At 51.8% G+C, this 230,686-nt stretch carries 197 protein-coding genes, 1 tRNA gene, 1 other RNA gene, 1 pseudogene and 1 riboswitch (1 of these 201 running past the window's edge); of the genes and pseudogenes, 99 read left to right on the forward strand and 101 right to left on the reverse strand.

Features of this window, described 5'->3' with window-relative positions; all coding sequences use genetic code 11:
• Positions 1-233: 233 nt before the first annotated feature.
• The 7 genes from DFR47_RS06400 (at position 234) to olsB (ending at position 6,172) form a co-directional block, all read left to right on the forward strand.
• Complete coding sequence (locus DFR47_RS06400) at positions 234-521, forward strand: integration host factor subunit beta (RefSeq protein WP_113943958.1); 288 nt, start codon at positions 234-236, stop codon at positions 519-521.
• Positions 522-726: 205 nt separating this feature from the next.
• Positions 727-1,053 (forward strand): lipopolysaccharide assembly protein LapA domain-containing protein, encoded by a 327-nt coding sequence (locus DFR47_RS06405; protein WP_113943555.1) that lies wholly within the window; start codon positions 727-729, stop codon positions 1,051-1,053.
• A gap of 236 nt (positions 1,054-1,289) precedes the next feature.
• A complete protein-coding gene (gene lhpI, locus DFR47_RS06410; protein ID WP_113943556.1) occupies positions 1,290-2,264 on the forward strand; it encodes a bifunctional Delta(1)-pyrroline-2-carboxylate/Delta(1)-piperideine-2-carboxylate reductase in 975 nt (324 codons plus the stop codon).
• A gap of 185 nt (positions 2,265-2,449) precedes the next feature.
• Entirely contained in the window at positions 2,450-3,622 is a 1,173-nt protein-coding gene (locus DFR47_RS06415; protein ID WP_245416471.1) for a class I SAM-dependent methyltransferase, read from the forward strand.
• A complete protein-coding gene (locus tag DFR47_RS06420) occupies positions 3,619-4,482 on the forward strand; it encodes a TrmH family RNA methyltransferase (protein ID WP_113943557.1) in 864 nt (287 codons plus the stop codon). The genes DFR47_RS06415 and DFR47_RS06420 overlap by 4 nt, the downstream gene beginning before the upstream one ends.
• Before the next feature lie 28 nt (positions 4,483-4,510).
• Entirely contained in the window at positions 4,511-4,993 is a 483-nt protein-coding gene (gene lspA, locus DFR47_RS06425) for a signal peptidase II (RefSeq protein WP_113943558.1), read from the forward strand.
• A 309-nt stretch (positions 4,994-5,302) separates the two neighbouring features.
• Positions 5,303-6,172, forward strand: a complete 870-nt coding sequence (gene olsB / locus DFR47_RS06430; RefSeq protein WP_113943960.1) for a l-ornithine N(alpha)-acyltransferase — start codon at positions 5,303-5,305, stop codon at positions 6,170-6,172.
• 40 nt (positions 6,173-6,212) lie between these two features.
• On the opposite strand, the gene DFR47_RS06435 is transcribed toward olsB, so the two are convergent.
• Together DFR47_RS06435 and mutS are read right to left on the reverse strand one after the other, a co-directional pair.
• The gene (locus DFR47_RS06435; protein WP_113943559.1) at positions 6,213-6,578 is read right to left on the reverse strand and encodes a VOC family protein; all 366 of its coding nucleotides are present in this window, start codon (positions 6,576-6,578) and stop codon (positions 6,213-6,215) included.
• A 19-nt stretch (positions 6,579-6,597) separates the two neighbouring features.
• Positions 6,598-9,246: a DNA mismatch repair protein MutS gene (gene mutS, locus DFR47_RS06440; RefSeq protein ID WP_425373332.1), complete on the reverse strand. Its 2,649-nt coding sequence runs from the start codon at positions 9,244-9,246 to the stop codon at positions 6,598-6,600.
• Between the two features lie 487 nt (positions 9,247-9,733).
• Between mutS and DFR47_RS06445 the strand changes: the two genes are divergently transcribed.
• From DFR47_RS06445 to trpS, 4 genes are all read left to right on the forward strand, one after another.
• Complete coding sequence (locus DFR47_RS06445; protein WP_113943561.1) at positions 9,734-12,031, forward strand: NADP-dependent malic enzyme; 2,298 nt, start codon at positions 9,734-9,736, stop codon at positions 12,029-12,031.
• A 149-nt stretch (positions 12,032-12,180) separates the two neighbouring features.
• Complete coding sequence (locus DFR47_RS06450) at positions 12,181-14,997, forward strand: [protein-PII] uridylyltransferase (RefSeq protein WP_113943562.1); 2,817 nt, start codon at positions 12,181-12,183, stop codon at positions 14,995-14,997.
• A gap of 105 nt (positions 14,998-15,102) precedes the next feature.
• Positions 15,103-16,659 (forward strand): murein biosynthesis integral membrane protein MurJ, encoded by a 1,557-nt coding sequence (murJ, locus tag DFR47_RS06455; RefSeq protein ID WP_425373333.1) that lies wholly within the window; start codon positions 15,103-15,105, stop codon positions 16,657-16,659.
• A gap of 210 nt (positions 16,660-16,869) precedes the next feature.
• On the forward strand, positions 16,870-17,937 hold the full coding sequence (gene trpS / locus DFR47_RS06460) for a tryptophan--tRNA ligase (protein WP_113943564.1): 1,068 nt from the start codon (positions 16,870-16,872) through the stop codon (positions 17,935-17,937).
• A 62-nt stretch (positions 17,938-17,999) separates the two neighbouring features.
• Here trpS and DFR47_RS06465 read toward each other — a convergent pair whose 3' ends face one another.
• Positions 18,000-18,746, reverse strand: coding sequence for a class I SAM-dependent methyltransferase (locus DFR47_RS06465; RefSeq protein ID WP_113943565.1), 747 nt, complete (start codon positions 18,744-18,746; stop codon positions 18,000-18,002).
• Positions 18,747-19,046: 300 nt separating this feature from the next.
• On the opposite strand from DFR47_RS06465, the gene DFR47_RS06470 reads away from it, so the two are divergent.
• From DFR47_RS06470 to DFR47_RS06480, 3 genes are all read left to right on the forward strand, one after another.
• The gene (locus tag DFR47_RS06470) at positions 19,047-19,538 is read left to right on the forward strand and encodes a universal stress protein (protein ID WP_113943566.1); all 492 of its coding nucleotides are present in this window, start codon (positions 19,047-19,049) and stop codon (positions 19,536-19,538) included.
• Between the two features lie 98 nt (positions 19,539-19,636).
• Positions 19,637-20,644, forward strand: coding sequence for a zinc-dependent alcohol dehydrogenase family protein (locus DFR47_RS06475; protein ID WP_113943567.1), 1,008 nt, complete (start codon positions 19,637-19,639; stop codon positions 20,642-20,644).
• Between the two features lie 308 nt (positions 20,645-20,952).
• On the forward strand, positions 20,953-21,519 hold the full coding sequence (locus tag DFR47_RS06480; protein WP_113943568.1) for a NifU family protein: 567 nt from the start codon (positions 20,953-20,955) through the stop codon (positions 21,517-21,519).
• A 170-nt stretch (positions 21,520-21,689) separates the two neighbouring features.
• On the opposite strand, the gene DFR47_RS06490 is transcribed toward DFR47_RS06480, so the two are convergent.
• Entirely contained in the window at positions 21,690-22,310 is a 621-nt protein-coding gene (locus tag DFR47_RS06490) for a L,D-transpeptidase (RefSeq protein WP_113943570.1), read from the reverse strand.
• A 186-nt stretch (positions 22,311-22,496) separates the two neighbouring features.
• Here DFR47_RS06490 and DFR47_RS06495 point away from each other — a divergent pair, with 186 nt between their 5' ends.
• A complete protein-coding gene (locus DFR47_RS06495) occupies positions 22,497-23,003 on the forward strand; it encodes an MmcB family DNA repair protein (protein ID WP_113943571.1) in 507 nt (168 codons plus the stop codon).
• Positions 23,004-23,007: 4 nt separating this feature from the next.
• Here the strand turns inward: DFR47_RS06495 and DFR47_RS06500 are convergent, their stop codons facing one another.
• The 3 genes from DFR47_RS06500 to hrpB form a co-directional block, all read right to left on the reverse strand.
• On the reverse strand, positions 23,008-23,571 hold the full coding sequence (locus tag DFR47_RS06500; RefSeq protein ID WP_147245504.1) for an ActR/PrrA/RegA family redox response regulator transcription factor: 564 nt from the start codon (positions 23,569-23,571) through the stop codon (positions 23,008-23,010).
• Between the two features lie 169 nt (positions 23,572-23,740).
• Positions 23,741-25,045, reverse strand: a complete 1,305-nt coding sequence (locus DFR47_RS06505) for an ActS/PrrB/RegB family redox-sensitive histidine kinase (protein WP_113943572.1) — start codon at positions 25,043-25,045, stop codon at positions 23,741-23,743.
• Between the two features lie 224 nt (positions 25,046-25,269).
• On the reverse strand, positions 25,270-27,747 hold the full coding sequence (hrpB, locus tag DFR47_RS06510; RefSeq protein ID WP_113943573.1) for an ATP-dependent helicase HrpB: 2,478 nt from the start codon (positions 27,745-27,747) through the stop codon (positions 25,270-25,272).
• Between the two features lie 150 nt (positions 27,748-27,897).
• Here hrpB and DFR47_RS06515 point away from each other — a divergent pair, with 150 nt between their 5' ends.
• Genes DFR47_RS06515 through fghA form a run of 5 tightly spaced genes read left to right on the forward strand, consistent with a single transcriptional unit; the run spans position 27,898 to position 31,275 of the window.
• Positions 27,898-28,179, forward strand: coding sequence for a metal/formaldehyde-sensitive transcriptional repressor (locus DFR47_RS06515; RefSeq protein WP_113943574.1), 282 nt, complete (start codon positions 27,898-27,900; stop codon positions 28,177-28,179).
• A 29-nt stretch (positions 28,180-28,208) separates the two neighbouring features.
• Entirely contained in the window at positions 28,209-29,321 is a 1,113-nt protein-coding gene (locus DFR47_RS06520) for an S-(hydroxymethyl)glutathione dehydrogenase/class III alcohol dehydrogenase (RefSeq protein ID WP_113943575.1), read from the forward strand.
• Positions 29,321-29,782, forward strand: coding sequence for a GNAT family N-acetyltransferase (locus tag DFR47_RS06525; protein WP_113943576.1), 462 nt, complete (start codon positions 29,321-29,323; stop codon positions 29,780-29,782). The genes DFR47_RS06520 and DFR47_RS06525 overlap by 1 nt, the downstream gene beginning before the upstream one ends.
• 1 nt (position 29,783) lies before the next feature.
• Positions 29,784-30,425, forward strand: coding sequence for a DUF1345 domain-containing protein (locus tag DFR47_RS06530; RefSeq protein WP_113943577.1), 642 nt, complete (start codon positions 29,784-29,786; stop codon positions 30,423-30,425).
• A gap of 19 nt (positions 30,426-30,444) precedes the next feature.
• A complete protein-coding gene (gene fghA / locus DFR47_RS06535; RefSeq protein ID WP_113943578.1) occupies positions 30,445-31,275 on the forward strand; it encodes an S-formylglutathione hydrolase in 831 nt (276 codons plus the stop codon).
• A 50-nt stretch (positions 31,276-31,325) separates the two neighbouring features.
• On the opposite strand, the gene DFR47_RS06540 is transcribed toward fghA, so the two are convergent.
• Positions 31,326-32,753 (reverse strand): cytochrome P450, encoded by a 1,428-nt coding sequence (locus DFR47_RS06540; RefSeq protein WP_113943579.1) that lies wholly within the window; start codon positions 32,751-32,753, stop codon positions 31,326-31,328.
• Here DFR47_RS06540 and DFR47_RS21540 point away from each other — a divergent pair.
• The 3 genes from DFR47_RS21540 to gyrB all read left to right on the forward strand — a co-directional run bounded on the left by DFR47_RS21540 (position 32,722) and on the right by gyrB (position 37,908).
• Entirely contained in the window at positions 32,722-33,378 is a 657-nt protein-coding gene (locus DFR47_RS21540) for a hypothetical protein (protein WP_147245506.1), read from the forward strand. The two genes, DFR47_RS06540 and DFR47_RS21540, sit on opposite strands and share 32 nt — an antisense overlap.
• A gap of 72 nt (positions 33,379-33,450) precedes the next feature.
• Positions 33,451-35,157, forward strand: coding sequence for a multicopper oxidase CueO (gene cueO / locus DFR47_RS06550; RefSeq protein WP_113943581.1), 1,707 nt, complete (start codon positions 33,451-33,453; stop codon positions 35,155-35,157).
• Positions 35,158-35,436: 279 nt separating this feature from the next.
• Positions 35,437-37,908, forward strand: a complete 2,472-nt coding sequence (gene gyrB / locus DFR47_RS06555; protein WP_113943582.1) for a DNA topoisomerase (ATP-hydrolyzing) subunit B — start codon at positions 35,437-35,439, stop codon at positions 37,906-37,908.
• 134 nt (positions 37,909-38,042) lie between these two features.
• Here gyrB and DFR47_RS06560 read toward each other — a convergent pair whose 3' ends face one another.
• From DFR47_RS06560 to polA, 7 genes are all read right to left on the reverse strand, one after another.
• Positions 38,043-38,834 carry an ABC transporter ATP-binding protein gene (locus tag DFR47_RS06560; protein WP_113943583.1) on the reverse strand — a complete coding sequence of 264 codons (792 nt, stop codon included), beginning with the start codon at positions 38,832-38,834 and terminating at the stop codon, positions 38,043-38,045.
• Positions 38,831-39,835, reverse strand: coding sequence for a FecCD family ABC transporter permease (locus tag DFR47_RS06565; protein WP_113943962.1), 1,005 nt, complete (start codon positions 39,833-39,835; stop codon positions 38,831-38,833). Before DFR47_RS06565 ends, DFR47_RS06560 begins: the two co-directional genes overlap by 4 nt.
• A 2-nt stretch (positions 39,836-39,837) precedes the next feature.
• On the reverse strand, positions 39,838-40,608 hold the full coding sequence (locus DFR47_RS06570; protein ID WP_170137454.1) for an ABC transporter substrate-binding protein: 771 nt from the start codon (positions 40,606-40,608) through the stop codon (positions 39,838-39,840).
• Positions 40,609-40,709: 101 nt separating this feature from the next.
• The gene (locus DFR47_RS06575) at positions 40,710-42,608 is read right to left on the reverse strand and encodes a TonB-dependent receptor plug domain-containing protein (RefSeq protein ID WP_170137455.1); all 1,899 of its coding nucleotides are present in this window, start codon (positions 42,606-42,608) and stop codon (positions 40,710-40,712) included.
• A gap of 169 nt (positions 42,609-42,777) precedes the next feature.
• A riboswitch (cobalamin riboswitch) is annotated at positions 42,778-42,966 on the reverse strand.
• 93 nt (positions 42,967-43,059) lie between these two features.
• A complete protein-coding gene (locus DFR47_RS06580) occupies positions 43,060-44,070 on the reverse strand; it encodes an Ldh family oxidoreductase (RefSeq protein WP_113943586.1) in 1,011 nt (336 codons plus the stop codon).
• A gap of 145 nt (positions 44,071-44,215) precedes the next feature.
• Positions 44,216-46,036: a DEAD/DEAH box helicase gene (locus tag DFR47_RS06585; protein ID WP_113943587.1), complete on the reverse strand. Its 1,821-nt coding sequence runs from the start codon at positions 46,034-46,036 to the stop codon at positions 44,216-44,218.
• 349 nt (positions 46,037-46,385) lie between these two features.
• On the reverse strand, positions 46,386-49,328 hold the full coding sequence (gene polA / locus DFR47_RS06590; RefSeq protein ID WP_113943588.1) for a DNA polymerase I: 2,943 nt from the start codon (positions 49,326-49,328) through the stop codon (positions 46,386-46,388).
• 503 nt (positions 49,329-49,831) lie between these two features.
• Between polA and DFR47_RS06595 the strand changes: the two genes are divergently transcribed.
• On the forward strand, positions 49,832-51,223 hold the full coding sequence (locus DFR47_RS06595; protein ID WP_113943589.1) for a dipeptidase: 1,392 nt from the start codon (positions 49,832-49,834) through the stop codon (positions 51,221-51,223).
• Positions 51,224-51,239: 16 nt separating this feature from the next.
• Complete coding sequence (locus DFR47_RS06600; RefSeq protein WP_113943590.1) at positions 51,240-51,860, forward strand: ribonuclease D; 621 nt, start codon at positions 51,240-51,242, stop codon at positions 51,858-51,860.
• Between the two features lie 147 nt (positions 51,861-52,007).
• On the opposite strand, the gene DFR47_RS06605 is transcribed toward DFR47_RS06600, so the two are convergent.
• The gene (locus DFR47_RS06605) at positions 52,008-53,108 is read right to left on the reverse strand and encodes an acyltransferase family protein (RefSeq protein WP_113943591.1); all 1,101 of its coding nucleotides are present in this window, start codon (positions 53,106-53,108) and stop codon (positions 52,008-52,010) included.
• A 269-nt stretch (positions 53,109-53,377) separates the two neighbouring features.
• Here DFR47_RS06605 and DFR47_RS06610 point away from each other — a divergent pair, with 269 nt between their 5' ends.
• Entirely contained in the window at positions 53,378-55,780 is a 2,403-nt protein-coding gene (locus DFR47_RS06610; RefSeq protein WP_113943592.1) for a PBP1A family penicillin-binding protein, read from the forward strand.
• On the opposite strand, the gene DFR47_RS06615 is transcribed toward DFR47_RS06610, so the two are convergent.
• Positions 55,781-56,245, reverse strand: a complete 465-nt coding sequence (locus DFR47_RS06615) for a GNAT family N-acetyltransferase (protein ID WP_113943593.1) — start codon at positions 56,243-56,245, stop codon at positions 55,781-55,783.
• A complete protein-coding gene (gene glpK, locus DFR47_RS06620) occupies positions 56,246-57,739 on the reverse strand; it encodes a glycerol kinase GlpK (protein WP_113943594.1) in 1,494 nt (497 codons plus the stop codon).
• A 138-nt stretch (positions 57,740-57,877) separates the two neighbouring features.
• Here glpK and DFR47_RS06625 point away from each other — a divergent pair, with 138 nt between their 5' ends.
• Complete coding sequence (locus DFR47_RS06625; RefSeq protein ID WP_113943595.1) at positions 57,878-58,624, forward strand: SDR family NAD(P)-dependent oxidoreductase; 747 nt, start codon at positions 57,878-57,880, stop codon at positions 58,622-58,624.
• A gap of 10 nt (positions 58,625-58,634) precedes the next feature.
• On the forward strand, positions 58,635-59,561 hold the full coding sequence (locus tag DFR47_RS06630; protein WP_113943963.1) for a carbohydrate kinase family protein: 927 nt from the start codon (positions 58,635-58,637) through the stop codon (positions 59,559-59,561).
• 29 nt (positions 59,562-59,590) lie between these two features.
• On the opposite strand, the gene pncB is transcribed toward DFR47_RS06630, so the two are convergent.
• The 7 genes from pncB to DFR47_RS06665 form a co-directional block, all read right to left on the reverse strand.
• Positions 59,591-60,895 carry a nicotinate phosphoribosyltransferase gene (pncB, locus tag DFR47_RS06635; RefSeq protein WP_113943596.1) on the reverse strand — a complete coding sequence of 435 codons (1,305 nt, stop codon included), beginning with the start codon at positions 60,893-60,895 and terminating at the stop codon, positions 59,591-59,593.
• A gap of 141 nt (positions 60,896-61,036) precedes the next feature.
• Complete coding sequence (locus DFR47_RS06640; protein ID WP_113943597.1) at positions 61,037-69,658, reverse strand: glycoside hydrolase family 94 protein; 8,622 nt, start codon at positions 69,656-69,658, stop codon at positions 61,037-61,039.
• Positions 69,659-70,114: 456 nt separating this feature from the next.
• Entirely contained in the window at positions 70,115-71,155 is a 1,041-nt protein-coding gene (locus tag DFR47_RS06645; RefSeq protein WP_113943598.1) for a sulfate/molybdate ABC transporter ATP-binding protein, read from the reverse strand.
• A gap of 74 nt (positions 71,156-71,229) precedes the next feature.
• Positions 71,230-72,111 carry a sulfate ABC transporter permease subunit CysW gene (gene cysW / locus DFR47_RS06650; protein ID WP_113943599.1) on the reverse strand — a complete coding sequence of 294 codons (882 nt, stop codon included), beginning with the start codon at positions 72,109-72,111 and terminating at the stop codon, positions 71,230-71,232.
• Positions 72,101-73,018, reverse strand: coding sequence for a sulfate ABC transporter permease subunit CysT (gene cysT / locus DFR47_RS06655; protein ID WP_113943600.1), 918 nt, complete (start codon positions 73,016-73,018; stop codon positions 72,101-72,103). Before cysT ends, cysW begins: the two co-directional genes overlap by 11 nt.
• Before the next feature lie 23 nt (positions 73,019-73,041).
• Positions 73,042-74,073: a sulfate ABC transporter substrate-binding protein gene (locus tag DFR47_RS06660; RefSeq protein ID WP_113943964.1), complete on the reverse strand. Its 1,032-nt coding sequence runs from the start codon at positions 74,071-74,073 to the stop codon at positions 73,042-73,044.
• Between the two features lie 183 nt (positions 74,074-74,256).
• Positions 74,257-74,682 (reverse strand): hypothetical protein, encoded by a 426-nt coding sequence (locus DFR47_RS06665; RefSeq protein WP_147245508.1) that lies wholly within the window; start codon positions 74,680-74,682, stop codon positions 74,257-74,259.
• A gap of 198 nt (positions 74,683-74,880) precedes the next feature.
• On the opposite strand from DFR47_RS06665, the gene DFR47_RS06670 reads away from it, so the two are divergent.
• The 3 genes from DFR47_RS06670 (at position 74,881) to ilvD (ending at position 77,847) form a co-directional block, all read left to right on the forward strand.
• Positions 74,881-75,267, forward strand: coding sequence for an MliC family protein (locus DFR47_RS06670; protein WP_113943602.1), 387 nt, complete (start codon positions 74,881-74,883; stop codon positions 75,265-75,267).
• A gap of 207 nt (positions 75,268-75,474) precedes the next feature.
• Positions 75,475-75,711, forward strand: coding sequence for an Lrp/AsnC ligand binding domain-containing protein (locus tag DFR47_RS06675; RefSeq protein WP_113943603.1), 237 nt, complete (start codon positions 75,475-75,477; stop codon positions 75,709-75,711).
• A gap of 291 nt (positions 75,712-76,002) precedes the next feature.
• Positions 76,003-77,847 carry a dihydroxy-acid dehydratase gene (gene ilvD / locus DFR47_RS06680; protein ID WP_113943604.1) on the forward strand — a complete coding sequence of 615 codons (1,845 nt, stop codon included), beginning with the start codon at positions 76,003-76,005 and terminating at the stop codon, positions 77,845-77,847.
• A gap of 40 nt (positions 77,848-77,887) precedes the next feature.
• Here the strand turns inward: ilvD and DFR47_RS06685 are convergent, their stop codons facing one another.
• Entirely contained in the window at positions 77,888-78,703 is an 816-nt protein-coding gene (locus DFR47_RS06685) for an aminotransferase class IV family protein (protein WP_245416472.1), read from the reverse strand.
• Between the two features lie 80 nt (positions 78,704-78,783).
• On the opposite strand from DFR47_RS06685, the gene DFR47_RS06690 reads away from it, so the two are divergent.
• Both DFR47_RS06690 and DFR47_RS06695 read left to right on the forward strand, forming a co-directional pair.
• Positions 78,784-79,137: a MerR family transcriptional regulator gene (locus DFR47_RS06690; RefSeq protein WP_113943606.1), complete on the forward strand. Its 354-nt coding sequence runs from the start codon at positions 78,784-78,786 to the stop codon at positions 79,135-79,137.
• Between the two features lie 327 nt (positions 79,138-79,464).
• Positions 79,465-80,274: a class I SAM-dependent methyltransferase gene (locus tag DFR47_RS06695; protein WP_113943607.1), complete on the forward strand. Its 810-nt coding sequence runs from the start codon at positions 79,465-79,467 to the stop codon at positions 80,272-80,274.
• Between the two features lie 54 nt (positions 80,275-80,328).
• Here the strand turns inward: DFR47_RS06695 and DFR47_RS06700 are convergent, their stop codons facing one another.
• From DFR47_RS06700 to ccmA, 5 genes are all read right to left on the reverse strand, one after another.
• Positions 80,329-80,940 (reverse strand): DsbE family thiol:disulfide interchange protein, encoded by a 612-nt coding sequence (locus DFR47_RS06700; protein WP_113943608.1) that lies wholly within the window; start codon positions 80,938-80,940, stop codon positions 80,329-80,331.
• A gap of 2 nt (positions 80,941-80,942) precedes the next feature.
• On the reverse strand, positions 80,943-81,101 hold the full coding sequence (gene ccmD, locus DFR47_RS06705; RefSeq protein ID WP_113943609.1) for a heme exporter protein CcmD: 159 nt from the start codon (positions 81,099-81,101) through the stop codon (positions 80,943-80,945).
• Positions 81,098-81,913 (reverse strand): heme ABC transporter permease, encoded by an 816-nt coding sequence (locus DFR47_RS06710; RefSeq protein ID WP_113943610.1) that lies wholly within the window; start codon positions 81,911-81,913, stop codon positions 81,098-81,100. The genes ccmD and DFR47_RS06710 overlap by 4 nt, the downstream gene beginning before the upstream one ends.
• A gap of 80 nt (positions 81,914-81,993) precedes the next feature.
• Complete coding sequence (ccmB, locus tag DFR47_RS06715) at positions 81,994-82,659, reverse strand: heme exporter protein CcmB (protein ID WP_113943611.1); 666 nt, start codon at positions 82,657-82,659, stop codon at positions 81,994-81,996.
• Positions 82,656-83,327: a heme ABC exporter ATP-binding protein CcmA gene (gene ccmA, locus DFR47_RS06720; protein WP_113943612.1), complete on the reverse strand. Its 672-nt coding sequence runs from the start codon at positions 83,325-83,327 to the stop codon at positions 82,656-82,658. Before ccmA ends, ccmB begins: the two co-directional genes overlap by 4 nt.
• Positions 83,328-83,673: 346 nt before the next feature.
• On the opposite strand from ccmA, the gene acnA reads away from it, so the two are divergent.
• Positions 83,674-86,364, forward strand: a complete 2,691-nt coding sequence (gene acnA / locus DFR47_RS06725; protein ID WP_374788334.1) for an aconitate hydratase AcnA — start codon at positions 83,674-83,676, stop codon at positions 86,362-86,364.
• A gap of 445 nt (positions 86,365-86,809) precedes the next feature.
• Here the strand turns inward: acnA and DFR47_RS06730 are convergent, their stop codons facing one another.
• The 3 genes from DFR47_RS06730 to DFR47_RS06740 all read right to left on the reverse strand — a co-directional run bounded on the left by DFR47_RS06730 (position 86,810) and on the right by DFR47_RS06740 (position 91,082).
• Positions 86,810-87,586 carry a Bax inhibitor-1/YccA family protein gene (locus tag DFR47_RS06730; protein WP_113943614.1) on the reverse strand — a complete coding sequence of 259 codons (777 nt, stop codon included), beginning with the start codon at positions 87,584-87,586 and terminating at the stop codon, positions 86,810-86,812.
• A gap of 209 nt (positions 87,587-87,795) precedes the next feature.
• A complete protein-coding gene (locus tag DFR47_RS06735) occupies positions 87,796-90,360 on the reverse strand; it encodes an ABC transporter permease (RefSeq protein WP_113943615.1) in 2,565 nt (854 codons plus the stop codon).
• A complete protein-coding gene (locus tag DFR47_RS06740) occupies positions 90,357-91,082 on the reverse strand; it encodes an ABC transporter ATP-binding protein (protein ID WP_113943616.1) in 726 nt (241 codons plus the stop codon). Before DFR47_RS06740 ends, DFR47_RS06735 begins: the two co-directional genes overlap by 4 nt.
• A gap of 187 nt (positions 91,083-91,269) precedes the next feature.
• Between DFR47_RS06740 and DFR47_RS06745 the strand changes: the two genes are divergently transcribed.
• On the forward strand, positions 91,270-91,935 hold the full coding sequence (locus tag DFR47_RS06745) for an arylesterase (protein WP_374788335.1): 666 nt from the start codon (positions 91,270-91,272) through the stop codon (positions 91,933-91,935).
• 293 nt (positions 91,936-92,228) lie between these two features.
• Entirely contained in the window at positions 92,229-92,855 is a 627-nt protein-coding gene (thpR, locus tag DFR47_RS06750; protein WP_113943617.1) for an RNA 2',3'-cyclic phosphodiesterase, read from the forward strand.
• Between the two features lie 135 nt (positions 92,856-92,990).
• Here thpR and DFR47_RS06755 read toward each other — a convergent pair whose 3' ends face one another.
• Positions 92,991-93,482, reverse strand: coding sequence for a low molecular weight protein-tyrosine-phosphatase (locus DFR47_RS06755; protein ID WP_342633956.1), 492 nt, complete (start codon positions 93,480-93,482; stop codon positions 92,991-92,993).
• A 208-nt stretch (positions 93,483-93,690) separates the two neighbouring features.
• On the opposite strand from DFR47_RS06755, the gene DFR47_RS06760 reads away from it, so the two are divergent.
• The 3 genes from DFR47_RS06760 (at position 93,691) to DFR47_RS06770 (ending at position 95,249) form a co-directional block, all read left to right on the forward strand.
• Complete coding sequence (locus tag DFR47_RS06760) at positions 93,691-93,984, forward strand: 4a-hydroxytetrahydrobiopterin dehydratase (RefSeq protein ID WP_113943619.1); 294 nt, start codon at positions 93,691-93,693, stop codon at positions 93,982-93,984.
• A gap of 71 nt (positions 93,985-94,055) precedes the next feature.
• Complete coding sequence (locus DFR47_RS06765; RefSeq protein WP_113943620.1) at positions 94,056-94,448, forward strand: YkvA family protein; 393 nt, start codon at positions 94,056-94,058, stop codon at positions 94,446-94,448.
• Between the two features lie 297 nt (positions 94,449-94,745).
• Positions 94,746-95,249 (forward strand): invasion associated locus B family protein, encoded by a 504-nt coding sequence (locus DFR47_RS06770; RefSeq protein ID WP_113943621.1) that lies wholly within the window; start codon positions 94,746-94,748, stop codon positions 95,247-95,249.
• On the opposite strand, the gene DFR47_RS06775 is transcribed toward DFR47_RS06770, so the two are convergent.
• On the reverse strand, positions 95,246-95,491 hold the full coding sequence (locus tag DFR47_RS06775; RefSeq protein ID WP_113943622.1) for a hypothetical protein: 246 nt from the start codon (positions 95,489-95,491) through the stop codon (positions 95,246-95,248). The genes DFR47_RS06770 and DFR47_RS06775 overlap by 4 nt on opposite strands.
• Before the next feature lie 57 nt (positions 95,492-95,548).
• On the opposite strand from DFR47_RS06775, the gene rlmN reads away from it, so the two are divergent.
• Both rlmN and DFR47_RS06785 read left to right on the forward strand, forming a co-directional pair.
• On the forward strand, positions 95,549-96,787 hold the full coding sequence (rlmN, locus tag DFR47_RS06780) for a dual-specificity RNA methyltransferase RlmN (RefSeq protein ID WP_113943623.1): 1,239 nt from the start codon (positions 95,549-95,551) through the stop codon (positions 96,785-96,787).
• A gap of 13 nt (positions 96,788-96,800) precedes the next feature.
• A complete protein-coding gene (locus DFR47_RS06785; protein WP_113943624.1) occupies positions 96,801-97,271 on the forward strand; it encodes a hypothetical protein in 471 nt (156 codons plus the stop codon).
• Positions 97,272-97,490: 219 nt separating this feature from the next.
• Here the strand turns inward: DFR47_RS06785 and DFR47_RS06790 are convergent, their stop codons facing one another.
• Complete coding sequence (locus DFR47_RS06790) at positions 97,491-98,150, reverse strand: LysE family translocator (protein ID WP_113943625.1); 660 nt, start codon at positions 98,148-98,150, stop codon at positions 97,491-97,493.
• Positions 98,151-98,474: 324 nt separating this feature from the next.
• On the opposite strand from DFR47_RS06790, the gene DFR47_RS06795 reads away from it, so the two are divergent.
• Entirely contained in the window at positions 98,475-99,695 is a 1,221-nt protein-coding gene (locus DFR47_RS06795; protein WP_113943966.1) for an argininosuccinate synthase, read from the forward strand.
• A 205-nt stretch (positions 99,696-99,900) separates the two neighbouring features.
• On the opposite strand, the gene trhA is transcribed toward DFR47_RS06795, so the two are convergent.
• From trhA to DFR47_RS06820, 5 genes are all read right to left on the reverse strand, one after another.
• Positions 99,901-100,560, reverse strand: coding sequence for a PAQR family membrane homeostasis protein TrhA (gene trhA / locus DFR47_RS06800; RefSeq protein WP_113943626.1), 660 nt, complete (start codon positions 100,558-100,560; stop codon positions 99,901-99,903).
• 193 nt (positions 100,561-100,753) lie between these two features.
• A complete protein-coding gene (locus DFR47_RS06805) occupies positions 100,754-101,743 on the reverse strand; it encodes a lytic transglycosylase domain-containing protein (protein ID WP_113943627.1) in 990 nt (329 codons plus the stop codon).
• The gene (locus DFR47_RS06810) at positions 101,743-101,931 is read right to left on the reverse strand and encodes a hypothetical protein (protein WP_113943967.1); all 189 of its coding nucleotides are present in this window, start codon (positions 101,929-101,931) and stop codon (positions 101,743-101,745) included. Before DFR47_RS06810 ends, DFR47_RS06805 begins: the two co-directional genes overlap by 1 nt.
• A 234-nt stretch (positions 101,932-102,165) precedes the next feature.
• Positions 102,166-102,858 (reverse strand): fumarylacetoacetate hydrolase family protein, encoded by a 693-nt coding sequence (locus DFR47_RS06815; protein ID WP_113943628.1) that lies wholly within the window; start codon positions 102,856-102,858, stop codon positions 102,166-102,168.
• A gap of 52 nt (positions 102,859-102,910) precedes the next feature.
• Positions 102,911-103,564 carry a nucleoside triphosphate hydrolase gene (locus DFR47_RS06820; RefSeq protein WP_245416473.1) on the reverse strand — a complete coding sequence of 218 codons (654 nt, stop codon included), beginning with the start codon at positions 103,562-103,564 and terminating at the stop codon, positions 102,911-102,913.
• Positions 103,565-103,778: 214 nt separating this feature from the next.
• Here DFR47_RS06820 and DFR47_RS06825 point away from each other — a divergent pair, with 214 nt between their 5' ends.
• A complete protein-coding gene (locus DFR47_RS06825; protein ID WP_113943629.1) occupies positions 103,779-105,410 on the forward strand; it encodes an alpha-D-glucose phosphate-specific phosphoglucomutase in 1,632 nt (543 codons plus the stop codon).
• Between the two features lie 60 nt (positions 105,411-105,470).
• Here the strand turns inward: DFR47_RS06825 and DFR47_RS06830 are convergent, their stop codons facing one another.
• On the reverse strand, positions 105,471-106,625 hold the full coding sequence (locus tag DFR47_RS06830) for an Mrp/NBP35 family ATP-binding protein (protein WP_113943630.1): 1,155 nt from the start codon (positions 106,623-106,625) through the stop codon (positions 105,471-105,473).
• A 251-nt stretch (positions 106,626-106,876) separates the two neighbouring features.
• On the opposite strand from DFR47_RS06830, the gene DFR47_RS06835 reads away from it, so the two are divergent.
• The 4 genes from DFR47_RS06835 (at position 106,877) to DFR47_RS06850 (ending at position 109,728) form a co-directional block, all read left to right on the forward strand.
• Positions 106,877-107,302 carry a hypothetical protein gene (locus DFR47_RS06835; RefSeq protein ID WP_147245510.1) on the forward strand — a complete coding sequence of 142 codons (426 nt, stop codon included), beginning with the start codon at positions 106,877-106,879 and terminating at the stop codon, positions 107,300-107,302.
• 118 nt (positions 107,303-107,420) lie between these two features.
• Positions 107,421-108,440 carry a DUF1775 domain-containing protein gene (locus tag DFR47_RS06840; protein ID WP_374788346.1) on the forward strand — a complete coding sequence of 340 codons (1,020 nt, stop codon included), beginning with the start codon at positions 107,421-107,423 and terminating at the stop codon, positions 108,438-108,440.
• Positions 108,441-108,926: 486 nt separating this feature from the next.
• Positions 108,927-109,433, forward strand: coding sequence for a hypothetical protein (locus tag DFR47_RS06845; protein ID WP_210207269.1), 507 nt, complete (start codon positions 108,927-108,929; stop codon positions 109,431-109,433).
• 100 nt (positions 109,434-109,533) lie between these two features.
• Complete coding sequence (locus DFR47_RS06850; protein WP_113943633.1) at positions 109,534-109,728, forward strand: hypothetical protein; 195 nt, start codon at positions 109,534-109,536, stop codon at positions 109,726-109,728.
• Positions 109,729-109,844: 116 nt separating this feature from the next.
• On the opposite strand, the gene DFR47_RS06855 is transcribed toward DFR47_RS06850, so the two are convergent.
• The 10 genes from DFR47_RS06855 to DFR47_RS06900 form a co-directional block, all read right to left on the reverse strand.
• Entirely contained in the window at positions 109,845-110,558 is a 714-nt protein-coding gene (locus DFR47_RS06855) for a L,D-transpeptidase (RefSeq protein WP_113943634.1), read from the reverse strand.
• Positions 110,559-110,733: 175 nt separating this feature from the next.
• Positions 110,734-115,512 (reverse strand): translocation/assembly module TamB domain-containing protein, encoded by a 4,779-nt coding sequence (locus DFR47_RS06860; protein ID WP_374788336.1) that lies wholly within the window; start codon positions 115,510-115,512, stop codon positions 110,734-110,736.
• Positions 115,509-117,482 carry an autotransporter assembly complex protein TamA gene (locus DFR47_RS06865; RefSeq protein ID WP_374788347.1) on the reverse strand — a complete coding sequence of 658 codons (1,974 nt, stop codon included), beginning with the start codon at positions 117,480-117,482 and terminating at the stop codon, positions 115,509-115,511. Before DFR47_RS06865 ends, DFR47_RS06860 begins: the two co-directional genes overlap by 4 nt.
• 478 nt (positions 117,483-117,960) lie before the next feature.
• A complete protein-coding gene (locus DFR47_RS06870; RefSeq protein WP_147245512.1) occupies positions 117,961-118,500 on the reverse strand; it encodes an SH3 domain-containing protein in 540 nt (179 codons plus the stop codon).
• A gap of 147 nt (positions 118,501-118,647) precedes the next feature.
• Positions 118,648-119,001 carry a cytochrome o ubiquinol oxidase subunit IV gene (gene cyoD / locus DFR47_RS06875; protein WP_113943637.1) on the reverse strand — a complete coding sequence of 118 codons (354 nt, stop codon included), beginning with the start codon at positions 118,999-119,001 and terminating at the stop codon, positions 118,648-118,650.
• Positions 118,998-119,624 (reverse strand): cytochrome o ubiquinol oxidase subunit III, encoded by a 627-nt coding sequence (gene cyoC / locus DFR47_RS06880; RefSeq protein ID WP_113943638.1) that lies wholly within the window; start codon positions 119,622-119,624, stop codon positions 118,998-119,000. The genes cyoD and cyoC overlap by 4 nt, the downstream gene beginning before the upstream one ends.
• Positions 119,621-121,606: a cytochrome o ubiquinol oxidase subunit I gene (gene cyoB, locus DFR47_RS06885; RefSeq protein ID WP_113943639.1), complete on the reverse strand. Its 1,986-nt coding sequence runs from the start codon at positions 121,604-121,606 to the stop codon at positions 119,621-119,623. Before cyoB ends, cyoC begins: the two co-directional genes overlap by 4 nt.
• Positions 121,607-121,681: 75 nt before the next feature.
• Positions 121,682-122,626: a ubiquinol oxidase subunit II gene (gene cyoA / locus DFR47_RS06890; protein ID WP_113943640.1), complete on the reverse strand. Its 945-nt coding sequence runs from the start codon at positions 122,624-122,626 to the stop codon at positions 121,682-121,684.
• 747 nt (positions 122,627-123,373) lie between these two features.
• Positions 123,374-123,592 carry a hypothetical protein gene (locus DFR47_RS06895; protein ID WP_113943641.1) on the reverse strand — a complete coding sequence of 73 codons (219 nt, stop codon included), beginning with the start codon at positions 123,590-123,592 and terminating at the stop codon, positions 123,374-123,376.
• Positions 123,593-123,871: 279 nt separating this feature from the next.
• Positions 123,872-126,325 carry a DNA translocase FtsK gene (locus tag DFR47_RS06900; RefSeq protein WP_425373334.1) on the reverse strand — a complete coding sequence of 818 codons (2,454 nt, stop codon included), beginning with the start codon at positions 126,323-126,325 and terminating at the stop codon, positions 123,872-123,874.
• 1,336 nt (positions 126,326-127,661) lie between these two features.
• Here DFR47_RS06900 and DFR47_RS06905 point away from each other — a divergent pair.
• Complete coding sequence (locus DFR47_RS06905) at positions 127,662-129,323, forward strand: FMN-binding glutamate synthase family protein (RefSeq protein WP_113943642.1); 1,662 nt, start codon at positions 127,662-127,664, stop codon at positions 129,321-129,323.
• Between the two features lie 40 nt (positions 129,324-129,363).
• On the opposite strand, the gene DFR47_RS06910 is transcribed toward DFR47_RS06905, so the two are convergent.
• Positions 129,364-130,629, reverse strand: coding sequence for an NAD(P)/FAD-dependent oxidoreductase (locus tag DFR47_RS06910; protein WP_113943643.1), 1,266 nt, complete (start codon positions 130,627-130,629; stop codon positions 129,364-129,366).
• A 218-nt stretch (positions 130,630-130,847) separates the two neighbouring features.
• Between DFR47_RS06910 and DFR47_RS06915 the strand changes: the two genes are divergently transcribed.
• On the forward strand, positions 130,848-131,060 hold the full coding sequence (locus DFR47_RS06915; RefSeq protein WP_113943972.1) for a hypothetical protein: 213 nt from the start codon (positions 130,848-130,850) through the stop codon (positions 131,058-131,060).
• Between the two features lie 165 nt (positions 131,061-131,225).
• Here DFR47_RS06915 and DFR47_RS06920 read toward each other — a convergent pair.
• Positions 131,226-131,301, reverse strand: a tRNA-Ala gene (locus DFR47_RS06920).
• A 257-nt stretch (positions 131,302-131,558) separates the two neighbouring features.
• Positions 131,559-131,948: a TIGR02300 family protein gene (locus DFR47_RS06925; RefSeq protein ID WP_113943973.1), complete on the reverse strand. Its 390-nt coding sequence runs from the start codon at positions 131,946-131,948 to the stop codon at positions 131,559-131,561.
• Between the two features lie 112 nt (positions 131,949-132,060).
• Between DFR47_RS06925 and DFR47_RS21545 the strand changes: the two genes are divergently transcribed.
• The 4 genes from DFR47_RS21545 to rpsA all read left to right on the forward strand — a co-directional run bounded on the left by DFR47_RS21545 (position 132,061) and on the right by rpsA (position 136,202).
• On the forward strand, positions 132,061-132,315 hold the full coding sequence (locus tag DFR47_RS21545; protein WP_147245514.1) for a hypothetical protein: 255 nt from the start codon (positions 132,061-132,063) through the stop codon (positions 132,313-132,315).
• Between the two features lie 10 nt (positions 132,316-132,325).
• The gene (gene aroA / locus DFR47_RS06930; RefSeq protein ID WP_113943644.1) at positions 132,326-133,678 is read left to right on the forward strand and encodes a 3-phosphoshikimate 1-carboxyvinyltransferase; all 1,353 of its coding nucleotides are present in this window, start codon (positions 132,326-132,328) and stop codon (positions 133,676-133,678) included.
• 5 nt (positions 133,679-133,683) lie between these two features.
• On the forward strand, positions 133,684-134,325 hold the full coding sequence (gene cmk / locus DFR47_RS06935; RefSeq protein WP_113943645.1) for a (d)CMP kinase: 642 nt from the start codon (positions 133,684-133,686) through the stop codon (positions 134,323-134,325).
• Positions 134,326-134,501: 176 nt separating this feature from the next.
• Positions 134,502-136,202 (forward strand): 30S ribosomal protein S1, encoded by a 1,701-nt coding sequence (rpsA, locus tag DFR47_RS06940; RefSeq protein WP_113943646.1) that lies wholly within the window; start codon positions 134,502-134,504, stop codon positions 136,200-136,202.
• Positions 136,203-136,334: 132 nt separating this feature from the next.
• On the opposite strand, the gene DFR47_RS06945 is transcribed toward rpsA, so the two are convergent.
• Entirely contained in the window at positions 136,335-137,351 is a 1,017-nt protein-coding gene (locus DFR47_RS06945) for a YeiH family protein (protein ID WP_113943647.1), read from the reverse strand.
• Positions 137,352-137,456: 105 nt separating this feature from the next.
• Here DFR47_RS06945 and DFR47_RS06950 point away from each other — a divergent pair, with 105 nt between their 5' ends.
• Entirely contained in the window at positions 137,457-138,341 is an 885-nt protein-coding gene (locus DFR47_RS06950) for a LysR family transcriptional regulator (protein ID WP_113943648.1), read from the forward strand.
• Between the two features lie 3 nt (positions 138,342-138,344).
• Here the strand turns inward: DFR47_RS06950 and DFR47_RS06955 are convergent, their stop codons facing one another.
• The 5 genes from DFR47_RS06955 to ffs form a co-directional block, all read right to left on the reverse strand.
• The gene (locus DFR47_RS06955) at positions 138,345-139,622 is read right to left on the reverse strand and encodes a lytic murein transglycosylase (protein WP_113943649.1); all 1,278 of its coding nucleotides are present in this window, start codon (positions 139,620-139,622) and stop codon (positions 138,345-138,347) included.
• Positions 139,623-139,681: 59 nt separating this feature from the next.
• Positions 139,682-140,287, reverse strand: a complete 606-nt coding sequence (gene recR / locus DFR47_RS06960; protein WP_075654014.1) for a recombination mediator RecR — start codon at positions 140,285-140,287, stop codon at positions 139,682-139,684.
• Between the two features lie 81 nt (positions 140,288-140,368).
• Entirely contained in the window at positions 140,369-140,692 is a 324-nt protein-coding gene (locus DFR47_RS06965) for a YbaB/EbfC family nucleoid-associated protein (protein ID WP_022711615.1), read from the reverse strand.
• Between the two features lie 73 nt (positions 140,693-140,765).
• Entirely contained in the window at positions 140,766-142,613 is a 1,848-nt protein-coding gene (locus DFR47_RS06970; protein ID WP_281011582.1) for a DNA polymerase III subunit gamma/tau, read from the reverse strand.
• 121 nt (positions 142,614-142,734) lie between these two features.
• An RNA gene (gene ffs, locus DFR47_RS06975) (signal recognition particle sRNA small type) lies at positions 142,735-142,831 on the reverse strand.
• Between the two features lie 168 nt (positions 142,832-142,999).
• Between ffs and DFR47_RS06980 the strand changes: the two genes are divergently transcribed.
• A complete protein-coding gene (locus tag DFR47_RS06980; RefSeq protein WP_113943651.1) occupies positions 143,000-143,410 on the forward strand; it encodes an HIT domain-containing protein in 411 nt (136 codons plus the stop codon).
• 11 nt (positions 143,411-143,421) lie between these two features.
• Entirely contained in the window at positions 143,422-144,390 is a 969-nt protein-coding gene (gene nudC / locus DFR47_RS06985) for an NAD(+) diphosphatase (protein WP_113943652.1), read from the forward strand.
• A gap of 56 nt (positions 144,391-144,446) precedes the next feature.
• Here the strand turns inward: nudC and DFR47_RS06990 are convergent, their stop codons facing one another.
• The gene (locus tag DFR47_RS06990) at positions 144,447-145,313 is read right to left on the reverse strand and encodes a prephenate dehydratase (RefSeq protein WP_113943653.1); all 867 of its coding nucleotides are present in this window, start codon (positions 145,311-145,313) and stop codon (positions 144,447-144,449) included.
• Between the two features lie 51 nt (positions 145,314-145,364).
• Complete coding sequence (locus DFR47_RS06995) at positions 145,365-146,108, reverse strand: 3-deoxy-manno-octulosonate cytidylyltransferase (RefSeq protein ID WP_113943654.1); 744 nt, start codon at positions 146,106-146,108, stop codon at positions 145,365-145,367.
• A gap of 184 nt (positions 146,109-146,292) precedes the next feature.
• Here DFR47_RS06995 and DFR47_RS07000 point away from each other — a divergent pair, with 184 nt between their 5' ends.
• The 8 genes from DFR47_RS07000 (at position 146,293) to DFR47_RS07035 (ending at position 156,184) form a co-directional block, all read left to right on the forward strand.
• The gene (locus DFR47_RS07000) at positions 146,293-147,021 is read left to right on the forward strand and encodes a c-type cytochrome (RefSeq protein WP_113943655.1); all 729 of its coding nucleotides are present in this window, start codon (positions 146,293-146,295) and stop codon (positions 147,019-147,021) included.
• A gap of 72 nt (positions 147,022-147,093) precedes the next feature.
• Complete coding sequence (locus DFR47_RS07005; RefSeq protein WP_113943656.1) at positions 147,094-147,318, forward strand: alkylphosphonate utilization protein; 225 nt, start codon at positions 147,094-147,096, stop codon at positions 147,316-147,318.
• Positions 147,319-147,443: 125 nt separating this feature from the next.
• The gene (locus DFR47_RS07010) at positions 147,444-149,294 is read left to right on the forward strand and encodes an extracellular solute-binding protein (protein ID WP_113943657.1); all 1,851 of its coding nucleotides are present in this window, start codon (positions 147,444-147,446) and stop codon (positions 149,292-149,294) included.
• Positions 149,295-149,386: 92 nt separating this feature from the next.
• Positions 149,387-151,288 carry an extracellular solute-binding protein gene (locus tag DFR47_RS07015; RefSeq protein WP_113943658.1) on the forward strand — a complete coding sequence of 634 codons (1,902 nt, stop codon included), beginning with the start codon at positions 149,387-149,389 and terminating at the stop codon, positions 151,286-151,288.
• 60 nt (positions 151,289-151,348) lie between these two features.
• Positions 151,349-152,443, forward strand: coding sequence for a microcin C ABC transporter permease YejB (locus DFR47_RS07020; protein WP_113943659.1), 1,095 nt, complete (start codon positions 151,349-151,351; stop codon positions 152,441-152,443).
• Positions 152,443-153,579: an ABC transporter permease gene (locus tag DFR47_RS07025; protein WP_113943660.1), complete on the forward strand. Its 1,137-nt coding sequence runs from the start codon at positions 152,443-152,445 to the stop codon at positions 153,577-153,579. The genes DFR47_RS07020 and DFR47_RS07025 overlap by 1 nt, the downstream gene beginning before the upstream one ends.
• On the forward strand, positions 153,576-155,219 hold the full coding sequence (locus tag DFR47_RS07030) for an ABC transporter ATP-binding protein (protein WP_113943661.1): 1,644 nt from the start codon (positions 153,576-153,578) through the stop codon (positions 155,217-155,219). The genes DFR47_RS07025 and DFR47_RS07030 overlap by 4 nt, the downstream gene beginning before the upstream one ends.
• Positions 155,216-156,184, forward strand: coding sequence for a 2-hydroxyacid dehydrogenase (locus DFR47_RS07035; protein ID WP_113943662.1), 969 nt, complete (start codon positions 155,216-155,218; stop codon positions 156,182-156,184). Before DFR47_RS07030 ends, DFR47_RS07035 begins: the two co-directional genes overlap by 4 nt.
• A 34-nt stretch (positions 156,185-156,218) precedes the next feature.
• On the opposite strand, the gene DFR47_RS07040 is transcribed toward DFR47_RS07035, so the two are convergent.
• From DFR47_RS07040 to DFR47_RS07105, 14 genes are all read right to left on the reverse strand, one after another.
• Entirely contained in the window at positions 156,219-156,647 is a 429-nt protein-coding gene (locus DFR47_RS07040) for an aconitase X swivel domain-containing protein (protein ID WP_113943663.1), read from the reverse strand.
• Positions 156,647-157,906 (reverse strand): aconitase X, encoded by a 1,260-nt coding sequence (locus DFR47_RS07045; RefSeq protein ID WP_113943664.1) that lies wholly within the window; start codon positions 157,904-157,906, stop codon positions 156,647-156,649. The genes DFR47_RS07040 and DFR47_RS07045 overlap by 1 nt, the downstream gene beginning before the upstream one ends.
• Positions 157,907-158,024: 118 nt before the next feature.
• The gene (locus DFR47_RS07050) at positions 158,025-158,516 is read right to left on the reverse strand and encodes a GNAT family N-acetyltransferase (protein WP_113943665.1); all 492 of its coding nucleotides are present in this window, start codon (positions 158,514-158,516) and stop codon (positions 158,025-158,027) included.
• A complete protein-coding gene (locus tag DFR47_RS07055; RefSeq protein ID WP_113943666.1) occupies positions 158,509-159,294 on the reverse strand; it encodes a molybdopterin-synthase adenylyltransferase MoeB in 786 nt (261 codons plus the stop codon). Before DFR47_RS07055 ends, DFR47_RS07050 begins: the two co-directional genes overlap by 8 nt.
• Positions 159,295-159,325: 31 nt before the next feature.
• Positions 159,326-160,471: a DNA replication/repair protein RecF gene (recF, locus tag DFR47_RS07060; RefSeq protein WP_245416474.1), complete on the reverse strand. Its 1,146-nt coding sequence runs from the start codon at positions 160,469-160,471 to the stop codon at positions 159,326-159,328.
• Between the two features lie 38 nt (positions 160,472-160,509).
• Positions 160,510-161,628: a DNA polymerase III subunit beta gene (gene dnaN, locus DFR47_RS07065; protein WP_113943668.1), complete on the reverse strand. Its 1,119-nt coding sequence runs from the start codon at positions 161,626-161,628 to the stop codon at positions 160,510-160,512.
• A 244-nt stretch (positions 161,629-161,872) separates the two neighbouring features.
• Positions 161,873-163,354, reverse strand: coding sequence for a chromosomal replication initiator protein DnaA (dnaA, locus tag DFR47_RS07070; protein WP_113943974.1), 1,482 nt, complete (start codon positions 163,352-163,354; stop codon positions 161,873-161,875).
• 1,080 nt (positions 163,355-164,434) lie between these two features.
• Positions 164,435-164,701: a 30S ribosomal protein S20 gene (rpsT, locus tag DFR47_RS07075; protein WP_113943669.1), complete on the reverse strand. Its 267-nt coding sequence runs from the start codon at positions 164,699-164,701 to the stop codon at positions 164,435-164,437.
• Positions 164,702-164,962: 261 nt separating this feature from the next.
• On the reverse strand, positions 164,963-165,736 hold the full coding sequence (locus DFR47_RS07080; RefSeq protein ID WP_113943670.1) for an enoyl-CoA hydratase: 774 nt from the start codon (positions 165,734-165,736) through the stop codon (positions 164,963-164,965).
• A gap of 42 nt (positions 165,737-165,778) precedes the next feature.
• Positions 165,779-166,666, reverse strand: coding sequence for a bifunctional DNA-formamidopyrimidine glycosylase/DNA-(apurinic or apyrimidinic site) lyase (gene mutM / locus DFR47_RS07085; RefSeq protein WP_113943671.1), 888 nt, complete (start codon positions 166,664-166,666; stop codon positions 165,779-165,781).
• Positions 166,659-167,897: a phosphopentomutase gene (locus DFR47_RS07090; protein WP_113943672.1), complete on the reverse strand. Its 1,239-nt coding sequence runs from the start codon at positions 167,895-167,897 to the stop codon at positions 166,659-166,661. Before DFR47_RS07090 ends, mutM begins: the two co-directional genes overlap by 8 nt.
• Positions 167,898-167,996: 99 nt before the next feature.
• The gene (locus DFR47_RS07095; RefSeq protein ID WP_113943673.1) at positions 167,997-168,590 is read right to left on the reverse strand and encodes a TadE/TadG family type IV pilus assembly protein; all 594 of its coding nucleotides are present in this window, start codon (positions 168,588-168,590) and stop codon (positions 167,997-167,999) included.
• Entirely contained in the window at positions 168,587-169,159 is a 573-nt protein-coding gene (locus DFR47_RS07100) for a TadE/TadG family type IV pilus assembly protein (RefSeq protein WP_113943674.1), read from the reverse strand. Before DFR47_RS07100 ends, DFR47_RS07095 begins: the two co-directional genes overlap by 4 nt.
• 39 nt (positions 169,160-169,198) lie before the next feature.
• Entirely contained in the window at positions 169,199-169,582 is a 384-nt protein-coding gene (locus DFR47_RS07105; RefSeq protein WP_245416475.1) for a pilus assembly protein N-terminal domain-containing protein, read from the reverse strand.
• 239 nt (positions 169,583-169,821) lie between these two features.
• Here DFR47_RS07105 and DFR47_RS07110 point away from each other — a divergent pair, with 239 nt between their 5' ends.
• The 9 genes and pseudogenes from DFR47_RS07110 to DFR47_RS07145 all read left to right on the forward strand — a co-directional run bounded on the left by DFR47_RS07110 (position 169,822) and on the right by DFR47_RS07145 (position 178,471).
• Entirely contained in the window at positions 169,822-170,316 is a 495-nt protein-coding gene (locus DFR47_RS07110) for an A24 family peptidase (RefSeq protein ID WP_113943676.1), read from the forward strand.
• Positions 170,317-170,454: 138 nt separating this feature from the next.
• Positions 170,455-170,652, forward strand: a complete 198-nt coding sequence (locus DFR47_RS22275; RefSeq protein WP_342633957.1) for a hypothetical protein — start codon at positions 170,455-170,457, stop codon at positions 170,650-170,652.
• Between the two features lie 12 nt (positions 170,653-170,664).
• Positions 170,665-171,264 (forward strand): annotated as a pseudogene (gene cpaB, locus DFR47_RS07115) (Flp pilus assembly protein CpaB); the annotation flags it as partial.
• Between the two features lie 68 nt (positions 171,265-171,332).
• Positions 171,333-172,787, forward strand: coding sequence for a type II and III secretion system protein family protein (locus DFR47_RS07120; RefSeq protein WP_245416498.1), 1,455 nt, complete (start codon positions 171,333-171,335; stop codon positions 172,785-172,787).
• Between the two features lie 17 nt (positions 172,788-172,804).
• Positions 172,805-173,551, forward strand: coding sequence for a CpaD family pilus assembly protein (locus tag DFR47_RS07125; protein ID WP_245416476.1), 747 nt, complete (start codon positions 172,805-172,807; stop codon positions 173,549-173,551).
• 83 nt (positions 173,552-173,634) lie between these two features.
• Positions 173,635-174,912 carry a CpaE/TadZ family protein gene (locus tag DFR47_RS07130; protein ID WP_245416477.1) on the forward strand — a complete coding sequence of 426 codons (1,278 nt, stop codon included), beginning with the start codon at positions 173,635-173,637 and terminating at the stop codon, positions 174,910-174,912.
• A gap of 22 nt (positions 174,913-174,934) precedes the next feature.
• Positions 174,935-176,401: a TadA family conjugal transfer-associated ATPase gene (locus DFR47_RS07135; RefSeq protein WP_113943678.1), complete on the forward strand. Its 1,467-nt coding sequence runs from the start codon at positions 174,935-174,937 to the stop codon at positions 176,399-176,401.
• A 54-nt stretch (positions 176,402-176,455) separates the two neighbouring features.
• Positions 176,456-177,460 (forward strand): type II secretion system F family protein, encoded by a 1,005-nt coding sequence (locus tag DFR47_RS07140; RefSeq protein ID WP_113943679.1) that lies wholly within the window; start codon positions 176,456-176,458, stop codon positions 177,458-177,460.
• A 12-nt stretch (positions 177,461-177,472) separates the two neighbouring features.
• Positions 177,473-178,471 (forward strand): type II secretion system F family protein, encoded by a 999-nt coding sequence (locus DFR47_RS07145; protein WP_113943680.1) that lies wholly within the window; start codon positions 177,473-177,475, stop codon positions 178,469-178,471.
• A gap of 194 nt (positions 178,472-178,665) precedes the next feature.
• Here DFR47_RS07145 and DFR47_RS07150 read toward each other — a convergent pair whose 3' ends face one another.
• The gene (locus DFR47_RS07150; RefSeq protein WP_113943977.1) at positions 178,666-179,517 is read right to left on the reverse strand and encodes a tetratricopeptide repeat protein; all 852 of its coding nucleotides are present in this window, start codon (positions 179,515-179,517) and stop codon (positions 178,666-178,668) included.
• 177 nt (positions 179,518-179,694) lie between these two features.
• Between DFR47_RS07150 and DFR47_RS07155 the strand changes: the two genes are divergently transcribed.
• From DFR47_RS07155 to DFR47_RS07165, 3 genes are all read left to right on the forward strand, one after another.
• Positions 179,695-181,113, forward strand: coding sequence for a leucyl aminopeptidase family protein (locus tag DFR47_RS07155; RefSeq protein WP_113943681.1), 1,419 nt, complete (start codon positions 179,695-179,697; stop codon positions 181,111-181,113).
• 196 nt (positions 181,114-181,309) lie between these two features.
• Positions 181,310-181,660, forward strand: coding sequence for a MarR family transcriptional regulator (locus DFR47_RS07160; protein WP_075653991.1), 351 nt, complete (start codon positions 181,310-181,312; stop codon positions 181,658-181,660).
• The gene (locus DFR47_RS07165; RefSeq protein WP_113943682.1) at positions 181,657-182,517 is read left to right on the forward strand and encodes a C40 family peptidase; all 861 of its coding nucleotides are present in this window, start codon (positions 181,657-181,659) and stop codon (positions 182,515-182,517) included. The genes DFR47_RS07160 and DFR47_RS07165 overlap by 4 nt, the downstream gene beginning before the upstream one ends.
• 42 nt (positions 182,518-182,559) lie before the next feature.
• On the opposite strand, the gene tet(62) is transcribed toward DFR47_RS07165, so the two are convergent.
• Entirely contained in the window at positions 182,560-183,735 is a 1,176-nt protein-coding gene (tet(62), locus tag DFR47_RS07170; RefSeq protein WP_113943978.1) for a tetracycline efflux MFS transporter Tet(62), read from the reverse strand.
• 102 nt (positions 183,736-183,837) lie between these two features.
• On the opposite strand from tet(62), the gene tetR(62) reads away from it, so the two are divergent.
• Complete coding sequence (gene tetR(62), locus DFR47_RS07175; protein WP_113943683.1) at positions 183,838-184,458, forward strand: tetracycline resistance transcriptional repressor TetR(62); 621 nt, start codon at positions 183,838-183,840, stop codon at positions 184,456-184,458.
• Between the two features lie 52 nt (positions 184,459-184,510).
• On the opposite strand, the gene DFR47_RS07180 is transcribed toward tetR(62), so the two are convergent.
• On the reverse strand, positions 184,511-185,512 hold the full coding sequence (locus DFR47_RS07180; RefSeq protein WP_113943684.1) for a 2-hydroxyacid dehydrogenase: 1,002 nt from the start codon (positions 185,510-185,512) through the stop codon (positions 184,511-184,513).
• 214 nt (positions 185,513-185,726) lie between these two features.
• Between DFR47_RS07180 and DFR47_RS07185 the strand changes: the two genes are divergently transcribed.
• The 16 genes from DFR47_RS07185 to rpsO all read left to right on the forward strand — a co-directional run bounded on the left by DFR47_RS07185 (position 185,727) and on the right by rpsO (position 204,530).
• On the forward strand, positions 185,727-186,386 hold the full coding sequence (locus DFR47_RS07185) for an SH3 domain-containing protein (protein WP_342633958.1): 660 nt from the start codon (positions 185,727-185,729) through the stop codon (positions 186,384-186,386).
• Between the two features lie 225 nt (positions 186,387-186,611).
• Positions 186,612-187,916, forward strand: a complete 1,305-nt coding sequence (gene miaB, locus DFR47_RS07190) for a tRNA (N6-isopentenyl adenosine(37)-C2)-methylthiotransferase MiaB (RefSeq protein ID WP_245416501.1) — start codon at positions 186,612-186,614, stop codon at positions 187,914-187,916.
• A gap of 327 nt (positions 187,917-188,243) precedes the next feature.
• Positions 188,244-189,284, forward strand: coding sequence for a PhoH family protein (locus DFR47_RS07195; protein WP_113943980.1), 1,041 nt, complete (start codon positions 188,244-188,246; stop codon positions 189,282-189,284).
• A 197-nt stretch (positions 189,285-189,481) separates the two neighbouring features.
• Positions 189,482-189,991, forward strand: coding sequence for an rRNA maturation RNase YbeY (ybeY, locus tag DFR47_RS07200; RefSeq protein ID WP_113943686.1), 510 nt, complete (start codon positions 189,482-189,484; stop codon positions 189,989-189,991).
• Between the two features lie 2 nt (positions 189,992-189,993).
• Positions 189,994-191,031: a hemolysin family protein gene (locus tag DFR47_RS07205; protein ID WP_113943687.1), complete on the forward strand. Its 1,038-nt coding sequence runs from the start codon at positions 189,994-189,996 to the stop codon at positions 191,029-191,031.
• A 144-nt stretch (positions 191,032-191,175) separates the two neighbouring features.
• On the forward strand, positions 191,176-192,774 hold the full coding sequence (gene lnt / locus DFR47_RS07210) for an apolipoprotein N-acyltransferase (RefSeq protein WP_113943688.1): 1,599 nt from the start codon (positions 191,176-191,178) through the stop codon (positions 192,772-192,774).
• Between the two features lie 137 nt (positions 192,775-192,911).
• Positions 192,912-193,325, forward strand: coding sequence for a helix-turn-helix domain-containing protein (locus DFR47_RS07215; RefSeq protein ID WP_113943689.1), 414 nt, complete (start codon positions 192,912-192,914; stop codon positions 193,323-193,325).
• A gap of 308 nt (positions 193,326-193,633) precedes the next feature.
• Positions 193,634-194,899, forward strand: coding sequence for a methionine adenosyltransferase (gene metK, locus DFR47_RS07220; RefSeq protein WP_113943690.1), 1,266 nt, complete (start codon positions 193,634-193,636; stop codon positions 194,897-194,899).
• Between the two features lie 236 nt (positions 194,900-195,135).
• Positions 195,136-195,852: a tRNA (guanine(46)-N(7))-methyltransferase TrmB gene (gene trmB, locus DFR47_RS07225; protein ID WP_113943981.1), complete on the forward strand. Its 717-nt coding sequence runs from the start codon at positions 195,136-195,138 to the stop codon at positions 195,850-195,852.
• A gap of 206 nt (positions 195,853-196,058) precedes the next feature.
• Positions 196,059-196,709 carry a ribosome maturation factor RimP gene (gene rimP / locus DFR47_RS07230; RefSeq protein ID WP_374788349.1) on the forward strand — a complete coding sequence of 217 codons (651 nt, stop codon included), beginning with the start codon at positions 196,059-196,061 and terminating at the stop codon, positions 196,707-196,709.
• Between the two features lie 108 nt (positions 196,710-196,817).
• Positions 196,818-198,428 carry a transcription termination factor NusA gene (gene nusA, locus DFR47_RS07235; protein WP_113943692.1) on the forward strand — a complete coding sequence of 537 codons (1,611 nt, stop codon included), beginning with the start codon at positions 196,818-196,820 and terminating at the stop codon, positions 198,426-198,428.
• 251 nt (positions 198,429-198,679) lie between these two features.
• A complete protein-coding gene (locus DFR47_RS07240; RefSeq protein WP_113943982.1) occupies positions 198,680-199,333 on the forward strand; it encodes an RNA-binding protein in 654 nt (217 codons plus the stop codon).
• Positions 199,330-202,401 carry a translation initiation factor IF-2 gene (gene infB / locus DFR47_RS07245; protein ID WP_113943693.1) on the forward strand — a complete coding sequence of 1,024 codons (3,072 nt, stop codon included), beginning with the start codon at positions 199,330-199,332 and terminating at the stop codon, positions 202,399-202,401. The genes DFR47_RS07240 and infB overlap by 4 nt, the downstream gene beginning before the upstream one ends.
• Positions 202,402-202,629: 228 nt before the next feature.
• On the forward strand, positions 202,630-203,064 hold the full coding sequence (gene rbfA / locus DFR47_RS07250; RefSeq protein WP_113943694.1) for a 30S ribosome-binding factor RbfA: 435 nt from the start codon (positions 202,630-202,632) through the stop codon (positions 203,062-203,064).
• Entirely contained in the window at positions 203,064-204,041 is a 978-nt protein-coding gene (gene truB, locus DFR47_RS07255; protein WP_113943695.1) for a tRNA pseudouridine(55) synthase TruB, read from the forward strand. The genes rbfA and truB overlap by 1 nt, the downstream gene beginning before the upstream one ends.
• Before the next feature lie 219 nt (positions 204,042-204,260).
• On the forward strand, positions 204,261-204,530 hold the full coding sequence (gene rpsO / locus DFR47_RS07260; protein ID WP_113943696.1) for a 30S ribosomal protein S15: 270 nt from the start codon (positions 204,261-204,263) through the stop codon (positions 204,528-204,530).
• A gap of 59 nt (positions 204,531-204,589) precedes the next feature.
• Here the strand turns inward: rpsO and DFR47_RS07265 are convergent, their stop codons facing one another.
• Positions 204,590-204,838: a hypothetical protein gene (locus DFR47_RS07265; RefSeq protein ID WP_113943697.1), complete on the reverse strand. Its 249-nt coding sequence runs from the start codon at positions 204,836-204,838 to the stop codon at positions 204,590-204,592.
• A gap of 48 nt (positions 204,839-204,886) precedes the next feature.
• On the opposite strand from DFR47_RS07265, the gene pnp reads away from it, so the two are divergent.
• Positions 204,887-207,028, forward strand: a complete 2,142-nt coding sequence (gene pnp, locus DFR47_RS07270) for a polyribonucleotide nucleotidyltransferase (RefSeq protein ID WP_113943983.1) — start codon at positions 204,887-204,889, stop codon at positions 207,026-207,028.
• A gap of 99 nt (positions 207,029-207,127) precedes the next feature.
• Here the strand turns inward: pnp and DFR47_RS07275 are convergent, their stop codons facing one another.
• Positions 207,128-207,361 carry a hypothetical protein gene (locus DFR47_RS07275; protein WP_113943698.1) on the reverse strand — a complete coding sequence of 78 codons (234 nt, stop codon included), beginning with the start codon at positions 207,359-207,361 and terminating at the stop codon, positions 207,128-207,130.
• A gap of 133 nt (positions 207,362-207,494) precedes the next feature.
• On the opposite strand from DFR47_RS07275, the gene DFR47_RS07280 reads away from it, so the two are divergent.
• The gene (locus DFR47_RS07280) at positions 207,495-208,517 is read left to right on the forward strand and encodes a class I SAM-dependent methyltransferase (protein ID WP_113943699.1); all 1,023 of its coding nucleotides are present in this window, start codon (positions 207,495-207,497) and stop codon (positions 208,515-208,517) included.
• A 55-nt stretch (positions 208,518-208,572) separates the two neighbouring features.
• On the opposite strand, the gene fabI is transcribed toward DFR47_RS07280, so the two are convergent.
• The 3 genes from fabI to fabA all read right to left on the reverse strand — a co-directional run bounded on the left by fabI (position 208,573) and on the right by fabA (position 211,420).
• Positions 208,573-209,391: an enoyl-ACP reductase FabI gene (gene fabI / locus DFR47_RS07285; protein WP_113943700.1), complete on the reverse strand. Its 819-nt coding sequence runs from the start codon at positions 209,389-209,391 to the stop codon at positions 208,573-208,575.
• Between the two features lie 12 nt (positions 209,392-209,403).
• A complete protein-coding gene (gene fabB, locus DFR47_RS07290) occupies positions 209,404-210,627 on the reverse strand; it encodes a beta-ketoacyl-ACP synthase I (RefSeq protein ID WP_113943701.1) in 1,224 nt (407 codons plus the stop codon).
• Positions 210,628-210,904: 277 nt separating this feature from the next.
• Complete coding sequence (gene fabA, locus DFR47_RS07295) at positions 210,905-211,420, reverse strand: 3-hydroxyacyl-[acyl-carrier-protein] dehydratase FabA (protein WP_113943702.1); 516 nt, start codon at positions 211,418-211,420, stop codon at positions 210,905-210,907.
• A 357-nt stretch (positions 211,421-211,777) separates the two neighbouring features.
• Here fabA and irrA point away from each other — a divergent pair, with 357 nt between their 5' ends.
• The gene (gene irrA / locus DFR47_RS07300) at positions 211,778-212,215 is read left to right on the forward strand and encodes an iron response transcriptional regulator IrrA (RefSeq protein WP_113943703.1); all 438 of its coding nucleotides are present in this window, start codon (positions 211,778-211,780) and stop codon (positions 212,213-212,215) included.
• Positions 212,216-212,284: 69 nt separating this feature from the next.
• On the opposite strand, the gene olsA is transcribed toward irrA, so the two are convergent.
• The 3 genes from olsA to tsaB are packed head-to-tail and all read right to left on the reverse strand — an operon-like array spanning position 212,285 to position 214,361.
• Positions 212,285-213,097, reverse strand: a complete 813-nt coding sequence (gene olsA / locus DFR47_RS07305) for a lyso-ornithine lipid O-acyltransferase (RefSeq protein ID WP_113943704.1) — start codon at positions 213,095-213,097, stop codon at positions 212,285-212,287.
• On the reverse strand, positions 213,094-213,594 hold the full coding sequence (gene rimI, locus DFR47_RS07310) for a ribosomal protein S18-alanine N-acetyltransferase (RefSeq protein WP_113943705.1): 501 nt from the start codon (positions 213,592-213,594) through the stop codon (positions 213,094-213,096). Before rimI ends, olsA begins: the two co-directional genes overlap by 4 nt.
• Complete coding sequence (gene tsaB / locus DFR47_RS07315; protein ID WP_113943706.1) at positions 213,591-214,361, reverse strand: tRNA (adenosine(37)-N6)-threonylcarbamoyltransferase complex dimerization subunit type 1 TsaB; 771 nt, start codon at positions 214,359-214,361, stop codon at positions 213,591-213,593. Before tsaB ends, rimI begins: the two co-directional genes overlap by 4 nt.
• A gap of 271 nt (positions 214,362-214,632) precedes the next feature.
• On the opposite strand from tsaB, the gene dps reads away from it, so the two are divergent.
• The gene (gene dps / locus DFR47_RS07320; RefSeq protein ID WP_113943707.1) at positions 214,633-215,130 is read left to right on the forward strand and encodes a DNA starvation/stationary phase protection protein Dps; all 498 of its coding nucleotides are present in this window, start codon (positions 214,633-214,635) and stop codon (positions 215,128-215,130) included.
• A 59-nt stretch (positions 215,131-215,189) separates the two neighbouring features.
• Here dps and DFR47_RS07325 read toward each other — a convergent pair whose 3' ends face one another.
• Both DFR47_RS07325 and DFR47_RS07335 read right to left on the reverse strand, forming a co-directional pair.
• On the reverse strand, positions 215,190-216,407 hold the full coding sequence (locus DFR47_RS07325) for a serine hydrolase domain-containing protein (protein WP_113943708.1): 1,218 nt from the start codon (positions 216,405-216,407) through the stop codon (positions 215,190-215,192).
• A gap of 169 nt (positions 216,408-216,576) precedes the next feature.
• Positions 216,577-217,842, reverse strand: a complete 1,266-nt coding sequence (locus DFR47_RS07335) for an aminopeptidase (RefSeq protein ID WP_113943984.1) — start codon at positions 217,840-217,842, stop codon at positions 216,577-216,579.
• A gap of 157 nt (positions 217,843-217,999) precedes the next feature.
• Here DFR47_RS07335 and DFR47_RS07340 point away from each other — a divergent pair, with 157 nt between their 5' ends.
• Positions 218,000-218,278 carry a hypothetical protein gene (locus DFR47_RS07340; RefSeq protein WP_113943710.1) on the forward strand — a complete coding sequence of 93 codons (279 nt, stop codon included), beginning with the start codon at positions 218,000-218,002 and terminating at the stop codon, positions 218,276-218,278.
• Between the two features lie 64 nt (positions 218,279-218,342).
• Here DFR47_RS07340 and DFR47_RS07345 read toward each other — a convergent pair whose 3' ends face one another.
• The 9 genes from DFR47_RS07345 to DFR47_RS07385 all read right to left on the reverse strand — a co-directional run bounded on the left by DFR47_RS07345 (position 218,343) and on the right by DFR47_RS07385 (position 228,572).
• Positions 218,343-219,269: a cell wall hydrolase gene (locus DFR47_RS07345; protein ID WP_245416502.1), complete on the reverse strand. Its 927-nt coding sequence runs from the start codon at positions 219,267-219,269 to the stop codon at positions 218,343-218,345.
• 556 nt (positions 219,270-219,825) lie between these two features.
• Positions 219,826-220,512: a phosphate regulon transcriptional regulator PhoB gene (gene phoB, locus DFR47_RS07350; RefSeq protein ID WP_113943711.1), complete on the reverse strand. Its 687-nt coding sequence runs from the start codon at positions 220,510-220,512 to the stop codon at positions 219,826-219,828.
• Positions 220,513-220,639: 127 nt separating this feature from the next.
• Positions 220,640-221,362 (reverse strand): phosphate signaling complex protein PhoU, encoded by a 723-nt coding sequence (phoU, locus tag DFR47_RS07355; RefSeq protein ID WP_113943712.1) that lies wholly within the window; start codon positions 221,360-221,362, stop codon positions 220,640-220,642.
• A 50-nt stretch (positions 221,363-221,412) separates the two neighbouring features.
• Entirely contained in the window at positions 221,413-222,186 is a 774-nt protein-coding gene (pstB, locus tag DFR47_RS07360; protein WP_374788350.1) for a phosphate ABC transporter ATP-binding protein PstB, read from the reverse strand.
• A 67-nt stretch (positions 222,187-222,253) separates the two neighbouring features.
• Positions 222,254-223,570 carry a phosphate ABC transporter permease PstA gene (gene pstA / locus DFR47_RS07365; protein ID WP_113943714.1) on the reverse strand — a complete coding sequence of 439 codons (1,317 nt, stop codon included), beginning with the start codon at positions 223,568-223,570 and terminating at the stop codon, positions 222,254-222,256.
• Positions 223,567-225,054, reverse strand: coding sequence for a phosphate ABC transporter permease subunit PstC (pstC, locus tag DFR47_RS07370; protein WP_113943715.1), 1,488 nt, complete (start codon positions 225,052-225,054; stop codon positions 223,567-223,569). Before pstC ends, pstA begins: the two co-directional genes overlap by 4 nt.
• Positions 225,055-225,130: 76 nt before the next feature.
• Positions 225,131-226,177 carry a PstS family phosphate ABC transporter substrate-binding protein gene (locus DFR47_RS07375; RefSeq protein ID WP_113943716.1) on the reverse strand — a complete coding sequence of 349 codons (1,047 nt, stop codon included), beginning with the start codon at positions 226,175-226,177 and terminating at the stop codon, positions 225,131-225,133.
• Positions 226,178-226,382: 205 nt separating this feature from the next.
• The gene (locus tag DFR47_RS07380; protein WP_245416503.1) at positions 226,383-227,456 is read right to left on the reverse strand and encodes an AI-2E family transporter; all 1,074 of its coding nucleotides are present in this window, start codon (positions 227,454-227,456) and stop codon (positions 226,383-226,385) included.
• Positions 227,457-227,723: 267 nt separating this feature from the next.
• Positions 227,724-228,572 (reverse strand): DMT family transporter, encoded by an 849-nt coding sequence (locus DFR47_RS07385; RefSeq protein WP_113943717.1) that lies wholly within the window; start codon positions 228,570-228,572, stop codon positions 227,724-227,726.
• A gap of 661 nt (positions 228,573-229,233) precedes the next feature.
• Between DFR47_RS07385 and DFR47_RS07390 the strand changes: the two genes are divergently transcribed.
• Positions 229,234-230,556, forward strand: a complete 1,323-nt coding sequence (locus tag DFR47_RS07390; protein ID WP_113943718.1) for an MFS transporter — start codon at positions 229,234-229,236, stop codon at positions 230,554-230,556.
• A gap of 71 nt (positions 230,557-230,627) precedes the next feature.
• Here the strand turns inward: DFR47_RS07390 and guaD are convergent, their stop codons facing one another.
• On the reverse strand, positions 230,628-230,686 hold the 3' portion of the coding sequence (gene guaD, locus DFR47_RS07395) for a guanine deaminase (protein ID WP_245416478.1). It continues 1,267 nt past the right edge of the window; 59 of the gene's 1,326 nt are visible here — the last part of the coding sequence; the start codon falls outside the window, past its right edge — the gene reads right to left on this strand; the stop codon is at positions 230,628-230,630.

The following is a 230,686-nucleotide window of genomic DNA, read 5'->3' on the forward strand; positions in this document are numbered from 1 at the left end:
TTCAGCTAGTTACGCTATAAAACATTGATAGTATAACTATATTATTCATAATAAGCTGTCTCTGACTGGTCAGAGACAGTTCGCATAAAGGTTCTGAGAATACTTCTTTCTAGAGCACATCCCTGAAAACCAAGACGGTTACAGATCAGATGTGCAGCATATCAAAACCGGAAGCGCACCGGTCTGTTTCAGCAGCCGGACACCGCGCTAATATTGCAGAGAGGTCGAACGCAGTGATTAAATCTGAACTCGTGCAGATCATCGCCAGCCGCAATCCGCATCTTTTCCAGCGCGACGTGGAAAATATCGTCGGTGCAGTTTTCGATGAAATTACTGAGGCTCTGGCGGAAGGAAACCGCGTTGAGCTCCGCGGCTTCGGCGCATTTTCCGTAAAAAACCGCCCTGCCCGTAACGGACGCAACCCGCGCACCGGTGAATCGGTGGATGTTGAAGAAAAATGGGTACCATTTTTCAAAACCGGTAAAGAACTGCGCGACCGTCTCAATAACGGCAACGGCTAGAGCATAATTTAAAAATATCAGAGCGTGTTTTGTGTACCAAATCTGGCACACCGCGCTCCAAGCTTTAAAATTGCATCAAAGCCTTTTTTGTTGATGCAGACATTACAATCAGCACTTTAGCTATCAGGCATAATTATGCCTGATAGTATGGCTATATTTTACGCAAAGTGCTGTTCCGGAACACGGCCAAAATACGGATTGAAACATGACCAACCGCCTTCTGACACTTCTCATTGCACTGCCGGTTGCAGTCATCCTGATTGTGTTGTCAGTCGCCAATCGCGGTGCGGTCAGCGTTACACTTGACCCGTTCAATCCCGGCAATCCGGCTTTGACCTATACAGCACCGCTGTTCCTCTGGGTACTTGGCGCATTGCTGGCAGGTATTATTATCGGCGGATTGCTGATCTGGTCTACGCAGGGACGGCACCGCAAACTGGCACGTAAACGCAAGGCGGAAGCCGATGCGCTGTTAACACGCGCCAAGCAGGCCGAAGCAAAAGCCCTGCCACCAGCATCCTCACTGTCCTGAGGTATTCTCCGCAAAGTTCATGCGGACAAAACTTATATGATCAGTTTTTTTCATTAACTTCATACAGATCAGCGCTTGTTTCCCAAGCGCGCGGCAGTTTACGCTTCGCGTAATTTGCAGTGCGCTCCGGATTCTCATCAATTTTCATCCGAAAACATCAGCCACTATGCTGCAAGAAAACAAATGCCCGCGCATTGCAGGAGACGATGTGCGGCATCATAAAGGTCTGATAAAATATGCTGAATATTTCTGCTGCTGCCGTTGATAAACTAATGACCTGGCCTGAACTGGTCGATGCGCTGGACAGCGCTTTCCGCAATGGCATGATCCAGCCGGTGCGCCACCATCATCCCGTTGAGCGCCCTGAAGGCACACCGTCCATGCTGCTTCTGATGCCTGCATGGTCTGATTTTCACAAACTCAGTGATCCGTCACAGGGTTATATGGGTGTGAAAATTGTCACGGTCTCCCCTGATAACGGCCTGATCAATAAGCCTGCCGTCATGGGAGTGTATTTATTGCTGGACGGCATTACCGGCGAACCGAAAGCCCTGATCGACGGTCAGAGCCTGACCCGCTGGCGCACAGCTGCAGCTTCTGCGCTCGCAGCCCGCTATCTTGCCCGTGAAGATGCTTCCCGCCTTGTGATCATGGGAGCCGGTGCGGTCTCCACCAATCTCGCCCGCGCCCATAGTGCCGTGCGTCCGATTACCGATATTGCGCTTTGCGTGCGCAATCCGCAGCGTGCGGAAGCCACTATCAAAGAACTGCGCGATGAAGGCTATAATGCCTATATTGCAGAAGATCATATTGCAGCCATTGAACAGGCTGACATCGTCGCTGCTGGAACGCTGGCTACTAAGCCATTGATTCACGGGAAACATTTACGCCCGGGCACGCATATTGATCTGGTTGGCGCTTTCACTCCGGATATGCGTGAAAGTGATGATGAGGCAGTGCTGCGCTCGCGCGTTTTTGTCGATACCAAAGCCGGTGCACTGCAAGAGGGCGGCGATATTACCCAGCCTCTGCGTGACGGTATTATCCAGCCGGAGCATGTTCTCGGTGATCTGTTTGATCTGGCGCGCGGAACTGTCAAAGGCCGCATCAGCGATCAGGATATTACATTGTTTAAATCCGTTGGCGCCGCCATGGAAGACCTTGCCGCTGGCATTATGGTCTATGAAAAGAGCCTGAAACAACAAGGCTGATGCCGTTCGTTCTTTTGCCCTGAAAAGCCGTATAGCATGCAGTTTTTCAGGGCAAAGATACATTTATAAAGCATTCCCGTTTAAATTCAGCTTTCCCAAAAGGCTGCCATGCTCTACGAAACAGAAAATATTGCACCATCTGATGCTATAATATCTTCAATTTAACAGTTTCCGGAGCAGACAGGGTGAAATCGCCAAAAGGAAAAGCAGCCAAACCACGCAATGGTTCCTCAGCGAGACCGGCAGGAAAACTGGCAGCACAGCGCGACAATCGTAAATCCGCAGCTGCTGCGCCGATGCAGAGCTTTAAAAAACCGCGCCCTAAATTTGCTAAAACCGAACAGAATTCCGCAGGCTTTGAGACTACGGCTCCGACTGCACCGAAAAAAGTGAGCGCCGAGCCTGCGGTTGCCCAGCGCCCGCTCCTGAAGCTGACCGGTGAACGGCCACAACAAAATCTGCCGGTTATTCTGGAAACCAGTCCGAGTGAAGATTACGCCCTGCTCGATAGCGGCAACAGCCTCAAGCTTGAACAATACGGCCCTTACCGCATCATCCGCCCTGAGGCACAGGCGATCTGGCAACCGGCATGGCCGCAGAGCGAATGGGACAAGGCAGATGCTGTTTTCACCGGTAATACCGATGAAGAAGGCATGGGGCGCTGGCATTTCCCGAAAGAAAACTTAAGTGAAACCTGGCCGATGGCTCTGCAGGATGTGCGCTTTTTCGGTCGCTTTACTTCATTCCGCCATGTCGGCGTGTTTCCGGAGCAGGCAGCCCATTGGGCTTTCATGGCGCAACAGGTGCGTGATGCCCGCAAAAAACAAGTTAACCGTTCTGTACGGGTTTTGAACCTGTTCGGTTATACCGGCGTTGCCTCGCTGATTGCCGCCCATGCAGGTGCAGAAGTCACCCATGTCGATGCCTCCAAAAAAGCGATCAACTGGGCGCGTGAAAATCAGGCACTGGCCGGTCTTGATGACAAGCCGATCCGCTGGATTTGTGAAGATGCAACCAAATTTGTGGCGCGCGAAGAACGCCGCGGCAATACTTATGATATCATCCTGCTCGACCCGCCTGCCTATGGCCGTGGTCCGAACGGTGAAGTCTGGCAGTTGTTTGATAACCTGCCGCAGATGGTTGATATGTGCCGCGCCATTCTCTCGCCGGATGCTCTCAGCGTGGTGCTGACTGCCTATTCAATCCGCGCTTCCTTCTTTGCCATTCATGAGCTGATGCGTGACCGTTTCACCGGTCGCGGCGGTGTGATTGAATCCGGCGAACTCATCCTGCGTGAACGCTCTGCCGAGCGTGCGCTTTCCACTTCCATGTTCTCCCGCTGGATTGCCAATTCATGACCCACAATAATGATTTTTCCCGCAAAGATACCCCACGCACCGGCAGCGTTAAGGAAGTCACCAGCCTGACCAATCCGATCGTTAAAGACCTGCGCGCTTTGTCGATGAAGAAATATCGCGACCAGCAGGGCGTATTTTTGGCTGAAGGTCTGAAACTGGTTATTGATGCGATTGATCAGGGCTGGCGCATTCGCACTCTGGTGTTTTCCAAAGCCGGTAAAGGCAACCCTCTTGTTGAGAAAGTTGCTGCCCGCACCAAAGCCGGTGGCGGTCTGGTGCTCGAAGCTTCAGAAAAAGTCATTGCGGCCATTACCCGTAAAGATAATCCGCAAATGGTCGCCGGTGTCTTTGACCAGCGTTTTGAAACGCTTGAGCATTTGCGTCCGCAAGGCAACGATATCTATATCGCTCTTGACCGTGTGCGCGATCCCGGCAATCTCGGCACGATCATTCGCACCGCTGATGCGGTTGGCGCCAAGGGCATTATCCTGATCGGCGATTGCACCGACCCTTACTCACTGGAAACCGTGCGCGCGACCATGGGTTCGGTTTTTGCCGTACCGCTCTACCGTGCCCGCCATGACGAATTCATCAATTGGCGCAAATCCTATAAGGGCGTTCTGGTCGGCACACATCTGAAAGGTGCCGTGGATTATCGCACCATTCCTTACAACAAACAGCCGGTCATGCTGATGATGGGCAATGAACAGCAGGGATTACCGGACGATCTCGCTGCAATTTGTTCGCATTTGGCACGTATTCCTCAGATTGGCCGTGCAGATTCGCTTAATCTTGCTATTGCCACAGGCGTCATGCTTTATGAAATCCGCCGTGACGCTCTGGTTCTGGATGATCGCTAAAATCACGGCTACAGGAGTTTAAGCCCCTATGTCCCAACGTGCCATTCTCTGGTCTGTTCTGATTATCGTTTTCGCAGTCACCTCAGACCAGTATATCAAGTTTCTGGTAGAGAGTGGCATGGACTATAATCAGCAGATTGATCTGCTACCGTTTCTGGCGCTGTACCGCACTCATAATGAGGGTATCGCCTTCTCGATGCTGTCATGGCTGCATGACGGCGGACTGGTAGCGATGACTGTCGCCGTTATCGGCTTTGTCTCCTATCTGTGGTGGACAACCGCACCGGAGCGGATCATCAGCCGGATTGGCTTTGCGTTGATTATCGGCGGTGCGTTGGGTAATCTGATTGACCGCAGCCTGCTCGGCTACGTCGTGGATTATATTCTGTTCCATCTGCCAAACTGGTCATTTGCTGTGTTTAACATGGCCGATGTCTATATCAGCACCGGTGCGGGACTGATCATTCTTGATGAACTCGTGCAGTGGAAGAAGTCCCGCTCTGCGGGATGAGGGGAAGAAGTCCCGCTCCGCCGGTTGAGGGGAAAATCCCGCTCCAACCAAATCTTGTCAGCATATCGCGGGCAAACAATCCAGATTCTGCAAGAGCTGCAATATATTCGCAGTGCCATCTAATTTAATGTTTCATTATATTCACGTCTGTGTCACATCTCTGACGCAGACAGAATATAGGCTACCCGCATTCAGAGTGGGTTTCCGTACACAACAGTTGCGGGCAGTCCAGAGACAGTTGAATCCGGCGGAGAATATATCTTGCAACAGGCTCTTGGAATTTTTTCAGAAACCGCGCATGATACACAAATGAAGCAGACACCTCCTGATACGCTTGAAATAAGCGCAATTCTGGCTGATTCCGGCTTGTCTTCACTCACCGGACAGATACTCGGCCGCATGGGCAGTCTGATTGTCCGGATTGCTGATAACCCGGAAACAATCCGTATCGCCCAAAAACTGCGCTATGATGTTTTCTACACTGAGCTTGGCGCGCAGAAATCCCAAAACACAGTGCTCGAAGAACGTGACAGCGATCATTATGACGCGATCTGCGATCATCTTGTCGTTTATGACACCTCAATTGCCGGTGATGAAGCCGCTCAGCTCGTCGGGACTTACCGCCTGATGCGCAGTGATATGATCACAGAAGGCCGCTCATTTTATTCAGCCGGTGAATATGAAATCAACAAACTGACCGCGCGTAAGCCGCATTTGCAGTTTCTGGAACTCGGCCGCTCCTGCGTAAAGCCGGAATACCGCTCTAAACGCACCGTTGAATTGCTGTGGCAGGGCATCTGGTCCTATTGCCGCCAGCACAAGATTGAAGTGATGTTCGGCTGCGCCTCTTTCCACGGCACAGTGCCGGAAGCGCATGCTGTGCCACTGTCCTTCCTGCAGCACAATTGCCGTGCCGATGCGGAATGGGATGTGCGTGCGCTTGAGCAGCATTACCGCTCAATGGATATTGTTCCGCAGGAAGCGATCAACCCGAAAGTGGCGCTGTTTTCCATGCCACCACTGATCAAAGGCTATTTGCGCCTTGGCGCAATGATTGGTGACGGTGCCGTGGTTGACCATCAATTCGGCACAACCGATGTGCTGATTATTCTGCCGGTCGAGCGCATTTCCAGCCGCTACATCAATTATTACGGCGCTGAAGCTGACCGTTTCGTGTGATCAGATAAAAACAAAAAAGACCGGTAATACCGGTCTTTTTTTATGCCTGATGCGATAAGATATTTATGACATATCCGAGCGGATCGCGAACATAAAAACGCTGTACGCCCCACGGCTCTTCTGTGAGGGGATAGGTGATCTCAAATCCTGCCGCTTGTGCGCGATGGTAAACTTCATCCAGATTATCGACCTCAATGGAAAGACGGGGCACGTCCGTTCCGCCGCCGCCCTCTGTCGCTAAACTGAGCTGCTGAACAGGCCTGTTTTCTGCGGTTGCTCCGGCAGCCAGCGTGACTATCCAACCGTGATCCATAACCACATCCAGCCCCAGCAGTTCCTCGTAAAAGACCCGTGCAGCCTGAAGATCAGAGCCTGCCAGATTAGCGACGATCCTCAGAACTGCCATATGCGCCTCCTGCCAGAGCTTAGAGCGATAATTGTTTCAGGCGATACAAGGCTTCCAGTGCCTCACGCGGCGTCAAGTCATCAGGATTGATGTCCTGTACTGCATTCAGCAATGCACTATCCTGTATCGGTTTTGCTACCTCACGCGGTTTGGCGACAACAGCGAAAAGCGGCAGATCATCAATGATCTTCTCGGCTTTGCCGGAGGTTTCCCCCTCTTCTAAGCGATGCAGCACATCACGCGCCCGCTCAACCACCGCATCCGGCAGACCGGCAAGACGGGCAACTTGCACACCATAGGAGCGATCAGCAGCACCTTTGGCCACCTCATGCAGAAACACGACATCGCCTTCCCACTCTTTCACCCGCATGGTGACATTACCCAACCGTGCCAGTTTCTCTGACAAAGCGGTCATTTCATGGAAATGCGTAGCGAACAGAGCGCGGCAGCGGTTTTTCTCATGCAGATATTCCACACTCGCCCAGGCAATCGACAGGCCGTCAAAGGTCGCGGTGCCACGGCCGATCTCATCGAGAATAACCAGCGAGCGCTCACCGGCGAGATTGAGAATAGCGGCGGTTTCAACCATTTCCACCATAAATGTGGAACGACCGCGCGCCAGATCATCCGATGCGCCGACACGGCTGAACAGCCGATCAACAATCCCGATATGCGCTGATGTGGCCGGAACATAGGATCCCATCTGAGCGAGAATGGCGATCAGCGCATTCTGGCGCAGGAAGGTCGATTTACCGCCCATATTCGGACCGGTCAAAAGCCAGATCGCACCGAATTTCTGATCCCCCTCCGGTGAGAGATCGCAATCATTGGCCACAAACGGATTAGCCGCCTGTTTTTTGAGCGCCTGCTCAACCACCGGATGGCGGCCGCCATCAATGGCAAAATTCAGACTATCATCGACTTTCGGGCGGCAATAGCCCTGCTCATCCGCCAACACACTCAGCGCTGCCGACACGTCCATGACGCCAAGAGCTGCCGCACCGGCGCGGATAGCATCGGCATTTTCCACTGTGTGACGGATCAGTTCTTCGAAAATCGCCAGTTCAATCGACAGTGCACGATCAGCGGCATTGGCGATTTTGGTTTCAAGCTCCGCCAGTTCCGTGGTGGTAAAGCGCATGGCACTGGCCATGGTCTGACGATGGATAAACCGTGCTTTGGCTTCATCCGTGTCTGTCAGTGCACCGGCATTATTGGCAGTCACTTCGATGAAATAACCAAGCACATTATTATGCTTGATCTTGAGCGATTTAACGCCTGTCTCTTCCATATAATCGGCCTGAAGGCCGGCGATAACGCGGCGCGACTGATCACGGAGACTACGCATTTCATCCAGCTCAGGATGATAGCCGGTGCGGATAAAACCACCGTCACGTTTCAGCAATGGCAGTTCTTCCGCCAAAGTCTGATCCAGCAATTGTGCATAATCTTCCGGCAAAGCGAGAATAGCGCGGCAGGCCTGCGCCAGTTCTGCTGGCAAATCTTTACCCTGAAAAAGCTGGCGCACCAGATGTGCCGCCTGAAAACCGGCATGCAATGCACCAAGATCACGCGGACCGCCGCGCCCGACGGCAAGACGCGACAAGGCACGCGGCATATCCGGCACACCGCGCAAAGCGGCACGCAGCCCCTGTGCCAGCGATGTCTCACCTAAGAAAAATGCAACGGAATCCTGCCTTGCAGCAATCTGTTCCGGATCGGTCAGCGGGGCTGTCAGTCGCTCGGCCAGCAAACGCGCACCGGCACCGGTGACCGTGCGGTCAACCGCTTTAAGCAGCGAGCCTTCACGATTACCGGAAAGTGTGCGCATCAGCTCCAGATTGGCGCGGGTCGCCGGATCAATAAACAGCGACGAACCATCCGTCTCACGCTCAGGACGCATCAGCGGCGGGCGCTCCGCGATCTGGGTTTTCTCAAGATAAGCAATGGCACCGGAAATCGCGGAAAGCTCGGTGCGGTTGAACTCGCCAAAACCATCCAGTGTCGCTACACCATAGTAACGCTTGATACGCTCTTCAGCGGTAGAGCTTTCGAACAGACTCGGATGCTGCGGCATAACAATGCGCCCGAGCAAATCCAGTGTCGGGCGGATTTGCGGATCATGAAACGCGGTTTCCGGCACGATCAGCTCGCTCGGATCAACGCGCATAATATCGGCATAGAGTTTTTCCGGTGCGGTTTCCGTCATACGGAACTGGCCGGTGGAAATATCAATCCATGCCAGTGCCAGCCTGCCCTCTTCCGCACCACGCACACGGCCGAGGATCATCAGGAAGTTAGCGCGTGCCGGATCAAGCAGTTTTTCTTCTGTAATCGTGCCGGGTGTAACGAGACGGATCACATCGCGTTTAACCACCGATTTGGAGCCACGCTTTTTCGCTTCCGCCGGATCTTCCACCTGTTCACAGACGGCCACGCGAAAGCCTTTGCCGATCAGGCGCTGCAGATAATCATCAGCGGTATGCACCGGCACACCGCACATCGGAATATCTTCTCCCAGATGTTTACCGCGCTTAGTCAGCGTGATCCCGAGAGCCTCTGATGCCTCAATCGCATCATTGAAAAACAGCTCGTAAAAATCGCCCATACGATAAAACAACAGGCTGTCCGGATAGGCAGCTTTGATCTCGATATATTGTTCCATCATCGGTGTCGGACGCGCATTCAGCCCTGCATCATAGGTGCTCTGCGGCTCATCAGCGAGTTCAGATGTCGTCGGGGCTGTTTCATGCTGCGTCATAGGGAATACACACGTTCCTGAAATAATTTTTCAAAATTCTGCACGAGCATTTCCGGTTTTGATTAAACCAATAGGAAATGCTCTGCCATTTTGTTTTCCGCGTATCTTGTTCCGAAAACCGCTTCACACTTTTACGCGTACGCCTCAGTTTAGAACCTTGTGCAAAGCCCTGTGAAGCAGCCAGATGCTTATATCCCCGTGATTTTCACCGGAATGCTGAGATTATACGAATATTGTCTTTAAACATCGGAATCTTTTCAAATATTGCGCTACCCAAACAGAGCGACTTGAAATAAACACACTGCCCAACCATCCGAAAGGATGCTTCAACATATTATGACGGTTAACGCTTGCAAAAGCCGGTAACCGCCCCGCAGTAAGATCGGAGGGGTCAATGACCATCGACAAGACCGCCCAGAAGCCGCATACAGGAAAGGGCCCGTCCCTGACTGAACAGGAAGCGCTGGATTTTCACTCTCGCGGACGTCCGGGCAAACTGGAAATTACCCCGACCAAACCAATGGCAACACAGCGCGATCTGTCGCTGGCCTATTCTCCGGGTGTGGCTGTACCGGTGAAAGCCATCGCGGAAGATCCTGCCAAAGCCTATGACTATACGTCAAAGGGCAATATGGTTGCGGTGATCTCCAACGGCACTGCAATTCTGGGTCTCGGCAATCTTGGCGCACTCGCTTCCAAGCCGGTGATGGAAGGCAAATCCGTGCTGTTCAAGCGCTTTGCCGATGTGGATTCCATCGATCTGGAAGTCGACACCACTGATGTTGAAGAATTCATCAATTCCGTCCGTTATCTCGGCCCTAGCTTCGGCGGCATTAATCTGGAAGACATCAAAGCACCGGAATGCTTCGTCATCGAAAGCCGCCTGCGCGAGCTGATGAATATTCCTGTCTTCCACGACGATCAGCACGGGACTGCAATCATTGCCGCTGCCGGTATGCTCAATGCTCTGCATCTTACGGGCCGCGACCTGAAAACCACAAAAATGGTTTGTAACGGTGCCGGTGCAGCAGGTATTGCCTGTATCGAACTCGTCAAAGCCATGGGTTTTGCGTCTGAGAATGTCATTCTCTGCGACACCAAAGGTGTAGTCTGGCAGGGTCGTACCGAAGGCATGAACCAGTGGAAGTCTGCCCATGCGGTTAAAACCGACAAGCGCTCACTGGCAGAAGCCATGGAAGGCGCAGATATTTTCTTCGGTGTTTCCGCTAAAGGCGCACTGACAGACGACATGGTTCGCTCCATGGCAGATAATCCGATTATCTTTGCTATGGCTAATCCTGATCCGGAAATCACACCGGAAGAAGTCGCCGCCATTCGCTCAGATGCAATTGTTGCCACCGGTCGCTCGGACTATCCGAATCAGGTCAACAATGTTCTCGGCTTCCCGTATATTTTCCGCGGTGCACTGGATGTTCGTGCCACCACCATCAATGATGCGATGAAGGTTGCTGCGGCTAATGCACTGGCAGAACTGGCGCGCGCTGATGTGCCGGATGATGTGGCTGCCGCCTATCAGGGCAACCGCCCGCGTTTTGGCCCGAACTACATTATTCCGGTGCCGTTTGATCCGCGTCTGCTCTCCACTATTCCGGTGGCTGTAGCCAAAGCCGCTATGGAAAGCGGTGTGGCCGGTAAGCCGATCGAAGATCTGGATGCCTATGCACGTTCGCTGGCTGCACGCCGCGATCCGATTGCTTCGACCATGTCCGGCATTAATGACCGTATCCGCCGCCACACCAAACGTGTGCTGTTTGCGGAAGGTGAAGAGCCGCAGGTTATTCGTGCTGCTGTTTCTTTTGCAGGTCAAGGTCTCGGCAAGGCGATCCTGCTGGGTCGTGAAGACCGTATCCGTGAAACGGCTGAACAGGCCGGCGTTGACCTTGGAAAACTCGGCATTGAAATCACCAATGCCCGTCTGTCCAAGCGTACTTCGGAATATGCTGATCATCTTTACGAAAAGCTGCAGCGTAAAGGCTATCTGTTCCGCGATTGCCAGCGCATGATCAATAATGACCGCAACCATTTTGCTGCCTGCATGGTAGCTATGGGCGATGCGGACGGCATGGTCACAGGTATCACCCGTAATTATGCGACCAGCATCGAAGATGTGCGTCGCGTGATTGATGTAAAGCCGGGTCATCGTATGATCGGTGTATCACTGGCATTGTGCCGTGGCCGTACGGTTTTCATTGCGGATACCGCAGTGCATGAGCAGCCGACAGCAGAAGAACTGGCCGATATCGCTGTGGAAGCCGCCAATGTAGCACGCCGCATGGGCTATGTGCCGCGCGTTGCCATGCTGGCTTATTCCACCTTCGGCCATATGTCCGGTGCCCGCTCCGAAAACATTCAGGAAGCTGTTCGCATTCTCGAAAAACGCCATGTCGATTTTGAGTTTGACGGCGAAATGAGTGCTGAAGTTGCCCTTAACGGCAAACTGATGGAAGCTTATCCTTTCACCCGCCTGACAGGCCCTGCCAATGTGCTGGTAATGCCGGATTATCATGCAGCTTCCATTGCTGCCGATATGTTGCAGGAACTGGGCGGCGCCACACTGATCGGCCCGCTGCTGACCGGTCTGGACAAAGCCGTACAGATTGTACCGCTGAGCGCCAAGGATTCCGACATTGTGAATATGGCGGCTTTCACCGCCTATGCAGCAAGCAACTGATCCTCAGACAACTGAGCAATCGAAAGGCCGGAGCACGCTCCGGCCTTTTCTTGTTTCCGGCATAATCGGTGGTTACGGTTGCGCTCATCTGTAAACCATGCTCAATTTTGGCGACTGACTACATTACTGCTTTGACGGAATTTCGAACCATGCGTCACTCTGATCTTCATCTCGACCGCATCATCGACAAACAGCTCCTGCTGGAAGATCTGACACGCGCCACACCGGCAAGTTCCAAGGAGCAAACGCGCAATCAGGTTTTGAAAACCCTGAAGTCCGCGTGGAGAGACGGCAAAGCCCGTGCGGAAAACATGCTGCTGGAAGACGGCGGCGGCATACTCTGCGCCCGCCGTCTCAGCGGGCTTATGGATCAGCTGATTATTGCGCTCCATGATTTCACTGTTGAGCATATCTATCCGGCGATTAACCCGTCCAAGGCCGAAAATCTTGCTATCATCGCGGTTGGCGGCTATGGCCGTGGCGGACTGGCACCGGGGTCTGATATCGATCTGTTGTTTCTGCTGCCCTATAAGCAAACTCCGTGGGGCGAGCAGGTTGTGGAATATATGCTCTATATGCTCTGGGATATGGGGCTGAAAGTCGGGCACTCCACGCGCAATATTGATGATGCTATCCGCCTGTCGCGCGAAGATATGACCATCCGCACCTCACTACTGGAAGCACGTTTTCTCACCGGCAGTCAGGAGCTGTATAATGAGCTGACCACCCGCTTTGATCAGGAAATTGTCGCTGACAGCGGTGCGGAGTTTGTGCAGGCCAAGCTGATTGAGCGCGATATCCGTCACAAAAAGGCGGGCTCTACCCGTTATCTGGTCGAGCCGAATGTGAAAGAAAGCAAGGGCGGACAGCGCGACCTGCAAACCCTGTTCTGGATTGCCAAATATATTTACCGTGTCCATTCCACAGAGGAGTTGATCAAACGCGGCGTTTTCTCCCGCAGCGAAGCAAAACTGTTCAGCAAAGCGGATGATTTTCTCTGGGCAGTGCGCTGCCACATGCATTTTCTCTATGGCAAGGCGGAAGAGCGCCTGTCCTTCGACATTCAACGCGAGATTGCCACCCGCCTCGGCTATACGGATCATCCGGGGCAGACCGGCGTTGAACGCTTCATGAAGCATTATTTTCTGGTGGCCAAGGATGTCGGCGATCTGACCCGTATCATCAGTGCCGCACTGGAAGAAGAGCAGTTTAAAGAAACACCGGGCACCGGCCAGATTTATTCCACGCTGACGCGGAAAAAGCGCAAAATTGCCGGCAGTACAGATTTTATTCTCGACCATAACCGCATCAATATTGCCGATGACGAAGTGTTTCAGCGTGATCCGGTTAATCTGATCCGGCTGTTTTATCTCGCCGACAAGCACGGGCTGCAATATCACCCGCATGTCATTCAGCGTGTCAGCCGCTCGCTGAAACTGATCAAAAGCGATGTGCGCAATGACAAAGAAGCCAACCGGCTGTTTCTGGAAATTGTCGCTTCGCCGCGCTCACCGGAACGCACCCTGCGCCGCATGAATGAATCCGGCGTTCTGGGGCATTTCATTCCGGATTTCGGCAAGATCGTCGCGATGATGCAATTCAATATGTATCATCATTATACGGTTGATGAGCATTTACTGCGCTGCATTGCCATCATGTCCGAGATTGAACATGAGACGCTGAAGAATGAGCATCCGCTTGCCCACAGCCTGTTACCCACACTGAAAAATGACCGGCATTTGCTCTATGTGACATTGCTGCTGCACGATATTGCCAAAGGCAGACCGGAGGATCACTCCACCGCCGGTGCTAAAATCGCCCGCAAATTATGTCCGCGCTTCGGGTTAAGCGCGTCAGAAACCGAACTGGTGGCGTGGCTGGTGCAAGAGCACCTGACCATGAGCAAAGTTGCGCAGTCGCGCGATCTCAATGACCGCAAAACCATTGCCGATTTTGCCGCTATTGTGCAAACCACCGAGCGGCTGAAACTACTGCTGCTGGTAACAATCTGCGATATTAAAGCGGTTGGCCCCGGTGTCTGGAATGGCTGGAAAGGCCAGTTACTGCGCACACTTTATCATGAAACAGAGCTGCTTCTGACCGGCGGCTTCTCTGAAGTAAGCCAGACCGAGCGCAGCAATCAGGCGCGCCGCCAGCTGGCGGAGCAGCTCAGCGACTGGCCGGAAGACAAGCAGAAAGCCGTCCTGTCCCTGCATTATGATAATTACATGCTGACCGTGCCGCAGGAAGATCAAAAACGTCATGCCGATTTCATCCGCGCCAGTGATGAAGCCGGAAAAATCCTCAATATTCTGGCTCGCCCGCATGAATTTGAAGCTGTGACCGAACTGACAATCCTGTCACCCGATCACCCGCGTCTGCTCTCGATTATTGCCGGTGCCTGTTCGGCGGCCGGTGCCAATATTGTTGATGCACAAATCTTCACCACCACCGATGGACGGGCGCTGGATACTATCCTGATCAGCCGTGAATTTGATACCAATGATGATGAAATGCGCCGTGCCGCCCGCGTCGGCCAGCTGATTGAAGATGTGCTGACCGGCAAAACCCATTTGCCGGAAGTGCTGGCCAGACGGGCAAAATCACGCCGCTCTGCCCGTGCATTTCAGGTGACACCACGTGTGAATATCAACAATACATTGTCGGAAAAATTTACGGTGATTGAGGTCAAAGGGCTCGACCGTACCGGTCTGTTGTCGGAAATCACCAGTGCAATTTCCGACCTTTCCTTGAATATTGCCTCGGCGCACATCACCACTTTTGGTGAAAAAGTCATTGATACTTTCTATGTCACCGGTCTCGACGGACAAAAAGTCACTGCAACAACCAAACAGACAAATATTCAGAAACGGCTCCTCAGCTTGTTTGAAAAGAACGGGAGTGATAGCAGAGCGTCAGACAACAAAAACACGGATCAGAAGAAAACGCGTGAAACAGCTCTCTGAGGCAGTTCAGCACCAAGCCGTTCTTTCTGACCCGATGTTCCATTTCGAAGAGACCCGTTCATGAGCCTGCTGAAAAAATTCGCAACTGTTGCTTCCGGCACGCTGATGAGCAGAATTTTCGGTTTTACCCGCGAAATGCTGATGGCAGCTTTTCTCGGTACCGGCCCTGTTGCAGATGCGTTCAACACGGCTTTCCGTTTTCCGAATACTTTCCGCCGTCTGTTTGCCGAAGGTGCGTTTAATACCGCTTTCGTGCCGCTCTTTGCCAAAGAGATCGAAAAAAACGGCATGGATGGCGCAAAACGCTTTTCCGAAGAAGTCTTCGGCGTGCTGTTCACCATTCTGCTCGGCCTGACCATCGCTATGGAACTCTCCATGCCGTTTCTGGTCAGCACGGTGATTGCGCCGGGCTTCACCGATGATCCGGTGAAATTTGAGAACACGGTCAGTCTCGCAATGATCATGTTTCCCTATCTCGCCTGTATGTCGCTGGCGGCGATGATGGGCGGCATGCTCAACAGCCTGCATAAATATTTTGCAGCGGCCATTGCACCGGTATTCCTGAACTTCATCCTGATCGGCGCGCTGATCCTTGCGTGGATACAGAATTATGATCCGCTGCAAATCGGCTATGCCTTGTCGTGGGGCGTTATGGCCGCCGGTGTGGTACAACTGGGGATCGTCTGGTTTGCAGTGCGTCGCGCCGGCATCAAAATCGGTTTCCGTCGTCCCAAGCTAACACCCAATGTGCGCCGCCTGCTGGTGCTGGCACTGCCTGCCGCAATTACCGGCGGTATCACCCAGATCAATCTGCTGATTAATACCAATATTGCTTCAAGCTCGGACGGTGCGGTGTCTTCCCTCGTCTATGCTGACCGGTTCTATCAGTTGCCGCTTGGTGTGGTCGGTATTGCTGTTGCCACTGTTTTGCTGCCGGAACTGTCACGCGCTTTACGTGGCGGCAATATGCAGGAAGCCGGTAATCTGCAAAACCGCTCAGTCGAATTCACGCTGTTTCTGACCCTGCCTGCGGCGGCGGCTTTACTGGTATTCTCGGAACCGCTGGTGCGCCTGTTGTTTGAACGCGGAAAATTCGGCCCTGAATCCACTCTCATCGTATCGCAAATCCTTGCCGTGTATGGCCTTGGCCTGCCTGCCTTTGTGCTGATCAAAGCTTTTCTTCCTGGTTTCTTTGCCCGTGAGGACACACGTACACCGATGGTTTTCGCCGGTATTTCGGTGGTGGTGAACGTGTCACTGGCGCTGCTTTTATTCCCGCGCCTTGGCCCTTCCGGTATTGCCACGGCGGAAATTACAGCGGGTTGGGTCAATGCCGTGCTGCTGTTCGTTGTGCTGATCTGGCGCAAACACTGGGATTATGATGCAGGCCTCATCCGTCGTATTCCGCGCCTGATTATCGCCGCCGCTATTATGGCAACTGCTTTGTATTTCGCCTCTGATTATCTGGAATTTTACTTAAGCAGACAAGCTGGATTTGTCATTCAGGCAACCACGCTCAGCCTTCTCGTGATCGGTAGTATGATTGTTTATTTCGCTACTGTTTTTGCCATTGGCGGTGCCAGCCTCTCAGCCTTGAAAGGCAATATGCGCGGTCGCAAAAAAGCGGCAGCAGCAGCACAGGACAAAGATATTTCCGCTTGATTGCTCTTCAGCACTCTGGCAGTAATACCGCATCCGGAAGACAGGATTACATGCCTGCCTTCCGGATATTTTTTCGCCAAAGATCGGCAGCATGCGTCCAAACCACATATGCCGACCTTAAAAGCAACCCCAGAGCATTCCGGTTATCAACTATGAAAGCACGATAATCGCGCTCGAACGGCTCTCCACCAGCTTTAGGATTGATGTAAAATGAACACCTTTAAAGAACGGATTTTCTCCGGCGCACAACCAACAGGCAATCTTCACCTCGGCAATTATCTTGGCGCCCTGAAGCGCTGGGTCGCCTTGCAGGATGAAAAAGATTGCATTTACTGCGTCGTGGATATGCATGCCCTGACAATCTTGCCGGATCCCGCAGAACTTTTAAATTCTACGCGTGAAATCACCGCTGCCTATCTGGCTGCCGGTCTTGATCCGAAGAAAAGCATTGTCTTCAACCAGAGCCGCGTAAGACAACATGCGGAACTTGCCTGGGTGTTCAATTGTATTGCGCGTATCGGCTGGATGAACCGCATGACGCAGTTCAAAGATAAAGCCGGTAAAGACCGCGAAAATGCTTCGCTTGGTCTGCTGGCCTATCCGAGCCTGATGGCTGCTGACATTCTGCTCTACCGCGCTACCCATGTGCCGGTTGGGGACGATCAGAAACAGCATCTTGAGCTGACACGTGACATTGCGCAGAAATTCAACAATGACTATTCCGACCGCATTGCCTCGCTCGGCATCGGTGTGGAAATGGCTGTTGGTGATGAAACAGTTTCGGGTTTCTTCCCGATGACTGAACCGATGATTTCCGGCCCTGCCATGCGCATCATGTCGCTGCGTGACGGCACCAAGAAAATGTCGAAATCCGATCCGTCTGACCTGTCGCGTATCAATCTGATTGATGATGAAGAAACCATCACCAAGAAGATCCGTAAGGCGAAGACCGATGCTGATGCTATTCCTTCAGAAGTGGAAGGACTGGAAGGCCGTCCGGAAGCGGACAACCTGATCGGCATTTTTGCGGCACTGACAAACACGGACAAGGCAGCCGTCTTGCGTGATTTCGGTGGCAAGCAATTCTCTGAATTCAAAGCATCGCTTGCTGAACTCGCCGTCGCGCAACTTTCACCGATTACGCAGGAAATGCGTCGTCTGGTGAATGATCCGGCCTATATTGACGGTGTTCTGCGTGATGGCGGCGAACGCGCCTCCGTGATTGCCGAAGAAACCATGCACAATGTGCGTGATATTGTCGGCTTTCTGCAGAACTAACGGTACCTGAGCCAAAAAATTAAAAAGGCAGGGAATTCCCTGCCTTTTTTGTTGTCTGATATTTATTGCGCTTCAAAAATCAGCGTATCGGCAGAAGCTGTATTAACTGCACCCGACTGATAATCGCCAAAGATTTTGATTTGTGTAAAACCTGCTTCACGCAGCGCCAGCTCCAGCTCGAACATTCCCCACCAGCGCAAGGAAAACAGTTCCATCTCTGTTGTCACCAGTTGCGTGTCGCGCCACAGCTCATAGCGCAGCTGCGATGTTACAACCTGTTTGACGTAGTCCGTTGCAGTGCGCATTTCCTGCAAGGTCAGCAAATCCTCGCCATCCTGCCAGTGACGCGCACGCGGTGCATGATCCATAAAACCACCGGTAACGGAAATATCCAGCAGCAACTTGCCGTTTGGTACCAGCGCCTCTTTGCTGCGCCGCAGAAAACTCATCGCATCAACAACATCGGTCAGCAGCTGAAAAGAACCGGCTGGCAGTACAATAGCCGCGAATTTTTGTGCATAGCGGAATGTCGTGAACCCCTGCTCACTCAGTTCAGCTTCCACACCATGTTGCGCGCAATTCGCTTTGCATAAAGCAAGCATTTCAGGAGACAGATCAAAACCACTGACACTATGCCCTGCCTGTGCCAGTGGCACCAGCATACGGCCATTGCCTGTGGCCGGTTCCAGCACGGGACCTGCCACAGATTTCAGGCGTTCGAGATAAAACTCCACATCACCGAAAGAGCGCCCAACCGGCTTATCCAGTTCATAAATGCGTGAAGCCAGCTTGCCATAAGTCTTGGACATTTTGAATTTTGCCTTGCCTGCTGCAATCAGAGATCGGTTTGCAACCGTAAAAACCTCTGTTGTACATAAAAAATCATTTTACTGCACAACAAGGTAGAACAGCCAATATGCAGAAAGATCGCTGTCTCTTTCGAACATGAAACATATGAAAAAACAAGGTAAAACCCGCTTTTCTCTGAACGCGCGACAAAACCGGACGAGTAAAGACTGGTTTTTCTCTCCGGCCAAATTGTTAAATTTTCACGCCGCCACAAAATTGTCATCTTGCAGTATCGCCCGTTGAGTGGCAAATTCCCGCGCATGGTTTCAAAACGTCTTAGCCGGGAAGCCGGCCACCGCCGTAAATTTTTGGTCTCTGTCGATGAAACGCCCGAATGTGGGCGTGCCGTTGCCTACGCCTCGCGCCGTGTCCGCAATACCGGAGGCGCATTGGTATTGCTCTTTGTCATTGACCCGTCGGACTTTCAGCAATTTCTCGGCGTCGGCAATATTATGCGCGCCGAAGCACTTGAACGCGCTCAGGCTGCACTCAATAAATATGCTACGCAATTGCGTGAGCAATACGGTATTGAGCCTGAGTTGATTGTGCGGGAAGGCCAGACCACGGAAGAAATTCATAGTCTGATCGAAGAAGATCAGGACATTGCCATTCTGGTTCTGGCTGCCGGATCCGGCAAAGAAGGTCCGGGACCTCTGGTACAATCCATTGCCGGACGTGGCGCATCTTTCTCTATTCCTGTGACTGTCATTCCGTCAGATCTTTCTGACGAAGACATTGATGCGGTCGCCTAAGCTCCCTATCTGGCTTACAAAACAGCTACAGTGCTTTATGCCGCTTAAACGTGGCATAAAGATTGGTTATGCTTCACTTCTCAGTCAGGGTGCCCATCATGAAAGCGCTTAAACTTCGTCATCCGTTCGGCCTTGAGCATATTGAGCTGGTTGATCTGCCGGATCCGGGATTGCCGCAAAGCGATGAAATCCGGGTACGCATTCATGCCAGTTCCATGAACTATCATGATCTTGCGGTTATCTCAGGCATGGTACCACCGGCAGACGGACGCATTCCGCTTTCAGACGGAGCCGGTGTGGTTGAAGCTGTCGGAGCGAATGTGACCGAGTTTAAAGTCGGTGACCATGTGGTTTCGACTTTCTTCCCGACATGGCTCGACGGTGAAGCAATCATCGGCGATTTCAGCACAACACCCGGCGATGGTGTTGACGGCTATGCAGCCGAATATGTCATACGACCTGCAACCGCTTTTACGCACGCGCCGGAAAATTACAGTCATGCAGAAGCTGCCACTCTGACCACTGCCGGTTTAACTGCATGGCGTGCATTGGTTGAGAACGGTCAGCTCAAAGCCGGTGATACAGTCCTGATTTTAGGCACAGGCGGCGTATCAATCTTTGCGCTGCAATTTGCCAAGGCAATGGGTGCCGTTGCCATCGTGACATCCTCCTCCGATGACAAGCTGAAAAAAGCGCAGGCTCTTGGAGCTAATCATGTTATCAATTATAAAACCCATCCGGATTGGGCTGCAGAAGTCTTAAAAGTTACAAACGGACGTGGTGCCGATCACACAATTGAAGTGGGCGGCCCTGCAACATTAGGACAATCTATTCAGGCAACACGTGTTGGCGGGCATATTGCACTGATTGGCATTCTGACCGGTATTCAGGGTGAAATTCCGACACTTGCGCTTCTGGCCAAGCAGCAGAGATTGCAAGGGCTGGTCGTCGGCAGCCGCAAACATCAGAGCAACATGATCAAAGCTTTGAACAACCTGCCGTTCAAACCGGTGATTGAACACCGGTTTGCAATGACCGAACTGAAACAGGCCTGCGAATTACAATTACAGGCCGGTCATTTTGGTAAAATTGCGATTGAATTTTAATCTATGTGAGGCGTTTTCACCAATCCCGGATAGAGCATAGTTCTCTAAACTTGAATCAGTTTAAGATGAAATCATGCTCTAATTTTAAAGTGTTAGAGCGACCTTGTGTAGTGCCAAGTCTGGCACACGGCGCGCTAGTCTGACAACAAAACGTGAGCCACGCAGTCTTATGAAGACAGTAGTTTCATTTTCTGCATCTCTCCGCTAATGTCAGCCCTGACTCAAATAATTAATTTGTCGCATTGTGTTCCGCCCCAATGAACACCATGTGAGCATCAACTGCTTTTATATCTTACAGGAGGACTTTTATGTTCATCCAGACTGAAGCCACACCAAATCCGGCGACCCTGAAGTTCCTGCCGGGCAAAGTGGTTATGCCGGAAGGCACCGCCGATTTCCGTGATGCAGAAAGTGCATCCAACACCTCGCCGCTTGCAGCCAAACTCTTCGCAGTACCAGGCGTCAACGGCGTTTTCTTCGGCTATGATTTCATCACTGTCAGCAAAGACGGTGCAGAATGGCAGCATCTGAAACCAGCCATCCTCGGCACCATCATGGAACATATGATGTCCGGTGCGCCGGTAATGGCGACTGAGCAGGCCAAAGGCCACGATCACACAGAAGGCGAATTCTTCGCTGACTCTGATGCCGAAATCGTTGAAACCATCAAAGAGCTGATCGAAACCCGCGTTCGCCCTGCGGTTGCGCAGGATGGCGGCGATATCACTTTCCGTGGTTTTGAGCACGGCGTTGTTTATCTGCACATGAAAGGCGCTTGTGCCGGTTGCCCGTCTTCAACAGCCACGCTGAAACACGGCATCCAGAACCTGCTCAAGCATTTCGTACCGGAAGTGCTGCAGGTCGAAGCTATCTGATTTTTCCATCAGGCATTAAAAAACGCGGCTGTTTCAGCCGCGTTTTTTGTTATCTAAAGCGCATCCCGAAAAGTGGGAACCGGTTTTCGGAAAAGATGCGCGTAAAAACAAAAAGATAGAGCATTTCCTATGATTCAGGATAAACTGGAAATGCTCTATGATATAAGAAATTAAAGCACGACAACCTTAGCGCCGACACTGGCGCGGTCATGCAAATCTATAATATCCTGATTGATCAGACGGATACATCCGGAAGAAACATTCTTGCCGATTGACCACCATTCCGGCGTGCCATGCAAACGATAGCCGCTATCACGTCCGCCTTTATACAAATACAGCGCACGGGCACCCAGCGGATTATTCAGGCCAGGCTGCATACCACCGGCATATTTTGCCAGTTCAGGCTGACGCTTGATCATCGGCGCAGGCGGTGTCCATGTCGGCCATTCCCGCTTCATGGCAACTTTGGCACTGCCCTTCCATTGAAAGCCCTCACGACCGACACCGATGCCGTAGCGCATCGCTTTGCCTTCCGGCTCCACAAGATACAAAAACTTGTTTTGCGTATCGACAATGATTGTGCCCGGCGCTTCTTTGGTGTCGTATTTCACCAGCTGGCGGCGATATTCCGGAGCGATTTTCTGAACAGGAACTGTCGGCAGCGCATAGCCTGCATCTGTGACGCCGGAATAAGATGCGGCACTCGTCTGAAAAGGTGCAGTTGTTGAGCAACCGGCTAAGCCCAGCGTCAGAATAAGACCGGCAGCAGAGAGAGCATTTCTGAACACCATTTTTCCCCTCAGAAAATCATTATTGCTGTGATGATTGTTGTGAGGAGAGTAATTACTGATGATTAACCAAAGATTAACCATGATTATCTTTTTTATAAGCACCTATTAAAAGTGACAGGAATATACTGCCAGCAAAAGCAATAATCGCCTGACACTCGGGACAGTATCCGGAAACAACAGATAAATATGCCGATTATCTCACCTTTTCAGCAACACCCGCTCAGCGATGGTCGTCAGTCTGACCTCGCTTTAATGGTACGTCGCGGCGTCCAGCGCCTGTGTCTTGATCTGAATATTCATGTTCTGCCTGAAGTTTCTTTGCGCTCCGGCAGACGTGCCGACCTGATTGGCCTGACGCGTAAAGGGGAAATCTGGATTATTGAAATCAAATCGTCGGTAGAGGATTGGAAAGCAGATCAGAAGTGGCCGGATTACCGCAATTATTGCGACCGGTTGTTCTTTGCTTCCCATGCGCAGGTGCCGCGCGATATCTTTCCTGAAGATTGCGGCTTCATTCTCTCTGACGGATATGGCGGGGAAATTCTGCGTGATGCACCGGAGCACAAGCTAGCTCCAGCCACGCGAAAGGCTTTGACCTTACAGTTGGCACGGATTGGCGCTAACCGGCTGACGCTCGCGGAAATGGCAGGCGTCGTGATGCCGACTGATGAACCAGCCGGCACGGTATCATAACAAATTAGCGCGGTGCACGTTTGGCAAGAATACGCTGCAATGTGCGGCGATGCATATTCAAACGGCGTGCGGTTTCAGAAACATTGCGCTCGCACATTTCATAAACACGCTGAATATGTTCCCAGCGCACCCGATCTGCCGACATAGGATTTTCCGGCGGTGCAATCTTCTCACCGTCACGACGGGTAAGCGCTGCAAAGACTTCATCCGCATCCGCAGGTTTGGAAAGATAATCAATCGCACCGATTTTGACCGCATTGACCGCAGTGGCAATATTGCCGTAGCCGGTCAGCACAATAGCGCGGGTATCTTCACGCTTAGTACGGATCGCCTCAATAATATCCAGACCATTGCCGTCGCCAAGACGCATGTCCACAACCGCATAGGCCGGTGCAGCCAGTTTCACCGCAGCAATGCCCTCCTCAACGGAGTCAGCTGTCGTCACTGTAAAGCCGCGACTCTCCATAGCCCGTGCGAGCCGCTGCAGAAACGGTTTATCATCATCAACCAGAAGAAGCGAAGGATCACTGCCGATGGCAAGGTGATCATCCTGACTCATATCATCCATCAGGTATTCCTTACTCGTCTTTTGTCTTTTTACTTCTTGCTGCGCCTGCGTCAAAAAGTCAAATATGCAATGTAACTATTAATGTAAAATGCCGTAATTGATAGCATTTCACAAATATTTTATTCAAAAAACCAAATTTCTCCACATTCGCAGGGATGAAGAATCGCATTTACGCGGTTAGCGCCTGACGCGCCCAGACAATTGTGATCTCTGCGCCGCTTTGACCAGGCTCAGGGCGGTTGGCAAATGAGATATGCGCACCGGAACGTTCCAGCAATGTCTTGGCAATAAACAAACCCAGCCCCAGACCGCCGCCATTGCGCTCATCATTGCGACGCGACATATACGGTTCGCCGATCCTATCCAGCATATCCACAGAAAAGCCTTTGCCGTCATCACGGATCGTGATGCGCACTGAATTCTCATCCCAACCCCAGATCACCTGTGTCTCAGCTTTGGCAAAATCCACGGCATTTTCGATCAGATTGCCCAGACCATAAATCACCCCCGGATTACGACGGACAACCGGCTCGGCAATCATTGACTTCGGGTCAGGCTTTTTCTCAACATCAATTTGAATACCAAAATTGCGATGCGGTGCGATGACTTCTTCGATCAGCGAGGACAATGCCAGTTTTGACATATGCTCTTCGCCTTCTGAAGACAGGCTGGTGAGCCGTTGCAGGATTTCACGGCAACGCTGTGCCTGTGAGGACAACAGCTGGATATCTTCAGCATAACGGTCATCATTTTTCAGAGCGCGCTGCATTTCCTTCACCACCAGCGTGATGGTTGCCAACGGTGTTCCCAACTCATGAGCCGCTGCGGCAGCAAGACCATCCAGCGCTGATAGATGCTGCTCGCGCTGCAATACCAGTTCGGTTGCGCTCAGAGCATCGCCCAGAAGTCGCGCTTCTTCGGCAATACGATAGACATAGACACCACTGAAAATCAGTGTGGATGCGATGGCACACCAGACGCCGATGACAAACATCAGCGGCAACTCCAGAGTCACACCGCTATACCAAGGCAGCGGCAGGTGCCACACCACCAGAACACTGGCGCAAACAATGGTCATCAGGCCAAGCAGCAAAATACTGCGCACTGACAGTGCGGTTGCCGCAATAATCACCGGTACGACAAGCAGCACGGCAAACGGATTTTGCAGACCGCCGGTCAGATATAACAAGCCGGTGAGCTGCAGAATATCAAAGGCCAGTACCAGCAGAACCGTGCGCAAATCCAGACGATGATTGAGCTGATAACGGAAAGACAGAAACAGGTTCAGCCACGCTGACACAGCAATCAGTGCAAAGCTGATCCCGAGCGGGAAAACAAAATGCAGAGAAAGAGAAACGAACATCACGGCAGCGGTCTGGCCGGTAATGGCAAACCAGCGCACGCGCACTAATGTTGTCAGACGCAAGCGACGGGAAAGCGACGAGGCCCGGTTAATCAGATCGCCATTTGCCATTCAGTCTTCCCCGTAAAATGTCACACGCACAATGCCTTATGCGGCAAAATCACGGCACGCGCAAGTTAATCTGCGCCATCCTGCCGCAGGGCAATCGCGACGCGATATTTCAACTATGGCGCGACGAAAACGGTGTTCATCGAGAACCGGAACGGAATGTACTAAAGTACATGAGTACCGGAAGCGAAGAGGAGTGCCGTTTGCAGGCCGCAAGAGTTGGAATATTATGTCCCCCGTGGTTTGGCACGCCGCGTTGGATCCGCCTCTGCTGGATTTTCCGGCCAGACATGGCGCGGATAACGGCCGCGCATATCAGTACGCACATCCGCCCAGGAGCCTTTCCAGAAATTTGGCAGGTCGCGGGTGATCTGGATTGGCCGGTGTGCCGGAGACAATAATTCCAGCAGCAGCGGCACCGTATCGCGGGCAATAGAAGGATGTGCTGTCAAGCCGAACAATTCCTGTACCCGCACAGCAATAACCGGCTCATCACCTTCATAATTAATCGCGATATTGGAGCCGGTCGGCACCGTAAAATGTGTTGGTGCCAGCGTATCAATCTGCCGTTGCAGATCAAACGGCACAAGAGAGCGCAAGCCGTTCATCAGCGCGGATTGGCTGATTTTATCGAGCCGCGCCTCGCCGGTCAGAAACGGCAGCAACCAGTCTTCCAGTGTCGCCAGCAGATGTTCATCATCCATAGACGGCCATGGTTCACCAAGCCCGCGATAAAGCCAGCCAAGACGGCGGCGCAGCGTTAAAGCAGATTTGTCCCAAGGCAGAATATACAAACCATATTGGCGCACCGCCTGAACAACGCCCAGATCGGCGGCCTCTCCTGATGGTGCCGCCAGATTTTTCTCCGACAGGGTTATTGCCCCCAGCCGCACCGCCTCACGGGCACGCAAAGTTTTGCGTTCAGGGTCGTAAATAACCTGCTGTCCGCCTTCGATCTGACTTGCCAGACTTTTGCGGATATCCTCTTCACTGACCTCAGCGGCAGAGAGAATGCGTTGCGCCCCTGCCCGTCCGGTCAGATCAGCCACCACCAGCCACGACGCTCGGGACAAATGCTGACTGGCATCCAGCTCACCACCACGCCCGTTGGCCAGAATAAACTGTCCGCCATTGCCACGCGCTTTGGCAACGCGATCCGGATAGGCATCCAGAAGCAGGCGACCGGCATGGGCACCTTCTTTGCTTTGCGCATTTGCAGCCGGCAAGTCTTTTATCAGTGAGCGCGCCAGTCCCCGTGCCTTTTGTGCACGGTCACCGCGATCACGCCGGAAGCGGGAAAGCCGTGCATCGAGATCAACCTCGTTGCCGCCAAGCCCCCGCTCGGTCATCAGCACAGCAAGCTCTGCCGCCTGCAAAGCCTCGCCGCGATTGGCCGCCTCTGCCACCATATGTGCAAGCCGCACCGGCAAAGCGAGCTTCCTGATCTGCTCGCCAGAAACCGTCAACCGTCCGTCATTATCCAGTGCGCCAAGCCGTTTCAGCAAGGTAGCCGCTTCTTTCAGACTGGCCGCTGAGGGCTGATCCAGCAAACGCAAATCGCTGACATTTTGCACGCCCCATGCCGCACAATCGAGCAGCAGCGATGAAAGATCAGCTTCCAGAATTTCCGGCGTGGTAAAACGCGGCAGAGAAGATGTCTGCCCCTCATGCCAGAGCCGGATCGCTATGCCGGATTGGGTTCGTCCCGCACGACCTGCCCGCTGAGTAATCGCTGCCTGTGATGCACGCACAGTTTCCAGCCGTGTCAGACCGGTCGCCGGTTCAAAGCGCGGCTGACGCGACAACCCGCTGTCGATCACCACCCGCACACCGTCGATAGTGATTGAAGTTTCCGCAATCGAGGTTGCCAGCACCACTTTGCGTTTACCTTCCGGCGCAGGTTTGATCGCCGCATCCTGATCGCGCCCGTCCATTACCCCATATAACGGGCAGAGCATCACATGGTCGCCAATGCGCCCTTCCAATGCTCGGACTGTGCGTTCAATCTCGCCCTGACCGGGCAAAAAACACAGCAAACTGCCCTGCTCATCCGCCAGAACCGCGCGGATTGTCCGCGCCATTGTATCTTCAATCCGCTCATCGGTTTTGCGTTCCTGATAGCGGATTTCCACCGGAAAACTGCGACCTTCACTTTCCACCACCGGCGCATTATCGAGCAATTCCGCTACCCGCGCACCATCAAGCGTTGCTGACATCACCAGAATTTTAAGATCGGGACGCAAGGCTCCCTGCACATCCAGCGCCAGCGCCAATCCGAAATCAGCATCCAGACTGCGCTCATGAAATTCGTCAAACAACACCGCACTGATGCCGGACAGTTCCGGATCATCAAGGATCATGCGGGCGAACACGCCTTCCGTCACCACCAGAATTTGCGTCTGCGCATTATAGCGGCTGTCGAGACGCATCCGGTAACCGACCGTCTTGCCAACCTCCTCGCCAAGCAAGCGTGCCATTTGTGTGGCCGCAGCACGTGCTGCCAGTCTGCGCGGCTCCAGCACAATAATCCGTCCGTCCTTGCGCCAGTCTGCTTGCAACAGATGCAACGGCACCAAAGTCGTCTTACCCGCACCGGGCGGCGCAACCAGAACGGCAGAGCCGCCAGCCTGCAAGGCATGATCCAGTTGCGGCAGCGCCTCGCGAACGGGCAAAAGCGGAAGAGATGAAACGGACTGCTGAGGCAAAGACAACGCACCTGATAAATGATTCTGATTGCAGCGAATTATAAACAGCCGCAATGTGCTTTGCTATTCTTGAGGAGCAGATATGGCACATCAATTGACATACTCCCCCATAGTATATATTTTCATCAGCATATTCATCGGTAGAAAACCATGCCCCACTCACCGGAAGCCAAAAAACGCGTCATGACACGCCTGCGCCGTATTAAAGGTCAGGCGGAGGCGCTTGAGCGCGCGGTTGAGGAAGGCACAGAATGCGGCGCGCTTTTACAGCAGCTTGCCGCCATGCGCGGTGCCGCTACCGGCCTGATGGCTGAAGTGCTGGAAAGCCATTTAAAAGAGACCTTCCAGCAACCGCAAGCAGCTCTGTCTCCGGCTGAAATGGATACAGAAATCGACCAGCTTATGCGGATCATCCGCTCTTATCTGAAATAAAAGACACTGATTTAAAGAGGAACAAAGCCATGAAATCGCGTGCAGCTGTTGCCTGGGAGGCCAATAAGCCCCTCACTATTGAAACAATCGAAATCGGTGGTCCGAAGCCAGGTGAAGTGCTGGTGGAAATCATGGCAACCGGTGTGTGCCATACCGACGCCTATACGCTGTCCGGCCTTGATTCAGAGGGCAAATTTCCGGCCATTCTCGGCCATGAAGGTGCAGGTATTGTGCGCGAAGTCGGTGCTGGCGTCACCACGCTGCGTCCGGGCGACCATGTGATCCCGCTTTACACACCAGAATGCCGTTCGTGCAAAACCTGTTTGTCGCAGCGCTCCAATCTCTGCACCTCGATCCGCGCCACACAGGGTCAGGGCCTGATGCCGGACCGCACCTCGCGCTTCTCCTGCGATGGCGGCGAAATCTTCCATTATATGGGCTGCTCGACCTTCTCGAACTTCACCGTTCTGCCAGAAATCGCGCTGGCCAAAGTGCGTGAAGATGCTCCTTTCGACAAGATCTGCTATATCGGCTGCGGTGTCACCACCGGCATCGGCGCTGTGATTTACACTGCAAAAGTACGTCCGGGCTCCAATGTCGTGGTTTTCGGCCTCGGCGGTATCGGCCTCAATGTTATTCAGGGTGCCCGTATGGTTGGTGCCGATAAGATCATCGGTGTTGATATCAATCCGGCCAAAGTGGAAATGGCGAAAAAATTTGGCATGACCGACTTCATCAATCCGCGTGAAATCGGCAATGATAAAGTGGTGCAGGCCATTCAGGATCTGACTGACGGTGGTGCCGACTATTCCTTTGACGCCACCGGCAATACCGATGTGATGCGTCAGGCACTGGAATGCACCCATCGCGGCTGGGGCGAAAGCATCATCATCGGCGTGGCCGAAGCTGGCAAAGAAATCGCCACCCGTCCGTTCCAGTTGGTCACCGGCCGTGTCTGGAAAGGCACAGCATTCGGTGGTGCACGCGGCCGCACCGATGTGCCGAAAATCGTTGACTGGTACATGGACGGCAAGATCAATATTGATGATCTGATCACCCATAAAATGCCGCTCGACGAGATCAACACCGCGTTTGATCTGATGCATGAAGGCAAATCGATCCGCTCGGTTATCACATTCTGATGACACAGTTTATTTCCCTGTGGCATGAGATCGACGATCTGGCTCCCCGCGCGCTCTACGCAATGCTAAAACTGCGTATGGATGTCTTCATCGTTGAGCAAAATTGTGCCTTTGCGGAGATAGACGGCAAGGATATCGGCGCCTTTCACTTGCGCATTCTTGATGGTGAGGAACTCGTAGCATATTTGCGGGTTCTGCTACCGGAAAAGGATACGCAAGTGAAAATCGGTCGCGTTGTAGTAGCGCCAAACTATCGGGGCTACAAACTCGGCCAGCGCCTGATGCAGGAAGCAGTTAATTTTGCACAAGCACGTTTTCCCGGCCACCCCATTGAGCTGGGCGGGCAAAGCCATTTGCAAAAATTCTATGGCTCCTTCGGCTTTGTTGCCATTTCAGAAGAATATCTGGAAGACAATATTCCGCATATTGATATGCGCCTCGATCCCAAAACGGTAGCCTGACATGAAAATACTTCAACTGCGTCATATGCCTTTTTATCTGGCAGCCATTCTTGGTGTCGCAGGTTTTTCACTGTCCTATCCTTTTGACAAACCGCTCGCGCCGGTTATCGGCGCGAATTGTTTTTTCATCACCTTTCTGATTGCCGCTTTAACACGCTTGTCCTATCTCACGCCGGAGCGGCTGCGCAGAAAGAACGATCATACAGATGCCCCCGCACCGGTCATCTTCGGCCTGACACTGGCCATTGTTATTGTTGCGGTTGTCTCCATGTTCATTCTGGTGAACCGCAAGCCGGAGCCGGATATTCTCTCGCTGCTCACCACTTTGCTGTCAGTGCCGCTGGGCTGGGCAACAATGCATATGATGGCCGCTCTGCATTACGCCCATGTCTATTGGCAACGCAAAGACGGCAATGACGCAGATCCATATAAACGGGGCATGGAAATTCCCAATACCCCCGATCCGGCAGGCTGGGACTTTGTCTATTGTGCTTATATGATCGGCATGTCTGCCGGTACCGGTGACACAGCAGTGACCACCAGACAAATGCGGGCGCTGACACTGCCGCATTGCATTATTTCTTTCTTTTTCAACACAGTTCTGGTTGCGGCAGCGGTTAATGTCGCGATGGAACTGGGCTGAAATCTTTTAGGAGCCCCATATGGAAACCATTTCAAAAGCCAAAGCATTTGGTGGCACGCAAGGCGTCTATCGCCATAAAAGCGATGCCTGCCAATGTGATATGACCTTTGCACTGTTTCTGCCGCCACAGGCCGAACAGGAGCCCGTGCCGGTGTTGTGGTATCTCTCCGGCCTGACCTGCACACATCAGAATGTGATGGATAAGGGCGAATATCGCCGCCTTGCTGCCGAGCTGGGCATTGCTATCCTCTGCCCGGATACGAGCCCGCGCGGTGATGATGTGCCGGACGAACCGGATAACTGGCAGTTTGGTAAAGGTGCAGGCTTCTATCTCGATGCCACAGAAGCGCCTTTTGCCCAAAATTATAAAATGTACAGCTATATCACCGAAGAACTGACCAAACTGGTGGCTCAGGAATTTCCGCTGGATATGTCCCGTCAGGCGATCACCGGTCACTCCATGGGCGGTCATGGCGCGATCACCATCGCCCTGAAAAACCCTGAACGCTTCAAATCTGTTTCGGCCTTTGCACCCATTGCCCAGCCTTCCACAGCCGGATGGTCAAAGCCTGCATTTGAGAAATATCTCGGGAACGATCAGAGCTCATGGCGCGCTTATGATACAACCGCGCTGATTGAAGACGGCCACCGGATTGAGAACCTGCTAGTTGATCAGGGGACTTCGGACAGTTTTCTGGATGATGGCCTGCGCCCATGGCTATTGCAGGAAGCCTGCAATAAAGCCGGTATTCCGCTGACGCTGAATATGCAGGAAGGCTATGACCATTCGTATTATTTCATCTCAACCTTTATGGATGAGCATTTGCGCTGGCACGCAGCCCGCTTATGATATTTCGGCTTTGACGGGCTGCATGCCCCTAATAAGTGCCGCGCTGAAACTCAGCGCGGCGTCACCTTCATCAGCAGGCCGTTTTTAGGCTGAGTGGTCAGTTTTTGTACCGGCCACGGCTTCGCATCGCCCACCATATCAAAACGATGTTTTGACAGCAGAACCGCCAGAGCAATCACTGCCTCCTGCATGGCAAAACTGCCGCCGATACACACACGCGGCCCCGCACCGAATGGCAGATACTGAAAACGGTCGATTTTATCGCGGTTTTGCGGATGGAACCGCGCCGGAATAAAAGCCTCCGGATTGTCCCAATATTTCCGGTGCCGGTGGATTGTCCAAGGCATCACAATAACCGCTGTACCTGCCCGAATGTTAAGATCACCGAATTGGTCATCCGCAAGCGCCTCACGATTGATTGAAGGTGCAGGCGGGTAAAGCCGCATCGCTTCCTCGAAAGCAGCGCGGGTTAACGGTAGTTTTTCCAGCCATTGGTGTGGCGGTAAATCCCTGCCCTCGCCTGCCATAAATGCATCGATTTCAGCTTCAACAATCGCGCGTTCCGATGGTGCTTGCGCCAGCAGATAGAGTGTCCAGCCAAGGGCACGGGCAGTCGTTTCATGCCCTGCACCGATAAAAGTAATCAGATTATCCTCAATCTCGTCGCGCGACAGACCATCCGGCTTGTCCGGTGAGGTTTCTGCTTGCAATAGCAGCGTCAGAAAATCATTCGGCACCCTCTCGCCGCGATCCATCCGGTCTTTGCGCAGCTGAATGGTCTGCGCAACTATCGAGCGGAAAAAGCCGAGTGAGCGACGACCACGCAATTGTGTCAGGCGTGGCAGCCAATCCGGCGCGCCAAGCAGATCAAACGGATCGACCCGTCCCATGGTTTCAAACAGGCGGTCTGTCTGGCGGGCGAACTCCTTCGGATCACCAGCAATCTCGCCGGAGAACAAGGTCTCCGCCAGAATATCATAGGTCAGCAGGGTCATATCCCGCGACACATCCGTCACAGTTCCGGCAATCTGATAGCGCGTGGTAAAATCCTGTGCGCTTCTCAGCATAGCATCGGCAAAACCGTGAATATGACGTGGCGTGAAAACCGGCGCTATCGCTTTGCGCGAACGCCGCCATGTGATGCCTTCAGCCGTCAGCAAACCATCACGCAGGATCGGGCGTAACACACGCTGCCGGACAGTTCCCATCGGATAATTTTGCGGATTCTCAACCAGAACATGGCGGATCAGTGCCGGATCATTGGCAATAATCGTGCGCATCCCGATCCAATTTACCTCAACCCACGGCTCATTGTAGGACGGCTCGCCCCAAAGCTCTAAAGGATTGCGATAGACAACCCGCATCAGCTCCAGCCGTCCGACCGGATTTTTACGCGGAACCGGTGCAGGCGGTACAAATGGTTGGCCTGCCGGATTTGCACCGCCATTGGAAAATGAATTTACTGTCAATTCAGTCATGATGCCATCCTTAAAAAATGCTTCATCATGCTGTTCTGGTATCAGTCCTGTACCCCCAAATAGTACCGGAAACAGCGATTACCCAAAAAGATATAAGAAACATAATAAGGCAAAACAGCGACTTGTTAAATTTCGCCGTAATTCTCTGATAGAAAACTTCTCTGACTGGGCTGGCTATAACTCATCTGCCTGCTTATATATGTTGAAATTCAAAAGAAAACGAAAGCTGTCACCTGTGTCATCCGCAATTAACATCATCAGGCTGCCTTATCGGCTTATGCTGTTTTTGCTTGCATTTATGATGTTACAGTTCTGCGCTTTCCAGATGTCTGCACAAGCCTATACGTTTCCGGTTACTCCGATAAACGAGGCGACGACCACTCATTCAACAGCACATAAAACCACGGAACACGGGCAATCCCATAAGGATATGCCCTCCGACCAGCATCACAGCAAAAAAGGCATGGCCTGTTCGGTCAGCGGTTGTGTTGTGCCGGTGCCGGTGCCGCCTGTAATGACACAGCTCGATCTTATACCGCGCGTTCTGACCGTGCCCTATATGCAGGCCCTGCATGGTCTGCCGCCTGCTCTTTCCGATCGCCCTCCGATCTCTGTTTTTGCCTGAAAATCACATTTCCTGACGCACAAATCATTCGTGCGGAGGACAGCTATTTTCTGACATAAACGGAGTATTCCGATGAAAATCATCAATCGTCGTCAAGCTTTAATGTTCGGCCTCGGCGGCCTGTCTGCTGTTGCGTTGCCAGCTTTGCATCTCAATCGCGCCAGTGCACAAGGTGCACATGACATGCACAATATGACACCTGCCGCAGCCAATAAGGCTACAGGTGTGAAACTGCCTCATCCTGCCCTTTTACAGCCGGATAATAACGGTCTAGTTAAGCTGAAGATCGCTAAAGGCCGTCATAGTTTTCAGGCAGGCAGCAGCGCCGCATCCTCCGGTATTAACGGCAATTATTTCGGGCCGGTTGTACGCCTGCAGAATACATCGCATGTGCGTTTTGCCATTGAAAATGCCATGGATGAAGTCACCACTTTGCATTGGCACGGGCTGATGATCCCGTCTGATATGGATGGTGGCCCGCATAATGTGATTAATGCGGGCGCTGTATGGCAGCCGGAATTTGACATCAACCAGCCAGCATCATTTAACTGGTTCCATCCGCATACCCATATGGAAACTGCCCGTCAGGCGCATATGGGGGCAGCCGGTCTGTTGCATGTCAGTGATGGCGGCGACCGCGAGCGCGGTCTGCCGGACACATTCGGTTCCGACGATCTGTTCCTCGCTTTTCAGGATCGTCGCGTCATTGACGGTGACAATGTCTATGCACCGGACTTTATGGATCTGATGCATGGTTTCCGCGGCCAATATCTGACTGTGAACGGTGCCATTGCACCAATTGCAACAGTGCCGCAGAGCATTGTGCGCCTGCGCCTGCTTAATGCTTCCAATTCGCGTAATTATCATTTCCATTTCAGCGATGGCCGGATGATGCACGCAATTGCCTCGGATGGCGGCTTCCTCGCCAAACCTGTAGCCGTGGATATTCTAACCATTGCACCGGGGGAACGGTACGAAGTGCTGGTCGATTTTTCCAATGGTATGGCAGCAGACTTTACCAGCTTGCCTGATGACGGCTCCGGCAGAACACCGAAACTGAGTGATGCACAAAACCTTGAGCATCTGATGCGTTTTGAGGTGAGCGATGGTCTGAAAGCCGATGTGATGAAACTTATTTCCGCATTGGAAGAACCGGCTGCTGCCGATCCGGCCAAGTCCGTCAAAACCCGTTCTTTCATCTTTGATGAAAACATGGCCGGCAATATGGCCATGATGCGCAAGAAAATGATGGGCGGCGAAAGTTCCCCTATGGGACAGATGGACCATAGCAAAATGGATCACAGCCAGATGGGGAAGATGCAAATGCCCCAACCATCTAAAATGCAGGAAATGATGCCAAGTACTATGAATGGAGAGATGGATCATGGCGAACATTCGGCACGCACAGCTGACCAGATGGGGCCATCGCTGACAGCTGCCACCTCCGGCATTACCATGTCGATTGCCGACAAGCCTTTCGACATGAGCCGCGTGGATGTGGAAGCCAAACTCGGTTCTATGGAAGTCTGGAAACTGAAGGCCGTTGAAATGGGGCATCCGTTCCATATTCACGGTGCGAATTTCCGTGTGCTCTCCAAGAACGGTCAGGAAGCACCGGATTATCAGCAGGGATGGAAAGATACTGTGCTGGTCGACGGAGAGGCCGAACTGCTGGTTCACTTCAAAGCAGAAGGCAAACGCTCACATCCGTTCATGTTCCACTGCCATGTGCTGGAGCATGAAGATGTCGGCATGATGGGACAGTTTGTGACTGTCTGATGAGCCTTATCAACAGTGAATGAAGCGATCCGCGCCCGTGGCAGACAGGCACTTCTCCAGTCTTCTGTCACAGGTGCGGATTATTGCACAAAAGCTGGTAATTATGCCGATTTTTCGCGGTAAAATTTGGTAAATCGGCGCTCAGCGACTATATTAAACTTACTATTTCAGCCTGATTCGTTTCAGTACTTTCCGGCTTTGCCGCGTGCAGAATCTGTAATCAGCCCAAATCTTTACCGGACGGCATATGCCTGACGGCAACGCTAACGAAAGTCTTTCATGAGCGAGACCACTGAAAATCCTCAAGGCGAGAATCTTTCCGCAGATATCAATGCGAATAATCCTGAATATGGCGCAGATTCCATCCGCGTTCTGAAAGGGCTTGATGCGGTGCGCAAGCGTCCGGGCATGTATATCGGCGATACCGATGACGGCTCCGGTCTGCATCACATGGTTTACGAGGTGGTGGACAACGCGATTGACGAGGCGCTTGCCGGTCATGCAACACTGGTCACCGTGACTTTGAATGCCGATGGCTCCTGCACCGTGACTGATAATGGTCGTGGTATTCCGACGGACATCCATAAGGAAGAAGGCGTTTCAGCGGCTGAGGTTATCATGACCCAGCTGCATGCAGGCGGTAAGTTCGACCAGAACTCCTATAAGGTTTCCGGTGGTCTGCATGGTGTGGGCGTTTCCGTGGTGAACGCACTGTCCATCTGGCTGAAGCTTAAAATCCGTCGCGCCGGTAAAATTCATGAAATGAGCTTTACCCATGGTGTTGCTGATGCTCCGCTGGAAGTCATCGGTGATGCAGGCAGCGAGACAGGAACCGAAGTCAGTTTCCTGCCGTCACCTGAAACATTTTCCATGGTGGAATTTGATTATGAAACGCTGGAGCGCCGCCTGCGCGAACTGGCTTTTCTCAATTCCGGTGTGCGCATCAAACTTTCCGACAAGCGTCATGCCGATGTGATCGAGCAGATTCTGCATTACGACGGCGGCTTGCAGGAATTCGTCAAATATCTCGACCAGTCCAAGAAATCGCTGCTGGAAGAGCCGATCTACATCATCAGCGAAAAAGACGGCATGACCGTTGAAGTCGCAATGTGGTGGAACGACACCTATCATGAGCGCGTGTTGTGCTTCACCAACAATATTCCGCAGCGCGACGGCGGCACGCATCTTGCCGGTTTCCGCGGGGCACTGACCCGTCAGATGACCGGTTATGCGGAAAGCTCGGGCACGACCAAAAAAGAGAAAGTCAATCTGACCGGCGATGATTGCCGTGAAGGTCTGACAGCGGTGCTTTCTGTGAAAGTACCGGATCCGAAATTCTCGTCCCAGACGAAGGACAAGCTGGTTTCCTCGGAAGTCCGCCCTATTGTGGAAAGCCTCGTCAACGAAGCGCTGGCCACATGGCTGGAAGAACATCCGGGCGAAGCCAAAGTGCTGATGGCCAAGGTTGTGGAAGCAGCAGCAGCGCGTGAAGCTGCACGTAAAGCCCGTGACCTCACCCGCCGTAAAGGCGCTTTGGATATTACATCTCTGCCGGGTAAATTGGCTGACTGTCAGGAACGCGATCCGGCAAAATCTGAGATCTTCATCGTTGAGGGTGACTCGGCCGGTGGCTCTGCAAAAGGCGGACGTTCGCGTCAAAATCAGGCTATTCTGCCGCTGCGCGGTAAAATCCTGAACGTTGAGCGTGCACGTTTCGACCGTATGTTGTCATCCGACCAGATCGGTACGCTGATCATGGCTCTCGGCACATCCATCGGTAAAGATGAAACCAGCGGTTTCAATCCGGAAAAATTGCGCTACCACAAGATCATCATCATGACGGATGCTGACGTCGACGGTGCGCATATCCGAACCCTGCTGCTGACTTTCTTCTTCCGTCAGATGCCGGAACTGATCGAGCGTGGCCATATCTATATTGCGCAGCCACCGCTCTACAAAGTGACCCGTGGTAAATCCTCGCAATATATCAAGGATGAAGCTGCTTTTGAGGACTTCCTGATCGAAACAGGTCTCGAAGAAGCTTCCTTGCAGCTCGGCAATGGCGAAGTCCGCGCCGGTGCTGACCTGATGGCTGTCGTCAATGATGCACGCAATCTGCGTACTGTTCTTGCCGGTCTGCACACACGTTATGACCGCGCAGTGGTTGAACAGGCTGTGATTGCCGGTGCCATGAATGTGGAAGCCTCGAATGATCCGGCAAAGGCGCAGGCTCTGGCCGATGCGGTTGCCAAACGTCTTGATATGATTGCGGAAGATATGGAACGCGGCTGGAGCGGTTCTTACTCTCCGGAAGAGGGTTTCCGTTTTGAGCGTATGCTGCGCGGCGTGAAAGACACTGCAATGATCGATATGGCTCTGCTCGGCTCTGCCGATGCCCGTCAGCTGGATCGTTTCAGCGAACGCCTCAACGACATCTACGCAACACCGCCGGTTCTGCGTCGCAAAGACAAAAGCGAAGCCATTTCAGGTGCCATTGCCTTGCTGGAAGCAATCTTTGCAACCGGCCGCAAAGGCCTGTCTCTCCAGCGCTATAAAGGTCTTGGTGAGATGAATGCCGAGCAGCTTTGGGAAACAACACTTGACCCGAATGCCCGTTCGCTCCTGCAGGTGAAAATTGCCGACGTAACGACAGCCGATGCGCTGTTCTCACGTCTGATGGGTGACGAGGTTGAACCACGTCGCGAATTCATTCAGGACAATGCCCTGAGCGTCGCCAATCTGGACGTATAATCACTAATAAAATCCGTTTAAAAGCCGCTTCAAAATTGAAGCGGCTTTTTTATTTCACGATATTAGAGCGCCGTGTGCCAGACTTGGCACACAAAGGTCGCTCTAACATTTTAAAATGAGAGCATAATTTTTCCTTAAACTGATTTAAGTTTAGGGAATTGTGCTCTAACCGGCTGGATAATCAGCCCGTCAGCAGTTTCTGCACGATAGACATCGACGCCATAGAGATCACGGATAACCTCATCGTGCAAAATCTCTGCAGGCTTGCCATCCGCAACCAGGCCGCCGTCTTTCACCAAAAGCAATCGTGTGCACCAGCGTGCCGCTAACCCCAGATCATGCAACGTGCAGATAATACTGCGACCACTCTCTGCCAGATCGCGGAATATCTGCATCAGACTAAGTTGGTGTGACGGATCAAGTCCGGCCACCGGCTCGTCAGCCAGCATCAAGGGTGTGCCTTGCGCAAGTGCGCGGGCAATCAGAACCCGCGCCTGCTCACCGCCGGACAACTCCCGTGCCGGTTTATCGCGCAGATGCCCGATTTCCAGCGCATTGATAGCCTCTTCCACTAATTGCTGATCCTGCAAGCTTAGGCCGGAAAAATGTGACAATCGGGCAAGCCTTCCCAACTGCACAACGGCTTCAACCCGCATATTCCAGCTGATCTCACGATCCTGCGCAATATAGGACAGGATCTGCGCACGCCGGATATTTTTAAGCTGCGCACTCTCTTGCCCGTTTAAAGTGACAGACCCCTGATACGGCAACTGCGCAAGGATAGCGCGTAATAATGTGGACTTGCCCGCCCCGTTAGGGCCGATCAATCCAACAAACTCACCTTCTCCGACAGCAAAAGAAATGTCATCCACAACCATGCGTTTTTGATGGGACACTGAGAGATTTTCTACGCGCAACAGGCTCAAATTTTTGCTCCTTTACGCAATTTCCAGACCAGATGCAGAAAGAAAGGCGCACCGATCAATGCTGTGAGCACGCCGAGTTTCAGATCTTTCTCCGGCAATATAAGTCGTACAAAAATATCTGCTGCCAGTAACATCACTGCACCGCCCAGAGCCGAGGCCGGCAACAAATGTGACGGCCGAGAACCGGTTAATGGGCGCAATACATGCGGCACCACCAGCCCGATAAAACCGATGCTACCGGCCACAGCCGTTGCAGCACCAACACTCACCGCCGTGCCTGCAACGACAAGAAACTGCACTTTACGCAGATCGACACCCATGCTCGCTGCGGTCTCCTGCCCCAATGTCAATGCGTCGAGAGAACGACCTGAAAGCAGCAACATCGCCCAGCCCAGACACATAAACGGCAACACCAGCCAGACATGCATCATGGAACGGTCATTTAGCGAACCAAGCATCCAGAAAACAATTTCCATCAGCGCAAAAGGGTTAGGAGCAAGGCTCAACGCCAAGGATGTCAGCGCACCGGAAAAAGCCGAGACCGCAACACCGGCGAGAATGACCGTGATCGTAGAGCCGCTGCGGCCTGCCAGAAACTGCACCAAAATGACGGCGACAAAAGCAAAACCCAAAGCCATCAGCGGGAGGCTCAAAGGAAACAGCAAAGACAGGCCGCTATATAGCGCCAGAACTGCACCAAGCGATGCGGAGGAACTGACACCGAGTAATCCGGGTTCAGCCAATGGATTGCGCAAATAGCCCTGCAAAGCCGCACCGGACAAGCCCAGTGTCAGCCCGATCATTAAACCCAGCAAGGCACGGGGAAGTCGCAATTGCTGCATAATCAGCACTGTATCGCTATCCCCCGCTCCGAACAGGCCGGACAACCCTTGCATAAGACTGATGGAAGACGGGCCGGTCAGCAATGAGATCGCAAACAGGGCGATTAGTATCACGCCGAGCGCAAGCAACAGACCATAGTAGCGCCGGTTCTGGTCCATCATCACTCTCCGCTTTCCTGTCGGGCACGCTGCAAAATTCTCACTGCTTCCAGCGTATAGATTGAGCCGCAAGACCAGTAGCGTCCCGGCACGGCAACATGCTGTGTTTTACGCCCCTGTTCACTGACCAGCGCCTGCATAACCGGATGCCGGTAATTCTGATAGGCCAATGCCGGCTTCTCATAAAATTCAGGCTCAATAATCATATCCGGCTTTAAACGGATGAGATCTTCCAGTGTCACCCGCCCTGCCGCCAGCCTGCTATCTCTCGCTGCCAGATTGATGATACCAAGCTGTTTCATAATTTCATCCGCCAATGTCCCCGCACCCGATGTATAGCCATTCGGTTCATAGAGAAGTGCGGTTACCGGCTGCGCTGTTTTCTTAGCTGCACCAATTGTCCGGTTGATCTCGCCAATCTGCATTTCAGCTTTCTGCTGCTGCCCCAGTGCCTGCCCCATTTGCGTAATCTGCTGAGCAATATCCGCAAAATTCTGCGCATAGCCGAAACGCTCAACCGCTATCCCCGCTTGTTCCAAAGCGGCAAGAATATGCGGAGCTGTATAGACTGATGCCAGTACCAAATCAGGTTTCAGCGATAAAATTTCCTCAAGTCCGGAGCGGTTCAGATGATAGTTTTTGGCAGCTTCCGCAACCGGTGAAGAAACCGGATCGGCAGCGATATGACTGACAGAGATCAGCTGAGACGGCTCAGTCAGCGACAGCGCCAGAATATCCGTACAAAGGTTCAGCGAGACCACCCGTTTGGGCATTGCCTGCGCCTGTAGCATACCTAAACAGAAGCACAAAAGGCAGACCGCAAAAACGGCCTGCCTTTTAATGAAACTGCTAAAGGCGCTGAAACCCGCCATGCTCAGAAAGAAGCTTTCAAACCGGCAAACGCACCGCGACCCGGTGTGTTATAGCCGTAAACTTCCTGATATTTTTTATCGAACAGGTTTTCGATACGGGCATAACCTTCAAGTTTATCTGTGAACTTATAGCTGCCGCCGATATTAACGATGGTATGCTTATTCAGCGTCACTACGGATGCCGGAAATGTGCCAAAATTATTATCTTTCATGTTGCCGTTGAATACTGCTTCACCGAACATACGAGCGCGATCTTCATAGAATGTATAGGCCACATTCAGCGAACCAGAGTGTCGTGGGCGTCGAGTGGCCTGCTCACCGGTTGGCGCACGAGACGAAGTGTATGTATAAGTACCGCCTGCTGTGAAGCCATGGAACAAGTTCAATGTTGCAGCCAACTCAACACCATGGCGCTTACTCTTACCATCCAAATTTGTAACGGTCTGAGAACTACCCTGAATTTCATTAGTCAAATTTTGGATAAAATAAGTAACATCTGTGATCAGCAAACCATTAAAGAAGCTATATTCCAGACCAGCATCCCAGCCGAAACTTTTCTCAGGTTTTAAATTTGGATTACCAACGAAATTAGTCGTTGTCCCGAATTGCTCAAAAAAAGTCGGATTTGTATTACCAGTGCCTATAGAACTATGAAGACGCGCATTAGTATCAGGAACAGACCATGCTGTACTTAATGAATAAGTCGTCGCATCTTTGAACTCATCATTCACATCATGACGAAGCGCTAAATTTAAATAAAATTGATCCCAATATTCACCATTATACTGACCAACAAAACCATAGCTGTCACGCTCATAATTTTTTGTTGTCTCAAACGTCTCGCGTGTCCATTCAACGCCACCTGTCACGGTATGATGTGCATCGGCAAATGCTGGTGTATCAAAAACATAACTAGCCTGATACGCGCCCTTATAACGACGTCCTTTTGTTTCATAAACAGGCATGATCGGTGTATTGCTCTGATACTCAGTAGCATTTCCGGAAAAACGTAATTTCTGCGTCAATGCATCATCAAGCCCTGTCCAAGTTAACCCCAAAGAGCCCATAAAGTTGCTGGTTTCATCATAAGCGCCCACCGAATTTTGTGGAACTGGACTCCAGTCGACATCTGTATCTGTGCGATTTTTTGTATAGCGTAGAGTGGCGTCTAATTTTACGGTATCAGACAAATCAATGTTAATCTTACCGTTCAGAGCAAGACTGCGCGCACCATCCTTTTCATCACCAATATCAGTAATATTAAAACCTTTTGTCGTACGGTAGGTGGCGCCAAGTGCCATATCATAACTCTCAGCACCGCCTTGCAACTGCACCCCACCAAGCCACGAGCTGCGTGATCCAGCCTCAGTCGTCCCACTGACTTTGAAACCGTCGCGGTTCCCGCCCTTAGTAATAATATTCACAACACCAGCGGCTGCACCTGCTCCCCAAAATGCGCTCTGAGGTCCACGCAATACTTCGATCCGATCAATATCCGAAGCTAAAAGCCCCCCGAAATCAAATTCTCCGTTACCTGGATTTCCGGCCTCAACACCATCAACCATAACCATCAACTGATTAGCTTCTGCACCGCGGACTCGAACCTGTGTCAAACCGCCGTAAGAACCAGTACGCGAGACGGCAAAACCCGGCACCATACGCAGCGCATCAGCCACATAGCGCACCTGATTTTGTTCAAGCTGCTTACCAGTAATGACAGTTACCGCACGGCCGGTTTTACCCTCTTCAATCGGCGTGCGTCCGGCTGTCACGATAATCTCTTTGAGCTGAACAGTTTCCTGCTTCTTCTCTTGCGCCAATGCATTGCCAAAGCTGAGCACTGTCAAAGCAGTACCAAGGATCAATGCTGATTTTTTATGCTGCACCAAATTGCGTGTCATGCTGTCCCGCCTGTTTTCAGACAATACAGTGCGCTCCGGCACAGGCATTGTCCTGAAGAATACAAACCGCATTTGAGACAAGCTGAAAACAACAGGCATATCCGCATACGGCAACATTTTTACAATATCACCGTTACGGACGTCCGCGCCTGCACACCCCTCGTGTACCGGCTGGTGACAGGAAAAGGCAGGTCTCCTGACTTGCGGGTCATCGCAGACACTCCGCCTTCCCGCCTTTACAGGCAGTGGCATACCGGAGGCCGCTCACCGGATACAGTTGCGGGGGCAGTCACGGATTGGCACCGTGTTCCCTTTTCATTTGCTGCTATGAGCAAAACCTTTTCCGTATCAAGCGATAACAATGCACCGCTTACCGGTCAATTCTTATACAAATACGCCATGCATTTTTCATGCATGGCGTGATAGTTGTGCCGCAGTCTTAAACCTATGCTTACAAAGCGCGGATATCATCATAAAGCTTCTGCGGAATAGTCACTGTGCCATTGGCCAGACTGCGCTCGCGGGCTTCATAACGGCGCTGCGACGGCAGACGTGCCCCCTGACCGGTAATCGCCGAGAACATCTTCTCTGCCCGTTCCATATGTTCAGCCATGGCCGCACCTAGGAAGCTTTCCGGATTAAAGGCAATCACGATTTCCCCGTGTTTCGGCGTTGCACCACGACCATTATCCCATTCCTGAGATTCAAGGCTCAGCATATCACCGATCAACGGCCCTGCCAGCAGTTCTACCATCGCAGAAAGCGCTGATCCTTTATAACCGCCGAAGGTCAGCATCGCGCCTTCCAATGCCGTTTGCGCATCGGTTGTCGGTGCACCATCTTTATCCACTGCCCAGCCTTCCGGTATCGGTTTACCTGCACGGCGATGCAGTTCAATCTCACCGCGCGCTGCAGCACTGGTGGCAAAGTCAAAAACAAACGGATATTTACCGGCGCGCGGCCAGCCAAAAGCAATCGGATTGGTGCCGAACACACCGGTCTTACCACCGGCAGGCGCGACCCATGAATGGCTCGGCACCATCGTCAGTGAAACCAGACCATGCTCTGCCAGCATCTCCACTTCCGGCCACAAAGCAGAGAAATGAACGCAATTGTTGATCGCCATTGCAGCAATGCCCAGCTTACGGGTTTTCTCCACCAACATCGGCAGACCTTTTTCCAGTGCCAGCAAAGAATAACCGCCCTTGGCATCCACTGCGACAATACCACCGGCACGGTCTTCCACTTCCGGCTCCGCATCCAGCACAACAGCACCGGTTTTAATGGTCTGTGCACAGCTCAGCACACGATAAAGCCCGTGTGAATCACACTCATCACGCTGGCAACTTTGCAGCAAACGCGCATTGGCCTGCGCATGTTCCTGAGAAAGACCAAGTTTGATAAAGGTCTGTTCTGCGAGGTTATAAGCTTCATCCAGCGTGATGGTAATGGTAGCGGTCATGGCTGCGGTATCCTCCCTGCGTATAAAATTTGCCTGAAAGGCAATCTAATATATCAGAGACCTACCCCATACATTGTCAAACAGCAAGTTCTATACGCATAAAACAAAAAACCCGCTCAGAGAGCGGGTTTTTCAGATTCACTAATTAGCGTGAGAACTTGCGATCGCCGCCTTCACGCGGTTTACGCGGGCCTTTTGGTTTATCGCCAAAAGGCTTGCCTTCGCCGCCTTTAAAGCGGGATTTGCCTTTCGGTGCACCCCAGCCCGGCTTATCGTCACCGCCACGTTTATCAAAGCGGCGCTCACCGCCTCTGTCCGAACGCGGGCCACGGCTTTCCTGCTCAGGAGCGGTTGAAGTGCGGATAACCAGACCTTTTTCGCCTGTACCCTGCTCTTCAACAGTCGCAAAATATTCTTTGGCTTTTTCGCTGTTAATCTCGAAACGGGTTTCGTTTTCGAGAATACGGATTGCACCAACATCGCCCTTGGAAACCTGACCGGCTTTACAGATCAGCGGCAAAATCCATTTCGGATCTGCACGATGCTTGCGACCAGCCGACAGTGTAAACCATGCACCGCCGTTGAAAGAGGAACGGTCTTCACGCGGAGCTCGCTCCGAGCGCTCGCGTGCCGGTGCACCCAAAGCGCGTACAGGACCTTCAGAAACATCTTCCGGTGCCGGACGGCTTTCGATTTCACGACGCAGATAAGCGCTTGCGATCTGTTCAGGCGTATAACGTGCCTGCAATTCGCGCATCAGCTCCTGCATATCTTCAGGAATTTCATCGCTGAGGCGTTCGTTGCTGAGGATAACCTCACGAACCTTTTCCTGAACCGCATTGATGGTCGGCGCTGCAATGCTCTTAGCATCCAGACGTGCCATTTGCAGCAGACGTTCAGCCGAACGACGGCGGGAGAACGGAACCACCAGAATACAGGTACCCTTGCGACCGGCACGGCCGGTACGGCCGGAGCGGTGCAGCAATGTTTCACCGTTATTCGGCAGATCGGCATGAATAACCAGATCAAGGTTTGGCAAGTCGATACCGCGTGCAGCAACGTCAGTTGCCACGCAAACGCGGGCACGGCCATCGCGCATGGATTGCAGCGCATTGGTACGTTCAGCCTGTGACAATTCACCGGACAACGCCACAACCGAGAAACCGCGATTGCTCAGACGGCTTGCCAGATGTTTCACACCTTCACGGGTGGAAGCAAAGATAATGGTGTTAACATTATCATAATAGAGCAGCGTGTTGATGATCGCGTTTTCGCGCTCATGCGGCGGCACAATCATTGCCTGATAGGTGATATCAGCATGTTTTTCATGAGATGCGGTTGCAGTAATGCGCAATGCATCTTTCTGGAAACGTTTGGCAAGCAAAGCAATAGATTTGGAAACCGTTGCCGAGAACATCAGTGTGCGGCGGTCTTCCGGTGCTTCACCGAGAATGAATTCCAGATCTTCGCGGAAGCCGAGATCAAGCATCTCATCGGCTTCATCAAGCACAACAGCACGCAGATCAGACATGTTCAGCGCACGGCGGGTGATATGATCGCGCAGACGACCCGGTGTACCCACAATAATATGTGCACCGCGTTCCAGATTGCGGCGTTCTGTGCGGATATCCATACCGCCAACACAAGTGGTGATACGGGCACCGGTTGGTGCGTAGAGCCATTCCAGCTCACGGGCAACCTGCAAAGCCAGTTCGCGTGTCGGCGCAATAATCAGAGCCAAAGGTGCGCGCGGGGCTTCCAGACGATCACCCTGTTCGAGCAGATCAGGCGCCATGGCAATACCAAAGGCAACAGTTTTACCGGAGCCGGTCTGAGCGGAAACCAGCAGATCGCGACCGTCATTGTCAGGCGTCAGCATAGCTTCCTGAACGGAGGTCAGTTCCTCATAGCCACGAGCTTTGAGCGCACCGGCAAGGGCAGGTGCAATAGTAGAAGGCAAGGTCATGAATGACTTTCAGCAATGGCTCACCCACGCATCAACTGGCCCCGACATTCTTTGCTCTGAAGTTTCAGAAGCAAATGTCCCATCCCTGGCTTCATTCATGATTAAACGGAACTAATCCGCATAGCCATGCTTTCACACATCCGTGACCGGTAACGTAAATAAGCAAACAACAATAAGTGATGATGCTGCGCTACGTAAAGGCGAATGACAAGAAGGTCAATCTGCAACAGCTGATTGTTTCAATCAATTTATGCAGTTGACCTGTTATCCGCGTTTTAAGGCGCTTATGTTGCAAAACCGGAGCTCTGCAACATGTTCTGGTGCCTCTTAATGCATTAACCGCATAAGATCAATGCGCTTCGTCCCAGTTTTGCGCTGCGCGTGCATCTACTTGCAATGGCACGGCCATCGATACCGCCGGCATTGCCGCATTGACCATGATTTCCCGCACAATCTCGATTGTGCGATCAACTTGCTGGTCTTCGACTTCAAAGATCAGTTCGTCATGCACCTGCAACAGCATTTTCGCATCAAGCTTTGCAGCAACCAGCGCCGGCTCCATACGGATCATCGCACGGCGGATAATATCTGCCGCCGAACCCTGAATAGGCGCATTGATCGCAGCACGCTCGTTAAAGGCTCGTACCTGCGCATTGCTGGCTTTGATATCCGGATAGTGAATACGGCGGCCGAAAATCGTTTCAACATAACCGTTTTCACGCGCGGTTGCTTTGGTCGCTTCCATATAATCTTTAATGCCGGGGAAGCGTTCAAAATAAGTACGGATATACGAGCTTGCCTCTTCGCGCGGAATAGACAGCTGATTAGCCAGACCAAAGGCTGAAATACCGTAGATAATGCCGAAATTAATCGCCTTGGCACGGCGGCGCACTTCGGACGGCATGCCTTCCACCGGTACGCCGAACATTTCAGATGCTGTCATCGCATGGATATCGATACCGTCATCAAAAGCTGTTTTAAGCTGGGCAATATCCGCCACATGCGCCAGAACACGCAGTTCAATCTGGCTATAGTCAGCAGAAACCAGTTTTTTACCCTGCGGCGCAATAAAGGCCGTACGGATTTTGCGGCCTTCCGCATTCCGCACCGGAATATTCTGCAGATTCGGTTCCGACGAAGACAAGCGTCCTGTAGTCGTTACCGCCATCGAATAGGATGTATGCACCCGTTTTGTTTCAGGGTGAATATAGCCGGGCAGCGCATCCGTATAGGTGGATTTGAGTTTGGTAAGCTGGCGCCAGTCAACGATCTTGCGCGGCAGCTCATGGCCTTCCGCAGCCAGATCTTCCAGAACCTGAGCCGAAGTTGACCATTGTCCGGTCTTGGTTTTTGAACCACCGGGCAGACCGAGTTTGCCAAACAAAATATCGCCGAGCTGTTTCGGTGAGGCGATATTCATCCTCTCACCGGCCAGCGTATAAATCTCATCTTCAATCGCCACAGCAGATTGCGCCAGTTCGCCGGACAGGCGGGAGAGGATTTGACGGTCAACGCTGACCCCGCGTTCTTCCATCCGTGCCAGCACTGTGACCAGCGGACGCTCCATCCGCTCATAAACCGAGGCCATACCATCGGCAGCAAGGCGCGGTTTCAGCACCTGCCACAGGCGCAATGTGACATCGGCATCTTCCGCACCATAGGCAATGGCGCGCTCAATCGGCACCATATCAAAGGTTACCGCAGATTTTCCGCTCCCCGCCACATCCTTGTAAGGAATGGTTGTATGACCGAGCCAGCGTTCTGCCAATGCATCCATACCATGGGTTCCGGTACCGGCATCCAGCGCATAGGACAGCAACATCGTGTCGTCAAAACGGGCAATATCAATGCCGAGACGATGCATAATCAGCCAGTCATATTTCATATTCTGGGCGATGATCAGCACAGCCGGATTTTCCAGCAGGCGCTTCAGCTCTGAAAGGGCAGAATTTAGCGGAATTTGCCCTTCAATCAGCCCGCCGCCCAGCAAGTCACCCTGACCGGATTTATGTGTCAGCGGTACATAACAGGCTTTACCTGCCGCCAAAGCCAGCGAGAAACCGACCAGCTCCGCCTGCATCGGATCGAGCGACGTTGTCTCGGTGTCAAAAGCGACAAAACCCTGATCAATTGCCTGATCAACCCAGTTTTTGAGCACGGCAATATCGGTAATGCCGATATAAGCAGAGTGATCAATCTTTGCAGCAATGCCTTGCGCTTTGCGCGCTTCAACAAGCGCCAGAGGGCGCATCAAAGTATCACTGTTGTCAGCCTTGTCTGACACGACAGTTTTTTCTGCTGTCGTATCAGCAGCCATTTCCGTACCGCGATCAAGATCAGGCCCGCGTGCTTCCGCGCCCCATTCTGTCTCCACCGTAACCGGCTCAATTTCAGCTGCAAGCGTATCCGTTGCCTCTGCCACACGGCGGGTCAGTGAAGTGAGTTCCATCGCTTTCAGGAAGCCGATCAGCTTTGGCCCGTCCTGCGGCTCCAGATGCAAACCATCGAGGTCCACTTCCAGCGGCACATCATTTTTCAGTGTCACGAGCTGGCGCGCAATGCGGGTCTGATCCGCAAAAGCCATGATGTTCTCACGGCGTTTATTCTGTTTAATCTCGGAGGCACGTGCCAGCAATGTGTCCAGATCACCGAATTCTTCCAGCAATTGTGCAGCCGTCTTTGGTCCGATGCCCGGAATACCCGGCACATTATCAGTTGAATCGCCGGTCAGCGATTGCAGGTCGATCATTTTTTCCGGCGGCACGCCCCATTTTTCAATCACCTCAGGGATTGAAATCTGCTTGTCCTTCATGCCGTCATACATAGAGACCTGATTTGTCACCAGCTGCATCAGGTCTTTATCAGATGAGACGATGGTAACGGTCGCACCGGCCTCTTCCGCAAGGCGGGCATAGGTAGCGATAATATCATCCGCCTCATAACCTTCCTTCTCAATACAAGGCAGGTTGAAAGCGTGGGTTGCCTGACGGATCAGACCGAATTGCGGGATCAGGTCTTCCGGTGGCGCCGTACGATTGGCCTTATATTCCGGATAAATTTCCTTACGGAAAGTCTGCGATGAATAGTCGAAAATCACCGCAAAATGGGTCGGCACGACACCGACATCCGTATTGCGCGCATCTTTCAGGAGCTTCCACAGCATGTTGCAGAAACCCGACACTGCACCGACCGGCAAACCGTCCGATTTACGGGTAAGCGGTGGCAAAGCGTGATAAGCGCGGAAAATATAGCCGGAGCCGTCGACGAGGAAGAGATGATCACCTTTTTTCATGGCAGAAGATGTAAAGCATAAGCATCAAAAAAGAAATCACGCCATGCTGACTGCCCCAAATAAACTTACCATTTTTTCTCCCGCACTTATTGTCTCTCTATAAGCAATAACTTTTTTGTGACTGATACGCCCTGTTTCAGCCCTTGTATTGCCACTTTTCTTAGCCACATTAGCACCATCGACAACATTGTCGGTTTCCGTTTTTCGGCACGTCCCCCGCCGGAAAACCGGGGTGGTAGCCTCCCCCCCCCTCTGGCTGCCACCAATTATTATAAGCCGTTACGGTTCCCCTCACCGTAACGGCTTTCGTTTTTCCGGATGAACCCGAGTTATAGCTTTCGCTTGCGTATATTGTGCCAGTGCGAAGACCGCTCCTGTTTTTGTCACGCAAATACGCAACATCTTCCCTGTACAGTCTCCTTCTATATACGCTAGAATCAAACAGAATTCTTAGAACTCATTCATGCTTTGCGAGTCGAAGCTTGTTTTATCATGAGGGCAACATGTCAGCACTTGAATCTGTTTTGCAACATCTCGATCAGAACCTCGACACCAGTGTCGACCATCTGTTTGATCTCCTGCGCATTAAATCCATTTCAACGGATCCGGCGTTTAAGACCGATTGCCGCCAAGCTGCGGAATGGCTTGTGAAAGATCTGAAAAGCATTGGTTTTGATGCCAGCGTGCGTGACACACCGGGTCACCCGATGGTTGTTGCTCATCATGAAGGTGCAACAGCAGATGCCCCGCATGTTCTGTTCTACGGTCACTATGACGTACAGCCGGTTGACCCGCTGAACCTTTGGGAAAACGATCCGTTTGATCCTGCTATTAAAGAAGTTGAGCCAGGTCGCAAAATTCTGACCGGTCGCGGTACGTCCGACGATAAAGGCCAGCTGATGACTTTTGTCGAAGCTTGCCGCGCTTACAAAGCCGTGCATGGCCAGTTGCCGGTCAAAGTAACCATCTTGTTTGAAGGTGAAGAAGAATCCGGTTCACCATCGCTGAAACCATTCCTCGACAGCCACAAAGAAGAACTGAAAGCCGACGTTGCTTTGGTTTGCGACACTTCGATGTGGAACCGTGACACACCAGCAATCTGTGTTGGTCTGCGTGGTCTGGTGGGTGAGCAGATCACCATTAAAGCCGCCGACCGCGACCTGCATTCCGGTTTCTTCGGTGGTGCGGCTGCAAACCCGCTGCATGTGCTGTCGAAAATTCTTGCCGACCTGCATGATGAAACCGGCCGCGTCACGATAGAGGATTTCTATGAAGGCGTGGAAGAAACACCAAGCCAGATTTTGAAATCTTGGGAAGGCCTTGGCCGTACCCCTGAAAATTTCCTCGGCCCTATCGGTCTATCCGTACCATCGGGTGAGCAGGGTCGCAGTGTTCTGGAACAGACATGGGCGCGTCCGACTGCCGAAGTCAACGGCATGATCGGCGGCTATACCGGCGAGGGTTTCAAGACCGTGATCGCTGCTGAAGCATCCGCCAAGGTCTCTTTCCGCCTCGTACATAAGCAGGATCCGGACAAAATCCGTGCGAATTTCCGCAAATTTGTTGAAGCCCGTTTGCCTGCGGATTGCCGCGTGGAATTCCATCCGCATGGCGGCTCACCGGCGATCCAGCTTTCCTATGACTCACCGCTGGTCACACAGGCCAAACAGGCTCTGTCCGACGAATGGCCAAATCCTGCGGTACTGATTGCCATGGGCGGCTCAATTCCGATTGTCGGTGACTTCGACAAATTCCTCGGCATGGATTCTCTGCTGGTCGGCTTCGGCCTTGAAGATGACCGTATCCACTCCCCGAATGAAAAATACGAGCTGTCCTCCTTCCATAAAGGCCAGCGCTCTTGGGCTCGCATTATTGCAGCTCTTTCTCAGAAATAAGATAACGGAACTTTCAATGACTACTATCCGCGTTCACAAAAACGACCTGCCTGATCTTGAAAATTATCAGGTTGATTCCGTCGCCATTGATACGGAAACACTGGGGCTTAACCCTCTGCGTGACCGCCTGTGCGTTGTGCAGATTTCACCGGGTGACGGCACCGCGGATATTATTCAGATCGAGAAGGGGCTGAAAAAAGCCCCTAATCTGGTCAAACTGCTGAAAGACCGCTCGATCACCAAAATCTTCCATTTTGGCCGTTTCGATCTGGCTGTGCTGGCACATACATTCGGTGTCATGCCACAGCCGGTTTTCTGCACCAAGATCGCTTCCAAGCTGACCCGTACCTATACGGATCGTCACGGCCTGAAAGAAATCTGCTCGGAATTGCTGGATGTGTCTATTTCCAAACAGCAGCAATCATCCGACTGGGCAGCGGAAAACCTGTCTCAGGCACAGCTCGAATATGCTGCGTCCGATGTTCTCTATCTGCATCGTCTGAAAAAGGTTCTGGAATATCGTTTAGAGCGCGATGGCCGTGAGAAACAGGCTGAAGCCTGCTTCAAATTCCTGCCAACCCGCTCAGAGCTTGATCTGATGGGCTGGGATGAACAGGACATTTTCGCCCACGCTTAGAGCATTTCCAGCAAAAGTGCGAAGCGGTTTTGCGTCGGATAATGCGCCCAAAAAAATAGTTACAGCGGTTCCAACAATTCAGCCTTAACTGGAACCGCTGTAAAATACAAAGCCCGCGATATTCGCGGGCTTTTTTTATTATATGCCTTATGCCCGTGCCGGAACTGTACCACTACGGTCTATGATCGCCCATTGAGGCCGCGCGAACAGGAAGCGTCCGTAACCTGTCTTCTCAATCAGCATATAAAGAATAACCGGCAGGATCACGCCCATCAGCATTGTCAGCAGCGAAATCGTGCCGACATCAGTGATAATGCCTGTCTTCAGTAGCACGGTGCGCGTAACAGCCATTGGCAGGAAAAATGCCAGATACACAACAATGGAATGTGCGCCAAGATAGCTCAGCACCCGATGCACCAGATTGGCAGCGCTCAAACAGGCCAGCAGCGATGATACGCTGATAATCGCCAAAGCACCGAGAAAACCAAGGAACAGTGAGACCAGCGGCAATTCACTATAGCCGCCCAGACCACCGGCTTGCCATGCTTGTCCGCTGAGCAGTGAATGCCCGAAACCCGGCACCGGTGTGAAAACCATCTGATATTCCACAAATGCCCAGAGTAACAGGCCAATAACGGCAACAATTTTGTTGCGCGCTACCCAGTCGGCGAAACGGAAAATCTGCGGTGCCAGCGCATAACCGGCATAGAAATAGACAAAGCGTGAGCAGAACTCATCGATCATAATCCAGCCGGTATGGATAGGCAGGATTTCCAGAATAGCGAGCATGACCAGCACCAGCGAGCGCGGCACCTCACGCATAAAACGGGTTGCCAGAAAGAAAAACGGCAGAATATAGATGAACCACAATGTGCCGAACGGCTCGACAAAGGCCATCAGATAAGCACTGATCACACCGGAGACGCCGCCCTCAGCCATGATCCCCGGCGCTTTAAAGACAAACTGGATCGTCAGCCACAGCACATAGAAATACAGGAAATGCACGACTTTACGGTCGAGGTAGCGCAACCACGGACGGTCGATCACCGCACTCAGGAACAGGCCGGAGATCAGGAAAAAATCAGGCATACGGAATGGTTTGGCAAATGCCACGACATTATGCATCCAGCCGGTCTGACCTGCGGCCTCTTCCACGCCCAGTGTTGAATGCATCATTACAACAAAGATAATGCAGATACCTTTGGCGATATCGACCCAATCAATCCGTTTTGTCACGCCTGTCCCCATCTGAACCAATGCTGCTGTTGTTTATAATGAAAACCGGCAGATTTCGAATAGTATTTTCGTAATAATGCCGGTTTAGAAGCAATTAAGGGGCATCTTGAATATAAAGGCGGCTTTCAAAATATTATTGAGCGCATTGTTCTGTTAACAAAATTTTACTGCTCTTTAAACTGCCTCAATTACCATGCAAAGCACAGCGGACATTTTGTTCAGAAATTTGCATAATTTCAAAATGCACACCCTCCATTCTTTAAGCAGGTTTACCAACGCATATGGCTTCCAGAGACTCAAAAGACCGGCGCATAGAACCGTCATTCGGAAAGCCAGAAGCACCTGCTAGCAATAAAGATGAAATGCGGATGGATGAAAGCGATCGTGTGAACGGCAGCGCGGCTAAAAAACGTACACCGCGCTCTGAACGCGCCTCACGAAAATCGAAAAAACGCGAGCAATCTTCCGGCTCGTTCCGCTGGCTGCGCCGTTTATTCTATTGGTCACTGGTCTTGATGCTCTGGGGCGGAATCGCGCTTGCCGGTGTGGTTGTTTATATAGCCGCGAAAATGCCGCCGACCAGTGACTGGGCTATTCCGGATCGCCCGCCGAATGTGAAAATCCTTGATGTAAACGGTAAACTGATTGCCAATCGCGGCACCACCGGCGGTGAAGAAGTATCTTTGCGCGAAATGGCGCCTTATATTCCGCAGGCTGTGATTGCCATCGAAGACCGTCGCTTCTATTCCCATTACGGTGTTGATCCGATTGGCCTCGGACGCGCGGTTTACACGAATATTGCGAAAGGGCGCGCCACGCAGGGCGGCTCGACCATTACGCAGCAGCTGGCTAAAAACCTGTTCCTGTCACCGGACAGAACGCTGGAACGTAAGGTGCAGGAAGTCATGCTCGCTTTGTGGCTGGAGCATACCTATACCAAAGACCAAATTCTTGAGATGTATCTCAACCGTGTTTATCTCGGTTCCGGCGCCTATGGGGTAGAGGCTGCTTCACGGCGCTATTTTGATAAATCTGCTAAAGATGTGAACCTTAACGAAGCCGCCACTCTGGCCGGTCTTCTGAAAGCGCCGTCACGTCTGTCTCCTGCACGTGACCCTAAAGCTGCCAATGACCGTGCCAAGCTGGTGCTGGCCGCCATGCGCGATCAGGGTATGATCGGGCTGGAAGAACAGGCTATTGCAGAAAGCGAACCACCTACACGGGCTGCTGCCTATTGGTCAGGTTCAGAAAATTATGTTGCCGATGCGGTTGTATCGGAATTACCAAAGCTGATCGGTGAAACCAAAAGCGATGTGACCATCCACACCACTGTCGATCTGGATCTGCAGAAAGTCGGTGAGGAAGCCATTCGTGATCTGATTGCGCAAAACGGCAAAAAAATGGATGTCAGTCAGGGCGCTCTGGTTTCGATTGACGGCACGGGTGCTGTGCGTGCGATGATCGGCGGCTATGACTATGCCAACAGCCAATTCGACCGTGCAACAGAAGCCCGCCGTCAGCCCGGCTCCACCTTCAAGCCATTCGTCTATCTGACGGCACTTGAACAGGGACGCACACCGGATTCTGTCCGCAATGATGCGCCGGTGCGGATCGGTAAATGGACGCCGAGCAATTATAACGGCAAATATTTCGGTGAAGTGACGCTGGCAACGGCCTTGTCTCACTCACTCAATTCTATCGCTGCGCAGCTGGTTATGGAAGTTGGCCCGCAGGCTGTTGTTGATACCGCACATCGTTTTGGTATCCAATCGAAGCTCACAGCCAATGCTTCGCTGGCTCTCGGCACCTCGGAAGTCACCCTGATGGAACTGACCGATGCTTTTGTGCCTTTTGCCAATGGCGGCTATCGTGCGCCGGTGCATATGATTACCAAAATCACCGATGGTGATGACAAAACCCTCTATGATTATCCGGCAGAACAACAGCAACGCATCATTACCGAGCAGGTGCTGGGTATGATGAATGCGATGCTGCGTCGTACTGTTGAAGACGGCACAGCGAAACGTGCCAAGTTTGGCAACTGGCCGGCCGCTGGTAAAACCGGCACCAGCCAGAGCTCGCGTGATGCGTGGTTTATCGGCTACACCGCCAATCTGACCACCGGCGTTTGGTTCGGTAATGATGACGGTAAACCGACCAAGAAAATCACCGGTGGCGGCCTTCCTGCAATGGCATGGAAAACCTTCATGACAGCTGCCCATAAAGGCGTACCGGTGGCTGATCTGCCAAGCACCTATGAAATTCAGAATGTTCTGCCGGGTGGTAGCGACGAATTGCCGGATGCATCCGCCAGTATCGGACAGCAGCCACCGGCGCTGGATAATAGCGGCTATCCGGCCTTGCCGGAAAATGATGACAGTTACTGGCCGCCTGCGCCGGGCACGCCCCGTCAGCCGGACAGCGCTACGCTGCCATCACAAAGCGGTCAGCCTGTTCAGCCGCCGGTTTCCATACAGGAGAATCCGGCACCAGTTCAGAACAATAGCGGCTATCCGTCACCACTGCCTGATAATTCCGGTTATCCGGTGCAGGACAATAATGCACCGCCGCCTGTAGCCGGTGATCCTGCCTATGGCGGTCCGCGTCCGCAAGGTGATGTTGGCGGGCAGCCGGTGCGCAAAAACACCACGCTGCTGGATGTGATTATGGGCAACGGGGAATAATTATAACAGTTTCTTCATCGGGAAGGCCGGATTACCGGATCTTCCCGTTTGTGGTTCTCCGTCCGGCAGATAGCCGATTGTTTCATAAAACAGTCGGGCAGTCGCTGTACTGGTCAGGCGGCATACGACCTGTCCCTGTTCTTTCAGCCAATCTTCCAGCACGGCCATCAAAGCCTTGCTAACACCGCGATATCGGAAGTCCGGTGAGACATAATTGAGCAAAACACCCTCTGTGGCCGAGACTGCGCCAACACCGGCAATTTGGTCGTCAATCACTGCGACCCGATAGGTCTGGCCAGCACGTGCAATCCACGCGTGCAGATTTTCAAGCGTTTTATTGGCGAGCCACGGGTCTAAAATCTGCGGATCATTGTTGTGATCAGCCACACAGAGTTCTGTGATAGAGCGCCGCAAAACAAGACAAATTTCAGCGGCATCATCCTGTCTTGCAGCGCGTATTTCCATTTATTTGGCTCTTAATGTGCTACGCACGGATTTATGCCAGCCATTGATCTTACGCTTGCGTAATGCCGGTTCCATGACCGGTTCAAAACGCTGTTGCTGCTGCCAATCCTTGGCAAAATCCTGCATATTGCCCCAGAGTCCGGCCTTCATACCTGCGAGCCAAGCGGCACCAAGTGCCGTGGTTTCCAGAATAACCGGGCGATCCACCGGTGCGTTGAGAATGTCCGAGAGATTCTGCATCGTCCAGTCGGAGGCAACCATGCCGCCATCGACACGCAAGACAATATGATCCGTATTGGCTTTCCAGTCTTTATGCATTGCTTCAAGCAAATCATGCGCCTGATAAGCAACGGATTCCAATGCAGCCTTGGAGATTTCCGCAGGGCCTGAATTGCGCGTCAAACCGTAGATCGCGCCACGTGCTTCCGCATCCCAATGCGGGGCGCCTAAGCCAACAAAAGCCGGCACCAGATAGACATCCTGTGTCTCATCAGCTTTGAGCGCCAATTCACCGGTTTCCGCTGCAGTTTTGATAATTTTCAATCCGTCACGCAGCCATTGCACCGCAGCACCGGCGACAAAAATCGACCCTTCCAGCGCATAAGTCACTTCGCCGTTCAGACGATAAGCAATGGTTGTCAGCAGACGATTGCGCGACAAGACTTTATCCTTGCCCGTATTCAGCAAAGCGAAACAACCGGTTCCGAAAGTGGCTTTCAGCATACCTTTTTCAAAACAGGCTTGCCCGATCATCGCCGCATGCTGATCACCGGCCACGCCGAGAATAGGAATTTCAGCACCGAAAATACCTGCTTCCGTCACGCCATAATCATCGGCGCAGTCTTTCACTTCCGGCAACATCGCACGGGGAATATTGAACAGCTTCAGCAATTCAGCATCCCAGTCATTTTCCGCAATATTGAACAGCAATGTGCGGGAAGCATTGGTGGCATCGGTCGCATGAACCTGTCCACCAGTCAGCCGCCAGATTAAAAAGCTGTCGATCGTGCCAAACAGCAATTCACCTTTTTCCGCTTTTTTGCGCGCACCGGAAACCTTGTTCAAAACCCATGCCAGTTTGGTTGCAGAGAAATACGGATCAAGCAACAGTCCGGTCTTGCGGCGGATGCGCGGCTCCAGACCTTTTTTCTTGAGCTTCAAACATTCTTTTTGTGTGCGGCGATCCTGCCAGACAATCGCATTATAAACCGGCTTGCCGGTTACCTTATCCCAGACCACCACGGTTTCGCGCTGATTGGTAATACCAATGGCTGCAACATCAGCCATGGTCGCCTTGGCAGTTTCGACGGCCTGCTTGCAGGTCGCGACAACACTTTGCCAGATTTCTTCCGGATCGTGTTCGACCCAGCCGGATTTGGGATAATGCTGCGTAAATTCCTGTTGTCCGAGACCGGTGATCTTATGATTTTGATCGAAACAGATGGCTCTGCTGGATGTTGTACCCTGATCAATCGCCAAAATCAGTTTCGACATAAATATCTCCAGTTCTTAAAAACATACTTTTGAAATTATACGCTTAATGTTTCAGTGCCAAATTTAAACACGCCTTGCAAATTGTAAAATCTATAGTGATAGTGTCCACTTAAAATTAGTGACAAAGGCCCGATTAAAATGACTGATACGCCTAAAAAAACCATCGTACTGACCGGCGCAAGCCGCGGCATCGGCCATGCGACTGTGAAGCGTTTTTCGCGCGCAGGCTGGCGTGTCATTACCTGCTCACGTCAGGACTTCTCCGACAACTGCCCTTGGCCTGCTGGCCCTGAAGATCATATCAAGGTTGATCTGGCTGATCCGGAAGATATCGGCCGCGCCATTGCGGAAATCCGCCGTCGTTTGGAAGATAATGGCGGCCAGCTCAATGCACTGGTCAATAATGCCGGTATTTCACCAAAGGGCACCGGTGGCCGCCGCCTCAACTCCATTGAAACTCAGATGGCGACATGGCGCGATGTGTTTCAAGTGAACTTCTTTGCGCCGATTATGCTGGCGCGTGGCTTGTTCAAAGAGCTGGAAGCCGCGCAAGGCTCCGTGGTCAATGTCACGTCGATTGCCGGTAGTCGTGTGCATCCGTTTGCAGGCACAGCCTATGCAACATCCAAAGCTGCGCTTGCTGGCCTCACCCGCGAAATGGCTTCTGACTTCGGCCCGCATGGTATCCGCGTGAATGCGATTGCACCGGGTGAAATTGAAACCTCAATCCTGTCTCCGGGCACAGAAAAGCTGGTAGAGCAACTGCCACTGCGCCGCCTTGGTCAAACCTCGGAAGTGGCAGAGACCATCTATTATCTGTGCACTGAAGCCTCATCCTATGTGACCGGCTCCGAAATCCACATTAATGGTGGTCAGCACGTTTAAGGGTGTGAGCATGATCCTCTGCTGCGGAGAAGCGCTGATTGATATGCTGCCGCGTGAAACACGCGACGGCGCAACAGGCTTCGTGCCTCATGCCGGTGGTTCAGTCTTCAACACCGCCATTGCCATTGGCAGATTAGGTGCTAAGGCCGGATTTTTCTCCGGCCTGTCGTCTGATTTTCTTGGTCAAATACTGCGTGACACATTGCAACAATCCCGTGTTGATACGCAGTTTTGCGCGATCTCAAATCAACCGACGACACTTGCCTTTGTGCGGCTGCAGAATGGTCAGGCGAGCTATAATTTCTACGATGAAAATACGGCCGGTCGTCTGCTCAATGCTACCCAGCTACCGGAACTGAGTGATGATGTCCGCGCTCTGATGTTCGGCGGTATCAGCCTCATTCCGGAGCCTTGCGGCAGCACCTATGAAACGCTGATGCGGCGCGAAGCCCCGCATCGTGTGACCATGATTGACCCGAACATCCGGCCGAATTTCATTCCTGACAAAGCCGCTCATATGGCACGGATCAAACGCATGATCACACTGGCAGATATTGTCAAAGTGTCTGATGAAGATCTGCTCTGGTTTGATGAAGGCTCAGATCAGGATGCCATTGCCCGCAGCTGGCTGAAAACCAACGGTAATAAAATCATTATCATCACCAAAGGTGCAGAAGGGGCAGATGCCTATGCTGCCTGCGGTAAGGTGAGCATTCAGGGTGAGAAAGTCACTGTGGCCGATACCGTCGGCGCCGGTGATACGGTCAATGCCGGTGTGCTGGTCAGCCTTGAGGCGCAACGCTTGCTCGATAAGCAATCGCTGTCTGCAATCTCGCAAAAACAGCTTACCGAAGCTGTTGCCTTTGGCATGAAGGCCGCTGCGATCACCGTGTCACGCGCCGGTGCCAATCCGCCATGGGATTATGAAATGAAATAAAAAATGGCCTCAGTAATGAGGCCATTTTTTTATACACGCACTTCTTTGGCGACGCGATCTTCACCACCAAAAAACGCAATGTAGCGTTTCACCGCTTCCGGATCGCCGGTGGCTTTTGACGGATTGTCCGAGAGCTTCACCGCCGGACGACCATTAGCGTCAATCACCTTACAGACCAGCGAAATCGCATCCAGACCGGATACATGCTGCGGTGCACAACCGGTGAAATCATTGGTGAGATTGGTACCCCAACCGAAGCTCATCCGCACACGGCCTTCAAAGTGGCGATAGGTCTCCTCGATTGTATCGACATCCAGTGCATCGGAGAAAATCAGTAACTTTTCACGCGGGTCTTTGCCTTTGGCCTTCCACCATTCGATAATCCGCTCCCCGCCCTCAATCGGCGGCGAGCTGTCAGGGCGGAAACCTGTCCAGTCGGCAACCCAGTCTGGTGCATCGCGCAGGAATGCTGTCGTGCCGAAAGCATCAGGCAGGACGATCAAAAGATTGCCACCATAATAACGGTTCCAGTCCTGCAATACGCGATAAGGTGCCGAGCGCAGTTCTTCATCCGTATCGGCCATAGCCGCCAGCACCATCGGCAATTCATGGGCATTGGTGCCGAGCGCTTCCAGATCAGTATCCATCGCCAGAAGCACATTGCTGGTGCCGGTGAAAGCATCACCGATACCTTCTTTCAGCGCTTCCACACACCAGCGCTGCCAAAGGAACGAATGGCGGCGGCGGGTACCGAAATCAGAGATTTTCAAATCCGGCAATTGACGCAGGCGATCAACCTTGCCCCACATTTTGGCCTTGGCGCGGGCATACAGCACATCCAGCGCGAAAGGCCCGAGTGATTTCATTGCCGCACGGGAACGCAGCTCATTGATAATCGCCAGTGCAGGGATTTCCCACATTGTCGTATGCGTCCAAGGCCCGTGGAAATGCAGTTCATATTGTCCGTCGCGCCGTGTCAGCTCATATTCCGGCAACTGGAATGTGCTGAGCCATTGCAAAAACTCCGGCGTGAAAATCTGTTTGCGGCCATAGAAATTATTACCGGCCAGCCAGATCATTTCTTTTTTGGTCATCCGCAGAGAGCGGGCATGGTCAAGTTGCGCACGCAATTCGCCTTCATCAATCTCATCCGCCAATCGCACAGTTTTAGAGCGATTGATCAGTGAGAAAGTGGCATTCACCTGCGGATAAAGTCCCCAGATCATTTGCAGCATCAGCAGCTTATAGAAATCCGTATCCAGCAAACTGCGGACAATCGGATCCAGCTTCCACGTATGGTTATAAACGCGCTGCGCAATATCTGTTCTGGTCATGCCAGATATCCTTATACCAGCTCAGTCAAGATTAAACTCAGCCTGAGCATTATTTGATTTGCTGACCATAAGCAGAATTCAGCAAAAATAAAGGGCGATGATTGCTCACCGCCCTTTATTTAAAGTTCTGTCTGATCTGACTTATTTCAGCTCAAGCACAATTTCGTGCTGTCCCTCCGTTGCCAGGACAATACCGACATCGCGTTTCTTCACCGCTTTACCATCGACTTTCAAACTGTCCCGACCGGCTTTATTGCGCACTGTGATTTTATACAGTGCCTCACCGTGGCGATAATGCAGCTCGAAACCATCCCAGTCTGACGGTAATACCGGATTGAGGAACAGGGCATTGCCGCGCTTGCTCAAACCGAGAATACCTTCTGTTGCTACACGATAGAACCAGCCGGCAGAACCGGTATACCATGTCCAGCCGCCCTGACCGCGACGTGGCTCAACGGAATAAATATCCGCTGCAATCACATAAGGCTCAACACGATAGGTCTCAGGATTTTCACCGTGATGCACCGGATTAATCAGTGAGAACAGCTTGTAAGCCTCATCACCACGACCGAGTTTGGTCAGAGCCATAATCGCCCATGTGGCACCATGGGTATATTGCCCACCATTCTCACGCACACCGCGCGGATAGCCTTTGATATAACCCGGCTCATGTTCGGTCTTGTCAAATGGCGGGGTGAACAGGCGCAGCAGGCCGCCCTCTTCATCCAGCAAATGCTTTTCAAGTGAAGCCATGGCTTGGGTCGCACGCTGAGGATCAGCCACACCGGACAACACAGCCCAGCTCTGGGCAATCGCATCAATCTGACATTCGTCACTCAGGTGAGAACCAAGCGGTGCACCGTCATCGAAATAACCGCGACGATACCATTCACCGTCCCAGCCATGCTCTTCCAATGCCTTGTTCAGAGCATCCAGATGGTTCTGCATGGCTTCCGCACGGCTCGTATCACCACGCGTAACGCTCAGCGGAATAAACTGCTGCAATGTATAGCTCAGGAACCAGCCGAGCCAGACGCTCTCGCCTTTGCCTTCAACGCCAACAAGGTTCATACCGTCATTCCAGTCGCCGCCGAGGATCAACGGCAGACCGTGCTGGCCGGTGCGTTGCATGGCCAGTTCCAGCCCTTTCACGCAATGCTCATAGACCGTGTCGGTTTTGTCCGAGACCTCCGGCTGATAGAAAGCGTCATGTTCGTCCTCGCCCAGCGCACGGCCTTGCAGATAAGCAACTTCCTCATCAAGCACCGCCAGATCGCCGGTCACCTGGGTATAGAGCGTTGCCGCATAGGACAGCCAAACCACATCATCGGAAATCAGTGTACGTACGCCTGCCCCCGTCACCGGCAGCCACCAATGCTGCACATCGCCTTCCGCAAACTGACGACCGGCAACATTGAGCAACTGCTTGCGCGCCAAAAGCGGATCAAGCATCAGCAGCGACAGCGTATCCTGCAACTGATCGCGGAAACCATAGGCGCCGCTGGCCTGATAGAAAGCAGCACGTGCCAGAATACGCGAAGCCATACTCTGATAAGGCAGCCAGCGATTGACCATGAGGTCGAAAGAGCGATCCGGCGTTTTCACCTGCAATGGCGCAGTAAAATCCTGCCATTGCTCAGAAGTGCGCACCAAAAGATCATCCATATCCAGACCACGACCATAGGTGATCAGCCCCTGTGCCGCCTCTTCATCTTTGGCGTTACCAAGAATGAAGAGAATGTCTTTGCTCTGCCCTGCACTCAGTTCCAGATCATAGCTCAAAGCCGCGCAAGGATCGCGTCCGGCCTCGACCGTACCTGATAGGGATTTACCCTGCATCACACAATCAGGTTCTGTCACAGAACCTGTGGCACCGATAAACTCCTGACGATCAGAGGTCACTGATACCGGCAGAATATTGGCTGTCAGGAAAGCGACCTGACCTGCTTTGTCGGTGTGATAAGGATTGCGGACAAAGAGCGCACCCAATTCCTCGTCAAAACGCGGCACAATATAAGCGGCGTTTTTGGCACGGACATTGCCCAGTACCCATTCCGCATAATTATACAACCGCAGACGTTTCATTGACTGGCCGCGATTGACAAGACGCAGACGTGTCAGACGTACCGGTTTGTCCGGATCAACCGCCATTGTCAGTTCACAGAGTACATCGCCATGTTTAGACGTGAACGTGCTGAAGCCCTGACCGTGATGTGCTTCATAGGTTACTTCCACATCGCGAATGACATTGGCCGTCGGAGCGAAGACCTTGCCGCTGTCACGATCCGCAATATAAAGCGCCTCACCCGGAAGGTTGGAAACCGGATCATTCGACCATGGGGTCAGCTGATAATCACGGCTGTTACCGCTCCATGTGAAAGCGGAACCTTCCGCTGAAACATGGAAACCGAACTCCGCATTGGCAATCACATTGATCCACGGATGCGGCGTTGTGCGGTCACCATTGAGACGCACAACATAATTGCCACTCGTATCAAAACCGCCATAGCTGTTCCAGAATTCCAGCCCGTCACCGGAAACCTGCTTGTCCGCTTTGAGCTGACGCGGTGCCACCCCCGGAAGCTTGACGACCTGCTCGTCATCTGTTTCTAAGGCGCGACGACGGCTCAGGCGCGGATCTGTGCTTTCAAGCTTGGTTTCCTTACGGCTTGCCAGATCAACCGAAATTTCCTGAATACGCTTGAGCTGTTCGGCCAGAGAACCGTTTTGTGCATGCATTACAATGCGTGCAGCGGCCAGCAGCGTATTATAGGACGCCTCGCTCATCTGATCACGACGTACAGTGAAGATATGCTGTTTTTGTCCCTGATGCTGCGAACGGACACGGAAGCTTTCCGTCAGCCATTCAACGGCACGCTGGGTATCCTGCGCATAGGAGAACGCCCGCTCATTGACCACAACCACATCAACGGTGAGACCTTTTTCACGCCAGTATTCCTGCGCTTTCAGCACACCACGCAGCACTTCAAGATCGGCTTCATTGTCAATCCGCAGCACGAAAATCGGATCATCGCCGGAAATCGACAATGGCCAGAGATCAGACTGCGCACCAAGACCAGCAGCAATCACTTCTGACGGCTGGCGCAAAGCTCGATCCGGATAGATCAGATAGGCAGCGGTTTTCTGGTAATCTGTCGCCTCAGCCGGTTTGATGCCGACGTGATGCAAACGCACCTGCGAACGTGTCCATGACAGCGTGTATTCGCGCGCGAAAGCCTCAGGGTAACGCAGAACTGCCGCTTTTTCTTCCAGATAAGAGCGCGAACCGCCTGCCAGTGTCCAGAATACCAGCGACACTTTTTTATGCGCCGGAACACGGACACGGGTACGCAACGAGGCAACCGGATCAAGCACTGTGCCCTGACTGCCGGTAAACTTCATCTCCGGATCGAAAGCTGCCGGATTACGCAAAGTACGGCCACGGCCGATAAAGACGCGGCGGTCGGTTTCCGCTTCCGTCTCACGCACTGCACCCGACAAATCGGTCACGAAATGCGCCACATGCACTTCCGTGTCTGACGGTGCGCGTTTGCGCCGCTTGGCATAAATCGTGGTGCCGTCCGGTGCGATTTCCGTTTCAACAAACATCTTGGCGAAAGCCGGATGTGCATCATCCGTATCCGGATTATTCAGCACCAGTTCCGCATAGGATGTGACCTCGATTACACGGTCGCGCGTGCTGGTATTGATAATATCAATCCGGCGTCCTTCGCCATCGGCATCGGTGGTGACAATGGTTTCCACCACAGTTTTGATATCGCCGGAAGTTTTGTAGAACTCAGCCTTATCTTCCGTGAACACCGTCTTTGTCTCTGTTTCCAGATGACGCGACGGCTCACCGGTTGCCGACCACCAGCGCCCGCTCTCGACATCACGCAGGAACAGGAAGCTGCCCTGCATCCCTTCCGATGCATCCGGCTGGAAGCGGGTAATCGCCAGATCATGCCAGCGGCTGTAACCATTACCGGCAGCCGTCAGCATCAGCGAATACTGGCCATTGGACATCAGATGCACACTGCGCGGTGCCTTCAGCGGCTCTTCGATAATGCGCATCGGCGCTTCATCAAAGGCACCACTGTCCACGCGCATCGGATTTTCCGTCTTGGCATAAACCATCGGAATTTCACGCGGTGCTTTTTCCTGCAACAGCAGTTCAGCCGCTTCAATCACCGGATCAGAGTGGAAACGGCTGCGCATACGACCGTCAAAAATCACATTATTGACCGCGATAATCGACATGCCATGGTGATGCGCATAATAGTTTTTCACCACAGCGCATTTTTCACCTTCGCGCACACGAGACGGGGTGAAATCCACGGCATCGTGGAAGCCGTAGCGTCCCAAAGCGCCAAGCTTCTGCAAGGTCTTCAGGTTAGAAACCGCATCAGCCGGACGATATTGCGAAGCCAAAAGGCTCGCATAAGGCGCGATCACTGCATTGCGTGACAGACCGCGCTGCAGACCCAGTTTCGGCACACCGAAATTGGAATATTGATAATTCATCTGCGGATCGCGGGCATTATAGGCCGCTTCCGATATGCCCCAAGGCAAGCCGCGCGAGGTCGCATATTCGATCTGACGCTGCACAACCAGCTTGTTGGTCTGATCGAGAAGCGAGCCAAGCGGTTCGTTCATCACCAATGGCGGCATCAGATATTCAAACATCGAGCCTGACCAGGACAGCAGAGCGCCTTTCCAGCCAACCGGCACCAGCAGACGGCCAAGTTTGAACCAATGTTCTACCGGCACATCGCCCTTGGCAATGGCAAACAGGCTGGCAAGACGGGCTTCCGAAGCCAGAAGATCGTAGCAGCTCTCATCCAGTTCGTTTTCCTGAACGCGGAAACCGATCGACAGCAAACGGCGTTCTTTGCGCTCAAGGAAACCGAATTCCATATCGAAGGCCAGCTGGCGGGCGCGGCTGGCAAGGCTCTGCAACTGCAGACGCAGTTCCTCAGCATTATGCTCGCCGATCGCATCATCCGTATGGGCTTTACAGGTTTCGACCAGTGTACGCGCCCATTCCAGCGCTTCCTGCGACTGAGTGGTTTCCAGCTCGCCATCCAGTTCCAGCGCCAGCTTTTCAATATCCTTGGCGAAGAGCGAAATATTGATAGTGCGGAAGGATGCTGTCTCCGGTTCTTCGCGGAAAGAGCGCACGGCACGGCGGAAATTGGCAATCCGTTCTTCCAAGCGGCGACGCAGTGGTCGCAGAATACGGCGATCATCCGGAATGGCAGCAATTGCCTCTTCCAGAATGTCGTTAACGTCGAGAATGCCTTCAAAATCGCCCTGCAAATAGACGGATGGTGCCTGCGCCCATTCTTCCAAAGCCGAAGACAGTGTAACCAGATGACCGGCCAGATTGCCGCTATCCACCGCCGATACATAAAGCGGCTGCAATGGTTTCAGCGTATCAGTCTCATACCAATTATAAAGATGGCCGCGGAATTTCTCCATCTTCTCCATCGTATCCAGCGTCAGGCCGATACGGGTCAGCGTATCGTTGAAGCTGATCCAGCCGAAATCACGGGCAGAAATGATGGAGAGGAAATAGACACCGATATTGGTCGGGGATGTACGCATCGCCACAATACCCACCGGATCTTCCTGATAGTTGTCCGGCGGCAGATGGTTGCCTTCCTCATTGGTAAAGGCTTCGAAATAGCGCCATGTACGGCGGGCATAGCGGCGCAGATCGCCTTTATCGCTGGAGCGGACTTCCAGCGTATCTTGCGGTTTGGCCGAGCGGCTCACTGCCCATGCAATCCACGGCGAGGCAATCCAGATCACGGCAAAAGGCACAGCAATCAGCACCGCTTTGCTGCCAAACAATACCGGCGCCAAGAAAGCCAATGCGCCGATAAGCAGCGACGGCCACATCAGGCGCACATAGAAATCCAGCGTATCAGAAGATTTCATCTGCGCGGCTGCACGCCATGCCAGAAGATAGCGGCGCGAGACAAACAGACGGTAGAAGGTGCGGACAATCGCATCGCCCATCAGCGTCGCGCTATGAGCAATGAAACTCAAACGCAGCGCCATATCCGCAAAAGCCAGCGTCACATCGGTAAGAACCGACTGGGCATGGCCTTTCAGCGAATAGTCCATATTCACCGGAATAAGATTGGTGACGATACCGAAAATCATCGGCACGAACATCGCCAAAATCAGGAACAGCTGCCAGATGGTGGCAACTCCGAACGGTAGCAAACACCAGCCGGCAAAAGATGCAATCACCCACATAATCGGGTTGAGCGAACGGCGCAGGTTATCGGCCATTTTCCAGCGGGTGACATTGCTGACACCTTTGCCGGTTGAAAACAGGAATGGCAGCAACTGCCAGTCACCACGCGCCCAGCGGTGATGACGGGAAATATCGACATTATAGCCGGTCGGGTAATCTTCCACGACCTCGACATCGCTGGCAAGCGCACAACGGGCATAGCCGCCTTCGAGCAGATCGTGGCTGAGAACTGTATTTTCCTCAATCTTGCCCTGCATCACCCGTTCAAAGGCATCCACATCATAGAGACCTTTACCGGTGAAAGTACCTTCACCCAGCAAGTCCTGATAAACATCGGAAACCGCAAAGACGTAAGGATCAATACCGCGATTGGCGGAGAAGACGCGCTGCAGGAATGATGCGTCATCGCCGGTGGTCAGCGATGGGGTCACGCGCGGCTGCAAAATACCGTAACCGCTGGTAATACGACCGGTTTTCTCATCAAAGACCGGATGATTGAGCGGATGCGACAGCTTACCGACCAGATTGGTCACCGATTGCGGTGTCAGACGGGTGTCAGAATCCAGTGTCATCACATAGCGGATATCGCGCGGCAGCGGCACATCCGTCGGGAAAAAACTGGTATCATGATCGCCGCGCAGCAGCAGGTTCAGCTCATGCAGCTTACCGCGCTTGCGCTCCCAGCCCATCCAGCTTCCCTGTGACGGATTGTAAAGACGGCGACGATGCAGGAAGAAGAAACGCGCTGCGCCTTCACCCGCATAATGCGCATTGAGCCGGGCTACTTCCTCGCGGGCATAGTCCAGCACTTCCATATCGGCAGGCGTGACTTCAACATTGCTGTCTGTCCAGTCACTGACAATCGCAAAATAGACCTCGCCCCGCGGATTGGTCAGATAATGCACTTCGAGATTACGGATATGTTCATCCACGCTGTCGCGTGAATTGATCAGTGTCGGAACCGCCACCAGTGTGCGTGCATCAGCAGGCAGACCATCGCGATATTCATAACCGACCAGACGGTTCGGCTGCACGAACCACGGCACCAGCGAGTTGAACAGGCCAAGCGATGCTTCATAAGCAGGGAAAAGCGCGAGAATGGTGAAGAGCAGCTGTTCGCTCTCATTAAAGCCGATACGCCCCATGCAGATATAGATCAGTGCCAGCAGACCAATGGTCATTGCCCAGACCGGTACGGCAATGCCCAGCAATCCAAGACCGCGATACCAGCGCAGCAGACGGGTCGACAACGGCGGTTTATAACCGCAAACCTGTTCCAGTTCCGTGCGGGCGTTACCGCTCAGATAATAGGCAATGGCACCGCTCTGCTCACGCTCGGTGATTTTATGCTCACGCACGGATTTTTCACGGGCAAGCTTCAGTGCCGTATTGGTCACCTCAATTTCCGTCATCAGGGAATTGCGGGCGATCTTTTCAATGGTCACGCGATAGCTGTTACGCGAGGCGAAATCGAGATCTTCGAAATCGCTGTTCTCGCGCAGGATCGCATCCATAATGCTGACGGTTTCAACCCATGAGGTCCAGTCCACATCATCAATGGTTTTGAGCGAGCGGATAATATTACCCATAGTCATGCCACCGGTGGACTGGCGGGCATGTTCCTCAACGATGACCTCTTCAACATCGTGGCCGCTTGCTTCAAGCTGCGCTTCGAGCCACTCGATAGCAGGGCCTGTCGCGGTTGAAGAGCTGCGCAAACGATAGAGCAGATGGGTGGCGAAAGTGCCGTCCCGTGCCGGTTCGCTATATTCTGTCAGAATGGACTGCAGCTCTTCCGGTGAAGAGGTCACGACAATCTTATCAGCCACACGATTGGCGAAGTTGCGCATCGCACGGGCGCGCTCAACACGCAGCGCCAAACGGCGGGCATTCTCCACCAGCATGAAGCGGATAACTGACGGCAGCGCCCATAATTCACCGATACGCAGCGGCTCCACACTCTGGAAACCGTCGATCAGTGCTTTCAGGCTTTTCAGTGAGAAATTGCTGTCGCTATGCGCAACATAGAGCCATGCCAGTGCGAAAACCCGTGGCAGACTTTGTGCCTTCTCTTCCTTAGCGGCGTTTTGGGCTGTGGCACCATCCGGATGAATATTGGCAGCCAGCGGCAGCTGGCGCAAAAATTTGTCAGGCAAATCGCGGCGTGTCTGCTGCATGCTTTTATCGACAACGTAATAATTGTCGAGCAGCCACTGAGCAGCGGGGGTGATGGTCTCGCCATTGCGTGACGCTGCATCGGAGGAGCGATAAGCATGCAGGATCAGCCCGGCATTTTCTGCCAGTCGTTTGTTAAAATCAAAAACCTCATAATCAGGCAGGCGCACGGCTTCATTGCGAGCCAGCGCCGCAGCGAGCAGCTGTAATTCTTCAGGTGTTTTATAATGCCCCCTGATTGGCAAAGGCAGCACCGGCAAAAGACGGTCAGCAGCAGGGCGGGAAAACAACGACGAAAGAGAGAAAGACAAAGCCGGCATATGCCTTTTACAGCCTTTTATAAGATTTAAGTTCCGCTACGGACAGTCAGATTGTTCAAGCCCGCAAACACATGCTTCAGATCGCGTGAATTGCATGAGGATTCACGTATAATCGTTGGTGTTAAACAGTTATGACCAAATTACGTCCGCAGCTCATGCCATGATCGAATTTGGTGAAATCGCAAAGCACAAATCATGGCTGATTTTAACTTTACGTTATAAAAATCAACGGACTACCCTCTGCAATTTGCACTCAGGAATTGCGCGAGCCCGAGCAAAGCGGGTGCAGCACGCTTTGATATAATGTCAGAGGGTGAAAAAAGTTGCCTGACCGCACTTTAAACGGATTAAATTATTTTGAAAGTCCTGCCCCATAATAAAGTAAAACACCGGATATCCGGCCTCAAATTCAGGCTCACATCCGGCGCTCAACAGAATCATTTTCTGAACTGATTTTCAGCTTTCAGATGCAAAAACACGCCAGTATTTTGGCCGGAAGGCCAGACGGTTGCCGGTGACTGCCTCGTTCTCTGCGGGAATTTCAATCTCGACAATTTCACGATTGCCGCCGACTTCCAGCTCGACGCGACGCTTGGCTCCCACACGACGCGTGGCCGTGACGACACCGGCAATACAGCCGCCGCATCCGTCAACCAGCTCCACGTCATGTGGCCGGAAATACAAAATGGCATCGCCATCCGCCTGATCGGTTTTCAATCCCAGCGCACGATCAGCAAGCCACACTGCGCCTTGTTCAACGCGCACATTCAAGCGGCTGGATTCCCCGATAAAGCCATAGACAAAAGCCGAGTTCGGATTGTCATAAATTGCGTCCGGTGTCCCCACCTGCTCGATGCGCCCCTGGCTCATCACCACCACACGGTCAGCCAGTTCCAAGGCCTCATCCTGATCATGCGTTACGAAGACTGTCGTATGACCGGTGCTATCGTGGATCTCACGCAACCATTTGCGCAGCTCTTTACGCACCTGAGCATCCAGCGCACCAAAAGGCTCGTCCAGCAGCAGCACATTCGGCTCAATCGCCATAGCACGTGCCAAAGCCACACGCTGACGCTGGCCGCCGGAGAGCTGTGCCGGATAGCGGTTTTCCAGCCCTTGCAACTGCACCAGATTAAGCAGATCAACCGCACGCTTATGAATATCCGTTTTGGACGGGCGCGTTGTTCGCGGGCGCACTTTCAGCCCGAAACCGACATTCTGCGCCAGAGTCATATGACGAAACAAAGCATAATGCTGGAATACAAAACCAACATTGCGTTCCTGCACGGTTTTATGCGAGGCATCCTCATCACCGAAATAGACGGTACCCTCTGTCGGACTTTCCAGCCCTGCGATCAGTCGCAATAATGTGGTCTTACCCGAGCCGGAAGGCCCGAGCAAAGCAATCAGCTCGCCCGAATGAATATCAAGCGAAACGTTGTGCAGCGCCGGAAACTGCTCAAACTCCTTGCGCACCTCAACAACGCGTACTTCCATTCTCAATCCTTTCAGGCACCCTCATGCCAGTGCAATGCAAATTAAGTTCTGTAATACGTTTCGCGCATTACATATCAGACCCCGTCATGCGCAAAGCGCATTTCCAGTACAGTTTTCAAAACAAGTGTAATTAGTGCCAGTCCGGCCAGCAGTGATGCCACCGCAAAGGCCGCTACGATATTCTCGCTATACATCATCTCCACATGCAGCGGCATTGTCGTAGTCAGACCGCGAATACGGCCAGAGACAACGGCAACCGCACCGAATTCTCCCATAGCGCGCGCATTACACAGCAGCACACCATAGAGCAGCCCCCAGCGGATATTGGGCAATGTCACATAGAGAAAGGTTTTCCAGCCGCTGGCACCCAATGACAATGCGGCTTCTTCATCGCCGGTGCCCTGCTCCTGCATCAGCGGGATCAGCTCGCGGGCAACAAATGGAAAAGTCACAAAGATCGTCGCCAGCACAATGCCGGGCACGGCGAATAATATCTGGATATTATAGGATTGCAGCCATGGCCCGAGCAGACTGTTGCCACCGAACAGCAATACAAACACCAATCCCGAAATCACCGGTGATACCGAGAACGGCAGATCAATCAGCGTGATGAGAAAGGTCTTGCCGCGAAACTCGAATTTGGCAATCGCCCATGAGGCGGCAATACCGAACACCATATTCAAAGGCACCGCAATTGCAGCCACCAGCAAGGTCAGTCGAATGGCCGAAAGCGCATCAGGATCGCTGAGTGCAGCCCAATAGGCATCCGTGCCTTTGCTGAAAGCTTGCGTAAAAATTACAATCAGCGGCAGCACGATAAATAAGATCATAAATAACAGGCCGGTTGCGGTCAGCAACCAACGCACAGCCGGTGTCTCGGTGACAGCTGACTGGCTCTGCCCCGTCGCGGCACCTTTCAGACGGCGGGAGAATAATTTACCGGCACTAGCTGCCATAGCCATATCTCCTGCGTGTTCGTGTCTGGATGAGATTGACAATCAGCAACATCACAAAGGAAATCAGCATCATCACTGTGGCCAGCACTGTGGCAGCGGAATAATCAAATTCTTCCAGCTTGATGAAAATCAGCAATGGTGCGATTTCTGTCGAATAGGGCCGGTTACCGGCGATAAAAATCACCGAGCCATATTCCCCGACCGCACGGGCAAAGGCCAGTGAAAAACCGGTCAGGATAGCCGGTTGCAAGCCCGGTAACAGCACACGAAATACCGTCTGAAAGCGGCTAGCTCCCAGCGTTGCCGCCGCCTCTTCCTGTTCACGGCTGATTTCTTCAATCACCGGCTGAATGGTGCGTACCACAAAAGGCAGTCCGATAAAGACCAGCGCCACAACGATACCGGCCTGCGTGAAAGCAATACGAATATCCAGCGGCATCAGCCACGACCCGATCCAGCCTTTCGGTGCATAAAGCGCCGTCAGCGCAATACCGGCAACGGCAGTCGGCAATGCAAATGGCAAATCTACCATCGCATCAACCAGACGCCTGCCCGGAAAGCGGTAACGCACCAGCACCCATGCAACAATGCCGCCAAAGACCACATTGATCAAAGCCGCCAAAATCGCGCTGAAGAAGCTGACCTGTAAGGCGCTGACCAGTCGCGGATCGGTCGCCAGCTGCCAGAAGCGTGCAGGCCCTACCCCTACCGCATACAACATCAGCACCATCAGCGGAATCAGGATCAGCAGCGACAGATAGGCCACGCTGAAACCCAGTGTCAGCCCGAAGCCCGGAAGAATAGTCGGCTTGCGCCATGCCGCAAAAAATGACGGCTTGTTCTGCCGGATTTTAACCGGCAGAGGTTTGGCTTGCTGATTATTTTGTCCTGCGGATGGTTTTGTCATTGGCGCTACCATGAAAAACAGGATTATTTCGACGGTTTATAGATCTGATCGAATGTACCGCCATCGCCGAAATGGGCAGGCTGTGCTTTTGCCCATCCGCCAAAGAGCGGATCATCAATGGTAAGCAGTTTCACTTCTTTCAGCCAGCTGCGATCAGCCTCTGATACCAGTTCCGGCTTGGACGGGCGATAAAAATGCTTGGCAGCAATCTTCTGCCCCTCTTCGGAATAGAGATAGGTCAGATAGGCTTCCGCCAGTTTGCGCGTGCCTTTGGCATCCACATTCTTGTCCACCACAGCTACCGGCGGTTCTGCCAGAATGGACTGCGGCGGCACAACAATATCAAAGGCATCCGGACCGAATTCCGCAACCGACAGATAGGCTTCATTCTCCCATGCCAGCAGCACATCACCCAACTGGCGCTGTACAAAGCTGGTGGTTGCCCCGCGTGCGCCGGTATCCAGCACCGGCACATGGGTGAAGAGCTCTGTCATATAGTTTTTGACTTTGGCCTCATCGCCGCCAAATTCATTATAAGCCCAGCCCCACGCAGCCAGATAATTCCAGCGCGCACCACCGGACGTTTTCGGGTTCGGTGTAATCACCTCTACCCCGTCTTTAATCAGGTCGCCCCAGTTCTGGATGCCTTTCGGATTGCCTTTCCTGGTAAGGAAGACAATCGTAGATGTATAAGGCGCGGAATTATTCGGAAACTTCTGCCGCCAGTCTGCATTGATCTTGCCGGTCTTTTCAACAATGGCATCAATATCGCTCTGCAATGCCAGCGTGACAACATCCGCAGGAATACCGTCAATGACAGAACGCGCCTGCGCACCGGAACCGCCATGGGATGCACGTAGAGTGACATCCTCACCGGTTTCAGCCTTCCAGTGTTTGGCGAAAGCATCATTATAATCTTTGAATAATTCCCGTGTCGGATCGTAGGAAACATTCAGCAATGTCTGTGCAGCTTGTGCCTGCACAGACCCCTGCACGGATATGGAAACCGCTGATACAACCACCAGCGCAGCAAAGGCAGAAAAGCTATTTCGCATCTGTATCATTATGGCCTCCGTTTCATGTTCATCAACAAACTAACAGAGCCGGAACGGATAAGGATGCTACAAGAACCTCAATACACCGTCCTGACGGAAATAATCTTCCTCATGCACGACTATTGTAAAATATAAATTCGTCTTTGCCAAAGGCAACTATGAAGAGGCCGTTTTTATAACCGCCTAAAACGCCATTCGAGGACTACGCAGGCTGCATTTATAACGCACCTCATAATAAGGATCGACCACCAGCGTTACATCGCGGGTTTCGCAGCGCTTACCCGTAGACTTCAGATATTCTTCCGCTACATCACGGAAAACCACCGGCGGCGTTACGCCAAGCCCCGAGCCGGTGGAGAAGCCTTTAACAAAATTCTGTGTCGCACTGCCTGCAAGGCCGGGACCGATCAGCAACCGGCTTTCTTTCTGATTATCAACAATCCGGTAATTGGTGCCGCTGGTGCCGACAAACTCAACAGATGGCAGCCCCTGATATTTGGCTTGAACATAATTCACACCGGCACAGCCGGAAAGCACCAGAACAGCAAGCAATCCGATGCGCCGCACAGGCACCTTTACCAGATGACGAAATGTAGAAATGTTTTTCATCACGCGGGACATATCCTTTTGTGAACGCCCATTACCGATAGTCTGACGATTGCTATAAACTATCTTATTTATGCCTGATATGGTTTTTATAAGACGCGCTAACATACTGTCTGAATGTCACTTTCCGGACAAATCCGGCGCCGGTCAGTCAGCACGCATCGCACGCCTTCTACAGGATATAAACAAAAGGATAAACTGATGTTGAAAACAGCTCTCTCCACTCTTGCTGCTGGTTTTGTTTTGGCCGCTTTTGCAGGCGGTGCCAATGCGCAGGACAGTGCTGAACAACCGCTGACCAAAGTATCCTATCTCTGCCAGCGCAATGTCGATCTGGATGTTGTTTATATTAATGGCCTGAAGAACGATGATTCCGCTGCTGTGCTTTCGACCGAAGGCAAGCTGGTACCGATGCGGATTTCAACCAGCGGTTCCGGTGCACTTTATGTGGCGATTGATGAGCAGGACAGCTATCGCTGGCACACCAAAGGCAATGAAGGCACGCTGACATTTCTGGAAGCCGATGACAGTGCCAAGGAAATGACCGTTCTGCAGAATTGCGTCGCCAAGGAACAGACTGCCGAATAAATTGCATCGCATATTGGCTTCATGACAAAGCAGGCAGCATATCATCCGGTATGCTGCCTGCCCTTTTTAAAAGTCATATTATCTCCGGTATTCATCGGTCATTTAATTGCGCAAAGCGCCGGAGACTGCTAATTGTGCCGTCAAACGGCAATCTCATTTGTCTGTTATAAATTTATATGACCCGTTCTCTTACAGGAAAGATGTGAGATGAAACCAGTATTTCTGCAAATTCAGTGCAGCCCCGGCAAAACCTATGATGTTGCCAAAGCAATGTATGAGCGTGAAATCGCTTCCGAGCTTTATTCCACCAGCGGTGAATTTGATCTGCTTGCAAAGATCTATATTCAGGAAGGTGATGATATCGGCAAATTCATCAATGATAATGTGCTGGATATCCCGCATATTGTCCGTTCGCTGACGACACTGACTTTCAAAGCATTCTGAGTTCTGCGGCCAAACGCCGGCATACTCAATGATAAAGCATTGCCCGCACCAAAGCAGGCAATGCTTTTTGTTTTCACGCATTATCCTTACGCAAACCGGTTCCCACTTTTGCTGGAAATGCTTTTTTTGTTTTAAGCCTTCACATACGAAGAATTTTCGCATGTGAGGCAATTTGCACTTTGCACCGTACGCACGGGTACTGTAAGACATATCTGAAAAGATAACACTGCATTTCTGCAACTTCTGCAAACAGAGGTTTCGCAGCGCTGTAATGCAAAAGGGAATAAGATCATGCCAGCCTATCGCTCAAGAACTTCCACCCACGGCCGCAATATGGCGGGTGCGCGCGGCCTTTGGCGCGCCACAGGCATGAAAGACGGTGATTTCGGCAAACCGATTATCGCCGTGGTCAATTCCTTTACCCAGTTTGTGCCGGGTCACGTGCATCTGAAAGACCTCGGTCAGATGGTTGCCCGTGAGATCGAAAAAGCAGGCGGCGTTGCCAAGGAATTCAACACCATTGCGGTGGATGACGGTATCGCCATGGGTCACGACGGCATGCTCTATTCGCTGCCATCGCGTGAAATCATCGCCGACTCGGTGGAGTATATGGTCAATGCCCATTGCGCCGATGCGATGGTGTGTATTTCCAACTGTGACAAGATCACACCAGGTATGCTGATGGCCGCACTGCGCCTCAATATTCCCGTTGTGTTTGTTTCCGGCGGCCCGATGGAAGCCGGTAAAGTTGTCTGGGGCGACAAAGAGAAAAAGCTCGATCTGGTTGATGCCATGGTTGCAGCCGCCGATGACAAATACACAGACGAAGAAGTGGACGCGATTGAGCGTTCGGCCTGCCCGACCTGCGGTTCCTGCTCCGGTATGTTCACCGCCAACTCGATGAACTGTCTGACCGAAGCGCTTGGCCTGTCTTTGCCGGGCAACGGCTCGACACTGGCAACCCATGCGGCACGTAAGGAACTGTTCCTTGAAGCCGGCCGCCTGGTTGTCGATCTCTGCAAGCGCTATTACGAAGGCAATGACGAAAGCGTGCTGCCACGTGCAGTTGCCAGCTTTGCAGCTTTTGAAAATGCCATGACACTGGATATCGCCATGGGCGGCTCCACCAATACAGTTCTGCATTTGCTGGCGGCAGCGCATGAAGCGGAAATGGATTTCACCATGTCCGATATTGATCGCCTGTCCCGCAAAGTGCCGGTTCTGTGTAAGGTTGCCCCTGCTGTGCCGAATGTTCATATGGAAGATGTGCATCGCGCCGGCGGTATCATGGGTATTCTCGGTGAGCTTGACCGTGCAGGTCTGCTCAACACCGATGTCGGCTCAGTGCATTCCGGCACATTGAAAAACGCGTTGGAAAAATGGGATATCAAACGCACATCGGATGCGAGCGTGGATGAGTTTTTCCGTGCCGCACCGGGTGGTGTTCCGACACAGGTTGCGTTCAGTCAGAACCGTTATTTTGACAGCACCGACAGTGACCGTGAAACCGGCGTTATCCGTACCAAAGAACATGCTTTCTCTCAGGACGGTGGTCTGGCCGTGCTTTACGGCAATCTGGCGGAAGACGGCTGTATCGTTAAAACTGCCGGTGTGGATGACAGCATCCTGACCTTCTCCGGCCCTGCTCGTATTTTTGAAAGTCAGGACAGTGCGGTACTCGGTATTCTCAACGGCAAGATCAAAGAAGGCGATATCGTGCTGATCCGCTATGAGGGCCCGCGCGGTGGCCCTGGCATGCAGGAAATGCTCTATCCGACCAGCTATCTTAAGTCGAAAGGCCTCGGCAAAGCCTGTGCGCTGATCACCGATGGTCGCTTCTCCGGCGGCTCCTCCGGTCTCTCCATCGGTCACGTTTCACCGGAAGCTGCTGAAGGCGGCCTGATCGGTCTGGTTGAAGAAGGCGATCTGATTGAGATCGACATTCCGAACCGCAAAATCCATCTGGCTGTTGATGATGCTGTGCTAGTAAAACGCAGTGCAGAGATGGAAGCCAAAGGTATCGCCGCGTGGAAACCGACAGAAGTGCGCAAGCGCAAAGTCACAACCGCACTGCGTGCCTATGCAGCCATGGCCACCAGCGCCGCCAAAGGTGCGGTACGTCACGTGCCTGAATAAAGAACATTGAATGAAAAGGCCCTTCGGGGCCTTTTCAATATTAAAGCGAAGAAGCCGGTTCAGCTTCAAAAGCTTTATGAAGCCATTCTACAAATAGTTTTGCCTCGGGAATAAGGCTCGATGCAATAGCTTTTACCGGTATACCTGGTGTCCACGAGTTCATAACCGCCGCTCCTTTTATCCCGGAAATCCGCTCAAGCGTTATTTCTTCACTACGCTGCGGAATCCCCAAGCGCTTCAATTGTCGCTGAACAATCCCCATCATTGTTCCCGTCAACATCTCAGCCTTTGGCCAGATCACCGTTTCACCATCCCAAAAGACAAGATTCCAGATTGTAGCCTCGCTCAAGCGCCCCTGCCTGTCGACAAAAACTGCATCATCAAACCCTTGCCTTATAGCCTCATGTAAATAGAAAGTTTTTCCGGCCTCCCCCACGTGCTTTATAGTTGCGAGCGATCTTTCGTGCGACACTGTCTTTAATCGCAAAGATCCTTTCGGGCCATCCGATGGTGGCGCTGTGCGCACGAGTACAGCAGGTTCCGCATCCATACTTTGTGCTGTAAACTCACCTTGGCGGGAGAATATCGTCACCATGAGTGACTGATCCTCCGGCCCCGTATTGACTGCAGTCTTGATATAAGACTTTAGTAATTCGTCCGGTAATGCTCTGCCAAAAAAAGCAATTGATGCACTTTGCAATCGCGCCAGATGAAGATCGAGCCCTTTCACTTTGCGGTTGCGCACTTGCATAGCAGTAAAATGAGCGAATCCTGAAAAAGCCAATGGAACCAGCTGTTCTGTTGTTGCTGCAAGGCCATTAATTTGAGCCTGAAATTTTTCAGTTTCTAAAGACACTGTTTTGCTCCTGAATGATTTCACATGAAAGAGCAAATGCTGTACAGCCTGACAGCACTGTCAGAGTCAAGGGCATTAAAATGAAAATCGGAGAACTCTCAAAACGCACCAATGTCACAATTCGTATGCTGCGATATTATGAAACTGAGGGACTGCTGACACCTCAGCGTTCAACCAGTGGTTATCGGGATTATGATAGTCATGCAGTCCGAACTGTAGAGCGGATCAAACTGCTTGGCTCTGCGGGCATGACACTGTCGACTATTAGACAATTTCTCCCGTGTATAAGAGGAGAGAGGCCTGTTTTTGAACCTTGCGATGAACTGCGCAAGACCCTGCATGAACAGATTCATCTGGTCAACCAAAAGGCAGACAAACTGACCAAAAGCAAAAACATGCTGGAGAGTTTTTTACAGGAAATCGACAGCAACTAAAATTTACAACTGTACCATAACTAGTGCAGAGCAATTTCATTCTTCAGATATGATCAACAAACAGTTGAAACCTTTTACCCCTTCATCACAACCTTGTTGATTGACGACAAGGCTATTTCTTCTATTTTCTAAGGACACAGAGGAGTGTTGTGTAATGAACCAGTAATGCCCGTTTCAATTTATTTATCTTATCTTCGCCTGCGAGGAGGATGAATGACGGCATTACATGGACAGTACCACTTTCGCGTATATCAAGGATATATGCACACGGCTTCCGCGCCCTCAGATCTTTCTTGCGGTGACCACGGAAATTTCCAGAGGTTCATCATGCAAAATACCAAACCACATTCCGATATCATCAATCACAACCGTGAAGCATGGGACAAGCAGGCCCGCGCCAATTGCGAATGGTCACAACCTGTCTCTTCTGAACAGGTTGCAGCCGCCCGCGCCGGTCAGTGGGAAGTTAAACTGACGCCCGGGACAATTCCGGCTTCATGGCTGGGCGATGTGCGCAATCGTAAAATCCTGTGTCTTGCATCTGCCGGCGGCCAGCAGGCACCGCTTCTGGCGGCGGCAGGTGCAGAGGTTACGGTCTTCGATATTTCTGAAGGCCAGCTCGATCAGGATCGCATGGTTGCAGAGCGGGAGAACCTGCCACTCACCGCTATTCAGGGTGATATGCGCGATCTGTCGTGCTTTGATGACGAGACGTTCGACGTCATTTTTCACCCGATCTCCAACCTCTATATACCGGATATTCAGCCGGTATGGCGTGAATGCTACAGGGTATTGAAACACGGCGGACGGTTACTCTCCAGCTTTTACAATCCGGTCGTTTTTGTCGGCGACAGAAATCCGGAAGATGCCAAGCAAGGTATTATCCGCCCGCTTTATCGCATGCCTTTTGCAGAGCAGGAGCATCTGAACGCCGAGCAACTCGTGGTAAAACAACAAAATCAGGAGGCTTTTGTCTTCGGGCACAGCCTGTCTGATCAGATCGGCGGACAGCTCAAAGCCGGATTTGTTATTGCCGGTTTTCAGGAGGATTATCAGCCTGCGCCGCGCTTTGTGATTGATCCCTATCTGCCGACTTTCTTAGCCACCTGCGCTGTGAAAACCGGCAATCATCTTTAAATAAAAAAGGGCTTCGCGTAATGCGAAGCCCTTCTGTTTTCTGTTGTTGCAATCTTATTGCGCTAAAGCCTTTTCAACTTCCGGCATAAATTGTTTCATCAGACTTTCCGGACTCAAAGGCCCGACAAATTTATAAACGATCTTGCCTTCACGGTTGACGATAAAGGTTTCAGGCACACCGTAAACACCCCACTCAATACCGGCACGACCGGAACGATCCGTGCCAACAGCATCATAAGAATTGCCGAGACTGTTCAGAAACTCCAGTGCATTTTCCGGCGCGTCTTTATAGTTGAGGCCAACCACTTTAATGCGCGGATCCTGCCCCAGTTTCACGATCAGCGGATGCTCATCGCGACACGGTACACACCATGATGCCCAGATATTGACCAGTGTCACCTGCCCCTTCAGATCAGCGCCCTTCAGGCCCGGTGTCTGCGAACCATCAGCCAGCAGCAACCCCTCCAGCGGCGGCAGATCGGTCTGCGGTGCATCCCGACCGATCAAAGCCGAGGGAATTTCCTGCATGTTTTTTCCGCTCAGCAGCTGCCATGTAAAAATACCGGCCAGAGCAGCAAAAATAATCAGGGGCAGCAGCGCCACGAAAACCCGTTTTTTAGCGGGCTGCGCCTCGCCGCCATCCGTGTGTTTAACCGGATCAGTCATAATCACTTAGCCTTGTTGGAACGGCGGCGGATGCCTTGTTGTTCAAGTCGTGCAAGCTCTGCCCGCAAATTTCTCTGGGTCATGGCAATCCATGCCACGATCATCAGAATTACAGCCGCTGAAACGCCGTAGGAAATTAAAACATAATCAAGATGGCTCATGCTGCTTCTCCTGCAGGTCTGCGATTTTCGCGCTCGGCATTACGTGCTGCAATTTTGCGCATCGCAGCAATACGGCGGCTGAAAATCTCATTGCGCATCGCCATCAGATGCAGCGTGAAAAACAGCATGGTCATTGCCAGTGCCATCACCAGCAAAGGATACAACATGCTTGGCGGCATTGCAGGCCCTTCCATACGCAGAACAGAAGCAGGCTGATGCAGAGTATTCCACCAGTCGACAGAGAATTTAATGATCGGAATATTAACGAAACCAACCAGCGTCAGCACGGCCGCAGCGCGCGCTGATTTCGCCTGATCATCCATGGCGCGGGTCAGAGCAATGATACCGAGATACATCAAAAACAGAATAAAAACCGAGGTCAGGCGTGCATCCCACACCCACCATGTGCCCCACATCGGCTTGCCCCAGAGCGATCCGGTAACCAGCGCCAATGCGGTAAACATCGCCCCCAGCGGTGCCGCAGCTTTGGCCGAGACATCAGCCAGCGGGTGACGCCAGACCAGCGTGCCGAGTGCTGCAATCGTCATTACCGTATAACACATCATCGACAGCCATGCGAAAGGCACATGTATGAACATGATCTTCACGGTCAGCCCCTGCTGATAATCCTCCGGCGCAAACCACACCATATAAAGGCCGGTCAGCAACAACAGCACCGTCAGCGCTGTCATCCATGGGAGGATTGCACTGCTCAGGCTCAGAAAACGTGTCGGATTCGCCAGATCCAGCAGCGCCTGAAAGCGCCGCGGTGCAGCTTTGGATATGGCTTTATCAGTTGGTCGTTCAGTCATAAATACCCGGATATATTTGTAAGCTTAAGCTATCCTTAGAGTGGTCTCGTAAGAAACAATACTCATTGCAGAATATGGGTTTAATCTGTTGAAATTTTCAACGCGTAACCTGCGGCCAATGGTCCGATAATCGCAGCAATCAACGTATTGGCCGCCAGCATCAGTAATGGCGAAAGAAATGCAGCATTTTCCGTCACAGCACCATAGGATGCCGAGACACCAAAAATCAGGACCGGAATGGTCAGCGGCAGGATCATCACCGAGACGAGCAAACCGCCGCGCGGCATGGAAACGGCCAGTGCAGCGCCCAGCGCACCGATGAAAATAACCGCAGGCGTACCGATCAGCAATGTCAATGTTGTCGCGAGGATCGCCAGCGGTTCCATATTCATGATCAATCCCAGAAACGGAGCGGCGATTACCAGCGGTAATACCGTTGCCACCCAATGGGACAGACATTTCACAATCACCGTCAATGTCAGAAAATGGCGTTCCCGCGCCATGATCATCACATCGAGTGAGCCATCTTCGCGATCTGCCTGAAACAAACGGTCAAGACCAAGCAGCACCGCCAGCAGTGCGCCAAGCCAGAGCATTGCAGGGCCGATGCGCGCCAGCAATTTAAGATCGGGCCCGACAGCGAACGGCACGACGGCGGCAACAGCCAGATAAAACAGGATGCCGGTTAAAGCACCGCCGCCCGCACGGATAGCAATACGCAAGTCTCGCCAGAAAAGTGCCTTCATGAGAACCAGCCCTGCGTTTCACCATTATCATCTTCCGGACGATAATCCTCAAGCCGCAGATATTGCACGGCATCGGTGCCCGCCTGCTCCAGCCCCCGTTCTAAACCAAGCGCAATATGAGTGACTGCAATAATCATGCCGCCCTTTTTTAAATGCTCCTGCATCACACCGGCAAACATCGCTTGCGCATGTGTGTCCAATCCGGAGGTCGGCTCATCCAGCAACCATAATGGCCGGTGCGAACAAAGCAGTGTGGCAATCGTTACACGACGTTTCTGCCCTGTGGAGAGATAGCCATAAGGCAAGTGGTCAATATTATAGAGACCAACAATTTCCAGCGCCTCATCAATGTCGTGCAGCGGGCTCCCATGAAAATCCTGCCAGAATTTCAGATTTTCATAAACACTCAGCGCCGGCTTCATCGCATTGAGCGTGCTGAGATAATGGCTATGTGCCATTACCGGCTCCTGCCCGTCTTCTGTTTCCAGCCACACGGCTCCATCGGAAGCGGGTAACAGGCCGGCAATGATTCGCAGCAATGTTGATTTTCCTGCACCATTCGGCCCCGTAATGATCAGCGCCTGACCATCTTTCAGACTTGCGCACAGAGAGTTGAACAGGAGGTTATCGCCCCGTTCTCCGCTCAGATTTTCCGCAACAAGCCGCATATGGCCTCCGATCGCATGGTTTTACGCAAATTTCTCCGGTTTCCCCTATCAGGAACCTCGGCAAAACAAGCCGCAACATTTCGCCGCAATAGCACGATTTTACGCTTTAAGAGTCTGGAACAGTTTTAAAAAACTGACTATATAGCAGCTACCATGCCAGCGGTCGGCGTGGAAACCATTTTTGGCCGATCTCTAAAGCCTGATGTTTGTTAAACAATTTCTTTGTTAAGCACAGGCCTCGGGACGGACAGCGGAAATGACTGCACCCGCACCTAAGCGCGTCCTTGAAACGCAGCAGAGGCGTTCGTCCTGGTTTTCCGGCCAGTAAGCATGAAGGACGAACATCGTGTCTCACATCGATAGTTTCAAATGCCGCAAGACGCTCACCGTCGACGGCAAAGACTATGTTTATTACAGCCTGACCGAAGCTGAAAAAAACGGTCTTGAAGGCGTATCTAAACTTCCATTCTCTATGAAGGTTCTGCTTGAAAACCTTCTTCGCTTTGAAGATGACCGCAGCGTCAAGAAAGCGGATATCGAAAATATCGCCAAATGGCTGGTTGACCGTGGTTCTGCCGGTGCAGAAATCGCCTATCGCCCTGCACGCGTACTGATGCAGGACTTTACCGGCGTTCCTGCCGTTGTTGATCTTGCTGCAATGCGCGATGCCATGGTGGCACTCGGCGGCGATGCTGAAAAAATCAACCCGCTGGTACCGGTTGACCTCGTGATCGACCACTCCGTGATCGTTGACGAATTCGGCAACCCGCAGGCATTCAAAAACAACGTTGATCTCGAATATCAGCGCAATGCCGAGCGTTACCGCTTCCTGAAATGGGGCCAGCAGGCATTCCAGAACTTCCGCGTTGTTCCTCCGGGCACAGGTATCTGCCATCAGGTTAACCTTGAATATCTGGCACAGGCCGTATGGACTAAGGAAGAAAACGGTGAAACCGTTGCTTATCCTGACACCTGCGTTGGTACAGATAGCCACACAACCATGGTCAACGGCCTTGGCGTTCTTGGCTGGGGTGTTGGTGGTATTGAAGCGGAAGCTTCGATGCTCGGCCAGCCGGTTTCCATGCTGCTGCCGGAAGTTATCGGCTTCAAACTGACCGGCAAGGTCAAAGAAGGCGTCACCGCGACTGACCTCGTGCTCACAGTTACCCAGATGCTGCGTAAAAAAGGCGTTGTCGGTAAGTTCGTTGAGTTCTTCGGTCCTGGTCTCGACAATATGACCCTTGCAGACCGTGCAACCATTGCCAATATGGGCCCTGAATATGGTGCGACCTGTGGTTTCTTCCCTGTAGACAAAGAAACCCTCAACTACATGAACACAACCGGCCGTGACGAACATCGTCTCAAACTGGTTGAAGCCTATTCCCGTGCACAGGGCATGTGGCGTGAAGCTGACAGCACAGATCCTGTCTTCACAGACATTCTTGAGCTGGATATGGGCGACGTTGTGCCATCCATGGCTGGTCCGAAGCGTCCTGAAGGCCGTATTGCTCTGGAAGGCATTGCTTCCGGTTTCGCGACTTCTCTGGAAACAGAATATAAGAAAACAACCGGTCAGACCGCACGCTACGCTGTTGAAGGCGAAGATTTCGATCTCGGCCACGGCGATGTTGTGATCGCTGCGATCACTTCCTGCACCAACACCTCGAACCCGAGCGTGCTGATTGCTGCCGGTCTTCTTGCCCGTAATGCTGTTGCCAAAGGCCTGAAAACCAAGCCTTGGGTTAAAACATCGCTGGCACCTGGTAGCCAAGTTGTTGCTGCCTATCTGGAAAATGCAGGTCTGCAGAAAGATCTCGACGCACTGGGCTTCAACCTGGTTGGCTTCGGCTGCACCACCTGTATCGGCAACTCCGGCCCGCTGCCTGCTCCGATCTCCAAGACCATCAATGAAAAAGGTCTGATCGGCGCTGCTGTTCTCTCCGGTAACCGTAACTTTGAAGGCCGTGTATCGCCTGACGTTCAGGCCAACTATCTGGCATCCCCACCACTGGTTGTTGCCCACGCTCTGGCCGGTACAGTCACCAAGGATCTGACCAAAGAACCAATTGGTGAAGACAAAGACGGCAACCCTGTATTCCTGCGTGATATCTGGCCTTCATCGGCTGAAATTCAGGAATTCATTGCCAAGAACGTAACGCGTAAGATCTTCTCGGAAAAATATGCCGACGTGTTCAAGGGCGACGAAAACTGGCAGGCCGTTCAGGTACCAGCCGGCCAGACCTATGCATGGGACGATAATTCGACCTATGTGCAGAACCCGCCATATTTCGTAGGCATGGGCAAATCAGCCGGTGAAATCTCCGACATCAAGGGCGCTCGCGTGCTCGGCCTGTTCGGCGACAAGATCACCACTGACCACATTTCGCCAGCCGGTTCGATCAAGGCACAGTCCCCTGCCGGTAAATATCTGCTCGATAACGGCGTCGCCGTTGCAGACTTCAACCAATACGGCACACGTCGTGGTAACCACGAAGTTATGATGCGCGGTACTTTTGCGAATATCCGTATCCGCAACCACATGCTCGGTGAAAATGGTCGCGAAGGCGGTTACACCATTCACTACCCAAGCAAGGAAGAAACCTCGATCTATGATGCAGCAATGCAGTATAAGGCTGAGGGTGTACCATTGGTTGTGTTTGCCGGTGTTGAATATGGTAACGGTTCGTCCCGTGACTGGGCTGCTAAGGGTACCAACCTGCTCGGCGTTAAAGCTGTGATCTCACAGTCTTTCGAGCGTATTCACCGTTCCAACCTCGTTGGCATGGGCATTGTACCATTTGTGTTTGAAGAAGGCACAAGCTGGCAGTCCCTCGGCCTGAAGGGCGACGAAGTGGTTACCATTGAAGGTCTGGCAGACATTCGTCCTCGCCAGAAGACCAATGCATCCATCACTTTCGCTGACGGTTCAGTGAAGCAGGTCCCTCTGATCTGCCGTATCGATACGCTGGATGAACTGGATTACATGAAGAACGGCGGCATTCTGCAGACCGTTCTGCGTGATCTGGCCAAAGCCTGATAAGCGCATTATCCAAACTATAAAAAACGCCGCTGAAGAAATTCAGCGGCGTTTTTTTTATGTCTGACTGACAGTACTATTGCTCATATCCCACAATCAAAAGCGCGCATCAGAGCTGTACAGATACTTATCGCTCTCAGCCTGAGAGCATATCTCACAGTCAAGTTGGATCAACTTGGACAGTCCGGGATAATGCGAAAAACTAAAGAATCTGGAGTGAGCACTGCGATCCAACATGAGCATAAACCGCGCTAGAGCGCATTCCGAAAAGTGTGAAACGGTTTTCGGATCAAATGCGCGTAAAAACAAAAGCTAGAGCGGCTTCAACGATTCAGCATTTACTGAAACCGCTCTAGCTATCGGCGGAATAAACAATAGTAACTTCAGATACAAAAAGGGCGGCTTTTCAGCCGCCCTTTTCAATTCATAAATTCAGTTTCGTGAATTAGTCACGATTGCCCAAGAACTGCAGCAGGAACATGAACATGTTGATGAAGTCGAGGTACAGACGCAGCGCGCCCATAACAATCTTACGACCCATTGCATCCGAAGAATCACCTTCGTAATACATTTCCTTGATGGACTGGGTGTCATAAGCGGTAAGACCGGCAAAGATCAGAACACCAAGAACCGAGATTGCAAACTGCAGAGCAGTCGAACCAAGGAAAATGTTCACGATCGAAGCAAGGATCAGACCGAACAGACCCATAATCAGGAACGAGCCCATTGCCGACAGGTCACGCTTGGTGGTGTAGCCGTAAAGCGACAGGGCACCAAAAGAAGCCGCGGTAACGAAGAAAGTCTGCACGATGCTAGCTGATGTATAGATCAGGAAGATCGAGGACAGCGACAAACCAACCAGAGCAGCATAAACCCAGAAGGTCAGCTGAGCGGTTGCAACATTCATGCGCTCAATACGGAAGCTGAGGAAGAACACAGCTCCGAGAGGGGCAAGCATAATCACCCAACGCAGTGGCGACGTATAAATTGCGGCACCAAGTGCGGTAAGCATTTTACCATTGGCAATCTGACCGACAGCGACAGACGGATCTGTTGTAACCGCCAGAGCTGCGAAAGCATAAGCAACCAGGCCGGTTACGGCCAGGCCGATCGCCATCATATTATATACGCCAAGCATGTATGAGCGCAGTCCCTGATCGATGGCTGCGTCTGCGCGCGCCCCGATCGGGCTCTGCGCCTGTACATTACGAAAATCTACCATAATATTCCTCTAGCTCTGTTCCGTCCGGTGTCAGGGGCGCTCCCCAGGCGCCGCTGGCGGAACCCCAGCATGCCTTCCCGATATAATGGTTATTATACGTGTTTAAAACAAGACCAAACAGGCGCATATTAGGAAAAAGCGACATTTTTTATGCCTTTTTATCCGCCCCGATCTTTATAATTAAACAGAAAATTGTGTGATTTACTCCATTATAGTTCCCGCAGCACCGAACTCGCTTTCTGCCCCAGCACCCGCCAAGTACCGGCAAGGCCAAAGCCGACCGTCAGAACCAGCGCGGTTAAAACCGTAAAGAAAGCCACATCCGGCAACATCCGCATCTGCAAATTCATCAGCTTTACGACGACAAACCATGCCGCAAGGCCGCCTGCCCCCAGAGCAAAAACAGCGGTCGCAAAGCCGAGCAGCGCATATTCATAAATGAAAGCGCGGATCAGCATCCAGCGGGTCGCACCCAGGGTTTTCAGCACAACCGCATCATGCTGTCTGGCACGGTTGCCCGCAGCCAATGCCCCTGCCAAGACCAAAATTGCAGCGAGAAGTCCGACCGATGCAGCCCAGCGGATAGCAACCGCCAACTGACTGATCAGATCATTGGCCACTTCAATTGCATCTTTGACCCGTACAGATGTAACTGCCGGAAAGGTTTGGGTCACGGTACGCAACACATTCGCTTCCTGTTCCGGTGCCGCATCGGCATCCGTCAGTGTCGCCAGCCATGAATGCGGTGCACCGGCAAAAGTATTGGGCGAAAACACCATGACGAAATTGATCGCCAGTGTTTCCCATTGCACCTGACGGAAATTGGCAATTTTTGCAGTAATATTGCGGCCAAGCACATTCACTGTCACCGTATCACCGATTTTCAGCCCGAGCTCTTCTGCTTCTTTGGCAGCAAAAGAAACCAATGGCTCGCCGCTGTAATCCGCCGGCCACCATTCGCCTTGCGACATGGTGGAGTTTTCCGGCAGGTTCTTGGCATAGGTAATGCCGCGATCGCCACGCAATACCCATGCCCCTTGCGGCGGTACATTGACCTTATCAACATCCGTGCCGTTCAGCGCCACAATGCGCCCGCGTAGCATGGCTGCACTCACCACTTTGCCTTCCGGTGCTGTTTTGGCCAGCAGATCACGGAAACCGTCAATTTCGGTATTCTGAATATCAACGAAGAAGAAATTCGGTGCGTGGGCTGGAAGACTCTGGGTGATCTGACGACGCAGATTTCCATCAACCAAAGCCAGCGCCACAACCAATGTCAGGCCAAGACCCAGCGACAACACAACAGAAGGCGTCAAGGCACCCGGGCGATGAATATTGCCAACAGCCAACCGCAAGGCAGGCGATTTAAACCTTGGTGCTTTGCGCGCCAGCATCCGCAGGCCGAAAGATACACCGCGTAAAATAATGAAAGCAGCAACCGCACCGACAATGAACACACCGGCAATGCGCTGATCTTCAACAAAAAACAGCACCAGACCGATCAACGCCAGCAAGAGCGCTCCGGCCCCTGCCAGATAAAGCACAGGCGGCCAGCCGCTCTGGTCAAAACCTTTCTGACGAAACAAAGCCGTTGCCGGAATTGTTCGTGCCCGCCCTAAAGGCAACAGTGCAAAAATCAGTGTTGTAATCAGACCGAAAGCCGTGGCCAGCAGCAAAGCTTGAGGGTAAATTTTCAAACCACCACTGACCGGCAGATAGGAAGACAGGCCATAAACCGCCGCAGCACTTAATCCCAGTGACAGTACCAGACCAATCACAATACCGATCAGCGCAATCGCCACAATCTGACAGAGATAAATCAGCACCACGAAATCAGCAGATGCGCCGAGCGATTTGAATGTTGCAATAACCGGCCGCTTGCCGTCGAGAAAACTACGCACCGCATTGGCCACGCCAACGCCGCCGATAATCAGCGATGTCAGCCCGACAAGGGTGAGAAACTGCGAAAACCGCTCAATATTGGCCGATAAAGCCGGTGCAGCATTGCTACGATTACGGATATTCCAGCCAGCTTCTGGGAAGTTTTTTTCAGCTGCGCTTTCCAGTCCTGCAAGCCGCGTATCCTGTGCGCCGGTCTGCGCTGTATCAGGCAAAGCGATTTTATAAATATAATTGACCAGACTGCCAGGCTGAATAAGACCGGCTGCCCGCAAGGCCTCATCCGAGGTCAGAAAACGCGGTGCAAGTGCCATACCTGAGGCCAGCATATCCGGCTCACTCTCGATAATCGCCCGCAGCGTAAACTTTGCAGAGCCGAGCATGATCTGATCGCCGATTTTCAAGTTCAAGCGATCAAGCAAAAGCTGCGGTACAGCCGCACCATAGGCACCATCTTGCACAGAAAAACGTGTCTTTGAGGACAAATCTGGCTGCAGTTTCAACGTACCATAAAGCGGATAAGCGCTATCAACAGCCTTCACCTCAACCAGCGCCTGATCGGAACCATCGGTCATGCGCACCATCGAGCGCATAGTGATATTCTCAGACACAGTGCCCTGAGCATTCAGAAACGCGCGTTCCTGCTCAGTCACCTCACGCTGATTGAGCATAAAGCTGACATCACCGCCGAGAATAGCCTGTCCTTCAACAGCCAGACCATCGGCAATGGAACGGGCAACGGAATTGACACCGCCGATTGCCGCGACACCAAGGGCAATACAGCCAAGGAAAATGTAAAAGCCGGTCAGGCCGCCGCGCATCTCACGCAGGGCAAAACGCAATGCGAGAGCAAAAGATGGTTTGGCTTTACTCATTGGGCGGCTTCCGCCGGAACAGGTTCCTCGGCAGCATGAACCGGCTCTGCATGAATTTGCCCCGAACGCACATGAATTTCACGGGCACAACGTGCGGCCAGTGACGGATCATGGGTCACCAGCACCATTGTCAGCCCGTATTCCTGCTGCTTGGCAAAAAGCAAATCCGCAATCTGGCCACCGGTTTCGCTATCGAGATTACCTGTCGGTTCATCGGCGATCAGAATTGCCGGTTTCGGCGCTAACGCACGGGCAATTGCCACACGCTGCTGCTCTCCGCCGGACAGTGCAGACGGATAATGGGACAAACGATGGCCAAGCCCCACTGATTTCAACGCCTGTTCCGCAACCGTAAATGCATCATCCCGCCCTGCCAGTTCCAGCGGCACGGCGACATTTTCCAGAGCTGTCATATTGGGGATCAGATGAAACGACTGAAAAACAATGCCGATATTACGGCCGCGAAAGGCTGCTGCCTGATCTTCGCTCATCTGATCAATCCGTTCGCCGCTGATCAGTACTTTGCCACTATCGACTTTTTCAAGCCCTGCCAGCACCATCAGTAACGTGGATTTACCGGAGCCGGAAGGACCGACAATACCGACCGATTCACCGCTTTGTATTTTCAGGGAAATATCGTTGAGAACGTGGACACGGGAAGCATTGCTTCCCAAAGTCAGATCAATATTTTCAAGCATAATACCGGATTGGTGAGGCTGCATAGTCACGTCATTTCCCTGATAAATGGCGGAGGCCCTGAAGACAGATTGTTTTCTATCTGGGGTCGCAGAAAGCTAATGTACAGGGCAAAGGGTGAAATACTGTTGCCCTGACCATAAATTTGGCTCTTGCAAGCCTGATATTATTCGCCATATGCAAGTTATCACGTTCAGACAGGATCAAAAATCAATGACGCTGCGGCTCTCTTCTATCACAAGCATGGCTTTAGTGCTGGGGCTCTCGATTTTTGCCGCATCTCCTGTCTCAGCGCAGGATACCAGTAGCGATACTGTGCAAATTGTCGGCTTTGGCGACAGTCTGATGGCAGGCTATCAGCTGGCACAAACAGATGGTTTTACCGCACAGTTACAGTCTGCTCTGACAGAAGCCGGTTATAAGGTTACTGTGGCCAACGCCGGTGTTTCCGGCGATACCAGCAGTGCAGGTCTGGCACGTCTCGACTGGTCGGTGCCGGATGAAGCACAGCTGGTGATTTTAGAACTTGGTGCCAATGATGCCCTGCGCGGTATCTCTCCTGAACTGACTGAAAAGAACCTTGATCAGATGCTGGCACGTTTACAGACACGCGGCATTCCCGTGTTGCTGGCCGGTATGATCGCCCCGCCGAATATGGGCACTGAATATGCGACAAAATTCAATCCGCTCTATCAAAAGCTCGCAGATAAATATCAGGTGAAGCTCTATCCGTTTTTTCTGGACGGTGTTGCGGCGGATAAAAGCTTGCTGCTGGAAGACGGTATGCATCCCAATCCGCAAGGCGTAAAAATCATGGTTCAGAATATTCTGCCGGATGTGAAAGCCATGCTGGATCAGGAATCAATTGATCTCAACTAAGCCAACAAACCCCGATCGGGGATTCATCATCCTGACACAATGCATATGCTAATTATGCAATGCGGAACACATGATGTGGTAATATCAGCAGATTTTTATACGATTGAATAATCTTCTGCGGACTATTTCACAAAGTCCTTGTACTAAAGACGGATCAGTGCTTCGCTAAGATAAAAGCATGACAGCCTGCCTCACAAACATGCTGTTTTGCCGGTGCAGACCGGACCGCAAATCAATGGTGCCGGTTTGACCAAAACCAAATATTGAGACCATATCCCTTTGAGGAGGATGCAATGCCGCGCCTTTTCACTGCCCTTGAAATCTCCCGCGATGCCGCTCTGTCACTGTCTTTGTTACGTGGCGGGCTTATCGGCCCTAAAGGCTCTGTTCGCTGGATTGATCCCGAAAATTATCACATCACTTTGCGCTTTATCGGCGATGTCGAAGGTCATGTTGCCGATGAGATCGTGCATGCATTGGATCGCATTGACCGGCAGAGTTTTACGCTGCAACTGGCGGGCGTTGATGTTTTCGGCAGCAAAAAACCGCATAGTATTTATGCCGGTGTTGCGCCTTCCCCTGATCTTTTGGCCTTGCAGGCTGAAATGGAGCGGATCTGCCAGAGATTGCGTCTGCCGCCTGACCCGCGCAAATTTACCCCGCATGTCACACTGGCACGGCTCAAAGGCCTGCCGGATATGCAGCTGGCGCGCTATTTGTCTGAGCGGGGCAATTTCACGACTCTGCCGTTTAACGTCAGTCGTTTCGTACTGATGTCGTCAAAGGAATCCACCGGTGGCGGCCCTTATGTAACGGAAGAAGTCTGGCCGTTGCGCAGTGCATCCTTCAATGCCGGTTTTGAAAACGGACAGGATATACCGGCCTCCAATTATCATTTTCCGGCCGGAGCCGCGGAGTAATCGGCTGTACCTCAACAAACAAAAGCGGCAGATTACTCTGCCGCTACCATGCTTAAGCCAGTCTGGCAGCTACACCTTGTTACTCCAACCTCTCGGCAAGCGCCGCATTACTTTAATCTGTCGGCTAACGCCTCATTATTGCAATCTGTCGGCTAGCGCCTCCGCTGCCTCACGAACCATCTCATATACCCGTTCGAAATCTTCAATATCGCCATAATACGGATCAGGAATTTCTTCGCCCCGATCTGCAGCATGACCATCCAATCCGTCACGGGCAACCGCCGTAAACAAGCCGGTCACAGCAGGACTGCCACAAGGTGCAAGGCGGTTGATTGTCATCAGATTATTCTGATCCATGCCCAAAATCAGATCAAAGCGACTAAAATCCTCATCACTCAGCTGGCGGCAGCGCTGTTTTGAAATATCAATGCCATTTTGTTTGGCAACGGCCACAGACCGCTCATCCGGCGCTTCGCCGGTATGATAACCATTGGTACCTGCAGAATCGATCAGGAATTCCCGTTGCGGAAAACGCTCCTGCACCACAGCACGCATAACACCTTCAGCAAGGGGAGAACGGCAAATATTCCCAAGGCAGATGAAAAGAATTGAATATGGCTGCGGCATAGATTCTCCCGGCATTCAAAATATAGAACACACCAGCGCTAAGGCAGATATGTCTTCAGTTTATGCAATCATTGAATCAAGATTGGTTCTGATAGAGGTATAAATATAAACTGTGACATGAACCGAAACTGTACAAAAAACAAGTTACGGTAATTTAATGCAGTCCCGTGGTATATTTTCACATCTTTCCATTTCAGGAGACCGCCCCATGTCCAGAACACCCCTCACCCGTGAAGAAATCACCACTGCACTCGCTGCTTTATCCGGCTGGGCATTATCTGAAGATCACAAATCAATCCGTAAAGATTTCAAATTCCGTGATTTCAATACAGCCTTTGCCTTTATGACACGAATTGCTCTGCTTGCGGAAAAACTCGACCATCATCCGGAATGGTTCAATGTCTATAATAAAGTTGAAATAACCCTGACCACCCATTCCGCCAAAGGCCTGACAGCACTGGATATGCGCATGGCGCAGCTTGCCAATGAATATGCAGGCTAACAGCGTTCATTCTCCGCATATCTTGTAAAACAGTAGGAACTGCACCATCTGTATTCCCATGAGGATTTGCTATGGATGATGTCAAAATAGGTGAAATTTTGCAGCCGGGCACCGAGCGCGAACAGGAAAGCCGTGCGCGCCGTGTCCGTAAACATTTCTGGAAAACCCTGAAAAAAGCCGCTGGCCGAATACCTTTTACGGAAGATCTGGTGGCTTCCTATTATTGCGCGCTTGACCCTAAGACGCCCGCGCGTGTGCGTGCGATCCTGCTCGCCGCTCTCGCATATTTTGTGCTGCCGTTTGATTTTGTGCCGGATCTTCTGGTTGGTATCGGCTTCACCGATGACATGGCTGTTCTGATGGCGGCGCTGGCCTCTGTGCGCAAACATATTACGCCCGCACATTATGCGGCTGCACGGCACTCTTTGAGCCAGAATCCGGACACCGAACAGCAAGAACTGTAAGTGTCACGCAATCCATAAAACGGCTAACCACCTTTTGTTGCCTCTGGTTTCGAACAAGTCAGAATCAAAATTCTCACGAACAAACAATCGCCGCTTTCCTGATGCTCAAGTCGCGGATAAGGGCGATTGAGTGAGAATTTCTGCATATTCTGCAGAAAAACAACTCCTTTGCCTCAAAACTTCACGGTTTGGTAACCCAGATTAAGTCAAATTAAGACAAACGAGCGGGACGTGCTTTCAACGGCATGTTTCCCGAATTTTGAGTTTGAAGCAAACGAAAGAGAACCGGTAGGACCTATGCTTGGAAAATCGATCGTCGCGGCTTCTGTGTTCACAATGGCTATGGCAGGCAGTGCGCTTGCCCAGTCGCCGAGCCAGATCAGCCAGTTCAACGCCTGGGGCGCATACAGCTATCAGTCGGGCAACGGTAAAGTATGCTATGTCCTGTCTGTCCCGACCCAGAAACAGCCTGCATCTGTTGATCACGGAGATAATTTCTTCCTCGTCAGCCAGAAGCCAGGTCAGAACGTATCTTTTGAACCGCAATTTATGGCCGGCTATGAATTGCAGGGCAATTCTAAAGTAACCGTCACCATCGGCAATGCGCGCTTCACCATGTTCACCAATGGTAAGTCCGGCTGGATGGAAAATGCTGCGGAAGAACCTAAGCTGATTGCTGCCATGCGCGGCGGTTCAGACATGGTTGTGAATGCTGCATCAAAACGCGGCACAAAAACCACTTATACCTATTCCCTTAAAGGTATTTCAGCAGCCCTCGCTGCTATTCAAAAGTGCCGCTAAAGCGAGCCGGTCAACAGTGCCGCTAAAGCGGTCAGCGATTTGAAAAGTTTAAAGCCGGATTTATGTCCGGCTTTTTGCATTTCTGAAACAAAGACAAAAAAGTCGCAAACCACTGCTCTTGATAAAAGCGTGACGTCGCGCCATTTCCATGCTATGAGGCCGCACTTCAGGGTGTTTTTCGGTCTCAATACGAAAACAGCCCCCCGTAAATCATGCAACAGTGCCGTTTTATCAGTTTCCAATCAGGGCTTTTTGTCCTTCTGATACGGTTATGCAATTGTGAGCCTTAAGTAAAACCGATGTCTATTTCTTATGACCTTACCACGCCTCAGACCCGTGATGCACTGGCCGCCAATGCCCGTGCAATGTTGGCACCAAAGCCGACACTGATCGGGCTTTCCCGTGAGGAACTCGGTGAGGTTTTGCTGGAAGCCGGCATCGCTCCTAAACAGGTTAAAATGCGCGTCGCGCAAATCTGGCATTGGCTCTATGTGCGCGGTGTTTCAGACTTTGCCGATATGGCCAATATCTCCAAAGATCTGCGCGCAGCTCTGACCAAAGACTATACCATTGCCCGTCCGGAAGTTGTGGAAGAACAAATCTCCACCGACGGTACACGCAAATGGCTGTTCCGCTTTCCGCCGCGCGGTGCGGGTCGTCCGGTTGAGATTGAATGTGTTTACATTCCGGAAGAAGGCCGTGGCACGCTGTGCATTTCCTCTCAGGTCGGCTGTACCCTTACTTGTTCTTTCTGCCATACCGGCACACAGAAACTGGTACGCAACCTGACAGCTGAAGAAATTCTCTCGCAGCTTCTTACCGCCCGTGACCGGCTTGGCGATTTCCCTGAGGCCAACACACCGGATGGTGCCATTGTACCTGCTGAAGGACGCAAGATCACCAATATCGTGATGATGGGTATGGGTGAGCCGCTCTATAATTTTGAAGAAGTGAAAAAGGCACTGCTTATCGCCTCCGATGGCGATGGCCTGTCCCTGTCCAAGCGCCGTATTACACTGTCGACCTCCGGTGTTGTGCCTGAAATCTACCGCACCGGTGAAGAAATCGGCGTGATGCTGGCGATCTCGCTCCATGCTGTGCGCGATGATCTGCGTGACATGCTGGTACCGATCAATAAGAAGTATCCGCTGGAAGAGCTGATTAAAGCCTGCCGCGCCTATCCGGGTCTGTCGAATGCCAAGCGCATCACCTTTGAATATGTGATGCTCAAAGACGTTAATGACAGTCTGGAAGATGCCAAGAAACTTGTGCAGCTGCTTAAAGGTATTCCGGCGAAAATCAATCTCATTCCGTTCAACCCATGGCCGGGCACCAACTACCAGTGCTCCGACTGGGAACAGATTGAACGCTTTGCCGATTATGTGAATGCAGCAGGCTATGCCTCGCCGATCCGTACACCGCGCGGCCGCGATATCCTCGCAGCCTGTGGTCAGTTGAAGTCGGAATCCGAGCGTATGCGCAAAACCGAACGTCTGGCTTTTGAAGCCATGATGATCGCCAATCACGGCGAAGACTGAGACCAGAGTTCATATGGATAAAAGCCTGCAACTGATCGGCCGGTTCACAGTCATTGTTTTTGGCTATGGCTGTGCCGTTCTGGCGGCGGGCTTTTTGCTTAATGTGTTGCTTTTAGCAACCATCGGTTTCCTGCCGGATATTATCAATGACGGTTTTGAATATGGCTTCGGGGCGAGACTGTTTGTTGCCACGCCGTTCATGGCCATTATCGTCGGTTATCTCGCCTTCTGGCCTGCGCTTTTGCTCATCGCAAGCGGTGAATATTTCAACAAGCGCGACAGCCTGTTTTATAGTCTTGGCGGCATGATCTCCGGCATTGTTCTCTTCATTGCAGGCTTTGAACCGGATGTTAAAAACGCTGATGAAGCAGTGATGCTGATGAGTATTGCTGCTGCCGGCATTACCGGCGGTTTCGTCTACTGGCTCGTATCCGGACGCTGGACGAATGTGGTTTCCGGCAAAAAGGCACCAGAAACCAAATAACTTTTTTGAGCATTTCACAGTCAAGTTGGATCAACTTGGACAGTCCGTGATAATGCGACAAACTAAAGAATTGAGACGCGAGCACTGCGATTCAACATGAACGTAAACCGCTCTAGGGCATTTCGCATTTAAGTTGCATCATTCGAAATGCTCTATCTTTTTATTCTACGCATGTCTTTTCCCCAAAACCGGCATCCGCTTTTTGGAAACATGCTGTGATTACTTGCCTTCGGCCAGCAGGATTTTCAATGCGAAAACCGAGAAAACGCCAGCAAATACATAATCCACCCAGCGTGTAACCGTTGGATTTTTCTTCAAAAGACCGGCAAATTTATCGGCTGCCAAAATCATCGGCACCACCACCGGCAAACTCAGCGGAATGAAAGACAGGCCGAGGAAAAACAGTTTTCCCGGAGCATGCGGATCATGCGCAGAAACGAATTGCGGCAGGAATGTCATGTTGAACAGGATGATCTTCGGGTTCAGCAGATTAATCCCTAAGCCCGTAGCCCAGTTCTGAAAAATTGTATGCTTTTTGCCGCTGCCTTTTTCCGGCGAGAAGGCCGAACCTTTGCGCAAAGCCTGCACGGCCAAAAATACCAGATAACCGGCACCGACAACCTTCAGCACCCAGAAGGCACTTGGTGACGCAATAATCAGCGCGGACAAACCAATTGCCACCATTGTCGTATGAATAACAATGCCGCTGGAAGCCCCTGCCAGACAGGCAAAACCGGCAGAACGGCCTTCAGATAAAGCCCGCCCGACGAACAAAGTCATATCGGGACCCGGTGTAATTGACAGGATAAAAGTGGCAATGGCGAACTGAACCAATACCGGCCAGTCCGGTATAAAAGTCAGAGTTTCTAAAAATGACATGAATGCGCCCCGAAGCGGTTAAGTTTGGCCAAACTAACGCAGATATTTATTCTCTGAAACTGGTTTCATGCTTAGCCGCGTAAATTTTCACTTCATACCAACTTCTACAATAAGACGTCTTGCTTCGGCTTATTGAGATGATAAAAGAAAAGGCAGAATTTTTAGCCGCTGCGATGCGGAAAACTCTCATACCAAGGCGCTAAGATGCTAACGCATCACGCCTTGAAATGTTCAATCGCCACTCGGGCTTAACCAAAGACCAATGAGTCATGCTCATTAGTCTTTGATATCAGATGCCGTACCGGCACGTACTGGATGCATAAAATGAACAACTGGAAAGACGTTAAAAAAGTCGTGCTCGCCTATTCCGGCGGCCTCGATACTTCTATCATTCTGAAATGGCTGCAGACCGAGCTCGGTGCTGAGGTTGTGACATTCACCGCTGATCTCGGTCAGGGTGAAGAACTGGAACCGGCACGCAAAAAAGCTGAAATGCTCGGCATCAAAGAAATCTTCGTTGAAGATGTCCGTGAAGAATTCGTCCGCGATTTCGTTTTCCCGATGTTCCGCGCCAATGCTGTTTATGAAGGCGTTTATCTGCTCGGTACTTCGATTGCCCGCCCTCTGATCTCCAAGCACCTCATTGAGATTGCTGAAAAGACCGGCGCTGATGCGATTGCACACGGTGCAACCGGTAAAGGCAATGATCAGGTTCGTTTCGAACTGTCGGCCTATGCACTCAATCCGGATATCAAGATCATCGCTCCTTGGCGCGACTGGTCGTTCAAGAGCCGTACAGACCTGCTTGATTTTGCTGAGAAGCACCAGATTCCAGTGGCAAAAGACAAGATGGGCGAAGCACCATTCTCCGTTGACGCCAACCTGCTGCATTCTTCTTCAGAAGGTAAAGTACTGGAAGATCCGGCTGTTGAAGCTCCTGAATATGTGCATATGCGCACAATTTCTCCGGAAGCTGCACCGGACAAAGCCACTATCATCAAGATCGGTTTTGAGCGCGGCGATGCGGTTTCGATCAATGGCGTGCGCATGTCGCCTGCGACCTTGCTTGCTCAGCTCAATGATTACGGCCGCGACAATGGTATCGGACGTCTTGACCTCGTTGAAAACCGTTTCGTTGGTATGAAATCCCGCGGTGTTTATGAAACACCGGGCGGCACCATTCTGCTGGCAGCACACCGTGCGATTGAAAGCATTACGCTGGATCGCGGCGCAGCGCATCTTAAAGATGAACTGATGCCACGCTATGCAGAGCTGATCTATTACGGCTTCTGGTACTCGCCGGAACGTGAAATGCTGCAGGCTGCAATCGACCACAGCCAGCGTCATGTTGAAGGTGAAGTGACACTGAAGCTCTATAAGGGCAATGTGATTGTTACCGGCCGTGAAAGCGATAAGTCGCTCTATTCCGACAAGCTGGTGACATTTGAAGATGATCATGGCGCATATGACCAGAAAGATGCAGCGGGCTTCATCAAGCTCAATGCACTGCGTCTGCGCACACTGGCTGCCCGCAACCGCGGCTAATCAGTTCAAGCACGTGACAACAATAACAGCCGGATTACTCCGGCTGTTTTTTATTTGTCTTTTTACATCAGAAACGAGACGCGAATTTTGGTTATGGCGCGGCGAAAATGGTGATTTTCGAGAACCGGAGCGGAGCGTACTGATAGTACGTGAGTACCGGAAGCAAAGAAAATTGCCATTTGCAGACCGCCAGAGCCGAAATTCTCTAGTGGACGGCGAGAAAGACGGCACTGTAGTGCAGGCTCGCTCCGGCGACGACAAAGCCGTGCCAGATGGCATTCTGGAAGCGTAGACGCTCCCAGACATGGAAGATAACGCCCAGCGAATAAATGATCCCGCCTGCGGCGATCAGCACTACGACCGGCATGGAAAGAAACTGCAACAACTGATCATAGATCAGCACCCCGCTCCAGCCGAGCGCCAGATAGAGCAGGATTGCCAGCCGGTCAAAACGGCCGGGCATTGTCAGCTTCAGCGCAATACCACAGATTGCAATCAGCCAGACCAGCCCCAAATACCAACCAGCGCCCTCGCCCATTTTCATGATAAAAGGCGTATAGGTTCCGGCAATCAGTACATAAATCATGGAATGGTCAAAGCGGCGCAGAAACTGTTTTACCGGTGAAACCGGCCAGATATTGTAAATTGCTGAAATCGATAGCGCTGCCACAAGACTCAAAACATAGATCAGTGCGGAAATATAAATCACCGGTGAAATCTGTCCGGCGAAATACCACAACATCACTGCCGCGCCGCCAATGGCCAGAGCCACACCGACAACATGGACAATACCATCTGCCCATAATTCCGCCTTGTCATAAAGACGCGCAACGGAGGCTTCTGCTTTCTGTAAAATCTGGCCCATGGCAAACTGCCTCACACAAGTTCAGTATCACTGAATAAATTGAGATCAAAAACATCATGCGCCAGATTGATTATAAATTCATGACGACAAAATGACCGTTCTGTCACAGCATGATTTAGCAATTTCAGAGCAATAAAAAACCGCCTGTTCCGGACAGGAACAGACGGTTTTGAAACTTACAAAACGTTCCAGATCAGCGCTGTGTGAAATCGCGTTTATTCGGCTGCACACGCGCGGTCTTTTTCGCTTTAGCAACGGACTGCGTGGTCATCGGATCAGTTTGCGCAACATTAACGGCTGCGGCAGTGTTTTTACCCGGCTCGATGAAAGCGGTGCGAATAGAATTCGGCCCTTTGCGCAATCCGGTTTCTTCCAGCAGCCCCTGACGCTTGGCATCATAATAATAGCCACGGGCATAGAGGCGCACAGCCTGCGTTTCATTGCCACCGGCCACTTTATAGGCACCTGCAAGATATTTCACCGCATAGCGCAGATTGGTATTGGCATTGAGCAAGCCTTGCGCATTGCCCTGATAGCCCATACCGCGTGCGGTAGCATGGCTGATCTGCATCAGACCGAAATAGGGGCCATTCCGTGCAACAGGATTATAACGGCTCTCACGCTGTACGACACGATGCACCAGACGCTCCGGCACTTCATAAGCGGCAGCATATTGACCAATCAGATTATGCAGTTCCGGTTTGCTGTCTGCAGCAATCTCGGCGCGCTGTTCAACCAGATGGTTGGCTGTACCGGATTTGGTAACGCCGGTATATTTCACTTCACCCGGCTTATTATGACCATCTGCTGACAGTGATGGTGTGGCACTCGCGATCAAGGCTTCAGTGGCAGTCTGGCGAAATGCCGGCATCGGCACTGCGGCTGGCAGAACCGGATCACCGGCTTCTGTTACCGCGAGTGCAGCGACCTGAGCGGCACTGCCCTTTTCTGCCGCATAGGCAGAAGCAGCAATTGTTGCGCCTTTCGCGCTGCCGTCCGGATTGGCATCAATCGCTGCAACCTCTGCAGGTGCGCCGACCGCTTTAGCCATATCGGCCACAGCGGCATCAACGGCCGGTGCAGAAGCGGTTTTAGGACCATTATTGGTGGTAGTGCAGGCAGAAAGCGCAACCGCACCGGAAAGCAAAAGAACAGAACGAAATGCCAGAACAGAAAGTCGCATCAGGCACCCGTATCGCTGTTGAGACGTTTTTCCAGCTCGACCAGATCTTCCGGCAATGGCAGACCACTGGCACGCATTGCATTGAGCTTCTCGCGAATGGTCTCGGCCAATTCGTGCATGTCTTCCGGCTGATTGACCATCTGCTCAAATAACAAAGCGATTTCCGCTTTGATCTCTTCGAATGCCATCGGGCGATCCTTTTTGTTGTCTCCGTTCACCAAAGCAGCAAGCTGCATCTGGACTAACGGTAGCAGCGATCCGTCAGGGTGCATTGATTAAATGCAACACAATACCGGAACACTCATGCAGTCAAAAGTCGTCACAAAGCCCCGAAGATTGAGGGCTCTGTCTCATGGTTGGTTAATAATTACAGAGATTCCGCCCATGAGACCAGCCTGAAAATGCAGTAAGTGCTAAAACGATCAGACAACTTTTGTTGTCAAATGTCCGATAGCGTCAACACCACCTTCAAGAATATCACCACGGGCAACAGGCCCGACACCCGCCGGTGTGCCGGTAAAGATCAGATCTCCGGCCTGTAACTCATAGAGCGTGGACAGCACGGCAATGGTTTCCGGAACAGACCAGATCAGCTGATTAATATCGCCTTCCTGAACGGTTTTCCCGTTTATTTTCAGCCAGATAGAACCAGAATTCGGATGACCTATACGGGCTGCTGGTACAAGCGCGGAACAAGGTGCAGACTGCTCAAAAGCCTTGGCAGTTTCCCATGGGCGGCCCTGTTTTTTGGCCACGCCCTGCATGTCCCGTCGCGTCATATCCAGACCAACCGCATAGCCGTAAATATACTCATTATCCTCGGCAGCCGGAATGTTTTTTCCGCCTTTATGAAGGGCAACAACCAGCTCAATTTCGTGATGCACATCGTTGGACAGTGGCGGATAAGGGAAATTGCCACCATCGGTTACCAGATTGTCCGGATTTTTCTGGAAGAAAAACGGCGGTTCGCGATCCGGATCATGTCCCATTTCCCGCGCATGGTCTGCATAATTACGGCCAACGCAATAAATACGACGAACAGGAAAGCGCTGATCGCTCCCCTCTATCGGCAGTGTAACCGGCGGGTGCACAGGAAAGATCAGCTTGTCGGACATCGGCATTCTCTTAAATTTGAATTCGTGAATGAAAGAAACCTACAGGAAAGTTTTAATCCTGCAAGATAAAGTCTGCGGGGCAAGACTGCTGCGTAACAACCTGCGCATTCGGAATATCATTGGAAAGCGCCCGTTTCCTTGCGGCCTCCATATCTACCCCATGATCGAGCCAACGCTGAATAAGGCGCTGTTCCAGCGTAGCAAAAGGCACATCCAGAAAAAGGCTCAGATCAAAATATTGCCGCAGATCGCGCCAGACCGGCTGATCCAGTAACAGATAATTCCCCTCCACCAGCAATATCTGATGTTGCGGCGTTACCAAAGCCGCTGCCACGCGCGCCAGATCCTGCGCACGGTCAAAAACCGGAATGGCGATATCACCGCTCTCTTGTTTCAGACGCGAGAGCAGAACCCTGAAACCTGCCGCATCAAATGTGTGCGGCGCACCTTTACGCGCCCTGTCGCCACGGGCATCGAGAATGGCATTGTCATAGTGAAAGCCGTCCATTGGCACGACAGCGCACGTTTCTGAAGCCGACAGAGCATTGATCTCAGTGCAGAGCGCTTCTGCTAAAGTTGATTTTCCGGCGGCGGGCGCACCGGCAATTGCAACGATGAATCGTTTATGCCCCTGTGCTCGCTTCAGAATCTCCGTCACCAGCGTGGCGCGTTTTATCACAGATGTTTCAACCATCTTGCCGCCCATATCTCACTATCCGGTATCTCTATGAGAAAACGTAGCTTTTAAACACATAGAATAAAGCTGTCTTACCAAATTTGAACAATAAAGCGGTTATTCTGCGAAATCCTTTACCGATGTTTCACAGGACTGCCTATAATATCGCCTAAAAATGCAGCTTGTTTATTCGATATGCATTTATCTTTTGCGAGAGTGTTACTTGTCAGGACAGAGCCAGACCATGACTGTTAAAATCATCACTACCACACCTTTTACGGATCAGAAGCCCGGCACCTCAGGCTTACGTAAAAAAGTGACCGTATTTGCGCAAGCACATTATGCGGAGAATTTTATCCAGTCGACCTTTGACAGTCTGGAGAATTTTCAGGGCAAAACACTGGTATTGGGTGGTGACGGCCGTTATCTCAATCGTAAAGTCATCCAGAGTGTCATCAAGATTGCAGCAGCCAATGGTTTTGGTCGTATTCTTGTAGGTAAAGGCGGGATCACCTCAACGCCTGCGGCTTCCAATCTGATACGCCAAAACAAAGCCTTCGGCGGCATTATTCTCTCTGCCAGCCACAATGCTGGCGGACCACAGGGCGATTTCGGGATCAAATTCAACATCAGCAATGGCGGCCCTGCACCGGAAAAGCTGACCGAAGCGATTTTCGAACATTCCAAAACCATCACCCAATATAAAATTGCTGATTGTGCCGATATCGATATTGATACGCTTGGCACACACCAGATCGGCGATACGGTGGTAGAAGTCATTGATCCGGTTAAGGATTATGCCGCATTGATGGAAGGCCTGTTTGACTTTGCAGCCATCCGCAATCTGCTGCAGTCCGGCTTTACCATGCGCTTTGATGCCATGCATGCGGTGACCGGCCCCTATGCCACAGAGATTTTTGAAAAACGCCTCGGCGCCAAGGCCGGCAGTGTCTTCAATGCCGTGCCGCTGGAAGACTTCGGCGGGCATCACCCTGATCCGAATATTGTCTATGCGCATGAACTTTATGAAGAGCTGATGTCGGACAATGCACCAGATTTCGGTGCAGCATCGGATGGTGACGGCGACCGCAATCTGATTATCGGCAAGGGCATATATATTGCACCGTCAGATTCTCTGGCTGTACTCGCCGCCAATACACATCTGGCTCCGGCCTATAGCAAAGGCATTGCCGGTATCGCCCGCTCCATGCCAACCAGTTGCGCTGCTGACCGTGTTGCGGAAAAGCTGAAGATCGGCATGCATGAAACACCAACAGGCTGGAAATTCTTCGGCAATCTGCTGGATACCGGTCTGGTCACCATTTGCGGTGAGGAAAGTGCCGGAACCGGCTCTGACCATGTCCGTGAAAAAGACGGTCTGTGGGCTGTCTTGTTGTGGCTGAATATTCTGGCCGCGCGCAAACAGTCTGTTGCCGAAATCATGCATGAACACTGGCAGACCTATGGCCGCAATTATTATTCCCGCCATGACTATGAGGAAGTTGCCTCCGATGGTGCGAATGCACTGATGGATGCATTACGTGCAAAACTGCCTGATCTTAAAGGCACAACTGTACAGGGCATGGTTGTCGAAGCCGCTGATGATTTTGCTTATCATGATCCGGTTGATCACTCCGTCAGCAAGCATCAGGGTATCCGTATTCTTTTTGCGGGCGGCTCCCGTCTGGTCGTTCGTCTGTCCGGAACCGGTACAGCAGGCGCAACCATCCGCATCTATCTGGAACGCTATGAGGCAGACAGCAGCAAGCACGATCTGGAAACACAAAGCGCTCTGACCGCTCTGATCGCAGCCGCTGCCGAACTCACGGAAATTACCCGCTTTACAGGTCGTGAAAAACCAAGCGTTATTACCTGATCTAACAAAAAAGGCCTGCTTTCATGATTGAAAGCAGGCCTTTTTCAATTTCATCATTTGTTATTCAAAGACGATCTTCGGTGCCGAACGGGTTGAACCGCCGCTCACCTGAGACCAGACCTTCGCAGCAATATCGCGATAGATATTTGCATGCTCGCTCTCCGGCTCTTTAACCGTGATCGGCATTCCCGCATCAGACAATTCGCGCACCTGCATATGCAGCGGCACTGCACCGAGGAAAGGCACATTAAGCCGTTCTGCCTCGCGCTGCGCGCCGCCATGACCAAAAATGTCGTAACGGTTGCCGGTATCCGGCGCGATGAAGTAGCTCATATTTTCAACAATACCGAGCAGCGGCACATTGACCTTGGCGAACATATTCAGCCCTTTACGGGCGTCGATCAGCGCCAGATCCTGCGGGGTGGAAACAATCACCGCACCGGCCAGAGGCACCTGCTGCGCCATCGTCAGCTGTGCATCGCCGGTACCCGGAGGCATATCCACGACCATCACGTCGAGATTGCCCCATTCCACTTCGCGCATCATCTGATTGAGCGCCGACATCACCATCGGGCCACGCCAGATCATCGGAGTTTCTTCTTCAACCAGAAAACCCATCGACATGACTTTAAGGCCGTAATTGCTCATCGGCTTCATGATGCGGCCATTCACCGTTTCCGGACGACCGGAAATACCGAGAAGGCGCGGCATCGACGGCCCGTAAATATCGGCATCGAGAATACCGACTTTAAGCCCCAGAGCCTGAAGCCCGAGCGCAATATTCACAGATGTCGTGGACTTACCAACGCCGCCCTTGCCCGAAGCAACGGCGATAATTTTACCTACACCCGGAATGCCCGGTTTTGCCTGTGGCTGCGGTGCGGCATGCGCATGAGCAGCAGGACGTGGCTGCGGTGTTGGCGCAGGCCGGCTTGGCGGAGCATCATCACTGGTACGACCGCCTTTGCGTTCGGCCGTTAAAGTGACCAGCGCACCGGCGACACCCGGAATATCCTTCACCAATTTCTCTGCCCGCAGGCGCAACGGCTCCATTGCCTGCGCACGATCAGAAGGAACGGTAATGGAAAAGAACACTTTATTATCAGCGATAAAAATATCCGACACCAAGCCGAGAGTGACAATATCACCTTCAAAATCCGGCCCTGTGACCTGTTTCAGCTGAGCCAGTACCACTTCTTTCGTGATCTGTGACATGCCTCACACCTCGTCGCAAAATCTGTTCATTATTGCCGGAACAACAGGTTACCCCGCAACCGGCATTGCCTGTAGCATCGTTAAATGATTTTCCCTTTAAGAGAAAGTTATCTTCTCCTCTTTCCGTGCAAACCTCTGTGACATCATGAGGCATACCCCCCTCCATCTCGGGTGATCCCTCCGTATAGCTCTTTCTTTCCGGTCAATCTCACGATAAAAAGGCATAAATCTTTCATGACATATACCGGCGGATGATGCTTCAGACAGGTAAACATAATCAGGTTTTGATACGCATATTATGCGTATTGGCACTTGTTATGCTGTCTTTTGCCCATAAACCGGTTGATGTCAGTGCGCCGCTGCTGCAAATGACAACCCAAAGCGGCACAGCAGATGAGCCTGTCTTTATCCGTTATGAGACAATGCCGGATGGCAGCATTGTTTCAATCTGCGTCTCCGGTACATCTGACCAGCATCATAAAAACCATAATATGATGACTGATTGTGAGGCCTGCCGTATCTCCGCAGGTTTTGCTCTCGTTGCTCCGCCGGTCACCGGCGGCCCTGTCGTTACCAAAGACAGCAGCGACAGTGTCAGACGCACCGCCCATGTTCTGCCCCGCGCCCGCGATTATCCGCCCTCTGCCCCGCCGCAAGCACCACCTTTCCTTGCCTGACCAGACCCCGCATATCTTTGATAGCCGGGATTGATCTGTCATACGCGCTCGCGCGTTTCCGGACTTTCGGCTGCATTAATGCAGCTCAGAATGTCTGTTCTTTGCAAGGAATATAATGATGAAAACGATTTTCACACCACTCTGCGTTTCTGCCCTTATCCTCGGTACAGCCGGACTGGCGCAGGCACATGTTTCGCTTGAAACACCACAGGCAAATGCTGGCAGCGCCTATAAAGCCGTCCTTAAAATTCCGCATGGTTGCGGCGCTGCGGCGACCACACAGGTCAGCGTTAAAATTCCGGAAGGCGTTATTGCTGCGCAGCCTCAGGCCAAAGCCGGCTGGGAGATTGAAACTGTCAAATCCGATTATCAGCACAGCTACAAACTTTACGGCAAAGACGTAAAAAGTGGTGTCACTGAAATCATCTGGAAAGGCGGCAATCTGCCAAGCGATTTCTATGATGAGTTTTCCTTTGTCGGCAAGCTTGCCTCTTTTGACAAGGACACAGCTTTGTCCTTCCCGACTGTGCAGACTTGCGAAGATGGCAAAACAGAAAACTGGACAGATATTGCTGCGGAAGGTCAGAACCCGCATGAGTTGAAAAATCCTGCACCACAGCTCAACGTGACGGTTGCCACAGGTGATCACTCAGCGCATGACAACCATAGTGACCATGACACAAAGGGCGGTCATGATATGCACGGCACTCAGGCGGCAGATGCTGTGACCATCGGTGATCTGTCTCTTGCCAAAGCGCATAGTGTGGCAACAATTCCGAATGCCCGCGTAGCCGGTGGTTATGTGGTTATCACCAATAACGGCAAAGAATATGATCGTCTGATCGGCGGTAAGACTGATGCCGCCGGTAAGGTTGAAATTCATGAAATGTCCATGAAGGACAATATCATGAAAATGCGTAAGCTGAGCGAACCGCTTACCATTCCGGCCGGTCAGACCGTGACACTGGCACCAACCGGTTTCCATATTATGTTTATGGATCTGGCCAAGCCGTTCAAGGAAGGTGAAACAGTTAATGTTGAGCTGGAATTTGAAAAGGCCGGAAAGGTTAACGTATCGTTTCACGTGAATCCGGCTAAGGGTTCCAGTGCTAAAGCCGGTGATCACAGCCATCACTAAGGACTGATTCTTAATGTTGCGCCTCATACGGGCTGCCTTGCGCAGTATTTAGTGTGAGGCGCGACGTCGCAGAGATATAAAATCCGGCCGGAACACGATGCAATCGGGCCGCCTGCGACAATCATGCAAAATCTGTACGCTTTCATATAGATAGCTTACGTTTTCAGATTTATAACTTGAGTAAAATAGTCTGGAATCATTCTAAGCTATTGAATTAAGAACATTTTTCTAAAAACTCCGCGTAAATTAGGTTTGACAATCAACCATTTTCACCGGCATATTCCATTCGTCAGAGCAGAGAGGGAGCATTTCCCGCCGCTCGTGGCAATAAATTCAACCTTTGATGTTTGGGCCTTGAACCCGCTCTATTGGAGGACCTATGTTTGGTCAGGCACTCTACCGCCCAAGGGTGGTACTCTCGTCGCGCCCGCAGCCGCGACGCATATTCATCGCGCTTTCGCGTCCTTTTCAGATCGGATGCAAGCCATGAATATGCAAGTCAGCAATCTCTTTGAAACATCCAGCCATTATTTCGAACGACAGGCTGAAAAGCTGGTGCTTGAAGGCTACCGCCACTGGACTGCCGGTTTTGAAACCGGATCAGTTATTCCGTGGGAAATGGCCTGGACAGTGTACACGCAGGAGCTTGGCCTTGATAAAGCCAAACGTGCGGTGACCGAACTTTCCCATTTCATCCGCACCCTGCATTTTTGTGCAGCTTGTCAGCTCAAAGCCTTTCCTTATGGTTCGATGCATATCTGCCGTGAAGAATGCCTGCTGATGGGGCTGATCTCCGCCCTGCAAAACGGCGATGACACCACACGTGATGTCTGCCTTGATGCACTGGTTTGCAGCAGCCGCATCGCAGAAGTCAAAAAGGCCGCGCAGGATTATGCGCAGACCATGACTGAACTGGAGCAGGTGCTGCTGCCGATCCCTCATTATGCTGTTGCCTGTGTTCTCTCACCGGCCGGTTACAAAACATTTCACTGAGATGAAAACCGCAGAGGTTTTCATAACTTTACCATGATTTCAGCCCATAGAGCCGGGCAAGCGCTCGAAAGCCAAGGGCAAAACGAACAGGACTAAAACCATGAATGCAAAAACTGAAAAGCGCTTAGGAATTATGGCTGCATTTCTGCTCACCGCAGCGATGTTTGTTGCACCAAATCCAATCCAGCAACAGCAGAAGTTTCATTTTCTCAGCATTACTGAGGAAGCCGTGAAGAACGTACCTGACCTGATTGTTGTGGCACAAAATAACCAGACACATCAGGCTGTTCATTAATCGGATTCTTTCAGACATTTTTATAATTATTTTTATTTCTTTGCTGTCCTCCCAAGACAACAAAAAAGCCGCGTTGAAAAGCGCGGCTTTTTTGTTTTTATCTCTAAAACAGAGTATCAGGCCTGCACCACAATCGGCGCTTTACCCTGTACTCGATTATAAAGATCAATAATGTCCTGATTCATCAGGCGTACGCAGCCGGACGACATTGCCTGCCCGATTGACCACCATTCCGGATTGCCGTGAATACGGTAGCCGGTATCAACACCATCGCGGAAAATATACAAAGCGCGCGCACCAAGCGGATTGCTTGGTCCCGGCTCCTGCCCGTTACGGTATTTTTCCAGCTCCGGCTGACGCTTGATCATTTCCGGCGGCGGTGTCCAGCGCGGCCATTGTTTTTTATACTGCACATTAGCACGGCCTGACCATTCAAACCCCGCCCGCCCGACACCGATACCATAGCGCATAGCCTCACCACCTGGCAGAACCAGATAGAGGAAGCGCTCATTCAGCCGGACAACAATGGTGCCCGGTGCCTCACCGGTCGGATCCGGCACGATCTGGCGACGGAATTGTTTCGGCACTTTTTCATAAGGAATAGCGGGCAGTGAGTATCCGTTCTCATGGACAGCGGCATACATCACTTCATTGCTGGTAACACCTTTATCAACGCTGATTTGCGGGCGCATGACACCGCCGGTTGAGGACATATCAATATCCGGCTGAAATGCCGACATATCCAGAGACTGAGAACAGCCCGCCAGACCAAAAGCACCAATACCGGTCAGAAAAACGCGACGGTTCAACCTATCACTCTGCTTAGTCATGCTCAGTGCGACCTTAAATTTGTTTGAGGTCAAGATTGTGCGCCCGCATGGTTGAGATTCCATTAATCCCGCGTGTCGTTGGTTTACTATACTACAAAAAAGCCGACGCTTTGCAGCACCGGCTTCTCTGTTTGCTGAAAGTGGGCACAGCCCGATATTCAGTCTGTACCGTCTCTTAATAATCTTTTTCGTAGAACACACCCATACCGGAATCACCTGTACTGCTGACAGAGCCTTTAGCCTTCAGATTACGGGTAATATCCAGATTGATAGTTCCCTTGGTACCGTCCACACCGCTGGCCTCAACCCCGAGATAAATATTATCACGGATATAACTACCGGCACGCACTGCGGCATTCCCCTTACTGTCGGTCACCACATCCAGATCATCAAGGCCAACGCCCTGACGCAGAGCGCCGAGCAGATTGGCATTTTTACCACCTGCAAGCTCGGCAGCTGCAGCCGCAAGCTGTGCAATCTGGAATGCTGACAGTTCGGACATCGAGCGTTTGAAGATCAGGCGGGCAAGAACCTCATCCTGCGGCAGTTCCGGCTCGGATGAGAACTTGATGTCCGGATTATCAACCGTACCCTGTACAGTCACCAGCACTGTAATATCGCCGCCGTCAGTACGGGCAACGAAGTACAGCTGCGGGTTCATATCACCGATCAGCGTGACGCGACCTTCATCAAAAGTAACACGCTGTGTCAGAATATCCAGACGACCACGCAACAGTTCAAAACCACCAACCGGCTTCACATTAGTAACCGGACCGGTCAGACGTACCGCGCCGCCCAGTTCTGTATCCAGCCCGCGACCACGTACGAAAATCTGATTTGGCGCGACCACACGGATATCCAGTTGCGGTACAGTCGGACGGGATGTCGGAACCGGTGCCGAACCCTTAGCGCGGGTTTCCACCTTGGCACGCTGCAATGTCATCAGCACGGATGCCGGTGTATTGCTATGGCGCACATCGATATTGGCACCGCCACCGCCCAGACTTTCCGGTACAGTGATTTCGGCACGGTCGATATCGATCTTACCGGCAATCAAAGGATCACGCAGCAAGCCGCCGGTAATTGTCAGACCGCCATTGATGGTTGCTACCACCATGGAACCATCCGCATAACGCGCCTTATTGAAATTGATCCGCAGATCGGCTGGCATATTCTGTGCAACGTTAATCGACACAGTACCGTCAGCACTGATTGAACCACCGGTCGACAGCGCGGCACTGGCATTACGCAGACGGATTGTCTGGCCTTCCATACTGCCATTGATGGTGATGTTGTTGAGGCGGACATTCGTTTCCGGATCAACCATCTGTGCGCCGCTTGTCGAGAACATGCCGCGGATTTGCGGATTATCAAAAGCGCCGCTGACATTGGCGGTCAGAGCCAGCGTACCACTTGCCTGCGCACCGCGATCCGCCAGAAAACGATTGGCAAGCGCCAGCGGAATCTGACCGGTCACATCAATTCCCAGACCGCTGCCAGCCAGAGGTATACGCCCCTGCGCTGTCACGCTCAGATTTTGCGGACCGTCAATCGCCAGCGAGCTGATATTGACGATTTTATCGCCATAACGGCCTGCGGCTTTCAGGTTCAGCGGTGCAAGACCGCTTTCAGCCAGTGGTTTTGCGCTCAGTGAACGACCGTTCAGATTAAATTCTGCAGACGGATTGGTCAGAGCGCCGGTAACTTTTGCAGTACCGGTGACGTTACCGCCGAGATTTTGACCTTTAACCGCACCATTGAGCAAGGCCAGTGGCAGATTGGCCAGTTCAACATTCACATCCAGCGCACCGGCGGACTTGTCTGTGCCCAGCGGCACAAAACCATTGATCCGTGTGTCCAGACCATTACCACCGGTAATCCGGCTGTCCACTTTCAGACGGTTCTGGCTGGATGTGCCTTTGGCCGTAGCATTCAAGGCGCCAATACCAAGCTCGCGGGTCTGACGGGCAATCACATCACGTGCCGTAACGTCAAAATTGATATCCGGTTGCGCCCGTGAACCGGTGACCTTGGCCTGACCATTGATCACACCACCCAGTCCCAGTTCCGGCTGGATGCTGTTTGCCACGTTCAAAGGCAGATTATCCAGTTTGACATCCAGATTGAAACGATCAGCCAAAGCACCATCGAGGCTCAGACGACCGCTGCCGACCTGCATGATAATATTATTGAAGCTGATATCACTGCCTTTCAGCCCCACAGAGGCAGGCTGTGCCAGCTTGGTCAGCATCGATCCCTGACGCAGTTCGGCATCGTTGAGTGACAGCAGCAATCCGCCGTTTTGCGGCTCCAGCGCGCCATCAACTTTAACTTTGGTACCGATTTTCAGGTCTGTTGCAGCCTGAAAGACAGTTTTGCTGCCATTGGCCTGTGCTGTGAGATCAACCGTATTGATCTCAAAACTACCCGCACGGATTGTCTGGGCTTTGACCACACCATCAACAACCGGCACATTGAACAAGTCTGCCAGTGTTGCATCAATCGCAGCCTGACCAATGACATTGTCTTCAACTTTAAGATTGCGGATATCAGCTTTAACAACGGCGTTCTGACGCTCGCCCTCATAGGACAGGTCAATATCAGCATTGATACTGCCGCTTGCTTTGGCAAGGAAAAGAGCCGCCGCAGTTGATACATCCGGTGCATCCACTTTCAGACGACCGGCAATACGGTTTTTGTCACCGACATTCAGATCACCGCTGACGCGCATACCACCGGCAACAAAGCTCAGATCACTCAGGCGCTTACCCTGCTCATCCAGCCCGACCGTACCGGCCAGATCCAGCTTTTCGCCACCAAGGAAGGCGCTGCCGCTGAAATTACCGTTCAGAGACGGTGCCAGTTTCGGATCGGAACCATCGAGCAATGCATTGAAATCCAGCACACCGTCATTGAGCTTACGCCCTTCCAGCAAACCGGAAGGTACATTCGCACGTGCGGCCAGAGCAATACGGCTGTCTGTACCACGGGCACTGGCTTTCAGCGACAACGGGCCTGATGCTTTATCTGACAGGTCAGCAATATCCCCCAGATCAACGCCGAGATCAATATCAGCTGTCTTACTGGAGAAAGTACCATTGGCCGTAATCGCATTGGCATCATTGCCAAGACGGAACTGACGGGCAGAGAAACCACTTTCAGATCGTGCCAGACCACCGCTCAGCGTAGAACGGCCATTGATAATGCGATCAGCAATATCTTCGCCGGTCTTGATATTTTCAGCAGTACCGTCAAGCGTCAGGTCAAAACCACCGGTCAGCATCGCGACTGTACCATTGGCCTTCAGATCAATGCTGCCGGCAAGCGAACGGCCAGCCAGCGCCGAAAACGGCATCAGACTATCAGCCTGCAATGCGATATCACCGGCATAGATGAACTTATCGATTGTACCCTTGAGTGCCGCACTCAAACCATTGCCGGTGAGTTGCACTTTCTCAAGCTGTACCGGTGTACCCGCACGCCATGCTCCAAGAACAGCCAGATCAAAACGGTCGCCCAGTGCCTGTGCAATATCAGGCTGCTTGGCACTGATACCGGTTACATTACCGGTGATATTGAAACCGACATGGCGGTTCTGGGCATCCTGCAGATTTTCTGCAGCGCCGCCCATATCCAGCACAGTCTGCTGTGCGGAGAAATCTCCGGCCTGCAGACCTTCAACCAGCAACTTACCTGTCCAGTCATTGCTTTGACGGTCACCGTAATCCAGTGTCAGGCGGGCAGATGCCAGCGATGTTTCGCCACCGCTGACCGGCAGCAAAACGCGGCCTTTTTCCTGATCGGCAATCAGCGCATCCAGATTAAGACGTGTCAGAAAGCCGTCAGTGGCTGTTTCAGCCTTGGCCTTAACCTGCAACGCGGCATTGGAAAGGCTGAAATTATCCAGACGGAAACCACCGCTGTCCTTAATCAGACCATTGGCAGCAAGGCTGGATGTCGCGCCAAAGAAGTCGCGGAATTTTTCCGGAATAAGCGCTGCAATCGGGCCTTTAACATCCGCATTAAACACGCGTCCGGAAATCGCACCATTGGCATCACGGTTCAGGGTCAGAAGACCGGTCAGAATACGCTGGCTGTCGGCATCAAGCTTCAGATCAATTTTCAGATCATCCAGCTTACCTGCACCGCTCAGAGCCAGTTCAACCGGCGGTTTACCTTCGATATTCAACAGGTTGGCAGCAATACCATTGGCCGGTTCGCTTAGGCGCACATCCAGATCAAGCTTCTGATCGGCATTGGCGTAATCGGCTTTCAGCTTGATCGTTCCGCCCGGACCATCGAGGCGGTTCATATCAAAGAGCGACTGCAGGGAACCGTCCTGAAGGGTCAGATTGCCTTTGAGTGCAACTTCGGATTCAAGACCAAAGACCGGCTGTCCGAATTTCAGGCGTTCAATATTCAGCTCGCCCAGCAATACGGCCAGCGGCAGTTCCGGCAAAGCGAAACCGCCCGCTTCCGGCGTCGGCAGGCTTTCATCCGGCAGCGGTGTGCGGATCAGTTCAACCTGTTTTGCCGACAGCGTGTCCACGCTCAGGCGGCCACGCAGCAATGCCAAGCGGCTCCAGACCAGCTGTGCATCTTTAATACGCAGCCAGACACCTTCACGGTCGGCAACAGTGATCGAGCCGACTTTGGCTTCCGAAGACAAAACACCTTCAATGCCGGAAATGCTGATCTTACGGTTCGGACCGGACAGCTTCTCTTCTACAAAAGACAGGAAATAGGACTTTTCTTCCTCAGCTTCCTGCGCCGAGACAGGATTGTCCGTCTGTGCGACCTGACCATCAGCCGAGCCGGACACAGGCGGATTGTTCTGGCTGGTAGCAGGCGTCGTGACACCCGCCGTACCCTGCGGCAACAGCGATGCCCCGATATAAATACCGAGCGGCAGAATGATGAAGAAAGTGGCTACGAAAGCGAGAAAACGGTTCAAAACGCCTGTCCTATGCCGACATAGAATGCAAAACTTGAGTCACCTTTGCTGCGGTTAAGCGGCACGGCAACATCGAAACGGATTGGTCCGAGGCTGGTATCATAACGCAAGCCCGCACCTGCCCCCAAACGCAGATTCTCCGCAAAGTCAGGGTAAGTTTCTTCCCCGACATATCCTCCGTCAACAAATCCGACCACACCGATACTATCGGTGACTTTGGTGCGTACCTCACCCGACATTTCCACCAGCGAGCGACCGCCGATTACCACATCGCCCGGCTTTTTCACGCCGATACTGCGATAGGCATAACCACGAACCGAGCCGCCGCCACCGGCGAAGAAAACTTTATCCGGCGGCAGATCTTTCATATCCGCGCCGACAATCGAGCCGACTTTCAAACGACCGGCAAGTACGACACGGTTATCGGCACCAAAGCCGTAATAACCACGGCCTTCCGCGGTAAATTTGGTCGAGAAACTGCCATTCTTAATTTCATAGAACGGCTCGATCACACCATCCGCATAATAACCCGATGTCGCATTGGTCTGGCTATTACGCTTATCCAGCAGGATACCACCGAGCATACCCACGGTGAAGAAGTCACGTTTGCCGTAAAAATCATCATCAAAACGGGCATGGGATACATTCGCAAACAGACGTCCGCTCATATATTCATCAAAGATATGCGTGAAACCGGCCTGACCATTGACCGATGTTTCGGTATAATTATCCAGCACTTCGCGTTTGCCGGCAAGCGAGGACACAAAATCCGTATCCGGCGTGAACACACCAGGCTTGGTAAATGTTGTACCCAGTTGATAGGTAAAGTTCTTAGGATCAAACGAGCTGTCCTGCGAGCCGCCAATGCCGCTGACCTTGGCATCGAAGCGCAGACGCTCTGCTTTACCGAACAGGTTACGATGCATCCAGAAGGCTTCAACCCCTGCACCATCCAGTGTCGAATAATTCGCACCCACACCAAAACGGCGCGGTTTGCGCTCCTGCACAATCAGATCGAGCGGCAGAGAACCGTCGCGGTTAATCTCCTGCGCTTCCTGAATTGTGGTTGAGCGGAAAACATCCATACGGGCAAGGCGGCGGCGGGTGCGTTCCAGATCAGCAGGATCATAGCGTTCACCCGGCTTGAGATCTGCCATATAGGCCACGAATTCCGGATCCATACGGGCAGTGCCCTGCACTGTCAGAGGGCCGTAATGTGCCAGTTGCCCCGGTTCGACCGTAATATCGGCATCAACCACATTGCCGGCATGATCAGCAACGACATTTTCATTGGCAATTTTAGCTTTGGCATAGCCCTGACGGCGCCATGCTTCGACAGCAAGTCGTTCCGCTTTCAGGATCACACCGGATTTGGCAAGCTCACCGCTTTTAAATCCGGCCTCTTTAGGCGTCTGCAATTTATTGCGACGTTCCTCTACAGGCGGTGCAAGCTCAGTAATACTGGCGCGGGCAAATAAGAACTGCGGGCCCGGATCAACATTGATGACAATATTCGATGTGTCAGGCAATTGTGTATCAGCAGGCAGGTCCGCTACTTCCTGACCATCGACCTTAATACTGATCGTGCCGCCATAGCGACCTTCACCATAAAGCGCCATCAGCAAACGCCGGTAATCACCGCGCGCTTTGGCAAGCAGTCCGCCGGAGCCCGACGCTGCTTTCTCCTCATCGGCCACAAGCCGCGAGGCACCTTTAATCAGATCATCAACATCAGCAGCTTTACCGTCTTTATTGGTACGGTTACCGCTCGACGTGACTTCCACTTTATAACGCTTAGGTTCGGCAATAACATCGTCGGCTTCTTCAGCCTTGTCCTTGCCCCAAAGTTTAATTCCAAAGAGCTCAAAAGCATGCGCAGGCGTTGCCGCCATAACCGGCAGCAGCGCAGTGAACAGCAGGAGGGTGCTGACTTTACGGATTGGAGCTCTCCTTAATCTACTTACCTGCATATCATCCCGCATAAATGGGTCAATACGCATATTCCACAACTCGCCCGCTCCACCCTTCGGGCAATGACTCACAGTCACTCTGTCCAAGACTATTACCCGAAAGCTCACACTGTTTTTTTAAGATTTATACTTAATAAAAACTTAACTTGAAATTTTCTTTACCTAAAAGAAAACTAAATTTGTGGCTATTGGCAAAGAGCAGGATAAAAATATCTAATATTAATGAACAAGAATGGGCATATACCTCCTCCTTAAATATCTTCAACACATTGAAAATAAATGATATTTTTGATCACAACTCCCAAGATCACCCATAAACCCCATGCTTCAGGCTCTGAAACACGATTTTAATAATTGTTACAAGCCGCGGGTACCGCTTCCGTGCATTCGTTAAGATAAATGCTCAAATACACAAAAATCCCTGCAGCGGAATCACGTTTCGCTACAGGGATTCGTCGGATATCACATGCTATTTGCGCTATTTATAATAGGGATCATAAAACCAGTAATCCGGTCGATATCCCTGTCTGCGCCCCAGATAATACCAGTAGCCATCATATAGCCGGTAATAAGAGTGATAATAACGATCATAAAATATCTCGTTATTAGTGTTCTGTGAGCTGTCTTGCACTTCCGGAATAACCGGTTGCGCCAGATCATCACGCGTCTCTTTAGCTGCGAACTGAGACGTTTGCAGCAAGTAACGGCTGTTGACCCAGCCAATTCCCCAGCTCGTCCTGATCTGGCACCAGCCAGTGCGGCAATAATCAATATGAACTGATGCACTACGCGGCAGTGTAGTGATCCGTAAATAATGAGCCCCAGGCCCGTATCGTAAATTCACCGCCTCAGAAGTAATTGCAGATTGTGCCTGCGCTGCAAGCGCTCCTGCGCCCAAGAGCATCACCGTTATACCTGCTAAAAATATTAGCTTTATACGCCATTTATCAAAATGAATAAGTTTCATTGGAGCCACCAAAATAATAAATAAAAAAGAAAATTGATTATTAAAAAACACGGAAAAAACCTCCGTAAAATCAATATACACGCAGCGCGGATTGTTCTGAACAAATAATATATCGCAGAACAAAAAAACGGCGCTGCTTACGCAACGCCGTTCATTATTTTTGGCCTGCAGAGGAGTTAATCAAACTCCTGCTGCTGCTTATGGCAGTGCCCGTGCAGCCTCAGGGCTGACTTCCATCATGTTGATGGCCAGATGGTTCATAATCCAGAGCGAACCGATCAGAACAATTGCCAAAATCATGACAGTGAAGAGCAGAGCCAGCAATGTCCAGCCGCCTTCGGATTTGGAATCCATGTGCAGGAAGTAAATCAGATGAACAACCATCTGCACCGCACCGAATACCATGATAATGGCCACGGTTGTGGTGGTGTCGAAATACTGCCCCATAACCACGCCGAACGGCACAGCTGTCAGGATAACCGCCAGAATAAAACCAATCACATAGTTCTTGGTTTCGCTGGCTGATGCTTCAGTTTTACGTGCGGAACTCATGCCTGAACTCCCATCAGATAAACAATCGAGAATACACCGATCCAGACAACATCAAGGAAGTGCCAGAACAGGCTGAGGCACATCAGACGGGTCTGATTGGCTTCGGTCAGACCGGAACGCAGAACCTGTGCAACCAGCACCAGAATCCAGATCAGACCAAACAGAATATGCAGACCGTGTGTACCAACCAGCACGAAGAAGGCTGACAGGAACGCCGAGCGGCCAGGACCTGCACCAATTTCGATCAGGTGATGGAATTCATAGATTTCCATCGCAAGGAAGGTGGCACCGAGCAGGAATGTTACGCCAATCCAGCTAAGCATAGCGGTTTGTTTTTTACGTGACATTGCAATCATCGCCAGACCATAGGTCAGGCTGGAGAACAGCAGCAGAGCTGTTTCAACGGCGACGAATTCCAGATCAAACAATTCCCAGCCGGTCGGTCCTCCCGCGTATGAACGCGAGAGAACAGCGAAAGTAGCGAACAGACCCGAAAAGATGACACAGTCACTCATCAGGTAGATCCAGAAGCCGATCAGCGTAGTACCGCGGGTATCGTGGTGCTCGTGATCATCGTCATGCCCGTGAGCATGATCATTAGCGTGCGTTACAGCGGCGCTCATGGCTTAACTCCTAAAGACTGCAGCTTGAGCGTATGTTCATCTTCAACACGCTGCACTTCTTCCGCAGTGACATAGTAGTCGCGGTTATTGTTGAACGAATGGATGATGCTGATCGCAATAATGGCGAGAGCCGCAGCAATTGCCAGCCACCAGATATGCCATACACCAGCGAAACCAAGCACGATACAAACCATACCGATGATAAAGCCGGTACCGGTATTACGTGGCATATGAATTGGCTTGAACTTGTCGGTTTTACGCTTCACGCCACGCTTCTTCATATCCCAGTAAGCATCAACATCCTGAATACGCGGTGTTTCAGAGAAGTTGTAGAACGGAGCAGGAGAAGCAACAGACCATTCCAGTGTACGACCGTTTTCCCACGGATCACCGGTGTGATCGCGCAGAGCTTCACGGTTACGGATAGACACCAGAACCTGAATAACCTGACAGACAATACCAACCAGAATAATCGCTGCACCGATCGCAGCAACGATCAGGTAAATCTGCCATTCCGGATTTTCAGTGTGGTTGATACGACGGGTCATACCCATGAAGCCGAGGATATAGAGCGGCATAAAGGCAAGAATGAAACCTGTCAGCCAGCACCAAAATGCGCGTTTACCCCATGTTTCATCCAGACGGAAACCGAATGCTTTCGGGAACCAGTAGATGAAGCCGGCAAAACAGCCGAACAGAACACCGGAGATAATCACGTTATGGAAGTGCGCAATCAGAAACACGGAGTTGTGCAGTACGAAATCCGCAGGCGGAATTGCAAGCATAACACCGGTCATACCACCGACAACAAATGTACACATGAAGCCGACAGTCCACAGAACCGGCGTTTCCATACGCACGCGGCCTTTATACATTGTGAACAGCCAGTTGAAGACTTTCGCCCCTGTCGGGATCGAAATAATCATCGTCGCCACGCCGAAGAAGGCGTTAACGGAGGCGCCACCGCCCATAGTAAAGAAGTGGTGAGCCCAGACGAGGAAGGCCAGAACGGTAATGGCAACAGTCGCATAGACCATTGAGGTGTAACCGAACAGACGTTTTGCCGAGAAAGTCGCAATAACTTCCGAGAACACACCAAAGCAAGGCAGAACCAGAATATAAACTTCCGGGTGACCCCAGATCCAGATGAGGTTGATATACATCATCGGATTGCCGCCGAAATCATTGGTGAAGAAATGCATACCAAGATAGCGGTCAAGCTGCAGGAGCGACAGAGTTACGGTCAGGATCGGGAAGGCTGCAACGATCAGAATGTTCGCACACAGAGAAGTCCATGTGAAAACCGGGATCTGCATCATAGTCATGCCAGGGGCACGCATTTTGATGATGGTTGCGATCAGGTTCACACCGGAGAGCAATGTACCCATACCGGAGATCTGCAAGGCCCAGAGATAATAATCAACACCGACGCCAGGGCTGTATTCCAGACCGGACAGCGGCGGATAGGCCAACCAACCGGTACGTGCAAATTCACCGACACCGAGTGAGATATTGATCAGAATAGCACCGGCAACAGTCAACCAGAAGCTAAGGCTGTTCAGGTAAGGGAACGCAACGTCGCGGGCACCGATCTGAAGCGGCACCGCAAAGTTCATCAAACCAACGATGAACGGCATCGCCACGAAGAAGATCATGATCACGCCATGGGCGGTGAAGATCTGGTCATAGTGATGCGGAGGCAGGAAGCCTTCATTCGCGCCGGAGGCCATTGCCTGCTGCGCACGCATCATAATGGCATCGGAGAAGCCGCGGAACAGCATAACAAGCGCCAGAATGATATACATGATACCAACGCGCTTATGATCGACAGTGGTGAGCCAGTCTCTCCACAAAATGCCCCATTTACCAAAATAGGTAATGGCAGCGAACAGAGACAGACCACCGAGACCGACTGCGGCCAAAGTGACCATCACAATCGGTTCGTGAAATGGAATATCCGCTAGGGTAAGTTTTCCGAACATTTCTCTACACTTTTAATGGCAAGACCATTGGCTATGAAAGCCAGTGGTCTGCCTGCCTAAAGTCACGAAATCCCGTCAGTTAGACGCAGGTTCCGCAGGCGATTCTTTTTTCACAGAAGATGTGATGAACGGCGAAAGCTTTTGAACGCTGCCGCCACCATGGCTGACACAAGGTGTCTTCCCATCCACGCAGCGACCGATAATGGCGCTGAACAGGCCAGGCTCGGTGGATGCGTAATGTGTAACCGGGTGTTTCTCTGTCGGCTGATCCAGCTCGATATAACCTGCACGGTTCAGCACTTTGTCAGAGGTACGAACTTCAGAAACCCACTTCTCAAAGTCACCTTCTGTCTTCACATGCGTTGTAAAGCGCATCTGAGCAAAACCATCACCGCTATAGTTCGCGGAAATACCTGCATAGGTGCCGGTTTCATTACCGATAAGGTGGAGTTTGGTCTGCATGCCAGGCATTGCATATACCTGACCACCCAAAGCCGGAATGAAGAAGGAGTTCATAATGTGGCCGGAGGTGATACGGAAGTTCAGCGGACGATCTACCGGTACAACCAGTTCATTCACCGAGGCAATGCCCTGCTCCGGATAGATGAACAGCCATTTCCAGTTCATTGCCACGACTTCAACCTGAACCGGCTTGGCCGCATGTTCCAGCGGACGGTAAGGATCCAGTTCGTGTGTCTTAACCCAGGTCACATAACCAAGAATGAGAATGACGATGCACGGAATAACCCAGACAAAGGCTTCAATCTTGTTGGAGTGATGCCAGTCAGGCAGATATTCATTATCCTTGTTGGCACGATATTTATTCGCGAAATAGAGTGTCGCGATAATCACCGGCACAACGATCAGCGACATGATGACAGTCGCAAAAACAATCAGGTCACGTTCCTTAATGCCAACTTCGCCTTTAGGAAACAAAACAACCTGCTGACACCCTGCCAGAATTGCCGTCATCATCAGAACCGCACCAATGCCTACTGAGCGGAATAATCTGTGTTTCATTTAAATTTTCCGTCTTGAATGCGCCCGGGGCAGGCCACATATCAACATTCACCAAGGTATTTTATGTGATCCATAAAATACAAAGGCACCTTAACTGCTTTGAAATGCTGTATTATTTCTGATCTGAATTTATTTCAGAACAAGAAGAATATACAGTAGTTTCGGTAAATCCTGAAATTCATAGGCAAAAAAGCCCCGTATTTCAACACCGGAAGCCGTTATACAACATTTCAGAAACTCTGCAGGAACAGCTATTCATCGAATATGAAAACCGTTCCGTATCAGACGAGCCAGCCTGTAGGTATTGACCGTCCCGATACAAAACATCTGCAGGAAAGCCGCCGCATCACGCCGATTCAGTCTGCCATCCAGAGACTTTTGCGGCTTCTATAAGCATGAATCCATCGAACAGCAAGATGAATCTCGGTCACGTTTTCGCGTGACGCGCGTAAAACTATACATTCCAGTCAAGTTTTTTAGGCTGAGCAGCTGCGAAATCACTTCCTAAAACAAAGCGAACAAAAATAAAATTATGAGAAATGAAAATATACAAAATGAAAAAGGCCGGGATATCCCGACCTTCCATTAAACGTCTCAATTATTGCCAGTACATCCGTGGTCAAAAATCAGACGAATTTCTTAAATTCAATATATGTATAGAGAGCAAATATTTCAAGAACATGACAGATATACGATATTTTCGTGAATCAGTCTTTCAAAATATAACTACTCAAAACCTATTCTAATTTAAGCGACTGCGCGCTCCTGATAACCGCCCTGCTGCCGCGCATCCTCATGCGCAATATAAGCATAGACCTCATCCATACATTGCTGCAGCATATCCAGATCCACAGGCCCCATACGGCTGAGATAGATATCCATCTCACTGGCAGGCACACCGCGCTTAATCATTTCCACAATCGCCTCGACAACGATTACCTTCTGATCAAATCTGTAACGCTGCATAATCCACCTCACGCATTTCAGAGTGTTCCATCTCTTTATGCTCCCATATGGTTAATATGCTATGAATATGCCCGAATTAACAACAGGGAATAGCTGTCATTTTTCAATAAGATAGAACCGAAACGAAAATTCTGAACAATAATAATATTTCACGTAAAATTATAAAATAATAATATAGAGCAATTTTCTCAATATAAAACAAAACTACCCGTCGGCTTATAACCAGACGGGTAGTTGAAACATTCTTTTTTACAGTGATATGCAAATCACTTGTACATTTTACATACCGTCATTCTGGCCGAGGATTTCACGTTTACCAACATGATTGGCAGCACCGACAAGGCCTTCCTGCTCCATGCGTTCAACCAGAGAAGCAGCACGGTTGTAACCGATCGACAGACGGCGCTGGATGTAAGAGGTTGAGCATTTCTTATCACGCAGCACGACCTTCACGGCTTTCTCATAGAGATCATCACCATCTTCGGAGCCCATATCGCTCTTGTCAAAGACAGCACTGTCATCCTCAACGGCATCCGTCTCTTCTTCATCGGCGGTCACAGTGGCCAGATAATCCGGACGTCCCTGCTCTTTCAGATGATTAACGACCTTTTCCACTTCTTCATCGGAGACGAAAGGACCATGGACACGAACGATGCGGCCGCCACCGGCCATATGCAGCATATCACCCTGACCAAGCAGTTGTTCTGCACCCTGCTCACCGAGAATGGTGCGGCTGTCGATCTTCGATGTGACCTGGAAGGAAATACGGGTCGGGAAGTTCGCCTTAATTGTACCGGTGATCACATCAACGCTTGGTCGCTGTGTCGCCATGATCAGGTGAATACCGGCCGCACGTGCCATCTGCGCCAGACGCTGGATCGCACCTTCAATTTCCTTACCGGCAACCATCATCAGGTCGGCCATTTCATCGACGATAACGACGATGTAAGGCATTGGTGTCAGATCCATTTCCTGTTCTTCATACAGGATCTCACCGGTCGCTTTGTCAAAACCAGCCTGTACCGTACAGGTAACAGTCTCACCTTTTTCACGCGCAGCAGCAGCACGGGCATTGTAGCCGTCGATATTACGCACACCGAGACGCGACATCTTGCGATAGCGCTCTTCCATTTCGCGCACGGTCCATTTCAGCGCCACAACGGCCTTCTTCGGATCGGTAACGACAGGGGTGAGCAGATGCGGAATACCGTCATAAATCGACAGTTCCAGCATTTTCGGATCAATCATGATCAGGCGGCATTCTTCCGGCTTCAGACGGTAGAGCAGCGACAGGATCATTGTATTAATGGCAACCGACTTACCGGAACCGGTGGTACCGGCAACCAGCAAATGCGGCATCTTGGCGAGTTCGGCAATCACCGGCTCACCGCCGATGGTTTTACCAAGGCACAGTGCCAAACGGCAATTGGTGCGCTCGAAAGCTGGCGATTCAATCAGTTCGCGGAAATAAACCGTTTCGCGGATCGAGTTCGGTAGCTCAATACCGATCACATTGCGCCCCGGCACCACTGCAACACGGGCAGAGAGTGCCGACATGGAGCGAGCGATATCATCAGCCAGACCAATCACGCGGGAGGATTTCACACCTGGTGCAGGCTCGAATTCATAGAGCGTGACCACAGGTCCCGGACGGACATGGATAATCTCACCACGCACACCGAAATCTTCAAGAATGCTTTCCAGCAAACCAGCGCTGCGCTCCAGCATTTCCTGCGAGATAATCGCACCGTCTTTATAGATCGGCTCCTGCAACAAAGCGCGTGGTGGATATTCATAGCCTTCACCGGACATGACAGTTCCGGTTTCAATCGCGGTCGGCGAGAAGATCGACAAGTTAATTGAAGATGAAGAATTACGCGCCGCAGCCGGAGCTGCAGCAAATGTTACCGGTACCGCAGCTTTTTCGGCAGGTGCTTCCACCTGTTCAGCAACAACGTCCGCAACGTCTGCTACAGGTTCGCTCTGCTCAACAACAGCCTCAGGCGCTGTCTCGATAGTGGCTTCAGCAGCAACAACCTGCTCTTGTTCCTGTTCAACCGGAGCCGCAACTTCGCTCAGAGATGACGGTACAAGCAGCGCCTGTGTGGCAATGGAATAGACAGGCATCTGATAGCCTGACAGACCAAAGCTGAAGGACGGCAAAAACGGATTGCTTACTTGCGCAACAGCAGGTGCTGTTTCAACAGGGGCAGCTTCTGCAACAATATTTTCTGTAACCTGAACAGCTTCAATAACAGGCGTTGCGATTTCGGCCGGTGCTTCTGCCGGCACGCTGACTTGTGGTTCAACCACGACAGCAGGTTCAGCAGCAACAACCTCTTCCGTCTTTTCCTGAACAACGTCCTGAACAGGGCGCAGCTCAACAGCACGGAACATGCTCAGAATAGATTTTGTCTCAATAACCGGTGCAGCGGCAGTTTCTTCAACCGCAATGGCCGCAACAGGTGCAACAACTTCAACCGCTTCTGCCACAGTGACAACCGGTGTTGTTGATGCTGGCAGAATGTCCGGCAGACCGGCAAATTCCCAGAATGCAAAATCAGACAAATGGCTGAGCTGCAGACTGCTCTGCTCGCTTTCAACAGCAGGAGCAGCAGTCACTTCCGCAACTACAGGTGTTTGCGGCAAATGAGAAACTACAGCATTCACAACTTCAGCTTCAGGAATAACGGAAATAACCGGCGACGATACGGCGCCAGCCAATGGTGCCATTGCTTCAACATGCGGTGCGACCGGCACAACCGGCAAGCGCAGACGTGCGGCAACAATCATGCTGGAAGGACCGCGCAATACCGGCGCAGTGCGCACCGGCTGCGTTGCAGCGGCAGTAGTAACAACAGCAGGCTGTACCGCCTGCGCCGCAGGCGCTGCGGCCTGTTCATGTGCAACAACCGGCTGTGTTTCTTCTTCCGCACCGAATTCTTCAATCAGCTTGGCGCGCAGACGCATCAACTCATTTTCGGGCGTGCGGGTAAAACGGACATTTTCAGCCAGAGCAAAAGCGTTTTTCCAGACTTTCTCGTCGGAACCGAATTGCTCACGTACAGACAGTCCCTGATAGGCCACATGCGGGCTGTTCATAATCATGGTCGGATTAGCAGGTTTTGGATGAACCGGCGCAGCAACGGCTTGCGGTGCTGCAACTGGTGCCGCCTGCTGTGCGGCAGATTGCGCAACCACAGTAGGCTCTTCAGCCGGAGCAGCACGTTCTTGATCCATCCAATGTTTAACCGCAAAATTGTTGCTCATCTGCTTACTCCTAAGCGGGTATGTCGGGATTGAGGTCACAGTTTCAGCAGCTGTGGCAGGCACAATTTCTGTGACAACAGCCGGAGCATAGCTGAGAGGCGAAGGCACCTCCGCTTCTGCAAAATCTGTTCCTGCAAAAACCTGTTCTTCCGGCTGATACTGTGTCTCAGATATAAAAGAGCCGGCAGCAACCTGCTCAAAGCTCTGCACTTCATGCGGCGGGGATACCGGTTCACGCATGTCAGCGGAAGCCGCAAAGCGGTCAGACGTTGCTATGGAGAAATTGGATCGTGGAATACGCATGGACATGAAAAACCAAAAAATACGCTACTGAGTTCTGTCCACAAAGTAATAAAAAATGAAGGTTAATAAGTTCCTTCCAAATCGCACTTGTGATCAGGCATTTACGATCACCGACACAACGAAACTCCGCAAAACTGATATAAATTTATGTTTATTTTCATTGCCTTAAATAGATCACCAGCCATTTTTCGGTCAGGAAATATTATTTCCTCACGTCTTGCCGCCGGTACAGCAGGCATCCTCAGACAGATAAGCCCCCTTCATTGAAGCATGCGGCATTTAAGCAAAGCTAAAAATATCCTTTGAAAGACATTTCGGGGTAAAATCTCCCTCCCACAGGCCAATTCACGATTAATTGCGCATATTTTTCGTTATTTACGCATCACGTCAGACAAGAATCCCCCTCGCAATCATGCGGCGGGTGGGCTAAGGAGACGCCAATCGACCGGTTAAGCGACTCTTTTTCAAAAAGCGGCTCATTCCGGCTCATATAAAAATGGTGACACTCATGCTCTCTTATCAGCGTTATGCGGTTTTCACATGTGTTGCGCTTCTGACAATCGCCTCGTTTCTCGGAGCGGTTTATTACAGCGAATGGCTGCTTATCATAACTGCGATTTCCAGTGCCCTGCTCGGCCTTGGCGTTTATGATATTTTCCAGTCCAGACACGCGATCCTGCGCAACTACCCGATCATCGGCCATATGCGCTTTATCCTTGAAAGTATCCGTCCGGAACTGCGCCAGTATATTATTGAAGGCGACCGCGATGAAGAACCTTTCAGCAGAGAGATTCGCGGCCTTGTCTATCAGCGCGCCAAAGGCGTGGAAGACAAACGCCCTTTTGGTACAATTGAGAATGTATACGGCTCCGGCTATGCGTGGCTGACACACTCAGCGGTGCCGATGGTTATTAAGGATACGGATTTCCGTGTCCGTATCGGCGGCTCGGCCTGTAAACAGCCTTATGATGCCAGCCTTTATAACATTTCGGCTATGAGCTTCGGTGCACTGTCTGCCAATGCTATTCTGTCTTTGAACAAAGGCGCGAAGATGGGCAATTTTGCCCATGACACCGGTGAAGGCAGCATCAGCCGCTATCATCGTGAAGGCGGCGGCGATCTGATTTATCAAGTTGCATCCGGCTATTTCGGCTGCCGTAATGATGACGGTACATTCTCGCCGGAAAAATTTGCCATTCAGGCTGCCGATCCTCAGGTCAAAATGATTGAACTGAAAATCAGTCAGGGTGCCAAACCCGGTCATGGCGGTATGTTGCCAGCCAAGAAAATCTCTCCGGAAATCGCCGAAGCACGCGGCATCCCGATGGGCAAAGACTGTATTTCGCCACCGGCACACAATACTTTCTCCACGCCGATCGGCATGATGGAATTTATCGGCCAGCTTCGTGAGCTTTCCGGCGGCAAACCTGTCGGCTTCAAACTCTGCATCGGTCATCGCCGCGAATTCATGTCGATGGTCAAGGCCATGCTAAAAACCGGCATTTATCCGGATTTTATCGTCGTTGACGGTAAAGAAGGTGGCACCGGTGCGGCTCCGCTGGAATTTACCAACCGCGTTGGTATGCCGATGCTTGAAGGCCTGACCTTCGTGCATAACACGCTGCGCGGTGCCGGTATCCGTCATGAAGTCAAAATCGGTGCAGCAGGCAAGATTGTTTCCGCCTTTGATATTGCCCGTACATTTGCTCTGGGCGCTGACTGGTGCAACTCGGCACGCGGCTTCATGTTTGCTGTCGGCTGCATTCAGGCACAGTCCTGCCATACCAATACCTGCCCTGTCGGTATTGCCACGCAGGACCCGCTGCGTCAGCGTGCGATTGATGTGGATGATAAGAGCCACCGCGTTGCACGCTTCCACCGCAATACCATGCATGCTCTGGGTGAGCTTGCCGGTGCGGCCGGTCTGAGTGACCCGCGCGATTTCATGCCTTACCACTTCATGTTCCGTCAAAAGGACAATGAATTCCTCGACGGTAATGAAGTCTATCCGTATCTGCCAAACGGCTTTCTGGTTTCCGGTTCTGAAATTGCAGAACTGTCTGACTGGTACAGCCGCTGGGATCGCGCTTCTGCGGAAAGCTTCGCGCCACCGGAAATTCCGCATGGCCCGTTCACCCGCCGCAAGATTGCTGCCTGATTAAAAAAATCCCGCCAAATGGCGGGATTTTTTAATGCCTTCAAACTTCAGGATCACGCATGGTTTCTTTTTGCGTGATCAGACGCGCACTTTGCAATCCGCTCAGATAAATCCACAGCCAGCTCCATGCGACGGCAAGGCGTGACCGTGTTCCGATCAGGAAGTAAATATGGGCAAGCCCCCAAATCCACCACGCCAGAATGCCTTTCAGCTTGAAATTACCGAATTCAATCACTGCAACTTTACGGCCGATTGTCGCCAGATTGCCCTGATGCCGGTATTTGAAAGTTTCAGGCGGCATTGTGCCTTTCAATGAAGCACGGATGCATTTTGCAACAAAGCTCCCCTGCTGCTTGGCCGCAGGCGCAATACCTGGCACGGATTTATCCTCGCCCCATTTCACTGATGCTGTATCACCGATCACGAAAACCGACGGATCATCCGCAAGCCGCAAATCCTTGGTGACAACCACCCTGCCCGCCCGATCCGCCTCTGCTCCCAGCCATTGGGCAGCAGGTGATGCCTGCACTCCGGCCGCCCAGATGATCGTCCGGCAGGCAATCGGCTCCTCTCCGATTGTTATACCGTTTTCATCGCAGGCTGTTACCGGCACACCGGTACGCACGGTCACACCGAGCTTTGTCAGAGAGGTTCTCACATAGTCAGACAGGCTCTCACTGAAACTCGGCAACACCCGCCCGCCTGCTTCCACCAGCAAGACTTTGGCCTGACGTGTATCAATCCGGCGAAATTCGCGCGGTAATGTATGATGGGCAAGCTCGGCAATCATACCAGCCATTTCCACACCTGTCGGTCCCGCACCAATCACTGCAAATGTCAGTAATGCCTCACGTTTAGCCGGATCTGCCTCCAGTTCTGCCTGCTCAAAGGCCAGCAGCATACGCCTGCGAATTGTGGTTGCATCCTCCAGCGTTTTCAAGCCGGGTGCAAAATCCTCCCACTTATCCTTACCAAAATAAGCGTGGCGTGCGCCTGTAGCCAGAACCAGGATATCATAGGGCAGTTCGGCACTGTTACGCAGACGCACAATTTTGCGATCACGGTCAATACCAACAACTTCATCAAGCAAAGTCGTTACTTCGGAACGATCGCGAAAAAGATGGCGGATCGGCCATGCAATCTCCGAGGTTGCAAGCACCGTAGTAGCCACCTGATATAATAAAGGCTGAAACAGATGGTGGTTACGGCGATCCACTAAAGTGATGTCCAGATCGGTCTTTTTCAGACCATGTACAACCTGCAAGCCGGCAAAACCCGCACCAATAACCACAAGCTTCTTTTTCATAACGCATCCCGTTCTGCATGAGATCTGTCCGCCTGAAAACATACCACCTATTTTGCCTTTATGCTGTATTAACCGTGCCAAGAGCCTAATCCCTTAAACTTGGATCAGTCTAAGGTGAAATTATGCTCTAATTTTAAAGTGGCACTAAGGCATAGCTTAATGCGCAAGAAGTTCCTACAAGCAGGCCTGAGCAATAAAGATGAATGAAAGCAACCACCATGAATTTGACCCTTTTTAAGTCCCTGTGCAAAGACGGTAAATTCAAAGAAGCGCTAGCTCTGGCAACAACCGGCTACGAGGAAGACAGACTGGCCCCTACTCGTTTTTCTATGGATAAAAAAACCGGAAACCCGATTTTTTACCGGGGCAACAAGCGTGTAGAACTGAATGCTGACAATGAATGGCAGATCTCAAAGAACCTGAACTTCTGATAAAACCTTATCTTCATCAGAAGATTTTCATTTCACTGGCGACCAGTCACTGCATATTGCAAAGATAGCTATTGGGGCGGTTTCATTGGTCGCAATGAAAAGAATCGATCAGAATGTTTTTTTTAAAAAGCATTGATTTCAATATATGAAATTTCTTGTGATTTTTGGTGGAGCCAAGCGGGATCGAACCGCTGACCTCTTGCATGCCATGCAAGCGCTCTCCCAGCTGAGCTATGGCCCCATTACCGATCATGCTTTGAAACATGCCGACCTGAGCGTCGGTTCCGGTGGTGCGAAGCAGATTATGATCTGTTCGTGACGGCTACATAAATTGCCTTTCACAGAAGATCAAGAGGAAAAAGCAAACTCTTTCAAAGATATCCAGATTATTTGCTCAAAGCACTGAAAAATCTCTGCGCCTGTGCACAACAAGTCAAAAAAAATGCCCCGTACTGATATCAGTACGGGGCATTTACAATTCACAATCAGAAGAGCTGATTAGCCTTCGTCGTCGTCACCAACGCCGCCGCCGCCGCCCAGAAGACCGGACATATCATCATCTTCGTCTTCATCATCAGGTGTCAGGAACGGATCATCATCATCGCCGAGATCCACATCGTCATCATCATCCAGATCCGGAATATCGTCGCCCTTGGCTTCGTCATCCGCATCTTCCAGAGATACGAATTCCGGTGCATCCAGTGCTGTATCCAGTTCTTCAGTTTCTGTTTCTTCCTCTTCTACGCGGGTATCCACGGAAGATACGAAATAAGAAAGCGGATAGGATTTACCTGTATAAGGGGAAACAATCGGGTCCTTATTCAGGTCATAAAATTTCTTGCCCGTTTCCGGATCGATACGTTTTGTGCCAAGTTCAGATTTTGCCACGTCAAGCCTCATAAGTTGTGCCGGCTGCGGCATCCGCACATCCCCCGAAACAGGAGATAAAACCGGAAAGCCTTTTCGGTGTTTTTTGGTGCATAAACGGATTTAGCTACCTTTGTCAAAGCCAAAGACACATGTTTTGCTGAAACATGCTTCTTTAACAGGTTTCGTGGCCAAAATACGCCGGTTTATTGCCGCTCTTAAACCGGCAGTGCTGAACGACGACATTTCAGCCAGTTTGCAGGATGACCTGCTTTGTTTAGTTTGCAGGATGACCTGCGGTAAAACCTATGCTAGACCTGAGCCACCTCGATTGACCGCGCTGTCTGAAACGCGCTTAGAAGCTTACAAAAACGGCAGCATAAACTGACTGTAATATTATGTCTCACTCTCAAGTTTCCAAACCTGCAACCGCTCGTCGCTCCCGCGACCTGAAGGGCGATATCCGCATTCCGGGCGACAAATCGATTTCTCACCGCTCCTTCATGTTCGGCGGCCTTGCATCGGGTGAAACCCGTATTTCCGGCCTGCTGGAAGGCGAAGATATTCTGGCCACCGGCAAAGCCATGCAGGCTATGGGTGCACAAATCCGCAAAGAAGGCGACATCTGGATTATCAACGGCACCGGCAACGGCTGCCTGCTGGAATCAGAAACACCGCTGGATTTCGGCAATGCCGGAACAGGCGTGCGCCTGACCATGGGGCTGGTCGGCTCCTATGATATGAAAACCTCATTTCTTGGTGACGCATCCCTCACATCGCGTCCGATGGCACGCGTGCTTAATCCGTTGCGTGAAATGGGCGTACAGGTTGAAGCTGCGGAAGGCGACCGTCTGCCGCTGACTTTGCATGGCCCCCGCACCGCAAACCCAATCCGTTACCGCGTACCGATGGCCTCGGCACAGGTTAAATCGGCAGTTCTGCTGGCCGGTCTCAACACACCGGGTGTAACCACGGTCATTGAACCGATCATGACCCGCGACCATACGGAAAAGATGTTGCAGGGTTTCGGTGCCGATCTGAGTGTTGAAACCGACAAAGACGGCGTCCGTCACATCCATATCGCCGGACAGGGCAAGCTCACCGGACAGACGATTGACGTACCGGGCGATCCGTCCTCAACCGCCTTCCCGCTTGTGGCTGCGCTGATCACAGAGGGTTCAGACCTCATCATCCGCAATGTGCTGATGAACCCGACCCGTACCGGCCTGATCACCACTTTGCAGGAAATGGGCGCCCAGATCGACATTCTCGATCCGCGTCTTGCAGGCGGTGAAGATGTAGCTGACCTGCGCGTACGCTCATCGAAGCTTACCGGCATCACCGTTCCGGTTGACCGTGCGCCATCCATGATCGACGAATATCCGGTTCTGGCTATTGCCGCCGCTTTTGCGGAAGGCGAAACCATTATGGATGGTCTGGATGAGTTGCGTGTCAAAGAATCAGACCGTCTTGCAGCTGTTGCCCGTGGCCTTGAAGCCAATGGTGTCGATTGTACTGAAGGCGAAATGTCGCTGACGGTGCGCGGCAATCCGTCCGGCAAGGGTTTTGGCGGCGGCACTGTTGCCACCCATCTCGACCACCGTATTGCCATGAGCTTCCTCGTGCTGGGACTGGCTTCTGAAAAACCGGTGACCGTTGATGATGCGACAATGATCGCAACCAGCTTCCCTGAATTCATGGATCTGATGCGGAACTTGGGCGCAGATATCACTGTGGCCGAGGCAAAATAACTGTAATGCAGAATAAAGCTTTCATCATCGCCATTGACGGGCCGGCAGCTTCCGGAAAAGGAACGCTGGCCCGCAACCTCGCAAGCCATTATGGTTTTCATCATCTCGATACCGGCCTCACCTATCGCGCAGTTGCTAAAGCCTTGATTGATCAGGGTTTACCGCTTGATGATGAAGCCATTGCCGCACGGGTTGCACAGGAACTCGACCTGAAAGGGCTCGATCGCACTGTGTTGTCTGCCCATGAGATCGGTGAAGCAGCTTCCAAAGTTGCTGTCATGCCGGAAGTGCGCCGCGCTCTCGTGGAAGCCCAGCGCAAATTCGCAGATAACCTGCCCGGCACGGTGCTGGACGGGCGCGATATCGGCACTGTTGTCTGCCCTGATGCGCGGGTGAAACTCTATATCACCGCTTCTGCGGAAGTGCGGGCAGAGCGTCGTTTTAATGAAATGCGTGCAAAAAACGCTGATGCGGATTATAATGCAGTTCTGGACGATCTGAAGCGCCGTGATGAGCGCGACATGAACCGCTCGGCTTCGCCGTTAAAACCCGCAAGCGATGCGCACTTGATCGATACCAGTAAAATGGATATAGAAGCGGCATTTCTAGAGGCTAAAAAGCTGATAGATGCAGCATTGCGCAGCTGATTACCTTCTGAATTTCAGAAAAATCATAGAGTTGTGCGTCTTTTATATAAAAAATGTCTGTTTTCAGGCCATGCGCCGGATTGTTCTTTTTAAGAACGGCTTGTCTTCAGACTTTCTCGAAACACCAACCCCCGGCGCCGTATCCCGTGAATTTCACGGATACATCAGGAGTCTACATGTCAGATTTTAACCCGACACGCGAAGATTTTGAAGCTCTGCTGGCTGAGTCCTTCGCCAATAATGACCTTGCAGAAGGTTATGTTGTTAAGGGCCGTATTGTTGCCATCGAAAAAGACATGGCAATCATCGATGCAGGTCTCAAAGTTGAAGGCCGCGTGCCGCTGAAGGAATTCGGCGCTAAGGGCAAAGACGGCTCGATGAAGCCGGGCGACGAAGTAGAAGTTTACGTTGAGCGTATCGAAAACGCGCTTGGCGAAGCTGTTCTGTCGCGCGAAAAAGCTCGCCGCGAAGAAAGCTGGGTTCGCCTCGAAGAGAAATTCGGCAAAGGTGAGCGCGTTGATGGCGTTATCTTCAATCAGGTTAAGGGTGGTTTCACCGTTGATCTCGATGGTGCCGTTGCGTTCCTGCCACGTTCACAGGTTGACATTCGTCCGATCCGCGACGTTACACCTCTGATGCACAACCCGCAGCCGTTTGAAATCCTGAAAATGGACAAGCGTCGCGGCAACATCGTTGTGTCCCGCCGTACCGTTCTGGAAGAATCCCGTGCGGAACAGCGTTCTGAAATCGTTCAGAACCTTGAAGAAGGTCAGGTTGTTGACGGCGTTGTTAAGAACATCACCGATTACGGTGCGTTCGTTGACCTCGGCGGCATCGACGGCCTGCTGCACGTTACCGACATGGCATGGCGCCGTGTAAACCATCCTTCCGAAATCCTGACTATCGGTCAGCAGGTTAAGGTTCAGATCATCCGCATCAACCAGGATACACATCGTATTTCCCTGGGCATGAAGCAGCTTGAAAATGATCCTTGGGATGGCATCGGTGCGAAATATCCGGTTGGCAAGAAGATCACTGGTAACGTAACCAACATCACCGATTACGGTGCATTTGTTGAAATCGAACCAGGTATCGAAGGTCTGATCCACGTTTCCGAAATGTCCTGGACAAAGAAGAACGTACACCCGGGCAAAATCCTGTCGACCTCTCAGGAAGTCGAAGTTGTTGTGCTCGAAGTGGATCCGGTCAAGCGCCGTATTTCGCTCGGTCTCAAGCAGACCCTCGACAACCCATGGACAACTTTCGCTCAGAAATACCCAGCCAACAGCGTTGTTGAAGGCGAAGTCAAGAACAAGACCGAATTCGGCCTGTTCATTGGTCTCGACGGCGATGTAGACGGCATGGTTCACCTGTCGGATCTCGACTGGAACCGTCCGGGCGAACAGGTTATCGAAGAGTTCAACAAAGGTGACGTTGTTAAGGCAGTCGTTCTCGATGTAGACATCGAAAAAGAACGTATCTCCCTCGGCATCAAGCAGCTGACCGGCGACAGCGTTGGTGAAGCAGCTTCTTCCGGCGACCTGCGCAAAAACGCAGTTGTTTCCTGTGAAGTAACCGGCATCACCGATGGCGGCATCGAAGTTAAACTGGTTGACCACGACATCGAAAGCTTCATCAAGCGTTCGGATCTGTCCCGTGACCGTGACGAGCAGCGCCCAGAGCGTTTCTCCGTTGGCCAGAAAGTTGACGCACGCGTTATCGCTTTCGACAAGAAAACCCGCAAACTGCAGGTTTCCATCAAGGCTCTCGAAATTGCTGAAGAAAAAGAAGCAGTTGCTCAGTACGGTTCCGCAGACAGCGGTGCATCGCTCGGTGACATTCTTGCTGCAGCAATGAAAAAGTCCGAAAACAACTAATTTATGAGCGGGGCTTTATCCGCGTGATAGAGCCCTGTTTATCTTAAAGTAGTTAAAGCCCCCGCCGGAGCAATCCGGCGGGGGCTTTTTTATGCGATGAATAATAAGTCGGTTCTGAATATTAGTGCAGCCTCAGGCAACACCCAGCATAGCAATCAGGGTCAGGCTGATAGCACCCAGCGCCAGCAGCGAGAAAACAGCGGTCAGCGTGACACGGCCACCGGCTTTAACAACGGTGCGCACATCAACGCCAAGCCCGAGTCCTGCCATTGCAATTACTGTCAGGGCTGTACTGCCCTCGTGCAGTGGTGTCAGAACAACCTGGGGTATCAGTGACAGGCTACGCAGTGCCATCATGCCCAGAAAGCCGATAATAAACCACGGCACCATCTGCGACAGTTTCGGACGGGCACCGCCCGACTTCGCACCAATAACACCGATTGTCACAATAACAGGCCCCAGCATCAGCACACGCACCAGCTTGACCAATGTACCGATCTGCACACTCAATGCGGCCACCGGCGCTGTTGCAGCCAAGACCTGCGGCACCGCATAAACGGTCAGGCCTGCCAGAATACCATATTGCGCAGCCGACATATTCAGCAACGGCACCAGCAGCGGCAGGCACAGCACCACAACAACACCCAGAACTGCAGTAAAGGCAATGGATGACGCCACATCATCACTGCTGGCACCGATAACCGGCGCTGTGGCTGCAATTGCTGAGTTACCGCAAATGGAGTTGCCACAAGCCACCAGCACCGCCATACGATGCGACAGGCGCATTAACCGGCCGATAGAATAGCTGATACCGATCGACAGCATCACGACACCGGCAATACCACCGATCAAAGCCGGCCCTGCCTGCATCACCGCTTCGGCACTGATCGATGCGCCGAGCAGCACAATCGCAATTTCCAGAATCATCTTCGATGAAAACTGGATACCGGCATGATACCGGCCAGACAGGCTGAATAATGAGCGTACCGCTGCCCCGATCAGGATGGCCAGTACGATTGATTCCAACCATGCCCGCCCGAAATAATGCGCTTCGATATGTTCCAGCGCGTAAGCTGCGATACTCACCAGCAGACAGAGAATAAGTCCGGGCAAAATACGGGAAAAATTAGAACGAATATTACGTGTCATGGCGGTACTTCCGATAATTTTTCCAATTCTATCGCTTATTTCAATCATTCATTCCATTTGAAAATATGTTATTATTCATTCAATAAAAACGAATGATTGATCGTTATGACCCTTGAGCAATTACGGATATTCGCGGAAGTCGCCCGTCAGCAGCACCTGACGCGTGCGGCCGAAATCCTGCACCTAACCCCTTCAGCGGTCAGTGCGGCGATCAAAACACTGGAAGAGCGCTATGCGACCCAATTGTTCAACCGGATCGGCCGAAGAATTGAACTGAATGAGACGGGTCGTATCTTTTTGCATGAGGCTGAAGCTGTGCTTGCCCGTGCGCAAGCCGCAGAACTGACCCTCAGCGAGATAACCGGCCTGCAACGGGGCAGTCTGCATATTTATGCCAGCCAGACGATTGCCAGCTACTGGCTGCCACCGGTTTTGGCACGGTTTCACACCACCTATCCGATGATTGACCTCAAACTCTCTATCGGCAACAGCGAGCAGGTTGTTGAGGCTTTACGGGAGGGACTGGCGGATACAGGCTTCATTGAAGGCGAAACGGATGACCCGTTTCTGCATAAAGAATCAGTGGCCACAGATCAGTTGATTACCGTCGTCCGTCCGCAGCATCCGTGGGCAAAATGCACGACACTGCTGACTGCAACCTTGCCGGAAAGTTTCTGGATTTTACGTGAGCAAGGCTCCGGCACGCGTGCGTCCTTTGAAGCCTATTTACGCGATCAGGCTTTTGATCCCGCACACCTGCCACTCGCACTTGAGCTACCTTCCAATGAGGCCATATGCTCGGCTCTGATTGCAGGAGACTATGCTACTGTGCTTTCTGCCTTGGCAGCCCGTCCGCATCTTGCAGCAGGCACATTAAAACAAGTGCCGTTTACATTGCCGCCGCGGCAATTCTGGCTTCTGAACCACCGCGAGCGCTACCAGAGCCACGCCTTTAAAGCGCTTTATGCGATGGTCAAAGAAAACAGATAACAATCAGCGAATGGCTTTAACCAATGCCTTATCAGGAAAACAGGTGGCAGGCTGGCCGTTTTTTGCCTGCCAGACACCGATAGAGCGACGGGTTTTAAATCCCGCCAGTCCATCCGGCTTACCGACATCATAGCCCTGCTTTTGCAGTCGTTTCTGCATGGCAGCGACATCGGAGCGATAAAGACCACCGACATCACCCCAGCCTTGCTGAAAACCACCGGCACCATAGCTCATCCGGTCAGAAACATGACCAATGAACAGCGCATAGAGATCGCTCATATTATAGTTTTTCAGCACGTAGAAATTCGGCGTGACAATAAATGCAGGGCCGTGACGACCGGCAGGCATCAGCAGAAAACCTTCTTGTGCCATTTCCTGTGCAGGGAATGCTTTGCCATTCACACGAGTGATACCAAGTGCTGTCCAGTCACGGAATGTCTTGCCCTGATCCGGCCCTTCCAGTGAGCAGGAGACATTTTGCGGCACATTGACCTCAAAGCCCCAGTCGCGGCCTTTCTGCCAGCCGAAATGCTGCAAATAGGCAGCAATAGAAGCCAGTGTGTCCGGCACGGAATTCCAGATATCGCGCCGTCCGTCGCCGTCATAGTCAACGGCATGTTTCAAATAGGATGTAGGCATGAATTGCGGCTGACCAAGCGCACCTGCCCAAGAGCTTTTCAGATGGGCGCTATCCATATAGCCCTTCTGTACAATTTCGAGCGCGGCCAGTAATTCCGCATGGAACATATCCTTGCGTGTGGCCATGAAAGCCTTGGTCGCCAGCACTTCAAAACCGTTATAAGGGATCTTCACCGTGCCAAAGGCGGATTCACGTCCCCAGACAGCAACAACAATACCGGCAGGCACACCGAAGTCGCGTTCGATTTTCGTCAGCAGGCTCTTATGCGCATTGAGCTTCGGCTTGCCATTGCTGGCAACGGAATCAACGGTGCCTTTGCGGAAATAATTGGCCGGAGAGCCGAACTCAGATTGTGTCTGCTGTTTTGGTGTTTGCGGCTTGGTGCCAGGTGGCACCAGATCCGGTAGCTTCCAGTTCAGCTGCACACCGGATAAAGACTGATTGAACACGCTGCGGCTGATGCCGCGCTGTTGCGCCTGCGGCCACAGATCATTCTCCAGCCATAGCTGAAAGGCTGCATTGGTTTTGGATTGGAGTGCAGCAGAATAAGTCTGTGCTTGCGCTGCCGGTACGCTGAGCGGCACCGCTGCGCCAAACAGGCACAACGCCACCAGAGCCTGACGGAGGAAAGTCTTCTGCATGGCTGCTCCTGTTATACAAACCGCACCTGAAACTTGGATAAAAATCGGTTGGTCAGGTTTTATAATGTTGTTCTGGCGCGCAAAGCTGCAGCCAGTGTCCCTTCGTCCAGATAATCCAGTTCACCACCAACCGGCACACCATGCGCAAGGCGGGTGATTTTCACATCCATGCCGTCGAGCTGATCGGTGATATAATGCGCTGTGGTCTGCCCTTCGACCGTGGCATTGACCGCGAGAATAATCTCTTTGATCTCACCGCCGGTGACACGCTCGATCAGACCTTTAATGTTGAGATCATCCGGTCCCACACCATCCAGCGGTGACAGACGGCCACCCAGCACATGATAGCGCACATTCATGGTGCCAGCGCGCTCAAGCGCCCAGAGATCGGAGACATCTTCAACAACGATCAGTGTGGAAGGATCGCGGCGTGGATCTTCGCAGACCGTGCACGGATCACTGGTATCCACATTTCCGCAACAGGAGCAGATACGCACCTTTTCTGCGGCTTCCTGCATGGCAGAGCCAAGTGGTACCAGCAATGCATCTTTTTTCTTGATCAGGTGCAGCGCAGCACGACGTGCAGAGCGGGGCCCCAGCCCCGGCACGCGGGCAAGAAGCTGGATCAGGCGTTCAATTTCAGGACCGGCGATTCGTTTTGACATAATGAAGACTTAAGACATTTAACGCCCGAATAGAATCGGGCGTTAATTTATAATCACATGATGTATGGATAATCCGTCACCTTAGAACGGCAGTTTCATGCCCGGAGGGATTGGCAGACCAGCGGTCAGCGCCTGTGTCTTTTCAGCCATCATCGCTTCCAGCTTGGCTTTTGCATCATTATGCGCAGCGATAATCAGGTCTTCCAGAATTTCGCCTTCGCCTTCTTTGAGCAGCGACGGATCAATTTTCAGACTTGTTAATGTGCCTTTGCCGAGCAGTGTCAGGCTGACCAGACCACCACCGGAAGTAGCGCTGACTTCCATCTGCGCGATTTCTTCCTGCATAGCCTGCATTTTGGCCTGCATTTCTTTTGCTTTGCTCAGCATCCCCATCATGTCACGCATGTGGCAGAACTCCTCGAATTACTCTTTTTCAATAAATGGTTCACAGCCTCGGTCGTTTCAACCTCAGCTAAAATTAATCGTCATCATCCAAATCGCCGCTATCCACACCCGGATCAGGCATTTGCATTTCCATATCCGCATCATCGTCCGGCGTGGTGATACGCACGTCGATGATTTTAGCACCCGGAAATTTTGCAAGGATCGCGGCGACATCCGGATCAGCGCGGGCATCTGTTACCAGTTCCTCGCGTCGTGCGGTTTCAACTTCAGCTACGGTCTGGCCACCGCCGTCACGGGCAACGGAAACCATCCAGCGTTCACCCGTCCAGTCGAGCAGACGCTGTGCCATATCCGTGGCCAGTGTTTTCGGCGCATGTTCGGTCAGCGCAATTTCCATACGGTTCTGGCCAATGGAAACCAGCCGTACGAAATTCTTGACCAGAACCTTGAACTGCAGGTCGCGTTTATTGCCGGCCAGATTGACGATGTCATTCAGATCACGGATACGTACAGCCTGCGGAGCAGGTTCTGTTTTCGGCTGGACAACGGCTTGCGGCTGCATCATCTGCTGTGCAGCAGGTTCAGCTAACCGAAGGGCAGCACCGCCATTATTCTGGCGCTGTACCATCTGACCGGAAACCGCATCAGCGGCTGCATAGGATGTATTCCCGCCACCGGAGCCATTACCACCGCCGCCGCCTTGCGGAGCAGACGGCGCAGAATTTCCGCCAATATGTCCATTGGCAATGGCTTTCAGCGCCTCATCCAGTGTCGGCAGATCGGCAGAATGTGCCAAGCGGATCAGCAGCATTTCTGCAGCCTGCACCGGACGGGATGAGGTCTCCACCTCATGAATACCTTTGAGCAACATCTGCCAGCAGCGCGACAGAGCGCGGATCGACAATGTTTTGGCAAATTCAGCGCCACGCACGCGCTCATCTTCCGACAGCGACATATCCTGCGCCACTTCCGGTGTGAAACGCAGACGCGTGACCAGATGGTTGAAATCCGCCAGATCGCTCAGCACAACGGAAGGATCAGCACCCACATCATATTGCGCGCGGAATTCTTTCAGCACACCCGCCACGTCACCGCGCATCAGCATTTCAAACAGGTCGATAATACGCGCACGGTCGGCAAGGCCGAGCATTTCACGCACTGTCTGGCTATCGACTGTGCCGTTGCCATGGGCAATCGCCTGATCAAGGATCGACAGGCTGTCGCGCGCAGAGCCTTCACCGGCACGGGCAATCATCGCCAGTGCTGTGTCGTCAGCCTGCACATTTTCAAGGCCGGTGATCTTGCGCAACAGGCTGGTCAATGTGCCGGATTCAATGCGGCGCAGATCAAAACGCTGACAGCGCGACAGAACAGTAATCGGCACTTTGCGGATTTCTGTGGTCGCGAAAATAAACTTCACATGTGGCGGCGGCTCTTCCAATGTCTTCAACAGGCCGTTGAAAGCCTGATTGGAAAGCATATGCACCTCATCGATGATATAGACTTTGTAACGGGCAGAAACCGGACGGTAGCGCACCTGCTCAATAATTTCACGGATATCATCAATACCGGTATGCGAGGCCGCATCCATCTCGATCACATCGACATGGCGGCCTTCCATAATCGCCTGACAGTGCTCCCCCAATTCGGTGAGATGCACACTCGGCTGATCAATCGTATCGGTTTTATAATTCAGGCCGCGCGCCAGAATACGCGCCGTTGTGGTCTTACCCACCCCGCGCACACCGGTCAGCATCCATGCCTGCGCAATGCGTCCTGCTTCAAAAGCATTGGTCAGGGTGCGCACCATCGGCTCCTGACCATAAAGATCATCAAAATTCTGCGGGCGGTATTTACGGGCGAGAACGCGATAAGCATTATCTGCCGGTTTATTATCCATGGATTTCGCGCGCTCCTTCAGATCCCGTCTTTAAGCTTCACTGCTGTAGCACAGATCGTCAGCCGATTGAAAACAGAAAGCGGCCTCTCGGAAAACTTAGCTTTTCCGTGCACAACAATCTGGATTTCAGGGGAGAAAAAAGGTGGGAGGCTGGCACGATGACCCGTGCCGAGCTCGTTAGGGCTGCTTCCTTCCGGACCTGACCCGGTTGGCGAGTGGTCCGTCCACCACCAACCTCCCGCGCTCCATATCGGAAATTTGAACACAAAATGCAAGGCTCAAATAAGCTGAGATAAAAAAATAGAGATTATTTTCACGCATTTTATGTTTGAATAGTTCCAGACTAGTCAAAACCAGCTTCAAAAGCTGCCGGACAAGAACAATATTTTTCAAAAAGGCACCGCATCATGCCGGACTTTACCCTCGACCAACGTTTACAAAACGACACATTTCCTATCGGTCCGCTTGGCCTGTGCCAGCTGCTTTTGATGAATGACAAGCGCTGGCCGTGGTTGATTCTTGTACCGCAGCGCGCAGATATGTCAGAAATTCACGAACTGACCCCGCTCGATCAGACCATGCTCAGCTTTGAAACCTCTATGGTTGCCGAAGCGATGAAAGAGGCAACTGCCTGTGAGAAGATCAACAGCGGTGCACTCGGTAATATTGTTCGTCAATTACACATCCATATTATTGCGCGCAACAGCGGCGATGCGGCATGGCCGGGCCCTGTCTGGGGACATGGCACGCGTGAGCCCTATACTGAAGAAGAAGCGCATCAACTCATCAATGCATTACGCGCCCGTCTTTCTGCCTGAGTTTACATGTGATGCCCCATAATTTTGAATTTGCAGCAATGGCTGACAAGAATCATGGCCTTGGCTTTGCCGGTAAGACACTTGATCCGCAGGCTGAAAAACGTGATGAAACCAGTCTGCCGAGTGCATTGGCCAATCCTGATGCGCAATTTTTGCTGTTTGCACGCGGTAAAATCCTGCTCAAACAAGACATATCGGAACATAGTGCTTTATTCAGTCATGCGGAAATCCGTCATCTGCAAATTGATACGGATAAGAACAGCAAAAATCATCTGATTTTGTTAGGGGAAGCAGAAGGCACTGCCTATCTTGCGCTGGATACCGGCCTTGATCCCGAGGCACTTCCTCCAACACTGGAAGCCTCCGAATATCGCGCGCTTTATACGCATAATCTGCTAAGCCCCGCAGATAGCGGCATGGTTGCACAAGCCGCAGCCCTTCTTGCATGGCATAGAACCCATCGCTTTTGCGGGCGTTGCGGCCATGAAACCGAAATGCGTATTGGTGGTTTCAAACGGATTTGCACATCCTGTCATGCCGAGCATTTTCCACGTACTGATCCGGTGGTGATCATGCTCGTCACGTACCAGTCGCCGTCCGGAGAACGCTGTCTGCTGGCACGCAGTCCGCATTTTGCCCCACTGACTTATTCCTGCCTTGCCGGGTTTGTCGAGCCGGGAGAAACGATAGAGAATGCAGTCCGGCGTGAAGTGCGCGAAGAGTCAGGGCTGCCTGTCGGGCAGGTAACCTACCATGCCAGCCAGCCATGGCCGTTTCCCTATTCCCTGATGATCGGTTGTTTCGCTCAGAGCCTGTCCGGTGAGCTGAACCTTGACCATGACGAGCTGGAAGACGGTGGCTGGTTTACCCGTGAGGAAGCGAAGGTCATGCTGGAGAATATCCATCAGCAAGGCCTACGTACCCCGCCAGCCGGTGCAATCGCCAGCGCGCTGATACGCCATTGGGTAGAAAACTCATAAAAAAGCGCCGGATCACTCCGGCGCTTCTTATAATCAATTTCAGCAGCTGCTCACTCTTACTCAGCTGCAAGCAGTTGCTTGCGGTTCTCACTGCCCGGATAAACACCGACAATGCGCACTTCCTTGGTGAAGAAAGCCAGTTCTTCCAGTGCTAGCTGCACGGAACGATCATCCGGATGACCTTCAATATCCGCGTAAAACTGCGTTGCCATGAAAGTTCCGCCAATCTGGTAGCTTTCCAGCTTGGTCATGTTAATGCCATTGGTGGCAAAACCGCCCATCGCTTTGTAAAGCGCTGCCGGAACGTTGCGCACGCGGAACACAAAAGTCGTCACCATCAATTCATCCGGTGACTTGCGCGGTGCCCATTGTTCCTGCTTCGACAGCACAACGAAACGCGTAATATTGTTTTCCGCGTCTTCGACATTGTTCTGCAAAATCTCAAGACCATAAAGCTCCGCAGCCAGCAATGGTGCTAAGGCCGCTTTGCTCTTATCACCCAGATCAGCCACCTGACGGGCAGCGCCTGCCGTATCACCGGCAATAACCGGTTTCCAGCCATTGCCGCGAATAATTTTTCGGCATTGTCCCAGCGCATGAATATGGCTGTGAACGCTCTTAATATCTTCCTTTTTGGTGCCTGGAAGCACCATCAACTGAAAATGGATCGGCAGGAAATATTCGCCGATAATGTGCAGGCGCGATTCCGGCAAAAGATGATGAATATCCGCGACGCGACCGGCCAGCGTATTTTCAATCGGAATCATTGCCAGATCGGCTTCACCATTTTCAACGGCATTAAACGCGTCTTCAAAAGTTGCACATGGCAGCGGCTCCATTGTCGGAAACATATTGCGGCAGGCCGTGTCGGAATTTGCTCCCGGTTCACCCTGAAACGCTATTTTATTGGTCTTCGCTGCCATTTTTGGTGCCTTTGACTTAAGTTTAGAAATGCTTTTCCGTTGTTTTACAGATCAGCGCGACAAAACCTGCCGTGCTTTCTCCAGATCCTCCGGTGTATCCACACCGAGCGGGAAGGATTGAACCACTTCCACATCGATTCGCATACCCGCTTCCAGCGCCCGTAACTGTTCCAGTTTTTCGCGGATTTCTAACACAGACTGGCCGAGTGCGACGAATTTCTCCAGCGCTTCACGGCGATAAGCGTAAAGGCCGATATGGTGATAAAGCGGCCCGTCACCATAAGGTGCTGTGGCGCGGGTGAAATAGAGCGCGCGCAGCTTATTGGATTCAGCCAGAGGCGAACCGACAATCTTCACTACATTCGGATTGGTCTTTTCTTGGATATCACTGATCTCAACACCAAGGGTCGCGATATCCGCAGGCCCTTCGATGAGCGGCTGTAGAGCCGTCTTGATCAATGCCGGATCGATGGTCGGCAGATCGCCCTGCACATTGATAACCGCATCGAATTCTTTATTGGGATCAATGAGTTGTAGTGCTTCATAAATTCTGTCAGAGCCGGATTCATGATCCCCGCGTGTCATCACAGCTTCAAGGCCATGCGCTTCGACAGCCTCTTTAATCTCGGTGCTGTCGGTTGCAACCACCACGCGCCCCAGACCGGAGGCAACGGCACGCTCCGCGACATGAACAATCATCGGCTTGCCGGCAATGTCTGCCAGCGGTTTGCCGGGCAGGCGCGTTGAGGCCATACGGGCAGGAATCAGGATCAGTGATTTAAACGGCTTAGACATAAGGTTTCATCCGAAAGTGTCAAAAAGTCACGGGTGTAGCTGTTCTTATAGGTGTTGCCAGCGTCAAGCAAAAGACCTAGTTTCCGGCAAAGGTCAGTAAAATGGAGGGCTACCCTCCCCTAAGACAGACTAAATATCACCGCCAAGCTAAAGGCGTTGGGGGAACAGGAGCGCTAGCGGCCATATGAATTCGTCTCAGTCCAATAAATATATCATGGCCTTTCTGGCCACCGTTTTTATTGCCATGACCATTGGTATTTCTTCCGATGCGATTTTTTCGACGCCGCATCCTGAAACTGAAGGTTATGCCATTGTAGCTTCTGAGGGTGGCGCACCGGCTGCCGGCAAAGAGGCACCTGCTGCTGTACCTATCGCAACATTGCTGGCATCGGCTGATCCTGCACGCGGTGCAACCGTGTTTAAACGCTGTGCTGCCTGCCATACAGGGGAAAAAGGCGGCGCCAATAAAGTCGGTCCGCACCTCTGGGATGTTGTGAACCGTCCGATGGCGACAGTTGAAGGTTTCAGTTATTCCGCAGCGATGAAAGAATTCTCACAGGGCGGTAAGGAAGTCTGGGATTATGAACATCTCAACAAGTTCCTGACATCTCCTAAAGGCTACATCAAAGGTACAGCCATGGGCTTTGCCGGCGACAAAAAGGATAATGAACGCGCTGATCTGATCGCTTATCTGCGCTCACTGTCTGACAATCCTGCACCACTGCCTTCACCGGAATCTGCAGCACCTGCTGAAGAGACAAAACCGGCTGAAGAAGCAAAGCCTGCGGAAGAAAAGCCAGCCGAAGCGCCTGCAACTCAGGAACCGGCAAAAGAAACACCATCTGCACCGGAAGCACCTGCATCTCCGGCACCTGCAACACCGGAAGCTCCGGCAACGCAGCCTGCGAATTAACATCAACGATCAGTTTCTGATCGCTAAGCCGGGCTCAAAGCCCGGCTTTTATTTTTAGAAGGAACTATATTCATGTCTGATGAAGTAATTGTACGCGACAGCAACGGCGCTCAGTTGCAGGACGGCGACTCCGTCACCCTGATCAAAGACCTCAAGGTCAAAGGCACTTCCGAAACCATCAAGCGCGGTACACTGGTCAAAAATATCCGCCTGAACGGTCGTGATGGTGAAGTTGAGTGCAACACCAAACAGGTCAAAGGTCTGGTCCTGAAGACCGAATTCGTCAAGAAAGCCTGATCATTACAAAGATTTAATTCCGCAAGCCCGATTTTTGCTCTGCTTCTGCCTGCTTTCCCTTTTAATTAACACAGGGATCATTAAAGTGGTCACTTATTCTTGTGAGCAAATTATCGGGTGGCGGAATGAAAACAGCATTGCGGGTTATGCTTGTCGCAGGTTTGAGCCTGTATGGCAGTTTGGCTTCCGCTCAGGAAAAAGCACCAGAAAATGGTCTGCAATGGCGCCATGCCAACAGCCTGACCGGTGAGCCGAAATATCCCGCAGGCTTTAAGCACTATGACTATGTCAATCCCGATGCTCCTAAAGGCGGCACGCTCAATCAGGTCACTGTCGGTACTTTTGACAGCCTGAACCCATATGTGGTTCAGGGCGTTGCGGCTGCCGGTCTCGCCAATTTCGGCGGCGGTATGCTCTATGACACGCTGATGGATCAGTCGATGGATCAGAGCTCGACTTCCTACGGGCTGATTGCCGAAGCGATGCAATATCCGGAAGATTTTTCCTGGGTTAAATTCCGCCTTAATCCCAAAGCCGCATGGCACGACAAAACGCCGATCAGCGTTGAAGATGTGATCTGGTCGTTTGAAACACTGAAAAAGCAATCACCGCTCTATAACCGCTACTATGCAGATGTCGTCAAAGCCGAAAAAACCGGCGACAACGAAGTTACCTTTACTTTTGACAAAGCTGGCAACCGCGAATTGCCAAGCATTATGGGCGATCTTGTCGTGCTGCCAAAACATTGGTGGGAAGGCAAAGATAAAAACGGCAAGCAACGCGATATCAGCCGCCCGACCCTTGAAATTCCGCTTGGCTCCGGCGCGTATAAAATCGGTGCCGTTAATCCGGGTAGGTCAATCACATGGCAGCGCGCGGATGATTATTGGGGCAAAGACCAGCCAACACAGGTCGGCCGCAATAATTTTGATCAGGTGAAATACGAATATTTCCTCAATAATGATGCCACGTGGGAAGCCTTTAAAAAGGGCGGCACCTATGACTTCCGCGTTGAAAACATCGCTCAGCGCTGGAAAGAGCAATATAATTTTCCGGCCTTTGAGCGTGGTGATGTGATCAAAGCCAGCTTCCCGATGCATGCAGCGGGGCGTATGCAAGGCACATTCCTGAATACCCGCAAAACCAAATTTCAGGATGTACGGGTTCGTGAAGCGCTCAACTGGGTGTTTGATTTTGAAAGCATGAACCGCATGCTGTTCTTCAACCAGTATAAGCGGATTGAAAGCTATTTTGCCGGTATTGATCTGGCCTCTTCCGGTTTGCCATCAGAATCCGAACTGAAAATTCTTGAAACCGTGCGCGGTGAAATTCCGGAAGCTGTTTTCACCAAGCCGTATAAACTGCCGGTCTTTGATACCCCGCAGGCTACGCGTACCAATATACGCCATGCTCTTGATCTGCTTGCGCAAGCCGGATGGACAGTAAAAGACGGTAAACTCACCAATGACAAAGGTGAGGTTTTTACTATTGAGTTCCTGACCAACAACCCGAGCGACGAACGTGTCGTCAGCCCGTTCATCAACAATCTGCGCCGTATAGGTATCAATGCATCCTTAAGAGTGGTTGATGATGCGCAATATCAGGCACGGGTCAGTGACTTCGATTATGATGCCATCAGCTCGATTGTCGCGCAAAGTCAGTCTCCCGGCAATGAACAACGGGAAATGTGGAGCACTCAGTCTGCGGATCTGAAAGGTAGTAAAAACTATGCCGGCATCAAAAATCCGGCAATCGACAAGCTGATCGACTATGTTGTTTATGCCAAAGATTATGATGAACTGGTGGCCGCAACCCGTGCACTCGACCGCGTGCTGCTGTGGAACTATTACACTGTGCCGCAATGGTATTCTGACACCATCAATGTCGCTTATTGGAACAAATTTGGCCTTCCCGATAAGCAGCCGGATTATGCAGGGATTGATCCTTTCTCCTGGTGGGTAAAACCAAAACCATAAAATGGCTCACGCTGGTTTGGTCTTGTATTTTGACTCACATTTTTTGAGCCTGATACCCAATCGGATATTAACCACGAGGCAGGAGGTGTATTATGGCAGAGGGTAACAAAAGTCTGATAAACAGACGCCAGCTGATGGTATTCAGCGGAGCAGCAGCATTCAGCTCTGCTCTGCCTTTTCGTGCCAGAGCGCAAAACGGTGCGAATACCGCGGTTCACGGACTAGCCGTATTTGACGACCTGAAATATCCTGCTGGTTTCAACCATTTTGATTATATCAATCCGCAGGCACCAAAAGGCGGAATATTCCGGTTTGCTGTGAATGAATGGACACTCAATCAGGCACCCGACACCTTCAACACGCTCAACACTTTTTCAGCGCTGGGTGATGCGCCGCCACGGATGGAATCCTGCTTTGACAGTCTGATGACCCGCTCGCTGGACGAACCGGATGCGGTCTATGGTTTGCTGGCTGAGAATGTGACCGTCAGTGACGATGGCAAGAGCTATCGTTTTAAGCTGCGTGAACAAGCCCGTTTTCACAACAATACGCCGGTGACAGCGCATGACGCGGCTTTCAGCTATGATCTGCTGAAAGAAAAAGGGCACCCTGCTCTGCGCTTGCTGCTCGCCAAAATGGAGAGTGCAGTTGCGGAAGATGATTATCATCTGCGCCTGACCCTCAAAGGAGAAGATGCCGGACAGAACCGCCGTCTGATCACCAGCATGGTGTTACTGCCTGTCCTCTCCAAAGCCTTTTATACGCAGCATAGTTTTGACGGAAACAGCCTGACTGTTCCGCTCAGTTCCGGCGCTTATAAAGTCGGCGCAATGTCAGCAGGACAATATATCGAATATCAGCGTCATGAAGATTATTGGGGCAAAGACCTCAATGTGAATATCGGCTCCAATAATTTCGACCGTATCCGCATTGAGTTTTTCCGTGACAGACAACCGGCTTTTGAGGCTTTCAAAAAAGGCATTCTGGACTGGCGTGCGGAAAGCGTTTCAAAATCATGGGCCAATGATTACGATTTCAGCGCGGTGCAAAGTGGCAAAGTTATACGCAACCGTTTTCCTGCATGGAAAATTCCTTCGATGCAAAGCTGGGCGCTTAACCAGCGCCGCGAGCGGTTTCGTGATCCGCGGGTGCGGGAAGCGATCGGACTGTGCTTTGATTTCGAATGGAGCAACCGCAACCTGTTCAGCGATCTGTATCAGCGGCAACAATCCAATTTCAGCAACTCTGCCTTTGAGGCACAAGGCAAAGCATCCCCTGAGGAACAGGCCATTATTACGCGCCATGCCGGTTTGATGGATGATGCCACCCGTACAGCGCTGCTTGATGATCCTGTCACGATGCCGGTCACAGACGGCAACGGCCGCAACCGCGAGCAATTGCGCCGTGCTGCCGAGTTGATGAAAGAAGCCGGTTATCAACGTCAGGGCAAATGGCTCGTTGATAAAAACGGGCAGATTTTCACGCTGGAGATTCTCAACAATTCTGACGGTTTTAACCGCGTCTATAACCCGATGATTAAAAATCTTCAGGCAATCGGGATTAATGCGGAAGTACGTATGGCTGAGGCCGCGACCTATCAGAAGCGCCAGCTGGATTTTGACTATGACATGATCGGTTTTGCTTCCAGTTCATCCTCCACACCGGACAGAGCCACTTTGGCGGTGATGTATGGTTCTGAAAGTGTCAGCCTGCCGGGCTCGCAGAATTATACCGGCACCAGCAGCCCTTTAATTGACGCATTGCTGGATGATGTGGCACAGGCTGACAGTCGCGAAAATATGACTGCAACCATCCGCGTGCTTGACCGGTTGCTTCGCTATCGGCGTGACTGGATTCCCTGCTGGTCTGCAGGCGGCAAATTGATTGCCTATTGGGACAAATTCGGAATGACGGAAGCAGCGCCTTATGGCGGTTATCCGGAATTTTACTGGTGGTATGATCACGAGAAAGCCGCACAGCTTGGTAAAACATAATTCAGCACTTTGCACTAAACTGTCAAAAGACAATAAAAAACAAACAGGATTATACAACTGATGGGCGCTTATATTCTCCGACGCCTGCTGCTGATGATTCCGACAATTTTCGGAATCATGGCCATTTCCTTTGCCGTCATCCAGTTTGCTCCCGGCGGCCCTGTCGAGCGCGTTATTGCGCAATTGCAGGGACAGGGCGGCGATGCCATGGACAGGCTCTCAGGTGGCGGCGCTGATGCAGGCAGCATATCAATGGATAGCGGCGGCTCCTCAAAATATCGCGGTGCACAGGGGCTTGATCCTGAATTTATCGCCAGCCTAGAAAAGCAATTCGGTTTTGACAAACCACCGCTGGAACGCTTCGGCCTGATGCTGTGGAACTATGCCCGTTTTGATTTCGGGCATTCCTATTTCCGCGATATCGACGTTATTGATCTGATTAAAGAAAAGCTGCCGGTTTCGATTTCACTCGGCCTGTGGCTCACCCTGATTTCCTATATGATTTCTATTCCGCTCGGTATTACCAAAGCTGTACGTGACGGCTCGCGCTTTGACGTCTGGACCAGCGCGGTCATCATTGTCGGTTATGCGATTCCGAGCTTCCTCTTCGCCATCATGCTGATCGTTTTGTTTGCCGGCGGCTCGTTCTTTGACTGGTTCCCGCTACGCGGCCTGACTTCGCCGGACTTTGACCAAATGAGCCTGTGGGGCAAGATCACCGATTATATCTGGCATATGGCGCTGCCGGTGCTGGCGCTGGTGCTGTCTGCTTTTGCGACCACCACCCTGCTCACCAAAAACTCATTCCTCGAAGAGATCCGCAAACAATATGTCACCACGGCACGCGCCAAAGGCCTGACAGAGCGGCAGGTGTTGTACGGCCACGTGTTCCGTAATGCGATGCTGATCGTGATTGCCGGTTTCCCCGGTGCCTTTATTACCGCCTTCTTCACCGGCTCGCTGCTGATCGAGACCATTTTCTCGCTCGACGGTCTTGGACTGCTTGGCTATCAGTCGGTGCTTAACCGCGATTATCCGGTGGTTTTTGCCAATTTGTTTATCTTCTCGCTGATCGGCCTGCTGGTCAGCCTGCTCTCCGACCTCACTTATACATGGATTGATCCGCGCATTGATTTTGACCGGAGGGATGTGTGATGAGCGATGTCACAGCAACCTCTCCTGTACGGGTGAAACGTCCGTTTCTGTCACCGCTCAATCAGCGGCGCTGGCGTAATTTCAAGGCCAACCGCCGCGGCTGGTGGTCTTTATGGCTGTTTATGTTCCTGTTTATCGGCTCGCTCTTTGCCGAATTTATCGCCAATGACAAACCAATTCTGGTTTCCTACAAGGGCGAAATTCTGATGCCGGTACTGATTGATTATCCGGAAGAGAAATTCGGCGGTTTCTATGCCGTTACTGATTATCGCGACCCAGTCATTCAGGATGAAATCAACCAAAACGGCTGGGCAATCTGGCCGCCGGTTCGCTATTCCTATCGCACGGTGAACAATGAAATTCCGGAAGCTGCGCCGTCCAAACCTTTCTGGCTGATGTCGAAAGAGCAGCGCTGCGCCCGCTATGCGGAAGGTGTGAATGATCCCAATTGCACCATCGGCAATATGAACTGGCTCGGCACGGATGATCAGGCGCGCGATGTCTTTGCCCGAGCGCTCTATGGTTTCCGTATTTCCGTATTGTTCGGTCTTATCCTCACCGCCTTTTCCGGTGTCATCGGTGTAACTGCCGGTGCAGTACAGGGCTATTTCGGCGGCTGGGTTGATCTGATTTTCCAGCGCTTTATCGAAATTTGGTCATCGATACCGGTACTCTATCTGCTGCTGATTATTGCCGCTATTCTGCCACCTGGCTTCTGGGTGCTGCTGTTCATCATGCTGCTGTTCTCATGGGTTGCCTTTGTCGGCGTTGTCCGTGCTGAATTCCTGCGCGCCCGTAACTTTGAATATGTGAATGCAGCACGCTCGCTGGGCGTCAATAACCGCACCATCATGTGGCGCCACTTGCTGCCCAATGCGATGGTCGCAACCCTGACCTTTCTGCCGTTCATTCTCAACGGTTCGATCACCACACTGACTTCGCTCGACTTCCTTGGCTTCGGCCTGCCGCCGGGCTCCGCATCGCTTGGTGAAATGCTGGCACAGGGTAAGAATAATCTTCAGGCACCATGGCTTGGCATAACCGGTTTTATCGTTATCTCGCTGATGCTGTCGCTGCTGATCTTTGTCGGTGAAGCAGTGCGTGATGCCTTTGATCCGCGAAAGGCTTTTAAATGACCCAACATGAAAAAGCCGATGTGCTGCTCAGCGTTCGCGATCTGTCGATTGCCTTTCATCAGGACGGTCAGGACAGAGTTGCTGTCGATCATATCTCCTTCGACATCCACAAAGGCGAAACCGTAGCACTGGTCGGTGAATCCGGCTCGGGCAAATCCATCTCCGCTTTGTCGGTGCTCAAACTGCTGCCTTATCCTTCCGCCAGTCATCCGTCCGGTCAGATCCTCTTTGAAAACGAGGATATGCTGACCACACCGGAAAACAAACTGCGTGGTGTTCGTGGCAATGACATTGCCATGATTTTTCAGGAACCGATGACCTCGCTCAACCCGTTGCATGTGGTTGAGCGTCAGATCGGTGAAATCCTGCGGCTGCATCAGGGCATGGGCGAAAAACAGGCGCGCGCGCGGACATTGGAACTGCTTCATGAGGTCGGTATCCGCGAGCCGGAAAAGCGTCTGCAATCCTATCCGCATCAGCTCTCCGGCGGTCAGCGTCAGCGCGTAATGATCGCTATGGCTCTGGCCAATAAACCGAAGCTGCTGATTGCCGATGAACCGACCACAGCGCTTGATGTGACCGTGCAGGCACAGATTTTGCAGCTGCTGGCCGAGCTGAAACGCTCACAGGATATGTCGATGCTGTTCATCACCCATGATCTGGGCGTGGTGCGCAAAATCGCCGACCGTGTTTGCGTCATGCATCACGGCAAAATCGTGGAAAGCGGCAAAACGGAAGAGATTTTCACAAATCCGCAGCACGAATATACCAAGCATTTGCTGAGTGCGGAACCTAAAGGTGCCCCTCTGCCAGCAGAAGAAAATGCACCGCTGGTGATGAGCGGCGAGGACATCAAAGTCTGGTTCCCGATCAAAAAAGGCTTTATGCGCAAAACCGTTGATTATGTGAAAGCGGTTGACGGCATCAATGTAGAGCTCCGTGCGGGACAGACACTCGGTGTCGTCGGTGAATCCGGCTCCGGCAAGACCACTCTAGGTTTAGCGCTGTCGCGCATGATTTCCTCCAAAGGCGAAATCCGCTTTGGCGAGCGCAATATTGATCAGTTTTCCTTTAAGGATATGCGCCCGTTGCGCCGTGAAATGCAGATCGTCTTTCAGGATCCGTTCGGCTCGCTTAGCCCGCGCATGTCGGTGGCGGAAATTATCGCCGAGGGTCTGCAGGTGCATGAACCTAAACTCACACCAGACGAGCGCGATGATAAAGTCGTGGCAGCCCTGCATGAAGTTAATCTCGATCCGGAAAGCCGCTTCCGCTATCCGCACGAATTTTCCGGCGGTCAGCGCCAGCGTATCGCCATCGCCCGTGCCATGGTGCTCAATCCGCGTTTTGTAATGCTGGATGAACCGACCTCTGCTCTCGATATGAGCGTGCAGGCACAGGTCGTCGAATTGCTGCGAAACTTACAGAAAAAGCACAATTTAAGCTATCTTTTCATCAGTCACGACTTGCGTGTGGTGAAAGCCCTTGCCAATCATGTACTTGTAATGCGCAATGGCAAAGCGGTGGAATATGGTCCGGCGGAGGAAATCTTTGAGGCGCCGAAAACCGATTACACCCGCGCATTGATGGCAGCAGCCTTCCGCTTGGAAACGGCTGAAAAGGGAGTGGTAAATCAATGAGTGCAGCAACAAAAAACACCGGTAAAATCTATTTCGCAGCCACCGGCTGGGATCCGGAAATCTGGATGCAGGCTTTTGCCAAATATGCACCGGATCGTGAGATTGTCACCGAGGTCAAAGCCGGTGAAGAAGCCTCCATTGATTATGCTCTGGTCTGGAAGCAAAAGCGCGGCTCACTTGCCAATTTGCCGAACCTGAAAGTTATCTTCTCGCTCGGTGCCGGTGTGGATCATGTGTTCCACGATGATCAGGTGCCAAACCTGCCTATCGTGCGTACCGTTTCGCCTGACCTGACGATGCGCATGACCGAATATGTGGTCTGGCAGGTTCTAGATCACCATCGTCTCGGACCGCAATATCGTGCGCAGCAGCTCAAGAAAATCTGGCGTGAAGACCGCCGTCAGCCTGCGGCCAATGAAGTCAATGTCGGGATTATGGGCTTAGGCGTTTTGGGACGTGATGCTGCCGATAAGCTGAAACATCTTGGTTTCAATGTCAGCGGCTGGAGCCGCCGCCCGCAGGATGTTGCCGGTGTGACCACCTATCACGGGAAAGACGGGTTGAGCGACTTCCTCAAACAGGTCGATATTCTCGTCTGCCTGCTGCCGCTGACACCGGATACCAAAGGTATTCTGTCGATGTCAGTCTTCGGACGGATGAAAGAGGACGGCCCGCTCGGCGCGCCGATCCTGATCAATGCAGGGCGTGGCGGTTTGCAGAATGAAGCGGATATTCAGGCAGCGCTTGAACGCGGTCTGCTCTCTGCTGCTTCTCTGGATGTGTTTGAAACCGAACCTTTGCCGGAAGCGAGCCCGCTCTGGGGTAATCCGAAGATCACCATCACACCGCATGCTGCGGCCAGTTCCTCGGCCAATGCGCTGACACCGGAAATCGTGAAAATGATTACCGATTATGAGCGTGACGGTATATTGACCAATCTGGTTGACCGCGAGAAACAATATTGAAAAATGAAGAGAGCCGGAATTTCCGGCTCTCTTCTTATAGAATACGGACTGTTCCCTGCTCACTGATATGGAGTTGTCGCTGATCTAACAGCGCATAGGTTTCGCGATCGAGCTGATAGGCAGGCGGGATTTTCAATCCCATTTCTTCCGCAACAATCAGACCCAGCAACAGAATCGCATCCGGCTCATGCAGAAGAATCGCTGCCGGTGCACGGTTGCTGTGTACCAGTTCCAGAAGCACAGCAGCCGCCGATGAAGACCCGACGGTTGCAGGCAGGCACAGTGCTTTTCCGGAGACGGATTGGCCATATTGCGGATGGCGCACATTGGCGATCAGGCCGGTTTGCGGATCAACGCCGCCCCAGAAGCTGATTGGTGCTGTCAGCGCAAAAGCGGGCGCTTCCACCGGCGCACCTGCGACCAGTATTTTAGCCTGAAATCTGTCTTGTAAAAGCGCCTCCATCACCATGCCTCCTCAGTGAACCGGACACGGCCGGTGACAGCGCTTTCAACACATTCCTGCAAAGATCCGTAGACAACGCCATAGCCGGTATTGCCCGGCGCATAATGGGCAAATTTACCGGAATTGGTCATCAGTACCGCATTGTCCTTTTCCGGCAGAATCGGCGTAACGACCACGCAGGTATCAGCCACGACAATCACGCCTGCCTGTTCCAGTCTTTGCCGGCGCTGATTCTTGTCCAGCTCACGCAGCACATGCCGTCCCGTACAGGCATAAAGCGGCACCGTTAATCGCCGGTCTGAAATTGTGGCCTCAAGCAGGTCAAATTCAAAGAGCGATAAATGCGGACTGCCAATTGCCACTGCATCGATTCTGTCCGCCTCAATCGTGGACAAAGCTTTGCGTGCTTCCCGCACCATTTGTGGTGTCACACGGATACATTCCAGCGGTTCATGCCCCTGCAATGCCGATTCGGCATCCGGTGCCTCCGGCGTGCGCCCCGCAAAATGAAAAAGACCGACAGCACCGGATGAGGCAGAGGCCGCACCAAAGGCTTTCAGATCATCTTCGGATAACATCTCCGGTGCAACGCCTGTCACCACGCCAATAGAATCACCAATCAGGCGTCCGTAAAGATTGCCCAACACCGGCCAGGCCACAGCCTGACTCAAAAGTGCAGAATCAAGAGCGCTCAGATTAACCACAACTGTGGCACGACGATTCTCCGGCCGGTGCAATCCGTAGTCCGGTGCGCGACCGGCAATAGCACAGGCAATATCGAGATAATCGCCATAGCGATTCGTACGGGCACCCAGAACCGAGTTGCAAAACACCACGGCATTCGATTCGCCCCATGCCACATCGGTACCGGTTTGCGGGCGGTGCCCTGCCTGATAGGGTGCGCAGGTCCATGATGGTTCACAACCAAGTTTGATATAGGCCTGCATCATCCGCTTCGCCATTGCCGCCTCATGCGGTGGCAAACGGTTACCGGAGCAGCCGGTCAGATCCAGCGAACCGACATTCAGCGTCGCGCGCACGCGCACCTTAGCCTGCCCTTCAACCAGCTTCTCTGCAAAATAAGTACCGCTGTCGCCATGATAAAGCGCACCGTCAATATGTGCGGAAGCGATCGGGATCAGCCTCGGTGCACCCATCAATTCGGCAGTTCTGGCAACAATGCGCATGGCCATTGCAGCGCCAGCGCCATCCCGCCCGTTGATAATGGCACGCTCCTCTGCGCTCAGTGCCAGCACCATAGGTTCCTCCCGAATATGATAAGCGTATTCCGAAAAGTGTTAAGCGTTTTTCGGACAAGATACGCGTAAAACAAAGAGATAGAGCGGTTCCAATACTTCATCTGTAAATGGAACCGCTCTAGACCAGAGTTTTCCGCATTGTCAGCGATGTCACACGATCAAAACCCGGATGCATGGTTTCTCCGACCACTTCGAATCCCAGTCTTGTGAACAGGCGCTGATTATCCTTCAGTTCAATGCGGACTTGCAGGTCGATATGCGACATTGCACGCTGCCGTGCCAGTTTCTCTGCCTGTTCGACCAAAAGATGTGCCAGCCCGAGCCCGCGAAATTTTTTACCGACCGCCAGCTTGCCTAAATACAGATGGTCACCTTTATCCGCCAGAAACACGCATCCGGCCAGTTCACCATCACAGAGCACGCCATAGGCTGTCTCTTTAAAAGCCTTATAGTGTAGAATTTCAGTTGTCAGCCGTCCGGCCGAACTTGGCGGATCAATCACGCGATCCAACGTGGCAAAGGCATCTTGTATCAGCAGCAACAGAGTATCGAACCCGTCATAGTCAGGTGTAATGGTAAAAACCTGAAAAGACCGGTTCTGTTCACTCATCTGTTTCAGCCGCCTTTGCCCGTCGTTTATAGCGCATGGTTTCAAAACGCGCCGCCAGCGCATCATAGAGCAGCAAACGGCCCAGCAGAGGCTCTCCGATGCCGGTAATCAGCTTGATCACTTCCATGGCCTGCATTGAGCCGAGAATCGCCGGTAAGGCGCCGATCACCCCCGCTTCTGCACAGGAGGGTATCAATCCGTCCGGCGGCGGCTCAGGAAACAAATCACGGTAATGCGGATAGAGATTGCCTTGCATATCCCGTTCATAGGGTTTCAGCACCGTCAGCGAACCGTCAAACCGTCCCATCGCTGCGGTGACCAAGGCTTTTTCCAGCAATGCCGCATGATCCGCCACCAGATAGCGAGTGGCAAAATTATCCGAACCATCGACGATAATATCATAGGCTGAAAACAGCTCCGTCACATTCTCTGGCGTGAGCCGTAATGTGTGGCAGTGCACTTCAATATGCGGGTTGATACGCTGCATGGTCGCGGCAGCACTGTCAGTTTTATTCTCACCGATACTGTCAGTGTGGTGCACGATCTGGCGCTGCAGATTGGACAGCGTAACCATATCATCATCGACAATACCGAGATGGCCGACACCGGCTGCCGCCAGATAGAGCAATGCCGGGCTGCCGAGCCCGCCCGCACCGATCACCAGAACGCGCGCATTTTTAAGCTTCTGCTGCCCTGCCCCGCCGATTTCCGGCAGAATAATATGGCGCGCATAACGCTCGATTTCTAATCCGCTAAAGGGTTCAGCCTGTGTGCTCATAGACAAAGTTTAGCGCAGAAACCCTGCCGGTTCAAATATCATAAGGTGACAGGTTGGCAGCACTGACATTGAAAAATTGCGCTTCGCCTTTGAGGTCGCGAAACAGAGCGCGATCCGTTCCGGTCATAAAAGCCTGAGCACCCAGATCATCAATAATATCGAACAAGGCGGCACGTCTGCCTTCGTCGAGATGCGCGGCAATTTCATCCAGCAGCAGCACCGGTGTCATATTGGCAAGATTGGCCGTCAGCCTCGCATGGGCAAGCACCAAGCCAATCAGCAGTGCTTTCTGCTCACCGGTCGAGCACAAAGATGCAGGCATGCCCTTGGGGCGATGATGCACAACCATATCGGTGCGGTGCGGCCCGTCCAGCGTGCGCCCTGCCGCGCGGTCACGGCCGCGCATATCACGGAGAGTACGGCGGAAATTCTCTTCCAGATCCAGCGCCGCTTCCAGACGAATACGGCCTTCCAGCTCGCCTTCCAGAAAGCAGTCCACTTTCGGGAACGGGCTGTCATCCGGTGTCTGCTCGATCATCGTGGCAATCAGGCTGATCAATTCGGCACGTGCTGCTGCAATGGCTGTACCAAGCTCGGCCATCTGCGCCTCAATGGCATCAAGCCATTGCGCGTCACTATTATAATCCGAGATCAGCCGGTTGCGGCTGCGCATGGCTTTTTCATAATCCAGCACACGCTTGCCATGGCTGACATCAATGGCCAGCACCATCCGGTCAAGAAAACGGCGGCGGTCACCGGCCGATCCGGTAAATAAGCCGTCCATCGCAGGAATGAGCCAGATGATACGGGAATAATCGAGCAACTGATCAGCGCTGGCAGGCGCGCCGTTGATACGGACTTTGCGCCCTGCTTCACCATTGGTTCCGGCCAGACCGGTACCGATTTCAGCCTCGCCATAACTTGCCGATTCCAGCAGTGCATGAATAGCAAAACCGTCAGGCGCACCGCTGCGGCTGACATCCGCGTAAGATGCACGGCGCATGCCCCGCCCCGGTGACAGAAAAGATACTGCTTCCAGAAGATTCGTTTTACCTGCGCCATTTTCGCCGGTCAGCACCACATGGCCGCCGCTCAACGGCAAGGACAGGCTGTCATAGTTACGAAAATGCGCAAGCCGCAGACGACGGAAACTGACCCGTTCGCTGCGACCTGTCATTGGTGCATTCATGTTATAATCTGTGCTCACCCGTGCACTTATACACGCATCGGCATCAGAACATAGACCAGATGTTCATCGCCCTCATCGCGCACCAGCATTGGTGAACCGGCATCGGCCAGCATGAACACGGCTTCCTTACCGGAAAGCTGCGATGTGATATCGAGCAGATATTTCGAGTTAAAGCCGATTTCCATCGGTTCGCTGTCATAGCCTGCCGGTACTTCATCCGTCGCAGAACCGGAATCAGGATTGTTCACAGTCAGTGTCAGCAGACCATCGGAAATGCTGAGTTTAACCGCACGGCCTTTTTCATTGGAAATGGTCGATACGCGGTCAACGGAAGCGGCAAAGCTCTGGCGGTCAATCACCAGCTTGCGATCATTACCGGCCGGAATCACGCGCTTATATTCAGGGAATGTGCCGTCGATCAGTTTTGATGTCAGAACAACAGTGCCGACTGTGAAACGGATTTTTACATCCGACACTTCAATCGTTACCTGCATATCCGGCGCATCAACCAGCTTCTGCAATTCCGCAACAGTTTTGCGCGGAATGATGATTGCAGGCATGCCTTCGGCACCGCTTGGTGCCTCCATTGCAGCTCGTGCCAGACGGTGACCGTCGGTGGCAACAGCACGCAGTTCCAGGCGGCCATCATCTTCACCGGCATAGAGGTGAATACCATTGAGATAATAACGGGTTTCTTCCGTCGAGATCGCAAAATTAGTGCGGTCGATCAGACGCTTCAGCGCGCTCGCATCCATACGGAATGTATGGGTGAAGCTGCCTGCTGTCAGTTCAGGGAAATCGGATTGCGGCAGGCATTGCAGACGGAAGGATGAGCGGCCGGAGACAACCGACATGGCTGTGCCGTCTTCATTATTGGCCAGCATCACTTCAGCGCCGTCCGGCAACTTGCGGACGATATCATAAAGCAGATGGGCAGGAACCGTTGTGGCACCGGCCACATCAATAGCGGCATCGGTCGATTCGGTCACTTCCAGATCAAGGTCCGTGGCCTTGAGCTTCAGCACACCGTCTTCGCCCTGCAATAAGACGTTGGAGAGAATCGGAATTGTATTCCGGCGCTCAACCACGCGATGCACATGATTGAGGGATTTCAGGAGATTCGAACGTTCAATAGTTACGCGCATGATGGTCAGAACTCGCTAACAACTGTCCGGCACAGTCCAGCTGACCGGAGATCACGGCGCGACAGGCGCCTCATGGACGGTTAAATTGCCAGAATTTAAGGGCGCATTGCAAGTCCGGAGAATCGCTAATCAGCGATTTCATTGACATAAAAGGTCGCTCTCCCCACCCTTTGCACTCTTTTTTACATGAGAGCCCGTATCGCGGCCAAAGCCGCGATACAGAATCATGGGTTTCTGTAACAGATTATGCGGATTGCTCGTTGATCAGACGCTTCAGAAGCTCGAGTTCCTGCGCTAGTTTGGTATCGGCACCGACCAGATCTTCGATCTTGCGCACAGCATGCAGAACTGTGGTGTGATCACGTCCGCCGAAGCGACGACCGATTTCCGGCAGAGAGCGAGGGGTCAGCATTTTCGCCAGATACATCGCCACCTGACGTGGCTTAACGATGGTGCGGGTACGGCGGTTCGACAGCAGATCCTGCTTCGAAACATTGTAATGACGGGCAACAATGCGCTGAATTTCTTCAATGCGGATACGCTTTGGCTCACCGGCACGGGTCAGGTGACCAAGCAGTTCGTCAACACGGTCGATCGACAGATTCGGTTCGAAGGACTGACGGAACAGGAGCTGGTTGAAAGCACCTTCTAGTTCACGGCCGGAGCCGGTAACAGTGCGTGCCACATGAGCGAGAATATCATCAGGAATATCAATGCTGCGTTCTTCGGCCTGTGCGGCGCTCAGACGACGCTTGAGCATTTCCACGCGCATTTCGTAATCCGGTGCCGCCATTTCCAGCGCCACACCACCCTGTAGGCGGGAACGCACACGTACATCCAGCGATTCCAATTCCGATGGCGCGCGGTCAGCGGCCACAACCACCTGCTTGGCGCTATCAAGCAATGTATTGATCAGATGGCAGAACTCATGCTGGATCGACTTACCCTGCAGGAACTGCATGTCATCAATGATCAGCAGGTCGATATCGCGCAGCTGCTCTTTGAAAGACAGCGCATTATTGTCACGGATTGCGGTTGCAAAACGCCACATGAAATATTCTGCGGTCAGATAGACAACGCGCGGCTTGTCCTGACGCTGCAAAGCGCTGGCAGCAATGGCCTGCAAAAGGTGCGTTTTGCCAAGACCAACGGATGCGTGAATGAAGAGCGGGTTGAAACGCACAGCACTGGAGCCGGCTTCAGCAATGGTGCGCGCTGCGGCCAGGGCCACGCGATTGGATGCACCATCAACAAAACTGTCGAAGGTATAGCGCGGATCAAGCGGCGAACCCAGCACAGAACCGGCAGCAGCACTCTGAGCGGCCACTTCAACCTGACTGGTGCGTTTCTCGGCGGAGAAGCTCTGACCAACCGGGAAGACCGGCTTTTCACGCTGCGGCGCAGCGAGCTGCGGGATTTCCGGCACAACATCGGCAACAGGTGCAACAGGACGGGCTGCACGGCTCATACCGCGAACAACAACCTCCACCTTCATGATCTGCGGATTTTCTTCCTGCCAGAGCAGGGTCAGCATTTCTGCGTAATGGTTGTTGATCCAGGAGCGCAAAAAGGCGGTCGGAACGGAAAAACGCACAACACTCTTGGAGACTTCATCAAGCTTCAGACGGCCGAACCATGAAGAGAATATTTCACTGCCGACGCGCGCTTTCAGCTTGCTCAGCAGTCGTTCAAAGGCCTCATCAGGAGAAGCGGTTGTCAAAGTCATATTCTCTTTCTCACTCATAAAATCCGGCGCCATATCAAACTGCCCATGCAGGCTCTGACTGATTGGCGGGACTGGCTGACCGGCTTCGTTCATCACGTCCAGTTTCGCCTCATTCTTTGCAATCATTGTCGCCTCACAATCATGTTCAGTTTTTTAGGCCAGCTGATCCTGCGATCATACCGGAGCATCTTTTGCAGATGCTTGTTACTCAGCGGTTTGCCTGAAATGGTCTCTCAGCATCCGCACTGTTTTTTGTTCGTTTTAGCTTCGGTCTTAAATTCTGTTCGCTCTGCTATACCGATGCGCGATCACCAGATAACGACTCATGTTTTGTCCGTCCTATGCTGATTGCCCGTATTGAACCATTCAACAACCTCTGTTTCCGTTTGCGGCTGCGCAAAGCTTTGCTTAGGTTAATGACTGGTAAATTCTGTAAATTGTAAAATTACAGAACGGCTTCTCTCATCTCCGGCAAGCGCAGGTCAGATCCTCATTCAGGATAGTCCCCCTCGCAGTGCCGGATTCTGCAGGCACACAAATTCTCCTTCGCAGAACCAAAAATTCTGCGTCAGACCGCTTTGTACGCCATGAAATTATAACCGGACGCCGACAGCTTTTATGCCAATGGTCCAGAGCACTGATGAGCTAACATTAGCGAAATCTTTAGCCCTAGGGCAAGACCACCATTAAGGGTTTTTTAATCATTGGAACTATCTCTCAGTACGCATTACTCTTCTGATACAGGGTCTGAAATTAATAAGACCTTTGGATTCAATGCCTTTTTATCGGAGCAATTATTAACCATTCCAGAATCTCGGACGTGAAAAAAAATAATAATAATTCGCTTGACTCAGAGCCGTCCTGAGCAATCCCCAGACTCAGTTTAGAACTGTGTATAAAATGCGGGCAAGCTTCGAAAATAATTGCAAAATTAAAAACATAGCAAAGAGAATCTCTGAAATATTTTAGTCATATCTTGTATAAACTCGGCGTCCGAAACTTCAGAATATTTATAAAATTCAGACATAAAAAAACCCGGCTCTAAGGCCGGGTTTCTTAACAAACAGACGACACCTGATATCAGGCGCTCATGCCTTTCAAGCGTGCAGCAAGACGCGATACTTTGCGCGAAGCTGTGTTCTTATGAACAACGCCTTTAGTGGCAGCGCGCATCAGTTCAGGTTCAGCAACCTTGAAAGCAGCCTGTGCAGCAGCTTTATCACCGAGTGCTACAGCATCTTCAAACTTACGAATGAAAGTGCGAACGCGCGAACGACGGGATTTGTTGACCTCGGTGCGGGCTTCGATTTTACGAACCGCTTTCTTGGCCGAAGGTGTATTGGCCATAAATGCCTCTCTTTTTCTGTCAGCTTTCCAGCGGGCTTTTCAGCATCGATATCAAATCGAAGGGGAAGGCCACCGGGCAAAAATCTATTCGGACGGCCCTAGAGCCATCTCACTGTTGCGCGCTTATAGATCAGCTTTGCAGCCTCGTCAATGTGGATTCTCTCGCTCAGGGCGCCTGAATCCCGTAAAAGACGGACTTTAAAGTCTATCCTGTCGCTCTGCCCCGTTATTCAAAGGCAGAGCAGCCTTAAGTGCCGCGACTCAGCGGTTTGTGAAAGACGGTGTACGTTTATCAACGAAAGCCGCCATGCCCTCTTTTTGATCCTCAGTCGCAAATAATGCCTGGAAAGAGCGGCGCTCATAACGCAAGCCTTCCTGCAATGTTGTTTCAAAAGCACGGTTGACCGATTCTTTGGCCATCATCACCGAAAGCTGCGAGAAAGATGCAATCCGCTCAGCCGCTTTCAATGCTTCATCCAGCAAAACATCCTGTGCCACAACGCGTGACACCAGTCCGCAGCGCTCGGCCTCTGCGGCATCCATCATCCGGCCGGTCAGCACCATATCCATGGCTTTGGATTTACCAACAAAACGCGCCAGCCTTTGTGTGCCGCCAATCCCCGGAATGATTCCCAATGTGATTTCCGGCTGGCCAAACTTGGCATTATCTGCGGCAATGATAAAATCGCACATCATCGCCAGCTCACAACCACCACCAAGCGTATAACCGCTGACTGCCGCAATGATCGGCTTGCGGATTGCACTGACGCCCTCTGCCTCTCCCAGAAAATCCTGACCATAGGCCTCGGCAAAAGTCAGGTTCTGCATTTCTTTAATATCAGCGCCCGCAGCAAATGCCTTTTCCGAACCGGTGAGAACAATCGCGCCGATTGCATCATCTTTATCAAAAGCACGCAGAGCATCTGTCAGCTCACTCACCAGTTGTGAATTCAGCGCATTGAGCGCTTGTGGCCGGTTCAGACGGATCAGACCGGTCTTGCCACGTGTTTCAGCTAGAATGGTTTCATAGGCCATTGAGTTACTCCCCTAAACAATTATCATTCATGAATTGGAAAATCAGCTGCTGCAGGCCGCACAAAAGAAAGTTGAGCGCCCGTTCTGAACAATGCGTTGCACAGGTGCGCCGCAACGGCGACAAGGCTCGCCCTCACGGTCATAGACTGCAAAACTATGCTGAAAATAGCCCAGCGTGCCATCAGCCTGACGATGATCGCGCAGACTGGATCCACCGGCGACAATTGCCTCAGCGATCACTTCACGCACAGAGGTTGCGAGTGCTTCGGCCAGTTGCGGATCCTGCGCCACATCTCCTGCTGCACGCAAAGGTGACAAGCCGGTGCGCCACAGCGCTTCACAGACATAGATATTCCCAAGACCGGCAATCAGACGCTGATCGAGTAAGGCTGCCTTCAGTGGTACTTTTTTACCCTTGAAAAGCTCTGCCAGCACCGGCCCTGACAGACTGTTACCGGTTGGCTCAATACCAAGATCTTTCAATGAGGGATGCTCTGCCAGTTCTCCTGTACCGCACAGTAGCAGGAAGCCGAAGCGGCGCGGGTCATTATAGATAACCTGCCGTGATCCGTAGACCGGCGACTGCACATGGAAAACAACATGGTCATGGGTCGGGTTCTTGGAGCGCGGATAGTGGAACCCGTCCTCTGCCTGCTCCTGAGCGGAAACACGCAGATCAGGTTCAATCCGGTAAGAACCGGACATGCCAAGATGACTGATCAGGCTGGCGCCGTCCTCAAATTCAATCAGCAAATATTTCGCACGGCGCCCCAGCGAGACAATTTTTTGCCCTTGCAGCCGATCATTAAGATTTTCGGGAAAAGGAAAGCGCAAATCGGGACGGTTTAGCACAAGCTTTTCAACCACCGCTCCTTCCATAACCGGTTGCAGACCACGGCGAACCGTTTCCACCTCAGGCAATTCAGGCATTCAAATCTCCGCTCTCAGAGCATTTCCGGTTTGTATTGAATGAGAGGAAATTCTCTCCGGTCAGATTATTCTCAAGTCCCAGATAGGCAGCAACAGATTTACCGATATCGGCAAAACTCTTGCGTACCCCGATCGTACCGCTCCCGGCACCGGCAATCAGCACCGGCACAGCTTCACGGGTATGATCTGTTCCCTGCCAGCCCGGATCACAACCATGATCGGCAGTGAGAATGAGCAGATCGCCCTCACGCATTTTCTGCAAAATTTCCGGCAGTCGCTTATCAAATGCTTCAAGGGCAGCGGCATAACCGGCAATATCGCGCCTGTGCCCGTAGAGCATATCAAAATCAACCAGATTGGTGAAAATCAAATCGCCGTCACCGGCATCATCCATCGCTTGCAGCGTGCTATCCACCAGCGCCTGATTACCGTGGGCTTTGCGCAATTGCGTCACACCTGATCCGGCAAAAATATCGCTGATTTTACCCACCGCATAAACATCATGCCCTGACGCTTCAACAATGTTCAGCAAGGTCGGTTGGGGCGGTGGCACGGCAAAGTCACGACGATTACCAGTGCGTTCAAAACTCTCTGGTGTTTCCCCGATAAAAGGACGAGCAATCACACGGCCGATATTGAGCGGATCCACAAGAGGGCGCATAGCGGCGCATAAGTCATATAAACGCTGCAAGCCAAAATGCGTTTCATGCGCGGCAACCTGAATAACCGAATCTGAAGATGTATAGAAAATCGGCTTACCTGTGCGGATATGTTCTTCACCGAATTGAGCAATAATCTCTGTTCCGGAAGCATGGCAATTACCCAATATTCCGCTGAGGCTTTTCTGACGAATAATGGTGTCGGTCAGACTTTCAGGGAATGTCGGAATGGTTTTCGGAAAATAACCCCAATCGAATGGAACCGGCAGACCGGCAATTTCCCAATGGCCGGAAGGTGTATCCTTGCCCTTAGAAACCTCCTGCGCCGCCCCCCAAAGACCGTTTACCGGCAATTGAGCATCCAGTCCGGCCGGATAAACGCCTGTCGCGCATCGCGCAGCCTGTCCCAAGCCTAATTGCAGCATGTTCGGAATATTCAAAGGTGTCTGTCTGTCAGCACAAAAGCGGGTAATCGTCCCGAGAGTATTTGCCCCCTGATCAGCAAACACAGCAGCATCCGACGCACCGCCGATACCGAATGAGTCGAGCACTATGAGTATAACCCGTCGCATGAAAAGTGCCTTCCGACTGCTTCCGTTTGGTTGAACGAAATGCATATCATGAAACCTACTGCGACCGTCAAGCAGTGAACTATTTATGCCACCCAGATGTTACCTACACGCCGAACAAGGAATAATATCAGAATAGCGCGGACTGACAAAATAAACCTCCCCCATATCGATAGAAGGAAGCACAACAGACAGCAGTGGTCGATAGGTATATTGCGTTTCAACACGAATATAATTCATGGCCTCTCTGCGCAAATTCTCCGGCACCTCTGTCGGACCCATCCCTCTTTTATCGTCAAAGCCGCGTGTCTTACGTGACCATTCCAGCGTCACTCTAAAATTTGCACTGTTCTGGATTCTTTCCACTCTCAAAAAAGAGATTTTAATTTCAGGACTTTGGGCTGACGGCAGCATGATACTGGCGCCAATCATAAAGATATCGTCAAGCTGCGCAGGGAAAACGCTGATTTGCCGGCTTACAAGATCGCCAACAACACTCGCGACCCGATTAATCTTGCGGTTAGCATCAACACCGCGCGAAACATCAGCAACACCTGCATAAATCAGGATCATAACAGGCAGCAGCAAAGCGAATTCCACTGCAGATACAGCCCGCTCATCCTTAAAAAAATGTCTTAATCGTGAAGATAGTTTCTGCATCAAACGAGCAGGGTTTTCGCGCTTTTTCCCCATCATGAGTATGGCTCATTTTGCCAGGTGACGGTTATAAACAGCGGCATAACACGATCAGCAGGTTTCACATCCGGATTTAAATAATACAAAATATTTGTCATGACAGGCCAGCGATACAGCACGTTAATCTGATTGATCGTCGACGGGCCACCCAGATTGATGATTTTCGGCAGACCAAGCTCACCGTTTTTGGTAACAAGATTTTTCACCGGCACTTCTGAGAAGCTGGTGTAGTTATCCAGATTGATCGACAAATTTTTACAATCGACAACAGGTAAGATACTGATCTTTTTACAAATCGTGTCTTGAACATAGTTAGCTTGCAGATTTTCTTCTCTGAGCTGCCCCGTATAAAACTGACGACTTATATCCTCCGTTGCAGAAACCAGCAGCTGCTGCATAGCAAAACTAATGCCCAGCTCGATGATTGCAAACATCAGAAATAAGAACGGGAAAACAACCAGAGCAAATTCAACTGCTGTTACGCCTCGTTCATCCCGAAGAAACAGCCGGAATTTTTTTTGAGTATGTTTTAAATCAGCAGGGTCAGACTGCTCTCTCAATATAGACATGAGTTTCCAAAGCCAGACAGAATCGGAGAGGAAAAAGTATTATAACTTAGGTGCGATCACTTTCGGTGTACAAATCGGTGTACAAGACATCACTGACACATCCGTTCCGCGAAAAACCCGCGTCGTCGCCAGATCATTCTGGCTCACCATAACGTTTTCATCCAGTAGTGTCTCACCATTCTGATCCATGACAACCAGATTGGTCACACCATTACTCCGTCCTGTCAGGATAATGGTTTTCGAATCCTGCATCATGGCATCAACAATCGCATCATTACCAATAATGACGGATTTTACCGGTTTATCGAGGCGCAAAATATGAGCCTGATCGGTCTGAATCTGAATTGTCTGACTTTCTTCAGCTACGGCCTGATGCAACAGCAGACCGGTACTCAGCAGCGATAAAAATATCAGTTTTTTCAAATTTATCATATTCTTATAAGCCATAAATTAAGTTCTGTTTCCGGCTCTACTATGCGCAAGATGGATGAAAGAACACTTAATAGATAACCAGCTCTGTAAATTTGGCAGTTCATTTCAGGGCACAAAAAAACAGGGCAGGTTTTACAACATTAACCTGCCCATTAACTTAAAGGTAAATTGCATTGCCTATGGAATAGGAAAACCACTTTTCCGCCTACTCCGCAGCATCAAGGCAGATTATGCTCACTTTCCTCATTGCACTGACATTTTGCGGCACCATGATCTATGCAGCACTTTCAGATCTTTTATTTATGAAGATCAGCAATATTGCCTGTCTGTTTCTGGCTGCCGGTTTTGTTATTCTGGCCCCCTTCGCAGGACTATCGTTTCAGTCAATTTTGCTACACTTGGCCGCCGGCATAGTGGTAATCATCGTCTGTTTTGGCTTATTTTATTTAAATGCTATGGGTGGCGGCGATGCCAAACTGATCAGTGCCACCGCATTATGGACCGGATTTTCAGCCAGTCTTGTCCAATATTTGCTGATCAGCGCGATTGCCGGCGGCATTCTGACGGTGCTCATTCTGTTACTGCGCAAACTCGTCAACAGAAACAAAATTGTCCATATTGCCTTCCTTTACCGTCTGACAAATCCCGCCAAAGGTATCCCTTATGGCATAGCTCTGGCGATTGCCGGTCTCTGGATTTATCCGCAACTCGCCATTGCAGGTTAAATCCTCTGTTTTATTGATGTTTTTTAGCAAAACGTATTTTAACAAAATCAACAATAATAGTTCGTTAACCATAATTATACGATTCCTGCTGCATTAAGTGTATGTGCCACAACACACGCTTACTGCGGGGATTTATTGATGAACACTTCACGCCTGATCATTCTGGCTGTTGCCGTGCTTGCTGCCGGTGCTGCAGGCTATATTGCCCTGACGATGAATGATGCCCCGCCTCCGGCGATTGAAGTCAGTACCCCCGCGCCTGCACTGCCTGTGAAAGATGTTCTGACAGCCTCTTCCAATCTGGCGGTCGGTTCCAGCCTGTCCGGTCAGTTGTAGTGGCAGTCATGGCCTGAAAGTTCACTATCCCCGGATTATATTACCCGTGACGCCCAACCGGAAGCGCTGGATGATCTGCAAAAATCCAGTCTGCGCCTTCCTGTTCTGGCCGGAGAACCAATTCGTAAGCTCAAGCTGATTGGCGAAGGAGAATCACTGATGTCCTCTCTGCTGCCTAAAGGGATGCGCGCAATCGCAACCAATATTGCAGCAGAAAGCTCTGCCGGCGGATTTATTCTGCCAGGTGATCGTGTCGACGTTGTTCTCACCCGCGAAAACCGCAATCCTCAGCCATCAGCTTTACCGTTTTTCACGGAAACCATTCTGGAAAACGTCCGCGTTCTGGCCATTGATCAAACGATCAAAGAAGATGATGCCGGTAAAAAAGATATTATGGGGCGTACAGCAACACTGGAAGTCACTCAGGGCCAAGCTGAAATTTTGGCAGCCGCGCAATCTATGGCAGACAGAATCAACCTGACACTTCGCTCAGTACGTGATGCCGAACCTGAAGCTACCAGCTCATCCGGCTATCTTGTGATGTCCCCGGGCAAAAACGGCCCTGTCAAAATGATTAAATCGGGCAACCTTTCCGAAGTCGGGATCAACTAATGACACGTCTTTTCTTTTCCCAAACTTACGGCAGTAAACAATTGAAGGCTTTGCTCCTTTCAGCCGCCATGATCATTCCGGTCACCATTGCGGATTTAGCGCAGGCGCAGGATGTTCAGATTACCAGTGCAGGCCGCGCACAACCGGTTAATCTCGGACTCGGTAAATCCGTGGTCATTGATCTGCCACAGGATGCCTATGATATTCTGGTTGCAAACCCTGCGACGGCCGACGCCGTTACGCGTACCGCGCGCCGTATTTACCTGTTCGGTAAAGCCGTAGGTCAAACCAATATTATTATTTTTGGCAAGGACGGTGAACAAATCGCCAGTCTTGATCTGAAGATCGAGCGCGATGTCAGCAGTCTTGCCACGTCTTTGCGCAAATATATTCCGGGCTCTGATATCAAAATTGAACTCATCAATGACAATATCGTACTAACCGGTACTGTTCAGACACCGCAAGATGCCGCTCAGGCTGCAAAGCTTGCTGACTTGCTGGTTTCCGGCGGTGAAGCAACTACAGGTCAGTATAATAACAACTCCAATTCATCATCTGGCGAAGGTAATAATATTACGATTTCCAACGGATTTAATCAGGAACGCCGCCAAGCCAGTAAAATCATTAACCTGATTACCATTACCGGTGAAGATCAGGTTACGCTGAAAGTCACTGTCGCTGAAGTCAGCCGCACTGTGATGAAGCAGCTTGGTGTGAATATGGTCGGCAGCGCCACGACCAATGGCGTGACCTTCAGCGGTATTGCAGGCAATTTGCCCGGTGTTGTTTCGGAAAATGCAAATAATGTACTCGGTATTCGTACCAGTAATTTCCGTGGCTACCTGCAAGCGATGGAAACTGCAGGTGCCATGAAAACCCTCGCAGAACCGACACTGACTGCAATTTCGGGTGAAAAAGCGGCATTTAAAGTCGGTGGTGAATATAACGTTCTTGATAGTGTTGATTATGACGACGACGGAAAGCGTACAAATACGCTGGCCAAGATTGAGTATGGGATCGGGCTGGAATTTATGCCGACCGTGCTGGGACCAGGCCGTATATCGCTCAAAGTCCGCACCTCTGTCTCTGAACCAACAAATGAAGGTTCTGCAACACAAAATACCGGTCAGTTCAGTCCGAACATTATCTCTCTGCGCAAACGTATTGCAGATACCACAGTTGAAATACCATCCGGCGGTTCCATGATGATCGGTGGCCTGATCCGGGATGAAACCCGCCAATCCATCAATGGCACCCCGGGTCTGTCCAAAATTCCGGTTCTCGGCACTCTGTTCCGTAGCCGTGAATTCCAGCGCAATGAAACGGAGCTGGTTGTGATTGTAACACCTTATCTGGTGCGCTCAACAGCACGAACCGATCTGGCCCGTCCTGACGATAATCTGGCACCGCCAAGTGATGCGGCCGGTTTTGTACTCGGCAAGGTCAACCGCGTTTATGGCAGCGCAAAAACCAACCTGCCCAATGGCCGCTATAACGGCGTTGTCGGCTTCATTTATAAATAAGAGGGGCAGGCAGCATTATGAAGAAAATTCACTTTCAGCCTTCACGGACAATGCTCATCAGCGGCAGCCTGTTCATCACTCTGGCACTGACAGGCTGTGCGAATACACATCATGTCACCGTTGGCGCTATACCGGATGATTATCGTACCAACCATCCGATCACCATTCAGGAACGCGAGAAAACTGCAGATATTCCTGTCAGCCGGAACGATCAGAAACTAAGCCTTACACAACGCAGCATTGTGCAAAATGCCGTTGACGGCTATCGCCGCCAGGGTTCTGGTATGGTCTTTATCCTGCTGCCGGAAGGCAGCGCCAATCAGTCGGCCGCTTATCGCATCAGCATGGATATTGCTAAAGTTCTGCGACAAGGCGGCGTGCTTGCCAGCAATATTACCACCCAAAGCTATCAGGTGAATAATCCGGAAGTGTCTGCTCCGGTTCGCATCAGTTATTATGCCATGACAGCAGGCACGGGTCCTTGCGGGCGCTGGCCGGATGACATGCTGGATACTTCTGAGAACAAACATTACGCAAATTTCGGCTGCGCCACACAGGCAAACTTAGCCGCACAAGTTGCAAATCCGGCAGATTTCCTTGGTCCGCGCGCCACTGCACCATTGAATGGTACACGCAATGACCGCGTTCTGAGCGGAATGAAAAAAGACAGCCCTGACAACGGCTATGACAATGTTTCACCAAGCTTGTCAAAAGTCTGGGCAGAAAACCGTAGCCAGATCGTGGATTATACTCCTAGAAGATAATAATCGGCGGAATTTAAGAAAATAATCCTGTTTGCAGCCAATGTTTGCAAACAGGACATGCAACTTCAATAAAGGTCGTGATCGTGGAAAATAGCATCACATCAACAGATATGTTTCAGGACGGCAACACGAATATACGCGATATTCGTCCGCTACCGCGTCTGAATATTGATGCTTTCTGTGAAACAGATGCCGGTCTGTCCGTACTTCAGGCCTGTTCGCAGGATCGCCGTCTGACGCGCACGCGCTGGCAAATCCGCTCCGGCGGCATCAATACGGCACTTGAGGCCTATCACAGTAGTTCCACACCACATCTGATTATTCTTGAAAGTGCGGCCGGACCAGAGCAGTTGCTTGCTGATATTACCCGTCTTGCTGAGGTCTGTGACAGCGGTACACGTGTACTGATTATCGGGCGCAGCAATGAAGTCCGGCTTTACCGGGAACTGATCCGCAATGGTGTTTCAGACTATCTGGTGTCTCCGGCCAGCCTGTCCGAAGTCATTTCCGTGCTGGATACCTTATTTGCAGACCCGTCTACCGCACCTTCCGGCAGAAGTATCGCCGTTATCGGCGCTAAAGGCGGCACCGGTTCATCCACACTTGCCCATAATATCAGCTGGAGCCTTGCCAATCAGTTCAAACACGAGGTTGTACTGGCAGATATGGATCTGCCTTTCGGTACAGTGAATATCAACTTTGATCAGGATCCGACGCTGGGAATTGCTGATGCGGTCTATGCACCGGAACGTGTGGATGAAGTCTATCTCGACCGCCTGCTGGCCGAGAGTTCAGAACATTTGTCTTTGCTCGCAGCACCGTCAACGCTCGAAAAAACTTATGATTTTGAAGCAGACTCCTTTGTTTCTGTCATAGAATCTGCCTTGCGCACCACGCAGCTGCTGGTGCTTGACATGCCGCATAGCTGGAATAGCTGGACACGGACAACTCTGATGCAGGCGGATGAGATTATCATCGTCGCCACGCCTGAGCTTGCATGTCTGCGCAACACCAAAAATTTACTGGATACACTGATCCTGCTGCGCCCGAATGACCGGCCTGCGCATCTCATTCTCAATCAGACAGGTGTACCGAAGCGCCCTGAAATTTCAATCGCAGAGTTTTGTTCACCGCTCAATATCAAACCGTTGGCAGTGATTGAATTCGATCCGCAATTTTTCGGTACTGCTGCCAATAATGCACATATGCTCGGGGAAGCCGACCCGAACCATAAAATATCGCAAAAAATTACCGAGATCGCCCGTGAGCTGCTCGGAAAACAGGACGTGCCGGATGAGGCTAAAAAATCAAGCCCTCTGACAGGCCTTCTCAGCAAACTGAAGCGTAAACCTTCCGCTTAACGGACAAGGATAGAGAGCAGCCATGTTCGGAAAAAGAGGCGCAAGCACCCCCGCCACCACGATAAAACCTATTGCCAGTCAAACAGCTGGCAGTTCACAGAGCACTGTATCTACACCATTGTCACAATCACCATCAGCATCAACGTCAGGTGAAACGACAACAAAACCCGTTGCTGCTCCGGTTGCCCGTGAGAAATCACAGGCCTATTACGATACAAAATCCCAGATCTTTGCAGCACTGATTGATACGATCGACCTGTCACAATTATCACGCATGGATGCGGAAGCCGCCCGTGATGATATCCGTGAAATCGTCAATGATATTATCTCAATCAAGAACTTTGTTATGTCGATTGCCGAGCAGGAAGAACTGCTCGACGATATTTGTAACGATGTGCTGGGCTATGGTCCGTTAGAGCCGCTGCTGGCACGCGACGACATTGCCGATATTATGGTCAACAGCGCACGCAAAACCTATATTGAAGTGAATGGTCGTGTGCAGGAAACCAATGTGCGTTTCCGTGATAATCAGCAATTGCTGAATATCTGTCAGCGCATCGTTTCTCAGGTCGGCCGCCGCGTGGATGAATCCAGTCCGATTTGTGATGCGCGTCTGCCGGACGGTTCCCGTGTGAACGTCATTACCTCGCCACTGGCAATTGACGGCACAGCGCTGACAATCCGTAAATTTAAAAAAGACAAGCTGACCCTTGATCAGTTGGTACGCTTCGGCAGTATTTCACAACTGGGTGCAGAACTGCTGCAGATTATCGGCCGTGTACGTTGTAACATTATTATTTCTGGTGGTACCGGTTCCGGTAAAACCACGCTGCTGAACTGTCTGACACGTTATATTGATTCCACCGAACGCATCATCACGTGCGAAGACTCGGCAGAATTGCAGCTTCAGCAGCCCCATGTCGTGCGCCTTGAAACACGCCCGCCCAATCTGGAAGGTGAAGGCGAGATCACCATGCGCGATCTGGTCAAAAACTGTCTGCGTATGCGCCCTGAACGTATTATCGTTGGTGAAGTCCGTGGTCCTGAAGTTTTCGATCTGCTTCAGGCCATGAATACCGGTCACGACGGCTCAATGGGCACGATCCACTCCAACAGCCCGCGTGAATGTCTGAACCGTATGGAAGCCATGATTGCCATGGGCGGTTATACGCTGCCGCAGCGTACGGTGCGTGAAATTATTGTCGGCTCTGTTGATGTCATTATTCAGGCAACTCGTCTTCGTGATGGTACACGCCGTATCACCCATATTACTGAAGTTATTGGTATGGAAGGTGATGTCATCATCACACAGGATCTGATCAATTTTGAAATGATGGGCGAGGATATAAACGGCAATATTATCGGCCGCCATGTCTCGACCGGCATTGCCCGCCCCGCTTTCTGGGAACGGGCACGCTATTACAATGAAGATCAGCGTCTCTCGACCATTCTGGACACGATGGAAGTGGCTGGCAGCCATCAAATCTGACCTGAAACCACAACACAGGCACACCATCCTGCCTGATACTGAAAGGGCACTTTTATGAACGGTGCAACAATTCTGTTTGTTGTTCTGGCAGCAATCGCTGTCGGTGCCCTGCTCTATGTCATTTTTTTTGACCGGATCACTGCGGAAAAAACCGGACAAAAACGGCTCGACGCCATCAAAAAAACGACAACCAGCCGTGCAGTAATGCGTTCGGAGCGCGAAAAAGCCAGTGAGGCACAAAAGCGGCGCCGGACCTTGCAGGAAAATCTGGACGAACTGGATCGCCGCAATAAAAAGCAAACCAAAAATCAGAAAAATCCGCCTCTGCGTACCTTGCTGGCACAGGCAGGGTTAAGCTGGACTATCCGTCAGTTTTATCTCATCAGTACAGCCAGTGCTTTTATCTGTTTTCTGTTGGGTCTTATGGCTGGTGTACCTCTGTTGCTGTCACCGGTCATCGCTCTGATTGGTTTTTTCGGCGTTCCGCGCTGGATCATTTTGCATTTACGTAAAAAACGCATGAAAGCCTTCCTGAATGATTTTCCCAATGCTTTGGATGTCATCACGCGTTCATTACGTTCCGGCCTGCCATTAAATGACAGTCTGCGTCTGCTCGCTAATGATGCCCCTTCTCCGGTCAAAGAAGAGTTCCGCCGGATTATCGAAGCCCAGCAAATGGGGCTGACGATACCGGAAGCCGTGGCCAAAATGCCGGAAAACATGCCTTGTCCGGAAACCAATTTTTTTGCAATTGTGATCCAAATTCAATCACAGGCCGGTGGCAATCTTTCTGAGGCTCTCGGCAACCTGTCGCGGGTTTTACGCGACCGCAAGAAAATGGCTGCCAAGGTGCAAGCCATGTCTCAGGAAGCGAAAGCATCTGCTGCAATTATCGGCTCCCTCCCATTCTTCGTAGCCACAGTGATTTCCTTTATGAATCCTGGATATATCGGCCTGTTATTCACGACATTTCCCGGCAATGTTTTGCTGGTCATCTCAGTCATCATGTATTCGCTCGGAATTTTCGTGATGAAAACCATGATTAACTTCAAAATGTAAGCGGAGATGGCTATGCAGAATTTTATCGAAACCACTCTGTTTCAACGACAAACACTGATCAGCATTTTTGTCATGTTTGCGATGTTCGCAACTGTGATGACTCTGCTGCTCCCGTACTTTCAACGCAATCCGCTGAAAAGCCGGATGAAATCTGTAGCCCTTGAACGCGAGGCTATTCGCGCGCGTGAAAGAGCCCGCATTGCCAATGACAAAGAGCGCGGCATCAGCCTGCGCCATCAACAAAAAGCCGGTATCCGTGATTTTGTTGAGAAGCTGGATTTGCGGCGTGCTTTAGCTGATGACAAGACAGTTGCATCGCTGCGCCAAGCCGGTTTTCGTGGACAAAACCCGCTGAATATCTTTCTGTTTATGCGTTTTATCCTGCCCTTTGCATTTCTGGCGCTGGCAATCTTCATGATCTTCGGCTTGGGAATATTGGCGCAGCAATCAACATTTGTCCGTTTTTTCGTCTGTATTCTTGCCGCCTATGCCGGTTTTTATGCGCCCAATCTTTATGTCAGTAATATTGCCGCAAAACGTCGTGAGTCCATTACACTGGCTTGGCCGGATGCGCTGGATCTGATGCTGATCTGCGTAGAATCCGGTATGTCCACGGAAGCAGCTTTCCGTCGTGTTGCCGATGAAATCGGTGTCCAGTCTGTCGATCTGGCGGAAGAACTGATGCTGACCAATGCGGAACTGGCTTTTTTACCGGAGCGCCGTCAAGCCTATGAAAACCTCGCCAACCGTACCGGTATGGAAGCGATTAAAGCCATGACGCAGGCGCTTATACAGGCTGAGCGTTATGGTACACCGGTTGCCACAGCCATGCGTACACTCTCGCAGGAAAGTCGTGATATGCGCTTGCTGGCCGCTGAAAAAAAAGCTGCGGGGTTGCCGCCGAAACTCACTGTTCCGATGATCGTATTCTTCCTGCCGGTCTTGTTCATGGTTATTCTCGGACCTGCCATGATCCAGATTTTTGGTGCGGGTGGTATCGCCGGAAACTAGTGCGGTTTACGTTCAGATTGGGCCATGGCGCTCGCTCTAGTTTCTTTAGTTTGTCGCATTATTACGACGTCAACTTGATCCAACTTGACGGTAAAATGCTCTAGAGCAGCTTTAAAATCAGATCATCTAAAACAAAAACGCCTGCCTGAATGATCTCTTCAGGCAGGCGTTTTTATTGATAAAATTTGCAGCTTTTATGCCTGCTTTTTAACGCCCTGTTTTGCGAGCATTGAGCGCAGATAATCTGTATTGGCTTTTGCCTGCTCCGGTGACAACTCACGCGAAGCAATGGTTTCTGCCTCCTGAAAACGCCCCTGAAGCCCGACGACCAGCGCCAGATTTTGACGAACACGGCTGTCACTGCCATTCGCAACACTTGCCTGACGCAGATATTTCTCCGCTGTTGGCAGATCACCGCTCAAGACATAAGACATAGCCATATTGGACAGGATCGAAGCTTCACCCGGTTTGATCTGCAAAGCTTTCTGATAAATTGTACGCGCAGCCGCTGAATTACCCTGCTGATCAAGAATGGCACCTTCGGCCGACAGCAAACGCCAGTCCGGATAATCCGGTGTTTGTGCACGGCGTACGGCATCCAGCGCCGCATCCAACTCGCCTGCTCCGGCCAAAGCCTTACCATAAGCTGCCAGAACCTGCTTATCCTTCGGTAACTGAATGGCGATTGCCCGCATCACAGCCAGCGACTGGTCATTACGACCTGCCATGCTCAGAACTGTAGCATAATTAAGTGCGGCCACTTTGCTGGTCGGATTTTTCTGATAATGCGCGCCATAGCTCTGTGCGGCTTGTGCCAGCTGTTGTGCATTCATCTGTTCAATGGAGCGCTCGGCTTTGGTGCCGGTGCTTTTATTAACCGATCCGGTTGTGGTGCGATCAACGGCTGTACAACCGGCAAGCACCAGTCCGGTCAGAACCAGTGCGGAAGTCAGTTTCAAACTTTTGGTCAGATATCCGCCTGCTTTCTGATGCAAGCCATTGCGTGTATTGTCCGATTTTTCAGAACCTGTCACAGAATGCTGCATCAGACTTTCTCCATCAAAATTAAGAGGCGACAGAGCTGTCAATCAGGCTGATGAATTGATGCAGCTTCACCGGAATATAATGAAAATCAATATTCCATTAACCCTAATAGAGAGTTAATTATGAGGACTGTATCAGCGACTCATGCCGCTCTCCCGAAAATAAAAACGGAATTTACAATGACCTCCCTCCCTTTATCTGCGAACCGCGCCGCCCTTCTGGATCAGCAGGCTGCCGACAGCCGCCCGATATGGCTGGTAACACCGGAGACACTGGCGAATGGTCAGTTCCCGCAAACTGTCCTCAACTGGGCAAAAGCCAATGCTTATAAAGGCAAAGCAGGACAATTGCTGACACTGGCCAATGAACAGGGACAGATCAGCGGTGCATTATTCGGCATTGAACCGGCCGACAAAGACAAAAGCGGTGAAGGCCGTCTGATTGGCGGCAAGCTTGCCCGTTTGCTACCTGCCGGCAACTGGCATATCGAAGGCAAAGCAGACCATGCTGAATTATTCGCGGTCAGCTTTTTGCTCGGCGGCTACCAGTTCAACCGCTATAAAAAAGATGCTTCCGCAGAAGATCAGAACAGCGTTTCGCTCTATATTTCCGGCCTGTCTGATCTGGCTGAAACCCGCCGTCTGGCCGATGCCAGCGCCATGACCCGCGATCTGATCAATACACCGACCAGCGACATGGGGCCGGATGCACTGGAACTGGCAGCCCGTAACCTCGCAGATGCCTATGGTGCGAAATTTACGGCGGTTATCGGCGATGATCTGCTGAAACAAAACTTCCCGATGATCCATGCTGTCGGTCGTGCCAGCGACACTGCTCCGCGCCTGATTGATTTCACCTGGGGCAAGGACAGCGATCCGAAAGTCACGCTGGTTGGTAAAGGCGTATGCTTTGATACCGGCGGTCTCGACATCAAAGCTGCCAGCGGCATGCTGCTCATGAAAAAAGATATGGGCGGTGCCGCCAATGTGCTTGGCCTTGCCCGCATGATCATGGATGCCAAGCTGCCGGTACGCCTGCGGGTGCTGATCCCTGCGGTGGAAAATTCCATTTCCGGTAACGCATTCCGCCCGAGTGATATTCTGACCTCTCGTCAAGGACAGACTGTTGAAATCGGCAATACCGATGCGGAAGGTCGTCTGGTTCTCGCCGATGCGCTGACCCTCGCCGATGAAGAAAATCCGGATCTCATCATCGATATGGCAACCCTCACCGGTGCTGCCCGCGTAGCACTGGGACCTGATTTGCCGCCATTCTACAGCCATGATGAAGCCTTTGCTGCGAAAGTGGCCGAGCAGGCTGCAGCGCAGTCTGATCCGCTCTGGCGCATGCCGCTCTGGGCACCTTATGAAGCCAAGCTCGCTTCCAAAGTTGCCGATACCAACAATGTAACCACCGACGGTTTTGCCGGTTCTGTTACCGCAGCGCTGTTCCTCTCGCGCTTTGTCAAAAATGCCAAGGTCTGGGGACACTTCGATATTTACGGCTGGACACCGGTTGAGAAATCCGCGGCCACAGTCGGCGGTGCGGCACAGGGTATCCGCGCCCTTTATCAGGTTATCAAACAGCGTTATGCATAGAGCGGTTACAGTTCATATTGAATCATTTGAACCGCTCTATCTTTATTTCACGCATTTCCGAACGCAAAACCGGTTGCCACTTTTGCTGGAAATGCTCTGTGCCTCTTGCAGGCTCCGCTTAAAAGCGGTTCTATAAGCCAAACAGCCTGCCCGTACATTACGGGCAGGCCTTTATCTTAGATAATGAGCGGTATTCATGGCTGTCGAGTTAAAACCACTACAGGCACTGACGCTGTTACAAACCGTGTCCCTGTCACAGGTACGCGACGAAACCCATGATCTGACATGGCGGCAGATGGCCATTCTGCTGACAATCTATCTAGAAACACCACCCCATACAGTGCGTGCGCTGGCTGCACGTCTTGGTGTGACAAAACCTGTTATTACCCGTGCGCTGGATACGATGGGAACGATGGGGCTGGTCAGCCGCCATCGCGACCCGCAGGATCTGCGTAATGTCCTGATCAAACGAACTGTCAGCGGTGCGCTCTATGTTGAAAGACTGGGCGACCGCGTTATTGCAAAATCCAGGGAATTGCCTTTATGACCCAGCTTGACCGCCGTCTCCATGCCTATCGTCCCGATCTGGCCGATAGCGCTTTAAGCGGCAAAGTCGATGCCGCTGCCTTCACTGAAGGCAAGCGCAAACGTGTTATTGTTCCTGTCAGTGATCTGCGCAGCAAACCTGAGCAAGCCAGCGGCCCGCAAAGTCAGATTCTCTACGGTGATGAAGTCACGGTGTTTGAACAGGCCAATGGCTGGAGCTGGGTGCAGGCTCTGCGAGACGGTTATGTCGGCTATCTGCCGGATACAGAACTGGCTGACACCGGCAATGCACCGACCCACCGCATTTGTGTGCCGCGCACATTCATCTATTCCGGCGCTGATCTGCGCTTCCGTCACACCACCGCCCTGTCTCTCGGCTCAGTGGTAGAAATTACCGAATTCGTTGACAACCGCGGCAGCCGCTACGGAATGCTGCCGGACGGCACTGCGATTTTTGCCAAGCATCTGCGTGCTATTGACGAGACTGTTGCCGATTATGTCACCACAGCGGAAAGTCTGATCAATACCCCTTATCTGTGGGGCGGTACGTCCGGCTTCGGTATTGACTGTTCCGGTCTGGTGCAGCTTGCCATGCTTGATGCAGGGCGCAATGTGTTGCGTGATTCCGATATGCAAGGTGCTCATCTGGGCGAAATACTGGATGCCGGTGAGAATTATGCCAATCTGCAGCGCGGCGATCTGGTGTTCTGGCCCGGTCATGTGGCGATTATGGCCAGCCCAGACATGATGATCCATGCCAATGGTCATACTATGACTGTGGCCTATGAGCCTTTGCGTGAAGCGATTGAGCGGATCGCTTATCTTTACGATCTGCCATCGCATTTCCGTCGTCCATAAATCTCCTTTTGTGCCACAGCAATTTCCGTTGCTGTGGCACACTCATGAAAACCGGCATAAAGACCGGCGCAGAATTGCAAAGCTGATAAGATACAGCCCTGCACCGGCTATCCACACCCAACCATTCCACGAGGCTGCGGTGAGTGTATAGAAAGCCGAGAAACCGAGCGGCCCGATAATCGAACTCAGATTGGTCAGGCTGGTCAGAGTACCCTGCAAACTTCCCTGCTCATTCTCTCCGACTGATCCTGATAGCATCGCCTGTAATGCGGGCATTCCCACGCCACCGGTTGCCAGCAGCAAAAGAACCGGCAGTACCATCCAGCTTCGTGTGATCAATGCCAGTGCCAGAAAACCGCAGGCATCAGCAACCATGCCTATGATCAATGTGCGATGCTCACCAAAACGGGCGGACAGCGGACCCGGAATGAAAGCCTGAAAAATCGCGTGCACCGCACCGAAAGCCGCCAGCGAAAAACCAACCATGGTTGTATCCCACGCAAAACGATCTTCCGTATAAATCACCCACAGCGTTGCAGGGAGCTGTCCCACCAGCTGGATAATGAAAAACACCAGTGCAAGCGCTGTCACACCTTTCAGTAAACTGCCCGGTAACAACAGCTTGCGGAAAATCAATGCGCTTGTATTTTCCGGCTCTGCTGATGCATTACGGGTCTCTTTAAGAAACAGGCAGGCCAGCAAAAAACTGCCCCCGTTCAATACCGCAGCTGCGATAAAAGGTGCATGAACAGAAAAGCCACCTGCCAGTCCGCCGATCGCTGGCCCCGCAATCATACCGGCACCGTAACAAGCTCCCATATAACCGAACCAGCGCGCCCTTTGGTTTGACGGTATTGTATCAGCAATAGCTGATGCCGCTACTGCGCCTGTTGCTCCAGTAATACCGGCGATCATACGACCGATATAAATCACCCAAAGCACAGGCGCTGCCGCCATAATAGCATAATCTACAGCAGCACCGGCCAGCGATACAATCAACACCGGACGACGGCCATAGCGATCTGAAAGCCTGCCAAGAAAGGGAGCAAACACCACCTGCATCAGAGCATAAGCGGCCAGTAACACACCATAATGTCCTGTTACTTGTCCATCCGGCACAAGCCCGCGCAGCAGTTCCGGTAGCACCGGCATGACAAGCCCAAGCCCCATTGCATCCAGCGTAATAACGCTGAGAACAACAGCAAGAGATTTATTCATCCGTGCTTTCACCTGCATGGCTCCATAATAATTTATCATCGATAAGGAAATAGACATAAAATTTATCTGTGATAAATTGTCAAGCCTGCGAAAGGGACTTTGATGACGAAACTTGACCGGCAATCGGTTATTCGTGCCGCACTGGATCTGCTTAATGAAGTTGGTGCTGACGGGCTGACAACGCGAAAACTTGCAGAGCGGCTGCATGTACAACAGCCAGCACTTTATTGGCATTTCCGCAATAAACGGGTGTTGCTGGATGCTTTAGCCGAAGCAATGCTGAACGAAAATCACAGTCATTCTCTGCCGCTTGAGGGAGAAGACTGGCGCCATTTTCTGAGAAATAACGGCCGCAGTTTTCGCAAAGCCTTGCTGAGTTATCGTGACGGTGCCCGTATCCATGCAGGGACGCGCCCGTCTGCGCCACATTTCGCAACGGCGGAAGCACAAATCCGCTTCCTGTGTCAGGCAGGCTTCAGCGCTGAAAATGCCGTCAGGGCACTCTCAGTCATCGGACATTATACCGTGGGCTCTGTACTGGAACAGCAATCCGCTCAGGAAGATGCACAGGAGCGGCAGGAAGCAACGACCCCATCTGCAGAAGGGGCATCAGATTTTCTTTTGAAAATTTTAGATCATTTTGATGATGATGAAGCAGAACGCAGCTTCGACTACGGGCTGGATGCACTCATCGCCGGTTTTGAAGCCTTACAACAGTCGTGATAGGTTTCTGACCTTCGCCGCGCAACGATCCGCAACGGCGAAGGATCATGAATTAAACCTTTGGCGGCAATACGCGGTCCGGTGTGCGGTGACCATCCCAGAAAGCGCGGATATTGACGATCACTTTATCGCCCATATCAATACGCCCTTCCAGCGTGGCCGAGCCCATATGCGGCAGCATTACCACTTTGCCTTCTGAAGCCAGCTTCAAAAGACGCGGATCAACCGCCGGATGCTGCTCAAACACATCAAGACCGGCTCCGGCCAGCTTACCCTGTTCTATCTGACTGATCAGCGCATTTTCATCGACAATCTCACCACGGGATGTGTTCACCAGATAAGCACTGGGTTGCATCAGCTCGATACGTCGTGCTGACAGCAAGTGAAACGTTGCCGGTGTCGAAGGGCAATTGACGGAAATAATATCCATCCGCGCCAGCATCTGATCGAGACTGTCCCAATAGGTCGCTTCCAGTTCTTCCTCAACCGCCGCATGAACCCGCTTGCGGTTGTGATAATGGATAGCGAGGCCGAAAGCCTTGGCGCGGCGTGCAACAGCAGTGCCGATGCGTCCCATGCCAACAATACCAAGGCGTTTGCCCCAGATACGCCGCCCCAGCATCCATGTCGGTGACCAGCCCGGCCATTCGCCGGAGGTGGAGAAAACATTCGCCCCCTGCACCAGACGGCGCGGCACAGAGAGAATCAGCCCCATTGCCATATCGGCAGTATCTTCGGTGAGAACATTCGGGGTGTTGGTGACAGAGATACCGCGCTTGGCAGCCGCGGTCACATCCACATTGTCCACACCATTACCAAAATTAGCGATCAGTTTCAGATTTGAACCGGCCTGCTCAATCAGCTCCGCATCAATCACATCGCGAATCGTCGGCACCAGCACATCAGCCTCGCGCATGGCTGCAGCCAGTTCCTCACGCGACATTTTATGGTCATCAATATTCAGGCGCGCATCAAACAACTCACGCATGCGCGTTTCAACAGGATCCGGTAATTTCCGGGTAATGACGACCAATGGTTTCTTTTTGCCCGACATTTCTACCCCTTTGATGTGTCGCGTTGAGACCTCCTTAACCAAGAAGGTGCAGAGTGCGGCATTGTCATGGTTCATCACCTGTCTAGCAAGGCAAACGAACAAAGACAAAGAAAAAGCGCCGGTTCAGGTCTGCTAACGTCATATTGATCTTGCAGACCAATCTTGCAAACCGGTGAAATGACTATACCAGAATATAAGCCGGTCAGGACTGCGAATGAAACTGCATATGCGTAAAACAGAAAAATCAGGATTACACCTGTTACTGGCCGTTGGCCTGTTTTCTTGTCTGCTTATGCTGCCGTCATTATCCGGCTGGCATCCGGCACATGCACAAGACACCTCAAACGAAGGTGAGGCCTCATCCGCAGAAGAAGGCCCTTCCGGCGAAGAAGCACCTCCCAGTGATAAAATTGCCAAATCTTCAGCCAATCTGGGGCCAAGCGGGTTGCCGATTCCACGCTTTGTCAGTCTCAAACCTGCCCGCGTGAATATTCGTGTCGGCCCCGGCCGTGATTATGCCGTTTCATGGCTTTATACCCGATCCGGCCTACCTGTTGAAATCATTCAGGAATATGACAACTGGCGCCGTATCCGTGATGTTGATGGCACCGAAGGCTGGGTCTATCAGTCTCTGCTCGCCGGCAAGCGCACTGCCATTATTGCACCGTGGGAGCGCGGCAAATCAGAAAATCTGATCAATCTCTATTCCAGTGACAGCGACACCTCCCGCATTGTTGCCAAAGCGGAAGCCGGTGTGATCGGCAATATCCGTGAATGCACAGGCCAATGGTGTGAAGTTGAAACTCAGGGCACACGTGGATGGATCAAGCAAGCACTCATCTGGGGTGCTTATCCGGATGAAATTTTCGACTGACCCCTTTGTCAAGATAGCTATCCCCCCAATCTGCGCTTTCAGGCGGGTTTGTGCGCATCTGTCCCCTTCTCATTACCGGCGAAAAGCGTTAAAAGCCGCCTCATGAAGGATCAAACAGCACCCCACTCCCAGCATCAGGCCTCTGACGCAGAACGTAGCGTCACTGCCTCCGGTAATAATCTGGCCAATAGCCGCAAGGTTTTTGTCAAAACCTATGGCTGTCAGATGAATGTCTATGACAGTCAGCGCATGGCCGACAGTCTGGCCGCAGAAGGCTATGTCACAACCGACAGTGCTGATGATGCGGATATGGTGCTGATTAATACCTGCCACATCCGTGAAAAGGCTTCCGAAAAACTTTATTCCGCGCTGGGTCGCCTGCGCAATATGAAGAATAAGCGCCAAGCTGACGGCAAAGATCTGATTATTGGTGTTGCCGGTTGTGTGGCGCAGGCCGAAGGCGATGAAATTTTACGCCGTTCACCGACCGTTGATCTCGTGGTCGGCCCGCAGACCTATCACCGTTTGCCACAGGCATTGGCGCAGGTGCGTGAAGGTCGTCAGGTTGTCGATACGGAATATGCAGTTGAAGACAAATTCGAACATCTGCCTGCAGCCAGCCGTGAGCAAGTACGCAAGCGTGGTGTCTCCGCATTTCTGACCGTGCAGGAAGGCTGCGATAAATTCTGCACCTTCTGCGTGGTGCCATATACACGTGGCTCCGAAGTATCCCGTTCTGTTGCTCAGATCGTCAATGAAGCGACCAAGCTGGTTCAGGCCGGTGTGCGTGAACTGACCCTGCTAGGACAGAATGTCAACGGCTGGCATGGTGCTGGTGATGACGGCCGCGAATGGGGCCTTGGTGAACTGCTCTATCGCTTGGCAGAAATTCCGGGCATTGCGCGTCTGCGCTATACTACCAGCCATCCGCGCGATATGGATGATACGCTGATCAATGCCCATCGCGATCTCGATATTCTGATGCCATATCTGCATCTGCCGGTACAGGCCGGTTCTGATCGTATTCTCAAAGCGATGAACCGCAAACATAAGGGCGAAGATTATATCCGCCTGATCGAGCGTATCCGCGCTGTGCGTCCGGATATGGCACTGTCCGGCGACTTCATTGTCGGTTTTCCCGGTGAAACAGATGAAGACTTTGAAGACACAATGCGACTGGTACGCAGCGTGCGCTATGCACAGGCCTATTCGTTCAAATATTCCTCCCGTCCGGGTACACCGGGTGCAGATCTGCCGGATCATGTAGAGGAATCCGTCAAAGACGAACGTCTGCAACGTTTGCAGGCACTGCTCAGCGAACAGCAATATGCATTTCAAGACAGCCTTGTCGGCACTGAAATGGATGTTCTGCTCGAAAAGCCGGGGCGCTTTGAAGGACAGATGATCGGTCGTTCTCCATGGCTCATTCCGGTGATTATCGATAATGAGCAAGGCGAGGTCGGTGATATCATACGCGTGCGTGTGATTTCTACCGGTACCAATAGTCTTGTGGCTGAAAAACTTGGTTAGAGCATAATTCCTTAAACTTGGATCAGTTTAAGGTAAAATCATGCTCTAACTTTAAAGTGTTAGAGCGACCTTTGTGTGCCAAGCATGGCACACGGCGCTCTAATAACGTCATATAATTACCGGCTTTGCTTTCTGCGTGACAGTGTCATTAATCTGTACCATAATCGTGTCAGATATGATGTGTCACGGCGGATCAGCGCCTTTTAGATTTACAGCCAAACCGCAATCAAGGAGAGCCGGTTGAACGTCACCACGGGCAAACAGGTTAGCAAAGAACTGAAAAACCCTGCCACTTCTGCAGCCGCCTTACAGGATGGCGCCTCCGATATGGCTCATATTGTCCTCGATTTTGACAGCAATCGCTTAGCGAGTGCGCTGTTCGGCCAGTTTGATGAAAATCTAGCTTATATCGAGCAGAAGCTTGGCGTCGATGTCCGCTCCAAGGGCAATCAGCTGATCCTGCGCGGTGAGGCAACGGCCACAGCACAAGCGCGGATGGCACTGGATCACCTCTATTCGCTTTTGCAAAAAGGGCATGATTTGAGCAAATCTGATGTGGACGGCGCTCTGCGCATGGCAGCAGGTGCAACACCGGTGCGTGATGATCAGATGAGCCTGCCAACGCTGGAGGCTAAAACCCGCCTTTCCGCTGCACAAATATCCACCCGCAAAAAGACCATCTTTGCCCGCACGCCGACGCAGGATGCCTATATGCGTGCGATGGAGCGCTCGGAACTGGTCTTCGGCACCGGCCCTGCCGGTACCGGTAAAACCTATCTCGCTGTTGCCCATGCTGCTATGTTACTGGAGCGTGGCATGGTGGAAAGAATTGTACTGTCCCGTCCGGCGGTTGAAGCGGGTGAACGGTTGGGCTTCCTGCCCGGCGACATGAAAGAAAAGGTCGATCCTTATCTGCGTCCGCTCTATGATGCGCTTTACGATATGATCCCTGCGGATAAAGTGGAGCGTGCACTGGCTGCCGGTGTAATCGAAATTGCGCCTCTGGCCTTCATGCGCGGCCGTACACTGGCACATGCAGCGGTCATTCTCGATGAAGCGCAGAATACCACATCCATGCAGATGAAAATGTTCCTCACCCGCTTGGGTGAAGGATCACGTATGATCGTAACCGGCGATCCGAGCCAGATCGATCTGCCGCTTGGCCAGAAATCCGGCCTCGTGGAAGCGCTGGAAATTCTGAGCGACGTTGAGAATATTGTCACAGTACGCTTCAACGATAAGGACGTTGTCCGTCATCCGATGGTTGCCGCCATTGTCCGCGCCTATGAAAAGCGTGGTGCGGCACGAACAATCAGCCGTCAAAAACATATTGTGGCTGAGGGTGAAAATACACCACCGGCAACCTAAATAGCTTCTCAGCGTACAACTTGATTTTACAACAGCCCGTCTCTTTGCAGGCGGGCTGTTGTCTTAGAGCATTTCCAGCAAAAGTGCGAAGCGGTTTTGGCAATGGATAATGCGTAAAAACAAATAGTTACAGTGGTTACAGCGATTCAGTCTTAACTGGAACCGCTGTAACAGTTCAACCGGTTCACGAAACAAAAATGATTACAATTGATACTCTCATTGAAAGTTCTCTTTGGGAAACCCCTTCGGGGAACGACAATGAAGCCTATGAAGCACTTGCACGATCCTGTGTCGATGCAGTCTGGAAACGGCTTGATCTGCCGCAGCAAGAGACTGAACTCAGTCTTGTGCTGACCGACGATGCCTCGATCCGAGCCATCAATGCACAATGGCGTAACAAAGACAAAGCCACCAATGTACTGTCTTTTCCTGCCTTTGATATTGCACCGGGCGATGCGCCGGGACCGATGCTCGGTGATATTATTATTGCGCGCGAAACTGTTGAACGCGAAGCAATTGAAGAAAACAAAAGCTTTGATCAGCACCTGCATCACATGATTGTGCACGGCCTGCTGCATCTTCTTGGCTATGATCACGAAGATGATGAAGAAGCCGAAGAAATGGAAGGGCTGGAACGAGAGATTCTTCATGCTCTTGCCATACCTGATCCTTATACTGTACATTCGACCGACAATGAAAACGATTGACCATGGCTGATCAAATAAATCAAAACTCCTCAACGGGCGCTACGAATGGCGACACCGTTTCTCAGAACGATCCTGAAGCACAGAGTACGGGACAGAGTCCTGCGCGATCCACAGGATCAGAAAAACGCTCACTTCTTGCCGGATTATTTCCGTTTCTCCGCTCGCGCCAGACCAGCTCGATCCGTGAAGAACTGACGGATGCACTTTCCGATGAAACAGGCAGTGACACGGCTTTTTCCGCAGAGGAAAAAGCAATGCTCAATAATATTTTGCGCCTGCGGGAACTTCGCGTTGATGACGTGATGATCAGCCGCGCGGATATTGAAGCCATTGAATATTCAACACCGCTCGGTGAGCTGCTGGAATTGTTTGAATCCTCCGGCCATTCCCGTATGCCGGTCTATGTTGAGACGCTCGATGATGCGCGCGGGATGATCCATATCCGCGATGTTCTCAACTACATTACCCGCATGAGCAGGCAACAGCCTGACGGACAAGATCAGCCGGCCGCTGCCAAGCGCTATGATCTGTCGAAAATTGATCTCACCACGCCGATCAGCGAACTGAACCTGATGCGTAAGGTTTTGTTTGTGCCGTCTTCCATGCTGGCCAGCAGCCTGATGGCACGCATGCAGGCGAGCCATATTCAGATGGCGCTGGTGATCGACGAATATGGCGGCACAGACGGCCTTGTCTCGCTCGAAGACATTGTTGAAATGGTTGTCGGCGATATTGAAGACGAACATGACGATGAAGAATTGTCGCTGATCCGCAATCCGGACGGCTCCTACACGGTCGATGCCCGTGCAGAGCTGGAAGAGCTGGAAAAACTGATCGGCGCAGGCTTTACGCAAGGCGAAGACAGCGAAGATGTGGATACGCTTGGCGGTCTGATGATCTCGGCGCTGGATCATATTCCGGAAACCGGTGCGATTGTCGATGTATTGCCCGCTTATGAGCTGGAAGTGCTGGAAGCCGATTCCCGCCGCATCCATAAGGTGCGCATAACACCAAGAAACGGCGATTATTTCCAAAGCTAAACAGCTTCATATTCCAGTATCTTATTAAAACACCGCCTCCCCAAAACGGCGGTGTTTTTTTATCTCTCTATTCCTCTCTCAGCTTTTCTTAATCTTCGGCTCATAAAATAATAAAAAGCCTTTTCCCATTGAGAGATCTGCAACGTGAGCAACCTTTACCAGCGCCTGACTTCCTCCCTCACCGGCTGGCGTAAAGCATTGCTGACTATTTTAGCCGGTGCTGTTGTCACATTGGCTTTACCGCCTTTCGATTTCCTGCCTGCCGGATTTATCGGTTTCCCGCTGCTGATATTGCTGATCGATCGTGATGCGCAAACCGGTGTGCCAAGCGGATGGAAACGACTGCGACCGGCTTTCATCACCGGCTGGCTGTTTGGTTTCGGCTATTTTCTTGCAGGGCTGTGGTGGATTGGTATGGCGCTGTTGGTGGATGCGGAAAATTTCGCATGGGCATTGCCGCTCGCCATTCTCGGGCTTCCTGCATTTTTAGCGCTGTTTTTCGCCTGCGCTACCGCAATGGCACGGATTTTCTGGGGCGCTGGCCTGATCCGCATTCTGGTACTGGCGATTATGCTGGGCTTGAGCGAATATATCCGCTCGTTCATTCTCACAGGCTTTCCATGGAATGCGCTTGGCTATGCGCTGATGCCGACACCTTTGCTGATGCAATCAGTTACGATTACCGGCCTTTACGGGATGAATATTCTGGCCGTTGTGATCTTTGCTATGCCTGCCTTGCTGTTTGGCTCTGCATGGCAGCGCTTTGGCTGGCGCAGCGGCCTGACAATCGCCATCGTCTTGCTCGTAGCTCATGCCGGTTATGGCGCATGGCGCCTGCAACAGGCTGTGAGTGAACCCGCCGCCGATGCGCCAATTATCAGGCTCGTACAGGCCTCCATCCCGCAGGATGCTAAATGGGATAATCAGCTACGTCGCGAGATTTTTGATAAGCACCTCAATCTCAGCACCCGCACGCCCCTCAGCGGCAAACCTCTACCGGATGTGATTATCTGGCCAGAAACCTCGGTTCCCTATGTACTACCGCAGGTTGGTGAGGCTTTAAGTGCAATCGGTGCAGCTTTGCAACCTGACCAAATTTTGCTGGCCGGTGCTGTGCGCGGTGAAGGTGAAGCGCTCTCTTCCTATTATAACAGTATTTTTGCAATCAATTCCGCGGGACAAGTTACTACAGTCGCGGACAAGGTTCATCTTGTCCCCTTTGGTGAATATCTGCCGCTGGAAGGCCTGCTGCGCTCGCTAGGCATGCAGGAAGTGATTGAATTGCCCGGCGGGTTCACAGCCGCTCCTGCGCGTCACTCCATGAATATCAGTCCGAAACTGACGCTACTGCCGCTGATTTGCTATGAAGCAATTTTTCCGTCCGAACTTGGCTATCAGGGCAAGGCCGTGGATGCGATTATCAACATTACCAATGATGCCTGGTACGGTAACACACCGGGGCCTTACCAGCACTTCCGGCAAGCACAATTACGTGCCGTTGAGCAAGGCTTACCCCTGTTACGCGCTGCCAATAACGGCATTTCGGCAATTACTGATTCCTACGGTCGAATCAGTGCGCAGATGAAACTTAATGAAATCGGAATCATTGATGCCCCCCTGCCACCCAAGGCAGCAACCTTCTGGGGGAAACCCGCCGGTGATACCCAGTTCTTTTTCATTCTGCTCTTCACGCTGATAATTTCATGTGGTTTACAGGGTATCCGTACCCAGCGTTTCGGTTGACATCATATTTTTGATGTTATGTTATACATCTGAAACTGATGAAATTTCAGATGAACCTATAAATCTCCGAAAAATATGCTGATTTAAGCGCCGCATTTTTCATCAAGAAAGCTCGCATAAGCGAGGAGCATTTGTGAATGACCGAGAATAAGAAGAAACCCAATCCCATTGATGTTCATGTGGGCAGCCGCATCAGGCTGCGACGGAACATGCTTGGCCTCAGTCAGGAGCGACTGGGCGAAAATCTCGGAATCACCTTTCAACAAATTCAGAAATATGAAAAAGGCACCAACCGCGTCGGTGCCAGCCGCCTGCAAGCAATCTCATCAATTTTAAGTGTACCGGTCGCGTTCTTTTTTGAAAATGCGCCGGGTCAGTCCGGTCAGCCGAATAATGGTTTCGCTGAAGAGAATGAAGCAACCTATGTCGTTGATTTCCTTCACACCAACGAAGGCGTACAGCTAACACGTTATTTCACCAAAATTGCAGATCCAAAAGTGCGCCGCAAAATTATCGATCTGGTAAAAACCCTCGCCAATGACGATGACTAAGCATTTCGAGGCAGATTAAATCACAATATCTGCCTGAAGCACCGTCAAAATTCGCACATAAACACATGCAGATAGTTGTATATCCCGTCATTTCGTGCTGATTATACAGCCGAATTATAACTGGTATCACTATCTGCGTGTTTGCACATAATCCGTTTCAAAGAGGCTTTTCCCAAGCGTCCGGAAGCGGTATGTGAGCGGCCAGATCAAATCATCAGCGGTTCTGTGCGAAAAATCTGTGCAGTTGCTGCAAACTACTGTTCCTGCGGAACCCGCAATAATCCGCAGATTTTCAAGAGGGGTTTCCCGTGTCACGCAGTTCGTATCTTTTTACCAGTGAATCGGTATCCGAAGGTCATCCGGATAAGGTTTGCGACCGCATTTCAGATGAAATCGTCGACATGATTTATAAGGAAGCACGCAAAACTGGCGTTGATCCGTGGTCAGTGCGTATTGCCTGTGAAACCCTTGCCACCACCAATCGCGTGGTGATTGCCGGTGAAGTTCGCGTACCGGACACATTCCTGAAAAAAGACAAAGCCGGTGAAATTCTGCTTGATGCCAAGGGCCACAAGCAGATCAACCCCTCCCGCTTCCGTTCCGCTGCGCGTAAGGCGATCCGCGAAATCGGCTATGAGCAGGAAGGTTTCAACTGGCGCAATGTCAAAATTGACGTGCTGCTGCACCCGCAATCCGCAGATATTGCGCAAGGCGTTGACAATGCTGCCGACCGTCAGGGTGAAGAAGGCGCAGGCGATCAGGGCATTATGTTTGGCTATGCCTGCCGCGAAACACCGGATCTGATGCCGGCGCCCATTTATTACGCGCATAAAATTCTTGAGCTGCTCTCCGCTGCCCGCCACAAAGGCGAAGGCGATTTCGGCAAGCTCGGCCCTGATGCCAAAAGTCAGGTCACAGTGCGCTATGCTGACGGCAAACCTGCAGAAGTGACCCAGATCGTTCTGTCGACTCAGCATCTGGATGCTTCTTGGGATTCTGCCAAAGTCCGTCAGGTTGTTGAGCCGGTCATCCGTGAAGCCCTCGGTGATCTGCCGGTTGCAGCCAATTGCAACTGGTACATCAATCCGACCGGTAAATTCGTCATCGGCGGCCCGGATGGCGATGCCGGCCTGACCGGACGTAAGATCATTGTTGATACTTACGGCGGTGCAGCCCCTCATGGTGGCGGCGCATTCTCCGGCAAGGATACCACTAAGGTTGACCGTTCAGCCGCCTATGCCGCACGCTATCTGGCCAAGAATGTGATTGCTGCCGGTCTTGCAGACCGCTGCACCATTCAGTTGTCCTATGCGATCGGCGTTGCCCAGCCGCTCTCCGTCTATGTTGACCTGCACGGCACCGGCAAAGTTGCCGAGAGCGATGTAGAAACGGCACTGCGTCAAGTGATGGATTTGTCACCAACCGGCATCCGCAAACATCTTGATCTCAACAAACCGATCTATGCCAAGACTGCAGCCTATGGCCATTTCGGCCGTAAAGCCGGTCGCGACGGCTCTTTCTCATGGGAAAAAACCGATCTGGTCAAAGCACTGAAATCCGCTCTTAAAGTCTGATTTCATTTCCGATATTTTTGATTTCAGGGCACCATGTTTCTCTCATGGTGCCCTGATTTTTTAAATGCATGACAAAAATCAGTAGACTTTCCGTCGCTGATTATGTGTAAAGCGGCTGAAAGCGGTTCCCGCTCTTGCTGGAAATGCTTCTTTCTCCCCATTCCGATTATCTAAACCATAAAGAAACGCGCCCGATGTCTGATACTGAACACAACGTTGACCTCAAGGATGAAGCCATGACCGCAGATTCCTCTGAACAACAGACACGGGGTTCACGTGCAACGGAAGCCTTTTATGGTCGTCGTAACGGCAAGCCTTTGCGTCCGCATCAGCGCTTTCTGCGTGAAGATTTGCTGCCGCAGCTCAAACTTGATCTCATGAGCCCTGCTCCGCAGGATCTGCGCACATTGTTTATGGCTGATGTTTCGAAAGTCCGTATGGAAATCGGTTTCGGCGGCGGTGAGCATCTGGTGCATGAAGCCACCCGCAAACCGGAAGCCGGTTTTATCGGCGTTGAGCCTTTCGTCAACGGTATGGCGAAAATGCTGGGCGCACAGGATGCCAACCCGCTGCCGAACCTGCGTCTTTATGATGACGATGCGACTTTGGTGCTGGACTGGCTTCCGGATGCTTCACTTGACGGTATTGATCTGTTTTATCCGGATCCGTGGCCGAAGAAGAAACACTGGAAGCGTCGTTTCGTCAGCCAGAAAAATCTCACCCGTTTTGCACGCGTCCTGAAACCGGGAGCACTGTTCCGCTTTGCGTCCGACATTGATACCTATGTCAACTGGACACTGCAGCATTGCCATGACCACGGTAAGTTTGAATGGCAGGCACAAAGTGCAGCCGACTGGCACACACCTTATGAAGCATGGCCGGGCACACGTTATGAAGCCAAAGCTTTCCGCGAAGGCCGTCAGGCTGCCTATCTGACCTTCATCAGACGTTAAATGACAGGCATAAGGACAAGACTTGTCACAGGCAGGTTTTTTCTGTATAGTTGCCTCAAATTCTTGGTCGGTAGAACAAGAGTGGGTCCCGCCGGTCCCGCTCTTTTTTGTTTGGTAAAAGCTAAAAACCGGATAAATACCGCCGAACCTTCTATAAAACGTATTTTAAGGAATACAGGGTGAACGAACAGACACAACAGGAACAGATCATTACAGCGCTTGATGCGACTAAGGATGAACCACGCATTATCCGTGAAACGGGTATTGATGCAAAAGTGGCATCCCTGATCGAACCTGCGATTAATGCTGCAGGTTTCCGTCTGGTGCGCGTTCGTTTGTCCGGCCTTAACGGTCTTACACTGCAGATTATGGCAGAGCGTCCGGACGGCACCATGACTGTTGAAGATTGTGAAATCGTCAGCCGCACAGTGTCACCGGTTCTCGATGTGGAAGATCCGATTGACGGCAAATATCACCTTGAAATCTCTTCCCCCGGCATTGACCGTCCGATGGTGCGCAAATCCGATTTTGCGAACTGGCAGGGTCATATTGCCAAACTTGAGACCTCGCTGATCCATGAAGGCCGCAAAAAATTCCGTGGCCGCATCATCAAGGTTGAAGCTGAATCAATCACACTCGAAGCTGATCAGGCCACCTATGGTGCTGAAGCACAGACCATTATTCCTTTTGATCTGATTGCTGATGCCCGTCTGATCCTGACCGATGATCTGATCCGTGATGCGCTGCGTAAAGATAAAGATCTGCGCGAAGGCCGCATTCCAGGCGATCAGCTGAGTGATGAAATCAATCTGGACGGCGGCAATGCCGGTGCTCCGGAGAGCGATACGGACAACTAAGCATTATATTATCAAGTGGCTTCATTTGATTGTCATGCTCATGCGACAAAACAAAAAAGAGCTTTCGCACCCAAAAGCAAAAACGGGTGCTGCACCAAGGAGAGACCAATGGCAGTCAGTGCAAACAGGCTAGAGCTTCTTCAGATCGCTGATGCGGTTGCGCGGGAAAAATCCATTGACCGCGAGATCGTCATTGCAGCGATGGCCGATGCCATTCAGAAAGCTGCCCGTTCCCGCTATGGCTTAGAAACCAATATCCGCGCTGACATCAACTCGAAGAGCGGCGAAATCAAGCTGCAGCGTCTTCTTGAAGTTGTTGAAACTGTTGAAGATTACGCCACACAGATCGCATTGGAATCTGCCCGCGAACGTAATCCGGATGCACAGATCGGCGACTTCCTCGCTGACCAGCTGCCGCCAATGGATTTCGGCCGTATTGCTGCGCAGTCCGCCAAGCAGGTTATCGTACAGAAAGTACGTGAAGCCGAGCGTGACCGTCAGTATGACGAATTCAAAGACCGTCTGGGTGAAATCATCAACGGTACCGTTAAGCGCGTTGAATATGGTAACGTGGTTGTTGATCTCGGTCGCGGTGAAGCCGTGGTTCGCCGTGATGAACTGATCCCGCGTGAAGCATTCCGCTATGGCGATCGTATCCGCGCTTATGTTTACGATGTGCGTCGCGAACAACGTGGTCCACAGGTATTCCTGTCGCGTACCCATCCGCAGTTCATGGCGAAACTTTTCACCATGGAAGTGCCGGAAATTTACGACGGCATCATTGAAATCAAATCGGTTGCCCGTGATCCGGGTTCACGTGCCAAAATGGCTGTGATCTCCCGCGACAGCTCCATTGATCCTGTCGGTGCCTGCGTTGGTATGCGCGGCTCCCGCGTTCAGGCCGTTGTCGGCGAATTGCAGGGCGAAAAGATCGATATCATTCCTTGGTCACCGGATGCAGCGACATTCATCGTCAACGCCTTGCAGCCTGCGGAAGTGGCCAAAGTTGTTCTCGATGAAGATGCAGAACGCATTGAAGTTGTTGTTCCTGATGATCAGCTGTCGCTGGCCATCGGCCGTCGTGGTCAGAACGTGCGCCTTGCCTCTCAGCTGACTGGCTGGGACATCGACATCATGACTGAACATGAAGAGTCTGAGCGTCGCCAGAAAGAATTCACAGAACGCTCTGCCCTGTTCATGGAAGCGCTGAATGTGGATGAAATGGTTGGTCAGGTTCTGGCTTCCGAAGGTTTCGACTCGGTTGAAGAAATTGCCTATGTCGAAAGCGACGAAATCGCCTCGATCGAAGGCTTTGATGCTGATACTGCCGCTGAAATTCAGGATCGTGCGAAAGAATATCTGGATCGTCTCGAAAGCGATCTGAATAATCGTCGTCTGGAACTGGGTGTTACCGACGAGTTGCGTGAGCTGCCTGGTCTGACCAGTGCTATGCTGGTTGCGATCGGTGAAGACGGCGTAAAGACCATGGATGATTTTGCCGGTTATGCGGTGGATGATCTCGTGGGCTGGCGCGAACGCAAAGACGGTGAAACCACTACACATGCCGGTGTTCTGACACCGTTTGAAGTTTCGCGTGCAGATGCCGAACAGATGGTTCTTACAGCCCGCCTGAAAGCCGGCTGGATTACAGAAGATCAGCTGGAAGAAGCAGCCAATGAACTGGCTTCGACCGATGATGAAGAGCAGGCAGATGCTTAATCAGCATCTTGCAATTGTCGCTTGTGCGGGCGGATTTTGATGTCCGCGCATCGGCTTTCTACCGGAAATAACGCCTGTATCAGCATTTATGATACAGGTCTGGTTTCCGACAATCTGCATACAGCCGGAACCCAGGGGTTCGCGGCTGTCTTGCGCACACATTTTGCAGGGCTTCTTGCCCTCGCACTTATATTAAAGTAGAAAACAGTTCCTCTCCACCGGCGCTGTTTTCGAGCGAAGTGGAGTTCTGGTTGAAACCGGATAAAAACGACAGGACCTGTATTGTTACGCGCGAGAGCGGCCCGGCTGTAGATTTGATCCGGTTTGTGGCTGCACCCGACGGTAGTGTTGTACCGGACCTGAAGCGCAATTTACCCGGCCGCGGTTGCTGGATTAAAGCTGAACGGCATATTGTTGATGAAGCGGTAAAACGCAAGCTGCTGCCCCGTGCATTGAAAACACAGGTTTCAGTGCCGGAGGATTTAGGCTCTCTGGTCGACAGACTATTGACAAAATCCGCGCTTGGCAGTCTAGCACTGGCCAGAAAGTCTGGTGCCGTGGTGACAGGATCGGCAAAAGTTGATTCTGCAATACGGACAGGCCGCATTACAATGGTGCTTCACGCGACAACAGCGGCTCCTGATGGTATCAGGAAACTGGATCAGGCGCGTCATGCGAGAAAAATGGCAACCGGAACAGATATAAAAGCCTATTCCCTTTTTACGGGGGAAGAAATGGATTTGGCATTTGGCGGCGGAAATGTAATACATGCCGCCGTGATTGAAGGAACGGCAGCAACCGGGTTCGTCACGCGGGCGCTTCAGCTGCATAAATATCGCGGCGAGAGCGCAGCGAACTTGGAAAATCGGGCAGCCACTGCTGCAAAGGAAACGGAATCGGAATGAGCGACAGTAATTCAAACGACGACAAGACGCTGAGCGTCGACACAAAAAAGACGCTGACCATCAAGCGGCCAGGAGTCGAGCAGAGCACTGTGCGGCAAAATTTCAGCCACGGACGCAGCAAATCGGTAGTTGTTGAGACGAAAAAACGCAAGTTTACCCGTCCTGACGAAAAACCGGAAGCTACAGCCGCTCCGACTCCGGCTCCTGTTCAGCCTGCTGCACCGGCTCCAACACCGGCACCGGCTGCTCCTGCACCAGTTGCAGAAAAGCCGGCAGTGATTGCAGATGCACCTAAAGCTGCTCCGGTTGCAGAACCTGCAGCACAGGTAGCTCCGGCTCCTGTTGCCAAAACAGAAAGCGCACCAGCTGCACCGCAGGCTGCTGCAAAACCTGCTGAAGCACCGGTTGCGCCAAAACCGGCAGCACCTGCTGCTCCGGCAGCAACAACCCGTCCGGCTGCACCTGCCGCTTCCGCTCGTCCAGCAGCGCCTGCTGCTGCACGTCCGGGCGCACCTGCGGGCAATCGTCCGGCCGGTGGTGGCTTTAACAAACCACAGGGTTCCCGCCCGGGTGGCCGCAATGATCAGCGCAACCGCTCCAATGACCGTGGCGGCATGGTACTCAATACCTTGTCCTCATCCGAAATGGACGCACGTCGCCGCGCATTGCAGGATGCTGTTATCCGTGATGCGGAAGACCGCAAACGCGCTGAAGCCGAAGCTATTCGCCGTGCGGAAGAAGAAAAGCGCCGTGAAATCGAGCGTCTTGAATCTGAGCGCCGTCAGGCTGAAGAAGAAGCACGCCGCAAAGTTGAAGCAGAAGCCAAGGCAAAAGCCGAAGCTGAAGCACGCAAGCGCGAACCTGTTGCTGCTGCTCGTCCGGCCTCTGCGCGCCCTGCAGGTGATCGTCCATCCGGCGATCGTGCTGGTGGTCAGAACCGTGGCTCTGCAGGTCAGAACCGCCCTAATCAGGGTGGCTATAACCGCACCGGCGGCGCACCTGCTCCACGTGATATCAATGCTGAAGCTCCGCTTGCTGATAAGAAACCAACTCAGCAGGTTCTGAACCGTAAGCCACAAAAAGACGATGATGATGATCGTCGCGGTCCGGCAGGCGTTCGTCGCAATGTTGCGGCTAAACCTGAAGTTCGTGCGACCAAGCCAACCAAGGCTGAGGAAGATCGTCGTCGCGGTAAACTGACACTGACCAGCAATCTGGAAGACGAAGGACGTTCACGTTCCCTGTCAGCCATGCGTCGTCGTCAGGAAAAATTCAAGCGCTCGCAGATGCAGGAAGTCCGTGAAAAGATTTCCCGTGAGGTGACCATTCCTGAAACCATTACCATTCAGGAACTGGCCCAGCGTATGACTGAGCGTGCCGTCGACATCATCAAATACCTGATGAAACAGGGTCAGATGATGAAGCCGGGCGATGTGATCGATTCCGATCTGGCTCAGCTGATTGCGGAAGAATTCGGCCACACAGTTAAGCGCGTTGCGGAATCCGACGTTGAAGAAGGTATCTTCAACGTAGAGGATAACCCTGCTGCAATGACTTCCCGTGCGCCGGTTGTGACCATTATGGGTCACGTTGACCACGGTAAAACATCGCTGCTCGATGCGATCCGCAGCACCAATGTGGTGTCCGGCGAATCCGGCGGTATTACCCAGCATATCGGTGCTTATCAGGTTGAACAGAACGGCCATAAGATCACCTTCATTGATACGCCTGGTCACGCCGCCTTTACGCAGATGCGTGCCCGTGGTGCGCAGGCAACGGATATCGCAATTCTGGTTGTTGCCGCTGATGACAGCGTGATGCCGCAGACGATTGAATCGATCAATCATGCTAAAGCTGCCGGTGTTCCGATCATCGTTGCAATCAACAAGATCGACAAACCTACTGCTGATCCGCAGAAAGTACGCAACGCCCTCCTGCAACACGATGTGTTTGTAGAAACCATGGGTGGTGAAGTACTCGACGTTGAAGTATCCGCCAAAAACCGTATCAACCTCGACAAACTGCTGGAAGCAGTGCTGTTGCAGGCTGAAATTCTTGATCTGAAAGCTGATCCTAGCCGTACTGCGGAAGGTGTGGTTATTGAAGCCCAGCTCGATCGTGGTCGTGGTTCGGTAGCAACTGTTCTGGTTCAGAAGGGTACACTGCATCCGGGTGAAATCATCGTTGCCGGTAATGCATGGGGTCGTGTCCGTGCGCTCGTCAACGATCATGGTGACCATGTTAAAGAAGCAGCACCAGCAATGCCGGTCGAAATTCTCGGCCTGTCAGGTACACCGCAGGCCGGTGACCGCTTTGCTGTTGTAGCCAATGAAGCAAAGGCGCGCGAAATTTCCGAATATCGTCAGCGTCTGGCTCGTGACAAGGCTGTTGCCCGTCAGGCTGGTTCCCGTGGCTCGCTTGAACAGATGATGTCCAATCTGCAGTCCACCGGTCTCAAAGAGTTCCCGCTGGTTATCAAAGGTGACGTACAGGGTTCGGTTGAAGCAATTATCGCTTCTCTCGACAAGCTTGGCACCGATGAAGTGCGTGCACGCATCGTTCATTCGGGCGCCGGCGGTATCACCGAGAGCGATATTGCTCTGGCTGAAGCCTCCAATGCGGCCATCATCGGCTTTAACGTCCGCGCCAATAAACAGGCACGTGATGCATCTGAGCAGCAGGGTATCGAAATCCGCTACTACAACATCATCTATGATCTGATTGATGATGTGAAAGCAGCCATGTCCGGTCTTCTGCCACCAGAACGTCGTGAAACCTTCATCGGTAATGCTGAAGTTCTCGAAGTCTTCAACATCACTAAAGTCGGTAAAGTTGCCGGTTGCCGTGTTGTTGACGGTAAAGTTGAGCGTGGCGCCGGTGTCCGTCTTATCCGCGACAACGTGGTTATCCACGAAGGCAAGCTCAAGACGCTCAAGCGCTTCAAGGATGAAGTATCCGAAGTGCCGATGGGTCAGGAATGTGGTATGGCCTTTGAAAACTACGAAGATGTACGCGCAGGCGACATCATTGAAGCGTTCCGCGTAGAGATGATCACGCGTACGCTGTAATCAGCAAGACAGCGGCAGTTATCAGAACTGCCGCTGTTTCCCTTCTCGGGCGGTTTACACTTATCTTCAGACATTGTGCCGCTTTGAATTTTTTAATTGGTCGCATTGCCACAATTGTCAGGCTGTATCAGTCTGATTGCGAATAGGATGAAAGCCTCACAGGCTTTGCCACAATCATGCAATTTGTGCAGTTTCCGACCGATATTTGGCTCAGATCTTGGAGTCCCCATGTCCCGTTTTTCTTCCACAGGACCGTCACAGCGTCAGTTGCGCGTCGGCGAACAGGTTCGTCATGCCGTGGCTCAGATTTTGTCACGCGGCGAAATCCGTGACGATGTTCTGAATAATACCGTTGTTTCAATTACCGAAGTGCGTATGTCGCCTGACTTGAAAATTGCAACCTGCTTTATCAGCATTGTTGGCAATACAGATGTGCAGACTGTCATCAAAGCACTGGCTAATAATGCAAAATTCCTGCGTGGCCGCGTTGCTCCGCAATTGCGCCAGATGAAATATATGCCGGAATTCCGTTTCCGTCCGGATACCAGTTTTGACAATTTTGCCAAGATTGATGCTCTGTTGCGCTCGCCTGAAGTTGCCCGCGATCTGCAGCATGATGACAGCGACACAGAGACCACTCAAGAAAACGAGAACAACGGCTGATGGCACGCAGAGGTAAGAAAAAAGGCCGTCCGGTCTCCGGATGGGTGATCTTTGACAAGCCGAAAGGCATGGGTTCGACCGAAGCCGTGTCCAAAATCAAATGGCTTTTCAATGCGGAAAAAGCCGGCCATGCCGGAACACTCGATCCGCTTGCTTCCGGCATGTTGCCGATTGCGTTGGGCGAAGCGACCAAAACCGTTCCTTACGTGATGGATGGTAGCAAAATCTATTCTTTCACCGTAACCTGGGGTGAAGAACGCTCGACAGATGATCTGGAAGGTCCGGTCACCAAAACCTCTGACAAACGTCCTGCAGAAGCGGATATTCTGGCACTGCTGCCAAATTACATCGGTACTATTCAGCAAACTCCGCCGCAATTCTCCGCCATTAAAATTGATGGCGAACGTGCCTATGATCTGGCACGCAGTGGCGAAACTGTTGCTATTCCTTCCCGTGAAGTCGAAATCTACCAGCTTGAGCTGGTTGAGATCAATGACGCCGGACAGGCCGTGTTTGAAGTTGAATGCGGTAAAGGCACCTATGTACGTTCACTCGCCCGCGATATGGGACGTGATCTCGGCTGCCTCGGCCATATTGCAGAATTGCGCCGTCTGGAAGTTGCACCTTTCAACGAAGATGATTTTGTAACGCTTGCAGAGCTTGAAGCCGCATGGCCGCCTCTGCCACCGAAAACTGATGATGATGAAGAGACAGAAGCTGCCCCTGCAGAACCTCGTGATTTCTCAGCGCTGGATGAATTTATCATTGATACCGGCGCCGCACTGGAAGATCTCGTACAGGTTGCCCTTTCTGATGATCAGGCGCATCGTGTGCGTATGGGCAATCCGGTGATCCTGCGTGGTCGTGATGCACCACTGGAAGCGGATGAAGTTTGTGCCAACCATAAGAACCGCCTACTGGCTATCGGTTTTATTGAGCAAGGCATGTTCAAACCAAAACGGGTTTTCACTTACTAAACCTGTTCGCTGCTTCTCAGCTCTTTTTATAAAAAGCCTGCATTGCAGGCTTTTTTGAAATGTGTCTGGAAATAAGCCACAGTTTCGATTATATGATCGTCAGGTTCAGTCTAAGGCATAGTTTTATGTGAATAGTGCTGAACTTAAATAAATGGCCCCGGCTGGACGACATCTTGGCCGCGGGCGACTTTTCTCCTCTTAAACAAAAAGGACATTCCGATGTCGATTACTGCTGAACGCAAACAGGCTCTCATCAAAGAATATGCAACCAAAGAAGGCGATACTGGTTCTCCTGAAGTACAGGTAGCCGTTCTTTCGGAACGCATTTCCAACCTGACCGGTCACTTTAAAGGCCACAAAAACGACAACCATTCCCGTCGTGGCCTTCTGAAAATGGTTTCTCAGCGCCGCACTCTGCTCGACTACCTCAAAGGTGTTGACGAAGCGCGCTACCAGAGCCTGATCGGCCGTCTCGGCCTGCGCCGCTAAGCGCATAGTCCGGCGAGAACCTTTACGGTTTTCGCCGGAACTTTTACCGGAGTATTTTATCACAAAACCTCCGGAAACAGGGTACGAGACTTCAACGGTCTGAAAACTCTGAATTTGTAAAATACTGCATTATTTATGCGCTTCAGCGCAAAAACAAAATTATGCAGCAGGGCTTTAACAAAAATGTCGTAAAAGCCCGATATGGAACTGTATTGAACAGGTTCCGCAGGCAGGATTGCAGGCAGCTCGTCCTTATCCGAGCTTCCCGTTGTCTTGCCCGCTCCCTGTTCCAAACCGGAATATTGCATGCGCTGAGATCAGCGCAAAAAACATATATTCCAAACCAAGGACAAGATATGTTCAACACACATAAAGTTGAAATCGAATGGGGCGGCCGTCCGCTCATTCTCGAAACCGGCAAAGTCGCCCGTCAGGCAGACGGCGCGGTTATCGCCACTTACGGTGAAACAATGGTACTGGCGACCGTTGTATCGGCTAAAGAGCCAAAGCCGGGTCAGGACTTTTTCCCTCTGACTGTAAACTATCAGGAAAAAGCCTATGCAGCCGGTCGTATTCCTGGCGGTTACTTCAAACGTGAAGGCCGTCCGAGCGAAAACGAAACTCTGGTTTCTCGTCTGATCGATCGTCCGATCCGCCCGCTGTTTGCTGACGGCTACAAGAACGACACACAGGTTGTTATCACCGTTATTCAGCATGATCTGGAAAACAATCCGGATGTTCTGTCGATGGTTGCCGCTTCCGCTGCGCTCACACTTTCCGGCGTACCTTTCATGGGCCCGATTGGTGGTTCGCGCGTTGGCTACATCAACGGCGAATATGTTCTGAACCCGCATCTCGACGAAATGGCTGAATCCAAACTGGATCTGGTTGTTGCCGGTACTTCTGATGCTGTTCTGATGGTTGAATCCGAAGCACAGGAACTCTCTGAAGAAGTGATGCTCGGCGCTGTTGTTTTCGGTCAGAAGGGCTTCCAGCCTGTGATCGATGCAATCATCAGCCTTGCTGAAGTTGCTGCTAAAGAACCACGTGACTTCCAGCCGGAAGACCTGTCGGCTCCTGAAGCCGCAATGCTGGCAATCATTGAAGATGATCTGCGCGCAGCTTACAAAATCATCGACAAGCAGGCTCGTTATACCGCTGTTGATGCTGCCAAAGCTAAAGTTAAAGCCCATTTCCTGCCGGAAGATGCGGAAACAACCGAATATACTGCTGAGCAGATCGGTACTGTTTTCAAATCGCTGCAGGCGAAAATCGTTCGCTGGAACATTCTGGATACCGGCAGCCGCATCGACGGCCGTGATCTGGTAACCGTTCGTCAGATCGTATCCGAAGTTGGTGTTCTGCCACGCACACACGGTTCGGCTCTGTTCACCCGCGGTGAAACACAGGCAATCGTTGTTGCAACACTGGGCACCGGTGAAGATGAACAGTTCATCGACACGCTGGCTGGTCTGCAGAAAGAATCCTTCCTGCTGCACTACAACTTCCCGCCATATTCTGTTGGTGAAACCGGCCGTATGGGCTCACCGGGCCGTCGTGAAATCGGTCATGGCAAGCTGGCATGGCGCGCAATTCATCCGATGCTGCCTGCCAAAGAACAGTTCCCGTACACACTGCGTGCGGTTTCTGAAATCACTGAATCCAACGGTTCGTCCTCCATGGCAACCGTATGCGGCACCTCGCTGGCGCTGATGGATGCCGGCGTACCTTTGACCCGTCCTGTAGCCGGTATTGCTATGGGTCTGATCAAAGAAGGCGACCGTTTTGCAGTTCTTTCCGATATCCTTGGTGACGAAGATCACCTCGGCGATATGGATTTCAAGGTAGCGGGTACTGAAAACGGTATTACTGCCCTGCAGATGGACATCAAGATCGACGGTATTACCGAAGAGATCATGAAAACCGCTCTGGAACAGGCTAAAGGCGGCCGCGTTCACATTCTCGGTGAGATGGCAAAAGCGCTAAGCGGCGCCCGCGCTGAACTCGGTGAATTTGCACCACGCATCGAAGTGATGAACATTCCGACCGACAAAATCCGTGATGTTATCGGTTCCGGCGGTAAAGTTATCCGCGAAATCGTTGAAAAGACCGGCGCCAAAATCAACATCGAAGATGATGGCACAGTCAAAATCGCTTCTTCTTCCGCAAAAGAAATCGAAGCTGCCAAGAAATGGATCCACTCCATTGTTGCCGAACCAGAAGTTGGCGAAATCTACGAAGGTACAGTTGTTAAGACTGCTGACTTCGGTGCATTCGTAAACTTCTTCGGCCCGCGCGATGGTCTGGTACATATCTCGCAGCTGGCCTCTGACCGCGTTGCCAAGACCACCGATGTGGTTAAGGAAGGCCAGAAGGTTTGGGTTAAACTGATGGGCTTTGATGAGCGCGGTAAAGTGCGCCTGTCGATGAAAGTCGTTGATCAGGAAACCGGCAAAGAAATCGTTGCCGAAAAGAAAGAAGAAACCACAGCTGAATAAGCTGGTTTCGAATTCTGAAAAGCCCCGCATAGCAATATGCGGGGCTTTTCATTTAGGAATATCTGCTGTCACGATGAGATGATGAAATCAGCGCTTTGTTTAAAGCGGCTCGGTCTGCAATTCAGGCCTGATGCCTTTTTGCAGCCAGGCTTCCTGATGGGCACAATCGACGATGCCCTGTGCTTCACTGACAGCCATACCCAGCAAATAGCCAAGAAAATCCTGCTTGCTGGTCTGGGACTGTGAAATCATAGTATTGAGATGCAAGAGCAACGCCTGATGTTGCGGCAGGCATGTTGCATAACATTCCGGCTGACAGCATTTACGTGCCATAGTACTACTTCCCTTAAGAGCAACACCGATTTACAGATAATTTGAAACTTCAGACAGTAATAAGTTCAATATAATATCTGTCAAAATCCACCTACTGTCATCCTTCTCAGGTAGAAAAGACCAAAGAAATTTTATGATTACCGGCGCCCAAAACACCCTCTTTCTGCCCTTCGAGAATGAAACACTTGATCTGCCACGATCGGGTGAAAAATTTCTCTGCTTTGGTATCAGTGCAGACACAACACTCAGCGCAGAGTGGAAACAGATACTTCACTGCATTCAGCCGTCAAAACCAGAATGGCTGGCTTTGAACAAAGCAGGTTTTCAGGTCACTCCCCGTATCACCGCGGATGAAATCTATGACGGCGGCATGATTTTGCTCGGCAAACATCGCGGTCGCAACGAAGAATGGCTGGCAGCATTGCTGGCACAAGTGAAGCCGGGCGGCCTGATCATCATTGCCGGTGACAAAAAGCTCGGCGTTGACAGTTTCCGTAAACGCAGCGACCAGATTGCAGCATCAATCGACCGCCTGTCTAAAAATCACGCTGTAGCCTACTGGCTGGCGCGCCCTGAGGCGATTGACACAGAGATCACACAAAGCCTCATTCCGGAACAGAAACGCGTTGACGGGCGTTTCTGGACGAAAGCGGGCATGTTCTCTCATGGTGAAATCGATAGCGGTTCTGCATTACTGGTACCGCACCTCAAAAACATTGCCTTCGGCCATGTTGCAGATTTGGGTGCAGGCTGGGGCTATCTCACAGCTTGCTGTCTCGAAAATCCGGCCAAGATCAGCCGTATTGATCTTTATGAGGCGGATTTTGAGGCGCTGGAAATTGCCAAAAGCAATCTGGCTGAACTCAACAGTTCTGTGCCACTGCATTATTACTGGCACGACGTCGCTTCCGAGCCGATGACAGAAATTTATGACACTGTGATCAGCAATCCGCCGTTTCACACCGGTCGCAATACCGATATTTCACTCGGCCAGAGCTTTATAGCGGCAGCCGCCAAGCGCCTTAAATCCGGCGGTCGCTTCCTGATGGTAGCAAATCGCCAGCTTCCCTATGAAGCTGTCTTGAAACAGCATTTCCGGCAGGTCATGCCGCTCACTGACAAAGACGGTTTCAAAGTCATCGAAGCTAGAAAATAAAGCATATAAAAAAAGCCGCGCATTGCGCGGCTTTTTTTATATCATTTCAGCGAACTTATTCTGTACCGGTTGCATCCGAGCTTTTCAGCTCTTCCAGCGTTGGCATAGAAACGATGTTGTAGCCTGAATCCACAAAGTGAACTTCACCGGTTACACCGCTCGACAGATCCGACAGCAGATAGACGGCGGATTTACCCACATCATCAATATCCACAGTGCGGCGCAGCGGCGAATTACGGCGCTGATACGAGAAGATCGCACGGGCATCACCGATACCGGCACCGGCCAGTGTACGCACAGGACCTGCGGAAATTGCGTTCACGCGGATATTCTGCGGACCATAATCGGCAGCCAGATAACGCACCATGGCTTCCAGAGCAGCCTTGGCAACACCCATCACATTATAGTTCGGGATGGTGCGGGTTGAGCCGCCATAGGTCAATGTGAGGATCGAACCGCCGTCTTTCATCAGACGTTCAGCGCGCTGTGCCACTTCCGTGAAGGAATAAGCAGAGATCACCATGGTACGGCTGAAGTTTTCACGGGTGGTTACATCCGCATAACGGCCTTTCAGCTCTGTTTTGTCGGAGAAGCCAATAGCGTGAACGATAAAGTCGAGCTTGCCCCATTTTTTCTCGATCTCGTCAAAGACCGCATCAACGGTTGCAATATCTTCCACATCGCAAGGCAGTACGAAATCCGAACCAACCTGCTCGGCCAGTGGTTTTACACGCTTGCCAAGGGCATCGCCCTGATAAGTGAAAGCCAGCTCAGCACCCTGATCGGCAAGATGTTTGGCAATACCCCAAGCAAGAGAATGGTTGTTTGCAACACCCATAATCAGCCCGCGTTTGCCTTTCATTAAACCCTGCATACTTTCTCTCCGTCAGCCCTGATAACGCTGGAACACCAGCGTTGCGTTCGTTCCACCAAAACCGAAGGAGTTGGACAGTACTGTATTGATTTCAGCATTATCAATGCGTTTGCGCACGATTGGCATATCCGCAAAATCCGGATCCAGCTCATCAATATGTGCGCTTTCGCAGATAAAGTTATTCTGCATCATAAGAAGCGAATAGATCGCTTCCTGTACGCCGGTTGCACCCAGCGAGTGACCGGTCAGCGATTTTGTTGCCGCAATCGGCGGGCAGGCATCGCCTGAACCAAACACTTTGCGGATCGCCTCAATTTCCGGTGCATCGCCCGCAGGAGTCGATGTGGCATGCGGATTGATATAATCAATCTTGCCCTTCACGGTTGAAAGCGCCATGCGCATGCAGCGCTCCGCACCTTCGCCCGAAGGCGCAACCATGTCGTAGCCGTCTGATGTCGCACCATAGCCGACAACTTCACCGTAAATCTTGGCGCCGCGTGCAAGTGCGGTTTCCAGATCTTCCAGCACCAGTACACCGGCACCACCGGCGATGACAAAACCGTCGCGGTTTTTGTCATAGGCACGCGATGCGCGTTCCGGCGTATCATTATATTTCGAAGACATCGCGCCCATGGCGTCAAACAGCACCGACAGCGTCCAGTCGAGATCTTCACAGCCACCGGCAAACATACGATCCTGCTTGCCATACTGGATCATCTCAACCGCATTGCCGATGCAATGGTTCGAGGTCGCGCAAGCCGAGGAGATCGAATAATTGATGCCCTTGATCTTGAAGAAAGTTGCCATCGTTGCCGATGCTGTGGAGCTCATGGCTTTCGGCACAGCAAATGGACCAACGCGCTTCGGACCCTTATCACGGGTAATATCAGCGGAATCCACGATTGTACGTGTGGAAGGACCGCCGGAACCCATGATGATACCGGTACGCTCATTGGAAACCTGTTCTTCAGTCAGGCCTGCATCGGCAATTGCCTGATCCATAGCCACATGGTTCCATGCGGTACCACGGCCATGAAAACGCATCGCACGGCGGTCAACCAGCGCTTCAACGTCGATCTGCGGCGCACCGGAAACCTGACAGCGAAAACCGAGTTCCGCCTGATCTTCTGCCCGCCGGATACCCGATCTGGCCTCAAACAAAGAGGTCCGTACCTCTTCAGTATTATTGCCAATCGAGGATACGATCCCCATTCCGGTAACGACAACACGCCGCATTGCGTTCTCCTTTGCACCTGTTCCCTGAATGACACCCTCTTATTGTGAGTGTCGCTATGCGTGGTAACATAAGTGCGCGTTTTGCATATTTTGAGAGCGGCCACATAAAAGCTTTCAACTTAATATGGTCGCTCCCGTGATTAATCATGTTTTACAGCGGTTCCAGTTAAGACTGAATCGTTGGAGCCACTGTAACTGTTTATTTTTACGCATTATCCAACGCAAAACCGCTTCGCATTTTTGCTGGAAATGCTCTAAAAGGCTTATTACTTCCGATTTACGCTTCGCTGTCTTTTGACAGACCAACGCGCAAATCAGATGCCTTGTAAATTGTTTCACCATCTGCTTTGAGCCAGCCGTCAGCTGTACCCAGAACAAGACGACCGCGCATAACGCGTTTGAAGTCGATGCCATATTCAAGCAGCTTGGTATGCGGACGCACCATGCCTTTAAACTTCACTTCGCCTGTGGACAGCGCCATACCGCGGCCAGGCTCACCGAGCCAGCCGAGGAAAAAGCCTGTCAGCTGCCACATACCGTCAAGGCCAAGGCAGCCCGGCATGATCGGATTGCCCTGAAAATGGCAAGGGAAATACCAGTCATCCGGCTTCACATCATATTCAGCGCGGATAAAACCTTTACCGAATTCACCACCTGTTTCCGAAATTTCGGTAATACGGTGTACCATCAGCATCGGCGGCAGAGGCAGCTGGGCATTGCCCGGACCAAACATTTCACCGCGAGCGCAGCTGAGAAGCTCCTCATATCCGTAACTTGACTTCTGCTCTGCCATTACCGACTCCAATCATTTATCTGTCTGCTGTCTGGGCAACCTGAACGGACAGTACCGTCAGGCTCAGACAAATTCTATGCACATCTCCGGAATGTGCTGCGCTTTAACCTTATCGGCTGCACCATCCGGAATTTAGCAGTCGCATCACACGGCCGCTTATGCGCTTGCGAAATGCTTTAACACAGAGTGTTTCCCGCTGTAAAATACCTGCATGAAACTATTTGCCTGCCAAGATATACAGGAATAGCTATTGCCAGTCATTCGTTCAGCGCATATATCAATCTTGTGACAGGATGGGCAACAGCCCTCAAGCATTAATTTTGAACCAATTTGTTTCAAGCTTCTGACAGGTCAGTGATGAATACTCATTCCTCCCATGCCAGCAACGCTTCGATTGAGGAGCGCCTTCGGGTCGCCGGTCTCAGACCGACGCGCCAGCGGGTTGCGCTTGCCAGCCTGATTTATGCTCACGGCGACCGCCACCTTTCAGCGGAAGAACTGCACGAAGAAGCAGTTTTTGCCTCTGTGCCGGTCTCTCTTGCCACAGTGTATAATACACTGCACCAGTTTACCGAAGCCGGTATGCTGCGCATTATTTCGGTCGAAGGATCGAAAACCTATTTCGACACCAATATTTCCGATCACCACCACTTCTTTGTTGAAGGTGAGAATATCGTCTTCGATATTCCTAATGGTGAAACCGGCCAGCCTATCGTCAGCAATCTGCCGAAAGCACCGGAAGGCATGGAAATCGTCAATGTTGATGTGATTGTGCGGTTACGTCGTAAAGACTGACGCCATCAGACACCGGCACCGCACGGGTCAATGTAATTGTGCGATTGGCCGCAAAGACTGATCTTCGCTTTATTGATCTTCTGACGGGGTGATTTCGCGCCCCATCAGCGAGCTTTGCAACATCGTCGTCACACGCTCTTCCATAATACGCGCCAGTTCTTTGCGGCTGGTTTCTGCGCGCACACTCATCGGCTCGCCAAAGCGGATTTCCACGTCAATCGCACCTTCTTTGAGAATACCCTTCAGATGCGGCATCAGCTGCACATCCCCCGGCCATGATGCAATCGGCCGATGAAAACGCCCCATCGGCATACCATGAACACCGGTATAGGCAATGGAAACCGGTTGCACGATCACTTCCTCTGCGCCGGCCTCACGGATCACCGCATGGGCAGCACCAAATAAAGATGTTTTAAACGGCAGCACACGATTGCCGTCCGAGGTTGTACCTTCAGGAAACAGCACCATCGCATCCCCACCGGCTAAACGCAGGGCAATATCCGAGGCTTGCTGTGCAGTGCGCCCCTTTTTCTCACGTTCGACAAAGACTGTCCGCTGCAAAATTGCAAAAGTGCCGAATACCGGCCATTTACGCACTTCAGATTTGGCGATAAAGCAAACATTGGCCACGGAAGATAAAACGACAATATCGCTCCATGATACGTGATTGGCCACCAGCAGCAGCGGGCGATCCTGCACCATCTCCCCTTGCACTTTAACGCGAAATCCAAGCAGCCATGCTGCAATCCGATGGAAAAAGCGTGGCAAAGATTGCTGCCAGCCGAGCCGTGCCTTTACAAAAAGATATTGGAACGGCACCAGCGAGATGACGAGGCTGACAAATAAGCCCAGAATAACTGCGATGCGGATGACACCGATCATGGCACTCTGATCACTTCCGGAAATTGTTTGCGCAGCACCAGCGCATTGCTACGCCCCTGGCCGGTTTCATAATAACCGGCACGATTACCGACCTGCATAAAGCCTAAGCGGCGATACAGTGCCTGAGCGGCCACATTGCTCTCATCAACCTCAAGAAACAGGCTTTCCGCCCGCTCATGATGGAGATGACGCAACACACCCTCCATCAGATCACGACCGATACCACGACGCTGAAAGGCCGACGATACCGCAATAGTCAGAATTTCCGCTTCACCGGCCACCAGCCGTGCAAGCACAAAACCGGCACTCTGGGCAGGCTTACCAACAGGACGGGCAATAAAACCGAAAATATTACCTTGCGAGAGCATACCCGCAAAATCTTCCTCGCTCCATGCATGATGAAAAGCAGGCGCATGAAGCTCGGCAAGCTCAGCACAGTGATCCTGCGCCAGCCCCTCCAAAACAAAACTCTGCCGCGAGAAAGGAAAACTGATCATCCGCGTTCCTGTTCTGCTTGCTGGCGAGGCGGTTCACTCATTTGCCCGTCAGCAAGCTGGCGAGGTAGTTCATCCAATTGCCCGCCAGCAAGCTGGCGTGGCAGTGCAAATCCGGCCTGCGGCTTCACATCCGGCCCGCGCATATAAAGCGGCTCCGGTGGATTGCCCGCTTCACGCAATGCCGCAAGCCGTGCAAATGTGCCGATAGATGCATGGGCAGAGGCGCTGATAATCCGGCGTTCGCCACCCTCCGCTACCTGCAATTGGGCAGCACCACTGCCGGCCAATGCATAATCTGCTCCGAGTTGCTGCAAAACCGGCAGCAGCTCTGCCTCATTACCGGCCAAAGGTATGGTTGAAGCTTGTCCCTGTGCATCAAAGCCCTGCGCATAGATATCACCGCGATAGGCGGACAATGCGATCACAACAGGCTGCGCCGGTGCAAAAACCTGCATCTCATGGCTCAGCGCCTCAAAACCGCTGACGCCGATCACCGGACAAGACAGTGCCAGACCGAAGCCGCGCGCAGCTGAAACGCCAACACGCACACCGGTAAAAGAACCGGGGCCGATATTAACGGCAATCCGCGTCACATCACTGCGCATAATTTTTGCTGCCTCAAAACATTGTGTAATATAATCCAGCAGCAATTCCGCATGGCCTTTGCCAATGTCATGACTGACCTCAGCAAGAACCTGCTGTGTCTGCGGATCATAGAGGGCAGCAGCGCACATGCTGCCGGCAGTATCGAGGGCAAGTATCGTCATAGTTTACGACCTAAAGCAGATTACGAACATCGGCAAGTACAGGCAGTGCCGTGGTGTTCAATTTTCATGCCGGAATAATTTTAAATAACACGCTATCTTTTGCATAAACAAACATAATATTCGAGCTAAGCCCTTTAAATGACTGAGAACAACCCTACCTTTATAATGTGATCTTCATAACTGTATCTGCTGCGTCCGGTTTCTTGTGACGCCCTCTCCGGCAGTCTCCCAGACAAACGCAATGTTTGTCCTCATAAAGAAGGAAATCATAATGTCTGCGTCTAAGCTTAAAAATCATCCGACCAAAAACAATCTGCCTACCAATGCCAAAACTACGGTTATTGCCCTGCTGAATAAAAATCTGGCTGCGATCATTGATCTTGCGCTGATCACCAAGCAGGCGCATTGGAACCTCAAAGGTATTCAGTTCATTGCGGTTCATGAAATGCTGGATGGTTTCCGCACCGAGCTTGATGACCATTCCGATACAATTGCAGAACGCGCTGTTCAGCTTGGCGGCACTGCATTGGGCACAACCCAGACCGTTGCGGAATCCACCATCCTCAAGCCTTATCCGGAAGATATCTACGCTATCAAAGACCATCTCCATGCGCTGATCGATCATTATGGCGCTGTCGCCAATCTGGTGCGCCAGTCGATTAAAGATGCTGCTGAAGCCGGTGATGATGACAGTGCGGATATTTTCACCACCGCCTCGCGCAGCCTTGATAAAGCGCTGTGGTTCCTTGAAGCCCATGTTCAGGAATAATTTCAGGCTTTGCAGCTAATTGAAAACGCCGCCGCTACAAACCGGCGGCGTTTTTTTATTCATAATGTATCGGCAATTGCCTGCAATGCGATGATGCTCTCATCCTTCATTTGCTGGCCGGTCTTGTTATAATCGGCATAGGCGGAGGTTTTAGCGATCACCACTTTGCGCTGCGGGTTGACGTAAATGAACTGCCCGTAAATGCCGACCGCAACGAAATCGCCCTGCGGCTTGCCCGGAATCCACCATTGATAGCCATAACCCAGCGGCTTACCGGCTTGCGGATCATCACGCCCCGGCATCAGATAAGGCGCATCCGGTGTTACGGAATCATGCACCCATTGTGCCGGCACCAGTTGCTCACCTTTGAAATTGCGCCCTTCATTCATATAGAGCAAACCAAAACGGGCATAATCGCGCAGCACTGCATTCAAACCACCGGCAGCAACCACATCGCCACGGGCATCGGCCAGCCAATAGGCATCGGCTTCAGCGCCCAGACGCGACCATAATTTTTCACGGAAATATTGCACAAAAGGTTTGCCCGTCGCGCCCTCCAGCACCATGGCCAGCACCTGCGTATCCGCTGATACATAGACATTCTGCGTCCCCTGCGGGCGCACATTTTTAAGATGAGCGGTGAAATCTTTCACTGATCCGGTCAAAATCTGGATGATGTAATGCACGATATCCGATGACAGATCGCCGTAATTCTCATTAAAACCAATACCTGACGACATTTGCAGCACATTTTTGACGGTAACGCCTTTATAGCCGCCTTCGCTCAGTTCCGGCGCATAGCGGTCAACCGTTTCATCCAGCCGGATCAGCCCGTCGCGCACAGCATTGCCGACCAGAAAAGATATAGTTGACTTGGACATCGACATAGCAATGGACTGGGTTGCTGCCGTATTACCGCGCTCATATTGTTCGTGAAGAACCACGCCGTCTTTCAGTACGATAAAACCGGTGGTCTGGGTTTTATCAAGCCAGTCGGTAACGCGTCTGGTTTCGCCCTGATAGACATAGGTTTCCGGCAATGGTTGCTCCCGATAGGGCAGCGGGCTGATCTCGTCCTCATGCGGCACGCGGATTGACGGATAGATTTTATAAAGCGAACGGAAATTCTGATCGATCACATCCGGTTTAAATGTCTGGGCATATTGATACACCGCATAATATTCGTGAATTTTCTTGCGGTAGATAACACCAAGCACCGCCGCCGCTATGAGAACAAGAAGAAGCACTTTCCAGAAAATCCGCCAAACTCTGCTCATGCCTTTACTCCTCCGGTGTTGGTACCTGCTTTCGGGAAGCATGCCCCAAACTGTAAAAAGCACAAGGGCTGACGACAAGCCTCAATATCGCCTGCTATTTTGCAGAAAGCCGCCGCCTGTTTTCCAACAAGCAGCGGCTTCCTTGTTTCTATAATTATCGCAGCAGCTATCAGGCGACCCATTCGCCTTTACGCATGACCGGCACGGAGGTGCCATCCTGTGCAATGCCATCAACATCAATCTTATCGGAACCGATCATCCAGTCGATATGGATAAAGCTTTTATTGCCGCCCTGTGCAGCAATCTGTTCCGGTGTGAGATCGGCACCATTAACAAAACATTTGGAATAGCACTGACCAAGCGCAATATGGCTGGCTGCATTTTCATCAAACAGCGTGTTGTAGAACAGCAGACCACTCTGAGAAATTGGTGAAGAATGCGGCACCAATGCTACTTCACCCAGACGGCGGGCACCTTCATCCGTATCCAGTACCTTATTCAGCACTGCCTCGCCTTTGCTGGCTTTGGCTTCAACAATGCGGCCACCTTCAAAACGCACACGAATATCATCAATGATCGTGCCCTGATGCGACAGCGGTTTGGTGCTGGAAACAGTGCCTTCCACGCGCAGAGCATGTGGCGTAGTAAACACTTCTTCTGTCGGAATATTCGGATTGCAGGTAATACCGTTTTTAGCCGTCGATGCGCCGCCATGCCATTCATGACCATCGGCCAGCCCGACGGTCAGATCCGTATCCGGTCCGGTGAAATGAAGTGAGCGGAAATTGCGCTCATTGAGGATTTTGGTGCGCTTACGCAATTGCGCATTATGCTCTGCCCATGCGCTAACCGGATCAGCATTAGTGACACGCGATGCGGCAAAAATTGCTTCAGCCAGCTTATGGGTTGCAACTTCCGGCGTATCATCCGGAAACACCAGTTTTGCCCAGGACGGGTTCGGATAAGACACGATATTCCAGTTAATGTCGAAACCGGCGATCTTTTCCAGCGCAGGCTGATAGGCCATCGACAAAGCTTTATTGGCACGGGCAACCTTACCGGCATCCTGTGCAGAGAGCAGCATCGGATTATCACCGGTAATGGCCAGACGCGCGGCACCGTTTTCATAGGCTTTTGCCATGCCCTGATAGAGCCAGTCGCTGGCATGATCAAAGCTTTCATCCGGAGCATATTGGAAGCGCGACAGCGCCATGTCTTCATCGGAGAAAAACGGCGTCACCAGTCCGGCGCCGGCTTTATAGGCATGCTCAGCAATGCGCCGTACCAGCGGCAATGCAATCACCGGTGCGGTAATCACCAGATCCTGTCCCTTACGCAATTGCAGGCCGACTTTAACCGCAACCTCTGCCAGCTTGTCCAGTTTAACCGGATCGATCACCGCATCCGCATGATTATTTTGGCTGAAATCTGACATCAACATACTCCGCTTATTTTCATTCATCATCACAGATACTCCTGCCAATCCGATCCGACCAGCCCTCACCTGCAGGATTTTTAATATGTTGTTTGTAGCCACGCCCGCTAATCAGCGCTAACATGTCAAATGAAGTCATATTTATCGGAACACACCCATGAGCCGAAACATCACATCATTGCGAAAACTGAGCCTTGTTGCAGGGCTGTTTGCCATCACTCTGGCAGGCTGCACCACGCTGACACCTGAGCAACAGCGTGCAGAAGACGAAAAAACCTGTCTGAGCTATGGTTTCAAACCAAAATCTGAGGCCATGTCCAATTGTCTGCTGCAAATTCATCTGGATCGCCGCGCAGACATCCGCGCCTGGCAGAATGACCGGCCGCAATTCTCCACACCAATGGTTATTTATCAGCCTGTGATTGTGCCGCGCTAATCATCGTATCATACAAAAAAGCCCGCTCAGTGCGGGCTTTTTTGTATCAGATATATGGGGCAGATCAGAGAGCAGGTTCAGGGCGATCCTGCTTCAAGAGCAATGCACCGATTGCATCGGCCTTCTGCTCATTCATTTCATTGCTGTTGGCTGCGAATGCATTCTGCTGTGCGACAGCAGGTTTCATCTCAAAAGGCAGCTGTGCCGGTACAGGTGTATGATTATAGGCAAGCTGAACCGGTGCTTCCGCAACAACCGACTGTGTTGCCACAGGAGCTGGTGCTACACGTGGCTGAGCCGCAGCAACCATAACCGGCGATGCCGCAGGCAGACGATCTGTCTTCCCTGTTGGCTCTGTCACGTTATAGGTGCTGTCCGGCATGGACTGACCTTTAGGTTCATAGGCCGCCGCAAGATTATAAGGAGTTTCCGGCAGCGGGGATTCCAGCGAACCGTCTTTGCGGCGCTTTTCGTAGAAAGAATTGCCACCGGCAACCAGCACGTAATGCATATTTTTATACGGGAACTTCAAACCGGCTGTATGGAAAAACATCGCATTTTTCAGCTTCGGATGGCGCTCACCTTTGAGCACGGCATCTGCCGCTTCTTTTACATCCGGCAGTGCTTTGGAATTCATCGCACGGGTCATTACGCCCGGTGCAAACTGGTTTTTCTGTCCGACGACACCGCAAACTGTTTCAGGATATTTTTCCGAAACCAGACGGTTCATCACCACAGTGCCGACTGCAACAAGACCATCGCGGCTGGAGCGGGCTGATTCAAAGAACATCGCGCGCTCAAGGCACTCACGGTCTTTGGAAGTGTAGGTGTAAGTTTTTTTGCCGTTACGGATGGTGACACCCGATTCCTTGGCAGGGGTAACTTTTTCAGATTTTGAACCGGTCGAAGTGGTTGTACAGCCCGCCAAAATAAACGGTGTGGCAACCAAAGCACCGATAAACAGTGTTTTCGCTAAATAAGAGCGTTTCAACGGTTCATCCTCATCAAATAATTTCTTCAAAGTCCTGTTTCCGTCAGCATCTCACACAACAGACAACCAACAGATCAAGGCCTCGGGAAACTCGCGGCCTATTAGGGCTAAATAAAGGCACAAGGCCCGTTTTATAATCACGCACCGATTAGCAAGAACCGGTTAAAATTTACCTCAAGAAAATGCGCCCCATTAGTTAACACTATGTTAATGCAATGTTTTGAGAGATTACTAAAGTACTGTATACGCCACTCTTATTGGCTCAGAATGATAAACTGCAACATCGTGACCGGTCATGACTCTGTAACGATTCCGGTATGTTATTGCCTTATTTCAACACTGAAAGTGTGGCTGCATCATGCCTTTCCTAATACTTTAGCGTTAGTCATAATTCATTACAGACTGTTACAAAGCGGTTTTATTGCGTGATCACATGCGGTTTGCCCTGCTGCAAATACCTGCTGGGAAACAGCTTCATTAGAATCAGCGCATTCAAAAACCGGCATGAAAAAATTCCATGCCGGTTGCTCATTGTCGTCAATCAGTCGCGTACCCGTTAGCCAAAAGCATATCCGGCGCCGCGAACAGTGCGAATCGGATCCACTTCGCGACCTGTATTAATCGCTTTACGCAGACGGCCGATATGCACATCAACGGTGCGGTCATCGACGTAAATATCGCGTCCCCAGATACCGTCCAGCAATTGTGTTCGGGAGAACACGCGACCCGGAGCCATCATGAAATATTCCAGCAGGCGGAACTCTGTCGGCCCCAGTTTGATTTCGCGTTCCTTGCGGTAAACACGATGCTGTTGACGGTCGAGAACGATCTCACCGACTTTCAGCACATGAGACAGCACACTCGGATTGGCACGTCGCAACATTGCCTTGATACGCGCCAGCAGTTCCGGTGTGGAGAATGGTTTGACAACATAGTCATCAGCACCGACAGCCAGACCACGCACACGCTCGGATTCTTCGCCACGTGCTGTCAGCATGATAATCGGCAGGCGTTCCGTTTCAGCGCGCTGGCGCAGACGACGGCACAGTTCAATGCCCGAAACACCCGGCAGCATCCAGTCCAGCACCAGAAGGTCAGGTACGTTTTCACGCAAATGAATTTCAGCTTCATCCCCGCGCAGGATTGTATCAACCTGATACCCTTCAGCTTCGAGATTATAGCGCAGCAGTTCGCTGATGGCTTCTTCGTCTTCAACGACCGCTATTCTTGGCGTGTGTGACATTGCGTATCCACTATTCATTTAGACATAAGGGGGCATTTGCATTCCGGTTTTGCCGGAATGCAGGGCTTCTTCATTCTGATTTGCAATGCCCGAAGGCGCCGCATCTCTGCCGTTCAGCTAGAACGGCTTAGTTTTTATGCAATTCGTCGAGTACGACATCATGGGACAGATCATCTTTCGGACGATCCGGCGGCATCTGAGTACCGGTAACAATATAATAGACCGTCTCGGCAATATTGGTAGCATGGTCGCCGATACGCTCAATATTCTTGGCACAGAATAAAAGATGCGTGCATGCTGTAATGTTTCGCGGGTCTTCCATCATATAAGTCAGAAGTTCGCGGAACAGCGATGTATACATCGCATCAATTTCATCATCGCGGTCACGTACAATATTGATCTGTGTGACCGAGCGCGTTGCATAGGCATCCAGCACATCTTTAAGCTGGGTACGGGCAAGCTCTGCCAGTGTTTCCAAGCCCCGATACAGTTTCACCGACTGACGGGTTTCTGAAACAGCACTCACACGCTTGGCAATATTCTTGCCCATATCGCCAACGCGTTCCAGATCAGCGGAAATGCGGATCGCACCGATAATTTCGCGCAGATCGACCGCCATAGGCTGACGCTTGGCGATGATCATCACAGCCTTTTCGTCAATTTCGCGCTCGCCGGCATCGAGGATAAGATCCTCGGAGATCACACGCTGTGCCAGTGCATTATCCGCAGTGACAATCGCTTTAACGGACTGCTCAACCATGCGCTCCGCATGACCACCCATTTCAGCGATCTTACGTGCGAGAAACTTCAGTTCTTCATCATAGGACGTAACCGTATGCTGTGACGGCATGGAAATTTCCTTATCCTGTGGCACTGCCTAAGCAGTCTGTAAAACTCAAATTAGCCGAAACGGCCGGTAATATAGTCCTGCGTGCGCTTTTCCTTCGGCGTCGTGAACATCATATCCGTATCACCGACTTCCACCAGATTGCCTAAATGGAACATCGCAGTCGTCTGCGAAATACGCGCGGCCTGCTGCATCGAGTGGGTTACGATGACAATCGTATAGTCACGGCGCAACTCATCAATCAGCTCTTCAACCTTCGCAGTCGCAATCGGATCAAGTGCCGAGCAAGGTTCGTCCATCAGAATGACTTCAGGGCTCACCGCAATCGCGCGGGCAATGCAAAGACGCTGCTGCTGACCGCCGGACAGGCCGGTGCCTGCATCATTGAGACGATCTTTCACTTCTTCCCAAAGGCTTGCACCGCGCAGGCTTTTCTCAACAATCGCATCCAGATCCGCACGGCTGCGTGCCAGACCGTGAATGCGCGGGCCGTAGGAGACGTTTTCATAGATTGATTTCGGAAACGGATTTGGTTTCTGGAATACCATGCCAACGCGGGCACGCAGTTCCACCACATCGATTTTCGGGTCGTAAATATCTTCACCATCAAGCGTGATCAGCCCTTCAACGCGGCAACCTTCAATCGTATCATTCATACGGTTGAGGGAACGCAGAAAGGTCGATTTGCCACAGCCGGACGGACCAATCAGCGCGGTGACGCTGTTTTCTTCGATATCCAGATCAACGCCGTGCAAAGCCTGTTTTTCACCGTAGAAAACCTTGACCTTGTCCCCGCGCATTTTGATTTTTTTAGGCAAGGCGTTCATCTTCTCTCCGAGTGTTTTTTCTAACGTATAATCATTCATCAGGTTCATGATCGCATCTCCGTCGTGACTACCATCTGCGCTCAAAACGGCGGCGCAAGATGATCGCAACAATATTCATCACAGCGAGGAACAGGAGGAGCACGATAATCGCGCCTGATGTCCGCTCTACAAAAGCACGTTCTGCTTCATTCGCCCACATGAAAATCTGCACCGGCAATGCAGTCGCAGGATCCATCGGGGTGACCGGAGCATTGGCAACAAAAGCCACCATACCGATCAGCAACAGCGGAGCAGTTTCACCAAGTGCCTGAGCCAGCCCGATAATCGTACCAGTCAGAATGCCGGGTGCAGCCAGCGGAAGCACGTGATGGAACACAACCTGTGTTTTAGAAGCACCCAGCCCCAGCGCCGCTGCGCGGATAGAAGGTGGTACTGCCCGCAGCGCTGCACGTGTGGCAATAATGATGGTTGGCAGCGTCATCAGCGTCAGCACCAGACCACCAACCAGCGAGGCCGAACGCGGCATGCCGAAGAAGTTGATGAAAACCGCCAGACCCAGCAAACCGAACACGATGGACGGAACCGCAGCCAGATTGTTGATGTTGACTTCGATAATATCGGTAAAGCGGTTTTTACGCGCATATTCTTCCAAGTAAATCGAAGCGGCAACGCCGATTGGCAGCGCGAAAACCAGCACGATCAGCATCATATAGAGCGAGCCGATCAGAGCGACGCCCAGACCCGATGTTTCCGGACGGCTGGAAGCCCCCATGGTGAACAGGCCGGTATTGAAGGACTGGCGCATCACGCCTTCATCCTTCAGGGTTTTCATCCAGCCAACCTGCAGGTCGGATACTTTACGCTTGCTCTGATCAACGGTCAGATCAATCTGGCCTTTATTGGCAGAATCCATATCCGCAGCGGCAAGAAATTTAACAGTCTGTGTTGTGCCAATCAGTTTCGGATCAGCCATAACCATTTCACGCAACTGTAAACGCACACCATCCGAATAGAAGCGTGTCATATCGCGCATTGCCGGACGATTGGATTTCTCAACGCCGAGCTTATCGGCCAGCGCATTGCGCACCAGCAGCGGATAATTCGCAGTAATCAGCACATTCGGGTTAGTTGCACGCTCATTGGACGGATCAATTACTTTCTCATCCAGCAGCACCGGAATTTCAATCGTTGTCTGCCAGAAGGCTGTGTAGCCCTTGGAAACAACAGAAAGAAACAATGCGCAGAGGAAGAAAATACCAATGCCAATCGCAATCATACCATAGATACGGAAGCGGCGTTCGGCGGCATAGCGGCGCTTCAGGCCGATATCACGGCGTGCAGGCGCACCGGATGTTGCCTTGGGAGTGAAAACTGCATCGGTCATTCATATTGCTCCCGATATTTACGCACTATGTAGAGAGCGAAAATATTCATCAGCAGTGTCAGGAAGAAGAGCGTAATACCCAGTGCAAAAGCCACCAGTGTCTGCGGTGAGTTAAACTCAAGGTCACCGGTCAGCTGATTGACGATCTTAACAGTGATCGTTGTCATGGCTTCAAACGGGTTAATCGTCAGATTGGCAGCCACACCGGCAGCGAGCACCACGATCATGGTCTCACCGATCGCACGGGAGGCTGTCAGCAGCAGCGCACCAACAATACCCGGCAATGCGGCAGGCAGAATCACACGCTTGATGGTCTCGGAACGGGTTGCACCCAATCCCAGCGAACCGTCACGCAGGGAGCGCGGGACTGCGGTAATAATATCATCGGACAGCGAGGATACAAACGGGATCAGCATCACACCCATCACCAGACCGGCGGTGAGCACGCTCTGCGCCATGATAAAGCCCTGACCACCGGTCAACGCTGCACTCAGGTCACGCAGGAATGGTCCGACTGTGACCAGCGCGAAGAAACCGTAAACAATGGTAGGAATACCGGCCAGCACTTCCAGCAGCGGTTTAACGATAGCGCGGGTGCGGGCACCGGCATATTCCGACATATAAATCGCAGCGAAAAGGCCAACCGGCACAGCGAAGATCATCGCGACCAGCGCGATATAAAGTGTACCGGCAAGCAACGGGATTAAGCCGAACTGACCATGTGAATCTGTGGCACCGGCAGCCGCAAAACGCGGATCCCACACAGTTCCGAAGAAGAATTCGTAGGCCGGAACATCGCTGAAGAAATTAATCGTCTGAAACAGCATCGAGAAAACAATGCCGACAGTCGTAAGGATTGCGATTGTCGACGCGGCGATCAGCCCCCACAGTACAATGTTTTCCACATTGTTGCGGGCACGTACACGCGGCGCAATCGTCATCCAGCCAAAGATAAATCCGGCAATCGCCAAGGCAATTGTGAGGCCTGCGCGGATATTGGAAGATAAGCTGGCAGCCTTGTCCCACTGTATCGCGACCGGCACCATCACATCATGGCCTTCAGTAGCTAATGCCACACCGTTTTCAGCCATTAATGCACGCATTTCAGGATAGGTTTGCGGCAGATTTTCGCGTTGCTGCGGATCAAGACGCTCAAGCCCGTAAGCGAGGTTTTTCACCACACCAAGTGTCAGGCTTTCGCTGTAATTTTCAGTATTGCCCAGAGCAGTATTCAGCTGCGATTTAGCAGTCTGCTCAAGATAGACGGTAGCGCTCAGTGACCAGACGACGAATAAAATCAGCGCCGGCATCACAGTCAGAGAGAAAATCCACCATCCGTGATAATGCGGACGGGAATGCGGTTTTTCTTTCTTATCAGCCACATTTTTTACGGCATTCAACTGTGCAACCGCTTTTGCGCGGCCAAGGAAGAACCCTGCCACACCAAGCACGAACACAATTGTTAAGACCAGCATGATCGACATTTAAATTCCCTGATCACCGTCCACGACAAAAAGATAATCCGGGCGCAGAGATGATCTGCACCCGGACCCAGTTCAATTATTTAACCTGCATTACTGTGCCGGCTGCAAAGGCATCGCGCTGCGCTTTGCGTTCTGCTTCCGGAGCAGGTACCAGACCATAGTCTGCCAGCGGGCTGTCATCGCCAACCATCTGATCAGCAAGGAAGAAGTCCACATATTCTTTCAGGCCAGGGATCACACCGATATGGGCTTTCTTCACGTAGAAGAACAGCGGACGCGATACCGGATATTCACCTTTGGCGATTGCATCGGCTGTCGGTACAACATCATTCACAGATGCAACTTTCAGCTTGTCAGCATTGTTTTCGTAGAAGGACAGACCGAATACACCAACGCCGGTTTTGTTGGCGCTGATACGTGCGAGTGTTTCGCTGTAATCGCCGTCGATATCAACAGCCTTACCGTCTTTACGCACAGCGATACAGGTCTTGGCAGCAGCTTTGTCATCTGCACCACCGGCTTTGATGACTTCCAGCGCGCCGCTTTCTTTACAGCCGTCAGCAAGCAGTTTTTCTTCGAAAACTTCACGGGTACCGTGCTTTTCGCCAGGGATGTAAGCAGCAATATCCCAATCCGGCAGAGCAGCGTTTACCTGATTCCACTTGGTGTTCGGATTGTCGACCAGCTTGCCGTCTACAACGATCTGTGCAGCCAATGCCTTGTAAACATCAACCGGTGTCAGTTTCCAATCCGGACCGTTGATGTCGGTTGCGAAAACGATACCATCATAACCGATGCGCACTTCCTGAACATCTTTTACACCTGCATCAATGCAGGACTGGAGTTCAGAGGATTTCATTGCGCGGGATGCGTTAGCGATGTCGATTGTATTTTCGCCTACACCTTTACAGAAATCTTTGATGCCTGCGCCCGAACCGCCGGATTCAATCACTGGGGTTTTGAAATCCGGATAGGTTTCGCCGAAAGTTTCAGCAACGATCTTCGCATATGGCAGAACGGTTGACGAACCGGCAACCTGAATCTGTTCGCGAGCCTGAGCGGCGGTGGCACCGGCTACAGCAGCAATTGCCAATGCAGCAGTCGTTGTAATCAGCTTGTTCATAGGAGCAGCTCCAGTTAGAAGAATGAGGTAACGTTTTCGACGTTACCAGCCATCTACGCGCTCTATATTACAGCTATATGACACTAATATTACAGGTTTGTATCAGTCCGCACTTCAGCGTTTTATAATAAAAAAATACATTTTCCCGCATGATCAATACAGCGACAGAAAACAGCCCTATTGAAAAGATAATGAAATCAGATCGTTAGGATGGCTTCACTTTTCTTTCTTCCGGTTCGCGCTCATCCTCGGCTGCCTGAGCGGACAAAAAATTACCCACATGGCGCAATGTTTCAAAGTGGTCACAGAAAACTTTTATGACAACCAGAAGCGGCACCGCAATCAGGGCACCGATAAAGCCCCACAGCCATGACCAGAAGGCAACTGCTACAAAAACTGCAACCGTATTCAGCTCCAAACGCCGGCCGATAATGGTCGGTGTCACAATTTGTCCTTCAAGAATATTACAGGCCAGCACAAAAGCCGGAGCCAGCATGGCATAGGCAATCTGGTCAAAGGACACGATAGCAATAATCCCGACCACTACAATTGTCGTCAATGCACCGATATAAGGTAGAAAATTGAGCAGCGCCGCCATCACCCCGAAGACAAACGGCGTTGGCATTCCCAATGCCCACAGTCCCAGACTGATTGTCAGTCCCAAAAGCCCGTTAATGACCGTGATCGTCAGCAGATAACTGGAAATAACCTGTTCAACATCATAGACGACCCGCAAAGCCCGCTTTTTTTCGCTCAGCTTGCCAAAAGACTGGATGATCTTTTCATAGAACATGGTTCCCGAGGCAAGAATGAACAGCGTTAGAATAAATGTCACTGCAATGGTCGTGCCGCCTGACAAGACATTTCCTGCGGCCTGTGAAAGAATGCCGGGCTGCGCCAGCGAAACTGTTTGCACTTTCGGATCCTGTCCCATTTGTGCGACCTGATCGACCTGTTTGCTGATATTGAGTAAATGTTCTGCCGGTGCACGCAACCGGTGCAGCTTCTCTGTCAGCTCCCGCCCGATTTCCGGCGCTTCACTCACCATTTCCGTAACCGGCCCGCTTAAAAGATAGCCGGTCACGCCGATGAATGAAAAAGACAAGACCACAAGCAGCGTAGCAGAAATAGCTTCGGAAATGCCGAGCCGTTTTTTGGAGAAGCGCACAATCGGCGTCAGCATCAAAGCCAGCAAAATTGCCAGCGTGACCGGCATGAAAAAATCCCGCGCAAAATACAGAGCATAAACCAGTATCATCAGAAAAATACCGGTCAGCATTGCACGCCCTGTACGCACATATTTCGTCAGATTTTGCAGATTTCCGCTTTCAGGCAAAGGATGTGCCGGATAAATCAGCTCATTCTCAGCATCGGCTACCGATGTCTTATTATCATGCGGCATTTGCATCCGCCTCCCCCCTCATTCCCATGCGGATTATTCCCGCTATGCCGGTAAATTAAGGGAGACAGCAATGCCGTCAATATAAAGTGCTAAATATAGTCCGCCAACCGGTTTAATCCGGTTGGTTCAAAGCAAAAGCATATCTTAATTCAGCACCAGCCAGCCGGAAATCAGAATAACCACGGCACCCGCCAGCATATGCACTTCAACCGGTGCATTAAACAGCAGCGCACCATAGAACAGCCCCCAGATGATCTGGCTATATTGCACGGGTGCAACGACAGCGGCAGAACCAAGCCGGAAGGCTTTAACAATCATGGTCTGTGCAAAGGCAATCAAACCACCACCCAAAGCGGCCAGCGCCAGATCCTGCCAGTCAGGCGTAATCAGACCATTATACAGTGCCAGTAATCCGGCGAAAAAGGACTGGACGATCAGAAGAGCAACAACCAGCGCCTTGTCAGATTCATCCGTTTTGGCACGGCGCAGCAGAACCTGCGCAATGGCGAAAAACAATGCCGAGCCCAGAGCGGCCACATGCCCTGCGGATAACGGCGCAGCACCGGGCTGCAAAATCCAGATCACACCGGCAAAACCGAGAATCACCCCGAACCATCCCCGCAGTGAAAGCCGCTCGCCCACCATGATAAACGCAACGATTGCCACAAAGATCGGTGACAGGAAGCCCAGCACATAGGCTTCGGCCAGTGGCAAAGCTGAAAACGCATAATAAATCAGCAGCGTATTCATCGATAATAACAATGCGCGGCCAAAGGCCAGTTTAGGGTAGACCGGCAATAAACGCTTCGCCTGACCGCTCAAAACGCCATGACCAACGATAAAAGACAGCGCAAAGACCGACAATAAGAATGTGGTTTCATAAACGCCGATACGGGCGCTCAGCGTTTTGACGGTCGTGTCACCGCCGGAAAAGGCTGCAAATGCGATAAAAGCAATCAGAGCCGCGCGAAGATTATGCGTTGGGTTGGTCATGGTAATACTGCCATAGAGGATGCGGAATTGAGAATATTCCGGATAAGCTGGTTCTCCCCCACCCTCAGCCCCTACGCATACCAATGCGGTAGCAGGTCATAAATGATTGGTAACAAATCACATCCGGTCAGGCTTTACAGCCTGTACGCGCGCGACGTTACTGCTTCCTGATAAGAAAGCAAGACGGGTGCCCTGCACTCATCTTTTATTTCAACAACAGCCGAACGGCCACAGCCGGACAAAAGCGTACAAAGTAATTTTATAATATATGAATACTCTCATGCGAATTAAAATTTCGCAGCATGTAAGAATATAAACTTGCCAGTCATAAAATAGCTGCATTCCCGTAGACAAACGCCGCTTATCAGCATAGGCAGTTGACGTTAAAGTCAAAGAACCCCTCTGCGACAGGCATCTTCAGGCTGCATATTTGTGATGTTCGGACTTGTTTATTCGACAGGATCTGTATCATGCGCCGGATGTTTCCTGCAGCAGATGAGTGTTTTTCGTTTCCTTTTCAGAGAACGGCAATACCGGACAAGCATATCGCCCGAAGCAGGCGGCAAACGTATCTCCCAAGACGTGCCGTCATCAGCCTTTTATATTGATGCGTATATCCTCGTGATCCGGTTTTGCTTTTTGGTGTAAGATTGGATTTGAAATGTCATCTAAAGACAATGCTTTGCCGGTCAGCGGTCCGGCGATCGAACTGGATCGTAAAACCCGCATAAAGTCTATTCTCGGTGGTTCTGCCGGTAATCTTGTTGAGTGGTATGACTGGTATGTCTATGCTGCTTTTACACTCTATTTTGCGCCTAAATTTTTCCCGTCAGGCAATCAGACAGCTGAACTCCTGAGTGCTGCTGCGGTTTTCGCGGTTGGCTTCCTGATGCGCCCGATCGGCGCATGGATTATGGGGATTTATGCCGACCGCAAAGGCCGTAAAGCCGGTCTGACCCTCTCCGTTACCCTGATGTGTATCGGCTCGCTGATTATTGCTGTAACACCAGGCCATGAAACAATCGGCATATTTGCACCGGCATTGCTGGTTTTTGCCCGTCTGTTGCAGGGCTTAAGTGTTGGTGGTGAATATGGTGCCAGCGCCACTTATTTGAGTGAAATGGCCGGTAAAAACCGCCGCGGTTTCTTCTCGAGCTTCCAATATGTGACCCTGATTGCCGGTCAGCTGACAGCGCTCGGCGTGCTTCTGATCCTCCAGCGCGTTCTGACACCAGAACAGCTTGGTGACTGGGGCTGGCGTATTCCGTTCTTTATCGGCGGTCTGCTGGCGATCTTCGTCTTCTGGGTACGTCGTGGCCTTGTTGAAACCAAATCATTCGATAACGCCAAAACCAGCGACAAACCACGCTCAAGCGGTTTTGCCCTGTTCAAGCATTATCCGAAAGAAGCCTTCACCGTTCTGGCACTGACTGCCGGTGGTACGCTGGCTTTCTACACCTACACCACTTACTTGCAGAAATTCCTCGTGAACACTTCCGGTTTCAGCAAGGAATCCGCCAGTGAAATCACAGCGCTCGCGCTGCTGGTCTTCATGCTGATACAGCCGCTGGCCGGTGCACTTTCCGACCGTATCGGCCGTAAGCCGCTGATGATCGGTTTCGGCGTGATGGGTGTGTTGTTTACCTATCCGATCTTCTCGACCCTTTCGACAACAACCGATCCTTATGTAGCTTTCGGTCTGTCGATGGCAGGTCTGATTATCGTGACCGGTTACACCTCGATCAATGCGGTGGTGAAAGCAGAAATGTTTCCGGCTCATATCCGTGCGCTTGGTGTTGCTCTGCCTTATGCGCTGGCCAACACGATTTTTGGTGGTACCGCTGAATGGGTGGCGCTGAAGTTCAAACTGTCCGGCTATGAAACCTGGTTCTTCTGGTATGTGACAATCATGATCGCTCTTTCTCTGATCATCTATATCCGGATGAAAGAAACCCGCGATCACAGCCTGATCCACGAAGATTAATTCATAAATATTTAGCCGGCCGGAAATCACTTTCCGGCCGGTTTTTCTTTAAGCAGGCTTTACCGACACCGTTAATTAGCCGGTTTTACCGGCTGGCCAGCCACATAGGTTTCCACAATCGCGCGGTCAT

This window comes from Pseudochrobactrum asaccharolyticum, from assembly GCF_003314995.1.
In the GTDB taxonomy this organism is placed as follows: Bacteria; Pseudomonadota; Alphaproteobacteria; order Rhizobiales; family Rhizobiaceae; genus Pseudochrobactrum; species Pseudochrobactrum asaccharolyticum.

What these genes read in the sequence shown, in the direction of transcription:
- DFR47_RS06805 (WP_113943627.1), bottom strand. Translation starts at nt 101,743, where the DNA reads ATGCGACTTTCTGTTCTGGCATTTCGTTCTGTTCTTTTGCTTTCCGGT.
- DFR47_RS06830 (WP_113943630.1), bottom strand. Translation starts at nt 106,625, where the DNA reads ATGTCACAGATCACGAAAGAAGTGGTACTGGCTCAGCTGAAACAGGTC.
- cueO (WP_113943581.1), top strand. Translation starts at nt 33,451, where the DNA reads ATGAAAATCATCAATCGTCGTCAAGCTTTAATGTTCGGCCTCGGCGGC.
- DFR47_RS07280 (WP_113943699.1), top strand. Translation starts at nt 207,495, where the DNA reads ATGATTACCGGCGCCCAAAACACCCTCTTTCTGCCCTTCGAGAATGAA.
- DFR47_RS07055 (WP_113943666.1), bottom strand. Translation starts at nt 159,294, where the DNA reads ATGAGCACACAGGCTGAACCCTTTAGCGGATTAGAAATCGAGCGTTAT.
- DFR47_RS07195 (WP_113943980.1), top strand. Translation starts at nt 188,244, where the DNA reads ATGGCTCATATTGTCCTCGATTTTGACAGCAATCGCTTAGCGAGTGCG.
- DFR47_RS06815 (WP_113943628.1), bottom strand. Translation starts at nt 102,858, where the DNA reads ATGTCCGACAAGCTGATCTTTCCTGTGCACCCGCCGGTTACACTGCCG.
- DFR47_RS07020 (WP_113943659.1), top strand. Translation starts at nt 151,349, where the DNA reads ATGGGCGCTTATATTCTCCGACGCCTGCTGCTGATGATTCCGACAATT.
- ccmB (WP_113943611.1), bottom strand. Translation starts at nt 82,659, where the DNA reads ATGAAGGCACTTTTCTGGCGAGACTTGCGTATTGCTATCCGTGCGGGC.
- dnaA (WP_113943974.1), bottom strand. Translation starts at nt 163,354, where the DNA reads ATGACTTTGACAACCGCTTCTCCTGATGAGGCCTTTGAACGACTGCTG.
- DFR47_RS06470 (WP_113943566.1), top strand. Translation starts at nt 19,047, where the DNA reads ATGGTTTCAAAACGTCTTAGCCGGGAAGCCGGCCACCGCCGTAAATTT.
- mutM (WP_113943671.1), bottom strand. Translation starts at nt 166,666, where the DNA reads ATGCCTGAATTGCCTGAGGTGGAAACGGTTCGCCGTGGTCTGCAACCG.
- DFR47_RS06500 (WP_147245504.1), bottom strand. Translation starts at nt 23,571, where the DNA reads ATGGATGATATGAGTCAGGATGATCACCTTGCCATCGGCAGTGATCCT.
- DFR47_RS06625 (WP_113943595.1), top strand. Translation starts at nt 57,878, where the DNA reads ATGACTGATACGCCTAAAAAAACCATCGTACTGACCGGCGCAAGCCGC.
- trhA (WP_113943626.1), bottom strand. Translation starts at nt 100,560, where the DNA reads ATGGGCCAGATTTTACAGAAAGCAGAAGCCTCCGTTGCGCGTCTTTAT.
- DFR47_RS06675 (WP_113943603.1), top strand. Translation starts at nt 75,475, where the DNA reads ATGAAACCAGTATTTCTGCAAATTCAGTGCAGCCCCGGCAAAACCTAT.
- cysW (WP_113943599.1), bottom strand. Translation starts at nt 72,111, where the DNA reads ATGGCAGCTAGTGCCGGTAAATTATTCTCCCGCCGTCTGAAAGGTGCC.
- pstC (WP_113943715.1), bottom strand. Translation starts at nt 225,054, where the DNA reads ATGTCGATCATGCTGGTCTTAACAATTGTGTTCGTGCTTGGTGTGGCA.
- glpK (WP_113943594.1), bottom strand. Translation starts at nt 57,739, where the DNA reads ATGTCGAAACTGATTTTGGCGATTGATCAGGGTACAACATCCAGCAGA.
- DFR47_RS06530 (WP_113943577.1), top strand. Translation starts at nt 29,784, where the DNA reads ATGAAAATACTTCAACTGCGTCATATGCCTTTTTATCTGGCAGCCATT.
- DFR47_RS07185 (WP_342633958.1), top strand. Translation starts at nt 185,727, where the DNA reads ATGAAACTGCATATGCGTAAAACAGAAAAATCAGGATTACACCTGTTA.
- lhpI (WP_113943556.1), top strand. Translation starts at nt 1,290, where the DNA reads ATGCTGAATATTTCTGCTGCTGCCGTTGATAAACTAATGACCTGGCCT.
- DFR47_RS07125 (WP_245416476.1), top strand. Translation starts at nt 172,805, where the DNA reads ATGAAGAAAATTCACTTTCAGCCTTCACGGACAATGCTCATCAGCGGC.
- DFR47_RS07015 (WP_113943658.1), top strand. Translation starts at nt 149,387, where the DNA reads ATGGCAGAGGGTAACAAAAGTCTGATAAACAGACGCCAGCTGATGGTA.
- DFR47_RS07380 (WP_245416503.1), bottom strand. Translation starts at nt 227,456, where the DNA reads ATGCTGACCGGTATTTTTCTGATGATACTGGTTTATGCTCTGTATTTT.
- DFR47_RS06760 (WP_113943619.1), top strand. Translation starts at nt 93,691, where the DNA reads ATGTCCAGAACACCCCTCACCCGTGAAGAAATCACCACTGCACTCGCT.
- murJ (WP_425373333.1), top strand. Translation starts at nt 15,103, where the DNA reads ATGAGCAGAATTTTCGGTTTTACCCGCGAAATGCTGATGGCAGCTTTT.
- gyrB (WP_113943582.1), top strand. Translation starts at nt 35,437, where the DNA reads ATGAGCGAGACCACTGAAAATCCTCAAGGCGAGAATCTTTCCGCAGAT.
- DFR47_RS06825 (WP_113943629.1), top strand. Translation starts at nt 103,779, where the DNA reads ATGACTGTTAAAATCATCACTACCACACCTTTTACGGATCAGAAGCCC.
- DFR47_RS06525 (WP_113943576.1), top strand. Translation starts at nt 29,321, where the DNA reads ATGACACAGTTTATTTCCCTGTGGCATGAGATCGACGATCTGGCTCCC.
- DFR47_RS06905 (WP_113943642.1), top strand. Translation starts at nt 127,662, where the DNA reads ATGGTGACACTCATGCTCTCTTATCAGCGTTATGCGGTTTTCACATGT.
- cyoD (WP_113943637.1), bottom strand. Translation starts at nt 119,001, where the DNA reads ATGAGTTCCGCACGTAAAACTGAAGCATCAGCCAGCGAAACCAAGAAC.
- DFR47_RS07035 (WP_113943662.1), top strand. Translation starts at nt 155,216, where the DNA reads ATGAGTGCAGCAACAAAAAACACCGGTAAAATCTATTTCGCAGCCACC.
- rbfA (WP_113943694.1), top strand. Translation starts at nt 202,630, where the DNA reads ATGTCCCGTTTTTCTTCCACAGGACCGTCACAGCGTCAGTTGCGCGTC.
- DFR47_RS06585 (WP_113943587.1), bottom strand. Translation starts at nt 46,036, where the DNA reads ATGACCTTGCCTTCTACTATTGCACCTGCCCTTGCCGGTGCGCTCAAA.
- rpsO (WP_113943696.1), top strand. Translation starts at nt 204,261, where the DNA reads ATGTCGATTACTGCTGAACGCAAACAGGCTCTCATCAAAGAATATGCA.
- DFR47_RS06405 (WP_113943555.1), top strand. Translation starts at nt 727, where the DNA reads ATGACCAACCGCCTTCTGACACTTCTCATTGCACTGCCGGTTGCAGTC.
- DFR47_RS06575 (WP_170137455.1), bottom strand. Translation starts at nt 42,608, where the DNA reads ATGACACGCAATTTGGTGCAGCATAAAAAATCAGCATTGATCCTTGGT.
- miaB (WP_245416501.1), top strand. Translation starts at nt 186,612, where the DNA reads ATGAATGTCTATGACAGTCAGCGCATGGCCGACAGTCTGGCCGCAGAA.
- DFR47_RS07335 (WP_113943984.1), bottom strand. Translation starts at nt 217,842, where the DNA reads ATGTCAGATTTCAGCCAAAATAATCATGCGGATGCGGTGATCGATCCG.
- DFR47_RS06820 (WP_245416473.1), bottom strand. Translation starts at nt 103,564, where the DNA reads ATGGGCGGCAAGATGGTTGAAACATCTGTGATAAAACGCGCCACGCTG.
- DFR47_RS06850 (WP_113943633.1), top strand. Translation starts at nt 109,534, where the DNA reads ATGAATGCAAAAACTGAAAAGCGCTTAGGAATTATGGCTGCATTTCTG.
- DFR47_RS07325 (WP_113943708.1), bottom strand. Translation starts at nt 216,407, where the DNA reads ATGAGCAGAGTTTGGCGGATTTTCTGGAAAGTGCTTCTTCTTGTTCTC.
- DFR47_RS06895 (WP_113943641.1), bottom strand. Translation starts at nt 123,592, where the DNA reads ATGCAGCGTTACAGATTTGATCAGAAGGTAATCGTTGTCGAGGCGATT.
- DFR47_RS06755 (WP_342633956.1), bottom strand. Translation starts at nt 93,482, where the DNA reads ATGCCGCAGCCATATTCAATTCTTTTCATCTGCCTTGGGAATATTTGC.
- DFR47_RS07050 (WP_113943665.1), bottom strand. Translation starts at nt 158,516, where the DNA reads ATGAGTGAACAGAACCGGTCTTTTCAGGTTTTTACCATTACACCTGAC.
- DFR47_RS07180 (WP_113943684.1), bottom strand. Translation starts at nt 185,512, where the DNA reads ATGTCGGGCAAAAAGAAACCATTGGTCGTCATTACCCGGAAATTACCG.
- DFR47_RS06700 (WP_113943608.1), bottom strand. Translation starts at nt 80,940, where the DNA reads ATGACTGATCCGGTTAAACACACGGATGGCGGCGAGGCGCAGCCCGCT.
- DFR47_RS07010 (WP_113943657.1), top strand. Translation starts at nt 147,444, where the DNA reads ATGAAAACAGCATTGCGGGTTATGCTTGTCGCAGGTTTGAGCCTGTAT.
- DFR47_RS06915 (WP_113943972.1), top strand. Translation starts at nt 130,848, where the DNA reads ATGAATTTGACCCTTTTTAAGTCCCTGTGCAAAGACGGTAAATTCAAA.
- cmk (WP_113943645.1), top strand. Translation starts at nt 133,684, where the DNA reads ATGCAGAATAAAGCTTTCATCATCGCCATTGACGGGCCGGCAGCTTCC.
- DFR47_RS06565 (WP_113943962.1), bottom strand. Translation starts at nt 39,835, where the DNA reads ATGGACCAGAACCGGCGCTACTATGGTCTGTTGCTTGCGCTCGGCGTG.
- DFR47_RS06910 (WP_113943643.1), bottom strand. Translation starts at nt 130,629, where the DNA reads ATGAAAAAGAAGCTTGTGGTTATTGGTGCGGGTTTTGCCGGCTTGCAG.
- DFR47_RS06600 (WP_113943590.1), top strand. Translation starts at nt 51,240, where the DNA reads ATGACTACTATCCGCGTTCACAAAAACGACCTGCCTGATCTTGAAAAT.
- DFR47_RS06995 (WP_113943654.1), bottom strand. Translation starts at nt 146,108, where the DNA reads ATGTCTAAGCCGTTTAAATCACTGATCCTGATTCCTGCCCGTATGGCC.
- DFR47_RS06640 (WP_113943597.1), bottom strand. Translation starts at nt 69,658, where the DNA reads ATGCCGGCTTTGTCTTTCTCTCTTTCGTCGTTGTTTTCCCGCCCTGCT.
- cyoB (WP_113943639.1), bottom strand. Translation starts at nt 121,606, where the DNA reads ATGTTCGGAAAACTTACCCTAGCGGATATTCCATTTCACGAACCGATT.
- DFR47_RS07030 (WP_113943661.1), top strand. Translation starts at nt 153,576, where the DNA reads ATGACCCAACATGAAAAAGCCGATGTGCTGCTCAGCGTTCGCGATCTG.
- DFR47_RS06950 (WP_113943648.1), top strand. Translation starts at nt 137,457, where the DNA reads ATGACCCTTGAGCAATTACGGATATTCGCGGAAGTCGCCCGTCAGCAG.
- fabA (WP_113943702.1), bottom strand. Translation starts at nt 211,420, where the DNA reads ATGGCAGAGCAGAAGTCAAGTTACGGATATGAGGAGCTTCTCAGCTGC.
- DFR47_RS07120 (WP_245416498.1), top strand. Translation starts at nt 171,333, where the DNA reads ATGATCATTCCGGTCACCATTGCGGATTTAGCGCAGGCGCAGGATGTT.
- DFR47_RS06695 (WP_113943607.1), top strand. Translation starts at nt 79,465, where the DNA reads ATGCAAAATACCAAACCACATTCCGATATCATCAATCACAACCGTGAA.
- DFR47_RS22275 (WP_342633957.1), top strand. Translation starts at nt 170,455, where the DNA reads ATGAACACTTCACGCCTGATCATTCTGGCTGTTGCCGTGCTTGCTGCC.
- nudC (WP_113943652.1), top strand. Translation starts at nt 143,422, where the DNA reads ATGCCCCATAATTTTGAATTTGCAGCAATGGCTGACAAGAATCATGGC.
- DFR47_RS07385 (WP_113943717.1), bottom strand. Translation starts at nt 228,572, where the DNA reads ATGACCAACCCAACGCATAATCTTCGCGCGGCTCTGATTGCTTTTATC.
- DFR47_RS07135 (WP_113943678.1), top strand. Translation starts at nt 174,935, where the DNA reads ATGTTCGGAAAAAGAGGCGCAAGCACCCCCGCCACCACGATAAAACCT.
- DFR47_RS06645 (WP_113943598.1), bottom strand. Translation starts at nt 71,155, where the DNA reads ATGGAAGTACGCGTTGTTGAGGTGCGCAAGGAGTTTGAGCAGTTTCCG.
- rlmN (WP_113943623.1), top strand. Translation starts at nt 95,549, where the DNA reads ATGTCTATTTCTTATGACCTTACCACGCCTCAGACCCGTGATGCACTG.
- rpsT (WP_113943669.1), bottom strand. Translation starts at nt 164,701, where the DNA reads ATGGCCAATACACCTTCGGCCAAGAAAGCGGTTCGTAAAATCGAAGCC.
- DFR47_RS06610 (WP_113943592.1), top strand. Translation starts at nt 53,378, where the DNA reads ATGGCTTCCAGAGACTCAAAAGACCGGCGCATAGAACCGTCATTCGGA.
- DFR47_RS06855 (WP_113943634.1), bottom strand. Translation starts at nt 110,558, where the DNA reads ATGACTAAGCAGAGTGATAGGTTGAACCGTCGCGTTTTTCTGACCGGT.
- irrA (WP_113943703.1), top strand. Translation starts at nt 211,778, where the DNA reads ATGAATACTCATTCCTCCCATGCCAGCAACGCTTCGATTGAGGAGCGC.
- DFR47_RS07090 (WP_113943672.1), bottom strand. Translation starts at nt 167,897, where the DNA reads ATGCGACGGGTTATACTCATAGTGCTCGACTCATTCGGTATCGGCGGT.
- DFR47_RS06865 (WP_374788347.1), bottom strand. Translation starts at nt 117,482, where the DNA reads ATGCAGGTAAGTAGATTAAGGAGAGCTCCAATCCGTAAAGTCAGCACC.
- DFR47_RS06450 (WP_113943562.1), top strand. Translation starts at nt 12,181, where the DNA reads ATGCGTCACTCTGATCTTCATCTCGACCGCATCATCGACAAACAGCTC.
- DFR47_RS06580 (WP_113943586.1), bottom strand. Translation starts at nt 44,070, where the DNA reads ATGACCGCTACCATTACCATCACGCTGGATGAAGCTTATAACCTCGCA.
- DFR47_RS06515 (WP_113943574.1), top strand. Translation starts at nt 27,898, where the DNA reads ATGCCCCACTCACCGGAAGCCAAAAAACGCGTCATGACACGCCTGCGC.
- DFR47_RS06845 (WP_210207269.1), top strand. Translation starts at nt 108,927, where the DNA reads ATGAATATGCAAGTCAGCAATCTCTTTGAAACATCCAGCCATTATTTC.
- DFR47_RS06465 (WP_113943565.1), bottom strand. Translation starts at nt 18,746, where the DNA reads ATGTCCAAGACTTATGGCAAGCTGGCTTCACGCATTTATGAACTGGAT.
- DFR47_RS07160 (WP_075653991.1), top strand. Translation starts at nt 181,310, where the DNA reads ATGGCTGTCGAGTTAAAACCACTACAGGCACTGACGCTGTTACAAACC.
- DFR47_RS07375 (WP_113943716.1), bottom strand. Translation starts at nt 226,177, where the DNA reads ATGAACAAGCTGATTACAACGACTGCTGCATTGGCAATTGCTGCTGTA.
- mutS (WP_425373332.1), bottom strand. Translation starts at nt 9,246, where the DNA reads ATGATGGAACAATATATCGAGATCAAAGCTGCCTATCCGGACAGCCTG.
- DFR47_RS06615 (WP_113943593.1), bottom strand. Translation starts at nt 56,245, where the DNA reads ATGGAAATACGCGCTGCAAGACAGGATGATGCCGCTGAAATTTGTCTT.
- rimI (WP_113943705.1), bottom strand. Translation starts at nt 213,594, where the DNA reads ATGATCAGTTTTCCTTTCTCGCGGCAGAGTTTTGTTTTGGAGGGGCTG.
- trpS (WP_113943564.1), top strand. Translation starts at nt 16,870, where the DNA reads ATGAACACCTTTAAAGAACGGATTTTCTCCGGCGCACAACCAACAGGC.
- DFR47_RS07140 (WP_113943679.1), top strand. Translation starts at nt 176,456, where the DNA reads ATGAACGGTGCAACAATTCTGTTTGTTGTTCTGGCAGCAATCGCTGTC.
- DFR47_RS07340 (WP_113943710.1), top strand. Translation starts at nt 218,000, where the DNA reads ATGAGCCGAAACATCACATCATTGCGAAAACTGAGCCTTGTTGCAGGG.
- DFR47_RS07205 (WP_113943687.1), top strand. Translation starts at nt 189,994, where the DNA reads ATGGCTGATCAAATAAATCAAAACTCCTCAACGGGCGCTACGAATGGC.
- DFR47_RS06735 (WP_113943615.1), bottom strand. Translation starts at nt 90,360, where the DNA reads ATGAGTAAAGCCAAACCATCTTTTGCTCTCGCATTGCGTTTTGCCCTG.
- pstA (WP_113943714.1), bottom strand. Translation starts at nt 223,570, where the DNA reads ATGACCGATGCAGTTTTCACTCCCAAGGCAACATCCGGTGCGCCTGCA.
- DFR47_RS06505 (WP_113943572.1), bottom strand. Translation starts at nt 25,045, where the DNA reads ATGGCAAATGGCGATCTGATTAACCGGGCCTCGTCGCTTTCCCGTCGC.
- DFR47_RS07390 (WP_113943718.1), top strand. Translation starts at nt 229,234, where the DNA reads ATGTCATCTAAAGACAATGCTTTGCCGGTCAGCGGTCCGGCGATCGAA.
- DFR47_RS06595 (WP_113943589.1), top strand. Translation starts at nt 49,832, where the DNA reads ATGTCAGCACTTGAATCTGTTTTGCAACATCTCGATCAGAACCTCGAC.
- DFR47_RS06810 (WP_113943967.1), bottom strand. Translation starts at nt 101,931, where the DNA reads ATGGCATTCGAAGAGATCAAAGCGGAAATCGCTTTGTTATTTGAGCAG.
- dps (WP_113943707.1), top strand. Translation starts at nt 214,633, where the DNA reads ATGTCTGCGTCTAAGCTTAAAAATCATCCGACCAAAAACAATCTGCCT.
- DFR47_RS06630 (WP_113943963.1), top strand. Translation starts at nt 58,635, where the DNA reads ATGATCCTCTGCTGCGGAGAAGCGCTGATTGATATGCTGCCGCGTGAA.
- tsaB (WP_113943706.1), bottom strand. Translation starts at nt 214,361, where the DNA reads ATGACGATACTTGCCCTCGATACTGCCGGCAGCATGTGCGCTGCTGCC.
- DFR47_RS06420 (WP_113943557.1), top strand. Translation starts at nt 3,619, where the DNA reads ATGACCCACAATAATGATTTTTCCCGCAAAGATACCCCACGCACCGGC.
- recR (WP_075654014.1), bottom strand. Translation starts at nt 140,287, where the DNA reads ATGTCAAAACGAATCGCCGGTCCTGAAATTGAACGCCTGATCCAGCTT.
- DFR47_RS07080 (WP_113943670.1), bottom strand. Translation starts at nt 165,736, where the DNA reads ATGGCCTATGAAACCATTCTAGCTGAAACACGTGGCAAGACCGGTCTG.
- DFR47_RS07150 (WP_113943977.1), bottom strand. Translation starts at nt 179,517, where the DNA reads ATGCAGCATTCTGTGACAGGTTCTGAAAAATCGGACAATACACGCAAT.
- DFR47_RS06745 (WP_374788335.1), top strand. Translation starts at nt 91,270, where the DNA reads ATGACGCTGCGGCTCTCTTCTATCACAAGCATGGCTTTAGTGCTGGGG.
- polA (WP_113943588.1), bottom strand. Translation starts at nt 49,328, where the DNA reads ATGAAAAAAGGTGATCATCTCTTCCTCGTCGACGGCTCCGGCTATATT.
- DFR47_RS07265 (WP_113943697.1), bottom strand. Translation starts at nt 204,838, where the DNA reads ATGCAATATTCCGGTTTGGAACAGGGAGCGGGCAAGACAACGGGAAGC.
- DFR47_RS07040 (WP_113943663.1), bottom strand. Translation starts at nt 156,647, where the DNA reads ATGGAGGCGCTTTTACAAGACAGATTTCAGGCTAAAATACTGGTCGCA.
- phoU (WP_113943712.1), bottom strand. Translation starts at nt 221,362, where the DNA reads ATGCCGTCACAGCATACGGTTACGTCCTATGATGAAGAACTGAAGTTT.
- ccmA (WP_113943612.1), bottom strand. Translation starts at nt 83,327, where the DNA reads ATGCGGCTTGTTGCGGAAAATCTGAGCGGAGAACGGGGCGATAACCTC.
- DFR47_RS06790 (WP_113943625.1), bottom strand. Translation starts at nt 98,150, where the DNA reads ATGTCATTTTTAGAAACTCTGACTTTTATACCGGACTGGCCGGTATTG.
- dnaN (WP_113943668.1), bottom strand. Translation starts at nt 161,628, where the DNA reads ATGCGCGTAACTATTGAACGTTCGAATCTCCTGAAATCCCTCAATCAT.
- DFR47_RS06475 (WP_113943567.1), top strand. Translation starts at nt 19,637, where the DNA reads ATGAAAGCGCTTAAACTTCGTCATCCGTTCGGCCTTGAGCATATTGAG.
- ilvD (WP_113943604.1), top strand. Translation starts at nt 76,003, where the DNA reads ATGCCAGCCTATCGCTCAAGAACTTCCACCCACGGCCGCAATATGGCG.
- lspA (WP_113943558.1), top strand. Translation starts at nt 4,511, where the DNA reads ATGTCCCAACGTGCCATTCTCTGGTCTGTTCTGATTATCGTTTTCGCA.
- DFR47_RS06435 (WP_113943559.1), bottom strand. Translation starts at nt 6,578, where the DNA reads ATGGCAGTTCTGAGGATCGTCGCTAATCTGGCAGGCTCTGATCTTCAG.
- DFR47_RS07215 (WP_113943689.1), top strand. Translation starts at nt 192,912, where the DNA reads ATGACCGAGAATAAGAAGAAACCCAATCCCATTGATGTTCATGTGGGC.
- recF (WP_245416474.1), bottom strand. Translation starts at nt 160,471, where the DNA reads ATGACAGGTCGCAGCGAACGGGTCAGTTTCCGTCGTCTGCGGCTTGCG.
- DFR47_RS06445 (WP_113943561.1), top strand. Translation starts at nt 9,734, where the DNA reads ATGACCATCGACAAGACCGCCCAGAAGCCGCATACAGGAAAGGGCCCG.
- rpsA (WP_113943646.1), top strand. Translation starts at nt 134,502, where the DNA reads ATGTCAGATTTTAACCCGACACGCGAAGATTTTGAAGCTCTGCTGGCT.
- DFR47_RS06480 (WP_113943568.1), top strand. Translation starts at nt 20,953, where the DNA reads ATGTTCATCCAGACTGAAGCCACACCAAATCCGGCGACCCTGAAGTTC.
- thpR (WP_113943617.1), top strand. Translation starts at nt 92,229, where the DNA reads ATGCCGCGCCTTTTCACTGCCCTTGAAATCTCCCGCGATGCCGCTCTG.
- DFR47_RS07000 (WP_113943655.1), top strand. Translation starts at nt 146,293, where the DNA reads ATGAATTCGTCTCAGTCCAATAAATATATCATGGCCTTTCTGGCCACC.
- DFR47_RS07165 (WP_113943682.1), top strand. Translation starts at nt 181,657, where the DNA reads ATGACCCAGCTTGACCGCCGTCTCCATGCCTATCGTCCCGATCTGGCC.
- infB (WP_113943693.1), top strand. Translation starts at nt 199,330, where the DNA reads ATGAGCGACAGTAATTCAAACGACGACAAGACGCTGAGCGTCGACACA.
- DFR47_RS06900 (WP_425373334.1), bottom strand. Translation starts at nt 126,325, where the DNA reads ATGGCACCATTGGCTGGCGCCGTATCGTCGCCGGTTATTTCCGTTATT.
- fghA (WP_113943578.1), top strand. Translation starts at nt 30,445, where the DNA reads ATGGAAACCATTTCAAAAGCCAAAGCATTTGGTGGCACGCAAGGCGTC.
- DFR47_RS07005 (WP_113943656.1), top strand. Translation starts at nt 147,094, where the DNA reads ATGTCTGATGAAGTAATTGTACGCGACAGCAACGGCGCTCAGTTGCAG.
- pncB (WP_113943596.1), bottom strand. Translation starts at nt 60,895, where the DNA reads ATGACCAGAACAGATATTGCGCAGCGCGTTTATAACCATACGTGGAAG.
- DFR47_RS06945 (WP_113943647.1), bottom strand. Translation starts at nt 137,351, where the DNA reads ATGACACGTAATATTCGTTCTAATTTTTCCCGTATTTTGCCCGGACTT.
- DFR47_RS06965 (WP_022711615.1), bottom strand. Translation starts at nt 140,692, where the DNA reads ATGCGTGACATGATGGGGATGCTGAGCAAAGCAAAAGAAATGCAGGCC.
- DFR47_RS06990 (WP_113943653.1), bottom strand. Translation starts at nt 145,313, where the DNA reads ATGGCAGCGAAGACCAATAAAATAGCGTTTCAGGGTGAACCGGGAGCA.
- trmB (WP_113943981.1), top strand. Translation starts at nt 195,136, where the DNA reads ATGACCGCAGATTCCTCTGAACAACAGACACGGGGTTCACGTGCAACG.
- DFR47_RS06605 (WP_113943591.1), bottom strand. Translation starts at nt 53,108, where the DNA reads ATGGGGACAGGCGTGACAAAACGGATTGATTGGGTCGATATCGCCAAA.
- pstB (WP_374788350.1), bottom strand. Translation starts at nt 222,186, where the DNA reads ATGAACGCCTTGCCTAAAAAAATCAAAATGCGCGGGGACAAGGTCAAG.
- aroA (WP_113943644.1), top strand. Translation starts at nt 132,326, where the DNA reads ATGTCTCACTCTCAAGTTTCCAAACCTGCAACCGCTCGTCGCTCCCGC.
- DFR47_RS06730 (WP_113943614.1), bottom strand. Translation starts at nt 87,586, where the DNA reads ATGGTAGATTTTCGTAATGTACAGGCGCAGAGCCCGATCGGGGCGCGC.
- DFR47_RS07045 (WP_113943664.1), bottom strand. Translation starts at nt 157,906, where the DNA reads ATGGTGCTGGCACTGAGCGCAGAGGAGCGTGCCATTATCAACGGGCGG.
- DFR47_RS06840 (WP_374788346.1), top strand. Translation starts at nt 107,421, where the DNA reads ATGAAAACGATTTTCACACCACTCTGCGTTTCTGCCCTTATCCTCGGT.
- nusA (WP_113943692.1), top strand. Translation starts at nt 196,818, where the DNA reads ATGGCAGTCAGTGCAAACAGGCTAGAGCTTCTTCAGATCGCTGATGCG.
- DFR47_RS07110 (WP_113943676.1), top strand. Translation starts at nt 169,822, where the DNA reads ATGCTCACTTTCCTCATTGCACTGACATTTTGCGGCACCATGATCTAT.
- DFR47_RS07025 (WP_113943660.1), top strand. Translation starts at nt 152,443, where the DNA reads ATGAGCGATGTCACAGCAACCTCTCCTGTACGGGTGAAACGTCCGTTT.
- DFR47_RS06770 (WP_113943621.1), top strand. Translation starts at nt 94,746, where the DNA reads ATGCTTGGAAAATCGATCGTCGCGGCTTCTGTGTTCACAATGGCTATG.
- DFR47_RS07275 (WP_113943698.1), bottom strand. Translation starts at nt 207,361, where the DNA reads ATGGCACGTAAATGCTGTCAGCCGGAATGTTATGCAACATGCCTGCCG.
- DFR47_RS06670 (WP_113943602.1), top strand. Translation starts at nt 74,881, where the DNA reads ATGTTGAAAACAGCTCTCTCCACTCTTGCTGCTGGTTTTGTTTTGGCC.
- DFR47_RS06660 (WP_113943964.1), bottom strand. Translation starts at nt 74,073, where the DNA reads ATGCGAAATAGCTTTTCTGCCTTTGCTGCGCTGGTGGTTGTATCAGCG.
- phoB (WP_113943711.1), bottom strand. Translation starts at nt 220,512, where the DNA reads ATGTCACACACGCCAAGAATAGCGGTCGTTGAAGACGAAGAAGCCATC.
- DFR47_RS06955 (WP_113943649.1), bottom strand. Translation starts at nt 139,622, where the DNA reads ATGCAGAAGACTTTCCTCCGTCAGGCTCTGGTGGCGTTGTGCCTGTTT.
- DFR47_RS06495 (WP_113943571.1), top strand. Translation starts at nt 22,497, where the DNA reads ATGCCGATTATCTCACCTTTTCAGCAACACCCGCTCAGCGATGGTCGT.
- ccmD (WP_113943609.1), bottom strand. Translation starts at nt 81,101, where the DNA reads ATGAGCCATCTTGATTATGTTTTAATTTCCTACGGCGTTTCAGCGGCT.
- DFR47_RS06740 (WP_113943616.1), bottom strand. Translation starts at nt 91,082, where the DNA reads ATGCAGCCTCACCAATCCGGTATTATGCTTGAAAATATTGATCTGACT.
- fabI (WP_113943700.1), bottom strand. Translation starts at nt 209,391, where the DNA reads ATGCAGGGTTTAATGAAAGGCAAACGCGGGCTGATTATGGGTGTTGCA.
- DFR47_RS07155 (WP_113943681.1), top strand. Translation starts at nt 179,695, where the DNA reads ATGACCTCCCTCCCTTTATCTGCGAACCGCGCCGCCCTTCTGGATCAG.
- olsA (WP_113943704.1), bottom strand. Translation starts at nt 213,097, where the DNA reads ATGATCGGTGTCATCCGCATCGCAGTTATTCTGGGCTTATTTGTCAGC.
- DFR47_RS06690 (WP_113943606.1), top strand. Translation starts at nt 78,784, where the DNA reads ATGAAAATCGGAGAACTCTCAAAACGCACCAATGTCACAATTCGTATG.
- ybeY (WP_113943686.1), top strand. Translation starts at nt 189,482, where the DNA reads ATGATTACAATTGATACTCTCATTGAAAGTTCTCTTTGGGAAACCCCT.
- DFR47_RS06765 (WP_113943620.1), top strand. Translation starts at nt 94,056, where the DNA reads ATGGATGATGTCAAAATAGGTGAAATTTTGCAGCCGGGCACCGAGCGC.
- DFR47_RS07095 (WP_113943673.1), bottom strand. Translation starts at nt 168,590, where the DNA reads ATGATGGGGAAAAAGCGCGAAAACCCTGCTCGTTTGATGCAGAAACTA.
- DFR47_RS06490 (WP_113943570.1), bottom strand. Translation starts at nt 22,310, where the DNA reads ATGGTGTTCAGAAATGCTCTCTCTGCTGCCGGTCTTATTCTGACGCTG.
- fabB (WP_113943701.1), bottom strand. Translation starts at nt 210,627, where the DNA reads ATGCGGCGTGTTGTCGTTACCGGAATGGGGATCGTATCCTCGATTGGC.
- DFR47_RS07100 (WP_113943674.1), bottom strand. Translation starts at nt 169,159, where the DNA reads ATGTCTATATTGAGAGAGCAGTCTGACCCTGCTGATTTAAAACATACT.
- olsB (WP_113943960.1), top strand. Translation starts at nt 5,303, where the DNA reads ATGAAGCAGACACCTCCTGATACGCTTGAAATAAGCGCAATTCTGGCT.
- DFR47_RS06570 (WP_170137454.1), bottom strand. Translation starts at nt 40,608, where the DNA reads ATGCCCAAACGGGTGGTCTCGCTGAACCTTTGTACGGATATTCTGGCG.
- DFR47_RS06520 (WP_113943575.1), top strand. Translation starts at nt 28,209, where the DNA reads ATGAAATCGCGTGCAGCTGTTGCCTGGGAGGCCAATAAGCCCCTCACT.
- DFR47_RS07145 (WP_113943680.1), top strand. Translation starts at nt 177,473, where the DNA reads ATGCAGAATTTTATCGAAACCACTCTGTTTCAACGACAAACACTGATC.
- DFR47_RS06665 (WP_147245508.1), bottom strand. Translation starts at nt 74,682, where the DNA reads ATGAAAAACATTTCTACATTTCGTCATCTGGTAAAGGTGCCTGTGCGG.
- pnp (WP_113943983.1), top strand. Translation starts at nt 204,887, where the DNA reads ATGTTCAACACACATAAAGTTGAAATCGAATGGGGCGGCCGTCCGCTC.
- truB (WP_113943695.1), top strand. Translation starts at nt 203,064, where the DNA reads ATGGCACGCAGAGGTAAGAAAAAAGGCCGTCCGGTCTCCGGATGGGTG.
- cysT (WP_113943600.1), bottom strand. Translation starts at nt 73,018, where the DNA reads ATGACAAAACCATCCGCAGGACAAAATAATCAGCAAGCCAAACCTCTG.
- cyoC (WP_113943638.1), bottom strand. Translation starts at nt 119,624, where the DNA reads ATGAGCGCCGCTGTAACGCACGCTAATGATCATGCTCACGGGCATGAC.
- DFR47_RS06540 (WP_113943579.1), bottom strand. Translation starts at nt 32,753, where the DNA reads ATGACTGAATTGACAGTAAATTCATTTTCCAATGGCGGTGCAAATCCG.
- DFR47_RS06835 (WP_147245510.1), top strand. Translation starts at nt 106,877, where the DNA reads ATGATGCTTCAGACAGGTAAACATAATCAGGTTTTGATACGCATATTA.
- DFR47_RS06710 (WP_113943610.1), bottom strand. Translation starts at nt 81,913, where the DNA reads ATGACTGAACGACCAACTGATAAAGCCATATCCAAAGCTGCACCGCGG.
- cyoA (WP_113943640.1), bottom strand. Translation starts at nt 122,626, where the DNA reads ATGAAACACAGATTATTCCGCTCAGTAGGCATTGGTGCGGTTCTGATG.
- DFR47_RS06795 (WP_113943966.1), top strand. Translation starts at nt 98,475, where the DNA reads ATGAACAACTGGAAAGACGTTAAAAAAGTCGTGCTCGCCTATTCCGGC.
- DFR47_RS06980 (WP_113943651.1), top strand. Translation starts at nt 143,000, where the DNA reads ATGCCGGACTTTACCCTCGACCAACGTTTACAAAACGACACATTTCCT.
- DFR47_RS06785 (WP_113943624.1), top strand. Translation starts at nt 96,801, where the DNA reads ATGGATAAAAGCCTGCAACTGATCGGCCGGTTCACAGTCATTGTTTTT.